General features: G+C 69.0%; 214 protein-coding genes, 4 tRNA genes and 2 pseudogenes (1 of these 220 cut by a window edge). 126 read left to right on the forward strand and 94 right to left on the reverse strand.

Features of this window, described 5'->3' with window-relative positions:
- Positions 1 to 34: 34 nt before the first annotated feature.
- Positions 35 to 574 carry a CHAP domain-containing protein gene (locus ABDZ92_RS05590; RefSeq protein ID WP_125959869.1) on the reverse strand — a complete coding sequence of 180 codons (540 nt, stop codon included), beginning with the start codon at positions 572 to 574 and terminating at the stop codon, positions 35 to 37.
- A 283-nt stretch (positions 575 to 857) separates the two neighbouring features.
- Between ABDZ92_RS05590 and ABDZ92_RS05595 the strand changes: the two genes are divergently transcribed.
- Together ABDZ92_RS05595 and ABDZ92_RS05600 are read left to right on the forward strand one after the other, a co-directional pair.
- A complete protein-coding gene (locus tag ABDZ92_RS05595) occupies positions 858 to 1,292 on the forward strand; it encodes a hypothetical protein (RefSeq protein ID WP_125959870.1) in 435 nt (144 codons plus the stop codon).
- Between the two features lie 147 nt (positions 1,293 to 1,439).
- Positions 1,440 to 1,991 (forward strand): hypothetical protein, encoded by a 552-nt coding sequence (locus ABDZ92_RS05600; RefSeq protein ID WP_125959871.1) that lies wholly within the window; start codon positions 1,440 to 1,442, stop codon positions 1,989 to 1,991.
- Positions 1,992 to 2,000: 9 nt separating this feature from the next.
- Here the strand turns inward: ABDZ92_RS05600 and ABDZ92_RS05605 are convergent, their stop codons facing one another.
- The 3 genes from ABDZ92_RS05605 to ABDZ92_RS05615 are packed head-to-tail and all read right to left on the reverse strand — an operon-like array spanning position 2,001 to position 4,667.
- Positions 2,001 to 3,158, reverse strand: coding sequence for a winged helix-turn-helix domain-containing protein (locus ABDZ92_RS05605; protein ID WP_241211768.1), 1,158 nt, complete (start codon positions 3,156 to 3,158; stop codon positions 2,001 to 2,003).
- 40 nt (positions 3,159 to 3,198) lie between these two features.
- Complete coding sequence (locus tag ABDZ92_RS05610) at positions 3,199 to 3,927, reverse strand: extensin-like domain-containing protein (RefSeq protein ID WP_425542283.1); 729 nt, start codon at positions 3,925 to 3,927, stop codon at positions 3,199 to 3,201.
- Entirely contained in the window at positions 3,924 to 4,667 is a 744-nt protein-coding gene (locus ABDZ92_RS05615; RefSeq protein WP_125959873.1) for an NUDIX hydrolase, read from the reverse strand. The genes ABDZ92_RS05610 and ABDZ92_RS05615 overlap by 4 nt, the downstream gene beginning before the upstream one ends.
- Before the next feature lie 185 nt (positions 4,668 to 4,852).
- Here ABDZ92_RS05615 and ABDZ92_RS05620 point away from each other — a divergent pair, with 185 nt between their 5' ends.
- Positions 4,853 to 5,854: a polysaccharide pyruvyl transferase family protein gene (locus tag ABDZ92_RS05620; RefSeq protein WP_125959874.1), complete on the forward strand. Its 1,002-nt coding sequence runs from the start codon at positions 4,853 to 4,855 to the stop codon at positions 5,852 to 5,854.
- Between the two features lie 36 nt (positions 5,855 to 5,890).
- Here the strand turns inward: ABDZ92_RS05620 and ABDZ92_RS05625 are convergent, their stop codons facing one another.
- The gene (locus ABDZ92_RS05625) at positions 5,891 to 8,584 is read right to left on the reverse strand and encodes a glycosyl hydrolase 115 family protein (RefSeq protein WP_241211769.1); all 2,694 of its coding nucleotides are present in this window, start codon (positions 8,582 to 8,584) and stop codon (positions 5,891 to 5,893) included.
- 173 nt (positions 8,585 to 8,757) lie between these two features.
- Between ABDZ92_RS05625 and ABDZ92_RS05630 the strand changes: the two genes are divergently transcribed.
- On the forward strand, positions 8,758 to 9,018 hold the full coding sequence (locus tag ABDZ92_RS05630) for a hypothetical protein (protein WP_125959875.1): 261 nt from the start codon (positions 8,758 to 8,760) through the stop codon (positions 9,016 to 9,018).
- Between the two features lie 636 nt (positions 9,019 to 9,654).
- A complete protein-coding gene (locus tag ABDZ92_RS05635) occupies positions 9,655 to 12,690 on the forward strand; it encodes a TonB-dependent receptor domain-containing protein (RefSeq protein ID WP_206432158.1) in 3,036 nt (1,011 codons plus the stop codon).
- Between the two features lie 350 nt (positions 12,691 to 13,040).
- Here the strand turns inward: ABDZ92_RS05635 and ABDZ92_RS05640 are convergent.
- Positions 13,041 to 13,116 (reverse strand) — tRNA-Thr (locus ABDZ92_RS05640).
- A 183-nt stretch (positions 13,117 to 13,299) separates the two neighbouring features.
- On the opposite strand from ABDZ92_RS05640, the gene ABDZ92_RS05645 reads away from it, so the two are divergent.
- From ABDZ92_RS05645 to ABDZ92_RS05670, 6 genes are all read left to right on the forward strand, one after another.
- Positions 13,300 to 14,148: a PAS domain-containing protein gene (locus ABDZ92_RS05645; RefSeq protein WP_125959876.1), complete on the forward strand. Its 849-nt coding sequence runs from the start codon at positions 13,300 to 13,302 to the stop codon at positions 14,146 to 14,148.
- Between the two features lie 71 nt (positions 14,149 to 14,219).
- Complete coding sequence (locus ABDZ92_RS05650; protein WP_125959877.1) at positions 14,220 to 18,818, forward strand: NAD-glutamate dehydrogenase; 4,599 nt, start codon at positions 14,220 to 14,222, stop codon at positions 18,816 to 18,818.
- A 125-nt stretch (positions 18,819 to 18,943) separates the two neighbouring features.
- The gene (locus ABDZ92_RS05655) at positions 18,944 to 19,597 is read left to right on the forward strand and encodes a PepSY-associated TM helix domain-containing protein (RefSeq protein WP_125959878.1); all 654 of its coding nucleotides are present in this window, start codon (positions 18,944 to 18,946) and stop codon (positions 19,595 to 19,597) included.
- Positions 19,598 to 19,619: 22 nt separating this feature from the next.
- Entirely contained in the window at positions 19,620 to 20,153 is a 534-nt protein-coding gene (locus ABDZ92_RS05660; protein ID WP_125959879.1) for a DUF2271 domain-containing protein, read from the forward strand.
- Between the two features lie 23 nt (positions 20,154 to 20,176).
- Positions 20,177 to 21,019, forward strand: a complete 843-nt coding sequence (locus ABDZ92_RS05665) for a DUF4198 domain-containing protein (protein ID WP_125959880.1) — start codon at positions 20,177 to 20,179, stop codon at positions 21,017 to 21,019.
- A 95-nt stretch (positions 21,020 to 21,114) separates the two neighbouring features.
- Entirely contained in the window at positions 21,115 to 22,014 is a 900-nt protein-coding gene (locus tag ABDZ92_RS05670; RefSeq protein ID WP_125959881.1) for an FAD:protein FMN transferase, read from the forward strand.
- Between the two features lie 10 nt (positions 22,015 to 22,024).
- On the opposite strand, the gene ABDZ92_RS05675 is transcribed toward ABDZ92_RS05670, so the two are convergent.
- The 10 genes from ABDZ92_RS05675 to ABDZ92_RS05720 all read right to left on the reverse strand — a co-directional run bounded on the left by ABDZ92_RS05675 (position 22,025) and on the right by ABDZ92_RS05720 (position 31,183).
- Entirely contained in the window at positions 22,025 to 22,189 is a 165-nt protein-coding gene (locus ABDZ92_RS05675; RefSeq protein WP_164521200.1) for a hypothetical protein, read from the reverse strand.
- Positions 22,186 to 23,352, reverse strand: coding sequence for a PepSY-associated TM helix domain-containing protein (locus ABDZ92_RS05680; protein WP_125959882.1), 1,167 nt, complete (start codon positions 23,350 to 23,352; stop codon positions 22,186 to 22,188). The genes ABDZ92_RS05675 and ABDZ92_RS05680 overlap by 4 nt, the downstream gene beginning before the upstream one ends.
- Before the next feature lie 81 nt (positions 23,353 to 23,433).
- Entirely contained in the window at positions 23,434 to 24,117 is a 684-nt protein-coding gene (locus ABDZ92_RS05685) for a Fe2+-dependent dioxygenase (protein WP_125959883.1), read from the reverse strand.
- Between the two features lie 55 nt (positions 24,118 to 24,172).
- Entirely contained in the window at positions 24,173 to 26,554 is a 2,382-nt protein-coding gene (locus tag ABDZ92_RS05690; RefSeq protein WP_241211771.1) for a TonB-dependent receptor, read from the reverse strand.
- A gap of 75 nt (positions 26,555 to 26,629) precedes the next feature.
- Complete coding sequence (locus ABDZ92_RS05695; RefSeq protein WP_125959884.1) at positions 26,630 to 26,887, reverse strand: ribbon-helix-helix domain-containing protein; 258 nt, start codon at positions 26,885 to 26,887, stop codon at positions 26,630 to 26,632.
- Positions 26,884 to 28,713 (reverse strand): cobaltochelatase subunit CobT, encoded by a 1,830-nt coding sequence (gene cobT / locus ABDZ92_RS05700; RefSeq protein WP_125959885.1) that lies wholly within the window; start codon positions 28,711 to 28,713, stop codon positions 26,884 to 26,886. The genes ABDZ92_RS05695 and cobT overlap by 4 nt, the downstream gene beginning before the upstream one ends.
- Positions 28,713 to 29,099: a type II toxin-antitoxin system VapC family toxin gene (locus tag ABDZ92_RS05705; RefSeq protein WP_125959886.1), complete on the reverse strand. Its 387-nt coding sequence runs from the start codon at positions 29,097 to 29,099 to the stop codon at positions 28,713 to 28,715. The genes cobT and ABDZ92_RS05705 overlap by 1 nt, the downstream gene beginning before the upstream one ends.
- Before the next feature lie 3 nt (positions 29,100 to 29,102).
- Positions 29,103 to 29,381, reverse strand: coding sequence for a type II toxin-antitoxin system Phd/YefM family antitoxin (locus ABDZ92_RS05710; protein WP_125959887.1), 279 nt, complete (start codon positions 29,379 to 29,381; stop codon positions 29,103 to 29,105).
- Between the two features lie 52 nt (positions 29,382 to 29,433).
- Positions 29,434 to 30,438 (reverse strand): cobaltochelatase subunit CobS, encoded by a 1,005-nt coding sequence (cobS, locus tag ABDZ92_RS05715; protein ID WP_125959888.1) that lies wholly within the window; start codon positions 30,436 to 30,438, stop codon positions 29,434 to 29,436.
- 58 nt (positions 30,439 to 30,496) lie between these two features.
- Positions 30,497 to 31,183: a winged helix-turn-helix transcriptional regulator gene (locus ABDZ92_RS05720; protein WP_125959889.1), complete on the reverse strand. Its 687-nt coding sequence runs from the start codon at positions 31,181 to 31,183 to the stop codon at positions 30,497 to 30,499.
- 61 nt (positions 31,184 to 31,244) lie between these two features.
- Between ABDZ92_RS05720 and ABDZ92_RS05725 the strand changes: the two genes are divergently transcribed.
- Genes ABDZ92_RS05725 through ABDZ92_RS05760 form a run of 7 tightly spaced genes read left to right on the forward strand, consistent with a single transcriptional unit; the run spans position 31,245 to position 35,054 of the window.
- Positions 31,245 to 31,673, forward strand: coding sequence for a VOC family protein (locus ABDZ92_RS05725; protein WP_125959890.1), 429 nt, complete (start codon positions 31,245 to 31,247; stop codon positions 31,671 to 31,673).
- Between the two features lies 1 nt (position 31,674).
- Complete coding sequence (locus tag ABDZ92_RS05730; protein WP_125959891.1) at positions 31,675 to 31,905, forward strand: DUF4287 domain-containing protein; 231 nt, start codon at positions 31,675 to 31,677, stop codon at positions 31,903 to 31,905.
- On the forward strand, positions 31,902 to 32,591 hold the full coding sequence (locus ABDZ92_RS05735) for a glutathione S-transferase family protein (RefSeq protein ID WP_125959892.1): 690 nt from the start codon (positions 31,902 to 31,904) through the stop codon (positions 32,589 to 32,591). The genes ABDZ92_RS05730 and ABDZ92_RS05735 overlap by 4 nt, the downstream gene beginning before the upstream one ends.
- Complete coding sequence (locus ABDZ92_RS16985) at positions 32,588 to 33,301, forward strand: DUF1428 domain-containing protein (RefSeq protein ID WP_125959893.1); 714 nt, start codon at positions 32,588 to 32,590, stop codon at positions 33,299 to 33,301. Before ABDZ92_RS05735 ends, ABDZ92_RS16985 begins: the two co-directional genes overlap by 4 nt.
- A gap of 9 nt (positions 33,302 to 33,310) precedes the next feature.
- Positions 33,311 to 34,093: a VOC family protein gene (locus ABDZ92_RS05750; protein WP_125959894.1), complete on the forward strand. Its 783-nt coding sequence runs from the start codon at positions 33,311 to 33,313 to the stop codon at positions 34,091 to 34,093.
- Positions 34,090 to 34,584, forward strand: a complete 495-nt coding sequence (locus ABDZ92_RS05755) for a VOC family protein (protein WP_125959895.1) — start codon at positions 34,090 to 34,092, stop codon at positions 34,582 to 34,584. The genes ABDZ92_RS05750 and ABDZ92_RS05755 overlap by 4 nt, the downstream gene beginning before the upstream one ends.
- Positions 34,581 to 35,054, forward strand: coding sequence for an SRPBCC domain-containing protein (locus ABDZ92_RS05760; protein WP_125959896.1), 474 nt, complete (start codon positions 34,581 to 34,583; stop codon positions 35,052 to 35,054). Before ABDZ92_RS05755 ends, ABDZ92_RS05760 begins: the two co-directional genes overlap by 4 nt.
- A 9-nt stretch (positions 35,055 to 35,063) precedes the next feature.
- Here the strand turns inward: ABDZ92_RS05760 and ABDZ92_RS05765 are convergent, their stop codons facing one another.
- A complete protein-coding gene (locus ABDZ92_RS05765) occupies positions 35,064 to 35,669 on the reverse strand; it encodes a J domain-containing protein (protein ID WP_125959897.1) in 606 nt (201 codons plus the stop codon).
- A 35-nt stretch (positions 35,670 to 35,704) separates the two neighbouring features.
- Between ABDZ92_RS05765 and ABDZ92_RS05770 the strand changes: the two genes are divergently transcribed.
- From ABDZ92_RS05770 to ABDZ92_RS05825, 12 genes are all read left to right on the forward strand, one after another.
- Complete coding sequence (locus tag ABDZ92_RS05770; protein WP_125959898.1) at positions 35,705 to 35,989, forward strand: BolA family protein; 285 nt, start codon at positions 35,705 to 35,707, stop codon at positions 35,987 to 35,989.
- 5 nt (positions 35,990 to 35,994) lie between these two features.
- Positions 35,995 to 36,702, forward strand: coding sequence for a glutathione S-transferase (locus tag ABDZ92_RS05775; RefSeq protein ID WP_125959899.1), 708 nt, complete (start codon positions 35,995 to 35,997; stop codon positions 36,700 to 36,702).
- Positions 36,703 to 36,762: 60 nt separating this feature from the next.
- Positions 36,763 to 37,425, forward strand: a complete 663-nt coding sequence (hisG, locus tag ABDZ92_RS05780; protein WP_125959900.1) for an ATP phosphoribosyltransferase — start codon at positions 36,763 to 36,765, stop codon at positions 37,423 to 37,425.
- Positions 37,419 to 38,705: a histidinol dehydrogenase gene (hisD, locus tag ABDZ92_RS05785; protein WP_125959901.1), complete on the forward strand. Its 1,287-nt coding sequence runs from the start codon at positions 37,419 to 37,421 to the stop codon at positions 38,703 to 38,705. The genes hisG and hisD overlap by 7 nt, the downstream gene beginning before the upstream one ends.
- A 41-nt stretch (positions 38,706 to 38,746) precedes the next feature.
- Entirely contained in the window at positions 38,747 to 39,262 is a 516-nt protein-coding gene (nusB, locus tag ABDZ92_RS05790; RefSeq protein ID WP_272695108.1) for a transcription antitermination factor NusB, read from the forward strand.
- A 31-nt stretch (positions 39,263 to 39,293) separates the two neighbouring features.
- Positions 39,294 to 40,211: a thiamine-phosphate kinase gene (gene thiL, locus ABDZ92_RS05795; RefSeq protein WP_272695109.1), complete on the forward strand. Its 918-nt coding sequence runs from the start codon at positions 39,294 to 39,296 to the stop codon at positions 40,209 to 40,211.
- Positions 40,212 to 40,797: 586 nt separating this feature from the next.
- Positions 40,798 to 42,960, forward strand: a complete 2,163-nt coding sequence (locus ABDZ92_RS05800; protein ID WP_125959903.1) for a sodium-translocating pyrophosphatase — start codon at positions 40,798 to 40,800, stop codon at positions 42,958 to 42,960.
- Between the two features lie 157 nt (positions 42,961 to 43,117).
- Positions 43,118 to 43,336: a translation initiation factor IF-1 gene (infA, locus tag ABDZ92_RS05805; protein ID WP_003049127.1), complete on the forward strand. Its 219-nt coding sequence runs from the start codon at positions 43,118 to 43,120 to the stop codon at positions 43,334 to 43,336.
- Positions 43,337 to 43,347: 11 nt separating this feature from the next.
- The gene (locus tag ABDZ92_RS05810; RefSeq protein WP_125959904.1) at positions 43,348 to 43,917 is read left to right on the forward strand and encodes a Maf family protein; all 570 of its coding nucleotides are present in this window, start codon (positions 43,348 to 43,350) and stop codon (positions 43,915 to 43,917) included.
- A 4-nt stretch (positions 43,918 to 43,921) separates the two neighbouring features.
- The gene (locus tag ABDZ92_RS05815) at positions 43,922 to 44,902 is read left to right on the forward strand and encodes a ribonuclease (RefSeq protein ID WP_343761973.1); all 981 of its coding nucleotides are present in this window, start codon (positions 43,922 to 43,924) and stop codon (positions 44,900 to 44,902) included.
- Positions 44,880 to 45,080, forward strand: a complete 201-nt coding sequence (locus ABDZ92_RS05820) for a DNA gyrase inhibitor YacG (RefSeq protein WP_125959905.1) — start codon at positions 44,880 to 44,882, stop codon at positions 45,078 to 45,080. Before ABDZ92_RS05815 ends, ABDZ92_RS05820 begins: the two co-directional genes overlap by 23 nt.
- A 31-nt stretch (positions 45,081 to 45,111) precedes the next feature.
- Positions 45,112 to 45,187, forward strand: a tRNA-Phe gene (locus ABDZ92_RS05825).
- A 58-nt stretch (positions 45,188 to 45,245) separates the two neighbouring features.
- Here ABDZ92_RS05825 and ABDZ92_RS05830 read toward each other — a convergent pair.
- Together ABDZ92_RS05830 and ABDZ92_RS05835 are read right to left on the reverse strand one after the other, a co-directional pair.
- On the reverse strand, positions 45,246 to 45,668 hold the full coding sequence (locus tag ABDZ92_RS05830) for a DUF2147 domain-containing protein (protein ID WP_125959906.1): 423 nt from the start codon (positions 45,666 to 45,668) through the stop codon (positions 45,246 to 45,248).
- Entirely contained in the window at positions 45,665 to 46,837 is a 1,173-nt protein-coding gene (locus ABDZ92_RS05835; RefSeq protein ID WP_164521202.1) for a cytochrome P450, read from the reverse strand. Before ABDZ92_RS05835 ends, ABDZ92_RS05830 begins: the two co-directional genes overlap by 4 nt.
- Before the next feature lie 23 nt (positions 46,838 to 46,860).
- Here ABDZ92_RS05835 and ABDZ92_RS05840 point away from each other — a divergent pair, with 23 nt between their 5' ends.
- The gene (locus ABDZ92_RS05840; protein ID WP_125959907.1) at positions 46,861 to 47,460 is read left to right on the forward strand and encodes a TetR/AcrR family transcriptional regulator; all 600 of its coding nucleotides are present in this window, start codon (positions 46,861 to 46,863) and stop codon (positions 47,458 to 47,460) included.
- 382 nt (positions 47,461 to 47,842) lie between these two features.
- Here the strand turns inward: ABDZ92_RS05840 and ABDZ92_RS05845 are convergent.
- The 7 genes and pseudogenes from ABDZ92_RS05845 to ABDZ92_RS05875 all read right to left on the reverse strand — a co-directional run.
- Positions 47,843 to 47,962 (reverse strand): annotated as a pseudogene (locus ABDZ92_RS05845) (CHAP domain-containing protein); the annotation flags it as partial.
- Between the two features lie 422 nt (positions 47,963 to 48,384).
- Complete coding sequence (locus ABDZ92_RS05850; RefSeq protein ID WP_272695110.1) at positions 48,385 to 48,510, reverse strand: hypothetical protein; 126 nt, start codon at positions 48,508 to 48,510, stop codon at positions 48,385 to 48,387.
- A 117-nt stretch (positions 48,511 to 48,627) separates the two neighbouring features.
- Positions 48,628 to 49,983: an HlyD family type I secretion periplasmic adaptor subunit gene (locus ABDZ92_RS05855; protein WP_164521203.1), complete on the reverse strand. Its 1,356-nt coding sequence runs from the start codon at positions 49,981 to 49,983 to the stop codon at positions 48,628 to 48,630.
- A gap of 47 nt (positions 49,984 to 50,030) precedes the next feature.
- Entirely contained in the window at positions 50,031 to 51,776 is a 1,746-nt protein-coding gene (locus ABDZ92_RS05860; RefSeq protein ID WP_125959909.1) for a type I secretion system permease/ATPase, read from the reverse strand.
- Positions 51,776 to 53,134, reverse strand: coding sequence for a polysaccharide biosynthesis protein GumE (locus tag ABDZ92_RS05865; RefSeq protein ID WP_125959910.1), 1,359 nt, complete (start codon positions 53,132 to 53,134; stop codon positions 51,776 to 51,778). Before ABDZ92_RS05865 ends, ABDZ92_RS05860 begins: the two co-directional genes overlap by 1 nt.
- Positions 53,135 to 53,138: 4 nt before the next feature.
- Positions 53,139 to 53,972 (reverse strand): polysaccharide biosynthesis/export family protein, encoded by an 834-nt coding sequence (locus ABDZ92_RS05870; RefSeq protein ID WP_125959911.1) that lies wholly within the window; start codon positions 53,970 to 53,972, stop codon positions 53,139 to 53,141.
- 15 nt (positions 53,973 to 53,987) lie between these two features.
- A complete protein-coding gene (locus ABDZ92_RS05875; RefSeq protein WP_125959912.1) occupies positions 53,988 to 55,187 on the reverse strand; it encodes an outer membrane beta-barrel protein in 1,200 nt (399 codons plus the stop codon).
- A gap of 213 nt (positions 55,188 to 55,400) precedes the next feature.
- On the opposite strand from ABDZ92_RS05875, the gene ABDZ92_RS05880 reads away from it, so the two are divergent.
- The 3 genes from ABDZ92_RS05880 (at position 55,401) to ABDZ92_RS05890 (ending at position 58,528) form a co-directional block, all read left to right on the forward strand.
- Positions 55,401 to 56,258 carry a glycosyltransferase family 2 protein gene (locus ABDZ92_RS05880; RefSeq protein WP_164521204.1) on the forward strand — a complete coding sequence of 286 codons (858 nt, stop codon included), beginning with the start codon at positions 55,401 to 55,403 and terminating at the stop codon, positions 56,256 to 56,258.
- Positions 56,255 to 57,010, forward strand: a complete 756-nt coding sequence (locus ABDZ92_RS05885; protein WP_125959914.1) for a glycosyltransferase family 25 protein — start codon at positions 56,255 to 56,257, stop codon at positions 57,008 to 57,010. The genes ABDZ92_RS05880 and ABDZ92_RS05885 overlap by 4 nt, the downstream gene beginning before the upstream one ends.
- A gap of 183 nt (positions 57,011 to 57,193) precedes the next feature.
- Positions 57,194 to 58,528, forward strand: coding sequence for an oligosaccharide flippase family protein (locus ABDZ92_RS05890; protein ID WP_343761981.1), 1,335 nt, complete (start codon positions 57,194 to 57,196; stop codon positions 58,526 to 58,528).
- A gap of 32 nt (positions 58,529 to 58,560) precedes the next feature.
- Here the strand turns inward: ABDZ92_RS05890 and ABDZ92_RS05895 are convergent, their stop codons facing one another.
- The 3 genes from ABDZ92_RS05895 to ABDZ92_RS05905 all read right to left on the reverse strand — a co-directional run bounded on the left by ABDZ92_RS05895 (position 58,561) and on the right by ABDZ92_RS05905 (position 60,490).
- Entirely contained in the window at positions 58,561 to 59,241 is a 681-nt protein-coding gene (locus tag ABDZ92_RS05895) for a hypothetical protein (RefSeq protein WP_206432155.1), read from the reverse strand.
- 79 nt (positions 59,242 to 59,320) lie between these two features.
- Entirely contained in the window at positions 59,321 to 59,614 is a 294-nt protein-coding gene (locus tag ABDZ92_RS05900) for a hypothetical protein (protein ID WP_125959916.1), read from the reverse strand.
- 135 nt (positions 59,615 to 59,749) lie between these two features.
- Entirely contained in the window at positions 59,750 to 60,490 is a 741-nt protein-coding gene (locus ABDZ92_RS05905) for a Bax inhibitor-1/YccA family protein (RefSeq protein ID WP_125959917.1), read from the reverse strand.
- A gap of 123 nt (positions 60,491 to 60,613) precedes the next feature.
- Here ABDZ92_RS05905 and thpR point away from each other — a divergent pair, with 123 nt between their 5' ends.
- The gene (gene thpR, locus ABDZ92_RS05910; RefSeq protein WP_125959918.1) at positions 60,614 to 61,147 is read left to right on the forward strand and encodes an RNA 2',3'-cyclic phosphodiesterase; all 534 of its coding nucleotides are present in this window, start codon (positions 60,614 to 60,616) and stop codon (positions 61,145 to 61,147) included.
- Between the two features lie 4 nt (positions 61,148 to 61,151).
- On the opposite strand, the gene ABDZ92_RS05915 is transcribed toward thpR, so the two are convergent.
- Positions 61,152 to 61,604: a cupin domain-containing protein gene (locus ABDZ92_RS05915; protein WP_125959919.1), complete on the reverse strand. Its 453-nt coding sequence runs from the start codon at positions 61,602 to 61,604 to the stop codon at positions 61,152 to 61,154.
- Between the two features lie 123 nt (positions 61,605 to 61,727).
- Here ABDZ92_RS05915 and ABDZ92_RS05920 point away from each other — a divergent pair, with 123 nt between their 5' ends.
- The 4 genes from ABDZ92_RS05920 to ABDZ92_RS05935 all read left to right on the forward strand — a co-directional run bounded on the left by ABDZ92_RS05920 (position 61,728) and on the right by ABDZ92_RS05935 (position 65,047).
- Complete coding sequence (locus ABDZ92_RS05920; RefSeq protein WP_125959920.1) at positions 61,728 to 62,039, forward strand: glycine zipper 2TM domain-containing protein; 312 nt, start codon at positions 61,728 to 61,730, stop codon at positions 62,037 to 62,039.
- A gap of 92 nt (positions 62,040 to 62,131) precedes the next feature.
- Positions 62,132 to 62,557, forward strand: a complete 426-nt coding sequence (locus ABDZ92_RS05925; protein WP_125959921.1) for an OsmC family protein — start codon at positions 62,132 to 62,134, stop codon at positions 62,555 to 62,557.
- A gap of 97 nt (positions 62,558 to 62,654) precedes the next feature.
- Positions 62,655 to 63,812 carry a hypothetical protein gene (locus ABDZ92_RS05930; RefSeq protein WP_125959922.1) on the forward strand — a complete coding sequence of 386 codons (1,158 nt, stop codon included), beginning with the start codon at positions 62,655 to 62,657 and terminating at the stop codon, positions 63,810 to 63,812.
- Between the two features lie 53 nt (positions 63,813 to 63,865).
- Positions 63,866 to 65,047, forward strand: a complete 1,182-nt coding sequence (locus tag ABDZ92_RS05935) for a glycosyltransferase (RefSeq protein ID WP_125959923.1) — start codon at positions 63,866 to 63,868, stop codon at positions 65,045 to 65,047.
- On the opposite strand, the gene ABDZ92_RS05940 is transcribed toward ABDZ92_RS05935, so the two are convergent.
- Genes ABDZ92_RS05940 through yajC form a run of 4 tightly spaced genes read right to left on the reverse strand, consistent with a single transcriptional unit; the run spans position 65,032 to position 68,306 of the window.
- Complete coding sequence (locus tag ABDZ92_RS05940; protein ID WP_125959924.1) at positions 65,032 to 65,406, reverse strand: Mth938-like domain-containing protein; 375 nt, start codon at positions 65,404 to 65,406, stop codon at positions 65,032 to 65,034. The two genes, ABDZ92_RS05935 and ABDZ92_RS05940, sit on opposite strands and share 16 nt — an antisense overlap.
- Positions 65,406 to 66,362 carry a protein translocase subunit SecF gene (gene secF, locus ABDZ92_RS05945; protein WP_125959925.1) on the reverse strand — a complete coding sequence of 319 codons (957 nt, stop codon included), beginning with the start codon at positions 66,360 to 66,362 and terminating at the stop codon, positions 65,406 to 65,408. Before secF ends, ABDZ92_RS05940 begins: the two co-directional genes overlap by 1 nt.
- Positions 66,363 to 66,372: 10 nt before the next feature.
- Entirely contained in the window at positions 66,373 to 67,965 is a 1,593-nt protein-coding gene (secD, locus tag ABDZ92_RS05950; protein WP_125959926.1) for a protein translocase subunit SecD, read from the reverse strand.
- A complete protein-coding gene (gene yajC, locus ABDZ92_RS05955; protein WP_125959927.1) occupies positions 67,965 to 68,306 on the reverse strand; it encodes a preprotein translocase subunit YajC in 342 nt (113 codons plus the stop codon). The genes secD and yajC overlap by 1 nt, the downstream gene beginning before the upstream one ends.
- Positions 68,307 to 68,450: 144 nt before the next feature.
- On the opposite strand from yajC, the gene ABDZ92_RS05960 reads away from it, so the two are divergent.
- Positions 68,451 to 68,527, forward strand: a tRNA-Pro gene (locus tag ABDZ92_RS05960).
- Between the two features lie 129 nt (positions 68,528 to 68,656).
- Here ABDZ92_RS05960 and ABDZ92_RS05965 read toward each other — a convergent pair.
- From ABDZ92_RS05965 to ABDZ92_RS05975, 3 genes are all read right to left on the reverse strand, one after another.
- On the reverse strand, positions 68,657 to 71,545 hold the full coding sequence (locus ABDZ92_RS05965; RefSeq protein ID WP_164521207.1) for a PAS domain S-box protein: 2,889 nt from the start codon (positions 71,543 to 71,545) through the stop codon (positions 68,657 to 68,659).
- 181 nt (positions 71,546 to 71,726) lie between these two features.
- A complete protein-coding gene (locus ABDZ92_RS05970) occupies positions 71,727 to 72,824 on the reverse strand; it encodes a TIGR03032 family protein (protein WP_125959950.1) in 1,098 nt (365 codons plus the stop codon).
- A gap of 116 nt (positions 72,825 to 72,940) precedes the next feature.
- The gene (locus ABDZ92_RS05975) at positions 72,941 to 74,635 is read right to left on the reverse strand and encodes an autotransporter family protein (protein ID WP_125959928.1); all 1,695 of its coding nucleotides are present in this window, start codon (positions 74,633 to 74,635) and stop codon (positions 72,941 to 72,943) included.
- A 47-nt stretch (positions 74,636 to 74,682) separates the two neighbouring features.
- Here ABDZ92_RS05975 and ABDZ92_RS05980 point away from each other — a divergent pair, with 47 nt between their 5' ends.
- On the forward strand, positions 74,683 to 75,207 hold the full coding sequence (locus ABDZ92_RS05980; RefSeq protein WP_272695118.1) for a capsular polysaccharide export protein, LipB/KpsS family: 525 nt from the start codon (positions 74,683 to 74,685) through the stop codon (positions 75,205 to 75,207).
- Positions 75,208 to 75,341: 134 nt separating this feature from the next.
- Here ABDZ92_RS05980 and ABDZ92_RS05985 read toward each other — a convergent pair whose 3' ends face one another.
- Positions 75,342 to 76,655, reverse strand: coding sequence for a M20/M25/M40 family metallo-hydrolase (locus ABDZ92_RS05985; protein WP_125959951.1), 1,314 nt, complete (start codon positions 76,653 to 76,655; stop codon positions 75,342 to 75,344).
- 5 nt (positions 76,656 to 76,660) lie between these two features.
- Positions 76,661 to 79,492: a TonB-dependent receptor gene (locus tag ABDZ92_RS05990; protein ID WP_241211773.1), complete on the reverse strand. Its 2,832-nt coding sequence runs from the start codon at positions 79,490 to 79,492 to the stop codon at positions 76,661 to 76,663.
- 91 nt (positions 79,493 to 79,583) lie between these two features.
- On the opposite strand from ABDZ92_RS05990, the gene ABDZ92_RS05995 reads away from it, so the two are divergent.
- Positions 79,584 to 80,588, forward strand: coding sequence for a cyanophycinase (locus ABDZ92_RS05995; protein WP_241211774.1), 1,005 nt, complete (start codon positions 79,584 to 79,586; stop codon positions 80,586 to 80,588).
- Between the two features lie 2 nt (positions 80,589 to 80,590).
- Positions 80,591 to 81,022 carry an Lrp/AsnC family transcriptional regulator gene (locus ABDZ92_RS06000; RefSeq protein ID WP_125959929.1) on the forward strand — a complete coding sequence of 144 codons (432 nt, stop codon included), beginning with the start codon at positions 80,591 to 80,593 and terminating at the stop codon, positions 81,020 to 81,022.
- A 1-nt stretch (position 81,023) separates the two neighbouring features.
- Here the strand turns inward: ABDZ92_RS06000 and ABDZ92_RS06005 are convergent, their stop codons facing one another.
- Entirely contained in the window at positions 81,024 to 81,935 is a 912-nt protein-coding gene (locus ABDZ92_RS06005) for a LysR substrate-binding domain-containing protein (RefSeq protein ID WP_343761991.1), read from the reverse strand.
- Positions 81,936 to 82,013: 78 nt separating this feature from the next.
- Here ABDZ92_RS06005 and ABDZ92_RS06010 point away from each other — a divergent pair, with 78 nt between their 5' ends.
- The 7 genes from ABDZ92_RS06010 to ABDZ92_RS06040 all read left to right on the forward strand — a co-directional run bounded on the left by ABDZ92_RS06010 (position 82,014) and on the right by ABDZ92_RS06040 (position 90,710).
- On the forward strand, positions 82,014 to 83,030 hold the full coding sequence (locus ABDZ92_RS06010) for a 2-oxoadipate dioxygenase/decarboxylase family protein (RefSeq protein WP_125961627.1): 1,017 nt from the start codon (positions 82,014 to 82,016) through the stop codon (positions 83,028 to 83,030).
- Positions 83,027 to 84,451 carry an FAD-binding oxidoreductase gene (locus tag ABDZ92_RS06015; protein ID WP_125961626.1) on the forward strand — a complete coding sequence of 475 codons (1,425 nt, stop codon included), beginning with the start codon at positions 83,027 to 83,029 and terminating at the stop codon, positions 84,449 to 84,451. Before ABDZ92_RS06010 ends, ABDZ92_RS06015 begins: the two co-directional genes overlap by 4 nt.
- Positions 84,448 to 85,644, forward strand: a complete 1,197-nt coding sequence (locus tag ABDZ92_RS06020; RefSeq protein WP_125961625.1) for an aspartate aminotransferase family protein — start codon at positions 84,448 to 84,450, stop codon at positions 85,642 to 85,644. The genes ABDZ92_RS06015 and ABDZ92_RS06020 overlap by 4 nt, the downstream gene beginning before the upstream one ends.
- The gene (locus ABDZ92_RS06025; RefSeq protein WP_125961624.1) at positions 85,644 to 86,648 is read left to right on the forward strand and encodes an arginine N-succinyltransferase; all 1,005 of its coding nucleotides are present in this window, start codon (positions 85,644 to 85,646) and stop codon (positions 86,646 to 86,648) included. Before ABDZ92_RS06020 ends, ABDZ92_RS06025 begins: the two co-directional genes overlap by 1 nt.
- On the forward strand, positions 86,648 to 88,048 hold the full coding sequence (gene astD / locus ABDZ92_RS06030; protein ID WP_125961623.1) for a succinylglutamate-semialdehyde dehydrogenase: 1,401 nt from the start codon (positions 86,648 to 86,650) through the stop codon (positions 88,046 to 88,048). Before ABDZ92_RS06025 ends, astD begins: the two co-directional genes overlap by 1 nt.
- 340 nt (positions 88,049 to 88,388) lie before the next feature.
- Entirely contained in the window at positions 88,389 to 89,291 is a 903-nt protein-coding gene (locus ABDZ92_RS06035) for an alpha/beta hydrolase (RefSeq protein ID WP_241211938.1), read from the forward strand.
- 111 nt (positions 89,292 to 89,402) lie between these two features.
- Entirely contained in the window at positions 89,403 to 90,710 is a 1,308-nt protein-coding gene (locus tag ABDZ92_RS06040; RefSeq protein ID WP_241211934.1) for an Nramp family divalent metal transporter, read from the forward strand.
- 7 nt (positions 90,711 to 90,717) lie between these two features.
- Here the strand turns inward: ABDZ92_RS06040 and ABDZ92_RS06045 are convergent, their stop codons facing one another.
- A complete protein-coding gene (locus ABDZ92_RS06045; protein ID WP_125961621.1) occupies positions 90,718 to 91,341 on the reverse strand; it encodes a DJ-1/PfpI family protein in 624 nt (207 codons plus the stop codon).
- 72 nt (positions 91,342 to 91,413) lie between these two features.
- Positions 91,414 to 92,265, reverse strand: a complete 852-nt coding sequence (locus tag ABDZ92_RS06050) for an aspartyl protease family protein (protein ID WP_164521316.1) — start codon at positions 92,263 to 92,265, stop codon at positions 91,414 to 91,416.
- 242 nt (positions 92,266 to 92,507) lie between these two features.
- Between ABDZ92_RS06050 and ABDZ92_RS06055 the strand changes: the two genes are divergently transcribed.
- The 4 genes from ABDZ92_RS06055 (at position 92,508) to hslU (ending at position 95,770) form a co-directional block, all read left to right on the forward strand.
- A complete protein-coding gene (locus ABDZ92_RS06055) occupies positions 92,508 to 93,047 on the forward strand; it encodes a glycoside hydrolase family 108 protein (protein WP_125961619.1) in 540 nt (179 codons plus the stop codon).
- 50 nt (positions 93,048 to 93,097) lie between these two features.
- Positions 93,098 to 93,511 carry a holin family protein gene (locus ABDZ92_RS06060; protein ID WP_125961618.1) on the forward strand — a complete coding sequence of 138 codons (414 nt, stop codon included), beginning with the start codon at positions 93,098 to 93,100 and terminating at the stop codon, positions 93,509 to 93,511.
- A gap of 261 nt (positions 93,512 to 93,772) precedes the next feature.
- A complete protein-coding gene (hslV, locus tag ABDZ92_RS06065) occupies positions 93,773 to 94,321 on the forward strand; it encodes an ATP-dependent protease subunit HslV (protein WP_125961617.1) in 549 nt (182 codons plus the stop codon).
- A 153-nt stretch (positions 94,322 to 94,474) separates the two neighbouring features.
- Positions 94,475 to 95,770: an ATP-dependent protease ATPase subunit HslU gene (gene hslU / locus ABDZ92_RS06070; protein ID WP_125961616.1), complete on the forward strand. Its 1,296-nt coding sequence runs from the start codon at positions 94,475 to 94,477 to the stop codon at positions 95,768 to 95,770.
- Between the two features lie 36 nt (positions 95,771 to 95,806).
- Here hslU and ABDZ92_RS06075 read toward each other — a convergent pair whose 3' ends face one another.
- From ABDZ92_RS06075 to ABDZ92_RS06085, 3 genes are read right to left on the reverse strand one after another with little or no spacing between them, the layout of a single operon-like run.
- Complete coding sequence (locus ABDZ92_RS06075; RefSeq protein ID WP_125961615.1) at positions 95,807 to 96,211, reverse strand: hypothetical protein; 405 nt, start codon at positions 96,209 to 96,211, stop codon at positions 95,807 to 95,809.
- Positions 96,212 to 96,251: 40 nt separating this feature from the next.
- Complete coding sequence (gene gloB / locus ABDZ92_RS06080) at positions 96,252 to 96,995, reverse strand: hydroxyacylglutathione hydrolase (protein ID WP_125961614.1); 744 nt, start codon at positions 96,993 to 96,995, stop codon at positions 96,252 to 96,254.
- On the reverse strand, positions 96,995 to 97,432 hold the full coding sequence (locus ABDZ92_RS06085; protein ID WP_125961613.1) for a VOC family protein: 438 nt from the start codon (positions 97,430 to 97,432) through the stop codon (positions 96,995 to 96,997). The genes gloB and ABDZ92_RS06085 overlap by 1 nt, the downstream gene beginning before the upstream one ends.
- A gap of 86 nt (positions 97,433 to 97,518) precedes the next feature.
- Here ABDZ92_RS06085 and ABDZ92_RS06090 point away from each other — a divergent pair, with 86 nt between their 5' ends.
- Positions 97,519 to 98,238, forward strand: coding sequence for an SIMPL domain-containing protein (locus tag ABDZ92_RS06090; RefSeq protein WP_125961612.1), 720 nt, complete (start codon positions 97,519 to 97,521; stop codon positions 98,236 to 98,238).
- Here the strand turns inward: ABDZ92_RS06090 and ABDZ92_RS06095 are convergent.
- Positions 98,226 to 98,990 (reverse strand): tetratricopeptide repeat protein, encoded by a 765-nt coding sequence (locus ABDZ92_RS06095; protein WP_125961611.1) that lies wholly within the window; start codon positions 98,988 to 98,990, stop codon positions 98,226 to 98,228. The genes ABDZ92_RS06090 and ABDZ92_RS06095 overlap by 13 nt on opposite strands.
- Entirely contained in the window at positions 98,990 to 99,718 is a 729-nt protein-coding gene (locus tag ABDZ92_RS06100; RefSeq protein ID WP_125961610.1) for an alpha/beta fold hydrolase, read from the reverse strand. Before ABDZ92_RS06100 ends, ABDZ92_RS06095 begins: the two co-directional genes overlap by 1 nt.
- Before the next feature lie 552 nt (positions 99,719 to 100,270).
- Here ABDZ92_RS06100 and ABDZ92_RS06105 point away from each other — a divergent pair.
- Positions 100,271 to 100,783, forward strand: coding sequence for a hypothetical protein (locus ABDZ92_RS06105; protein ID WP_272695120.1), 513 nt, complete (start codon positions 100,271 to 100,273; stop codon positions 100,781 to 100,783).
- A 38-nt stretch (positions 100,784 to 100,821) separates the two neighbouring features.
- Here the strand turns inward: ABDZ92_RS06105 and ABDZ92_RS06110 are convergent, their stop codons facing one another.
- From ABDZ92_RS06110 to ABDZ92_RS06120, 3 genes are all read right to left on the reverse strand, one after another.
- A complete protein-coding gene (locus ABDZ92_RS06110; RefSeq protein ID WP_125961608.1) occupies positions 100,822 to 101,037 on the reverse strand; it encodes a helix-turn-helix transcriptional regulator in 216 nt (71 codons plus the stop codon).
- Positions 101,034 to 101,450 carry a hypothetical protein gene (locus tag ABDZ92_RS06115; RefSeq protein WP_125961607.1) on the reverse strand — a complete coding sequence of 139 codons (417 nt, stop codon included), beginning with the start codon at positions 101,448 to 101,450 and terminating at the stop codon, positions 101,034 to 101,036. The genes ABDZ92_RS06110 and ABDZ92_RS06115 overlap by 4 nt, the downstream gene beginning before the upstream one ends.
- Positions 101,451 to 101,538: 88 nt before the next feature.
- Positions 101,539 to 102,936 (reverse strand): glutamate ligase domain-containing protein, encoded by a 1,398-nt coding sequence (locus ABDZ92_RS06120; protein WP_125961606.1) that lies wholly within the window; start codon positions 102,934 to 102,936, stop codon positions 101,539 to 101,541.
- A gap of 85 nt (positions 102,937 to 103,021) precedes the next feature.
- Between ABDZ92_RS06120 and ABDZ92_RS06125 the strand changes: the two genes are divergently transcribed.
- Complete coding sequence (locus ABDZ92_RS06125) at positions 103,022 to 103,834, forward strand: LD-carboxypeptidase (RefSeq protein ID WP_125961605.1); 813 nt, start codon at positions 103,022 to 103,024, stop codon at positions 103,832 to 103,834.
- A gap of 40 nt (positions 103,835 to 103,874) precedes the next feature.
- Here the strand turns inward: ABDZ92_RS06125 and ABDZ92_RS06130 are convergent, their stop codons facing one another.
- The gene (locus ABDZ92_RS06130; protein ID WP_125961604.1) at positions 103,875 to 104,942 is read right to left on the reverse strand and encodes an NAD(P)-dependent alcohol dehydrogenase; all 1,068 of its coding nucleotides are present in this window, start codon (positions 104,940 to 104,942) and stop codon (positions 103,875 to 103,877) included.
- Positions 104,943 to 105,114: 172 nt separating this feature from the next.
- On the opposite strand from ABDZ92_RS06130, the gene thrS reads away from it, so the two are divergent.
- Positions 105,115 to 107,127 carry a threonine--tRNA ligase gene (gene thrS, locus ABDZ92_RS06135; protein ID WP_125961603.1) on the forward strand — a complete coding sequence of 671 codons (2,013 nt, stop codon included), beginning with the start codon at positions 105,115 to 105,117 and terminating at the stop codon, positions 107,125 to 107,127.
- Between the two features lie 157 nt (positions 107,128 to 107,284).
- On the forward strand, positions 107,285 to 107,818 hold the full coding sequence (gene infC / locus ABDZ92_RS06140; protein WP_125961602.1) for a translation initiation factor IF-3: 534 nt from the start codon (positions 107,285 to 107,287) through the stop codon (positions 107,816 to 107,818).
- 354 nt (positions 107,819 to 108,172) lie between these two features.
- Here the strand turns inward: infC and ABDZ92_RS06145 are convergent, their stop codons facing one another.
- Positions 108,173 to 108,592, reverse strand: coding sequence for a hypothetical protein (locus ABDZ92_RS06145; RefSeq protein ID WP_125961601.1), 420 nt, complete (start codon positions 108,590 to 108,592; stop codon positions 108,173 to 108,175).
- 218 nt (positions 108,593 to 108,810) lie between these two features.
- On the opposite strand from ABDZ92_RS06145, the gene ABDZ92_RS06150 reads away from it, so the two are divergent.
- Both ABDZ92_RS06150 and ABDZ92_RS06155 read left to right on the forward strand, forming a co-directional pair.
- Positions 108,811 to 109,107: a hypothetical protein gene (locus tag ABDZ92_RS06150; RefSeq protein ID WP_125961600.1), complete on the forward strand. Its 297-nt coding sequence runs from the start codon at positions 108,811 to 108,813 to the stop codon at positions 109,105 to 109,107.
- Positions 109,108 to 109,499: 392 nt separating this feature from the next.
- Positions 109,500 to 110,633, forward strand: coding sequence for a hypothetical protein (locus ABDZ92_RS06155; RefSeq protein ID WP_125961599.1), 1,134 nt, complete (start codon positions 109,500 to 109,502; stop codon positions 110,631 to 110,633).
- Positions 110,634 to 110,791: 158 nt separating this feature from the next.
- Here the strand turns inward: ABDZ92_RS06155 and ABDZ92_RS06160 are convergent, their stop codons facing one another.
- The 4 genes from ABDZ92_RS06160 to ABDZ92_RS06175 form a co-directional block, all read right to left on the reverse strand.
- The gene (locus tag ABDZ92_RS06160) at positions 110,792 to 113,566 is read right to left on the reverse strand and encodes a [protein-PII] uridylyltransferase (protein ID WP_125961598.1); all 2,775 of its coding nucleotides are present in this window, start codon (positions 113,564 to 113,566) and stop codon (positions 110,792 to 110,794) included.
- Between the two features lie 31 nt (positions 113,567 to 113,597).
- Positions 113,598 to 114,155, reverse strand: coding sequence for a nucleotide exchange factor GrpE (grpE, locus tag ABDZ92_RS06165; protein WP_125961597.1), 558 nt, complete (start codon positions 114,153 to 114,155; stop codon positions 113,598 to 113,600).
- Positions 114,156 to 114,171: 16 nt separating this feature from the next.
- On the reverse strand, positions 114,172 to 115,212 hold the full coding sequence (gene hrcA / locus ABDZ92_RS06170; RefSeq protein WP_125961640.1) for a heat-inducible transcriptional repressor HrcA: 1,041 nt from the start codon (positions 115,210 to 115,212) through the stop codon (positions 114,172 to 114,174).
- A gap of 337 nt (positions 115,213 to 115,549) precedes the next feature.
- Positions 115,550 to 116,071, reverse strand: a complete 522-nt coding sequence (locus ABDZ92_RS06175) for a DUF6438 domain-containing protein (protein WP_272695122.1) — start codon at positions 116,069 to 116,071, stop codon at positions 115,550 to 115,552.
- Positions 116,072 to 116,155: 84 nt separating this feature from the next.
- Here ABDZ92_RS06175 and rph point away from each other — a divergent pair, with 84 nt between their 5' ends.
- From rph to ABDZ92_RS06190, 3 genes are all read left to right on the forward strand, one after another.
- Positions 116,156 to 116,872, forward strand: coding sequence for a ribonuclease PH (rph, locus tag ABDZ92_RS06180; protein WP_125961596.1), 717 nt, complete (start codon positions 116,156 to 116,158; stop codon positions 116,870 to 116,872).
- Complete coding sequence (gene rdgB / locus ABDZ92_RS06185) at positions 116,869 to 117,498, forward strand: RdgB/HAM1 family non-canonical purine NTP pyrophosphatase (protein WP_125961595.1); 630 nt, start codon at positions 116,869 to 116,871, stop codon at positions 117,496 to 117,498. The genes rph and rdgB overlap by 4 nt, the downstream gene beginning before the upstream one ends.
- Before the next feature lie 293 nt (positions 117,499 to 117,791).
- Entirely contained in the window at positions 117,792 to 118,262 is a 471-nt protein-coding gene (locus ABDZ92_RS06190) for a GAF domain-containing protein (RefSeq protein WP_164521315.1), read from the forward strand.
- 21 nt (positions 118,263 to 118,283) lie between these two features.
- Here ABDZ92_RS06190 and ABDZ92_RS06195 read toward each other — a convergent pair whose 3' ends face one another.
- The 3 genes from ABDZ92_RS06195 to ABDZ92_RS06205 form a co-directional block, all read right to left on the reverse strand.
- Positions 118,284 to 118,682 (reverse strand): response regulator, encoded by a 399-nt coding sequence (locus ABDZ92_RS06195; RefSeq protein WP_125961593.1) that lies wholly within the window; start codon positions 118,680 to 118,682, stop codon positions 118,284 to 118,286.
- A gap of 10 nt (positions 118,683 to 118,692) precedes the next feature.
- Complete coding sequence (locus ABDZ92_RS06200; RefSeq protein ID WP_125961592.1) at positions 118,693 to 119,820, reverse strand: GAF domain-containing protein; 1,128 nt, start codon at positions 119,818 to 119,820, stop codon at positions 118,693 to 118,695.
- A 66-nt stretch (positions 119,821 to 119,886) separates the two neighbouring features.
- On the reverse strand, positions 119,887 to 120,450 hold the full coding sequence (locus tag ABDZ92_RS06205; protein WP_239435261.1) for a CAP domain-containing protein: 564 nt from the start codon (positions 120,448 to 120,450) through the stop codon (positions 119,887 to 119,889).
- Between the two features lie 20 nt (positions 120,451 to 120,470).
- Here ABDZ92_RS06205 and hemW point away from each other — a divergent pair, with 20 nt between their 5' ends.
- On the forward strand, positions 120,471 to 121,634 hold the full coding sequence (gene hemW, locus ABDZ92_RS06210; protein ID WP_125961590.1) for a radical SAM family heme chaperone HemW: 1,164 nt from the start codon (positions 120,471 to 120,473) through the stop codon (positions 121,632 to 121,634).
- 398 nt (positions 121,635 to 122,032) lie between these two features.
- On the opposite strand, the gene ABDZ92_RS06215 is transcribed toward hemW, so the two are convergent.
- Positions 122,033 to 123,232 carry a penicillin-binding protein activator gene (locus ABDZ92_RS06215; protein ID WP_125961589.1) on the reverse strand — a complete coding sequence of 400 codons (1,200 nt, stop codon included), beginning with the start codon at positions 123,230 to 123,232 and terminating at the stop codon, positions 122,033 to 122,035.
- Between the two features lie 12 nt (positions 123,233 to 123,244).
- Between ABDZ92_RS06215 and rsmI the strand changes: the two genes are divergently transcribed.
- The 4 genes from rsmI (at position 123,245) to ABDZ92_RS06235 (ending at position 126,311) form a co-directional block, all read left to right on the forward strand.
- Entirely contained in the window at positions 123,245 to 124,081 is an 837-nt protein-coding gene (rsmI, locus tag ABDZ92_RS06220; protein ID WP_125961588.1) for a 16S rRNA (cytidine(1402)-2'-O)-methyltransferase, read from the forward strand.
- Positions 124,078 to 124,431, forward strand: coding sequence for a YraN family protein (locus ABDZ92_RS06225; RefSeq protein ID WP_125961587.1), 354 nt, complete (start codon positions 124,078 to 124,080; stop codon positions 124,429 to 124,431). Before rsmI ends, ABDZ92_RS06225 begins: the two co-directional genes overlap by 4 nt.
- A 278-nt stretch (positions 124,432 to 124,709) precedes the next feature.
- On the forward strand, positions 124,710 to 125,666 hold the full coding sequence (gshB, locus tag ABDZ92_RS06230; protein WP_125961586.1) for a glutathione synthase: 957 nt from the start codon (positions 124,710 to 124,712) through the stop codon (positions 125,664 to 125,666).
- A gap of 39 nt (positions 125,667 to 125,705) precedes the next feature.
- The gene (locus tag ABDZ92_RS06235; RefSeq protein ID WP_125961585.1) at positions 125,706 to 126,311 is read left to right on the forward strand and encodes a DedA family protein; all 606 of its coding nucleotides are present in this window, start codon (positions 125,706 to 125,708) and stop codon (positions 126,309 to 126,311) included.
- 32 nt (positions 126,312 to 126,343) lie between these two features.
- Here the strand turns inward: ABDZ92_RS06235 and ABDZ92_RS06240 are convergent, their stop codons facing one another.
- Complete coding sequence (locus ABDZ92_RS06240; protein ID WP_272695123.1) at positions 126,344 to 127,249, reverse strand: tyrosine recombinase XerC; 906 nt, start codon at positions 127,247 to 127,249, stop codon at positions 126,344 to 126,346.
- Positions 127,250 to 127,312: 63 nt separating this feature from the next.
- Here ABDZ92_RS06240 and ABDZ92_RS06245 point away from each other — a divergent pair, with 63 nt between their 5' ends.
- The 5 genes from ABDZ92_RS06245 to ABDZ92_RS06265 all read left to right on the forward strand — a co-directional run bounded on the left by ABDZ92_RS06245 (position 127,313) and on the right by ABDZ92_RS06265 (position 134,944).
- Positions 127,313 to 128,785: a sensor domain-containing diguanylate cyclase gene (locus ABDZ92_RS06245; RefSeq protein WP_125961584.1), complete on the forward strand. Its 1,473-nt coding sequence runs from the start codon at positions 127,313 to 127,315 to the stop codon at positions 128,783 to 128,785.
- 50 nt (positions 128,786 to 128,835) lie between these two features.
- Positions 128,836 to 131,007 (forward strand): primosomal protein N', encoded by a 2,172-nt coding sequence (locus ABDZ92_RS06250; RefSeq protein ID WP_125961583.1) that lies wholly within the window; start codon positions 128,836 to 128,838, stop codon positions 131,005 to 131,007.
- 394 nt (positions 131,008 to 131,401) lie between these two features.
- Positions 131,402 to 132,895 carry a S1C family serine protease gene (locus tag ABDZ92_RS06255; protein ID WP_343762017.1) on the forward strand — a complete coding sequence of 498 codons (1,494 nt, stop codon included), beginning with the start codon at positions 131,402 to 131,404 and terminating at the stop codon, positions 132,893 to 132,895.
- The gene (locus tag ABDZ92_RS06260) at positions 132,895 to 134,463 is read left to right on the forward strand and encodes an alpha/beta hydrolase (protein WP_206432230.1); all 1,569 of its coding nucleotides are present in this window, start codon (positions 132,895 to 132,897) and stop codon (positions 134,461 to 134,463) included. The genes ABDZ92_RS06255 and ABDZ92_RS06260 overlap by 1 nt, the downstream gene beginning before the upstream one ends.
- Entirely contained in the window at positions 134,450 to 134,944 is a 495-nt protein-coding gene (locus tag ABDZ92_RS06265; RefSeq protein ID WP_241211929.1) for a GNAT family N-acetyltransferase, read from the forward strand. Before ABDZ92_RS06260 ends, ABDZ92_RS06265 begins: the two co-directional genes overlap by 14 nt.
- A 1-nt stretch (position 134,945) precedes the next feature.
- Here ABDZ92_RS06265 and ABDZ92_RS06270 read toward each other — a convergent pair whose 3' ends face one another.
- Complete coding sequence (locus tag ABDZ92_RS06270; protein WP_125961580.1) at positions 134,946 to 135,620, reverse strand: dienelactone hydrolase family protein; 675 nt, start codon at positions 135,618 to 135,620, stop codon at positions 134,946 to 134,948.
- 255 nt (positions 135,621 to 135,875) lie between these two features.
- Between ABDZ92_RS06270 and ABDZ92_RS06275 the strand changes: the two genes are divergently transcribed.
- The 7 genes from ABDZ92_RS06275 (at position 135,876) to ABDZ92_RS06305 (ending at position 143,745) form a co-directional block, all read left to right on the forward strand.
- Complete coding sequence (locus ABDZ92_RS06275) at positions 135,876 to 136,424, forward strand: F0F1 ATP synthase subunit delta (RefSeq protein ID WP_125961636.1); 549 nt, start codon at positions 135,876 to 135,878, stop codon at positions 136,422 to 136,424.
- A 2-nt stretch (positions 136,425 to 136,426) separates the two neighbouring features.
- Positions 136,427 to 137,956, forward strand: a complete 1,530-nt coding sequence (gene atpA, locus ABDZ92_RS06280) for a F0F1 ATP synthase subunit alpha (protein WP_125961579.1) — start codon at positions 136,427 to 136,429, stop codon at positions 137,954 to 137,956.
- 101 nt (positions 137,957 to 138,057) lie between these two features.
- Positions 138,058 to 138,939 (forward strand): F0F1 ATP synthase subunit gamma, encoded by an 882-nt coding sequence (locus tag ABDZ92_RS06285; protein WP_125961578.1) that lies wholly within the window; start codon positions 138,058 to 138,060, stop codon positions 138,937 to 138,939.
- Between the two features lie 23 nt (positions 138,940 to 138,962).
- Positions 138,963 to 140,435 carry a F0F1 ATP synthase subunit beta gene (gene atpD / locus ABDZ92_RS06290; protein WP_125961577.1) on the forward strand — a complete coding sequence of 491 codons (1,473 nt, stop codon included), beginning with the start codon at positions 138,963 to 138,965 and terminating at the stop codon, positions 140,433 to 140,435.
- A 119-nt stretch (positions 140,436 to 140,554) separates the two neighbouring features.
- Positions 140,555 to 140,806 carry an ATP synthase F1 subunit epsilon gene (locus ABDZ92_RS06295; RefSeq protein ID WP_125961575.1) on the forward strand — a complete coding sequence of 84 codons (252 nt, stop codon included), beginning with the start codon at positions 140,555 to 140,557 and terminating at the stop codon, positions 140,804 to 140,806.
- A gap of 171 nt (positions 140,807 to 140,977) precedes the next feature.
- The gene (locus ABDZ92_RS06300; protein ID WP_206432229.1) at positions 140,978 to 142,522 is read left to right on the forward strand and encodes a TadA family conjugal transfer-associated ATPase; all 1,545 of its coding nucleotides are present in this window, start codon (positions 140,978 to 140,980) and stop codon (positions 142,520 to 142,522) included.
- Positions 142,523 to 142,566: 44 nt separating this feature from the next.
- Positions 142,567 to 143,745, forward strand: coding sequence for a retropepsin-like aspartic protease (locus ABDZ92_RS06305; protein ID WP_125961574.1), 1,179 nt, complete (start codon positions 142,567 to 142,569; stop codon positions 143,743 to 143,745).
- Positions 143,746 to 144,514: 769 nt separating this feature from the next.
- On the opposite strand, the gene ABDZ92_RS06310 is transcribed toward ABDZ92_RS06305, so the two are convergent.
- Entirely contained in the window at positions 144,515 to 144,991 is a 477-nt protein-coding gene (locus tag ABDZ92_RS06310; RefSeq protein WP_125961573.1) for a lyase, read from the reverse strand.
- Positions 144,988 to 145,167 (reverse strand): hypothetical protein, encoded by a 180-nt coding sequence (locus ABDZ92_RS06315; protein ID WP_425336659.1) that lies wholly within the window; start codon positions 145,165 to 145,167, stop codon positions 144,988 to 144,990. The genes ABDZ92_RS06310 and ABDZ92_RS06315 overlap by 4 nt, the downstream gene beginning before the upstream one ends.
- A gap of 61 nt (positions 145,168 to 145,228) precedes the next feature.
- Between ABDZ92_RS06315 and ABDZ92_RS06320 the strand changes: the two genes are divergently transcribed.
- Positions 145,229 to 146,035 (forward strand): class I SAM-dependent methyltransferase, encoded by an 807-nt coding sequence (locus ABDZ92_RS06320; RefSeq protein WP_125961571.1) that lies wholly within the window; start codon positions 145,229 to 145,231, stop codon positions 146,033 to 146,035.
- Positions 146,036 to 146,212: 177 nt separating this feature from the next.
- Here ABDZ92_RS06320 and phaR read toward each other — a convergent pair whose 3' ends face one another.
- Positions 146,213 to 146,791, reverse strand: a complete 579-nt coding sequence (gene phaR / locus ABDZ92_RS06325; RefSeq protein WP_125961570.1) for a polyhydroxyalkanoate synthesis repressor PhaR — start codon at positions 146,789 to 146,791, stop codon at positions 146,213 to 146,215.
- 14 nt (positions 146,792 to 146,805) lie between these two features.
- Here phaR and ABDZ92_RS06330 point away from each other — a divergent pair, with 14 nt between their 5' ends.
- Complete coding sequence (locus ABDZ92_RS06330; protein ID WP_125961569.1) at positions 146,806 to 147,885, forward strand: alpha/beta hydrolase; 1,080 nt, start codon at positions 146,806 to 146,808, stop codon at positions 147,883 to 147,885.
- Positions 147,886 to 147,933: 48 nt separating this feature from the next.
- Positions 147,934 to 149,109, forward strand: coding sequence for an acetyl-CoA C-acetyltransferase (locus ABDZ92_RS06335; RefSeq protein ID WP_125961568.1), 1,176 nt, complete (start codon positions 147,934 to 147,936; stop codon positions 149,107 to 149,109).
- A gap of 19 nt (positions 149,110 to 149,128) precedes the next feature.
- Here ABDZ92_RS06335 and alr read toward each other — a convergent pair whose 3' ends face one another.
- Entirely contained in the window at positions 149,129 to 150,157 is a 1,029-nt protein-coding gene (alr, locus tag ABDZ92_RS06340) for an alanine racemase (protein ID WP_241211928.1), read from the reverse strand.
- Between the two features lie 128 nt (positions 150,158 to 150,285).
- Here alr and ABDZ92_RS06345 point away from each other — a divergent pair, with 128 nt between their 5' ends.
- Positions 150,286 to 151,482, forward strand: coding sequence for an MFS transporter (locus ABDZ92_RS06345; protein ID WP_125961566.1), 1,197 nt, complete (start codon positions 150,286 to 150,288; stop codon positions 151,480 to 151,482).
- Between the two features lie 259 nt (positions 151,483 to 151,741).
- Here the strand turns inward: ABDZ92_RS06345 and metH are convergent, their stop codons facing one another.
- From metH to ABDZ92_RS06365, 4 genes are all read right to left on the reverse strand, one after another.
- Positions 151,742 to 154,414 (reverse strand): methionine synthase, encoded by a 2,673-nt coding sequence (gene metH / locus ABDZ92_RS06350; RefSeq protein ID WP_125961565.1) that lies wholly within the window; start codon positions 154,412 to 154,414, stop codon positions 151,742 to 151,744.
- A gap of 154 nt (positions 154,415 to 154,568) precedes the next feature.
- Entirely contained in the window at positions 154,569 to 155,615 is a 1,047-nt protein-coding gene (locus tag ABDZ92_RS06355; protein ID WP_125961564.1) for a homocysteine S-methyltransferase family protein, read from the reverse strand.
- A gap of 126 nt (positions 155,616 to 155,741) precedes the next feature.
- Complete coding sequence (gene metF / locus ABDZ92_RS06360) at positions 155,742 to 156,683, reverse strand: methylenetetrahydrofolate reductase [NAD(P)H] (protein ID WP_125961563.1); 942 nt, start codon at positions 156,681 to 156,683, stop codon at positions 155,742 to 155,744.
- On the reverse strand, positions 156,680 to 157,636 hold the full coding sequence (locus tag ABDZ92_RS06365; RefSeq protein ID WP_125961562.1) for an ArsR/SmtB family transcription factor: 957 nt from the start codon (positions 157,634 to 157,636) through the stop codon (positions 156,680 to 156,682). The genes metF and ABDZ92_RS06365 overlap by 4 nt, the downstream gene beginning before the upstream one ends.
- A 141-nt stretch (positions 157,637 to 157,777) precedes the next feature.
- Between ABDZ92_RS06365 and ABDZ92_RS06370 the strand changes: the two genes are divergently transcribed.
- The 7 genes from ABDZ92_RS06370 to ABDZ92_RS06400 all read left to right on the forward strand — a co-directional run bounded on the left by ABDZ92_RS06370 (position 157,778) and on the right by ABDZ92_RS06400 (position 163,162).
- Entirely contained in the window at positions 157,778 to 158,086 is a 309-nt protein-coding gene (locus tag ABDZ92_RS06370; RefSeq protein WP_206432228.1) for a hypothetical protein, read from the forward strand.
- Between the two features lie 4 nt (positions 158,087 to 158,090).
- Positions 158,091 to 158,276 (forward strand): hypothetical protein, encoded by a 186-nt coding sequence (locus tag ABDZ92_RS06375; RefSeq protein WP_132883039.1) that lies wholly within the window; start codon positions 158,091 to 158,093, stop codon positions 158,274 to 158,276.
- Entirely contained in the window at positions 158,273 to 159,220 is a 948-nt protein-coding gene (locus ABDZ92_RS06380) for an aldo/keto reductase (protein WP_125961560.1), read from the forward strand. Before ABDZ92_RS06375 ends, ABDZ92_RS06380 begins: the two co-directional genes overlap by 4 nt.
- A 462-nt stretch (positions 159,221 to 159,682) precedes the next feature.
- On the forward strand, positions 159,683 to 160,099 hold the full coding sequence (locus tag ABDZ92_RS06385; RefSeq protein WP_125961559.1) for a hypothetical protein: 417 nt from the start codon (positions 159,683 to 159,685) through the stop codon (positions 160,097 to 160,099).
- Positions 160,100 to 160,378: 279 nt separating this feature from the next.
- Positions 160,379 to 160,543: a hypothetical protein gene (locus ABDZ92_RS06390; RefSeq protein WP_272695128.1), complete on the forward strand. Its 165-nt coding sequence runs from the start codon at positions 160,379 to 160,381 to the stop codon at positions 160,541 to 160,543.
- The gene (locus tag ABDZ92_RS06395) at positions 160,536 to 161,534 is read left to right on the forward strand and encodes a GGDEF domain-containing protein (protein ID WP_125961558.1); all 999 of its coding nucleotides are present in this window, start codon (positions 160,536 to 160,538) and stop codon (positions 161,532 to 161,534) included. Before ABDZ92_RS06390 ends, ABDZ92_RS06395 begins: the two co-directional genes overlap by 8 nt.
- A gap of 374 nt (positions 161,535 to 161,908) precedes the next feature.
- Complete coding sequence (locus ABDZ92_RS06400; RefSeq protein WP_241211926.1) at positions 161,909 to 163,162, forward strand: FAD-dependent oxidoreductase; 1,254 nt, start codon at positions 161,909 to 161,911, stop codon at positions 163,160 to 163,162.
- 320 nt (positions 163,163 to 163,482) lie between these two features.
- Here the strand turns inward: ABDZ92_RS06400 and ABDZ92_RS06405 are convergent, their stop codons facing one another.
- The 4 genes from ABDZ92_RS06405 to ABDZ92_RS06420 all read right to left on the reverse strand — a co-directional run bounded on the left by ABDZ92_RS06405 (position 163,483) and on the right by ABDZ92_RS06420 (position 168,806).
- On the reverse strand, positions 163,483 to 163,791 hold the full coding sequence (locus ABDZ92_RS06405) for a hypothetical protein (RefSeq protein ID WP_125961557.1): 309 nt from the start codon (positions 163,789 to 163,791) through the stop codon (positions 163,483 to 163,485).
- Positions 163,792 to 163,814: 23 nt separating this feature from the next.
- Positions 163,815 to 164,573: an EAL domain-containing protein gene (locus ABDZ92_RS06410; RefSeq protein ID WP_272695129.1), complete on the reverse strand. Its 759-nt coding sequence runs from the start codon at positions 164,571 to 164,573 to the stop codon at positions 163,815 to 163,817.
- 41 nt (positions 164,574 to 164,614) lie between these two features.
- Complete coding sequence (locus tag ABDZ92_RS06415; protein ID WP_125961556.1) at positions 164,615 to 166,009, reverse strand: helix-turn-helix domain-containing protein; 1,395 nt, start codon at positions 166,007 to 166,009, stop codon at positions 164,615 to 164,617.
- 532 nt (positions 166,010 to 166,541) lie between these two features.
- Positions 166,542 to 168,806, reverse strand: coding sequence for an NADP-dependent malic enzyme (locus ABDZ92_RS06420; RefSeq protein WP_125961555.1), 2,265 nt, complete (start codon positions 168,804 to 168,806; stop codon positions 166,542 to 166,544).
- Between the two features lie 137 nt (positions 168,807 to 168,943).
- Between ABDZ92_RS06420 and mutS the strand changes: the two genes are divergently transcribed.
- Positions 168,944 to 171,520 carry a DNA mismatch repair protein MutS gene (mutS, locus tag ABDZ92_RS06425; protein ID WP_125961632.1) on the forward strand — a complete coding sequence of 859 codons (2,577 nt, stop codon included), beginning with the start codon at positions 168,944 to 168,946 and terminating at the stop codon, positions 171,518 to 171,520.
- Positions 171,521 to 171,527: 7 nt separating this feature from the next.
- Here mutS and ABDZ92_RS06430 read toward each other — a convergent pair whose 3' ends face one another.
- The 3 genes from ABDZ92_RS06430 to ubiA are packed head-to-tail and all read right to left on the reverse strand — an operon-like array spanning position 171,528 to position 174,615.
- Positions 171,528 to 172,310, reverse strand: a complete 783-nt coding sequence (locus tag ABDZ92_RS06430; RefSeq protein WP_125961554.1) for a 3'(2'),5'-bisphosphate nucleotidase CysQ — start codon at positions 172,308 to 172,310, stop codon at positions 171,528 to 171,530.
- The gene (locus ABDZ92_RS06435) at positions 172,303 to 173,649 is read right to left on the reverse strand and encodes a TldD/PmbA family protein (RefSeq protein WP_125961553.1); all 1,347 of its coding nucleotides are present in this window, start codon (positions 173,647 to 173,649) and stop codon (positions 172,303 to 172,305) included. Before ABDZ92_RS06435 ends, ABDZ92_RS06430 begins: the two co-directional genes overlap by 8 nt.
- 51 nt (positions 173,650 to 173,700) lie before the next feature.
- Complete coding sequence (ubiA, locus tag ABDZ92_RS06440) at positions 173,701 to 174,615, reverse strand: 4-hydroxybenzoate octaprenyltransferase (protein WP_125961552.1); 915 nt, start codon at positions 174,613 to 174,615, stop codon at positions 173,701 to 173,703.
- A 333-nt stretch (positions 174,616 to 174,948) separates the two neighbouring features.
- Between ubiA and ABDZ92_RS06445 the strand changes: the two genes are divergently transcribed.
- From ABDZ92_RS06445 to ABDZ92_RS06455, 3 genes are read left to right on the forward strand one after another with little or no spacing between them, the layout of a single operon-like run.
- The gene (locus ABDZ92_RS06445; RefSeq protein ID WP_164521312.1) at positions 174,949 to 176,628 is read left to right on the forward strand and encodes a diguanylate cyclase; all 1,680 of its coding nucleotides are present in this window, start codon (positions 174,949 to 174,951) and stop codon (positions 176,626 to 176,628) included.
- Positions 176,629 to 176,660: 32 nt separating this feature from the next.
- Positions 176,661 to 177,404, forward strand: a complete 744-nt coding sequence (locus ABDZ92_RS06450) for a 16S rRNA (uracil(1498)-N(3))-methyltransferase (protein WP_125961550.1) — start codon at positions 176,661 to 176,663, stop codon at positions 177,402 to 177,404.
- 58 nt (positions 177,405 to 177,462) lie between these two features.
- A complete protein-coding gene (locus ABDZ92_RS06455) occupies positions 177,463 to 178,836 on the forward strand; it encodes a glutamate--cysteine ligase (RefSeq protein WP_125961549.1) in 1,374 nt (457 codons plus the stop codon).
- A 111-nt stretch (positions 178,837 to 178,947) separates the two neighbouring features.
- Here ABDZ92_RS06455 and ABDZ92_RS06460 read toward each other — a convergent pair whose 3' ends face one another.
- Entirely contained in the window at positions 178,948 to 180,234 is a 1,287-nt protein-coding gene (locus tag ABDZ92_RS06460; protein ID WP_164521311.1) for a methyltransferase family protein, read from the reverse strand.
- A gap of 123 nt (positions 180,235 to 180,357) precedes the next feature.
- Between ABDZ92_RS06460 and ABDZ92_RS06465 the strand changes: the two genes are divergently transcribed.
- Together ABDZ92_RS06465 and ppa are read left to right on the forward strand one after the other, a co-directional pair.
- Positions 180,358 to 182,280 (forward strand): M61 family metallopeptidase, encoded by a 1,923-nt coding sequence (locus ABDZ92_RS06465; protein ID WP_125961548.1) that lies wholly within the window; start codon positions 180,358 to 180,360, stop codon positions 182,278 to 182,280.
- A gap of 15 nt (positions 182,281 to 182,295) precedes the next feature.
- A complete protein-coding gene (gene ppa, locus ABDZ92_RS06470; protein WP_125961547.1) occupies positions 182,296 to 182,874 on the forward strand; it encodes an inorganic diphosphatase in 579 nt (192 codons plus the stop codon).
- 60 nt (positions 182,875 to 182,934) lie between these two features.
- Here ppa and ABDZ92_RS06475 read toward each other — a convergent pair whose 3' ends face one another.
- Positions 182,935 to 183,291, reverse strand: a complete 357-nt coding sequence (locus tag ABDZ92_RS06475; protein ID WP_125961546.1) for a TfoX/Sxy family protein — start codon at positions 183,289 to 183,291, stop codon at positions 182,935 to 182,937.
- Between the two features lie 160 nt (positions 183,292 to 183,451).
- On the opposite strand from ABDZ92_RS06475, the gene ABDZ92_RS06480 reads away from it, so the two are divergent.
- Positions 183,452 to 184,258: a tetratricopeptide repeat protein gene (locus tag ABDZ92_RS06480; RefSeq protein ID WP_125961545.1), complete on the forward strand. Its 807-nt coding sequence runs from the start codon at positions 183,452 to 183,454 to the stop codon at positions 184,256 to 184,258.
- Between the two features lie 37 nt (positions 184,259 to 184,295).
- Here the strand turns inward: ABDZ92_RS06480 and ABDZ92_RS06485 are convergent, their stop codons facing one another.
- From ABDZ92_RS06485 to ispG, 3 genes are read right to left on the reverse strand one after another with little or no spacing between them, the layout of a single operon-like run.
- A complete protein-coding gene (locus tag ABDZ92_RS06485; RefSeq protein ID WP_125961544.1) occupies positions 184,296 to 184,763 on the reverse strand; it encodes a GNAT family N-acetyltransferase in 468 nt (155 codons plus the stop codon).
- The gene (locus tag ABDZ92_RS06490) at positions 184,760 to 185,656 is read right to left on the reverse strand and encodes a DMT family transporter (RefSeq protein ID WP_125961543.1); all 897 of its coding nucleotides are present in this window, start codon (positions 185,654 to 185,656) and stop codon (positions 184,760 to 184,762) included. The genes ABDZ92_RS06485 and ABDZ92_RS06490 overlap by 4 nt, the downstream gene beginning before the upstream one ends.
- 46 nt (positions 185,657 to 185,702) lie before the next feature.
- Positions 185,703 to 186,827, reverse strand: coding sequence for a flavodoxin-dependent (E)-4-hydroxy-3-methylbut-2-enyl-diphosphate synthase (ispG, locus tag ABDZ92_RS06495; protein WP_125961630.1), 1,125 nt, complete (start codon positions 186,825 to 186,827; stop codon positions 185,703 to 185,705).
- Positions 186,828 to 186,993: 166 nt separating this feature from the next.
- Between ispG and ABDZ92_RS06500 the strand changes: the two genes are divergently transcribed.
- The 7 genes from ABDZ92_RS06500 (at position 186,994) to ABDZ92_RS06530 (ending at position 193,670) form a co-directional block, all read left to right on the forward strand.
- On the forward strand, positions 186,994 to 187,944 hold the full coding sequence (locus tag ABDZ92_RS06500) for an isoaspartyl peptidase/L-asparaginase family protein (protein ID WP_125961629.1): 951 nt from the start codon (positions 186,994 to 186,996) through the stop codon (positions 187,942 to 187,944).
- A 54-nt stretch (positions 187,945 to 187,998) separates the two neighbouring features.
- Positions 187,999 to 188,790 (forward strand): TonB family protein, encoded by a 792-nt coding sequence (locus ABDZ92_RS06505; protein ID WP_272695133.1) that lies wholly within the window; start codon positions 187,999 to 188,001, stop codon positions 188,788 to 188,790.
- Positions 188,791 to 188,855: 65 nt separating this feature from the next.
- Positions 188,856 to 189,698 (forward strand): S1/P1 nuclease, encoded by an 843-nt coding sequence (locus ABDZ92_RS06510; RefSeq protein ID WP_132883017.1) that lies wholly within the window; start codon positions 188,856 to 188,858, stop codon positions 189,696 to 189,698.
- A gap of 199 nt (positions 189,699 to 189,897) precedes the next feature.
- Positions 189,898 to 190,149 (forward strand): hypothetical protein, encoded by a 252-nt coding sequence (locus ABDZ92_RS06515; RefSeq protein ID WP_125962493.1) that lies wholly within the window; start codon positions 189,898 to 189,900, stop codon positions 190,147 to 190,149.
- A gap of 17 nt (positions 190,150 to 190,166) precedes the next feature.
- Positions 190,167 to 191,561: a L,D-transpeptidase scaffold domain-containing protein gene (locus ABDZ92_RS06520; RefSeq protein WP_125962492.1), complete on the forward strand. Its 1,395-nt coding sequence runs from the start codon at positions 190,167 to 190,169 to the stop codon at positions 191,559 to 191,561.
- 72 nt (positions 191,562 to 191,633) lie between these two features.
- Positions 191,634 to 192,053, forward strand: a complete 420-nt coding sequence (locus ABDZ92_RS06525; protein WP_125962491.1) for an excalibur calcium-binding domain-containing protein — start codon at positions 191,634 to 191,636, stop codon at positions 192,051 to 192,053.
- Positions 192,054 to 192,284: 231 nt separating this feature from the next.
- Entirely contained in the window at positions 192,285 to 193,670 is a 1,386-nt protein-coding gene (locus ABDZ92_RS06530; protein ID WP_164521365.1) for a glycosyltransferase family 39 protein, read from the forward strand.
- Positions 193,671 to 193,697: 27 nt separating this feature from the next.
- Here ABDZ92_RS06530 and dnaJ read toward each other — a convergent pair whose 3' ends face one another.
- Positions 193,698 to 194,813, reverse strand: coding sequence for a molecular chaperone DnaJ (dnaJ, locus tag ABDZ92_RS06535; RefSeq protein ID WP_125962489.1), 1,116 nt, complete (start codon positions 194,811 to 194,813; stop codon positions 193,698 to 193,700).
- A gap of 207 nt (positions 194,814 to 195,020) precedes the next feature.
- On the reverse strand, positions 195,021 to 196,925 hold the full coding sequence (dnaK, locus tag ABDZ92_RS06540; protein WP_125962488.1) for a molecular chaperone DnaK: 1,905 nt from the start codon (positions 196,923 to 196,925) through the stop codon (positions 195,021 to 195,023).
- A gap of 181 nt (positions 196,926 to 197,106) precedes the next feature.
- Here dnaK and ABDZ92_RS06545 point away from each other — a divergent pair, with 181 nt between their 5' ends.
- The gene (locus ABDZ92_RS06545; RefSeq protein WP_272695134.1) at positions 197,107 to 197,679 is read left to right on the forward strand and encodes a copper chaperone PCu(A)C; all 573 of its coding nucleotides are present in this window, start codon (positions 197,107 to 197,109) and stop codon (positions 197,677 to 197,679) included.
- 199 nt (positions 197,680 to 197,878) lie between these two features.
- Here the strand turns inward: ABDZ92_RS06545 and ABDZ92_RS06550 are convergent, their stop codons facing one another.
- Both ABDZ92_RS06550 and ABDZ92_RS06555 read right to left on the reverse strand, forming a co-directional pair.
- Complete coding sequence (locus tag ABDZ92_RS06550; RefSeq protein WP_272695135.1) at positions 197,879 to 199,447, reverse strand: RNA-directed DNA polymerase; 1,569 nt, start codon at positions 199,445 to 199,447, stop codon at positions 197,879 to 197,881.
- 146 nt (positions 199,448 to 199,593) lie between these two features.
- Positions 199,594 to 200,463 (reverse strand): hypothetical protein, encoded by an 870-nt coding sequence (locus ABDZ92_RS06555; RefSeq protein ID WP_343762040.1) that lies wholly within the window; start codon positions 200,461 to 200,463, stop codon positions 199,594 to 199,596.
- Positions 200,464 to 201,039: 576 nt separating this feature from the next.
- Between ABDZ92_RS06555 and uvrA the strand changes: the two genes are divergently transcribed.
- The 13 genes from uvrA (at position 201,040) to aat (ending at position 211,450) form a co-directional block, all read left to right on the forward strand.
- Positions 201,040 to 204,042, forward strand: a complete 3,003-nt coding sequence (gene uvrA, locus ABDZ92_RS06560) for an excinuclease ABC subunit UvrA (RefSeq protein WP_125960792.1) — start codon at positions 201,040 to 201,042, stop codon at positions 204,040 to 204,042.
- Between the two features lie 31 nt (positions 204,043 to 204,073).
- Positions 204,074 to 204,619 (forward strand): hypothetical protein, encoded by a 546-nt coding sequence (locus tag ABDZ92_RS06565; RefSeq protein ID WP_125960791.1) that lies wholly within the window; start codon positions 204,074 to 204,076, stop codon positions 204,617 to 204,619.
- Complete coding sequence (locus ABDZ92_RS06570; protein WP_272695137.1) at positions 204,600 to 204,770, forward strand: hypothetical protein; 171 nt, start codon at positions 204,600 to 204,602, stop codon at positions 204,768 to 204,770. The genes ABDZ92_RS06565 and ABDZ92_RS06570 overlap by 20 nt, the downstream gene beginning before the upstream one ends.
- A gap of 210 nt (positions 204,771 to 204,980) precedes the next feature.
- Entirely contained in the window at positions 204,981 to 205,889 is a 909-nt protein-coding gene (locus tag ABDZ92_RS06575; protein WP_125960790.1) for a hypothetical protein, read from the forward strand.
- Between the two features lie 32 nt (positions 205,890 to 205,921).
- A complete protein-coding gene (locus ABDZ92_RS06580) occupies positions 205,922 to 206,344 on the forward strand; it encodes a hypothetical protein (protein WP_343762046.1) in 423 nt (140 codons plus the stop codon).
- 287 nt (positions 206,345 to 206,631) lie between these two features.
- Entirely contained in the window at positions 206,632 to 206,784 is a 153-nt protein-coding gene (locus ABDZ92_RS06585; RefSeq protein WP_164521262.1) for a hypothetical protein, read from the forward strand.
- 296 nt (positions 206,785 to 207,080) lie between these two features.
- Positions 207,081 to 207,293 carry a hypothetical protein gene (locus ABDZ92_RS06590; protein ID WP_125960788.1) on the forward strand — a complete coding sequence of 71 codons (213 nt, stop codon included), beginning with the start codon at positions 207,081 to 207,083 and terminating at the stop codon, positions 207,291 to 207,293.
- The gene (locus tag ABDZ92_RS06595) at positions 207,290 to 208,618 is read left to right on the forward strand and encodes a hypothetical protein (protein ID WP_125960787.1); all 1,329 of its coding nucleotides are present in this window, start codon (positions 207,290 to 207,292) and stop codon (positions 208,616 to 208,618) included. The genes ABDZ92_RS06590 and ABDZ92_RS06595 overlap by 4 nt, the downstream gene beginning before the upstream one ends.
- The gene (locus ABDZ92_RS06600) at positions 208,615 to 209,082 is read left to right on the forward strand and encodes a DUF3597 domain-containing protein (RefSeq protein WP_125960786.1); all 468 of its coding nucleotides are present in this window, start codon (positions 208,615 to 208,617) and stop codon (positions 209,080 to 209,082) included. The genes ABDZ92_RS06595 and ABDZ92_RS06600 overlap by 4 nt, the downstream gene beginning before the upstream one ends.
- A gap of 52 nt (positions 209,083 to 209,134) precedes the next feature.
- A complete protein-coding gene (locus tag ABDZ92_RS06605) occupies positions 209,135 to 209,560 on the forward strand; it encodes a hypothetical protein (protein ID WP_125960785.1) in 426 nt (141 codons plus the stop codon).
- A gap of 139 nt (positions 209,561 to 209,699) precedes the next feature.
- A complete protein-coding gene (locus tag ABDZ92_RS06610) occupies positions 209,700 to 210,062 on the forward strand; it encodes a hypothetical protein (RefSeq protein WP_239555527.1) in 363 nt (120 codons plus the stop codon).
- Positions 210,063 to 210,243: 181 nt separating this feature from the next.
- Positions 210,244 to 210,627, forward strand: a complete 384-nt coding sequence (locus tag ABDZ92_RS06615) for a hypothetical protein (protein WP_125960784.1) — start codon at positions 210,244 to 210,246, stop codon at positions 210,625 to 210,627.
- An 88-nt stretch (positions 210,628 to 210,715) separates the two neighbouring features.
- The gene (aat, locus tag ABDZ92_RS06620) at positions 210,716 to 211,450 is read left to right on the forward strand and encodes a leucyl/phenylalanyl-tRNA--protein transferase (protein ID WP_125960783.1); all 735 of its coding nucleotides are present in this window, start codon (positions 210,716 to 210,718) and stop codon (positions 211,448 to 211,450) included.
- Here aat and ABDZ92_RS06625 read toward each other — a convergent pair.
- From ABDZ92_RS06625 to ABDZ92_RS06645, 5 genes and pseudogenes are all read right to left on the reverse strand, one after another.
- Positions 211,389 to 211,719, reverse strand: a pseudogene (locus tag ABDZ92_RS06625) (DUF2155 domain-containing protein); the annotation flags it as partial. The gene aat and the pseudogene ABDZ92_RS06625 sit on opposite strands and share 62 nt — an antisense overlap.
- A gap of 206 nt (positions 211,720 to 211,925) precedes the next feature.
- Positions 211,926 to 212,318: an NADH:ubiquinone oxidoreductase subunit NDUFA12 gene (locus tag ABDZ92_RS06630; protein WP_125960782.1), complete on the reverse strand. Its 393-nt coding sequence runs from the start codon at positions 212,316 to 212,318 to the stop codon at positions 211,926 to 211,928.
- 83 nt (positions 212,319 to 212,401) lie between these two features.
- On the reverse strand, positions 212,402 to 212,902 hold the full coding sequence (locus ABDZ92_RS06635) for a DUF192 domain-containing protein (protein ID WP_272695140.1): 501 nt from the start codon (positions 212,900 to 212,902) through the stop codon (positions 212,402 to 212,404).
- On the reverse strand, positions 212,899 to 213,489 hold the full coding sequence (locus tag ABDZ92_RS06640) for a cold-shock protein (RefSeq protein WP_125960781.1): 591 nt from the start codon (positions 213,487 to 213,489) through the stop codon (positions 212,899 to 212,901). The genes ABDZ92_RS06635 and ABDZ92_RS06640 overlap by 4 nt, the downstream gene beginning before the upstream one ends.
- 29 nt (positions 213,490 to 213,518) lie before the next feature.
- Positions 213,519 to 214,100: a regulatory protein RecX gene (locus ABDZ92_RS06645; protein ID WP_125960780.1), complete on the reverse strand. Its 582-nt coding sequence runs from the start codon at positions 214,098 to 214,100 to the stop codon at positions 213,519 to 213,521.
- A 118-nt stretch (positions 214,101 to 214,218) separates the two neighbouring features.
- Here ABDZ92_RS06645 and ABDZ92_RS06650 point away from each other — a divergent pair, with 118 nt between their 5' ends.
- From ABDZ92_RS06650 to nusG, 5 genes are all read left to right on the forward strand, one after another.
- Positions 214,219 to 215,964, forward strand: coding sequence for a fatty acyl-AMP ligase (locus ABDZ92_RS06650; protein ID WP_125960779.1), 1,746 nt, complete (start codon positions 214,219 to 214,221; stop codon positions 215,962 to 215,964).
- Between the two features lie 109 nt (positions 215,965 to 216,073).
- Positions 216,074 to 216,149: transfer RNA gene (locus tag ABDZ92_RS06655), tRNA-Trp, on the forward strand.
- A gap of 197 nt (positions 216,150 to 216,346) precedes the next feature.
- Positions 216,347 to 216,955, forward strand: a complete 609-nt coding sequence (locus ABDZ92_RS06660) for a YqaA family protein (RefSeq protein ID WP_239434792.1) — start codon at positions 216,347 to 216,349, stop codon at positions 216,953 to 216,955.
- A gap of 180 nt (positions 216,956 to 217,135) precedes the next feature.
- Complete coding sequence (gene secE / locus ABDZ92_RS06665; RefSeq protein WP_125960778.1) at positions 217,136 to 217,333, forward strand: preprotein translocase subunit SecE; 198 nt, start codon at positions 217,136 to 217,138, stop codon at positions 217,331 to 217,333.
- 10 nt (positions 217,334 to 217,343) lie between these two features.
- Positions 217,344 to 217,880 (forward strand): transcription termination/antitermination protein NusG, encoded by a 537-nt coding sequence (gene nusG / locus ABDZ92_RS06670; protein ID WP_125960777.1) that lies wholly within the window; start codon positions 217,344 to 217,346, stop codon positions 217,878 to 217,880.
- Positions 217,881 to 217,994: 114 nt separating this feature from the next.
- Here the strand turns inward: nusG and ABDZ92_RS06675 are convergent, their stop codons facing one another.
- The 3 genes from ABDZ92_RS06675 to ABDZ92_RS06685 are packed head-to-tail and all read right to left on the reverse strand — an operon-like array spanning position 217,995 to position 220,766.
- Positions 217,995 to 218,708 carry a phosphocholine cytidylyltransferase family protein gene (locus ABDZ92_RS06675; protein ID WP_125960776.1) on the reverse strand — a complete coding sequence of 238 codons (714 nt, stop codon included), beginning with the start codon at positions 218,706 to 218,708 and terminating at the stop codon, positions 217,995 to 217,997.
- A gap of 1 nt (position 218,709) precedes the next feature.
- Entirely contained in the window at positions 218,710 to 219,801 is a 1,092-nt protein-coding gene (locus tag ABDZ92_RS06680; protein ID WP_125960775.1) for an inositol-3-phosphate synthase, read from the reverse strand.
- Positions 219,801 to 220,766: a CDP-alcohol phosphatidyltransferase family protein gene (locus ABDZ92_RS06685; RefSeq protein ID WP_343762058.1), complete on the reverse strand. Its 966-nt coding sequence runs from the start codon at positions 220,764 to 220,766 to the stop codon at positions 219,801 to 219,803. Before ABDZ92_RS06685 ends, ABDZ92_RS06680 begins: the two co-directional genes overlap by 1 nt.
- Before the next feature lie 148 nt (positions 220,767 to 220,914).
- Here ABDZ92_RS06685 and ABDZ92_RS06690 point away from each other — a divergent pair, with 148 nt between their 5' ends.
- Positions 220,915 to 220,989: the 5' end (the start) of a DUF6481 family protein gene (locus ABDZ92_RS06690; RefSeq protein WP_125960773.1), read on the forward strand. The gene runs 261 nt beyond the window's last position; the window shows 75 of its 336 coding nt (coding positions 1-75); the start codon lies at positions 220,915 to 220,917; its stop codon lies off the right edge, out of view.

Genomic DNA, 220,989 nt, shown 5'->3' on the forward strand with positions numbered 1-220,989 from the left:
ACGGGCCGCTTCTGTTTGGGGTTTTTGCAGGCGATCAGTCGACCAGTGCAGTGATGCCCTTGCCGAGGTTGTTGCCGCCGCTGGCGATCTCGACGGTGCCCAGCGTTTCGGTCTGCGGAGCGCGGCCCGAATAGATGAAGCCGTTGGTCGAATAGGACGAGGTGCCCAGGCCACCGACGGGGCCGAACCACACGCGCACTTCGCTCCAGTCGCCGGCGGCCGACACGTCCACGGCGCGCACGTCGCGCTCGATGCCGCCGCGGCGCGACCAGTTGGCGTGGGTCAGCAGGACCTCGCGGTCGTTCACCACCCGGGACACCATCGCGACATGACCCATCCGCATGCGGCGGCTGGCTTCAAACGACAGGACAGCGCCTTCCTTGGGGGTGTTGCCACGCGCATACTTGCCGGCTGCCTGGTTCCACCAGGTGTTGGCGTTGCCGTGGATCTCGATGCCGGAAATCTCGCGGGCATAGGGTGCGCACTGCCAGAAGCGTGCCTGTGCCGGAACCGTGGTCAGCAGGCAAAACGATACCGCCAGCGCGCAACGCGCTGCAAAAGCCCGGAAATTCATGGACCCCCCAAAGGTCGTTGAAGCTCGTGTCAGCGTGTGAAGCAGGAATTCTTCGCGCGCGAAAGATCATGCACCTCGTCGATGGAACCTTTTCCGACGAAGCGTGTTTAGCCGTCGGTGGTTGCCCGGCAGAAGCTGTGCCGCGGCGCCGTCTCTCCTGCGCGACGCCTGATTTCACGGCCTTTTTCCGCGTACCTGCCACATCGAAGTTGTCGATGCCGGTTCGTTCGATGCGGCGAATCGCCGCCGTTCCCGCCCGCGCCATCCCGTCTAGAAGAGGCCGATGCGACCCTGGTTCTTCGCCGCGCTGCTGCTTGCCGGCTGCAACAACAGCCCCCTTCCCGAGGAGGATTTCCGCCCCGCGGCTGAGCAGACGACCGCACCACTCTCGCCCGGCACCAGGCCAGTCCGGATCGGCGAACAAGGGCCGAGCTTCGCCGCCTGCGGCATCGGCGGCGAAGTGATCGCGCCGTCCATCCCCGTCCGCGCGGCGCCGTTCGAGGAGGCAGCGACCACCGACGCGATCGAGAAAGGACGCACGCTCTTCGTCTGCACCCGCTCGATCGACCAGCGCTGGCTGGGCGTGGTGGTGCCGCCGGCCGCGGCACCCGAGGAAGGGTGCGGCGTCACCACCCCCGTGGCCGGTCGCCGCCCCTACGAAGGTGCGTGCCTCTCCGGCTGGGTTCCTGCCGCCGCCATCCGGGCCCGCGCCCGCTAAGCCCCTCCGCTCGGTTCGTCGCAACCTTTGTTGCACTGCAACAGATTTCATGGTCCGTTCGTTGGCGCGCGCCGGATCGGTTCAGCATGCTGTTAACCGCCGCCCGGCAGAATGACGGATGATGGAGCACGTTCGGGAGCGAGATCGATGGGCGCAAGGATGAAGCCGGCCGAAGGCGCGATGACCCTGGCCGAGATGAAAGAGTTCGCAGGCTTCAGCGCGGCGACCCAGCGCTACATCCGCCGCTCGCTCGATATCGGCCTCGATCGCCAGGATGCGATGGAGCGCTGGTCGCGCGACGTCGTCGAGGCGGCCAGCATCCGCGCCCAGGCCCGGCTCTACGATCGCCTGCCCGAGATCCGCGCGCTCGTTCCGGACGACAGCGGCCTTGAGGCCGTCGAACCCTTCATGGCCCCGCTCCTGGTCGTGACCGCGTTCGATCTCGGCCAGGGCCGCCTCACCTCCTTCTCCGCCTATCGCTTCCTCTACGAGCGCCTGCTGGGTGCAGAGACGCGGCCATGGCTCCCGTCCGCCTTCTGCGCGTCGGCCGCACTTCCACACCTTCACCCCGAGCTGCGACGCAAGCTGCTCCAGTCGATCAGCGAAGCCGCCGCCACCGCCTCGGGCTGGTCGCTGCGTCAGCCGGCCTTCTTTCCGGCCTGGGTGGAAAAGGTCGATCAGCGCTCCCTGCCGAACTGAGCAGCCCGCTCACACCGCGGGAAGGTCGGAGACCCTGAGGCCCAGCCATTCGGCCAGCCGCTGCAGCTCGGCGCGCAGCGCCGCGGGCGTAACGGCCGGTGCGTTCGGCTCGACGCTCGCCTGCTGCACGATCAGCGTCCCGCTCCTGCGATCCGCCTTCAGGTCGACGCGCGCGACCAGCGCACCGTCGAGCAGGAACGGCAGGACGTAATAGCCATGCTCGCGCTTGTGCGCAGGCGTGTAGATCTCAAGGCGATAGCGGAAGTCGAACAGGCGCTCGGTCCGGTCGCGGTTCCATACGAGCGGATCGAACGGAGACAGCAGCGCCGGCCCATTCGCCCGCCGGCCCGCCCGCGCGTCGCGATGGAGATAGGCCTGCTGGCGCCATCCACGCACCCGCACCGGTACGATCGTCCCCTCCTCGACGAGATCGGCGATCGGCTGCGGGGCGTCCGCAGCGGGGATTCGGTAGTAGTCGCGCAGATCCCCTGCGGTCACGATACCGAGCGCTCGTGCCGATCGCGCCAGCAGTTCGCGCCGGGCCTCCGCACCGGGCGGCGTCGGCTGGTCGAGGGTGGCACGTGGCAGCACGCGCTCCGGCAGGTCGTAGACGCGCTCGAAATTGCCGCGCCGATGCGTCGCCGCGACCAGGCCCGCCCAGAACAGCCATTCAAGAGCATGCTTGCCGTCGCTCCACACCCACATGCCCTTGGCCCGCGCCTTGCCGGCCAGGTCGGAGGCCGCGAGCGGTCCTTCGCTGGCGATGCGGGCGAGCAGCGCCTCGGCTTCGGCCCGCCGAGCGCCCGCGAACGGCTCCAGCTGGCGCCAGATCCCCCTGCCGGCACGCGCCCGCGCCATCCGCCAGCGCAGCAGCGGCTGGCAGTCGATCGGCAGCAGCGACGCCTCGTGTCCCCAATATTCGAAGAAGCGCTTGGGGCGCTCCGCCATGATCCCGTCGAGCAGCGCCCGATCGTAGCCGCCCAGGCGCGAGAACAGGGGCAGATAGTGCGCGCGGGCCAGGACGTTGACGCTGTCGATCTGAAGCAACCCGAGCTTCGCGATCGTCCGGCGCACCCGTGCCGAGCCGACGTCGCCGTCCCGTTCGCGCGCGTTGAACCCCTGCGCGGTGAGCGCGATCCGCCGGGCTTCTGCGACCGAGAGCTCCACGGTCAGAACCGGCCTCCCGCCTTCGTCAGGGGACTAGGCTTCACCGGCACGCCCGCCACCCCATCGCCCCCCGCCGTGCCTGGTCGAGGTGAAGGTGATCGCGGTGCGCGGCGTTATAGTCGGGCGACAGCACGGTCGAGAACAGGTCGCAGGCGCCGTCCCGCACCTCGCGCAGAAAGGCGGCGCGCTCCCCCTCGCCCTTCCAGTCGCCGATCACCGTAACCCGCTTGCCGTTCGCGAGCACGAAGCCGGCGACGTCCAGCGCATTGGCGGCGGCATGCTCGCTCCAGTCCCCGCTCGATCGGCCGTACATGCGCCGGCAGTTGTAGCTTCCGAAATGCTCGATGCGCACGACCGAGCTGTCGAAGTGGCGACGCGCGGCGGGCTGGACCACCTGCCACTCCCACATCGCAAGCGCCGCCGCGACCGGGCAGGACGTGCCCACGTCGCGGGGCGCAAAGCGGATCGCGCGCGCGCCTCCCGCGGTCAGCCGCACGCCATCGGCATAGCCGCACTGCCCTGACACCAGCGGCGCGAGCGGCAGATAGTGCACGCCCGCCTGCTCCAGCAGCTGCCGGCACTTGGGGAAATCGTCTGCAAGCCCGGCCAGCTTGCGCCCGGTGAACATCCCCACCGGCTCGCTCAGGTCGAGCGGCCGCCACGGCAGGTCCTGCGGCCGATTGCGGACCAGCGCATAGAGCGCAAAGCCGATCGCGAGCAGCACCAGCCCCCACAGGACCGCCCGAGTCACCTGCCGCATGCGGTTCATCGGCGCTGCGCTTTGTCCAGCGGCTCGGCAGTGACCGGATAGCCGAGATCGTCGGGGATGCAGAGCTGGTCGACGCCGTCGCGCCGCTCGATCCAGGGGGTAATGGAGCGCACCGGATAGGCCGCCGCATGCGCCGCCGCCGCCGCGAAGCTCCCAAGCGTCGCCAGCCGCTCGAGCACCCGCCGCGTGGGGAAGATCAGGTGCGCGCGGCCAGCCTCCGCATCTGCCAGCACCTGCGCGGCGCTCGCCCAGAAGGCGCGCGCCGTCTCGGTCCCGTCTTCCACCGGTGTCGGCGCATCCTCGGGCGCCGCTGCCAGGAAGAAGTGCGTGTCAAACAGCCGCGCGACCAGCCGCTCCGGCTGCCAGCGCGCAAAGGGCACCAGCCGCTCCGGCGCGATGCGGTGGCGCCCCAGCACCGCCGACAGCGGCTCGCCCGCATGCAGCCGCGCCCGCATCGCCTGGAGATCGCCCGCGCCCGGCTGCGGCGCCAGCCCCACCGCCAGCCCGACCTCCTCGATCGTCTCGCGGATCGCTGCCGCCTTGGGCGCCAGCGCGGCATCCCCAAGCTCGCTCGCCAGCGCGACGTCGCCCGGGTCGATGCGGCCACCGGGGAAGACCAGCGCACCGCCAGCGAACGCCATCTGCGCCGCCCGCTCCACCATCAGCAGCTCGGGCGCGCCCGGCGCGTCGCGCATCACGATCAGCGTCGCGGCGGGGATCGGCTGGGGCAGGTCGGGCATGATGGGCAGCGTCTTCTTGAGGGCGCCGGCGCGGCCGCTCCGCCTATCCACGGGAGCGATGGGCGAGGCAAGCGCCTCCGGGATGGAAGCATTCCGCGTGTCCTCACAGAGGGCCCGCGCAGGGACCGAACCATAACGGTGCGGCCATCTTGCCTGTTCCGGCCAGCCTGCGACCACCTGTACCCATGGATGCGATGTTCGAGCGGGTGGAGGAATTGGCAGAGCGGGTGCGGCACACCGTCACCCCGCTCGCCGACCTGTCGGGTGGCTATGCGCTGCTGGACTTTCCGGATTATTCCAACGTGGGCGACAGCCTGATCTGGCTGGGGGAACTCGCCTTCTTCGATCGCGCGGCCGCGCAGCCGCCCGGCTATGTGAGCACCATCCACGGCTTCGATCTCGGCGCCCTGCTCCGCCGGGTTCCGGACGGGCCGGTGTTCCTGAGCGGGGGCGGCAACTTCGGGGACCTCTGGCCCCGTTTTCAGCAGTTCCGCCGCATGCTTCTGGCGGCCCTGCCCGGCCGGCCCATCGTCCAGCTGCCCCAGACGATCCACTTCGCCGATCCCGAACAGGTACGCCTGACGCGGGAGGCGATCGCCGCCCACGGCAACTTCACCCTCCTGGTACGCGATCGCGCCAGCCTTGCCTTTGCGGAGGCCGAACTCGGCTGCCCGGCGGCGCTCTGCCCGGACATGGCCTTTTGCCTCGGCAGCCTTTCGCGCCCGGTGCTTCCGGTCCACGACATCGTCTACCTCTTGCGTACCGACCAGGAGCGCAGCGCCGGGCGCGGCGTCCCGGAACTGCCGCGCGACAGCCTGCTCGCCGACTGGATCCACGGCACGCGCGCGCCCAGCCGCTGGGATCGCGCCGTCGCGCGGCTCGGCCGCACCGCACGGATGCTTGCCGGTGGCGAGCCCGACTATCGCCGCTTCCGCGCCCGCGCGCGCTCGGAGCTGGAGCGCGGCCGCGCCCTGCTCGGCTCGGGCGACGCGGTCGTCACCGATCGGCTGCACGGCCATATCCTCAGCGTGCTGATGGGCATCCCCCACGCCGTGCTCGACAACAGCTATGGCAAGGTCCGCGGCTTCGCCGAGCTATGGACCGGCGACCTTCCCGGCGTCGCGGTGTGCGAGACGCTGGACGACGCCACCGCCCACGCGCTCGCGACCCTGCGGGAGATCGCCTGACGGCGGGCGGCTCCCCACCGCCCGCCCCACCCGCGCCTACGCCCGGCGCCGCCGCCTTCTTCCCGACGCGCCGGGTGCCGGCAGGCTGTCGTTTCCGCCACCGCCATGCGCCCGCACCGGCACAGGTCCCAGATAGCTCGGTGGCACCGGCACGGTGCTCAGCACCAGCTTCTGGAGCACGACATTGTCGTCGATCCGCCAGACCCGCACGACGTGCCGGCCCGGAGCGATCGTCCCGAGGTCCGCGGACAGCCGGACCGCATTGTCGCGCACCGCCTGCGCCCAGCGCTCCTTGCCCGGCGTATCCTCGGGACCGCCAGTCGCCTCCAGCCGCGCCTGCAGCACCTGCACGGCCCCGCCGTCCAGCGACACGCCGATGCGGACACCACTGCCGCCGCTCGTGTCGAGCGTAGGCGCAAGGAAGAGCGTCACCTGCGCCGGCCCGCCCTTCTCCACCGTCACGTCATATTCCAGGCTGATGCCATCCCCAGGCGTGGTCGCTGGCAGACCCTGGGGAAGCGCGATCACGGCACCCGCCGTACGGCCCAGGTTCGGGATCACCGTCCACCGCATCGCCTTCCCGTCACGCGCACGGCTGAACGCCGGCGCCTCGATCGCGATCACGCCTTCGGGCGCTCCCTTCGGTGCCACGAAGCGCGGCTGCGGCCGGCGCCGGTCGTTGGGCGTGTCGGCAGCGACCCGCGTGATGCTCGGCATGGTCTGCTGCGTGGGATCGTTCCAGATCACATAGCTCATGTGGATCTGGGCCATCATGCCGTCCCACTTGCCGCCATTGATGCTGTGGTAGCGCTGGGTGAGCGCACCGTCGCGGCGGAAGCTCGCCTCGACCTGGTCGGCGAAGTAGTTTGCCCGCGCGTCGTTCTTGGACGCCAGCAGCTTGTTCCACGCCGCGGCATAATAGAGGCGATAGAGGTTCGCCATCGCCGCGATCGGGAACTCGACGATCTGGTAATAGGCGTCCAGTTGCTCCGCGCCCAGTCGCGATCGCGTGTCGAGCATGCGCGCTTCCAGCGCATCCCACTCGGCGACGATCGTGCCGAACTCGCCGCCGTCCAGCCCTTGCGGGGTGATGCCTCCCAGCGGGAAGCTGTCTGGATCGATCAGCTCGGGCTTCCGACGCGCGGCATATTTGCTGTAGCGGGTGAGCATGTCGCCGATCGCCGGCCCATGCGTCACGCCGAACGTCGCGGTCGCCCAGTCCTCCGGATAGGCAGCGAGGGCCGCGGGCGTCATCGCCTCCGGGTCCCACGCCATGTCCAGGAAGAAGCTCAGCGGATATTCCATCGGCTTGATGTCGCCGACGTTGACGATCCACATCGTCCGCACGTCGCGCCGATAGGCGAGATCCATCTGCTGCCAGACCTTTTCGATCTGGCTGGTGTTGATCCACTTGTAGTTCCGCGGACCGCCTACATAGTCATAATGGTAATAGATGCCGTAGCCGCCGCGCCGCGGCGCTGCGCCCGCATCGGGAAGCCTGCGGATCTGTCCCCAATTGTCGTCGGAGAACAGCAGGGTGACGTCGTCCGGCACCTTCATGCCGTGGTCGTAATAGTCCTGCACCTCCTTGTAGAGCGCCCACACTTGCGGCGTCTCGCTGGCGGGCTTGCCCGTCACCTCGGCGATGATCGCACGCTGGTCCGTCACGACCCGCTCCAGCAGCGGGATGGCAGTCCCCTCGCCCATCGCCTCGTCGCCGTCGCCGCGCATGCCGACCGTCACGACCGATTCATAGCCGCGGCCGTCGCCCTTCGACATCATCCGCTCGATGCCGCCCCGCCAGAAGCGACGCAGGTTCTCGGTGTTCTTGGTGTAATCCCAGGCGCCGCCGGTGACGCCCTGCTCCTTGTTGCGGTGCCATTCGTCATGCGCGCGCAGCATCGGCTCGTGGTGGGAATTGCCCATCACCACGCCCATCGCATCGGCCAGCACCATGTTCTGGGGATCATCGGCCGCAAACGCCCGCGGCGCCCACATGGCGGGCCACAGGTAATTGCCCTTCATGCGCAGCAGCAACTCGAAGACGTGCGCGTACATCTTCGAATTGACGCCGCCGAACTTCTTGGCCGCCCAGCCGCTGAGTGCCGGTGCCTCGTCGTTGATGAAGAAGCCGCGATAGCGCACCTTGGGCTGGTCGCGCCGCGAGCCTGCCGGGATCGAAACCTCGCGCCGCCGCTGCACCGGCACGTCGGCGAACCAGTGCCAGGGCGACACGCCGATCCGCTCGCACAGGTCATAGGTCCCGAACGCCGCCCCCCGCCGGTCGGAGCCGATGACGACCAGCGCGCGCGGCACACCCGGCAGCGGATCGTCGACCACGATCTGGCGAAACGCCTCCCACTCACCGCGCAGGTCCGCCGCGTCGATCTTGCCCGCGGCCGCAAGCGCGTCGAGCATCGGGCTCTGGCCGAGCACCCCGATCAGCACCGCCGGGCCGCGCAGGCCAGCCATGTCGCCTTCGATCAGCCGCGCGCGATTGCCGCTCACCCGCTCCAGGTCGGCAGCGAAGCTTTTGGCGGCGTGGCCGACGGCGGAGTCCGCCTGGGCATCGATCACCACCGCGGCCGGCACCCCGCCCGCGATCAGCGGAAACGCCCCCCTCCCCGCGGGGGCGCTCTGCGCCTCGGCCTGCTCCGCTCCGGGCAGCGAGCCCAATGCCAGGGCCCCGACGCAGGCGGCGCCGCCCATCAGGTTTCGCCGAGTCACCATCCCTGCACGCACCACAGCATCTCTCCCTCAAGCCACGGCGCGACCTTCTCACCGGCGTCGCATCCGCATTTGGTATCGCTATCATGGCCCTTGTTCGAAGAGAAGCCGCTCGCGCTCCCCCGTGTGGCCTGCTGTGGCTTGGGGCGGAGCGAAGCTTCGGCTAAGGCTCAACCATGGACTTCGACCAGCTCCTCATCCGCTTCTTCGGCTCGGCCGACATCGCCGCCCTCTCGCCGGGTCAGATCGCCGACGGCGCCGATCGGCTGCGGCTCGAATTCGGTCTGGAAAAGGACAGCGGTCGCCGCTTCGCGCTGTGGTGCCTGATGTACATGCTGGGAATCGCGCCCGACCTCGACGCCTTCGAGGATGAGGCGGACCGCGAAGCCGCACGCGACTTCATGGACGCGGTCGACCAGGAAGCCGAAGAGGACTAAGCTTCCGCGTCTGGCGAAAGGCCGACTTCCGTCCGCCGCGCCGACGCCTGCTGACAGCCAGCCCCAGTCCCATCGACGCCTGTTCTTGGCTTCGAAGCGTCGCCATCTCGTTTTCGGCAGATGGCGCGCGGCTTCGCCGTGGAAGTTCATGCCGCTGGTATTACAGCGCGGCGCTCCGTCTGCCGCAAAGTCGGACCACAGCTTCAGAACCAGCCCCCTTTGGTCTCACCGCCGCTCTCATTTCACCGGAAAACTTGCTCGGTACATGTAGGACCGCTTCGATTAGTTGCGTCCGCAAGCAACCAACGTCGGCGCCCTCCCGCCATCCCTTTCTGCCCCAGCAGGAGGAGCCCTCCCGTTTCTCAAGCACCGGGCCCGTAAAAGAACTGCCTAGTACAATAATACCAATCGTCACGATCGGTATTGTCTAGATGAAACCTTTGTGACAGCATCGTAACACTGGTGCTCGGGGGCACGATTCACAGCCGGCAGGACGCGGCGCGCAGAACGCGTGCCGGGGAACTGATCGCACGTGCGGCATGCACGTGCGGCCGACGACCAGGACTGAAACGGGGGAAGACAATGCTGTTCAAGGGATTGCTGGCCACAAGTTGCTGCGTGGCCGCGCTGGTTTCCATGCCTGCTTCCGCGCAGGTCCTTGCCGACACCACCGACGCCGCGACGCAGGACGCGCCGGTCTCGATCGGCGATCCGGTCGCCTCCGCCAAGCTGGCCGCGGACAGTGCCCGCGACGACACTGCCAGCAGTGACGAGAGCGGCAACGTGATCGTCACCGGCACGCGCATCCAGCGCCCGAACAACCACTCGGCAGCCCCGATCGTCACCACCACTGCGGCCGAGATCGCAGCCCAGGGTGCGACCACGATCGAGGAAGTGCTCAACCGCCTGCCGCAGGTGCAGGTGAACTCCGAGCAGAACTTCAGCGACTCCGAAGGGCGCCAGCGCATCAAGCTGCGCAGCCTCGGCTATGAGCGCACCCTGACCCTGATCGACGGCATGCGTGTCGGCCTCGCCAACACGATCGACGTCGGCATCATCCCGACCGCGCTGGTCGAGCGCATCGACGTGCTCACCGGCGGCGCCTCGTCGGTCTACGGCTCGGATGCGGTGTCGGGCGTCGTCAACTTCATCCTCAAGAAGAACTTCGAAGGCGTCCGCCTCGACGCCAACTACAGCTTCTTCAACCACCACAACCGCGCCAATGCCGTGACGGACGCGGCCGAGCGCGCCGGCTTCAACGGCGTGACCGGCATGACCAACGACGGCGGCCGCGCAGAGATCAACCTTTCGGCCGGCGCCAACCTGTTCGACAACCGCGTCAACATCACCGGCTTCGTCGACTATCGCCAGTCGGAACTGGTACGGCTGCGCGACCGCTCGTTCAGCCAGTGCGAAGTGGTGATGCCGACCAACGACGCGCAGCTCTCCTGCTCGCGCGCCAGCTTCACGCCGGCCGGTACGATCATCCCGCAGGCGGGCCCGAACGCCGGCCAGATCCTGGTCAACAACCCGAACGGCAACGGCACCTTCATCCCGATCAACAGCGGTCCGGCCGGCAGCTCGGCCAACCCCTATGACGACTGGGCCTTTCAGCGTCCATTTGACCGCATCAATGCCGGCGGCTTCCTCACGGCGCAGATCACCGACCACGTCGAGCTCTACAGCACCGTGCTCTACTATCGGGACAAGTCGTACAACACGCAGCTCAACCGCACCTTCAACTTCGGTGCCTATGGCACCGATCCGTTCCGGGTGAACTGCGACAATCCCTTCCTGTCGGGCTCGCAGGCACAGGTGCTGTGCGGCGAGAACGCTGGCGTCGCGGGCCAGTATGCGCCCATCGACGTGCGCTACCGCTTCGACGGGCTGCCGCTGGTGGAGCAGGAGTTCACCAACGAAGGCTATCGCATCGTCGCGGGCCTGCGCGGGCGCGTGTTTGACGACGTCTGGTCCTATGACGTGGCCGGCATGATCTCGCGCGCGAAGCTCAAGACGATCGACGTACCCTTCGCGCAATATGCGAACATCAATCGCTCGCTCGACGTCGTGAACGTGAACGGCACCCCGACCTGCCGCTCGGTGGTCGACGGCAGCGATCCCAGCTGCGTCCCCTTCAACGCGTTCGCGCCGTTCAACACCGACATGGCGACCAACGAGTATCTCTTCGGCGGCGCGACCGGCGGCATCCTGACGCGCGTCCCGCGCCTCCTGCAGTTCGTCGGCACCGTCACCGGCGACCTCGGCAAGTACGGCGTCACCTCGCCGTTTGCCGAACAGGGCATCGCGATCGCGATCGGCGCCGAATACCGCGAGGAGATGGAACGCACGACCGTCAACGAGATCTTCCAGCAGAACAACGGCTACGGCGAGAACCAGCGCGTCACCCAGAACATCCTGGAGGGCAACGTCGAAATTCAGGCGCCGCTGGTCGAGCACCAGTCCTGGACCGAGCTGCTCCAGCTCAACGCCGGCTATCGCCAGTCGAAGTACAACCGCCTCGACGGCAGCTTCGGCACCTGGAAGGTCGAAGGCATCTGGTCGCCGATCAGCGACATCACGCTGCGCGCGTCCTACAACAAGTCGCAGGCAGCGCCGGGCGTGGGCGCGGCAGCGGGTGCGGCCAACGTCTTCTGGAACCAGGGCTTCTACGCGGATCCGTGCGCGCCGCGCGTCAATCCGGCGAACCCGAACGGCCCGCGTCTGGCACCGTCCGCGACGATCGAGCAGTGCCGCAACACCGGTCTTGCCGACAATCTCTACGGCAGCGCGACGCTGATCTGCCCGGACGATCGCTGCACCGTGCGGGAGGGTGGCTTCAATCTGACGCCGGAGACCGCCTACACCACGACCTTTGGTGTGGTGCTGCGCCCGCGCTTCCTGCCGGGCCTCACGGTGTCGATCGATCGCTGGCTGATTGACCTCAAGGATCAGCTCGATTTCCTGCAGCCGCAGAACCTGCTCGCCGAGTGCCTCACCACCGGCAACGACTATTTCTGCCGCGGCGTCGTGCGCAATCCGGACGGCACGCTGTCGAGCTCGCCGGCCACCAGCCCGTCGACCGGCTGGGTCGCGCGCGGTGCGGCGAACGGCTACCGGTCGCAGTCGCATGGCTGGGATTTCCAGGGGCAGTATGACCTGAGCCTGGGGAATGCCGGGCGGCTGGACCTGAGCTTCAACGGCACGCTGATGACGCTCGTCGGCTCGCAGTCGTCGCCGACCGTCGAACCGCGCGATTGCACCGGCTATTGGGGCAATCTGTGCGGCGAGAGCATGCCGAAGTGGGCGCACCAGTTCCGCACCACCTGGACGTCGCCGGATCGCACCGCCAGCGTCTCGCTGAACTGGCGTCATCGCGGTGCCATGCCGCTCGACGTCTATGCGCCCGCCGACACCGGCATTCCGGAGCAGCCGGCGAGCGCGCGTCGCGACCAGTATCCGGGCATCGACGCCTACAACTGGTTCGACCTGGCGTTCAGCTTCGACATCAGCAAGCAGATGACGCTCCGCCTCGCCGCCAACAACATCTTCGACAAGGATCCGCCGATCGTGCCCGACAGCCGCTCGCGGATCGGCCTGCTGCGTGGCAACACGATCATGGGCTACGACCTGCTCGGTCGCCAGCTCGTCGCCGGTGTCTCCGTGCGGATGTAACCCAGACGACGGCCGCCCCCCGGAAGATGGCTTCCGGGGGGCGCTCGCCCAGGATCGCGCACCCGCCGCGCGACCCGGCCCCTCTCCCCTCGATCGCACGGCAGCAGCGCTCCGGCCGGAACCCGCAGCGCCAGTCCGCCAGTCGCGAAAAGCGCTCGACCTGGGCCGGTCCGACGCATGGCCGCCAACCGTTCTCGCGAAGAAAACCCAACGCCCGCTGCGGGAAGTGGAATGGTGCGGGATCAGCCTCCCCACCGGAGAGGACAATGGCGGGACCCACACGGGCCACTCACGCCAAGGCACCGCCCTCAGTCGCCGTCGCTATCCTGCTGGAAAACCCTCTAGGAGGATGGTGCCGCTTACAGGACTCGAACCTGTGACCCCCGCATTACGAATGCGATGCTCTACCAACTGAGCTAAAGCGGCACATGGGGCGCACAGCGCCTCGTGGGAAGCGCGCGCTTACCAGCGGGTGGCGGCGCTGGCAAGCGCCGCTTGCGCTGTTTTCGCACATTGCCGGCCGCCGCCGCCCGCCGGGGATTGTTTCATTCATCCTTTACCATGAACCGTCACAATGCACCCGGGCAGCGACGCCCGTGAGGATCGACTATGGACAGGGCGCGCGGGCCGGACGACCAGCCCGAACGAGAGGAGTTCGACCGCGATGGCGTCGGACAGGGGCCGGAACCGCAGCGCGTGATCGGCGGCGACGAGCGGCGGATGCATGTCCGCGCGTACAACCACTGGATTTCGCTGCTCAAGGGCCGCACCTATCCGACCATCGACGAGCTGGATCTCGCAGGAGCCGGCGATTTCGGCCCGCACGGCGTGCTGCTCGACTTCTCGCACGACGATGCCGAGCCGCGCATCCGCTTCATCGGCCATGCCGTGCGCGAGGAGTGCGGCGTCACCTCCGGCATCCTCAGGATCGCGGACGTACCGCAGGGCTCACTGCTGGCGCGCCTCACCGAGCAATATCCGCAGATCCTGGCCAGCCGCGCGCCGATCGGGTTCGAGGCCGAGTTCGTGTCGCAACGCGGCTACCCCACCCTCTATCGCGGCATCCTGATGCCCTTCTCGTCCGACCAGCGCCGGATCAACTTCATCTATGGCGTGATCAACTGGAAGGAGGTCGCCGACGCGCGCATCCAGGCGCAGCTGGCAGCGGAGATGGCGGACTCCCGCAGCACCGATGCGCCGCCCCCCGCCCCCGTCGCACCCGCCTGGGCCGACGGGCCGAGCGCAGGGCTGGACGCGCCGGTAGCCGACCTTCGATCCGCGAGCGACGTGCTGCGCGCCGCTCCCGCGCTCGGATCGGTCGATCTGGATGCAGGGACGGAGGAGTTCGTCCTGCTGCTCGGGCGTGCGACGCTGGACGGCCGCGTCGAGATCGTCGGCGCCGTCGACGGCAGCGACGGTCTCACGCAGGAGGCGATCCGCCGCCTGCGGCGGGACTGACGCAGCGCAGCAATCCGTTCGCACCTGCGACAAGGGTTGAGCCGGTCGAAGCCGGGGCGCATATCCCTGCCATGACCGAAGAGGATAAGGTGCCGCAGGCAATTGCGGCGAGGTTGTTCGATGGTGCGCTTCCGAGCGAACTCGAAGGACTCGGAACCGAGGAACGGGAGGCGGCGGTACGGCTGGTGGCGGATGCCGCCCGCGCCCGCCCGCCCGGCTCCGCCTCCATCGCCATCGACAGTGTCACCACCGACGGGCGCCGCCGCATGCGGCTTGCCGTGGTCAACGACGACATGCCCTTCCTGGTCGATTCGATCGCGGCCGCGATCACGGGCCACAATCTTCTCATCGAACGCATCATCCACCCCGTGCTCCCGGTCGTGCGCGACGGAGCCGGCTCCATTGTCGACATCGCCGACGGCGGCGCGCGCGAATCGATGGTCTATATCGAGATGGACCGCGTCGACGCCCGGCTCCGCCGCGAACTGAGCGACGAGATCGAGCGAAACCTGGCGGACGTCCGCGCCGCAGTCGCCGATTGGCAGCCGATGCAGCAGGCGATGCGCGACGATGCGGCGCAGACGCCCGATCCGGAGACCCGCGCGCTGCTCGAATGGTTCCTGGACCGCAACTTCACGCTGCTGGGGCATCTGCGCTGGTCGGCGGGCGAGAGCGACCGCGACTGCCTGGGCATCGCCCGTCGCCCCATCCACAGCCAGATGCTGGCCGAAAGCTCCCGCCAGCGCGCGATCGCCTGGTTCGAAGCAGGCCACTCGCTGCTGCTGCTCAAATCGAACGCGCTCTCGACCGTCCACCGCCGCGCACCCCTCGACCTGGTCGTGCTGCCGATCCGCGAAGGCGGCCAGGTCGTCGGCCTGTCGATCCACGCCGGGCTCTGGACGAGCGCTGCGCTGCATGCCGCCCCCGCCGACGTGCCGGTGCTGCGCCGCAACCTCGCCGCGCTCCAGGCGCAGTTCGGTTTCGACCCCACCGGCCACGCCGGCAAGTCGCTCGCCCATGCGCTGACCGCCCTGCCCCATGATCTCACCACCGCCTTCCCGCCGGAGGCGCTGGAGACGCTGGCGCTCACCGCCATGTCGATCGCGGACCGGCCGCGCTCGCGGGTGGTGCTGATCCGCAGCCCGCTCGGACGCCACCTGTTCGCGTTCGTCTGGCTGCAGCGCGACGATCTCTCGACCGGCCGGCGCAGCGCCATCGGCGACATGCTGTGCGAGGCGGCGCACGCCCGGCTGCTCAGCTGGACGATCGCCGTCGAGGGCGACGCCGCGCTGATCCGCTACATGCTCGACCTGCGCGGCGAGGGGCAGATGCCCGACGGCGCGGAGCTCGACCGGCGCGTCGAACGGATGGTCCGCGGCTGGAGCCCGGCGATCGAGGCAGCGCTCGGCGAGATCGCGCCCTCAGGCGCCGCCGCCCGCCTGGCGCTGCGCTATGCCGGCGCGTTCCCGGTCAACTACCGCAACGTCAACACGGCCGAGGAAGCGGCGCACGACGTGCTGCGCCTCGGAAGCCTCAGCGACACCGGCAGCCGCTCGGTCCGCATCCTGACGGCGCCCGACGGAACGCTGCGGATCAAGCTCTACCGCCAGGGCGGCGCGCTTTCGCTGTCGGATGCGGTGCCGGTGTTCGAGAACTTCGGTTTCCGCGTGGTGGAGGAAATCCCCACCCGCCTCAGCGACGAGGCGCAGTCCTTCATCCACGACTTCGCGGTCGAGCTGCCAGGCGCCACCGGTGCGCCGCAGTTCGACGTGGGCGTGGCGGAGGAAGCGATCGCCGCCGTGCTGGAGAACCGGGCCGAGAACGACGGCTTCAACCGGCTGATCGTCGAAGCCGGGCTTGCCCCCGCCTCTGTCGTGCTGTTCCGCGCCTGGTTCCGCTATCTGCGCCAGGCGGGGCTCACCTATCCGCTCGGCACGGTCGTCGACGCGCTCCGCCGCGCGCCGAAGGTGGCGCGTGCGCTGGTCGAGCGCTTCGCGGCGATCCACGATCCGGCGAACGCGGACGCAGCGCGGGCCGAGGAAGCGGACGCCGCGATCGAGCGCGGGCTCGACGCCGTCTCTGCCATCGACGACGACCGCATCCTGCGCGCGATGCGTGCGCTAATCGGCGCGACGCTGCGCACCAACGCCTTTGCCCCGGCCGCGGCCGAAGCGCTGGCGTTCAAGCTCGACAGCGCCAAGGTGCCGGGCCTGCCCAAGCCGCTGCCCTGGCGGGAGATCTTCGTCTATTCGCCGCGCGTGGAGGGCATCCACCTCCGCGCGGGTCCGGTCGCCCGCGGTGGTCTGCGCTGGTCGGACCGGCGCGATGACTTCCGCACCGAGATCCTGGGCCTGATGAAGGCGCAGCGGGTCAAGAACGCGGTGATCGTGCCGACCGGCGCCAAGGGCGGCTTCTACCCCAAGCAGCTCCCTTCTCCCTCGGATCGCGACGCCTGGCTGGCGGAGGGGACGGAGAGCTACCGCATCTTCATCCGCACGCTGCTGTCGATCACCGACAACCTGGTCGAGAACCGCGTCGTTCATCCTGAGGGCGTGACGATCCTCGACGGCGAGGACCCGTATTTCGTGGTCGCCGCTGACAAGGGCACCGCCACCTTCTCCGACGTCGCCAATGCGCTGGCCATGGAGCGCGGCTTCTGGCTGGGCGATGCCTTCGCCAGCGGCGGCAGCCACGGCTATGACCACAAGGCGATGGGCATCACCGCGCGCGGCGGCTGGGTGTCGGTCCAGCGCCACTTCTTGGAAATGGGCGTCGACGTGCAGGCCGATCCGGTCACCGTCGTCGGCTGCGGCGACATGTCGGGCGACGTGTTCGGCAACGGCATGCTCCTGTCCAAGTCGATCAAGCTGCAGGCCGCGTTCGACCACCGCCACATCTTCCTCGATCCGAACCCGGATGCCGCCAAGAGCTGGGAGGAGCGCCAGCGGCTGTTCAACCTCCCCCGCTCCAGCTGGGATGATTACGACAAGGGCCTGATCTCGGAAGGCGGCGGCGTCTTCCCGCGCACCGCCAAGACGATCCCGCTGTCCGAGCCCGTGCGCCGCATGCTGGGCATCGAGGACACCGAGCTCGACCCGACCGCGCTGATCTCCGCGATCCTGCGCGCGCCCGCCGACCTGCTGTGGTTCGGCGGCATCGGCACCTATGTGAAGGCAGGGCATGAGGCGCATTCGGACGTCGGCGATCCCGCCAACGATCGCATCCGCGTCAATGCGGAGGCGCTGCGCGTAAAGGTCGTCGGCGAAGGCGCGAACCTGGGCGTGACGCAAGCCGCGCGCATCGCCTTTGCGGCCAAGGGCGGCCGCATCAACACCGACTTCATCGACAATTCGGCCGGCGTCGACTGCTCGGACAATGAGGTCAACATCAAGATCGCACTGAATCGCGAAATGACGGAAGGGCGGCTCGGGTTCGAGGATCGCAACGCGCTGCTGGCCGAAATGACGGATGACGTCGCGCGGCTGGTGCTGGAGGACAATCGCCTCCAGACGCTCGCCCTCTCCTTCATGGAAGGCGATGGCGCCGTCGCAGTGCCGAGCTATGTCCGCGTGATCGAGATGCTCGAAAGCGCCGGCCGGCTCGACCGCGCGGTGGAGGGCCTCGCCCCCAACGACGAGCTGCTGCGGCGCGCCCAGGAGGGCCAAGGCTTCACCCGCCCGGAACTGGCGGTGCTGCTCGCCTCGGCCAAGCTCGCGCTCCAGGACGCGATCGAGGCGAACCGGCTCGGCCACACGCCCGAACTGCTGCCGGACCTGCAGGCCGCGTTCCCGCGCGCCATGCAGGCACGCTTCGGCGATGCGATCGAACAGCACCGCCTGCGTGGGGAGATCGTCGCCACCAAGCTCGCGAACCGCATCGTCAACCGGCTGGGCGTGCTCCACCCGACCGAACTGGTCGAGGAGGAAGGCGCCGCCGTCGGCGATCTGGCCGCGATGTTCGTCGTCGCCGAACGGCTGTTCGACCTCCCCACCCTCTGGGCGCAGATCGAGCAGGCCGACATCGGCGAGGACGCGCGCCTCGCGCTGATCGGCCATGCCGCCGCCGCCACCCGCGTGCAAATCGCCGACCTGCTGCGCGCCTGCCGCCCGGGCACGCGCCCGGCCGAGGCCATCGCGCGGCTGAAGCCGGCGATCGACCGCCTGGACGCGCAGGCGGATTCGCTCCTGCTGAGCGAGGCCCGCGCCCAGAGCGAGCGGATGCGCGAGCGCCTTGCCGCGGCCGGCGCTCCCGACGCGCTGAGCGCCCGCGTCGTCCGCCTGTTCGACCTGGACGGCGCCATCGGCCTGGCCGACCTGGGGGCAGAGCGCGGCGTGGACGAAGTCGTACTCGCCCATGCGTTCACGCACCTGGGCGAAGCGCTGGGGCTCGACTGGGCGCAGGCTGCCACGGCGCGCATCACCAGCGGCGATCCGTGGGAGCGGCTGCTGATCGCCGGCCTCTCGCGCGACTTCCAGCAGCTGCGGCTCGACTTCCTCGCCCGGATCGACGGCACCGATCCGCAGGCGGCGGTCGATGCGTGGATGGCGGAAAACCAGCCCCGCGTCGCGCAGTTCACTGCGCTGGTGGCCCGCGCCCGGCTGGCGCCCACCCCGACGCTGGCGATCCTCGCGCAGATCGCCGGGCAGGCGCGCGTCCTGCTGGGGCGTTGATCCAAGGCCGCGGCGGCCCTTCGGGGTCGCCGCGGTCCTCGCGCCCGAGGCGTTCTTCACTTCCTTGTTGCAATTGAGAATTGTTCGCGTATTCGAAGGGCACATCCTTTCGAACAGCGATCCGCATGCCTCCAGCAGCCGCCGTCCCCTCCCCGTCCGTGCCCCGCAAGAAGAGCCGCAAGGCCTTCTGGCTGCGTCAGTTGCACACCTGGCATTGGATGAGCTCGGCGCTCAGCCTGATCGGCCTGCTCCTGTTCGCCATCACGGGCTTCACGCTCAACCACGCCGCCGATATCGAGGGGACGCCCACCGTCGCCTCCGGCCAAGCGACGCTGCCGGCCGATCTGCTGCCGCTCGTCCGCCCCGATGATCGCCCTGACGGCAAGCGCCCGCTTCCCGCCCCGGTCGCCGCCTGGATCGCCCGGACGCTGCCGCTGACGCCGCATGGCGAGGCGGAATGGTCCGCCGGCGAAGTGTACCTCGGCCTCCCCCGCCCCGGTGGCGACGGCTGGGTCGCGATCGATCGCGAGACGGGCGCCGTCACCAGCGAGCGCACGGATCGCGGCTGGATCGCCTACCTCAACGACCTCCACAAGGGCCGCAACGCCGGCACCGCCTGGAGCTGGTTCATCGACATCTTCGTCGGCGCCTGCGTCATCTTCTCCGTGACCGGCCTGTTCCTGCTCCAGCTCCACTCGGCCAAGCGCCGCAGCACCTGGCCGCTGGTCGGCCTCGGGCTGGTGATCCCGGCCCTGATCGCCGTCTTCCTGATCCACTGAGACCCCCTGGGGAGCCTTGCCCATGCACGTCCGCCACCATCTCGTGCTCACCGGCCTGCCGCTGGTCGCCGCCGCCGCTGGCATCGCGGCGCCCGCCCAGGCGCAGACGCTCGACCTGTCGATCACCATCCCGCGCCTGTCGGTCGCCGAATATCACAAGCCCTATGTGGCGGTGTGGCTGGAGAAGGAGGGCGGCGGCGCCCGCACCCTGGCGGTCTGGTACGACCATGACATGAAGAATGGCGAGGGCACCAAGTGGCTGCGCGACGTGCGCCAGTGGTGGCGCGCCTCCGGCCGCAGCATGTCCTTCCCCGCCGATGGCGTGACCGGTGCCACCCGTGCGCCCGGCACCCACAAGCTCAGCTTCACCGCCGGCAAGGGCCCGCTCGGCCAGCTCGGCCCGGGCAAATACACGCTGGTGGTCGAGGCGGCGCGCGAAGTCGGCGGCCGCGAGCTGCTGCGCCTGCCCTTCGCCTGGCCGCCCGCCGGCGGCGGCACCGCTCGCGCCGCGGGGACCAGCGAATTGGGCGCGGTGACGCTCACCGTCCGCCACTGACACTTTTGGGAGGAACCGGAATCATGTTTCGCAATCGCCTGCTTGCCGCCGCCACGGCCGTCGCCGTGCTGCTTCCCGCCGCTGCGGGCGCACACCGCCAGTGGATGCTGCCGTCGACCACCATCGTGTCGGGTGACGACGCTTGGGTGACGGTCGACGCCGCCATTTCGAACGACCTCTTCTATTTCGAGCATTTCCCGATGCGCACGCCGCCTGCCGTCACGCAGCCGGATGGCAGCGCGGGCAAGATCGAGAACTGGAACACCAGCCGCTACCGCAGCACCTTCGACGTCCATCTGACGCAGAAGGGCACGTACAAGATCGCCGCCGTGTCGGACGGGGTGATGGGCAGCTACAAGCTCAACGGCCAGGAACAGCGGCTGCCGCGCGGCCTCACCGCCGACAAGCTCGCCGCCGCCATCCCCGCGGGCGCGACCGACGTGCGCACCACTGCCAGCACCAGCCGCAACGAGATCTTCGTGACCTCGGGCGCGCCCACCACCACCGTGTTCAAGACCACCGGCAAGGGCCTCGAGCTGGTGCCGGTGACGCACCCCAACGATCTCGTCTCGGGCGAGGCGGCGACCTTCCAGTTCCTGCTCGACGGCAAGCCCGCCGCCGGCCTTCCCGTCACGGCGATCCCGGGCGGCATCCGCTACCGCGACGCGCTCAAGCAGATGGACCTCAAGACCGGCACCGATGGCAAGGTCAGCATCACCTGGCCGGAGCCGGGCATGTACTGGCTGAACGTCTCCACCGGCGGCGGCCGCGGCGAAGCAAGCGCCGCGCAAGGGGCGGCTCCCAAGGCTGCACCGCCCGCCCGTCGCGCCGCCTATATCGCGACGCTCGAGGTGCTGGCGCCCTGACGCGCGCACGCATCGCCATCCCCTCGCTTCCGGGTCCGGCCGCCTTTGCGCGCCGCGACCCGGCCGCCGGCATCACGGCCGTTGCCGGCGAGACGATGGGCACGAGTTGGTCGGCCAAGATCGTCGGCGGCGACCCGCAGGCGGCACGCGCGATCGCCGGCCGGGTGCTCGGTCAGGTCATCGCCGACATGAGCCACTGGGAGCCGGGCTCCGCGCTCTCCCGGCTCAACCGCGCACCGATCGGTAGCTGGCAACGCCTGCCCCCGGCGCTCGCCACCGTCCTCGCCAGCGCCTGGCGGGTGGCGGAGGCAAGCGATGGCGCGTTCGATCCGACCATCGGCGCCCTGGTGGACCTCTGGGGCTTCGGCCCCTCCGGACCGCGCACGTCCCCTCCCCCAGCCGAGGCGATCGAGGTGGCGCATGCGGCTGCCGGCCTCGGCGCGTTCGAGCTCGATCCGCTGCTGCTGCGCGCCCGCCGCTTGCGGGACGCGCGTCTCGACCTCTCCAGCATCGCCAAGGGCTATGCCGTCGACGCGCTTGCAGATGCCTTGGAGGCAGCCGGGCACCGCGACCTGCTGGTCGAGATCGGCGGCGAGTTCGTCGGCCGCGGCCTGCGCCCGGACGGCCAGCCCTGGTGGGTGGAGGTGGAGCCGCTGCCGGAAAGCAGCCTCCAGCCGCTGCGCATTGCGGCGCACGATGTCGCCATCGCCACCTCCGGCGACTATCGCCGCAGCTTTACCGCCGGCAGCCGCCGCTATGCCCATACGCTCGATCCGCGCACCGGCCGCCCGATCGTGCACGGCACCGCCTCGGTGACGGTGCTCGCCGCCGACTGCATGCACGCGGACGCCTGGGCGACGGTGCTGACCGTCCTGCCGCCCGAGGAAGCGCGCAGCTGGGCAACCGAGCACTCCCTCGCCGCCCGCATCATCGTACGGACCGAGCGGGATCTGGAGGAATGGCTCTCGCCCGCGCTTCAGGCGATGCTCGGCTAAGCCCGGTTCGTCAGCGCCGCTGGACCCGCATCGCCCAGCCGACCGCGATCACCGGCACCGCCAGCGCGATCCACGACAGCACGTCGCGCACGCCATCGCCGGTCAGCGCGCTCACCAGCCCCACTACTGACAGGAGCGCGATCAGCGTCGGCAGCGCAAAGGTAGACCGGATCATTCCGCCGGCACCCACTCCCCGCCGCTCTCCACCTCGCGCACCCGCGCCCGCAGCGGCGTGCGCCGCTTGCCGAGCCACAGGTATAGCCCCGATCCCAGGATCAGGATCGTGAAGAGGTCCAGCACCGCCCACAGGATCTTGAGCGGCAGCGCGCCATAGTCGCCGAAGTGCAGCGGCTGCGGCAGCAGCAGTGCCTGGCCATACCAGGGCAACGGCCGCACGTCCGTCAGCCGGCCGGTCTCCGCATCGATCAGCGCCGGCGTCAGCAGCCGCTCGGTGAGCGGCGTGTCGCCCTGCAGGAACACGGCATAATGATGCCGGCTGCTGAAGCTGCCGCCCGGGAAGGCGATGAACTGCGGGTTGCTGCCCGGCCGCGCCCGCCGCGCCTCCGCCATCGCCCGGTCGAGCGAGCCGTAGCGCGTCACCGGCAGCGCCGGCCGCCCCGCATAGGCCCGCGTCATCTCAGCAAGCTCGTTCGCTTGCCACATCTGCATGATCGGCGTCGCCAGCGCGTTGATGACGCCGGTCAGCCCCACCACCAGCATCCAGGCGAGCGCCACGATGCCGAGCAGATTGTGCGTATCCAGCCACTTGAGCCGCCGGCTGCGCGACGTCCGCAGCGTCCCGAAGTCGAGTTTGCGCATGAACGGCGCATAAAGGACCACGCCCGACACGATCGAGGCGACGAAGACGACGCCCATCGCCCCCAGGAACAGCATCCCCGGCAGCCCCAGGAACATGTCGGTGTGCAGCTGGAGCAGGAAGTGCATCACGCCCTCTTCCGACGCGATTTCCGCAAGCTCCCCGGTCGTCCGGTTGTAGATCTGCATCGTCATCTCGGCCGCGGGCGCATCGGGCCGCGGGCCGGTGGTGATGGTCATCTGCGGCCGATCGTTGTCGAAGGCCATGAACAGCGGCACTTCGCCCGGGCGCGCGGCCAGCGCCTTGGCCAGCATGGTGTCGAGCGGCAGCAGCCCCGGCCCCTCGCCCGACGAACCCTGCCCCGTCATGCCCGCGGCCACGTCGTCGCCGCTCAGCCGGTCGATCTCGTCATGGAAGATCAGCGGCAGGCCGGTCACGCACAGCATCAGCAGGAATGCCGTGCAGACGATGCTGGTCCATTTGTGCACCAGGTACCAGGCGCGGACGGTCGCCCGCGTCACGGTCGCAGCTCCGAATAGTCTCTCGCCGGCATGGCGCGGGCATAGGGCAGGCAGAAGTTGCGAACAAGTCGCAACTGGTGTTCAGACCTCGGCCCAACGCCGCAGCAGGTTGTGATAGACGCCGGTCAGCTCGATCACCGAGCGATCGGCGTGCCCCAGTTCGCCGGCGAGCCGCTGCACCGACTGGTCGAGCTCGAACAGGATCCGGCGCTCGCCGTCGTCGCGCACCATCGACTGCATCCAGAAGAAGGACGCGACCCGCCGCCCCCGCGTGACCGGCTCCACGCGGTGCAGGCTGGAGGCGGGATAGAGGATCATGTGCCCGGCCGGCAGCTTGACGCTCTGCACGCCGAACTGCCCCTCGATCACCAGCTCGCCGCCGTCGTACGCATCCGGATCTTCCAGGAACAGCGTCGCGGAAAGATCGCTGCGGATGCGGAAGTCCGTCCCGCGCTGAATGCGCACGGCGTTGTCAACATGCGCGCCGAAGGTCTGGCCGACGCCATAGCGGTTGAACAGCGGCGGAAACACCCTGGCCGGCAGCGCCGCCGCCACGAACAGCGGCGTGCGACCCAGCGCGTCCAGGATCATGCCTCCCGCTTCCTTCGCCGCCGCCGACGCCTCCGGCAGCTGCTCGTTGCGCTTGGCGAGCGCGGACTGATGGCCGGAGGTGACGTTGCCGTCGACCCATTCGGCCGCGTCGATGATCGCCCGCAGTCGCCGGACGGCAGCGGCCTCGAGCACCTCGGGAATGGCGATCAGCATCGGTGGCGTCCTTGTTCCCAAGGTCGCGGCGCAGAGGCCGCGGCCCTGTCCTGGCTTACATGCGGTAGCTGAGCGTCAGCACCGCCGACCGCGCTTCACCCGGCGTCGCCCAGCCCACGCCTGTCGACGCGTTGCTGCGCACGCGCGTGTAATATTCCGTGTCGCCCACGTTCTTCACGTTCAGCTGCGCGGAGAAGTTCGGCGTGAAGTCGTACGCCAGATAGGCATTGTGCACGAGGTAGTCGTCGACCTTGTACAGCACGGTGGCCGGGGTCGGCGTGCTGTTGCTGAGGTAGAAGCTGCCCTGGTAGGTCAGCCCATAGCCCAGCTGCAGCCCGAACGGCAGGCGATAGGTGGTGAACAGGCTGCCGGAATGCTCGGGCGTGTTGGGGAGCGGATTGCCCCGCTGCGGGTCGATCGTGCCGGGAGGCGAGTTGCGGGCGATGCTGCGCAGCACCTCGCTGTCCAGATAGGTGTAGTTGGCCGTGATCGTCCACGCAGGCGTGATCCGCCCGACCGCGCCCAGCGCGATCCCGTCGACGCGGGACTTGCCGTCCAGCTGCTGCTCCGGAATGATCGGATCACCCGTGGCCACCTTGTACTGGTCACGCTCGTTGCGGAACACCGCCGCGGTCAGCAGCAGCCGCCCGTCCGACAGCTCCGCCTTGGCGCCGATCTCGTAGTTCTTGGCGCTTTCCGGCTTCACGTTGCAGGTGGCTTCGGTGCACGAGCCGTTGACCGAGGTCTTCGACGGCGTCTCCGAATTGCCATAGGCGGCATAGAGGCTGACGGCCTCGACCGGCTTGTAGACCGCGCCGATGCGATACGAGAACAAATTGTCCTTGTTGTCGAGGCGCGGGCCCGGCGTGACCGTGCCCAGCGGCACCGCACCGGTGCTCGTCGCCTGCACGACGTCGCTGCGGTTCCAGCCCTTGTTGTGCTCGTAGCGGACGCCGCCGTTGATCTCGAAATGATCCGAGAACTTGATCGCGTCGAAGAAGTAGGCGGCGTAGTTCTCCAGGACGCCGGTCTGGCGCGCGCTGGGGATGAAGTTCACCGGCCCGTCGTAGACGTTGTTGCCATAGGTGAAGCCGGCGGGCCCGGTCACCACGTCGTTGGGATTGCCGATCGACATCAGCGGCAGGCTGGTGAATGGCGTCGATCCGTCCGGATTGCGCAGCGAATTGCCGCTCGACAGGAAGAACTTCTCCCAGCTCGCCGCCGCACCCAGGGTGATGGTGTGCTCGATGCCCCCGGTGTCCACCACCGCGCGCAGGTCGGTCTGGTTGAACGCCAGCTGGTTGCGGGTGTCGCGCGTGTTTCCACGCGGGCCCGACGGCAGGTAGAAGCCCGCCGGGGTGGTCGCCGGGCACGCAGCGCCCGTCGCCAGCAAGCCGGAGGCCAGGCAGAACGTCCCCAGCGGCGGATCGACCAGCGTGAACTGGCGCACGTCCTGCCAGCGGGTCAGGTTGCGGATGCTCACCCGGTCGCTGAACTCGTGCTCGAAGGTCGCGGTGAACTGGTCGACGTTGCTTTCCTGCGTGTCGATGTTGCGGAAGCCGTAATAGCTGCTGCGGTCGACGCCGGGCAGCGGCCCGTCGTTCGTCGCGTTGATGTAGTAGGGGACGCCGTACTGCGGGATGTTCTCGTCCTCCTGATGGAGGTATTGGAAGGTCAGCCGCGTCGGCCCCTCGATCCCGATCGTCACCGACGGCGCCAGGCCCCAGCGGCGGTAGTTCTCCACGTCGCGGCCGGGGACGTCGTTCTTGTGCGCCATCGCGTTCAGCCGCACCGCCACCAGGTCGCTGACCCGGACGTTGGTGTCCACGGTGCCGCGATAATAGTCGTCCGTGCCGATGCCGCCGGTCACCACCGTGCGGTCGATCGCCAGTGGGCGCTTGGTCACCAGGTTGATCGATCCGCCGACCGAACCCGATCCGGCATAGACCGAGTTCGCGCCGTTCACGACCTCCAGCTGTTCCAGGTTGAACGAGTCCGTGCGGGTATATTGCGCGCTGTCGCGCACGCCGTCCTGGGTGATGTCGCTGTTGGCCGAATAGCCGCGCAGGTTGATCGCGTCGCCAAAACCGGCACCGCCCTCGCCCGCGCCAAAGGTGATGCCCGGCACCGTCGTCAGCACGTCGCGCAGCGTCAGCAGGTTCTGCTGCTCGATGGTCTCGTTGGTGATCACCGTCACGGTCTGCGGCATGTCGCGGACCTTGCGGGTGTTCTTCGGGCTCTCCTGGCGCGGCGAATAGACTTCGCCGGTCACCACCACCTCGTCGGTGCGCAGGATCTGGTCGTCCGGCTCGGTCACGCCATGCTTCGCGACGGGATCCGCGGGAGCGGCGGCAGCCGGGCTGGAGGCGATGAAGCCGACGCAGGAAAGCGCCAGGAAGGTGGCGCCGGGTGTCCGGGCAGCGATGCGCTGTTTCAAGAAGTTTCCCCCCAATGCAGTTGCAGCACTGCTATTGCGAGGAGTTTGCAGAGTCAACGCTATTGCGACTGACTATCAGCTTTGTATCAAGATGTCGCTGAGCAGCCAGGAGCGCAGCGCACTGGCGAGGTTGGGCGGATCGTTAGACTGGATGCGGGCGGCGTCGATGGCCGCGATCAGCGCGTTGAGCGGCAGCGCACGCGCCGCCGCGGCTCGCTCCAGCGTCTGCCAGAACAGCGGCTCCAGGCTGATGGAGGTCTGGTGCCCGGCGATCGTCACCGATCGCTTCACCGGCCCGGCGAAGCCGCCCGCCGGCGGCTCCACATCCTTCACGGCGTGTCGAACAGGGCGGCGAGTTGGTCGATCATCGTGCCGGCCAGTTGCTCGGCATCCATGATCGTCACTGCGCGCGAATACCAGCGCGTCACGTCATGGCCGATGCCGATCGCCACCAGCTCGACGGGCGAGCGCCCCTCGATCCAGCCGATCACCTGCCGCAGGTGCTTTTCTAGATAGCTGCCCGAGTTCACCGACAGCGTGGAATCGTCCACCGGCGCGCCGTCGGAAATGACCATCAGCACCTTGCGGTCCTCCGGCCGGGCGATCAGCCGCCCGTGCGCCCACAGCAGCGCCTCGCCGTCGATATTCTCCTTGAGCAGCCCCTCCCGCATCATCAGGCCCAGCGCCTTCTTGGCGCGGCGCCACGGCTCGTCGGCCTGCTTGTAGACGATGTGGCGAATGTCGTTCAGGCGTCCCGGCTGCGGCGGGCGCCCTGCCGCCAGCCACGCCTCGCGCGACTGGCCGCCCTTCCAGGCACGCGTCGTGAAGCCCAGCACCTCGACCTTGACGCCCACCCGCTCCAGCGTGCGCGCGAGGATATCGGCGCTGATCGCCGCGATCGAGATCGGCCGCCCGCGCATCGATCCCGAATTGTCGATCAGCAGCGTGACGACCGTGTCGCGGAACTCCGCCTCGCGCTCGATCTTGTACGACAGCGACTGGCCGGGGTTGATGACCACGCGCGCCAGCCGCGCCGCGTCGAGCATCCCCTCTTCCTGGTCGAAGTCCCAGCTGCGCGACTGCTGCGCCATCAGCCGGCGTTGCAGCCGGTTGGCGAGCTTGGTCACGACGCCCTGCAGCTGGATCAGCTGCTGGTCCAGATAGGCGCGCAGCCGATCGAGCTCGTCGGAATCGCACAGCTCGGTCGCGGCCACCACCTCGTCGAACGCGGTCGTGAACGCCTTATAGTCGAACTGCGCGGGCTGGTCGGACCAGTTGCGGTTCGGGCGCACCGGCATCATGCCCTCGCCCTCGTCGCCGAGCTCGCCCTCGCCATCCTCGGCGGCGTCGTCGTACCGTTCCTCGCCCTCGCCGCCCGGGTCCTGCTCGCGCCGGTCCTCCCCGCGCGCCTCTACCTCGCCCTCGCCGCCGGGCTGCTCCTCGGCCTCGCCGTCGTCGCCCTCGTCCTGCGACTGATCCTCGGTGCTCTCGTCTTCCTCGCCGCCTTCCTCGCTGTCCTCGGGCTCCACCTCGCCCTGCACCAACTCCAGGCCCTCGAGCATGCGCGTGGTCGCACGCGCGAACGCCGCCTGGTCGCCCACCGTCGCCGCCAGCGCGTCGAGCGCCTCACCGGCCCGCTCCTCGATCCAGTCGTGCACCAGCGCCATGCCGGGAGCCACCGACGCCGGCGGCAGCTTGCCCGTCAACCGCTCGCGCACCATCAGGCCGACCGCGGTCGACAGCGGCACCTCGGCGCGAGTGCGCGCCCGCGCGAGTGGGTCGGACCGCAGTCGCATCGCCAGCGCCTGATCCAGGTTGTCGGCGATGCCGGCATAGCCCTCGGATCCCAGCGCTTCGACGCGCGCGGTCTCCGCCGCATCGAACACCGCGCGCGCGACCGCATCGGCCGGGGCATTGCGCGCATGCAGCGCATGGTCGTGCAGCCGCATGCGGAGCGCAAAGCCATCGGCAAAGCCGCGCGCCTCCGCCACCTGCTCGGGCGGCAGCGCGCGTGCGGGCATCGGCACCTTGATGTGCCGCCCGGATGCCGCGGGCGCATCGGCGGTGAAGCCAAGCTCCACCTCCGCATCGCCCGAAAGCGCGCGTGCCGTGCCCCGCAGTGCGTCGCGGAACTGGTCGAGAAGCGTGTCCGTCGCCATTACCAAAGCGTCTCGCATCCGAACGCCGCAAACTGCGGGTCCTTTGTGATCACAATCAGGCCCTCCGTCAGGCCCTGCGCCGCGATCAGCCGGTCGAACGGATCGCGATGCTCGCTCTCCATCAACCCGGCCGTGCGGCAATGGTCGTGCCGCAGCGGCAGGTGCGTCATGCCGTCCGCCGCCACGGCGTCCTCAAACTGCCGAAGCGGCTCGGCCATTGCCGCCAGGCGACTCTGACGTACCTTCAGCGCGATCTCGAATGCGGAGATCGGGCTCACGAACACGCGCGCCGCCCGGCTTGCGATCGCGTCCTCAGCCGCTTGCGAGAGCTTCGGGTCCTGAAGCCACCACCAGATCAGCGCATGCGTGTCGAGCAGATAGGCCAAGCGTCAGAGATCCGCCAACGTGCCCGCAAAGCGGTCGAGCTCGGCATCGCTGTATTCGGGCTCGAACCAGATGTCGCTGGCTACGTCCTTGCGCAGGTGCGCGAACCGGCCGGGGCGGCGCGGCTCCTGCTTGGGAGGCGCCACCGGCACCAGCTTGGCATAGGGCACGCCCGCCTTGGCGAGCACGATCTCCTCGCCCGCATGCGCACGGTCGATCAGCCGGGAGAAGTGGGTCTTCGCCTCGTGGACATTGTAGATCTTGTGCGGGTCGGCCTCGGCCATCGCGCGCCTCCACGTGGGTGGACCAATGAGTTAGTCCACCCCCACCCCGGGTTCAACCCTTCTTCGCCACGCTTTCCGGCAGGTCCTTGCCGAACACGCGCTGGTAATATTCCGCCACCAGCCCGCGCTCCGCTTCGTCGCACTTGTTGAGGAACGACAGGCGGAAGGCGAAGCCCACGTCCTTGAAGATCAGCGCGTTCTGCGCCCAGGTGATGACGGTGCGCGGGCTCATCACGGTCGAAATGTCGCCGTTGATGAAGCCGCGGCGGGTGAGCTCGGCCACCCGGACCATCTTCTGCACCGTCTCCTTGCCGCCGGCCTGGTCGTACTCGCCCGACTTGGCGAGCACGATGTTCGCCTCGGTCTCGGCCGGCAGGTAGTTGAGCGTCACCACGATGTTCCAGCGGTCCATCTGGCCCTGGTTGATCTGCTGCGTGCCGTGATACAGCCCGCTGGTGTCGCCCAGGCCCACCGTGTTGGCGGTCGCGAACAGGCGGAAATACGGGTTCGGGCGGATGACGCGGTTCTGGTCGAGCAGCGTCAGCTTGCCCTCGGTCTCCAGCACGCGCTGGATCACGAACATCACGTCCGGGCGGCCGGCGTCATATTCGTCGAACACCAGCGCCGTGGGGGTCTGCAGCGCCCAGGGCAGCAGGCCCTCGCGGAATTCAGTGACCTGCTGACCGTCCTTCAGCACGATCGCGTCGCGGCCGATCAGGTCGATGCGGCTGATGTGCGCGTCCAGGTTGATGCGGATCGACGGCCAGTTCAGCCGCGCCGCCACCTGCTCGATGTGGGTCGACTTGCCGGTGCCGTGATAGCCCTGCACCATCACGCGGCGGTTGTAGGCAAAGCCCGCCAGGATCGCGAGCGTCGTGTCCGGATCGAACACATAGGCCGGATCGGCGTCCGGCACGCGTTCGTCGGCGATGCTGAAGGCGGGCACCTTCATGTCGGTGTCGATGCCGAACACCTCGCGCACCTCCACGGTGCGGTCCGGTGCGTCGAGGACGGTGGTTTCGCTGCGGTCGAGCTGGAGGTCGGAGGTGCTGGTCATGAAAGCCTTTCGTGCCCTTCGCCGGGGCTTGGGCCCGCTTTAGGACGAACGCGGGGCCTTACTCAACGGCCACCTTGTCCGGCAGGGCGAAGAGAGTGACGAACCGCTCCGCGACCGCACGGTTCCCTTCGACGCGCAGCATTCCCGCCTTCTCGGCTGCAGCCAGCGGCATGCCACCGTAGATCACCGGCAGGAAGGCGGACGGCGTGCCCGCCAGCACCGCCTCCACGCCGTCGATCGGCCCGCGCGCCACCTTCAGCTCCCCCTGCTCCAGCCGCGCCTCGAACGTCTCCTCGCCCGTACGAATGCCGACCGTCGCCTGCCACTCGCCCACCCGCTCGGGCACCAGCAGCATACGCAGCGACAGCAGCAGCGACACGGGCGAGAACGGCAGGCTCGGGTCGTGCGCCGGGGAGCGCAGCGCCCAGCGCGCCAGCGCCAGGATCACCGGCTCGCTCTCCCGTCCCCAGGCGGTCAACTCATAGACCTGCACGTTGGCGGGCGACGGCAGCTTGGTGCGCCGGACGATCCCCGATCGCTCCAGCGAAGCGAGTCGCTGCGTCAGCACATTGGCGCTCAGCCCCGGCAACCCGCTGCGCAGCTCGCCGAACCGCCGCGCCGCCAGCAACAGCTCGCGCATGATCAACAGCGCCCAGCGTTCGCCGACGAACTCCATCCCCAACGCCGCGCCACAGGCGTCGTCGTACCACCGCTTTTCCGCATTGGTTATTTTTAGTGACTCCATAGTTGTCAAAGATAAGTGCGGCAGGCATGCTGGTCAAACAACGAGTCGGAGAGGATGCAGCATGCCCCGCGCGATCTTCGTGAACCTGCCGGTCGCCGACGTGGCCAGGGCCACCGCCTTCTACGAAGCGATCGGCTTCGAAAAGAACCCGACCTTCTGCAACGAACAGGCCTCGGCCATGGTCTGGTCGGACAGCATCTACGTCATGCTGCTCGACCATGGCTTCTACCGGACCTTCACGAACAAGGAGATCATCGAGGCGCGCACGCACAGCGGCGCCCTGCTCGCCCTCTCCTTCGACAGCCGGGCGGAGGTCGACGCGATCACCCGGGCCGCGATCGCCGCCGGAGGCAAGGAGATGCACGAGCCCGAGGATCTCGGCTTCATGTACAGCCGCGCCTTCGACGATCCCGACGGCCATGGCTGGGGCCCGTTCGCCATGGACATGGCGGCCGCAACCGCCACCCACGCCCAGCCGGCAGAGGCGTGACATGTCCTTCCAGGCCTATCTCGACACGATCGAGCGCAACACCGGCAAGACGCCTGCGGACTTCCGCGCGCTCGCGGCGTCCCGCGGCCTCACCCGCGAAGGCGGCATCGCGCCGGGGGTGAAGGCAACCGAGGTCACCGACTGGCTGAAGGCCGATTTCGGTCTGGGTCACGGCCACGCGATGGCGATCTACGCCCTGCTGAAGGGCATGAAGAAGGAGGGAGACGCATGACCCCGCCCGTGATCACCGCCTATGACTGGGTCCCCGATTTCGCGCGCGGCTTGGTGCGCGACCTGCCAGTGCGCTGGGCGCTGGAGGAGACCGGGCGGCCCTACACCGTTCGATACCTGCCGCAGGAAAGCCAGAAGGATCCCGCCCACCGCGCGCTCCAGCCGTTCGGGCAGGTGCCGACCTATGAGGACGGCGATCTGGTGCTGTTCGAATCCGGCGCGATCGTGCTGCACATTGCTGAGAGCGGCAGCGGCCTGCTCCCCGCCGAACCCGCGGCGCGCGCCCGCGCGATCCAGTGGATGTTCGCCGCGCTCAACAGCGTCGAGCTGCCGATCGCCGACTTCGGCATGGCCTCGCTGTTCGAGCGCGACATGCCCTGGGCGAAGGACCGGCTGCCGGTGGTGCGCGCCCGTGTGCAGGACCGGCTCGAAGACCTCGCCGCACGGCTGGGGAAGTCCACCTGGCTCGACAGCGATTTCTCCGCCGGGGACCTGATGATGGTCTGCACGCTTCGCCAGTTGCGCGGCAGCGGCTTGGTCGAGGCGCATCCGGCGCTCGCCGCCTATGTCGAGCGCGGGGAGGCGCGGCCCGCGTTCGGACGCGCGCTCGACGCGCAGCGGAAGGGCTTCACCGGGCATCCGCCGGAATCTGCGGCGATGCTCGCGATGCAGGGAGAGGACGCATGACCTTCATCCAGGGCTTCGTCACCGCGGTGCCTACCGCCAATCGCGACGTCTATCGCGACCACGCGGCCCAGGCGCTACCCCTGTTCAAGGAGTTCGGCGCGCGCCGGATGGTCGAGGCCTGGGGCGACGACGTGCCCGACGGCACGGTCACCGACTTCCGGGGCGCAGTGCAGGCAAAGGACGGCGAGACCGTCGTATTCAGCTGGATCGAATATGCCGATCAGGCCGCCTATGATGCCGCGCTTCAGGCCATGATGGACGACCCGCGCATGGAGGACATGGCCGAAATGCCGTTCGACGGCAGCCGCATGATCTTCGCCGGTTTCGACCCGCTGGTCGACGAGGGTCCCGGCGGCACCACCGGCTATGTCGACGGCTTCCTGATCCCTGTGGCACCCGACCAGAAGGACGCCTTCTTCGACCTGGCGCGCCGGGCGGCGCCGGTCTTCCTCGAACATGGCGCCACTCGCGTGGTGGAGGCCTGGGGCGACGACCTGCCCGACGGCAAGGTCACCGACTTCAACCGCGCGACCAAGGTCACGGACGGCGAAAAGGTGGTGTTCGCCTGGATCGAATGGCCGTCGAAGGAGGTGCGCGACGCCGGCCAGGCCAAGGTGATGGCCGATGCCCGCATGCAGGACCCCGGCACCGTGCCGTTCGACGGCAAGCGCATGATCTTCGGCGGCTTCCTCCCCATCCTCGACCAATAGGAGCATCCCATGCGCAATCCGCACGGCTTTCCGATCTGGTACGAACTGCTCACCCCCGATCCCGATGCCGCGACCAGCTTCTATGAAGCGGTGATCGGCTGGAGCGTGGGTGCGCCCATGTCCGATGCGATGGACTATCGCCTGATCGACACCGGCCAGGGACAGGTCGGCGGCATGATGCGCCTGGCGCCCGAGTTGGAAGCCGGCGGCGCCCGTCCCGGCTGGCTGTTCTACGTCGGGGTGGACGACGTCGATGCGACCGTCGCCAGAATCCAGGCGCTCGGCGGCAGCGTCCACGTCGCGCCGCAGACGATGGAGGGCGTCGGCCGCTTCTCCCTGGTGGCCGACCCGCAGGGCATCCCCTTCTACGTGATGCGCGGCGAAATGGACGAGGCGAGCCATGCCTGGGAGGCGAACGGCCCGGGCAAGTGCGGCTGGAACGAGCTGACCACGCCCGACCAAGCCGGCGCCCTCGCCTTCTATGCCGAGGTGTTCGGCTGGGCCTATCCCGATCGCATGCCGATGGGCGACATGGGCGACTATGTCTTCGTCGAGGCGGGCGGCGAGACGATCGGCGCGATCATGCAGCGCCCTGCCGATGCCCCGCCCGGCGGGTGGCAATTCTACTTCCGCGCCGCCGACATCGACGCGGCCGCGGCCGCAGTGGTGGCGTCCGGCGGCACCGTCGACATGGGGCCGATGGACGTGCCCGGCGACGAGCGCATCATCGTCGCCACCGATCCCCATGGTGCCCAGTTCGGCGTCGTCGCCGCGGCCAAGGCTACGCCATGAGCACCCCGGCGAAGGTCGTCGCCTGCCTCTGGTACGACGGCTGCGCGGAGGAGGCCGCCCGCTTCTACGTCGACAGCTTCGACGACAGCCGCATCACCGACATCCACCGTGCCACCACCGACTGGCCGGCGGGCAAGGCGGGCGACGTGCTGACGGTCGGCTTCACCATCGCCGGCAACGCCTTTCTCGCGCTCAACGGCGGGCCGGGCGTCGCCTTTACCGACGCGATCTCCTTCCAGCTGATGACCGAGGATCAGGCCCAGACCGATCGCTATTGGGACGCCATCACCCAGGGCGGCGGCACGGAGATCGCCTGCAGCTGGTGCCGCGACCGCTGGGGTGTGCGCTGGCAGATCGTCCCGCGTGCCCTGGTCGACGGCCTAGCCGATCCCGATCCGGCGGCCGCCGCCCGCGTGATGCAGGCGATGATGGGCATGGTGAAGATCGACATCGCCGCGATCGAAGCGGCGCGACGCGGAGACGCCGTATGAATCACGAACTCGTCATCGAGCGCCTCCTCGACGCGCCCGTCACCGCCATCTGGCAGGCATGGCGCGAGCATCTGGAGGAATGGTGGTGTCCGCTGCCGTGGCGCACCGAGCTCCACGTCCTGGAACTTCAAGCCGGCGGCCGCTTCGCGACGACGATGATCAGCCCGGAGGGCGAGCGTCACGACGACGAAAGCGTGATCCTGGAAGCCATCCCTCAGCAGCGCGTCGTGTTCACCAACGCGTTCGCCCCCGGCTGGCGCCCCCAGGCGGGCGTGCCCTTCCCCTTCGTCGGGCTGTTCGAGTTCACGCCCGAAGGCACGGGCACCCGCTACCGCGCGGCCGCCCGCCACTGGACGGCAGAGGACTGCGAGACGCACCGCGCGATGGGCTTCGAGGACGGCTGGCTTGCCGTCGCGGCGCAACTGGAGGCGGTCGCCCGCCGGCTTGCCGGATTGCCGGCAAAGCCATGAGCCGCGCCGTCAGGCGAACGCCGCCGATCCCTTGAGCTGCTGATAGGCGGCGATGACCTTCTGCAGCGCCCCTTCATGGCTGCGGTCGCCGCCGTTCCGGTCCGGATGATACTGCCGCACCAGCTCGCTGTAGCGCTTGCGCAGCGCCGTGCGGTCGGCATCGACCTCCAACCCCATGACCTTCAGTGCGGATCGGTCGCCCGGCGTCAGCGGCCGCCCGTCCTTGCGCTCGGCACGGACGTTGGCCTTGAACTTCGCCCCGATCGCGTCGAGCGGATCGGCGAAGTCCGCCCAGCGCGGGCCGCGATCGCCGCCTGCGCTCGCAAAGGCACGCGTCTCCCGCTCCCAGCCGGCATAGGGCCGCTGGGCGTCGTGGATCTCCTCCACGGTCATGCCGGCGAAGTAGTTATAGCCGGCGTTGAACTGGCGGACATGGTCCAGGCAGAACCAGCGATAGCCGGATGGGCGGTCGCTACCCTGCGGCGCACCCTCCAGCGGCGGTGCGCGAAACTCGCCCGCCTCGACGCACCCCGGTGCCTCACAGGCTCGCCCGCTTTCCACCCGACCATGGAACCGCGTGTTCGGCCGGTCCTTCCCGATCTTCTCGCGTGCCACGCGACACCCTCATGCAAACCAACTATATAGGCGCGATGCAGACCACCGCCACCGGCCCCATCGCCTCCGAAATCACCGCTCGCCTCACGCAGGCGCTTGCCCCGACGCATCTCGAAGTCATCAACGACAGCGGGCGCCATGCCGGCCACAGCGGCGACAACGGCACCGGCGAATCCCACTTCACCGTCGTCGTCGAAAGCGGGGCCTTTGCGGGCCGCTCGCGCGTTGAGCGCCAGCGGATGGTGAACCAGGCCCTGTCCGACCTGCTCATAGACCGCGTCCACGCGCTGGCAATCCGGGCCCGCGCTCCAGGAGAGTAGCGCCGATGTCGTACAATCTTTGGTACTGGCCTGAGATCCAGGGTCGCGGCGAGTTCGTGCGCCTGGCGCTGGAAGCGGCCGGTATCGAATATTGTGACTGCGCCCGCGAACGCGGCACCCAGGCGCTGGTCGAGGACATGGCCCGCTACACCCAGCGCCCGCCCTTCGCCCCGCCCTATCTCGAGCTCCAGGGTTTCGTGATCGGGCAGACCGCGAACATCCTGCTTTATCTGGGCGAGCGTCACGACCTGGCGCCCTCGCGCCTTTCCGACCGGCTCTGGCTCCACCAGCTCCAGCTCACGATCGCAGACATGGTGGCGGAGGTGCACAACATCCACCATCCCGTCGCCATGGGCGAATATTACGAGGACCAGAAGGCGGAGGCGCTCCGCGCCGCCGAGCAGTTCCGGGCCGAGCGCATCCCGAAGTTCCTGGCGCATTTCGACGGCGCGGCACAGGCGAACCCCGGCGAATGGCTGATCGACCATCGCTGGACCTATGCCGACACCTCGCTGTTCCAGCTGATCGAGGGGCTGCGCTACATGTTCCCGCGGCGCATGGCGGCGATCGAGCATGACTATCCCGCGCTGCTCAAGATCCATGGCCTCGTCCGCTCCCTGCCGGGCGTCGCCGCCTATCTTGCGAGCGATCGACGCCTGTCGTTCAACGAGGACGGCATCTTCCGCCACTATCCCGAACTCGATGGCGCGTGATCCCGGCCGGGCCCGGCCGAGTTGCGCCGGTCGCACACCCCAAGTAAAGCCGCGCCGCTCATGACCGATCCGCTCATTCTCGCCGTCCCCAAGGGGCGCATCCTCGAAGAGGCGCTGCCGCTGCTGGCGGCCGTCGGCATCGTGCCGGAACCCGCCTTTTCCGACGAAGGCAGCCGCGCGCTGCGCTTCCGCACCAACACGCCCGCCGTGGACCTGATCCGCGTGCGCGCGTTCGACGTCGCGACCTTCGTCGCGCACGGCGCCGCCCAGCTCGGCATCGTCGGCTCCGACGTGCTTGCCGAGTTCGAATATTCGGAGCTCTACGCGCCGGTCGATCTCGGCATCGGCCATTGCCGCATCTCGGTCGCCGAACCCGCCGGCATGGCCGAGCACGATGATCCGCGCGGCTGGAGCCATGTCCGCGTCGCCACCAAATATCCGCACGTCACCCGCCAGCACTTCGCCCGCCGCGGCGTGCAGGCGGAGTGCGTGAAGCTCAACGGCGCGATGGAGCTCGCCCCGGTGCTCGGCCTCGCGCCGCGCATCGTCGACCTCGTCTCCTCGGGCCGTACGCTCAAGGAAAACGGCTTGGTCGAGGTCGAGGTGATCGCCGAGGTCAGCTCGCGCCTCGTCGCCAACCGCGCCGCCTTCAAGACCCGGCCCGACGTGGTGCCGCTGGTGGACGCGTTCCGCCGTGCGGTGATGGAGAAGACCGCATGCTGAGGCTCGACTTCACCGATCTCGATTTCGAGCGCGGCTTCGCCGAGCTCGTCGACGCCCGCCGTGAGGCCGACGCCGATGTCGCCCGGGACGTGCGCGCGATCCTCGCCGCCGTGCGCGACGAGGGCGACGCCGCGCTCGCCGCCTTCACCCGCCGCTTCGACCGCCACGATCCGGAAGAGACCGGCTGGCGCATCGAGCAGGCCGATTGCATCGCCGCGCTCGAAGGGCTCGCCCCCGATCTGCGCGCCGCGCTCGAACTCGCCCACGACCGCATCGTCGCCTACCATTCGAAGCAGCGCCCCGCCGACAGCGACCAAGTCGATGACGCAGGCGTCCGCCTCGGTGCCCGGTGGCGCGCGGTCCAGGCCGCCGGCGTCTATGTGCCGGGCGGGCGCGCCGCCTACCCGTCCTCGGTCCTCATGAACGCCGTCCCCGCCAAGGTCGCGGGCGTCGAGCGGCTGGTGATGGTGACGCCCACCCCCGATGGCGTGGTGAACCCGCTCGTCCTCGCCGCCGCCGCGCTTGCGGGCGTGGACGAGGTATGGCGCATCGGCGGCGCGCAGGCGATCGCCGCGCTCGCCTATGGCACCGAACGCATCAAGCCGGTCGACGTCGTCACCGGTCCGGGCAATGCCTGGGTCGCGGAGGCCAAGCGCCAGCTCTACGGCGTCGTCGGCATCGACATGGTCGCCGGTCCGTCCGAGATCGTCGTGGTGGCAGACGGCGCCAACGATCCGGAGTGGATCGCTGCCGACCTGCTCAGCCAGGCCGAGCACGATCCCACCAGCCAGTCGATCCTGTTCACCGACGACGCGCTCTTCGCCGATGCCGTGGCCGAGGCGGTCGATCGCCAGATCGCCACCCTCGCCACCAAGGCCGTCGCCCGCGACAGCTGGGACGCGAACGGCGCGATCGTGCTGGTCGAACGCCTCGACCAGGCGATGCCGCTGGTCGATCGCCTCGCGCCCGAGCATCTCGAGCTTGCCGTCGACAATCCCGAGCCGCTGTTCGACCGTGTGCGCAACGCCGGCTCCGTCTTCCTCGGTCGCCACACGCCCGAGGCGGTCGGCGACTATGTGGCGGGTCCCAACCACGTGCTGCCCACCGGCCGCCGCGCACGCTTCGCCTCCGGCCTGTCGGTACTCGATTACATGAAGCGCACCAGCTTCTTAGGGTTGGATGCTGCGGCACTTGGGCGTATCGGCCCGGCCGCAGTCACGCTGGCCGAGGCGGAGGGGCTTCCCGCCCACGCCCGCTCGGTCGCGATCCGCCTTTCCTGAACTTTCTCGCCGGCGCGCGCATTCTCCTTGCGCCCCGGCCAATGGACGACCTGATCATGACCACGCCCAATCCTCGCCCCCGTGCGCTCCGCCAGGCCCGCGCCGCCGCTCGCCTCGCTGCCGTCCAGGCGCTCTACCAGCAGGAGATGGAGGGCACGCCGATCCCGACGCTGCTGCACGAGTTCCACCAGCACCGCCTGGGCGCGACCATCGAGGGCGTCGAATATGCCGAGGCGGACATCGCCTTCTTCGACGACGTGGTGCGCGGCGTGGACGCCCGCCGCGAGGAGATCGATCGCGCCATCACCGCCAAGCTTTCCGAAGGCTGGTCGCTCGACCGCCTCGACAAGCCGATGCGCCAGATCCTGCGCGCCGGCACCTATGAACTGATCGCCCGCGTCGACGTGCCCGCCGCCGCCGTCATCAGCGAATATATCGACGTCGCGGACGCCTTTTACGACCGCCGCGAAAAGGGCTTCGTCAACGGCCTGCTGGACGGCGTCGCCAAGACCGTGCGCGGCAGCTCGCCGGCTGCAACGGAAGCACCGGAGGCGTGACGCGCTGCCCCGTCCGGGGCACAACCGCCGCATGACCGAGGCCCAGTTCCTGGAGGCGCTGCGCGCGCTGCCGCTCCACCCCGCCGCGCGCGGGCTGACGGACGACGCGGCAGTGCTGCCCGCCGGGACCACGCCCGCCACCGTCCTCACCAGCGACCTGCTGGTGGAGGGCGTGCATTTCCTGCCCGACGATCCCGCCGACACCGTCGCCTGGAAGCTGCTGGCCACCAACCTCTCCGACCTCGCCGCCAAGGGCGCGACGCCGGTCGGCGTGCTGCTCGGCTACCCGCTCGGCGACGATGCTTGGGACCGCGCGTTCCTCGCCGGGCTCGGCGTGGCGCTCGCCACGTTCGACTGCCCGCTGCTCGGCGGCGACACCGTACGCCAGCCCGCCGGCAGCCCGCGCTTCCTGTCGCTCACCGCGATCGGCCACAGCGACGTAACGCCGGCCCGAGACGGTGCGCGCGCAAGCGACGCGCTCTGGGTCACCGGCACCATCGGCGACGCCGGTGCCGGCCTCGCCATCGCCCGTGGCGCCGAGGGACCGCCGGCGCTGCTCGACCACTACCGCCGCCCCACCCCGCGCCTGGCCGAGGGCCACGCGCTGTCGCCGGTGGTGCACGCCATGATGGACGTGTCGGACGGCCTGCTGCTCGACGCCAGCCGCATGGCCGCCGCCAGCGGCTTGGGTGTCACGATCGACCTCGCCCACGTTCCCCGCTCCGCCAATCTCGTCCGCTATGACGGCGACTCGCACGCTGCCCGCCTCGCCGCCGCCACCGCCGGCGACGACTACGAGCTGCTGTTCGCGCTTCCGGCCGGTGTCACGCCGCCGGTACCCGCCACCCAGGTGGGGCGCTTCCACGCCGAGCCCGGCCTCGTCCTCACCGACAACGCCGCCCCCATACCGCTCCCAACGCGGCTCGGCTTTCAACACCACGGCGGATAGGCGAGGCCTGCCCCCGCCCCCCCGTACCCCGGCGAAGGCCGGGGTCCAGTTGCGACGCACTCGGTAAGGGTTCGCACCTTCGCTCCCGTCCCCCAACTGGGCCCCGGCCTTCGCCGGGGTACAGGGTTGCCTACGGATCGGCTGCCCCATCACGGCGGCTAGAGCGAGAACCGTTCGTGCTGAGTAGGGGCTGAGCTTGTCGAAGCCCCGTATCGAAGCACCTGCGCCGGTCCTTCGATACGCCATTTCGACTTCGCTCAATGGCACCTCAGGACGAACGGGCATGCGCAGCGTCGTCACCGCCCCGCGGGGTCGGACATCCCCGTTCGTTTCGAGGAGCCGTCGAGCTTGTCGAGACGGCGTCTCGAGAAACCGGCCGCGGCTCTCTCGACACGGGCTCTCGACAGAGCTCGATCCCTGCTCGAGACAAACGGAAGGAGAAGCGCGCGGAAGGAGAGGCGCGTGAGGTCGGCGGCGCTGTTCCCTCACCCGAACGCCCTTGTGCTCCCGCCGCATCGGCATATGCTCGCGCCGATGGGTTAGACCCGACGCACGAACGCCGGGCCACCTCGGACAGGAGGGGCAAATGACGATCGTCTATTTCGCCATGGCATGCGGCGTCCTCGCCGTTCTCTACGGAGTCTTCACCGGCATGCAGGTGCTGCGCGCCTCCCCCGGCGACGCGCGGATGCAGGCGATCGCCGCCGCGATCCAGGAGGGCGCCGGCGCCTATCTCGGGCGCCAGTATCGCGCGGTCGCCGTCGTCGGCGTGCTTGTCGCCATCCTCCTCATCCCCACCGTCAGCCTGCTCTCCGCGGGCGGCTTCGTCCTCGGCGCGGTGCTGTCGGGCGCAGCCGGCTATGTCGGCATGACCATCTCCGTACGCGCCAACGTCCGCACCGCAGAAGCATCGCGCCGCTCGCTCCAGGCCGGCCTCACCCTCGCCTTTCGATCGGGCGCCATCACCGGCATGCTCGTCGCAGGGCTCGGCCTGCTCGCGATCGCCGGCCTCTTCTGGTATCTCGTCTCCATCGCCGGCCATGCGCCCAACGATCGCGAAGTGGTCGAGGCGCTCACCGCACTCGCGTTCGGTGCCTCGCTCATCTCCATCTTCGCGCGGCTGGGCGGCGGCATCTTCACCAAGGCCGCAGACGTCGGCGCCGACCTGGTCGGCAAGGTCGAGGCCGGCATCCCCGAGGACGATCCCCGCAACCCCGCCGTGATCGCCGACAACGTCGGCGACAACGTCGGCGACTGCGCCGGCATGGCCGCCGACCTGTTCGAAACCTATGTCGTCACCTTGGGTCTCACCATGGTGTCGATCGCGCTGCTCGTGCAGGCCTCCTCCGCCGAGCTGCTCGCGCTGATGGCGCTGCCGCTGGTGGTGGGCGGCGCCTGCATCCTCGCCTCGATCGCCGGCACCTATATGGTCCGGCTCGGCCGCACCGGCTCGATCATGGGCGCGCTCTACAAGGGGCTGTGGACCACGATCGTGCTCGCGGTCCCGCTCATCTATCTCGCCTGCCGCTGGACGCTCGGCGACCTCGACCAGGTGATCGGCGGCGCCGGCTTCCTGGACCCGCTCGACGATGCGCTGACGGTTGAGGGCGCGCTCGGCACCGCCGCCACCGCGTCCACCCACTTCACCGGCATGGACCTGTTCTGGTGCATGATGATCGGCCTGGGCGTCACCGCGCTGCTGGTGTGGATCACCGAATATTACACCGGCACCCGCTATCGCCCGGTCCGCTCGATCGCGCGTGCATCCGCCACCGGCCACGGCACCAACGTCATTCAGGGCCTCGCCATCGGGCTGGAGTCCACCGCCCTCCCCACGCTGGTGATCGTCGTCGCGGTGATCGCGTCCTATCAGCTTGCCGGCATCATCGGCGTCGCCTTTGCCGCCACCGCGCTGCTGGCGCTCGCCGGCATGGTGGTGGCGCTCGACGCCTATGGACCCGTCACCGACAATGCCGGCGGCATCGCCGAAATGGCCGGGCTCCCCGACGACGTCCGCCAGCGCACCGATGCGCTCGACGCGGTCGGCAACACCACCAAGGCGGTGACGAAGGGCTATGCGATCGGCTCCGCAGCGCTTGCCGCCCTCGTCCTGTTCGGCGCTTACACCACCGACCTCAACCGCTTCTTCCCCGAACTCGCCGTCGATTTCTCGCTATCGAACCCGTACGTGATCGTCGGGCTGCTATTGGGCGCGCTTCTCCCCTACCTGTTCGGCGCGTTCGGCATGACCGCGGTCGGCCGCGCCGCCGGATCGGTGGTGGAGGACGTCCGCCGCCAGTTCCGCGACGATCCCGGCATCATGGCCGGCACCAGCCGCCCCAACTATGCCCACACCGTCGACATCGTCACCCGCGCCGCAATCCGCGAGATGATCGTCCCCTCGCTGCTCCCCGTGCTTTCCCCGATCCTCGTCTACTTCGTCATCGCCGCGGTCGCGGGCCAGGCGCAGGGCTTCGCGGCCCTCGGCGCAATGCTGCTCGGCGTCATCGTCTCCGGCCTGTTCGTCGCCATCTCGATGACCTCGGGCGGCGGCGCCTGGGACAATGCCAAGAAATACATCGAGGACGGCAACTACGGCGGCAAGGGATCGGAAGCGCACATGGCCGCCGTCACCGGCGACACGGTGGGCGATCCCTACAAGGACACCGCCGGCCCGGCCGTGAACCCGATGATCAAGATCACCAACATCGTCGCCCTGCTGCTGCTCGCCGCCCTCGCCGGCACCTGATCGGGCCTTCGGCCCCGCCTTCCGTGGACTTTGGGCAACAGCCTCCCCATATCGGGCGCGTCGGATGTGCGGCGGCCCGTGCGGGAACCGCGTCCGCCTTTCCTTTTGGCGGCGCCCGGAGTAAGGCACCGCGACTTTTCAGCCCTGCGAGGATTTTTTGGCAAAAGAAGAACTTCTGGAAATGCGCGGTCAGGTGGTGGAGCTTCTGCCCAACGCCATGTTCCGCGTCCGGCTTGAGAACGACCATGAGATTCTCGGCCACACTGCCGGCAAGATGCGCAAGAACCGCATCCGCGTGCTGGTCGGCGACGAGGTGCTCGTCGAGCTGACCCCGTACGACCTGACCAAGGGTCGTATCACCTACCGCTTCAAATAAGACCCGAGCCAATGCGGCTCGTCCTCGCCTCCACCTCCCCGCGCCGCCGCGAGTTGCTGGCGCGACTCGGCGTCGTGCCCGATCGCATCGCCGGCCCGGAACTCGACGAGACCCCGCGCCCCGGCGAACTGCCGCGCCCCTACGCGCTGCGGCTGGCCGAGGAAAAGGCGCGCGCCGTCGATCGCGCGCCGGACGAGATCGTCGTCGCTGGCGACACCACCATCGGCGTCGGCCGCCGCATCCTCAACAAGCCCGCCGACGAGGCCGACCACCGCGCCATGCTCGCCCTGCTCTCCGGGCGCCGCCACCATTGCCTGTCCGCGGTGTGCGTGATCGGGCTCGACGGCAAGGCCCGCGTGCGCGTCACCGACACCGTCGTCGCCTTCAAGCGGCTCACCGACGTCGAGATCGACTGGTATCTTCGCTCGGGCGAGGGTGAGGGCAAGGCGGGCGGCTACGCTATCCAGGGCCGCGCCGAAAGCTTCGTGCGCTTCCTGTCGGGCAGCCATTCCGGCGTTGTTGGCCTGCCGCTGTTCGACACCCGCGCGCTGCTGGAAACCAGCGGCTACCGCTTCGCCTGACCCCATGCGCTGGGTCGTCGAGCGCGGGATCGGCGAAACCCGCGCCGCGCTGCTCGACGGCGACAGCATCCTTGAAGCGTGCATCGAGCCCGACGATAGCCTCCGTGCCGGCACGGTGCTGGCGGCACGCCTCGCCAAGCGACTGACCCAGCGCAACGAAGGCGTCGTCGTGTGGGACTGCGGCGAGGCGATGCTCGCTCCCCTGCCCCGCGCAACGCCTGAGGGCGCCACGCTCCTCATCGAGATCACCCGCCCGCCGCTCCCCGAGCCCGGTAAGCCCAAACGCGCCCGCGCGCGTCCGGCACTCGAAGGCGCGACGCCCGGCCCCGGCCCCGACCTGCTCCAACGCCTTCCCGACGCGCAGCTGCTCGGCCGCTTCGACGCCGACCTGCTCGAGGACGCCGGCTGGTCGACGCTGCTGGAGGAAGCCGTCACCGGCCGGGTGGCATTCGCCACCGGCAGCCTCACCCTCTCGCTCACCCCGGCGATGACGCTGATCGACGTGGACGGCGAGCAGGCGCCCGCCACCCTCGCCGTCGCCGGAGCCGCCGCCGCCGCCCGCGCCATCCGCCGCCTCGACATTGGCGGCTCGATCGGCATCGACCTGCCGGACGCCGGCGACAAGGCCGCGCGCCAGGCCGCCGCCGCGGCGATCGACGCCGCCCTGCCACAGCCGTTCGAGCGCACCGCCGTCAACGGCTTCGGCTTCGTCCAAATCGTCCGCCGCCGCGCCCGCGTGTCGATCCCGGAGCTCCACGCCCACGATCCCGTCGCCGCCCACGCCCGCGCGCTGCTGCGCGTCGCCGAACGCACCGGCGGCGCGGGCGAGCGCACGCCCACCGCGCACCCAGCGCTCATCGCCCATCTCGCTGCCCGTCCTGAGTGGCTGGCGGAGCTTGCAAGCCGCATCGGCGCGCCCGTCGCCTTGCGGGAGGACCCCGCCCTCGCCATATCCGCCGGCCATGTCCAAGCGCGCTTCCCGTGACGTCTGCGCGCTGTGCGGAGCCCCTGTGGCCGCGCAGCACGCCCCCTTCTGCAGCCAGGGCTGTCGCGACCGCGACCTGCTCAACTGGCTCGGCGAAGGCTATCGCCTGCCGGGCACCCAGGCCCCGGCAGAAAGAATTTCGCACAGCGGGCTGGACAGCCAAGAATCCGCCGACTAACAGGCGCGCTCTGTCCGGTTTAGGACGGAATGCCCGGGTAGCTCAGTTGGTAGAGCATGCGACTGAAAATCGCAGTGTCGGCGGTTCGACCCCGTCCCCGGGCACCACTTCCCACATCGCGATCCTTGCCCCAGGGCTGACGCCGTGGGGTGCGGACCTGCCCGGTCATTGCGCCCGCCGCCAGGATTGAGTCTGGCACAGCTTCCAGACGCAGCCGGTCAGCGCCAGCGTTCCATCCGCCTGCACTGCCAGGAAGGACTTGTAGGTGCGGCCGCTGCGCGGATCGTACACCTGCCCCTTCCACCGCGCCTTGTCCGGGACAAAGCCGGTCAGGATCCGCAGGCTGCTCGTCGAGCGGTTCCGCAGCCTGGGATCCGGATTGTTGACGTCGGTCTTCGGCGCCTTCGGATCGGGCTTCAGGACCTTCACGATCGCGCCGCACAGCGCCGGCCCGCAGGGGGCGATTTCCACGATCGCCTGATTGCCCTCCGTCAGCCAGCGGCCGGTCGGACTGGTCGGGGCGGCCGCTGCCGCTGTCGCCAGCGGCAGGGTCACAGCAGCGGCGGCGATGGCGAAGCGCGCGATCATGCCGCTGCGCCTTCGCACACGAGCGTCGCACCGCGCAGTTCATAACCCGCGATCAGCGCGTTCCAGCCGATGTCCGGCGTGCGTGCCAGCCGGATGCCGGGGACACGCAGCAGCCGATCGAGGAAGATCGCCGCCTCCTGCAGCGCGACCTGGGCTCCGGGGCAGCGATGCGCGCCGTCGCCAAAGGCAAGCCCCGCGCGTCCGACCCGCTCGGCCGGGCTCCGGTCCGGATCGAGCCGATGCGGGCAGCTTCCGACGGCCGCAGCGTCGCCATTCGCACCCCGCACGTCCAGCGCGACGACCTCGCTCTCGGCCGCGGTCCTGCGGAACAACATGCCGACGACGGGTTCCAGGCGCAGGATTTCCTCCAGGATCGCGATCCGCGAGCCCTCGTCGCCAGCCAGGAAGCGGTCCCGCAGCGCATCGTCCTCCAGCAGGTGCCAGCCGGCCATGGTCAGGAATTCGCGCGTGGTGATCATGCCCGCCGCACCATAGGTCAGGCATTCGGTCAGGATCTCGCGCTCCGAATAGCCCTCGTCCAGCAGGTGCGAGATCACGTCGTCGCGCCGCTGCAGCCGCCGTGCCGCAACCGCAGGCCGGACGTCGCGCAGCAGGAAATTCAGCGCGCGCAGCTGCCCGCGTGCGAAGCCGAGCACCGTCGCCAGCCACGATCCCCCCTGCGGCATGCCGGTCACCAGCGCGCCCAGCCGCTTCGCCATCCCCGCGCGGTCGCTGTCGGTCAGGCCCACGATTTCCGCCGCGATCGTCACCGCCATCTCCAGCCCGAGCGTGTCCAGATCGCCCCGCCCTGTCGCCCTGAGGCGCGCGACCAGTTCGTCGCTCGTGCGCTCCATCAGCGCGCGATAGGCGGTGGTGACCACCCGCGGCGCAAAGAAGCGCGCGGTCGCGCCGCGCTGCCGCCGGTGCTCCGCCCCGTGCTGGTAGAGGATCGGGACGCGGGTGAGCGACACCTTGTTCACCAGGTCCGCCAGGAACCCCGCCTGCCGCGCTTCGGGATTGCGCAGCAGCCCGCGGGCTTCCGCGAAATCGCGCACGACGCGCATCTGCACGCCGCCCTGCCCGCTCTGCCCAGCCAGCGCGACAGCCGCCGACTTGCGGTCGTCCCGCGCCGACACGGGGCAGAAACCGGAGATCGCTTGATCGGTCATCTCGATACGCCTACTTATGATACATGGTGGATCATAAAGTGGCGACCCCGCCCGGCAAGTCAAGGGACACGGCACACGCCGACCCCCGCATCGCCAAGTCGCGTCGCGCGCTGCACGCCGCGCTGCTCGCCCTCGTCGCGGAAACGCCGTTCGAGGAGGTGACCGTGGCCGCGATCACCAAGCGGGCCGGCGTCGGCTACGCGACCTTCTTTCGCCACTATCCCTCGACGGAGGCATTGCTGGGGGACATCGCCGATCAGTGGATCGGTGAGCTTCTCGCCCGCGTCGCGCCGCTGGTGATCGCACAGGATACGCACGGTGCCGCTCTGGCGCTGGCGAGTTTCGTCGAGGCGCGCCGCCCGCTGTGCCGCGCCCTGCTCGTCGGCGCGGGAGAGGTCATGCGACGCGACATCACTGCGCGCGCCATCGCCGCTGCCGGCGGTGTCGAGACGCCCGTCCAGCCATGGCTGCCCCGTGATCTGGGCATCGCCCACGGCGTCGCCGCAACGCTCGCGATCCTGCGATGGTGGCTGGAAGCGGATCGCCAGGAGGACGCAGCGGCGGTCGCGGACATCATCGACCGGCTCGTGTTCGCCCCCCTCGCCCAAGCGGCCGACGCCTGACATTTGCGATCGACGATGATGGCTTTCTGATCCCGGCACCGCTCACGCGACACGGCCAAGCGCCCCGGTGACACGCTGGAGCAGCCCTGATCCGGTCGCCTTGCGCTCGGCACGGCTCTCCCTCGACACGAACAGAGACGCGAACCGGGGATTGCGCCACGATGCAGCGTCCGCCTATCGGCGCCCCTGTCGGGATCGGCCGGCCGCGAACATCGCTGCGGGCCGGCACGCCGATACGCCGCGCTACGTCTTCAGCAACCCGCACGACCCGGAAGAAGCGGCGCGACCTTCTCGCCCCTAGCCGGGCGCGGTCACGGGAGCGGGAACTTCACGGCGCGCCGTTAGAACCCCTACCCTCTCGTCGAAGGCAAGGTCGTTCCCCATCCGCTTCCCGCAGCAGGATCTCACCGTCGCTCACCACCTTGGAGACCATCGCGACATGGCCCGTCCGCATGCGACGGCTGGCTTCGAACGAACCAACCGCGCCTTCCCTGGAGGTGTGACAATCAAACGGATCGTCCCGGCGAGCACCCATCGATCGGCTCGGAAAGCGCCATCGGACACCAGCGTCGTGTCAGACGCGTCCTGAAATCCCGAATCGCGTGCGCCGGCGATTCTGCGACGCAGGCGGCCAGCACAGCGCGCCTGCCTCTCCGCCCGGCTTTCATGCGGAGGCCGGACCCCGCTGGAGCGCCGCGCAATCCTACGCGTCGAACGGAGCCCGACGAAGCTACATCGAGCCGCCGCTGTGTTCTCCGAAAGACGTTCGCACCTGCGGAACTTTTAGCGTGCTTCCGCCGTGCCCAACGCCGCTGAATACAGCAAGGGCGCCAATCTTGCTCGTAAGGATCCAAGATCGACGCCCGTTGCACTGCACAAATAACCTGCCCGCGGCCTAGTGTTTTCCCCGCCCGCAGCCGATGCTCAGAGAATAGCGAACAACACCAGGGACCAGATCACGGCACCAACCACAGCTGAGATAAGGAAGCTCAGTGCCAACGATGCAGGCATCGTGTCTTCAAGCTGTTCGAACGGCACCTTCATCGTCATCCTCTCCTCGGCGGGCTGCCCCGCTCTCCGACTCCACGATAGTTCCTTTCGCAGTCTCAACGGTCAAGCAAAAGATTCTGTTCCGAAACCACGACGAACGGAGTTCAGGCCAATCGTTTAATGTTCTCGAAAGCTTTGCCACAAACTCTGGTCCAGCGGCTCCAGAAGATATTGCAGCAGGGTCCGGCGTCGGAGCGGGATCAGGATTTCGACGGGCAGTCCCGGCTTGATCTCCCGCCCGCGCGCATGGCGACGCATGACGGCCAGGCCCGCCTCCGGCACCACCACCTCGCCCGTGTAGTAATGGGTGCCGGTGCGCTGGTCCTCGAAACTGTCGGCGGACAAGCGGCTGATCGTGCCGAGGATCGGCGGCAGCGCCCGCGCATGGAGTGCCGGGATACGCACTTCCGCCTCCTGCCCCACGAACAGGTCGTCAGCATCGTCGGGCGCGATCCGCGCCTGGATCACCAGCGCCACCCGCTCGGGCACGATCTCCATCAGCCGCTCGCCCGCGCCGATCACCCCGCCCACCGTGTGCACCGTCAGCCCCACGATCTGGCCCGACGCCGGCGCCCGGATCAGCGTGTTCGCCAGCGCCTCCCGCGCCGCGCTCAGCTTGGGCATCAGGTCGTTCAGCGTGAACTCGGTCGTGCGGAGCAAGTCCGTCAGCTGCTGCCGGTCATCGGAGGTGAGCGATCGGCTCTGCAACTGCTTCTCGCCGATCTGCTCGCGCACTTCAGCGTCGTTCGCACGCAGCCGCCCCGCCTCGCCCTCCAGGGCGGCAGCACTGCGTTCCAGCGCGCGGATGCGGTTCTCGCTCGCAAAGCCCTTCACCGCCAGCGCCCGCATCCCGCGCAGTTCGTCCTCCAGCAGCCGCTGCTGCGCGTCGATCGCGCGCAACTGCTCGCGGATGCCGATGCTGCGCGACACCAGCTGCGCGCCCTGCTGCGCCACCACTACCCGCTGGTCGGTGAGCGCCGTCTCGCTCGCGGCAAGCTCGCGACGCTGCAAGGCCATCGCCCGCTCCGCCTCGATGCGGTCGTCGCCTTCCAGGCGCGCAAAGCCCGGCGGCGGCTCCAGCGGCGCGCCGGTCAGCTGCGCCGTCAGCCGCGCACGCTGCGCCTGCAACGCGATCACCTGCGCGGTGAGTGAGCGCTCCAGGGCGCGCGTCTCGCTGCCGGCAAGTTCGATCAGCACCTGCCCCCGCGCCACCCGCTGGCCTTCGCGCACCAGCAGCGCGGCTACGATGCCGCCCTGCTGGTGCTGCACCGCCTGGCGGTTTCCCGCCACTGCCACCGCGCCGCCCGCATAGGCGGCCGCATCCAGCCGCACGAACGCCGCCCAGCCCAGGAAGACGCCAAAGAACAGCAGCACCAGCAGCCAGCCGATCCGCCCCTCCCGCTCCACACCATCGCCGGCAGTCTCGCCCGCTTCGGCCACGCCGACCACGCCGGCTACGCTTGCGGCGGGCACGCGTCGTGGCGCCAGCGCACCTCGGATTCCTCCCACCGGGCTCCGGCTCATGCGCTCCCCCCCGCGTCGTCCGCGATGGCACGGCCGCCCGAAAGCTGGCGGACCACGGCCTCGCGCGTGTCGAACATCTCCAGCCGGCCGTCGCGCAGCACCACCAGCTTGTCGCTCGCCGCCAGGATGCCGGTGCGGTGCGCGACCACGATGATGGTGACGCCGGCGCGCTTCTGCTCGGCAAGCGCCGCGGAGAGCTGCGCCTCGCCCTGCGCATCCAGGCTGGCGTTGGGCTCGTCCAGCACCAGCACGCGGGGTCGTCCGAACAGCGCGCGCGCCAGCGCGATCCGCTGTGCCTGCCCCACCGACAGCCCGGCCCCGTTCCATCCAAGCCTTGTGTCATAGGCCTGGGGCAGCCGCAGGATGAAGTCGTGTGCTCCGCACTGGCGGGCGGCGCGGATCACCTCCGCGTCCAGCGTTGCCCCCTCGCTTCCTTCCGCGCTCCGGAACCGGGCGATGTTCTGCTTGATCGTGCCCCCGAACAGCGTTGGCTCCTGCGGGACATAGCCGATCGCCGCCGCCAGTTGCTCCGCCGGCCAGTCGGCGAGCGCGGCGCCGTCGATCCGCACCGCTCCGGCCGCTGCGGGCTGCGCCCCGACCAGGGCGCGCACCAGCGTCGACTTGCCGGCACCGCTTGGCCCGATCACCCCCACCATCTCCCCCGCGGCGATGCGCAGGTCGATGCCGTGCAGCACCAGGCGCGCGCCTTCGGGATCGGCGACGGACAGGCGCTCGGCCGCCACGTCGCCGCGCACCTCCGGCAGCCGCGTCTGCCCACCGGCGGGACCGGCGGCGTCGAACAGCCCCAGCAGCGCGCCATAGGCGGTCCGCGCCTGGATCATGTTGCGCCAGGCGGCGGTGATCCCCTCGATCGGCGCCAGCGCCCGCGCGATGAGCAGCGAGGCGGCAAAGATCGTCCCGCCGGAAATCCGCTGCTCGATGGCCAGCAACGCGCCCAGCCCCAGGGCCAGCGACTGCATCGCGATCCGCACCGTCCGCGCGAGGGTAAGGTAGCGCGCCCCGACAAAGGCCGCGCGCATCTGCAGCGCCTGTGCGAGTTGCCGGTCGCGCAGGTGCAGCCGCACCAGCCCCGGCTGCATGCCCAGCGCCCGCACCACGCCTGCCGCCGCCAGGCTCGCGTCCACCCGCTGATAGCCATGCTGCTGCGCGGCGGAGGCATCCTGGATCAGCGCCTTGGTGCCGCGTTCGTTCAAAAAGGTGAGCAGCAGTAGGATCGCCGAACACGCCACCGCCATTACCCCCAGCGCCGGGTGGAGCAGGAAGCACACCAGCATGTAGATCGGGGACCAGGGCGCATCGAACAGCGCGATCATGCCAAGGCCGGTGATCGTCTGGCGCAGCGTGTCGAACTCGCGCAGCAGGACGCCCCCCTGCCCTTGCGCGTTCGGCGCCTGCAGCAGCGTTCCGATCAATGCGGGCCCCAGCAGCCGGTCGAGCCGCGCGCTGGCGCGGATCAGCAGGCGGGTGCGCAACAGGTCCAGCACCCCCAGCGTCGCCACCGCTGCCAGGAAGATCAGCGTCAGCATGCCCAGGGTCATCACGCCGCGCGTCGGCACCACCCGGTCATAGACCTGCAGCATGTAGAGCGACGGCGCGAGGTAGAGCAGGTTCAGCAGCGCGCTGAACAACGCCGCATGGACCAGGTGGGCACGGCAGGCGGCAAGCGCTTCGCCCAGCACCGGGTTGCGCCGCACGCGGTGCGGAGGGCGGCTGCGCTGCATCAGCCGGCCCCGAAGGCCGCAAGCGCAAGCCCAACGCGGGGCGGTTGCCCCCGCGGCGCCGCCGCCCGGATCGGCAGGCCCACGAGCCCGCTCGGCCCGATCGAACGCCGCGCCACCGCGATCAGGCAGCCATAGAGCGCAAAGATCGGCGCCACCGTCTTGATCGAGAGGAACGAGTAGCTGATCGGCATGCACAGCGCGACATAGATGGCGGTCGCGTTGACAAAGGCGCGCAGCTCGGCGGTGCGCTCGCGCGCCATCAGCACCACCAGCAGCCAGAAGGCGAGGAAGCCGAACAGCGACTGCGACTGGATCAGATAGGCCCAGCCGGCATCCGCATTGGCGTAAATGTTGGCGCTCGACTGGCCCCCGAACACGTCCGCCACTTCCAGCCGGCCCAGATAGTCGACTCCCTTGCGCAACCGCCCCGCGAAGGTGTCGCCACCGCGCGGCAGCAGTTCTGCCGCCCGCAGCGCGAACAGCGTCGCGACCAGCACGGGCAGGTAGACCAGCGGCCACAGCCGCGGCCCCCAGCGGCCGAACGGCACGCCCAGGAGGATGCCGAACGCGCACACCAGCGCGAACCGCCCGTCGCATGCCACCACCAGGAACAGGTCGCTGAGCACCAAGGTCGCGCGCGTGCCCCAGCCGATCCGCCCCCACAGCGTCACCAGCACGATCAGCACCACGATCGTCCAGTTCCCCAGCGATACCGGCTCCAGGAACACGGAAGTCGCCCGGTTCAGCCCGGAGCTTGCGAACAGGTTGCGCCCGCTCGGACGCTCCACGTTCAGGAACAGCCCCTCCCCCTCGCCCGACCAGAAGGTCTCCGCTTCGATCCCGCGCGTGTTGACGTAATAGGCGGTGACGTTGAACGTCGCCGCGAAGCTCTTCGGCGACGCCAACTCCCAGGCCGCGATCACGCTGATCAGCAGTTGCGCCGCCAGCAGCCAGCGCACCAGTTCGCGCCGGCCCAGGCACGTACCGAGCAGCGCAAAGGCGGGGATCAGCACCGCATCGCCCAGGAACTTGAGCTCCAAGGACTGGCGCACCACCGACAGCAGCAGCCACGCCAGGCACGCCGCGATCAGCAGCACCGTCCAGCGCCGCCAGCCGCCGCGGCGCCGCAGCAGCCCGGTCGCCAGGGCAAGCCCCATCACCAGCCCCTGCACCGCCGTCACGACGCTGCCGTTGATGGCGACGACGTGCGCGTTCACCCAGGCAAGCGCGATGTTGAACAGCAGCGCCAGCCACAGCGTCGCCAGGGCGAACCGCCGCAGCCGCGGCGCATGGGCGGGCGCGTTCGCACCCTCCGCAGGGTCCTCCCGGCTTGTCGCCGATGCCGCCTCGGCCGCCACTGCGCTAGAACAGCCGCTCGCGGACGAACATCACGTCGCCGTCCTCGATCGGCGCGTCCAGGTCGGCGATCTCGCTCTGCTGCCCCCGCCGGGTCAGGCGGATGCGGTTCTGCGTGCCCGCGTCATTGGGCCCGCCACCCTGCGACAGGGCCTGGCGAAAGGTCATGCCCGCCCGGATCGGAAAGCTGCCGGGCGCGCGCACCTGTCCATAGATGTAGAAATGCTCGGCTGCCGGAACGAACAGCAGGTCGCCCGGCTGCAACACCGGATCCCCGGCCCCGCCGCGGGCCAGTGCCTCGATCGGGAAGCGCTGCGGGGCGGCGTCGCCCCGGCGCAGCAACACCGTCTCGCTCCCCTCGCGCTGCCCGCCCGCCGTCGCCAGCACCCGTGACAGCGGCTGCGCGCCCTGCAGCGGGTAGATGCCGGGCCGCACCACCGCGCCCAGCAGCGTCACGCTGCGGCTGACATAGCTCGTCACCTCCACGTTCACGCGCGGGTCGCGCAGATAGCCTCCCTGTACCAGGCCGGCGCGGATCTTCTCGGCCAGTCCGACCGGGGTCTCCCCTGCCGCGGTGACGCTCCCCATCAAGGGCAGCGAGACGCTGCCGTCCTGCTTGATCCGCAGCCGCAGCGGCATGTCGGGCTGGCCATAGATGGTGACCTCCAGCTGGTCGTCGGGCCCCAGACGATAGTCGCCGGCCGCCCCCGGCACGGCGTCCGCAGGCGCCGGTCCACCGCCCCCCTGCATCGGCGCCTGCGCCTGCACGCTGCCCGTCCCGGCGAGCATCCCTGCCGCCAGCGCGGCGGCGATCCGTCGGGCCCATATCCCCTTGCCCATGGCCTTCCCCTTTCTTCAGAACGCCAGCCCCAGGACCAGCATGCCCCGGGTGCTGCGATAGGTGCCGTACAGCGCGTCGGTGGTGCGGCGGGCGTGCACCGCCTCCAGCCCGATCCGGAACCGCTCGACCGGGGACCAGCCGAGCGCGGCCCGCGCCTCCGCCGTGCGGTCGAAGCTGCGCGCGCCGGTGCTCGCCAGGTCCACCGCGCGAAAGCGTCGTCGCTCGATCCTGCCGGCGAGCTCGAAATCCACCGCGCGCCCGATCCGATAGCGGCCGACCAGTTCGCCTCGGTCGGCCAGGTAATAGCCGGCAGCAACGTCCCCGCTCGCATCCACGTCGCGCCCGGCCGACGCGCGCAGGCGCAGCCGCGGCACGGGGGTCCAGGCGAGTGAGGCCCCGCCGACCAGGCCTGAAAAGTCGCGCGCGGCCGCATTCCGGCTGTCGGCCGCGACATAGCCGAGCACCCCGCTTGCGATCAGCGCGGCGCCGCGCGCGGTGACGCGCCCGGTGGCGCTTCGCACCCGCGTGGCGTCCGGCCGTCCATCGGCAAGCGGCCGGTTCGGGAAATCGAGCGCCTCGGACGAGAGGGCCAGCGCCAGCCCCAGCCGCCCCCCACGATTGACGGCGATGCCGGCCGAGACGCGCTCCGCCTCCAGGTCGCTCCGCAGCCGCACCGCCGCACTGTTGTCGATCACCCGGCGCCGATAGCCGATCTCCGGGTGCAGCCCGGCTCCCAGCGTGCAGCCGCCGTCCAGCGTTAGCGTCCGGCTCTCCCGCGTGTTGCGCACCGGCGCGCCCAGGTCGCTGAGGTCGGTCTGGCCGCGCCCGTAGCGGAAGGAGGCCTCGCCGTCGCAGCGCGCGCCGACCTGCCAGTCGACACCCCCGGTCGCGTCGATCCGCTCGCGCTTCAGGAAGCGGTTCTCGCGATAGAAGTCATAGCCGGCGGCCCCGCGCAGGAACAGGCGCTGGCGGCTCACGCGCTGCGCCACGTCGACCACGGCCGACAGGGTCGTGCGGACGTCGTCCTTGCTGCGGTCCGGCGCCACCGGCTGGTCGCGGTCCAGCCGCAGGATGTTGTCGTCGTAGACCACGCGCGCCTCCATGCCGAGGCGCGCCCGGTTGGCGATGTCCTCGGCCAGATCGTCGAGCGAGACCGGCGCCGCGATGGTGGTGATGGTGCCTGCGGCAAGCACAGCGATCCCCACCACTCCCATGCCGCCCCCCTGTTCCCCGAACCTGACGCCTGCCTACTCTTCTGTTTGGCGCCGTGCGCTGCCGGATCGGACCGGTTCGGAGGGGATGCCGCGGGCGCCGCGCCGCGCCATGCCCCTGCACGGAGGCGCGGTGTCCGACCATTTCGGCTCTAGTCCCGTTCCCGTTCTGTGCCCGGGGACGATAGACAAGCCGCATTCCCGGCGGAGGACGGCTTGGACATTTCGCTCATCATCTGCACGCGCAACCGCGCTGCCCAGCTCGGCGGCTGTCTTGAGGCGGTGGCCGGCCTGCGCTTTTCCGGCAGCTGGGAACTGGTGATGGTGGACAATGGCTCCACCGACGCGACCCAGGCCACGATCGAGGCGTTCGCCGCCCGCGTCCCATTCCCCGTCCGCATCGCCCACCAGCCGGTTCCCGGCCTCAGCAATGCGCGCAACGCCGGGCTGGCGGTTGCAGCCGGCCGGCTGATCGCCTTCACCGACGATGATTGCTACGCCGATCCGGCGCTGCTCACCCGCACCGTCGCCGCCTTTGCGCGGCCGGAGCTCGGCTATGTCAGCGGCCGCATCCTGCTCCACGATCCCGCCGACTTCCCCGCCACCGTCAACGAATCGACCGAGCCGCGCTCCTTCCCGCCGGGCCGCTACCTGCCGCCCGGCGCGATCCGCGGCGCCAATCTCGGCTTCCGCCGCGCCGCGCTCGACGCGATCGGCGGCTTCGATCCCTTGTTCGGCAGTGGCGCCCGGTTTCCGGCAGAGGACATCGACGCCGCCTGCCGGTGCAGCCTGCGCGGCTGGGCCGGGGCCTATGACCCCAGCATCGTCGTCTCGCACCACCATGGCCGCAAGGCGGGGGACGTGCGCGGGCTGTTCCAGGCCTATGACTATGGCCGCGGCGCCTACCACGCCAAGCTGCTGCTCCACGATCGCGCGCCGCGCGCGGCCTTGCGCGGCTGGGCGGGTCTGCCGCGGCGCATGCGGGCGCGTCCGTCCACCCTCTGGTGGGAGCTCGCCGGGGCGGCCCGCTACGCGCGCAGCTACTTCGCTCCCTCTGCGGGGCAGGCGCAGTGACCTCGGCGACCGCAACGGCCCTTCCCCCGCCGCGCGTCCTGGTGCGGGTGATCAGCCTGCCCGGCTCGGTCGAGCGACGCGCGCGCATGGCGGAGCAGCTGGATGCCACGGGTCTCGACTGGCGCTTCTTTGACGGCTGGCGCACGCCGCCGCCGGAGCTTCCCTATGATCCCGCCCGCGCCCGCATCGCCCGCGGCCGCGTGCTCACGCCGGGCGAGCTCGGCTGCTTCGCCAGCCACTGGGCGCTCTGGGCGGACTTCCTGTTCAACAGCGATGCCGATCTGCTGCTGGCGCTGGAGGACGACCTCCTGCTCGATCCCGTCTTCTTCCAGCGGCTCGACGTTGCGGTGGAGGCGATGGGGCCGATCGACTATCTCCGCCTCTATGCCAAGGTGCCGGCCGGCATCCGCAACGAGGCGCATTTCCTCCACCGCCACATCGCCCGCTTCTCGGGCAAGGCCTATGGCACCCAGGCCTATCTGCTCACCCGCCGCGGCGCCGCACGCTTCCGCCGCTCGATCCGCCGCGTCGAGCGTCCGATCGATGACGAGATGGACCGTTTCTGGGCGCACGGCATGGCGATCCGCGCGGTCTTTCCCTTCCCGGTCATGGAGGTCCAGTACGGCTCCACGATCGAGGACACGCGACGGGTGCTCGAGCCGCTCACCGCTGCCGAGCGTGCGCGCTCGTTCCTGGTTCGCGGCGTCGAAAAGGCGCGCCGGATCGGCGCCGCCACGTTGCGCGGGGGCTGAGCGCGTGCAGCATTCCCTTGCCACCGGCACACCGCCGGGAGCCTCCTCCTGAACACCGCCAGCCTGCCCGGCACTCGTACCGCTACGCGCGCGGGCCCGCTCGCGCGCCTGCGCCGGGCGGCTCCCTGGGCGGCGGCGGAGAGCCTGTTCTCCGCGGTCGCGACCCTTGCCTCCACGCTGGTGGTGGCGCGGCTGCTCACCCCGTCCGACTTCGGCCTGGCCTCGGTCGCCTTCGCCGTGGTCGCGATCGTCCAGCTGCTCGCCTTCGCCGGCGTTCCCCAGGCGATGCTCCGCACGCCGCAGCTGTTGCCGCGCCTGAGCGACCAGCTCTTCTGGGTGCTGCTCGGCCTCGGTGCCCTGGCGACCCTGGTCTGCTGGCTGATCGCCGCCCCCATCGCCCGCTTCTACGGGGCGCCGCTGCTGCTGTGGCTGATCGGCGTGCAGGCGCTCGACTGCCTGCTCCAGGCGCTGGTGCAGTTCCCGACCGCCCTGCTCACCCGCAAGATGCGCACCCGCAGCCTTGCCCTGCGCATGCTGTGGTTCAAGCTCGTCAGCATCGCCGGGACGCTCGCCGCCGCCGCCGCCGGCCTCGGCCCGTGGAGCCTGGTCGCCGGCAGCCTGCTCGGCAGCGCCGCCAGCGTCCTCCTCCTGTGGCGCACCCAGCCACGCCGCCCCCGCTGGCGCCGCCTCGACGCGGGCCTCTTGCCGCTGCTGCGCATGGGCTGGCTGATCATGGCGGAGACGGCGCTGACCGCGCTTTCGGTACGCGGGTTCCTGCTCCTGTTCGGCAAGTTCCACGGGCTGCACGACCTCGGCCTGCTCAACTTCGCGATGCGGCTGGTGGACGAGCTGGGGGCGATGATCACCGCCTCGGTCGGCCGCGTCTCGCTGAGCTTCTTTGCGACCGCGCACCGTGCAGGCCACGACCTCGCCCGCATCTTCGTGGTCGGCACCCACGCGATCACCCTGGCGGTGCTGCCGCTGTTCTTTGGACTCGCCGCTGTCGCGGGCGATGCCGTCCCGCTCGTCTTCGGCGCGCGGTGGCAGGCAGCGGTGCCGGCGGTACAGCTGCTCGCCGTCTTCTGGGGCCTGCGCATGACGCGGCTGCTGAGCCCTGGCCTCATGCGCACCCTCGACGTGCAGGGCCCGCTGGTGATGAACGCCGCGATCAGCTTCGGCTTCGCGATGGCGGCCGTGCTGCTCACCCGCGAGCTCGGCTTCGTCGGCGCCGTCGCCGCGTTCAGCGCGCGGATGCTGGTGACGATCCCCGCCGGTGCCGGCGTGCTCGCGCGCGTCGCCGCGCTGCCCGTCTCGCGCCAGTTCGCGGCGGTCGCCCGGCCGCTCACGCTCGCCACGATCATGGCGGGCCTCGTGCTGGCCGGCCGCAGCCTCGCGAGCGACTGGCCCCTCGCGCCCCGCCTCGCCGCGCTCACCGCCGGCGGCGCGCTCCTCTACGCCCTGCTCGTCTGGACCTTCGACCGCCGCGCCCTCACCCGCCTCACCGCGCTACGCGGCTGAGGATGCGGTGTTCGGCTCAGATCTACGACGCCCTAGTTGCCGCCCGTCGCCACCGTCTGGGTCGCCGGCACCGCCGTATCGGGTGTCGCGACCTGCGGCACCGCCGGCGCGACGCTGGTCGGCGCATTCGCCCGGTCCGCCAGCGCGTAGAAGGCCTCGCCCTCCATCTCCAGCAGCCGCACCCGGCCCTGGTTCATCGGCTCCAGCGAATGAACGAACGAGCGCGGCTTCTTCATCAGCTTGGGGTTCTCGACCACCGTCAGCCCGGCGCGGCGCGCCGCTTCCGCCACGAAGTGCACGCAGTTGCGGCGGTTGAGGCTGTAGCGATGGTCGCCCTTCTCGCCCCACTCCTCCACCAGCGCGAGGACCGCGGCATATTGCGCGTCGGTCAGCATCACCGAGAAGTGGACGTCGCTGTTCTCGATGTACTTCTGCTTGGTCTCGTCGATCCGCCCGGGCACGGTCCCCATCAGGATGGCGGGTGTGATCGCCTTGGCAGTGAAGCCATAGCTCAGCTGTACGGGCTCCCCACCGGCATCGGGCGTCCCCTCCAGCACGAAAAAGGCGTGCGGGAACTCGTTGCCGAACTCATGCGACCAGAAGCTGATGGTGACGCCGGCGCTGGCAGGCGCCGTGAGCCCCAGCGACAACAGCGCGGCCCCCAGGAGGGCCAGGAACGCACGGGGCGTCGGGACGCGGAACCAGGATGCCATGGGCCACACGCTACCGCGCCCGGCGCGCGGGATAAAGCTCCCCCGCACCGGGCGTCGGCTGGTTCCGGTTCGGACTGGCTCAGCCCTGATTGTCTTCGGCGCGTTTGCGCTCCGCCTCTTCGTCATACCCCGACGAGGGGGCAGGCAGGCTGCTGCTGTGGATCGGCTGGGTCGACGCGGGCGGGTCGGACGCGTCCATCGACTCGTCCAGCGCCCGGTCCAGCCGCGCATCCTTGCTCTCCGGATTGCGCTGCAGCCGCTCGTTGATCGACTCGTCATGGCCCGCGTCGCGGCGCGTCTCGCCCGGATCCTCCGGCGCCACCGACATGGTCTCCATGGCCGCCGGGTCGATCGAGTCCTTGTCTCCGCTCATCACTCTCTCCTCGAAAACCTTCGAGTCAAAAAACGAGCGGCGGCCCGGCTCGTTCCGGTGCCGCCACGACATCGCAAAAGGGGCCCGGCGATCGCTCGCCGAGCCCCCGAAAGGCTTCTGCCCTGTGCCGGTCGCTTAGTCGCGGCTGCCCAGGAACGAGAGCAGGAACTGGAACATGTTCACGAAGTCGAGGTAGAGCGACAGCGCGCCCATGATCACGACCTTGCCCATCATGTCCGTGCCCGCGACATAGGCGTACATGCTCTTGATGCGCTGCGTGTCATAGGCGGTGAGGCCTGCGAACAGCAGCACGCCGACCGCGCTGATCACCATGTTGACCGCCGGCGACTGGAACCACAGGTTCAGCAGCGACGCCACGATGATGCCGACCACGCCCATGATCAGGAAGGTGCCGAAACCCGACAGGTCCTTCTTGGTGGTGTAGCCCCACAGGCTCAGCGACAGGAACGCAACCGCGGTCGCAAAGAAGGTGATCGCGATCGACGCACCCGTATAGGCCAGGAAGATCGTCGACATCGACAGGCCCATGATCGCCGCGAACGCCCAGAACAGCGCCTGCGTCGCGCCATAGGACAGGCGCTGGATGCCGAAGCTCAGCACCATCACGAACGCCAGCGGCGAGAACATGATCAGGTACTTGAGCGGGCCCGGCGACAGGAACACGGCAGCGGCCGGCGAGCTGGTGCCGCCCCACGAAAACAGCAGCGCGACGATGCCCGTCAGCAGAACGCCCGACGCCATGTAGTTGTACACGGAAAGCATATAGGACCGCAGCCCCGCATCATACGCCTGCGCGCGCGATGCGGCCGTTGCGAACGGCGCGGCGGTCGTTCGGGGATCCGACCAGTTGGCCATCTCGAAAAAACTCCTCTTCACCGGCATGATGCCGGTCATGCTTTCATATGCCCCCGGACCGTCCGAATTCAAGCGGGGGCCGGGCTGGCCCTCCGGCGCCGGCCGGCGTAGCAACAGTTTGTAATGCACCGCCTGTTCGTCGCCCTGCGCCCCCCGCCCGAGATTCGCCGGCAATTGCTGGCGCTGATGGAGGGTGTCGAGAATGCGCGTTGGCAGGACGAGGAGCAGCTTCACCTGACGCTGCGCTTCATCGGCAACGTCGAGCGCCCGGTGGCGGAGGACATCGCCACCGCGCTCAACGGCGTTCGCGCGCCTGCCATGACGCTGCGCCTCCACGGCGTCGGCTGCTTCGATCGCAAGGGCCGCACCACCGCGCTGTGGGCCGGGGTACATCCGCACGACGCGGTCGCCGCACTCCACCGCAAGGTCGACCAGGCGCTCGCCCGCGTGGGGCTGCCGCACGAGGGTCGGGCCTTTCACCCCCACATCACCCTGGCGCGCCTGAATGCGGCGACCGGCCCGGCCGATGCCTTTCTCGCGCGGCACGCAGGGCTTGCGAGCGAACCCTTTTCGCTCACCCACATGCTGCTGTTCGAAAGCACCCTCACCCGCGACGGCGCCAGCTATGAGGCGATCGCGCGCTACCCGCTCGACTGAACGTTCAGGATCGTCCGGGCGCCCACCCCGGCGGCGCCAGCTCGAAGCCGTCGAAGCGGAACGCCGGCGCGACGACGCAACTGACCAGCGTCCATCCCGCCTCGGCTTCCGCCGCCTGCCACCAGCCTGCCGGGATCCGCAGCTGCGGCTGCTCGCCCGCCAGCACGTCCCCGCCCAGCGTCCGCCGCTCGACCGCCGCCCCGTCGCTCTCCGCCTGCGACAGCAGCAGCGGCGCGCCCGCATGCCACAGCCACAGCTCGTCCGCATCGACGCGGTGCCAGTGCGAGCGCTCGCCCTTCGCCAGCAGGAACAGGATCGCGGTCGCCGCCCCGCGCGTGTCTTCCGGCTCCGGCGCCCGCCAAGTCTCGCGGTACCAGCCGCCCTCCGGATGCGGGGTCAGCTCCAGCGTTGCGACCAGTTCAGCCGCCTCCGCGTCTAGGGAATGGAGAGCAGGCATGGGCGACGTCCCCTTGTACGAAACCTGAACCGGAACCTGAACGTTAGACATCGTTTCGTTCATGAAACTGCCACGTAGAACCTGCGTTTATAGGGTCAGCAATTCGCTAATGGGGATTTTCTGATGCGTAACATGGTTCTCGCGCTCACCGCGCTGTCGCTGGCTCTTCCTGTCGCCGCGGTGGTTCCGACCGACCAGGCTTCGGCGCAGTCGCACAAGCGCTACAAGTATCGCGAGTGGAAGGGCCGTGACGGCCGCCGCTATTGCCGCAAGCCCGATGGCACCACCGGCCTGGTGGTCGGCGGCGTTGCCGGCGCGCTGGTCGGCCGCACCATCGACACCCGCGGTGACCGCACCGTCGGCACGCTGCTCGGCGCGGCAGCCGGCGCGGTGGCCGGTCGCGAGATCGAGCGCAGCGGCAGCAAGTGCCGCTAAGCCTCGGCTGACCTACGCTACGGACGGGCGGCGGAACGACGGGTTCCGCCGCCCGTTTTCGTTCGCCTACCCCATTTCAGCAGGAGCAGCAGATGATCCGCAGCGGTTCGGCACGCTATGAAGGCCTCGGCAAGGACGGCAAGGCCGCCGTCTCCACCCAGTCGGGCGTTCTTTCCGACCAGCCCTATGGCTTCGGCACCCGCTTCGGCGACGAGCCCGGCACCAATCCCGAAGAGCTGATCGCCGCCGCCCATGCCAGCTGCTTCACCATGGCGCTGAGCTTCGCGCTGGCAAAAGCCGGCTTCAGCGACGGCACGCTGGAGACGACCGCCAAGGTGACGCTCGACAAGGAAGGCGACGGATTCGCCGTCACCCGATCGGACCTCACGCTCAAGGCGCGCGTGCCCGGCATCGCCCAGGACCAGTTCGAACAGATCGCGCAGGAAGCCAAGGCCGGCTGCCCGATCTCGAAGCTGCTCAAGGCCGAAATCACGCTGGAACACAGCCTGGAGGCATAAGCCGCAGCGCCGCGCCCCTTGCCACGACGGCCGGGGCGCGGCTGCCGACGCTCTCCTCACGCTTGACAACCCACAGGCGTGGGGTGAGCCTTCACCCATGCTTAGTCCGGTGTTGCTCCTGCTGGCGCAAGCCGCCGCCCCGCCCCCACCTGCGGGCGACGTCATCGTCGTCGGCCGCCGCGCCGAACAGGAGCTGGCGCGTTGCCTGGCCCGCAACTGCCCGCCCGCCGAAGAGGTCGATGCGTCGCTGGAGGCCAGCGTGGAGCAGTTCGCCGACGGCCGCTACACCGATGCCCGCCGCACCCTGCAAACGGCCATCCGGCGCAACCGGAACCATGCGGCCGAGCTGCCCGGCCCGGTATCGAGCCTCTATGCCACTCTCGCGACGGTCGCGGAGCATGAGGGCGACACCGATCTGTGGCGGACCGCGGCCCGAAACAACGTGCTCGTGTTGCGCCGCCATCTGGGCGAGACCAACCTCGCCACCTTGCGCGAGGAGCTGAGCTTTGCCGACTCGCTGGTCGGGCTCGGTGCCCCGGGGGCTGCGAATTCCGCCTATCGCACCATTCAGCAGCGTGCGGCCGGGAGCGGCCATCCAGGCATCGCCGCCGGCGCCGCGTTCCGGCGCGCTTGGCTTGCGCTGCTGCGCGACCGGTTCAAGGAGGCACAGCGTTTCGCCGACGAGGCGGTCAGCCTGGCCGGTACGGACAATCGCTTGATGGTCGACCTGCGCGAGGTCCTGCGGACGCGGATCGCCATCCGCAAGGGGGACGAGGGGGCGATCGAAGCCCTTGCGGCGCGGCTGCGCCAGTCCGCCGACGTGCAGCCGCAGCTGCTTTTCGCCCCGCCGCTCGCGAACAATAATCCGCCGGCGCCGCCCTTCGGTGTCCACCTCAATCCATGGCACGATTCGCGCATCCGCTTCGCGGACGTCGGATATTGGATCCGCGCCAACGGGCAGACGGCAGAGGTCGAGGTGCTGCGTACCTCCGGTCTCGACCAGTGGGAGCCCGGCATTCTCCGGCAGGTGCGAGAGCGGCGCTACGTCCCGCTCGAGGTCGAGCCCGGGCACCCCGGCATCTACCGGATCGACCGCTTCACCGTCCGCGGCGCGATGGACGTGCCGACCGGAAGCCATCTTCGGCAGCGCATGGGCGACCTCACCGTGCATGTGGTGGACCTGACCGAGACGGATGCGATGCGCGAGGCGCGTCGCCGGCAGACCGCAGCGGCCTCCGCGGTAAAGGGCAGCTGAGGCCCGCGCCCCGCGCTAGTGACGGGCGGGACCAGAGCCGCTAGCCACCGGCAATGCTGCGCGTGCTGACCCTTTCGACGCTGTTCCCGGACGCGAGCCGCCCCAACTTCGGCGTGTTCGTCGAGAAGCAGACGCTGGGCCTCGCCGCGCGTCCGGACGTGGACCTGCGCGTGGTCGCGCCGGTGGGCCTCCCGGCCTTCCCGCTCTCCCGCCTCGCCCGCTACGCACCGCTCGCCGGGCTCCCCCGCCAGGAACAATGGAAGGGGCTGGAGGTGCACCGCCCCCGCTTCCCCAACCTGCCCGGCACCGCCGGCCGCTGGCACGCCGCCCTGCTCGCACGCACCCTCACCCCCGTGCTCACCCGCACCCGCAGCGACTTTCCCTTCGACGTCATCGACGCGGAGTTCTTCTTCCCCGATGGTCCGGCTGCGGTCGCGCTCGGCCGTCGCTTCGGCGTGCCCGTTTCGATCAAGGCGCGCGGCGCCGACATCCACCATTGGGGCACCGCCCCGGCCACGGCCGCCCAAGTCCAGGCCGCCGGCCGCTGCGCCGACGGCCTGCTCGCCGTGTCGCAGGCGATGGCGAACGACATGGTCGCGCTGGGAATGCCGCGCCCGACGGTCCATTCGACCGGCATCGACCGCAGCCGGTTCGGAACCCTCCCCCGCACCGCCGCAAAGGCGCGGCTCGGCGTCACCGGGCCGCTGGTCGTCTCGCTCGGCGCGCTGATCCCCCGCAAGGGCCACGCGATCGTTGCCGACGCTGTCGCCAGCCTGCCCGGCGTTACCCTGTGGATCGTCGGCGAAGGCCCCGAACGCCCGCGGCTGGAGGCGCAGATCGCCGGGAGCGACGCGGGTGGCCGCATCCGCCTGCTTGGCGCCGTTCCGCATGAGGAGATGGCGACGGTCCTCGCCGCCGCCGACGTGATGGCGCTCGCCTCCAGCTCGGAGGGGCTCGCCAATGCCTGGGTGGAGGCGCTCGCCAGCGGCACGCCGATCGTGATCCCCGATGCTGGCGGCGCGCGCGAAGTGGTGACGAGCCCCGCCGCCGGCCGCATCGTCGCCCGCACCCCCGCCGCCTTCGCCGAAGCGATCGCGGCGCTGCTCGCGAACCCGCCTGCGGCCGACGCCGTGCAGGCGACCGCCGCCCGCTTTAGCTGGGAAGCGAACCGCGACGCGCTCTTCGCGCACCTGCAGGCATTGGTGGCTAAAAAGCGCGCTCAGTCGAGCGGGTAGAGCGCCGCCGCGATCCAGCGCAGCTCGGCGCGCAGCACGCCCCAGGCGCGCGCCGCCGCCCGGCTGTCCATCGGCTCGACGCCGATGCCTTTGGCTTCGAGCGCAGCCACCAGCGCCGGAGAGGGGCGCAGCATCCGGCTGCCGGTCCCCAGGATGAGGAACTCCGGCAGCGGATCGAGCGCCAGCACCGGGGCCAGCGCCTCGAGGGTCAGTTCCGCCAGCGCAGGCGGCGTCCAGCCGTCGGCCCGCTCCGGCGTGATCAGCAGGCCCTCGTAGACACCGTCGTCCACGCGAAAGCCGCGGCCGACGATCCCGGAGATCAGCGGCCCCTCGGCCCCGCCTGCCTTGTCGAGCCGCATCAGGGCTGCGCGCGCTCGGCGGCGGTCGGCTCGGACGAACCGACCTTGGTGCCTGCCTTCAGCTTCAGCGTGATCAGCAGCGACGACGACACGTAGATCGACGAATAGGTACCCACGATCACGCCCAGGATCATCGCCGAGGTGAAGCCGCGCAGCACATGGCCGCCGAAGATCAGGAGCGAGCCGAGCGCCAGCAGGATGGTCAGCGAGGTCATCACCGTGCGCGGCAGCGTTTCGTTGACCGACAGGTCGATCAGCTGCGGCATGTCCATCTTGCGGAACTTGCGCATGTTCTCGCGGATACGGTCGTCGATCACCATCTTGTCGTTGATCGAATAGCCGATGATGGTCAGCACCGCCGCCACGATGTTCAGGTCGAACGGCATCTGCGTCAGCGCAAAGAAGCCCAATGTCATCAGCACGTCGTGCAGGATCGCGACCGCGGTCGACACGCCGAACTGCCATTCGTAGCGGAACCAGCTGAACACCGCGATGCCGGCCACCGCCAGCAGCACGGCGAGCACGCCGTTGCGGATCAGCTCGTCCGAAACCTTGCCCGAAACCGTGGTGTAGTTGGAAAAGGTCGCGCCGGGGAACTTGGCCGCCAACCCTGCCTTCACCTTCTCCACCACCGCGTCGGCCGCACCCGGGGGCGCGTCGTCCGCCAGCGGCAGGCGGATCGAGATGCTGTTCGCATCGCTGCCCAGCTGCTGGAGTGCGGCCTCGCCGACGCCCAGCTCGTCCACCGCGCTGCGCACCTGGTCGAGCGGCGGGACGGTGACGAACTTCTCCTCGATCGCGACGCCGCCGACGAAATCGACGCCGAAGTTCAGGCCGCGCGCGAACACCAGCCCGACTGCCGCGATCGTCAGCAGCGCCGTGATCGCAAAGGCGATGTGGCGGATGCGGACGAACTGGATGTTCGTGTTGTCGGGGACGATTTTCAAAAGGCGCATGGGGGGCGTCCTAGATGTGGATCTCGGTCGGCCGGTTCTTGCGAACCCAACCCGACACGAGCATGCGCGTGAAGGTGACAGCGGTGAACACCGAGGTCGCGATGCCGAGCAGCAGCACCACGGCAAAGCCGCGGATCGGGCCGGAGCCCAGCAGCAGCATGATGAGGCCCGCGATCGCGTGCGTCACGTTCGCCTCAAAGATGGTGCGGCTCGCTTCCTTGTAGCCCAGCTCCAGCGACTGGATCACGCTGCGGCCACGCCGCCGCTCTTCGCGGATGCGCTCGTTGATCAGCACGTTGGCGTCCACCGCGGTACCGATCGTCAGCACGAAGCCGGCGATGCCCGGCAGCGTCAGCGTCGCGTTCAGCATGCCCATCACGGCCAGGATCACCAGCACGTTGATGACGACCGCGGTGGTCGCATAGATGCCGAACCGGCCATAGGTCAGGATCATGAACGCGATCACGGCGACCGCCGCGATCACCGAGGCGAGGATGCCGGCACGGATCGAGTCGTCGCCCAGTTCCGGGCTGACCGTGCTTTCCTGCACCACCGTCAGGTCGACCGGCAGCTTGCCCGAGCGCAGCGCGATCGCGAGCTGATTGGCGCCGTCGACGGTGAAGCCACCGGCAATGGAGGCGCGGCCGCCCAAGATCGGTTCGTTGATGTTGGGTGCCGAGATCACCTGGTTGTCGACGATGATCGCGAACGGCTTGTTCACGTTCTCGCGCGTGACGGTCGCGAAGCGACGGCCGCCGACGCTGTCGAAGGTGATGTCGACGTTGGGCTGGCCGTTCTGGTCATAGGACTGGCGCGCGTCGGCGAGCTGGTCACCCGAGATGATCGTGTTGCGCTTGACCGCGATCGGCTGGCCCGTGCCCTGATAGCGCAGGATCTGGCTGCCGACCGGCGCGTCACCGCGCAGCACCGCCGCCGGATCAGCGGTGGTGTCGACCAGCTTGAACTCCAGCCGCGCGGTCTTGCCCAGCAGGTCCTTCAGCGCCTTGGGATCGTCCAGGCCCGGCACCTGCACGACGATGCGGTTCGAACCCTGGCGAATGATCGTCGGCTCGCGCGTGCCGAGCTCGTCGATGCGGCGGCGGACCACGTCGGTCGCGTCGTCCATCGCCCGGTCGACGGCCTGGGTGAGGCCCGCGTCGGTCTGGGTCAGCACGAAGCGGGTCTGGTCGACCACCTCGATGTCCCATTCGCGCTGGCCCGTCAGGCCCGCGCCGCCGCCGGTGATCGACAGCAGCTTCTCGCGCGCCGCGTCCACCTGCGCGACGTCGCGCACCATGAACGACAGGCGCCCGCCGCGCGTGGAGATGTCGCCGATCTGGACGCGCGGGGCGCGCCGCATCTCGGTCGAGACCTGTTCCCGCATCTGCTCCAGCCGCGTGGTCGCGACGTCGGAGGTCTTGGCCTCCAGCAGGATGTAGCTGCCGCCGGCCAGGTCGAGACCCAGGTTGATCGTCGGCGTCGGCACCCAGCCCGGCAGCTGGGCGCGCGTGCGCTCCGGCAGCAGGCTCGGCACCGCGAGCAGCACCATGATGAGGACCCCGAGCCAGATGGCCCGGACCTTCCAGCGCGGGAAATCGAGCATCAGTCGTTCGCGGGCTTGGCGCCGGCCGGCGCCGTCACCTCGGCGATGGTCGCCTTGACGACGCGCACGCGGGTGTTGGGCGCGATCTCGACCTCGACCACCGCGTCCTCGACGCGCGTCACGCGACCCAGCAGGCCGCCTGCCGTCACGACCTGGTCGCCCTTCTTCACGTTCGCGATCGCCGTCTGCAGCGTCTTCATCCGCTTCTGCTGCGGGCGAATCATCAGGAAGTAGAAGACCACGAAGATCAGGATCAGCGGCGCGATCGATACGAACGACGCAAGGGCACCGCCCTGGGCGGCCGATCCGGCGGACTGGGCAAAAGCTTTGGGAACGAGCATGGGTGCTTGGAAACCTGATGAAAAAAGGCCGCGGACGCCGGGCCGTTCAAGGGGCGCGCGCTATCATGCGCGTGCCTCTGTGGCAACCGGCCGTCCTTAGCGCTTGCAAGCGGCGCGCGACGCGCATAGAGGGCAGCGCTCGGTCGGGGCGTAGCGCAGCCTGGTAGCGCATCACACTGGGGGTGTGGGGGTCGCAGGTTCGAATCCTGTCGCCCCGACCAACAAGATCAAGCGGCGGGTCGAGTCTCTCCCCACCGCCGGCAGGTATCCCGCCCCACCCGCGACTCCACAGCATCGACGATCCATGGGGGCGCGCCGGCCCGCTGCCCGCGGGCGCGGCGATGCGCCCCTCAGCGTCGCCGGGAAACCTTTTGCAGGGCGCGCGACAGCGTATCGATCGAATAGGGCTTGTGCACGAGCTCGAAGCCGTGCGTCCCGTTCTGCGCCAGCACCTCGCTGTACCCGCTGGTCAGCACGACCGGCAGCGCGGGGTAGAGGCGGGCGATCTCCTGGCCAAGCTCGATGCCGGACATGCCCGGCATCATCACGTCGGAGAAGACGACGTCGAAGCGGCCGGCCTCGGCAGCCAGTTCCGCCAGCGCCTTGCGCCCGTCCATCGCCCACACAGTCTCATAGCCGAGCTCCGCCAGCGCCTGTGTCGCGAACATGCCGACCTCGGCATTGTCCTCGACCACCAGCACACAGGCCCCCTCCCCGAGCGGCAGGGAATTGTCGCCGGCTGCGGCCGCGACGCCCGCCGTTCCTTCGACCCGCGGCAGATACAGGGTGAAGGTCGCCCCCTCTCCTTCCTCGCTCGTGACGATGATGCCGCCGCCGGACTGCTTGGTGAATCCGAACACCTGGCTCAGCCCCAGTCCCGTTCCCTCGCCCACCCCCTTGGTGGTGAAGAACGGCTCGAAGATACGGTCGATGTTGTCGGCCGGGATGCCGGGCCCGCTGTCGGTCAGCGAGACGGCCACGAACTCCCCCGGCGTCGCAGGATGTGCCCGGATGGCCGGCATCTCGGACGTGGTGCAAACCGACAGGATCAGCTCGCCCTCGCCCTTCATCGCGTCGCGCGCGTTGACGGCCATGTTGACGATCGCGGTGTCGAACTGGCTGCGGTCGGCGTCGATGTAGCAGGGTTCGGACGGCAGCCTCAGCGACACCTTCACCCGCGACCCCGTCAGCGTGCGCACCATGTCGCTGACGGTCCGCACGCTTTCGGAAACGTCGAAGACTTCGGGCTTCAGCGACTGGCGGCGCGCGAACGCGAGCAGCTGGTTGGTGAGCTTGGTCGCGCGGTCCGCGGTGTCGGAGATCGCGTCGATGTAGCGCTGGCGCCGATCGTCGGAGAGGCCGGGGCGACGCAGCAGGTCGACCGACCCGCGGATGACGGTCAGCAGGTTGTTGAAGTCGTGCGCGACCCCGCCGGTAAGCTGCCCGATCGCCTCGACCTTTTGCGACTGGCGCAAGGCGTCCTCGGCCTCCACAAGGTCCGCCGTCCGCTGCGCGACCCGCTGCTCGAGCGTTTCGGTAAGCGCGCGCAGGTCCGCAAGCGCACGGTCGCGCTCCGCCTCGATGGTGCGCCGCTCCTGGACGTCGATCAGGACGCCCGGAAAGCTCAGCGGCGTCCCGTCGGGCCCATGCTCGACCCGCCCGTTCGCCTCGATCCAATAGTAGCGGCCATCGCACCGTCGCACGCGATACTGGTGGGCGTAGGAACCGCCGCGTGCGATCACCTCGCCGATCGCCTCCTCCAGGCTCCGCCGGTCGTCCGGGTGAACGGTGGCCGTGATCTGCGCCAGCGGAATGCCCTTGCGGCCGAGCGCCGGGTCTAGGCCAAAGGTGCGCGCGAACGCGTCGTCGACGGTGAACTGGTCGCTCGGCAGATCCCAGTGCCAGGTGCCGATGATGGCGCCGGCCTCCAGGGCGAGCTGCACCCGCTCCGCATTTTCCCGCGCACTCGCCTCGCTGACCCGCAGACGCTCCTCCGCCTCCCGCCGGGCGGTCACGTCGTTGAAGATGATCGCGATCTGGCGGTCGGCAGGGTCGCCGACCCGTACCGCGCGCACGTCGAACCAGCGCTGGAACGCCTCGGCATAATTTTCGAAGTTCGTCGGCTCGCCGGTCTTGGCCACATGGCCGTAGATCTGGAACCAGAACGGCTCCAGGTCCGGTGCATATTCGGTCACCCACTTGCCGCGCAGGTCCACGCCGGCCTGGCGCGCGAAGGCGGGATTCGCCTCGACGAAGCGATAGTTGATCGGCTCTTCATTCTCGTCGAACTTGACCTCGACGATGGCAAACGCCGCCTCCACCGTGTCGAAGATCGTCTGGAACCGCTCCTGCGCCTGGCGGAGGGCAATGCCGGCGAGGTGCTCCTCGGTGCGATCCCGCAGGATCTTCACGAAGCCGACATGCTGCCCGGCCCGATCGCGCAGCGGAGACAGCTCGCCGCTCGCCCAGAATCGCGCGCCGCCCTTTCGCACATGCCAGCGCTCGTCGATCGCCCGGCCTTCTTCCAGGGCGCACTGCATCTCGCGATCCGGCACCCCGGCTGCGCGATCCTCCTCGATGAAGAACAGGGATGCGCTCTGCCCCACCGCCTCGCGTTCCGACCAGCCGAGCACACGCTCCGCGCCGTAGCTCCACTCCACGATCGTGCCGTCGAGGTCCATGGCGATGATCGCGAAATCCTGGGCGCTGTCCACGATCGCCCCCTGGCGCGCTTCGGACGTCGCTGCGCGCTCGGTGGCAAGCCGTTGCTCCAGCTGCACCATGACCTGGCGGGCGAGAACGCGGATCGCGCGCTCCTGCACTCCGGTGAGGGTACGGGGCCGAACGTCGAGCACGGACAGGGTGCCGATCGGCAGCCCTTCGGGCGACTTCAGGATCGCCCCCGCATAGAAGCGCAGGTGCGGCGCTCCCGTGACCAGCGGGTTGCAGGCAAAGCGCGGGTCCGCGGCCGCGTCGGGAACAAGAAGGAAATCCTCCTCCAGGATCGCCTGGGCACAAAAGGATGTGTCCAGCGGCATCTCCCGCACGCCCAGGCCGACCTCGGCCTTGAAGAACTGGCGGCCGTCCCCGATCAGGTTCACGATCGCGATCGGCGCCTCGCAGATCGCGGCGGCCAGTTCGGCGATCTCGTCGAACGCCTCCTCGGGGGGCGTGTCCACGATCTTATATTGTGCAAGCGCAGCCAGCCGCTGCCCCTCGCGTCCGGGGAGATCCGTCATCGTATTCCATGCTCAGGCATTGATCGCGCCTTTAGCACCGACGACCGCCGTCCCGCCACGGTCGCGTGCCAGTCGCGGGACGCGAATGCCCCCTGCCTGACCTGGCATGATACAGCTCTGCGCTGCCGCACGGCTGCTGCGCGGCAGGACGTCGGGGAGGAACGCCACGGCTGACGCAAACTCACGACAGCGGGGAAATCTCCCGGTCGAAACTGATCGTGGTGCGCATCTCCGGCGTATCGGGTCCGATCGACATCGGACACACGACGCCGGGCATCACCGCCACGTCGAACAATTCGGTGATGAAGCCATCCAGCTTGATCCATTCGACGATGTCGCCGGAGGCGAGGTTGACGATCAGCACGCCGCACCAAGCCTCGGCATCGCGGCTCGCCAGTGCGGCATCGAGCGCGAGGCCGGCGAAGGTGCCGTTGCGCGGCTTCGACACGGTCACCAGGGCATGGCCGTTGTGGAGCGACATGCCCCGCAGGAAGCCCGGGCAGAAGGCGATGTCGGCCCGCTCGCCGCTCGCCGGCTCGATACGGATCAGATGCCCGCGGCCCGAATCCAGCGCCAGCACATGATCGCCCCGAACCCTGGGGCTATGCGGCATGGACAGCTGATCGGTGACGATGCGGTCGGTCGCGACCTCGATCAGCACGCCGCCTTCGTGGCGGCGCTCGCGCCATCCGGTCAGGCTGTCGCTGCGGCTGACCGCCGTCACATAGCGCGGCGTGCCGCCGTCCATCGCCATTCCGTTCAGATGGCAACGGTCCTCGGGCGCGAGCTTGGAAATGAAGTCCGGCTTCCAGATCGGTCGGAAGCTGTGGTTCAGGTCCAGCGTCGCCAGGCAGCTGTACTTGGTATTGACGAAGATCACGCGCCCGGCCGCGTCCGTGCCGACCTCGTGCACATCGACGTCGCCGGTCGTCTGGGCGTTGCGCGGGATCAGCGCCATGTCGAAATGCTGGTTCGCCGTCTCGCCGGGCCGAAGCATGTTCTCGAGCCGCCAGATCTGGTGCGACGTGCCGAGATACAGCCTGCCGGGCTGGTAGCAGACCCCCATCGCGCGGGAGAAGTTCTGCTGGTTGAACGAGACGGTGCCCGCCGGGGTCACGCCCACCAGGAACAACTGCCCCGTCTGGTAGGAGGTGAAGGCGATGCTCGTGCGGTTGGCGCGCAGCCAGTCGGACAGCCCGCGCGACACCGTCAGGTTGGTGTTCGTCGGCTTGGGCGTACCCGGCGTCGCCGGCGACGTTCCGTTGCCTGCCGCGGCCATGGGTGCGGGCGCGTTACTCATGATCCGGGCCTCTTGATGGGACGACGGGGCGATCGGGCTCGCAGCCAATGCCGCGAGCCCGCGCCTCGGGTTGGTATCTCAGGGTGTCGTACCGATCAGAACTTGATCCGGATACCGGCACGGCCGCCGCCGCCCTGATAGTCGTCGCCATATTCGCCATGGGCTTCCAGGAAGCCGGTGACGCCGCTCGCGGTCACGATGTTGAAGCCCAGCGTGCCCTGGCCATAGGTGCCCAGGGCATCGCTCCCCAGCACGAGCGTCTGTGCGCCGCTCGTGAACCGCAGGCCGTCGTCGCCCTTGAACTCGTGCACCGCGGCACCGCCAACGTAGAACACCAGCTTGGAAGACTCGCCAATGTCGGTCGCCCCTCCGATCTTCACCCCTGCCTTGCCACGCAGGCCCTCGAAATCGTCGAAGTCGAAGCGTCCGCCCAGCGTGCCATAGCCGTCGATGTCGCTCTTGGTGTACGCGATGCTCACGGCGGGCTCGGCAAAGAAGGTGTCGGAGCCCAGGCGAGCACCCGCCTCCAGCTTGCCGCCCCAGGTATTCGCCTTGGTCTTCACGTTGAAGTTGGCGAGGTTGCCGCGCGCCTCGATCCACGACCGGTCGTATCTCGCCAGGCCGTTGATGAAGAGGCCGCCCGCCTGGAACGCGCCATAGATGGCGCCGTTCAGCGTATCGATGTCGAACCGGTCGCCCGAGCCGGCGAAGTTCATCGCCGACGAGAGATAGCCGGTCGACACGCCGAACACGGCGCCGCCATTCTCGCTGGAGCCGCCGCCGATATCGAAGCCGATCTGGCCACCGAACGCATCCTGGCGATAGCCCAGGTTCACATCATCCTGCACCAGGCCGTTGAAGGCGAAGTCGCGCCTTTCCTTGCGCTTGTTGACCTCGCCGAACATCTGCAGCCACAGCCGGCCGGTCGTGTCGGTGGCAGGGCTGCCCCAGCCCGCATCCCGACCTGCCGCCAGATGGGCGGTCACCGCATCTCCGGACCGGTTCCACACCGAGGCGAGCCCCTCGCCGAGCTTGGCCTGGCGGTACACCGTCGCGCTGGGCGCGCTGACGAGGCGATACGCCAGCGCCGTCGGATCATAGGTGATGCCGTACTGGATGAGGCCGATGTCGCGCGATGCCGGGTCCAGCGTGAAGGCCGTCGCCGACGAGGCGGCGGAGGTCTGGACGATGGTGGTCGCCGGGATCAGGATCGCCTGGCCGTCGCTCGCCTGCAGAGTGACCGAGGTGGAGCCGCTCGCACTCCCCACCACAAGCCGATCGACGGCGGCGGTCGTGGTCCCAAATCGAAGGTCGAGCCCCAGGGTCGCGTCGCCGGTGCCGGTGTAGGCGGTGCCGGCGAGCGTCAGGACGTCGCCCGTCCGGCCGTTGCGCAGGTCGATGAGGCCGCTGTTCGACAGCGTCTCCAGATTGGTGATCGCAACCGTCCGCGTCGCAGCGGCGCCCCCCAGCCGGATCGTGCCGCTGTTGTTCAGCACGTCGACCCCGGCCCCGAAATCGCTGTCGCCGATCAGGGTAAGAGTGCCGGCGTTGGTCAGCCGGTCGGCATTCTCCGTCAATTGCAGCCGGCCGGTCAGCGCTCCGTTGTTCGCGATCGTCGCCGCGCCGCCGGACGCCTGGATCGCATAGCCGCTGCCGCCGGTGATCGCGCCGTCGTTGGTGATGGTCGTCCCGTTCAGCGACGTGACGGTGATGGCGTTCGTGCCGCCCTGCACCGATCCGCCGGCCGCGATCGTCAGCCGCGCCAGGCCATCGCGCGCCGGGTCACCCATCGGGTCGCCGCCGCCGCCGCCGGCACCGCCCGCGATCAGACGCCCAGATCCGCCTGCACTCTCCCTTCGCCGGGATCGCCGACGCGCTTCGCCTGGTGATCGGATCCTTTGCTGCACACGCCCCCAGCGGCGTCCGGCTGGTCGTGAAGGAACATCCGCTCGACAATGGCGTGCGGGACTGGCGGCAGGAGGCGGCAGACATGGCTGCTCTTTTCGGAGTGGCCGACCGCGTGGACTATCTCGCCTGGGGCGACATCGTACCCATCACGCGCCGCGCCCAGGGCGTGGTCACCATCAACAGCACCAGCGGCACCTTTGCGCTGGCGGCCGGCGTGCCGGTGGTCGTACTCGGCCATGCGGTCTACGACATTCCGAGCATCACCTTCCAAGGGGGGCTCGACGCCTTCTGGCAGAACCCGCTGGCGCCGGACGCAGAGACCTTCGCCGCGTTCCGCCGCGTGCTGGTCGAGCGATGCCTGATCCCAGGAGGGTTCTTCTCGGAAGAAGCGCTGAGCAAGGCAGTTCGTCACGCCATCGCCCGTTTCGAGGGCAGGCCGATGCTGCCCGAATAGCGCGGGGATGCACCAGCTACTCGGCAGGGCCGCACCGTGCAGGTCCCACCGGGTGTGGCGGTACGAATCGCGTGGCCGTTCCCTTGCGGCCGTGCAGCCACATCCCCCCGGCCACGCGACTCGCCTCCGCTGGGCTAGCGTCCGGACCCCTCCCGTCCGTTCGCCAGCCGGGAGATCAGGATCGCCGCGCGCTTGGCCTGGCGGCGGATGCTCGCCAGGTCGACCGTCTCGCCGGGCGCATGGTCGCCGCTGCTGTCCGTGCCCAGCCCCGCCAGGCTGTCGACGTCGTTGGCCACGAATGAGATGTCGCCCGCCCCGCGCTTGAGCGGATCGAGCGGCGGCATCTCCGGCAGCTTCAGGTCGCGGTTGACCGCATTGAGCGCCGCCAGCAGCGCCGTGTTGCCTGCCGTCGGGGCCATCGCCGGATAGCCCTCGCCGAACGCGATCTTGGCATCGGTGCCCGGCGCATGGGACGCGACGATCGCCTCCATCTTGCCGCGCACCCGCGCCGTCTGTTCCTCGCTCAGCGTGCGGAAGTCGCCGGTCGCGACTGCCGTCCGCGCGATGATGTTGGTCTTGCCGACGGCCGCCGCATTGCCGCTCTCGTCGATGCTGGCCGTCGCTCCGCCGGCGATCACGCCCGGGTTGAAGGTCAGGTTCGGCTCCGGCAATTGCTCGCGGAACGCCGCCAGGATGCGCACCAGCTCGTGGATCGCCCCGTCACCCAGCTCGGGCGTGAAGATCAGCGAGGAATGGCCGGTCTGGCCCGTGGCGGTAATCCGCCAGTCGGTGACCGAACGCCTGGCGATCGAGCCCATGTCGCGCCCGTCCTCCGTCACCAGCCCCTCGAAATCGAGCGCCACGTCGGCGCGCTTGCCCGCCCCGATCAGGTCCGCGCGGGAGATGCGATGCGGGCTGCCGGCATCCTCCTCGTCGCCGGTCAGCACGATCTCGATGTTGGCGTCCTTCAGCGTGCCCGCCGCCTGCATCGCGCGCAGCGCCGCCACGATCACGACCATGCCGCCCTTGTCGTCGCCCGCGCCCGGCCCTTCGGCCTCGTCGCCCTTGCGCACGAACTTCTGGAAGGGCGAGCTCGGCTCGAACACGGTGTCCAGGTGGCCGATCAGCAGGATGCGCTTGCCGCCCGGCTTGCCGGCATGCACCGCCACCAGATGGCCGGCGCGCTGCACCGCCGCCATCGGTTTCCACTGGACGGTGAAGCCCAGCGGCTCCAGCTCGGCGCGCATCATCGCGCCGACCTTAGTCACCCCTTCCAGGTTGAGCGTGCCGCTGTTCTGGTCCACCAGCCGGCCGAGCAGCGCCACCGAGCGCTCATATTCGGCGTCGACGGTCTGCCCCATCACCGTCTCGGCACGCGACAGCCCCTGGGCGAGCGCCGGCGCCGACACCGCCAGGAACAGCGCGCCGCCAAGCGCCATCGCCCGCATCCGCATCACAGCTTCGCACCCCCCATCTTGTAGGTCAGCTGCGCATAGAAGCTGCGGCCGACCGAATCGAACCATGAAATGTCGTAGTAGGGATAGGCGCCATAGGTCGGGTCCTTGATCGGATCCTGGTCGAACAGGTTGTTGATCGTGCCCGACAGGCGCAGCCGGTCGGTGAAGCTGTACTGCGCCGACAGATTGAACAGGTAGCTCGCCTTGATGTACGCGTCCTGGTCGTAGTTGGGGAGCTTGCCCAGCCGCTGGCCGGTCAGCGTCGTCGAGAAGCGCTCGAGATCCCAGGTCAGGCTCGCCGTGCCCTTGTCGCGCGGGATGTCATAGTCGCTGTCATAGTCGAGCTTGCTGATCTTCGGATCGCCCGGATATTGGCGGATCGTGTGGTTGAACACATAGGTGTAGTTCACCCGCAGCGAGAAATTGCCCGCCTGTGCGGTCGGCACGCGGATGTGCGCCGCCACGTCGATGCCGTCCGTGGTCTCCTCCGCGACGTTGATCGGGTTGATATAGACGCCCTGCAGCTGGCCATCGAGCGCGCCGCCCGAATAGCGCTCGACCCGCGCCAGCGCGTCGAGGCAGGTCGGCGAATTGCCGTCCACTGGCGACCCGGCTGCGGTCTGGCCGATCCGGCAGTCCGCCTCGTCTCGCAGCAGATTGTCGATGCTCATGTCGAGCACCTGGTTCTTCATCGCGACCCGGAAATAGTCCACCGACATGTCGAACCAGCGCCGCGGCTGCCACATCACCCCGGCGTTGAGCGACTTGGAGGTTTCCGGCTTCAGGTTGCGATTGCCCGAACGGTGGGAGACGATGCCCTCGTCGGCATAGTCGCAGTCGGAGATCTCCTCCGGCTGGTCCGGGTCGGTCCGGCACAGATAATAATCGGTCGCCGACGGGTGGGTGTTGCCGGGTCCCCGGAACACATAGTTGAGGTCCGGCGCGCGGAAGCCGGTGCCATAGGCGCTGCGCAGCACCAGCGTGCTCGTCGGCCGCACCACCGCCCCCAGGTTGTAGGTGAACTTGCCGAAACCGTTGCCCGCAAAGGAATAATGGTCGTAGCGGCCGGCCAGGTCGAGCTCCACGAACGACAGCACCGGCAGCCGCAGCTCGCCGCCCGTGCCCCAGTGGCTGCGCTTGCCCCGGCCATCGGAATCCACCAGCCCGACATAATATTGGGTCAGCGCCAGCGGGTCCGGCCGCAGGTTGTAGCCCTGGCTCCCCGCCTCCGCGGTGAACGCGAAGCCCGCGGCGCCGCCCGGCAGGCGGAACAGCTCGGTCGTGTTCACCGTCGTCGCCACGTTCGTCACCCACGACTTGGGCCGATAGATCGAGTTTGCGGTGATCGAGCGATATTCGCCCGGCGTCAGCGGCGTGTAGAGCCGCGTCGGATCGGCATCGAACTCGGCATAGCCCGTCTCCGGGTCGACGCCCACCTGCGGGCCCAGGAAGAAGGCGTTGGCCTTGTCGATCACCACCTGCGGGAACGACACGCGCGACTGGTATTCGGCGTGGTTGACGCTGAACTCATAGCCCCACTTGTTGTCGGCGAACCGGCCCTTGATGCCCGGCGTCACGTTGAAGGTGGTGGAGCGGTTGCGCGTCATGCCGGCGTTCAGCCCGCCCATCTCCTCGGGCGTGAACTGCCGCGTCCAATTGTCCAGCTGCAGCCCGCTATAGGTCTGGTCGGGGCTCAGGTGGTTCGGGTTGAAGAAGGTGCCCTCCTCATTCCCGTCCGGCGCCACATAATACCAGTCGAGCACGTCGCGAAACAGGCTGAGCTTGGAATAGCTCGCCTGAAAATCCAGGAACAGCTCGGCCTGGTCGTTGAGCGTGTAGCCCATCGATCCATAGGCGCTGATCGAGCGGCGCTTGGACTGGATCGTGCCATAGCCGATCGAGGTATCGCTGCCGCAGAAATAGCCGTCGCCGTCGATCGTGTCCCGGCCCGGTCGCATGGCGTAGTAGGTGCTGCCGCCGTTCAGCCCCGACAGCCGGTCGCACGTCGCCTTGCCCGGATCGATGTAGTAGAGATATTCGTCGGCGCGCAGGAAGGTGCGGCGAGCGAGCGGCCCGGTCGGGTCGTCCTGCGTCGAATCCTGGATCTTGCGATCGTACGCCCACAACGGCTTCTGATCGAGCGCTTCGATCCCCAACACGCCGTGGAAGCCCCCCGTCTCCCAGCCGGTGGTCACGCTCAGCCGGTGCGAAGACCCGCCGCCATGCTCGGTCGTCCCATAGCGATAGTCGATCCGCGTCCCGTCCGGCTTGGATTTCAGCTGGAAGTTCACCACGCCCGAGATCGCGTCCGAACCATAGATGGCCGACGCGCTGCCGCTCAGGATCTCGACCCGCTCGATCAGCCCCACGGGGATGTTCGAGATGTCGGTGAAGTTGCTGTTGCCGTTGAACGGCAGCGGGAAGTCGGCGATGCGGCGGCCGTTCACCAGCACCAGTGTGTGGTTCGGCCCCAGCCCGCGCAGGTCGACCTGCTGCGCGCCGGGCGTGAAGTCCGCGCCGGACGCGCTTTGCTGGCTCTGGGTCTCGCCGCCGTTCTGCGTGATCGCACGCAGCACGTCCGGCACGCTCTGGTAGCCGTTACGCAGGATGTCCTCGGCGGTGATCGTCGTCACCGGCGCCGGCCCGTCCCCCGACACGCGCGGGATGCGCGATCCCAGCACGACGACTTCCCCCTCGGGCGCCGTGTCGTCGGTCGCCGCCGGAAGGCTCTGCTCGCTCGTCATCGTCTGCGCCGACGCCATCCCCGGCAGCGCCCAGGCGCTTGCCCCCGCGAGCGCGATCGCGATCCCCTTACGTGTACGCATCATTTGACCCCCCGTATTCCCGAAGACATATTGGCAGCAGAACCAGTCAAAATGGAACAATAAAAATGCAATATGTTCGGCAGGGGCGAACGAATTGAAAAGTGGGGCTTGGCGGGCATGGTCCCGAATCGCATGCGCGCTGCTGGCACTGCTGCTGCCGGCGTCCGCCTGGGCGGCACCCGGCGGCTACAGCTATTATGAAATCGGCGACCGGTCGGCGAAGACACCCGCGGCCACCGCGCCGGCGCTGATGCTGGTCGGCGGCGGCGACTGGGACTATCGCGCCTTCCGCTGGTTCGCCGAGCGTGCCGGCCACGGCCACATCGTCGTGCTGCGCGCCTCGGGAGAGGGCGAGGCCGGCGAGGAGATCTTCAACCAGGTCGGCGGCGTCGCCTCGGTCCAGACGCTCGTCTTCCGCAGCCGCGTCGCCGCAAGCGACGCGCGCGTGCTCGACATCCTCGCGCGCGCCGACGGCATCTTCATCGCAGGCGGCGATCAGGCCAACTACGTCCGCTTCTGGAAAGGCACCCCCGTCGCCCGCGCGCTCGACGCCCATGTCCGCAAGGGCCGCCCGATCGGCGGCACCAGCGCCGGCCTCGCGATCCTGGGCGGCACCGCCTACGGCGCGATGGACGGGGGCAGCATCGACAGCCAGGAAGCGCTCGCCGATCCCGCCGGCCCTGCCGTCACGCTGGTGACGGGCTTCCTCCACATGCCGCGCCTCGCCCATGTCGTCACCGACACCCACTTCGCCCGCCGCGACCGGCTCGGCCGCCTGTTCGCCTTCGTCGCCAAGGCGCGGCAGAAGGACCCGAAGGCCGTCGGCCTAGGCGTGGACGAGGGCGCCGCGCTTTGCGTGGAGGCGGACGGCACCGCCCGCCTGCTGTCGCCGCCCGGCGGCCATGGCTGGCTGGTCCAGCCGACCACCCGCCCCACCCTCCAGCCGGGCCAGCCGCTCGACTGGGCTGGCGTCCGCGTGACCGGCATCGGCCCCGACAGCGTGCTCGACCTCGACACGCTGCAGGTCACCGCCCCCGCCTTCGACGGCATCGCCAGCGTCGAGCGCGGCGTGCTGCGCGACGCCCCCGGCCCGCGCTGACCATGCGGCCCGAGGAAATCGACCCGCAGCTCCTGGCGCTCCTGCGCGAGGACGCCCGGCGCAACGTCTCCGAACTGGCGGCGGCGCTCGGCGTCTCGCGCACCGCCGTCTACAGCAGCATCGAGCGGCTGGAGCGGGAGGGCACGATCCTCGGCTACACCGTGCGCCTGGGCGAGGATTACGACCGCCGCCTGATCCGCGCCCATGTCATGATCAAGCTGTTCCCCAAGGCGACCCACGCCACCCAGGACCGGCTCGTCACCATGCCGGAGGTCGCCGGCCTCTACGCGATCTCGGGCGAATACGACCTGATCGCCATCGTCGAGGCGCCCCACGTCAACCGCCTCAACGACCTGCTCGACGCCATCGGCGAACTGGAGGGCGTCGAGCGCACCACCTCCTCCGTCATCCTCGCCACCAAGCTCCAGCGTTGATTCACGCCGCGTCCGCCCCCCGCGCCTCCTCCACGATCCAGTCGCAGAACCGCTCCAGCGCCGGGTTCTCCACCCCGTCCGGCCGCACCAGATAATAGGCGTCGTCGCTGGTGAGCGGGATCGACAGCGGGCACACCAGGCTGCCGCTTTCCAGTTCCGGCCCGATCAGGAAGCTCGGCACCAGCGCCGCCCCCGCCCCCGCCGCCGCCGCCTGCGCCAGCATCAGGAAATGCTCGAAGCTCGGCCCCGATGGCACCGGCGGCGCCTCCACCCCCGCCACCCGCAGCCACTGGTCCCACGCCCCCCGGCGTGACGTCTGGAACAGCAGCGGCTTGCCCAGGAAGTCCGCCGCCTCGCGGATCGGGTTCTTCTCCAGCCATGCGGGCGCGCACACCGGGATCGCCGCCTCGCGGAACAGCAGCTCGTGCGCCATCCCCGGCCACTCCGGCCGCCCGAAGTCGATCGCGGCGTCGAACCGCTCCTCCACCATCTCCAGCGGATAGGTCCGCGCCGCCAGGTTCACCACCAGCTCCGGATGGCGCGCGGTCAGCCGCGGCAGCCGCGGTGCCAGCCAGCGCATGCCGAAGCTCGGCAGCGTGGCGATGTCGAGCGTGTTGGTCGGCCGCCCGCCCGCAACCCGCGCCGTCGCTCGCCGGATGCGCTCCAGCGCCGGCGCGATCTCCGCGGCATAGGCGCGGCCTTGCGCGTTCAGCGTCACCCGTCGCCCCGCCCGGTCGAACAGCGGCGCCTGCACCCAGTCCTCCAGCAGCGCCACCTGCCGGCTGACCGCGCTCTGGGTCAGCCCCACCGCCTCCCCTGCGCGCGAGAAGCCCCCCAGCCGCGCCGCCGCCGCGAAGCTATTCAGCGCGGCCATCGGTGGCAGCAAGCGGCGCCCTTCATTCCCATCGCTCATCAGCAAATGACTCCTTTGCGTTTGCGCTAGCACGGCTCCGGCGTAGAGGTGAACGCTTGGCTGGAGCGAGGAACGTTCATGCGCATTGAGAATGATAGCGTGCTGGCGCGGCTGGTCCGCAACGTGCTGGGCGATCGTACCGAGGCGGCGTTCGACGCCCTCGTAATCCCCGCCGAACTGGCCGAGGTCACCGGCGATCGCGTGCCGCGCGCCGTCTTCGCCATGGCGCTCGCGACATTGCTGTTCGACGACCTGCTCGCCCGCGTGCCGAGCGGCGCCCGCTATGTCGCCGACCGGCGCGCCGGCGGGCACATCCTGTTCGACCATGGTGCGCTGCGCACCATCCGCTTCCCGCAAGGCCCGACCGGCGCGCTTCCCGCCGGCCAGGACGCCTTCGCCCGCATCCTCGAGCCGCTCGGCTATGCGGTCGCCAGCCTCTATCCGCTGCCCGCGCTCAAGATGACCGGCCACGCCTTTTGCCACCGGGACCTGCCCGAGGCGATCCCGCAGTACTTCGTAAGCGAGTTGCACGTCGAGCGCTTCGACGAAGCCTTTGCCGAGGCGGCCGCCCGCGTGTTCGGCACCTCCATCGATCCGCTCACCCCTGCCGATGTCGCCGTGCTCGACGGCTTCGCCCGCGATGGCGCGGTCGCCTATGGCGATGCCGAGCCCGCACTCCCGCGCATCGCCGCTGCCTTCGATCGCCAGCACGGGGACGTCGCCGTCGCGGACTATGAAGCGCTGCTCGCCCAGTCCGGCGAGGCCGCGTGGATCGCGACCGAGGGCAATGCCTTCAACCACGCGACCGACCGCGTCGCCGATGTCGAGGCGCTGTCCGATACTCTCCGCGACGGCGGCTGGCCGATCAAGGAGCGCGTCGAGATCTCGGCGAGCGGCCGCGTCCGCCAGACCGCCTTCCGCGCCGATCCCGTCGAGCGCCTGTTCGTCGACGCCGATGGCCAGCAGGTCCGCCGCACCGTGCCGGGCTCCTTCTACGAGTTCATCACCCGTCACGCGAAGGACGACGGCAGCCTCGACCTCGCCTTCGACAGCGCCAACGCGACCGGCATCTTCGCCATGACCCGGGCCGCATGAACGACGCGCTCACCCGGGCACTTCGCGACGCGGTCGGCCCCGCCCACCTGCTGACCGACCCGGGCGACCTCGCCGGCTATGCGAGCGACGGCCGCGGCGTCACCGGCCGGCCGCTCGGCGTGGTGCGTCCGGCCTCTGCGCAGGAGGTCGCGGCCGTGCTGCGCGCCGCCCATGCCGCCGGCGTGCGCGTGGTGCCGCAGGGCGCCCGCACGGGTCTGGTCGCGGCCGGCATCCCGGGGGCGGACGCGGACCTGCTCGTCCTCAACCTCGATCGGCTCGCCCGCGCCCCCGCGATCGATCCCGTCAACCGCACCGCCGAGGTGGACGCCGGCGTGCGCCTCTCCGCGCTCAACGCCGCCGCCCTGCCGCATGGCCTGAGCTTCCCGATCGATCTCGGCGCGGACCCGTCGATCGGCGGCATGATCGGCGCCAACACCGGCGGCGCGCGGCTGCTGCGCTACGGCGACGTCCGCCGCAACCTGCTCGCGCTCGAGGTAGTGACGTCGGAAGCCGAGCCCCGCGTACTCCAGCTCGGCGCGCCCTTGTGGAAGAACAACACCGGCATCGACCTGAAGCAGCTGCTCGTCGGCAGCTCGGGCGCGCTCGGCGTCGTCACCCGCGCCACGCTCGCGCTCTCGCCACTCGCCCCTACCCGCGTCACCGCCATGCTCGCGCTCGATCGCGACGAGACCGCCGTCCACCTCCTGCTCGCACTCGAAGCCAGCTTCGGCACGCTGCTCACCGCGTTCGAAGGCATTTCCGCCCCCGCGCTCGACGCTGCCCTCACCCATGTCCCGCGCCTGCGCGATCCGTTCGCCGGGCAGCGCCCCGCCTATGCCGTGCTGGTCGAGCTCTCCGCCGGTGCCGCCTTCGACGTCGAGTGGCTGGAGGAGCGCCTCGGCGACACCCTTGCCCCCTGGATGGAGCGCGGTGCCGTCCTCGACGCGATGCTCGATCGCCGCGACGATCTCTGGGCGATCCGCCATGCCGTGCCGGAGGGGCTGCGCGCCTCGGGCAAGGTCGTCGCCTGCGACATCGCGCTCCGGCGCGGCGACGTCATGCGCTTCCGCCGTGACGTGGCCGCACGGGTGGAAGCGATCGCGCCCCAGCTGCGCCTCCACGACTTCGGCCATGTCGGCGACGGCGGGCTGCACTTCAACCTGGTGTGGCCGCCCGAAGCCGGCCCGTTCGACCCTGCCGTGGCGGAGGCCGCCCGCGCCACCGTCTTCCGCGCGGTGGTCGGGGAATATGGCGGCAGCTTCAGCGCCGAACACGGCATCGGGCCCTCCAACGCCGTCTGGTACACCGAACTGGTGCCCGAACCGGTGCGCAGTCTTTCCGGCGCCGTCCAGCGCCTCCTCGCCCCCGTGCCCGTCGGCCGGGTGGACTTCCAAGATCCCGTTCAAGGAGACAGGGCATGACCGACCACCTCATGGGCGTCTATAATCGCGCACCGCTCAGCGTCGCGCGCGGCCAGGGCGCCTGGCTGTGGGATACCGAGGGTCGCCAGTATCTCGACTGCGTCGCCGGCATCGCCACCAACGCGCTCGGCCATTGCCATCCCAAGCTCGTCGCCGCGCTCACCGAGCAGGCGAACACGCTCTGGCACGTCTCCAACATCTTTCGCGTGCCCGGCCAGGAAGCGCTCGCCGAGCGGCTGACCGCCGCCACCTTTGCCGACGTGGTGTTCTTCGCCAGCACCGGCACCGAAAGCGTCGAATGCGCGCTCAAGACCGCGCGCCGCTATCACTATGCCAAGGGCGCGCCGGAGCGGATCGACGTCATCGGCTTTGCCGGCTCCTTCCACGGCCGCACCTATGGCGCCATCAACGCCGCCGGAAACCCGTCCTACACCGAAGGCTTCGGCCCGCGCCTGCCGGGATATGTCCAGCTCACTCTCGACGACGCGGCGGGCCTGGCCGAAGCGATCGCCCGCCCCACCACCGCCGCCGTGATCGTGGAGCCCGTGCAGGGCGAAGGCGGCGCCCGCGCGCTCACCGGCGAATGGCTGACCGAGCTGCGCCGCCAGTGCACCGCCCGCGGCGTGCTGCTCATCTATGACGAGGTGCAGAGCGGCATGGGCCGCACCGGCCGCCTGTTCGCGCACCAGTGGTTCGAGGGCGCCGAGCCCGACATCATGTGCGTCGCCAAGGCGCTGGGCGGCGGCTATCCCGTCGCTGCCTGCCTCGCCACCGCAGACGCCGCCAGCGGCATGGTCGCCGGGGTCCACGGCACCACCTTCGGCGGCAGCCCGCTCGCCATGGCCGTGGCGCTCGCCGCATTCGACGAGATTTCCAATCCCGACACCCTCGCCCACGCCCGCGACGTGGCGGAGGACCTGCGCCGCCAGCTGATCGAGCTCGCCGCCCGCTACCCGGACGTGATCCAGGACGTGCGCGGCAAGGGCCTGCTGATCGGCCTGCGCATGATCCCCAACAACCGCGAGTTCATGGGGATTGCGCGCGACCACGGCCTGCTGGTCGCCGGCGGCGGCGAGAATTGCGTGCGCCTGCTGCCGCCGCTCACTCTCAGCCATGAAGAGGCGGCGGAGGCGGTGACCCGGCTCGCGCTCGCCTGCGAGACCGTCCGTGCACAGGTGGCACAGGCGGCCTGATGCTGGTGGTACGACCCGCCGGACCGGCGGATTTGATTGCGTTGAAGGAGCTCGCGGTCCTGTCCGGCCGCGGCTTCACCAGCCTGCCCGAGAATGACGACGTGCTCGCCGAACGACTGGCGCTGGCGGAAGAGAGCTTCGCCGGCACCGTCGCCCCGGCCGAGGCCTGGTACACGCTGATGCTGGAGGAAAGCGACACGGGCGAGGTGCTCGGCGTCGCCGGCGTGCGTGCGGCGGTGGGGCTCACCCGCCCGCACTTCTCCTTCCGCATCGTGACCCTCGCGCAATATTCGCCCGCGGCCCGCACCCGCTTCGATCACCAGGCGCTGGTGCTGGTCAACGAATGCGGCGGCTGGACCGAGGTCGGCTCGCTGTTCGTCCACCCGCGGCTGCGCGGCGACGGCGCCGGCAGCCTGCTTGCGCGCGCCCGCTACATGCTGATCGGCGCAGAGCCGATCCGCTTCTCGCACACGGTGATGGCGGAGCTGCGCGGCTGGTTCGACGCCGACGACACCTCGCCCTTCTGGGAGGGGGTCTCGAGCAAATTCTACCGCCTGCCCTTCGAACAGGCAGACCATATGGTCACCGCCACCGACGGCCAGTTCATCCTGGACCTGGCGCCTCGCCACCCCATCTATGTCGAGTTGATCGACCGCGCCGCCTCCGACGCCATCGGCCGCGTCCACCGCGACGGCGAAGCGGCGCTGGCGCTGCTGGAGCGCGAAGGCTTCGAGCGGTCCGGCCTGGTCGACATCTTCGACGGCGGCCCGACCGTCACCTGCGCACGCGACACGCTGGCGACGGTGCGCAGCGGCCGGACCTGCCGCGTGAAGTTGGGCGACGTCGGCAGCGCACCCGCAGCGCTGCTCTCGACCGCCACGATTGCCGATTTCCGCGCCACCCGCGCGGCCGCTCGCGTCGATGGCGACACGCTGGCGATCGCCCCTGCCACTGCCGACGCGCTCCGCCTGCGCGAAGGCGACCTGATCCGGATGAGTGCCTGATGACCCTGTTCCGCTCGATCGACCCCGCCTCCGGCGCCACCGTCTGGGAAGGCGCCGCCGCCACGCCCGCGGAATGCGAGGCCGCCGTCGCCCGCGCCCGCGCCGCGCTCCCCGCTTGGCGCAACGCGGCCCTCGAAGACCGCATCGCCGTCGTCCGCCGCTACGCCGAGGTGCTGGAGGCGGGACGCGAGGCGTTCGCCGCCCTCCTCTCCCGCGAGACCGGCAAGCTGCTGTGGGAAACCCGCGCGGAGGTCGGCTCGATGATCGGCAAGGTCGCCGTCTCCATCGCCGCCCAGGCGGAGCGAGCGGGTGAACGCGCGAGCGAAACCGCCTTCGGCCGCGCCGTGCTGCGCCACCGCGCCCATGGCGTCATGGCGGTGCTCGGGCCGTACAACTTCCCCGGCCACCTTCCCAACGGCCACATCGTCCCCGCGCTGCTCGCCAGCAACACGATCGTGTTCAAGCCGTCGGAGGTCACCCCCGCGGTCGGCGCGCACATGGTCGCGCTGTGGGAGAAGGCCGGGCTACCAGCCGGCGTCCTCACCTGCGTCCAGGGCGCGCGCGAGACCGGCGAGGCACTGGTCGCCTGTGACATCGACGGGCTCTTGTTCACCGGCTCGGCCGGGGCCGGCGCCGCGCTCAAGCGCGCGACCATCGACCGCCCGCACCTCATCCTCGCGCTCGAACTCGGCGGCAACAACCCGCTGATCGTCTGGGACTCGCCCGAGGAAGCCGCCTCGATCATCATCCACTCCGCCTTTGTCACCACTGGCCAGCGCTGCTCCTGCGCCCGCCGACTGATCGTGCCGCAGGGCGCGATGGGCGACGCCATCGTCGACGCGCTCGACGCGCTCACCGCCCGCATCCGCATCGCCGCCTGGGACGAGGAAGGCGACGCTTTCATGGGCCCGCTGGTCTCCGCCGCCGCCGCCGCGGGCGCGCACGCCGCGGTCGATCGCCTCGTCGCCACCGGCGCGCGCACGATCCGCCCGTTCGAACGCGTGGCGGGGCGCAGCGAATCCTTCGTCACCCCCTCGATCCTCGACGTGACCGGCGTCGCCGTGCCCGACAGCGAGGTCTTCGCCCCCGTCCTCCAGGTCACCCGCGTCGCTGATTTCCAGGCGGCGATCGCAACCGCCAACGCCACCGCCTTCGGCCTCTCCGCCGGCCTCGTCAGCAGCGACCCCGGCCAGTGGCAGGCGTTCCTCGACGCTTCGCGCGCGGGCATCGTCAACCGCAACCGGCCCACCACCGGCGCTGCCGCCAACATGCCGTTCGGCGGCCTCGGCGCCTCGGGCAACCACCGCCCCAGCGCCTATTACGCCGCCGACTATTGCGCCTACCCGATCGGCAGCTTCGAAGCGGACACCGTCCAGCCGCTCCCCGTCCCCGGCGCCTGACTCCCCAGCCTCACGGGCGGTTCGACAAAAGGAACCGCCCGCGACTTGGCATCCCTCGCCTTGCCTGTACGATGCCCGCGACAAGTTCAGGAGCGAATCCGGGCGCGTACAGGCAAGTTCGTGGAAGTTGAGAACCGATCCCAACATCCACAATAAACAACTTAGTTTCGCATCAGAGTTCCGGCAGCGCCGCTGTTCTTCTCCGGATGCAACGCTGACCTGTCCTGCCCGGACGAAAGCTTGATCGCACGTCCAAAACAGGGAGAGGGATGCCATGACGACAACAAGGAACACCCGTTGGGCACGCGCCATCGGCCGCACGTACCTGCGACCGGCCGTGATGGCGCTCGCCGCCGCCTGCCTGCTCGCGGCGCCGGCCCAGGCGCAGGAGGACCGGATGACCCCGATCCCCATCCCGGCCCAGCCCGACGCCATCCCGCTCAAGACCGGCCCACTGCCCGGCGACAAGGCCAAGGAATCCTGGCACAGCCAGTACAACAGCGTCTTCGCCCGCAACGTGACGGAGGCGACGCTCACCCCCTTCCTGCCCGATCCGGCAAAGGCGACCGGTGCTGCCGTGATCGTGACCCCGGGCGGGGGCTTCCGCACCCTGTCGATGGAGAACGAGGGCTGGGACGTCGCCCGCGCGCTCGCCGCCCAGGGTGTCGCCGCCTTCGTCCTGAAGTATCGCCTGAACCAAACGCCGGCGGACATGCCCGCCTTCGAACGCTCGATGGCGGAGATGTTCTCGGCCACCGCCGCGCGCCCGCCGCGGCCGAACCCGGCGGACGCGATGGCCGCCCTCGCCCCGCAGATCGCCGATGCCCGCGCCGCCTTCGCGATGATCCGCCAGCGTGCGCCCGAATGGCGCATCGACCGCGACCGCGTCGGCATGGTCGGCTTTTCCGCCGGTGCGATGCTCACGCTCGCCACCACGCTTTCGGCGCAGGACACCAAGCCCGCGTTCATCGGCCTCATCTACGGCCCGCTGTCGGAAGTGAGCGTCCCCGCCGACGCACCGCCGATGTTCGTGGCGCTCGCCGCCGACGATCCCTTCTTCGCCAACAGCGGCTTCGGCCTGATCGAAAGCTGGAGGGCCGCCAAGCGCCCCGTCGAGTTCCACCTCTATGAACAGGGGGGCCACGGCTTCGGCATGTATCAGAAGAGCACCACCAGCACCGGCTGGTTCTCCGCCTTCTCCAGCTGGCTCGGCATGCACGGCATGCTCAAGCCGCGCGGCTGATGCCCCGCCGGGATCGGAGCGCCCCTCCGGTCCCGGCGCCTTTCTAGCCTCCTGCAGTGAACCGCGCCCGCGCTGAACGGTTGACGCTCGCCAGCCACTGACGAGCCGAACGTGATCGACCCCATCCGCGAGCCGCTCGAGGCCGATACCCAGGTCCACGCCCCCCCGCCGCCCGCCGGCATGATGAAGCTGGTCGGCGCCGGTGTGGTGACGGGCGCCGCGGACGACGATCCCTCCGCCATCGGCACCTATGCCAGTGCCGGCGCGCGCTTCGGCCTGGGCTTCCTCTGGATCGCCCCGGTCCTGCTGCCGATGATGTACGTCGTCACCTATCTGTCGGCAAAGATCGGCCAGGTGTACGGCAAGGGGCTGTTCGCCTGCATCCGCGACCAGTTCCCCCGCTGGGTGCTCTACCCGATGGTGACGCTCGCCTTCCTGGGCAACATCATCGAGGCGGCAGCGGACCTGGGCGGCATCGGCGCCGCGCTCAACCTGCTCGTGCCCATCCCCGTGCCGCTGATCGTGCTGGGCGCGGCCGTCATCATCTTCGCCGTCCAGTATTTCGGCTCCTATACGCTCATCCGCCGGGTGTTCCGCTGGCTGGCACTGATCCTCTTCGCCTATGTCGCCGCCGCGATCCTGGCGCGGCCCGATCCGCTGGAGATCCTGCGCGCGACCTTCCTGCCCAGCATCACGTTCAGCGCCGAATTCCTCGCGCTGGTGGTCGCCTGCATCGGCACCTCGCTCTCCGCCTATGTCTACACCTGGCAGTCGAACCAGGAGGTGGAGGAGCAGATCGCGATCGGCCGACGCCGCCTGTGGCAGCGCAAGGGCGCGACCCGGCGCGAGATGAAGCGGACCAGCCGCGACGTGCTGATCGGCATGATCTTCTCCAACCTGATCCTCTACTTCATCATCATGTCGACCGGCCTTACCCTCCATCCCGCCGGCCAGACCGAGATCGACAGCGCCGCCCAGGCCGCCGCCGCGCTGGAGCCGCTCGCGGGCGAGGGCGCGAAATATCTCTTCGCCGCCGGCGTCGTCGGCGTCGGCTTCCTGGCGGTGCCGATCATGACGACGGGCGCCGCCTATGACGTGGTGCAGGGCATCGGGCGCGAGGGCAGCCTCCACGACGCGCCCAGCCACAACAAGCTCTTCTACGCGATCATCGGCATCGTCACGGCCCTTGCCGTGGCGATGAACTTCCTCGGCCTCAATCCGATGAAGATGCTGGTCTGGTCGGGCATCGTCCAGGGCTTCTCCGTGCCCCCGCTCCTGCTGCTGATGATGCTGCTCACCAACAGCCGCAAGGTCTTGGGCGCGCGCACCAACGGCCGCTGGACCAACTTCCTCGGCTGGGCGACGACGCTCGTCACCTTCCTGTGCACGGTGACGCTGGAGGTGACCTGGTTCGCGTGAAGCCCGGTCAGGCCGCGACGGCCTCCGGCGCCGCGTCCACGAACGGCGCCACCACCGCCAGCGCGCGCTCCACATAAAGTGCCTTCTCGCCCACCGGCGCGACATAGTGGATCGCCGCCTCGGCATTGGCCCGCGACGCCCCGCGCGCGATCATCCAGGCGGCGAGATATTGCGAGGCGAGGCACCCGCCCGCCGTCGCGACGTTGCCGTGCGCGACGAACGGCGCGTCGATCACTCGCACCCCGGCCTCGATCACCCAGGGCTTGGTGGTGAGGTCGGTGCACGCCGGCAGGTCGCCGACAAGCCCCAGCTTGGCGAGCAGCAGCGTGCCCGAACATTGCGCGCCGATCAGCTGGCGGGCCGGGTCGAGCCGGATCCGGCCGAGCAGGTCGGCGTCGGCGGCGATCTCGCGCGTCCGGATGCCGCTGCCGATCAGCACCGCATCGGCTTCGGCCGCGAACGCCAGCGGCTTCTGGCGCTGGATGGTGACCCCGTTCATGGACGTGACCTGCTCGGTCGGGCAGGTGATGTGCGCTGCCCAGCCCTGCGCCTTCATCCGGTTCAGGATCGCGGCCGCGACGAACGAATCCAGTTCGTTGAACCCGTCGAACGTCAGAACCGCAATCTGCATGGCCGCCTCCCTGGCGATGGGTGGAAGCACGGCCTAGCGCATCTCGACCGGCGTGTCTTTCGCCGCCCGTCGCTACTGCGCCCCCTCGGGCGTCGCACCGGCCGGGAGCACCCAGTTGCGGTCCGCCGCCGCATCGATCACCAGCGTGACCTGGCGGATGATCGGCAAGCCGATGTTCGCCAGATTGCCCAGGAAGGACACGTCCGGGTTCTCCAGCGTCACCGGGCCGATCTTGATCGTCCCCCGCACCCGGCCGCCATAGACGGGGCCTTCGGTGTTGATCGACTTGAACCTGCCGACGATCTTCGCCGGCTCGAACAACGGCACCTTGTCCATCATCGACACCGGCAGGCTCAGCGCGGCGTTGTAGCCGGTGTCGAAATGCGCCGGCAACGTGCTGCCATCGGGCAGGACGATCGCCACCGTGGGGATGCCCTCCACATAGTCCGTCGGCGCTCCCGCCGAAGCCGGCGTATTGGTACGCGGCACCAGAAGCGCGCGATCGTTGGCGAGGTCCAGGTACAACAGGCTCCGGGTGAACATCTCGGACGAGAGGATCCCCATCGCGTCGTTGCGATCATAGGCGAATGCTGCCGCCTCGATCGCCCCCACCTTCAGCCCGCCGACCGTGGCATCCGGGATCGAGACCTCGGGCAGCAGCTCCGTCTTGCCCGTCGTCCCATCGAGCGCTTGGACCTGGCCGATCTTCTTCATCCGAAGGCGCTTGGCCAGATTCTGCTCGATTGTGGCGCCGTCCGAGCCCGTATCGAAGACCATTGGGATCAGGTCCCCATCGGCGACCCGCATCATGACGAGGACGCGGTCCGGCGACTGATAGAGGGTGATCTCGCCCGTTTCCGGCAATCCCGGCGTCGCGGCATCCTCACGGGCCCAGGCGCCGGCCGGGGCCATGAGCAAGGACATCGCGGACAGCAGGACCCGTCCCAACGCATTTGACGCTCGCAACATGGCATCCCCTCCGTGCGGCCCCACCGCTCCGATGCGGAACGTGTACCGGGCCGCCACCATTGACTACAGATGTAGTTGATTCGTCAAGCTCCCCTGCACTCTCCCTTTGAGGGCAAACCGCCGATCCAGATCGAGCCGACGAGCTTTCCTAATTCGAACCCATATGGTTCACCGTCCTGCTTGCACAGGAGGATGTGATGACCATCGAAACGTTGATCGACGAAGTGATCGCGCGCGAGGGCGGGTTCGTGGACCATTCGGCGGACCGCGGCGGGCCGACCCGCTGGGGGCTGACGGAGGCGGTGGCACGCCGCAACGGCTATGATGGGCCGATGCGCACGCTGCCGCGCAGTGTCGCCGCCGACCTCTACCGCCGCCTCTATTGGGAGCGCCCGCGCTTCGCCGACGTCGCCGCCCGCGCGCCCGACCTCGCCGCCGAGCTCTTCGACACCGGCATCAACATGGGGCCGAAGGTGGCGACGGGCTTCCTCCAGCGCGCGCTGAACGCGCTCAACCGCGGCGCTACCGACTATGCCGACCTGCGCGTGGACGGCGCGATCGGCCCGGCGACACTGGCCGCGCTCGACGCCTTCCTCGCCGGCCGCGGGACCCTCGGCGAAGCGGTGCTGGTGAAGGCCTGCGACGCGCTCCAGGGCGCCCGCTACCTCGACCTCGCCGAGCAGCGCCCGGCCAACGAGGCCTTTCTCTACGGCTGGCTCGCCAACCGGCTCGGCTGATCGCGCCCTTCGACTTCCACCGTCCGACACCTCGAACAAAGGACAGGCACATGAGCATCATCGACGGCGTGATCGGCCCGATCGCGGGGCTGCTCGACCGCATCATTCCCGACGCCAAGGCGCGCGACGCAGCCAAGCTCGAACTGCTGAAGCTGGAGAACCTGCGCGAGCTGGAGGCGACCCGCATCCAGCTCTCCGCCATCGTCGCGGAGGCGCAGTCCGACGATCCCTGGACCAGCCGCGCCCGGCCTAGCTTCCTCTACGTCATGTACGCGCTGCTGCTGTGGTCGATCCCGATGGGCATCCTCTCGGCCTTCCGCCCCGACCTCGCCGAAGCGGTCGCCCGCGGCATGACCGCGTACCTGCGCGGCATTCCGGAAGAACTCTACGCCCTCTTCGGCACCGGCTACCTGGGCTACACCGCCGCCCGCGCCTGGGGAAAAGCCAAGGGGGTGGAACGCTGACCCCGCCCACTCCCGTACCCCGGCGAAGGCCGGGATACGCGGGCAGCGCCTTCCCTTCTTCGTACCCCGGCGAAGGCCGGGGCCCAGGGTACCACGCGCCACCGCTGCGGCTCTTTCGCCTCTCCCGGCCATACCCGCGAGACCCGTTCTTGGCCTAACCTTAGCCTAACCTTCCGCACCGCAGCACGACCAAAGCGCCCCCGAAACGATCTCCACTCGGCCCCGATTGCAACCCCGCCACCCACCCCCCACATGCCGCCCATGAGCAACGACATGGTGTGGCACGGCACCACAATCCTCTCCGTGCGCAAGAACGGCCGCGTCGTCATCGCAGGCGATGGCCAGGTATCCCAGGGCCCGACGGTGATGAAGCCCAACGCCCGCAAGGTGCGCCCGCTGGGCGACGGCAGCGTGATCGCGGGCTTCGCCGGCGCGACCGCCGACGCCTTCACCCTGTTCGAACGGCTCGAGGCCAAGCTCGAGCGGCACCAGGGCCAGTTGCTGCGCGCGGCGGTCGAGCTCGCCAAGGACTGGCGCACGGACAAGTTCCTGCGCAACCTGGAGGCGATGCTGATCGTCGCCGACAAGGAGGTGACCCTGGTGGTGACGGGCAATGGCGACGTGCTGGAGCCGGAAGGCGGCATCGCCGCGATCGGCTCGGGCGGCAACTTCGCCCTCGCCGCCGCCCGCGCGCTCGACGAGTATGAGCAGGATGCCGAAACGGTCTGCCGCAAGGCGATGAAGATCGCCGGCGAGCTGTGCGTCTACACCAACGACCGGCTGACCGTCGAAAGCCTGCCGACGGCGTAACCCTTCTCCCCTCCCTGCAAGGGAGGGGCCGGGGGTGGGTGCGAGCCAAAGGCGAGCCCCGCCCTCACCGACACCGCACCGGCAGAGGCTTCGCGTCCTGCCCGGCGCACCAACCCACCCCCTCCCTTCAAGGAGGGGAAACGAAGCGAACCCATGAACGACAATCTCACCCCCAAGGCGATCGTCGCCGCGCTCGACGCGCACATCATCGGGCAAAAGGATGCCAAGCGCGCCGTCGCCGTCGCGATGCGCAACCGCTGGCGCCGCCAGCAGCTCGCACCCGAGCTGCGCGACGAGGTTTCCCCGAAGAACATCCTGATGATCGGCCCGACCGGCTGCGGCAAGACCGAGATCAGCCGCCGCCTGGCCAAGCTCGCCGACGCGCCCTTCGTGAAGGTCGAGGCGACCAAGTTCACCGAGGTCGGCTATGTCGGCCGCGACGTCGAGCAGATCGCCCGCGACCTCGTCGAGGAAGCGATCCGGCTGGAAAAGGAACGCCGCCGCCTCGCCGTCAAGGACAAGGCGGAGGAAGCCGCCATGGCGCGCCTGCTCGACGCCCTCACCGGCAAGGGCGCCAGCGAGGCGACCCGCGAGGCATTTCGCCAGCGCATGGCCGACGGCCATCTCAACGACAAGGAGATCGAGATCGAGCTGGAGGCGCAGCCCTCCATGCCGTTCGAGATCCCCGGCGGCGCGCCGCAGATGATCAACCTGTCCGAGATGATGGGCAAGGCGTTCGGCGGCGGCCAGATGAAGCGCCGCAAGTTGACCGTCCCCGCCGCCTGGGAAAAGCTGGTCGAGGAAGAGGCCGACAAGCGCCTCGACCAGGACGAGGTCAGCCGCACCGCGCTGGCGGACGCGGAAGCCAACGGCATCGTCTTCCTGGACGAGATCGACAAGATCGCGGTCTCGGACGTGCGCGGCGGCTCGGTCAGCCGCGAGGGCGTCCAGCGCGACCTCCTGCCGCTGATCGAGGGCACCACGGTCGCCACCAAGTACGGGCCGATGAAGACCGACCACATCCTCTTCATCGCCTCGGGCGCGTTCCATGTCGCCAAGCCCAGCGACCTGCTGCCCGAACTCCAGGGCCGCCTGCCGATCCGGGTGGAGCTGAAGGGCCTCACCGAAGACGACTTCGTGGCGATCCTGTCGGACACAACGGCATCGCTGCCGCAGCAGTACAAGGCGCTGATCGGCACCGAGGGCGTGACCGTCGACTTCACCCCCGACGCGATCCGCGCGATCGCCCGCATCGCCGCCGAAGTGAACGGCGAGGTCGAGAACATCGGCGCCCGCCGCCTGCAGACGGTGATGGAGAAGCTGCTGGAGGAAGTGAGCTTCGACGCAGAGGATCGCCGCGGCGAGACGCTGGTGGTCGACGCCGCCTATGTCGACAAGCAGCTCGCCGGCGTCGCCCGCAACACCGACCTCAGCCGCTACGTGCTGTAAGCGGGGCGCCGGTCCGCCTCCCCGGCGGACCGGCGCTCAGCGGTCCTTCTTATACTCGACGAACGGGCCGAAGCGGCAATAGGCGGACGGGATGCCGCCCCCGCCGCGCTGCACCAGCCGGAAGCGGTCGTTGCGGCAGATGCGCGAGCCATAGAGCTCCGCCACCACGACCTGGTCGCCGCGGAAGCCCGGGCAGTTGGGCGCCACCACGTTGCGGTACAGCGTGCCCCGGCTGGGGCGGTAGAGCAGCGAGTCGCCCACCAGCTGCGGCCCTCCCGCAAAGGTCGGGTCGATGCAGTCGAGCGTGCGTCCAGGCGTATAGCCTTCCAGCGCCTCGGCCAGTTCCCTGTCGCTCGCGGCCTGGCGCTTCGCCTCGTCCGCGGCGGTGGCGCAGCCTCCCAGCAGCGCGGTCGCTGCCAGCATCAACGTCCAACGGGTCATGCCCTGTCTCCTCTCCGCCCGGGCGCGAGTCTCCGGCGCGCTATCCGCGGAAGCTGTCCTTGGCCTGCCGGCGCTCGGCAAGCTCCTCGGGCGAGGACGCACGCAGGAAGGGATTGGTTGCACGCTCCAGGCCGATGGTGGTCGGCACCGTCGGCGCGCCCGCCGCACGCAACCGGTCGACCTCCACCATCCGACCCGCGACGGCGGCGTTGTCCGGTTCCGCTGCCAGCGCATAGCGGCCGTTGGACTGGGTATATTCGTGCCCGCAGAACACCTGCGTGGCGTCCGGCAGCGCCTCGAACCGGCGCATGGCGGCATACATCTGCGCCGCCGTCCCCTCGAACAACCGCCCGGCCCCCATCGCGAACAGCATGTCGCCGCTGAACAGCAGCGCATCCTCGGCAAAATGGAAAGCGATGTGCCCCGAGGTATGCGCCGGCACCTCCAGCACCGTCGCAACATGGTCGCCGATCCGCAGCGTGTCGCCTTCCTTCAGGCCATGGTCGAGCGTCGGGATCTTGGCCGCCTCCGCCGCCGGGGCGAACACCGGCACGCCGGTCGCGTCTTTCAGCCCGGCGTTCCCGCCCGTATGGTCGCCATGCCAGTGGGTGTTCCAGATCGCCGTGAGCGTCCACCCACGCTCGGCGAGCGCTTCCAGCACCGGCGGCGCCTCCGCCGGGTCGACCACCACCGTCTCGCCAGAGGCGGGATCGTGGAGCAGCCAGACATAATTGTCCGACAGCGCCGGCAGCCGGAGGACTTCGATCGGAGACGCCGCAGCCATCACCAGCGGCCCGTGTTCGGCATCGACGCCCAGGGCTCGGCCGGCGGCAGCGGATCGCCCGCCTGCAGCAGCTCGATCGAGATGTTGTCCGGGGTGCGGATGAAGGCCATGTTGCCGTCCCGCGGCGGGCGGTTGATCGTCACGCCGGAGTCCATCAGCCGCTGGCACGTCTCGTAGATGTTCTCCACCCGGTAAGCGAGGTGGCCGAAGTTGCGTCCCTCGCCATATTCCTCGGGATCCCAGTTGTAGGTCAGCTCCACCTCTGCCTCGGCGCGCTTGCCCGGGCCGTTGCTGTCCTCGTCGGCGGCGAGGAAGATCAGCGTGAAGCGGCCCTGCTCGTTCTCAATGCGGCGGGTTTCGGTGAGCCCCAGCACGTTGAAGAAGCGGATCGTCGCCTCCGGATCGGTCACGCGGATCATGGTGTGCAGATACTTCATTGGCAGGAGCTTCCCGTTCGTCATCAGCAGTTGTGCATCGTGCCGCCGGCACGATAGGCTTCGGCTATATGGGGGAGGAACCCGCAATGGAAACCGGCAGGACCAAAGACCGCGGCACGGCGCTGCTCGTCGCAGCGGCAATCCTGGCATTGGGCATGATCCTGGGCGGCTATCTGCTCGGCAACGGGCTGGTGCGCGCGCACCATGCCGACCGATCGGTGACGGTCCGCGGCCTCGCCGAGCGCAACGTCACCGCCGACCTGGCGGTGTGGACGCTCAACTATTCCAAGCAGGGCCTCGACCTCGCCGAGGTGCAGGCGGACATCGACCGCGACACCCAGAGCATCCGCCGCTTCTTCGCGAGCCTGGGCTTCCCCGCCGAGGCACTCGCCCCCGCGGGCGCCGGCGTCAGCCAATCCTACATGAACGGCGTGCAGACGGTGACGGTCAGCCAGCGGCTGCAACTGCGCACGACCGACATCGCCCGCGCCCGCCGCGCGGTCGCCCGCCAGTTCGATCTCGTGCGCCAGGGCGTCGTCCTCCAGGAAGGCTCGGGCATCAGCTACAGCTTCACCAAGCTCAACGACATCAAGCCGGCGATGGTGGCCGAGGCGACCCGCGACGCCCGCGCCGCTGCCGAGCAGTTCGCCAAGGACAGCGACACCGGCGTCGGCGGCATCAAGAGCGCGACCCAGGGCTATTTCTCGGTCGAGGCGCGCGACGGCGAGCAGGCAGGCTATGGCGTCGCCGACACGCCCTTCAAGAAGGTGCGCGTCGTCACCACGGTCGACTTCTACCTCGACTGAGCGCCGCCACCCAGGGCCGCCAGGGCATCGGCCGCCGCCTGGGCGGGGCCGGTGCCGGGCGCGACCCGCACCGCGGCTTCCCAGGCGCTGCGCGCGGCCGCTTCATTGCCCTCCACCGCGGCGATGTTGCCCGCCTCCAGCTGGACCGAAGCGTCGTCCGGCGAGAGCGCCAGCGCCCGGCCGATGTCCTTGCGCGCGCGCAGCAGGTCGCCGGTCCGGCGCGCGAGCGTCGCCGACAGCAGCCAGGCGAGCGGGTCGTCGCCGGCCAGCGCCAGCGCACGATCGAGATCGGCCCGCGCCTCCCCCTGCCGGCCGGCCGCGACCAGCGTGCGTGCGCGGTCGAGATGCGCCTCCCCCAGGTCCAGGCCGCTGAGCGTGCCGCCGATCAGCGCGGCGTCGAGCGCCGCCTGCGCCTTGGCCGGGTCGCCCGCCGCCAGCCAGGCATTGCCGGCCTGCGCCCAGAAGCTGCCCGAGCGCAGATCCTTGGCCACATCCGCCGCACGCGCCGCGCCCTCGAAGGCGGCCGCCGCCGCGTCCCAGCGCTGCTGCGTGGTATGGGCGATCCCCAGGCATTGCTGGGCGAGGAAGCCGCCGCCCGCCTGCTGCCACGCCGTGGCCCCACGCACGGCTGCGGCGGGATCGCGCCGCGCCTGGTCGATGCACTCGGCATAGCGATCGCCACGCCGGGGGGTCGGCGGGCCCGCGGCCGGAGCGGGTGCGGTCTGGGCGAGGAGCAGCAGCGGGAGGAGCATCAGGCGGGGGTCACATCTTCGATGGCGCGCAGGATCAGGGCGATGTCCTGCGGGCGGGACAGGCGGTGGTCGCCATCCTTGACGAGCAGCGTCTGCACGTCGGCTGAACGCAACAGGCTGGCGAGGTGCACGGTGCGCTCGAACGGCACGTCCTTGTCCTGCTGGCCCTGGATCAGCCGCACCGGCACGTCGACGGGCACGATGCCGTGCATCAGCCGGTTCGCCTCCCCCGAGCTCCAGAAGGCGCGGGTGGTGACGGTCGGCTGGTCCGAATAAGGCGAGGGCTTCTCCAGCCGCCCTTGCGTCAGCATCGTCATCTTCTCCTCAGGGGTGAAGCCCCAGTCGGTGAAGTCCGGCGCGGGCGCGATGCCGACCAGCCCGACGACGCGCTCCGGCCGGTCGCGCGCGGCGAGCAGCATGATCCACCCGCCCATCGACGATCCGACCAGCACCACCGGGCCTTCCACCGCATAGTCGATGATGGCGAGCGCATCGTCGCGCCACAGCGCCAGCGTCTGCTCCTCGAACGCGCCGGGACTCTGCCCGCAGCCGCCATAGTCGAAGCGGACGAACGCCCGCCCCTCCGTCTTCGCCCAGGCCTCGATCGCCAGCGCCTTGCTGCCGGTCATGTCGGACGCATAGCCCGGCAGGAACACGATCGTGGGCCCCTTCCCGGCCGTGTGGTGAAAGGCGAGCGGACGCTCACCGGCAGGAGCAGCTTCAGTCATGATGCACCGCGGAAGTTGAGGAAGTTGAGGCTCGAAATAGGATCGCCTCGGCCGTGTCCGGAAGCGCGCAACGCGGCGGCCGGGGAGCGGCGGAAGAGGCGAAGGAATGCCATCGCCACCCCATGCCACGGCGGGAGGGTTGTAGGACAGCCCTTGTGCATGGGGGAGTGCGAGCGGGAGACGCTGAGCGCGCGCAAGCGTGCGTGTTCGACCCGTCCCATTTGGACGGTCAGGCTCCGCCACCCGGATACAACCCTCCCGTACCGGCCTTCACCGGGATGACGAAGAAAACCGGACGGCAGCTGACGCCCGCTTGTTTCTCGCTGGCCTCCGCCAAAAGTAGCTGATGTTGACGCCGCTATAGAAGCGCGTCGGAGCGGCGGTAACACGAAACTGCCTTGCGGAGCGGCCGTTCCGCATCCCACCTACCATCCGCCTGCAAAGCCATCGGACATCTAGCGACAATGCGCACCAAGCGGGACATGACCACGAGCGAGCGGCGGCAGACGGGGCGCGGTTGCGGATGTTCGCGCTTCATGTCACGCTTGATCAATGGCACGCTTGCGGCTCCTGCTCCCCCTGCTCGCTGTGACACTTGGCAGTTGTTCTTACGTTTACGATTTGAAGGCCGTCGTCATTGGGGGACGGCTTGCCTTCGTTGTCGATCCCAAGTCGCGAAACGTTGCATCGTGCCTCAATGCGATCGACGTGATCGCATCGGGTGAAGTAAAAGCAAAGGCAGCGCCCGGCGATGATGTAAGCCGCGTCAGATACGGCACGTTCTGGCATGAAAGGCTTGATTACGGCTGCGCCGACAAGTTTCCGATCTTTTACGGGCAGCGGTTCAAGGGCAAGCGCGGCCCATCAGGCCAAGCGATCAAGGTTGTTGCTGCGAAGCCGCTCAGGATTGGCATCGTGTACGAAGTGTCAACTACCACCGGGACAGGGGGGTATGGTGGTGGAGCCTTCAAGATAATGCCTGATCATACCGTGTCGAATCTGCCCCGGACACCAATGGTCGATTCCGATGACGCGGTGAACTCTGCGATAGCGAACGGGAGCTAACCACTCGCGGTCATGAAATCACACGGCCGTGCTAGCGTTCAGTCCGCCTCCGCCGCCTCCAGCGCAGGGTTCACGAAGATCTGCTCGATCGAAAGCTCGAACAGGTCTGCGATGCGGAAGGCGAGCGGGAGCGAGGGATCGTAGCGGCCGGTCTCGATCGCGTTGACGCTCTGGCGGGAAACCTCCAGCCGATCGGCCAGGTCGCCCTGGCTCCAGCCGCGCTCGGCGCGCAGCACGCGCAGCCGGTTCTTCATGCCGGCTGGCCCGCAAAACGGTCGCGCAGGCAGAGAAAGGCCTGCGCCGCGAACCAGCCCATCGCCCACACGGGGAAGATCCACAGCCGCGGCATCGGATCGATCGCACCGCTGCCCGACAGGAAATTATAGACCGTGCCGACGGCCAGCAGCACCCCGGTGCCGAACAACATGCAAGTCACCAGACGCTGGCGCAGATACTCGTCGCGTTCCTCGACCAGGTAGCGGCCGATGATCGCAACCACGGCGATGATCGGCAGCGCCGGAACGACGGACAGCGCGATCAGAACGCCGCCCTGCAAATGATAGTGGTTGTCGATGCTGTTCGCGCCGAACAGCGCGACGACATAGGCGGCGAACGCCCAGAGCATCCGGCGGTTGTAGCGCTTCATGGCTGGCGTGGACGCATTCATGGCAAGGCTCCCTTCCTGTTTGTAAAGGAAGCATGACAGGGGCCTCGGCGCCTGTCAATGGAGCTTGTCATTCCGACAAGGCAGCTTTTCAGATCCTGCCCAGCCAAGCCACCATGTCCGCGGCCAGCAGGCTGAGCGTGTCGTCGCGCGCGCCCATGATGACGATGCGGTCACCGGGCCTGGCCTCCGCCACCAGATGTGCGGCGGCGGCCACGCGGTCCGGGATGTGGCGGGCGTCGATGCCTGCAACGGCCAGGTCGGCGACGATGTCGGCGCTGGTCACCTCGCGCGCGACGGTGCCGCCCTGGTAGACCGGGTCGGGCAGCACGAGGCGGTCGCCGGGCGCGAGCTTGGAGAGGAACATCGCCACCAGCTCGCGGCGCATGACCTTCAGCGGGCCATAGCCGTGGGGCTGGAACAGCAGCAGCAGCCGGCCGGGGAAGTCGTGCAGCGTGTCGAGCGTGGCGCCGATCTTGTCCGGGTTGTGGCCGAAGTCGTCGAGCACCGCGACGCCGTTCGCCTCCCCCACCAGCTCGAACCGGCGCTTGAGGCCGGCGAAGCCCTCGATCGCGGCGGCGGCTTCGTCGCGGTCGAGACCGGCGGCCACCGCCGCACCGATCGCGGCGAGCGCGTTGGCGACGTTGTGGCGGCCGGGCACGCCCAGCCGCACGCGGCGGCGGCTACCGCCAGCGACCAGGTCGAAAGCAATGCCGAACGGCTCGGGCACCAGCGCCTCGGCCGAAAGGTCTGCCGGGGCCTCGACCGCGAAGGTCAGCAGCTTCGCACTTGGGATCGCGGCGGCGAGCGCAGCCGACTCGGCATCACCGACGTTCACCACCGCCCTCTGCGCACGCTCGGCAAAGCCGCCGAACAGCGTGCGCAGCTCCTCCAGCGTCTTGTGATCGAGGCTAACGTTGTTGAGCACCGCCACGCGCGGGCGGTAGAAGGCGATCGAGCCGTCGCTCTCGTCCACCTCGCTCACGAACGCCTCACCGCTCCCGACCAGCGCGCTGGCAAAGGGCGTGTCGGAGGTCGAAAAATTCTTCATTACCGCGCCGTTCATCACCGTGGGTTCACGGCCGGTGGCGTGGAGGATCCAGGCGATCATGCCCGTCACGGTCGACTTGCCGCTGGTGCCGGCAACGCCGATGCCGAGCGGGCTGGCGTTGAACAGTTCGGCGAGCAGTTGCGGCCGGGTCATGCGCGGGGCGCCGACACGGTCGGCGGCGACCATGTCGGCGACCGTCGCCTCGACGGCGGCGGAGGCGACCACGGTCTGCTCGGCCGAGGTGATGCCGCTGCCATCCTGCGGGAACAGCGCGATCCCCTGCCGGCGCAGTGCCGCGAACTTGGGGCCGAGCGCCGGATTGTCGAGCGCCCGGTCGGAGCCTGCGACCGTGGCGCCGCGCCGCGCGAGGATGGTCGCGAGCGGGAGCATGCCGCTGCCGCCGATGCCGACGAGGAAGAAGGATTTGCCGTGTTCCATTTCCCCGCGCTATCGGCGGGGCGGCCGGGGGGCAAGCCGCTGGCGCGTCGCCGGCGGGCAGGCCGGCCTATGCGAAAGGCAGTTCATGCGCATCGGTATCGTCGCCCCCGCCCGTGCGATCACGCCGGAGGCGGCCGCGCGGGTGCAGGCGTTCGCGGCGATCACCTTCCCCCAGGTCGACGTGGTGGTGCATCCGCAATGCTTCCTGGAGGCCGGGCATTTCGCCGGCACCGATGCCGAGCGGGCGGCGGCGTTCCTGGAGTTCGCCAACGATCCCGGCTTCGACGCGATCTGGTTCGCGCGCGGCGGCTATGGGTCGAACCGAATCCTGGGCACGGTGCTGCCGCAGCTCAACCGCGCGGCGGCGGCCAAGACCTACCTCGGCTATTCCGACATGGGGTTCCTGCTGGGCGCGCTCTATGCGCGGCGGATCGGCCGGCAGGTGCATGGGCCGATGCCGATCGACGTGGGCCGCTCCGATGGCGGCGCCTCGGTCGGACGGGCGCTCGCGTGGCTGGTGAATCGCGACGCCCATGTGCTGGAGCCGAACCTGGACGGGCGCCCGGCGGCGGCGTTCAACCTCGCCATCCTGGAGGCGCTGGTGGGCACGCCCTGGCTGCCCGACCTCACCGACCATGTCCTCTATGTCGAGGAAGTGTCGGAGGCGATCTACCGCATCGACCGGATGATGTTCACCGTGGGCAACGCCACCCAGCTGCACGGGCTCGCCGGCATCCGGCTGGGCCAGGTGACGGACGTGCCGGAGAACGGCGAGTTCGGCGAAACGCTGGACGAGATCATGGCGCGCTGGGCGCGGGTGCTGGGCGTACCGTACCTGGGACGCGCGGCGATCGGCCATGCGGCGGGCAACATGGTGGTGCCGTTCGGGGCGGCTTGAAGGTGGAGGCGGGATGCGCGCGGCGCACCCCGCCATCCCGTTATGCCGCGTTCTTGAGCGACTCCATGTCGATCACGAAGCGGTACTTCACGTCGCTCTTCACCATCCGCTCATAGGCGGTGTTGATGTCCTGGATGTCGATCATCTCGATGTCGGCGGTCAGGCCGTGCTCGGCGCAGAAGTCGAGCATCTCCTGCGTCTCGGCGATGCCGCCGATCAGCGAGCCGGCGAGCGAACGGCGGCGGAACACGAGGTTGCCGACCGACGGCGAGGGATGCGGCTCCTCCGGCACGCCCACCAGCGTCATGGTGCCGTCACGCTTCAGCAGCGTCAGGAACTGGTCGAGGTTGTGGCTGGCCGCGACGGTGTTCAGGATGAAGTCGAAGCTGCCGGCGTGCTCGGCCATGGCATCGGCGTCCTTGGACACGATCAGGTCCCGGGCGCCCAGGCGCTTGGCGTCTTCGCGCTTGTTGGGCGAGGTGCTGAACACATAGACGTCGGCGCCCATCGCCGCGGCGATCTTGACGCCCATGTGGCCGAGGCCGCCGAGGCCGACGATGCCAACCTTCTGGCCCGGGCCGACCTTCCAGTGCTTGAGCGGCGAATAGGTGGTGATGCCCGCGCACAGCAGCGGCGCGACCGCCGCCAGGTCGCCGGCCTCGTGGCCGACCTTCAGCACGAAGCCCTCGTCGACGACGATATGGTCGGAATAGCCGCCAAAGGTGTGGCCGCCCAGCACCGGATCCGGGCCGTTGTAGGTGCCGACGAAGCCGGTGGTCTCGCAATATTGCTCCTCGCCCTCGCGGCAGGAGTGGCACTCGCCGCAGCTGTCGACCATGCAGCCGACGCCGGCGATGTCGCCGACCTGAAATTTGGTGACGTCGCTGCCCACGGCGGTCACGCGGCCGACGATCTCATGGCCCGGAACGCACGGGTAGAGCGTGCCTTCCCACTCGCCGCGGGCGGTGTGGAGGTCGGAGTGGCAGACGCCGCAGAACAGGATGTCGATCGCCACGTCGCGCGGGCCCGGATCGCGGCGTTCGAAGCTGAACGGGGCCAGCGGGGACTCGGGGCTCTGCGCGGCAAAGGCATTGGCGTTGCTGGGCATGGAGGTTCCTTGCAGTTCGTGAAATTCGGGTGCGGGAAGGTCGCACCGCGCCCATATGGGACGCGCGCGGCCGTGTTCCACCCGCATAGGTGACCAACGCGCGCGACTTGTCTAAAGGACCCCTGCCACGACATTGACCGTGGTTCCTCCAATCAGCCGAGAAGTGATCCCCATGTCCGCACTGTTCCGCATCACGCTGCCCGACGGTTCCGTCCGCGAGGTAGCGCCGGGGACTACCCCCGCGGACATCGCGCAGGCGATCGGGCCGGGGCTGCGCAAGGCGGCGATCGCCGCGCGCGTCGACGGCGAGGTGCGCGACCTGCAGCGCCCGTTCGAAGGCGACGCGAACCTCGCGCTGCTGACGAGCAAGGACGAGGCCGACGCGCTGGAGCTCGCCCGCCACGACTATGCCCATGTGCTGGCCGAGGCGGTGCAGAATCTGTTCCCGGGCACGCAGATCACCTTCGGCCCCGCGACCGACGACGGCTTCTACTACGACTTCGCGCCCAAGGATCGCCCCTTCACCGAGGAGGACCTGCCCGCGATCGAGGAGGAGATGCGCCGCGTCATCGCCAAGAACGAGCCGCTGATCCGCGAGGTGTGGACCCGCGAGGCGCTGATCGCGCGCTGGCGCGAGAAGGGCGAGACGTTCAAGGCCGAATGGGCCGCCGAGCTCCCCGATGGCGAGGAGCTGACCGTCTATCGCGCCGGCAAGGCCGAGGACGCCTGGCTCGACATGTGCCGCGGACCGCACCTGGAATCGACCGGCAAGCTCGATCCGCAGGCGTTCAAACTCACCCGGGTCTCGGGCGCCTATTGGCGCGGCGACCAGAAGAACGCGATGCTGAGCCGCATCTACGGCACCGGCTGGCTCAACAAGAAGCAGCTCCAGGAGCACCTCACCCGGCTGGAGGAAGCCGCCAAGCGCGACCATCGCAAGATCGGCGCGGAGATGGACCTGTTCCACCTCCAGTCGGAAGCGCAGGGCTCCGTCTTCTGGCACCCCAAGGGCTACATCATGTGGCGCCAGCTGGAGGCGTACATGCGCCGCCGGCTGGATGCGGCCGGCTATGACGAGGTCAAGACGCCGCAGCTGATGGACGCGCGCCAGTGGGAGCAGTCCGGCCACTGGGGCAAGTATCGCGAGAACATGTTCGTCGTCCCCGACGAGGTGCCCAACACCGAGGACGAGGGCGCGGTGATCTCCGGCGACGCCGACCTGATGGCGTTGAAGCCGATGAACTGCCCGGCGCACGTGCTGATCTTCCGCCAGGGGATCAAGTCGTACCGCGACCTGCCCATCCGCATGGCCGAGTTCGGCTGCTGCCACCGCAACGAGCCGCACGGCGCGCTGCACGGCATCATGCGCGTGCGCCAGTTCACCCAGGACGACGCGCACATCTTCGTGCGTGAGGACCAGCTGGTCGACGAGGTCCGCAAGTTCTGCGAGCTGCTCGACAGCGTCTATCGCGACCTGGGCTTCGAGGATTACGCCGTGAAGCTGGCGCTGCGCCCGGAGAAGCGCTTCGGCAGTGACGCGATGTGGGATCTGGCCGAGGACGAGCTGCGGCGCGCAGTGCTCGAGTCGGGCCTGTCGGACCAGATCAAGGCGAACTTCGAGGAGCTCGAGGGCGAAGGCGCCTTCTACGCGCCCAAGCTCGAATTCCACCTGACGGACGCGATCGGGCGCACTTGGCAGGTCGGCACCATCCAGTCGGACCGCGTGCTGCCCGAGCGACTCGACGCGAGCTATGTGGGCGAGGACGGCAACCGCCATCGCCCCGTCATGCTCCACCGCGCGATCCTGGGCACGTTCGAGCGCTTCCTGGGCATCCTGATCGAGCATCACGCCGGCCGCTTCCCGCTGTGGCTGGCGCCGGTGCAGGCGGTGGTCGCGACCATCGTGTCGGACGCCGACGACTATGCGCAGCAGGTGGTGGAGAAGCTCAAGGCCGCCGGCTTGCGAGTCGAGACCGACCTTCGCAACGAGAAGATCAACTACAAGGTGCGCGAGCATTCGCTGGCCAAGGTCCCCAACCTGCTGGTGGTGGGCAAGCGCGAGGCCGAGGAAGGCACCGTCGCGCTCCGCCGCCTGGGCAGCCAGGGGCAGCAGATGCTGACGCTGGACGAGGCGGTGGCGATGCTGACGGCTGAGGCGGTCGCCCCCGATCTGCGCCGCAACTGACCGCGACGCCGCGCCGAACGGCGCTGCCAGGGTTCTTTCGCGCGGGATTCGGCTCCTTTTGGAGCGAGTTCCGCGCGACTGAACTTTTCATGGGCGCCTGCGTCCACTACATAGAGACTCGAAACAACCTCAAGGAGCTACACCTATCCGTCCGCCCATGATGCGCCGTCCCATGGCGCCCCCGCCGATGAACGGCCCGCGTTTCAACGAATTCATCCAGTCGCCCAAGGTTCGCGTGATCGACCAGGACGGCGAGAATCTGGGTGTGATGTACACGCGGGAGGCGATCGAGCAGGCCGCGGAGGTCGGGCTCGACCTGGTCGAGGTGTCGCCCAACGCGGACCCGCCCGTCGCCAAGTTCCTGGACGTCGGCAAGTTCAAGTACGAGGCGCAGAAGAAGGCGAACATCGCCCGCAAGACCCAGAAGACGCAGGAGATCAAGGAGATCAAAATGCGTCCGAACATCGACGATCATGACTATGATACGAAGATGAAGAAGATCCACGACTTCCTGGGCGAAGGCGACAAGGTCAAGGTCACGCTGCGCTTCCGCGGCCGCGAGCTCTCGCATGGCCAGCTCGGCATGCAGCTGCTCCAGCGCGTGCAGCAGGACGTGATCGAGATCGGCAAGGTCGAAGCCTATCCGCGCATGGAAGGCCGCCAGATGCTGATGGTGCTCGCACCGAAGTAAGCACGGGCCTTCCGGCAAGAACGACCAAGCGGGCGGCGGTTTCGTCGCCCGTTTTCGTTTGTGCGGGGTGGGCGCCGGCACGTCCCTCCCCGTCATCCTGACGGAAGTCAGGATTCATCGCCGCTACCGCTGGAGCCGCAGGCGTCGCGCGTCTGGATGCTGACCTGCGTCAGCATGACGGAGGATCGATGGCGTGCGCCCAAGCCAACCGTGCTCCTGCGCAGGCAGGAGCCCAGGGCTGCAGGCGTCACCTCTACCCGAAGGGACGGCGGGAAACGCCCACTTGCGGAAATTCAATCAGCCATCCAAGGGCTGGAAAGCGGATCACCACGAACGCTCCCCGAAGCTTCGCAATCAATCGAAAACAAGTTCTGCTGCGGGCGCTGACCGCACGGATACAGGAGCAATGCGCTGGACCGTTCGATAAATGCGCTCCACGCACTCCGCCCCCACGTCTCGGCGGCTACATCTATATGTAATCGTGCGAATCTTGGCACTCCCCCAGTTGTAATCCACTACAACATCGATCGCTTCGGCATTTTCCGCGTTGCCCGGACGGATCGAAATCACTAAGTTCAGAAATTCACCTTCGCCATCTACATAGAAGTAAGCGATACGACTGAAGAATATTCGCCTCCAAAGTTGATTGTTAAGCAACATCAACTCTGACTTGTATCGAGAGGCGTGTTCCTCCGAGGGCGAAAAAGTGATCTCGATGATGGGAGTTGCGGGCTGCGTCTCTACTAAGGCCGGAGGAGATGCGGCGTCCTGCATGGGCTGATTTTCCGTCTGCTTACAGTCGATGTCAACGGCAAATAACCACCAACTTCTGACGTTTGCCGCGGCGAAATCGCACCTAGGAAGCAGGCAGGCAGCCAACGCCCGTTCTGGTCTTAGGGTAGCCGCGACGGCAATCCCGCAAGCGCACGTTGCCCCTCGAACCGCCGGCTCCCATCCTCTCTCGACTATCCGCGATAGTGGGGCGACAGGTCATGAAGGCAACCGCCATGTTGGTGCTGTTCTGGGGAGGCTATGCTGCCTGGAACGGCCTGTTTGCGCAGGTTGCGTGGCGGGGAATGCTCCGGCCGCTTCTCGTACTTGGTGCCGCCATGCTGCTGGGTTTCGCCGCGATCTGGGTTCGCATCGAAAGGGCGATGGCCGCGCCAGCGTACAACCACAGCGGCGATATGGGACATGGCATGGCGATGCTGGCCGCCAGCGCAGTGCTGCTGGTGCCAGTGGCAGTCGCAGCCATCGTTTTTCCGATCGGCCGCCTCTGGGTCAGGTAAGGCCAGCATCTACCTGGTTCCGTTGATCAGCCGACGAACAGCAATGGTGACCGCTGGACACCCGCGGCGGTCGCTTCGACCGTCGACGACCTGAACGAGCTTGGTGATGCCTTCAATGGGGTACGGGCTCGGCTAAGAATGTCGCCGTACTAAGCACGGACGTTTTCGGCAGAGCGCGACAACGGGCGGCGATTTCGTCGCGGTTTTCGCTTGTGGTGGGCGCGTACGGGTACCTCCTCCGCCATCCCGGCGAAGGTATAGCCTGCACCCGCCAACCGTGCTCCTGCGCAGGCAGGAGCCCAGAGCCACAGGCGCACAGGTCGAAGGAGTACCGCACCAGCGTCACGGAACCGTCATTCCCGCAGCGCATCCACGCGTGAAGGGGGACGGAGATGGTGCGCTTTTTCACAACTGTTGCCGCATGCGTGGTTGTCGCATGCGCCGCGCCGGCCGCGGCTGAAGAGATCAAGGGCCAGGCGATCATTGCCGGCGTGCCGAGCATCATCGCACTCGACATCGACGACGACCTCGCGACGCTTCGGCATCGACCTGCCGACAACTCCGCAGGCTGGAGCCGCTATGTCGTTCATGGACCGCGTCAGGCACTGGCGCTGCTCGCGGACGAGCGACTGGCATTTCTCTGGCCCGCCCTCGAACGCATGGGCGGCGACGATATGTCGAAGCTGCGGGATCAGAGCCTCGAGAGAACGCGCCGGGGCTGGCAAGAAGGTCGACTGACCGCTCCCAACGACGAGATGGCGAACGTTGGCCTGAGCCGCCGTGCGCGTGCCCTGGGACAATATGTCGATGCCCTGATGGACGCCGGCCAGTGGGAAGCCGCGCTCGAACTGCTCACGTCGGAGCGGAAGCGAGAACGGGGCACCAGCACTCTGGATCACCTCGAACTCCAGGCCATCATACGAGACACCGCGCAAGTCCTTGAAGGTCTGAAACAGACCGAGCGGGAGCTGGATGTATGGCGTCAGGGCATCCAGCTGCTTGGCGACAGCCCCTTCAGCTTGAACCTGCGTCTTTCGTTGGCGGCGCGGCTGGCGGAGACCGGATACTATGCGGAATCGCTCGAGTTGTCGGAAGCGGCGCGCGCCACGTTCCTCAAGACTGCTCCTGCAAATCAGGTCCCGAACGCCCTGCCGCAGTTCGACTGGATTCGCGCATGTGCCCTCAAGGGACTCGGGCGTGCCGATGAGGCCGGTGCGATCATGGCCGGAGTGGCGGACGCCGAACAGGTCGAAAGCCGTCGGATACACCTCCCGCGCATTCGAGATCACGAACAGCGCGCCTATCAGTGCCTACGCGATCCGCAGGGATTGGCTGGCGTGTGGTCACGGGATCTGACGCAGGGTCCGCCGATCGGGTCCGAGACGTTCCTGCTTGCCCAAGCCTCTGCCGAGACTGACGTCCTGCACCGTCCGACGGTGGATGCCGCACACGCCATGTTCACGGCAGCGCCACCGCTCAGGATGCTTCCGGACCGCTATTCGGCAGCGCAGCGCGCATGGCGCTAACGCTTCCGGAGCGGTGATCCGACAGGAAGGTTCTCCTGCCGCCGCTTCGGTCTTGGCGCAGCGGCATCGGGAGAGCCCTTGCGTCTGCCGCGGGAGCCACGGGCGTCACGCTCCACCACCCTGGGCTCCTGCCTGCGCAGGAGCACGAGCGTTCGTCGCTACGCCGCCGCCTGCTCCGCCGATCCCCCCGCCGCCTCCAGCAGCCGCGCCTCCAGCGCGCGGATGCGGGCGGAGGCGGTGATGCGGTCGCCGGTCAGGTCCGTCAGGTAGAAGGTGTCGACGGCGCGCTCGCCGAAGGTGGCGACGTGCGCGGAATGGATCGTCACCTTCGACTGGAACAGCGCGTGCGCCAGGTGGTGGAGCAGCGCGGGGCGGTCGCGGGCGTTGACCTCCACCACGGTGAAGCGGTTCGACGCCTGGTTGTCGATCAGCACGTTGGGGGTGATCGAAAAGGCGCCGGCCCGCGGGTGCGGCAGCGGCTTGGCGGACAGGCGCTCGGTCAGACGGGCGCGGTTGGCCAGCGCGTCCGCGATGCCGGTGCGCAGCCGTTCCAGCTGGCCTTCGTCGTCGAAGCGCCCCCCTTGCGGGTTCTGGACCAGGAAATTGTCGAGCGCCATGCCGGCGCGCGTCGTGTGGATGCGCGCGTCGATGATGTTGCCGCCCGCCGCATGGATGGCACCGGCGATTCGGTAGAACAGGCCGGGATGGTCGGCCGCGTGCACCGTCACCAGCGTCGCATCGCGCTCCGGGTCGGCAACCGTATCGATCGCGAGCGGTGCGTCCCCTGCCCCGTCGATCAGCCGCGCGTTGCGGACCAGCACGTCGCTCGGCTCCGCCACCCAATAGGCTTCGGGCAACTGGCCGATGAAGCTCGCCAGCCGCTCCGCGTCCCAGCCGAGCGCCTGCTGCAGCGCCTCCTGCTTGGCGGCGATGCGCTCGCCGCGCCCGCGCTGCTTGTGGCCCAGCCGCAGCACCTCCTCGGCCGAGTCGAACAGGGTGGCGAGCAGCTGGCGCTTCCACCCGTTCCAGATGCCCGGCCCCACCGCGCGGATGTCGACCACCGTCAGGATCAGCAGCATGCGCAGCCGCTGCGGGCTCTGCACCACCTCCGCGAAATCGAGGATGGTCTTGAAGTCGGACAGGTCGCGCTTGAACGCGGTCGCCGACATCAGCAGGTGGTGGCGGACCAGCCAGGCGACGGTCTCCGTCTCCGCCGCGGTCAGGCCGAAGCGCGGGCACAGCCGCTCGGCGACCGCCGCGCCCAGGATTGAATGGTCGCCGTCGCGGCCCTTGGCGATGTCGTGCAGGAACACCGCCACATAGAGCGCGCGCCGCTGGACCACGCCCGGAAACAGCGCCGACGACAGCGGATGGTCCTGGATCAGCTCGCCGCGCTCGATCTGGTTGAGCAGGCCGATCGCGCGGATGGTGTGCTCGTCCACCGTATAATGGTGGTACATGTCGAACTGCATCTGCGCGACGACCCGGCCGAAGTCCGGCACCAGCCGCCCGAGCACCCCCGCCTCGCTCATCCAGCGCAGCACCTTTTCCGGGGTCCGCGGCGAGGTCAGCACGTCCAAAAACAGGGCGTTGGCGCGCGGATCGCGGCGATGGTCGGTGATCAGGTGCGCGTCGCGCGCGGCCGCCCGCATCGCCAGCGGATGCACCTCCACCGCGTGCAGGTCCGCCAGCGCGAAGATCTCCACCAGCCGCACCGGGTCCTCGGCAAAGAAGCGGTCGTGCGGCAGTGCCAGGCGACCGCGATCGAGCACGAAGCCCTTGAGCCGGCTCGGCCGGCGGCGCAGCTGCGGCAGGCCGAAGCGGCGCCCGCGCCCGGCGAACTTCTCGTCCAGATGCGCCAGGAACAGCCCGCTCAAATAGCCGACGCGCTTCGCCTGCAGGAAGTAGAACTGCATGAACCGCTCGACCTTGGGCTTGCCCGGCCGGTCGGCGTAGCGCATCCGCTCCGCGATCTGGCGCTGCACGTCGAAGGTCAGCCGCTCCTCGGCGCGGCCGGCGATCAGGTGCAGGTGGCAGCGCACCGCCCAGAGGAAGTTCTCGGCGCGCTGGAACTGGCGATATTCCTGCGGCGTGAACAGGCCGCGGTCCACCAGCTCGGCCGCGCGGCGCACGCCATAGGCGAACTTGCCGATCCAGAAGAGCGCGTGGAGGTCCCTGAGGCCGCCCTTGCCTTCCTTCACATTGGGTTCGACGACGTAGCGGCTGTCGCCCATCTTGAGGTGGCGTGCTTCCCGCTCGGCGAGCTTCTCGGCGACGAACTGGCGGGCGCCGTCGGCCTGCACCTCGCTCATGAAGCGGGCGGCGGCCTCGTCGTACAGCGCGGAATCGCCCCACAGGAACCGCCCCTCCAGCAGGGCGGTGCGCACGGTATGGTCGGCGCGCGCCTGGCGGATCATCTCGTCCAACGAGCGGGACGAATGGCCGACCTTCAGCCCGATGTCCCACAGCGCATAGAGCACCGACTCGATCACCTGCTCGCACCAAGCCGGCTGCTTCCAGGGCGTGAGGAAGCCAATATCGACGTCCGAGAAAGGCGCCATCTCGCCCCGGCCATAGCCGCCGACCGCGATCATGGTCATCCGCTCGGCCGCGGTCGGGTTGGGATTGGGATGGAGGCGCGTAACGATGAAGTCGAGCAGCAGCCGCAGGATCCCGTCCGTCAGGTAGGCGCCGGCGGCCGCGGTCTGGAGGCCCTGGGTGGGCTTCTCCTCGAACCGACGCGCGATCTCCGCACGGCCGCGGTCGAGCGCATCGCGCAGCAGCGCGCTGGCCGCGCGCCGCAAGGACGCCGTATCGGGCGCCTGCAACTCGGCAAGCTGCTCCGCCACCGCCCCGCGATCGATGATCGCGCGGCGGTTGGCGAGATGCTCGAAGCGCGGGAGGTTCAGCGCACTGGGCGCGCCTGGGCTCATGACCGCGTCGCCGCGTGCGCCGCCGGTCGCGTCAGGCGTCCGGCTTCTTGGCGACACCCACCAGCGCCGGGCGCAGCAGCCGGTCCTTGATCATGTAGCCGGTCTGGATTTCCTGCACGATCGTGCCCGGCTCCGCATCGTTGCTGGGGATCTCCAGCATCGCCTGGTGGCGGTTGGGGTCGAGCGCCTCGCCCTGGGCGACGATGCGCGAGATACCGTGGCGGGCGAACACGCTGTCGAGTTCGCGGCCGGTCGCTTCCAGGCCGGTGATCAGGCCCTTCATCTTCTCGTCCTCGCGCAGCTCGGCCGGGATCGCCGACAGCGCGCGCGACAGATTGTCGGCGACGGAGAGGATGTCGCGGGCAAAGCCCGTCGCGGCATAGGCGCGCGCATCCGCCACTTCCTTTTCGGCGCGGCGGCGCACGTTCTGGATGTCGGCCCGGGCATAGAGCAGCTGCGCCTTGGTCTCGGCGAGTTCCGCCTCCAGTTCGCCTGCGCGGTCGTGCTCGGCAACCTCCGGCGCCTCCTGTGCGGTCTCCTCGCGCAGGTCTTCGGGGGTCGCGTTCGGGGTGTTCTCTTCCTGGGTCATTCTCTTCTCTCGAGCATCAGGCCAGCAGACGCGTGAGCGTTGCGGCAGTGAAGTCCACCATGGGCACGACTCGCGCGTAGTTCAACCGCACAGGGCCGATCACCCCGACGACACCGACCACGCGGCCATCGAGCGCGCGCACGGGCTTGGCGATCACCGACGAGCCCGACAGCGCGAACAGCTTGTTTTCCGAACCGATGAAGATGCGCGCGGCATCGCCTTCGCTCGCCGAGGCCAACAGGCGGGCGATCTCCTCCTTGCCCTCCAGCTCGTCGAGCAGCTGGCGCACGCGGTCGAGGTCGGCGGCGGCGGACGGATCGAGCAGCCGCGCCTGGCCGCGCACGATCAGCACCGGGCGGCGGTCGCCATCCTCGCTCCACAGCGCCAGGCCGCGCGACACCAGCGTACGCGCCGCCTCGTCGAGGGCGGCCCGCTCCGCCTGGATCTCCTGCTCGATGCCGGTGCGCGCCTCGGCCAGTGTTTGGCCGCCCAGACGCGCGGTGAGATAGTTGGACGCCTCCACCAGCGCCGATGCGGTCATGCCGGGCGGCAGCTCGACCACGCGGTTCTCGATCGACCCGTCCGAGCCGACCAGCACCGCGAGCGCGCGGTCGTGGCCCAGCGGCGCGAAGCTGAACTGGCGCATCACCACGTCGCGCTTGGGCACCATCACCATGCCCGCGCACGCCGACAGGCCGGAAAGCGTGGCGGTGGTACCGGCCAGCGCCTCCTCGATCGAACCGGCGATGCTCGCCTGCGCCTCAATCGCGGCGCGCTCCTGCGCGGAGGGCTCCATCACGTGCATCATGCCGTCGACGAACAGGCGCAGCCCCTGGTCGGTCGGCATGCGCCCGGCGCTGGTATGGGGCGCTGCGAGCAGCCCCGCCTCCTCCAGGTCCTGCATGACGTTGCGGATCGACGCCGGCGACAGGTTCAGCCCGGACATCCGGGCGATGGTGCGCGAGCCGACGGGCATGCCGGACTCGAGGTAGGACTCCACCACCTGGCGGAACACGTCGCGCGCGCGGTCGGTCAGCTCGGTGATCGGCGGGTTCATGGGTGTCATGTAGGGGCTGCCGTGCGCCTGCTCCAGAAGTGAAATGCGATGCGGGTTCCGCTGGCGAGCGCGCCGAACCGTAACCGCAACTTGTGCTCCTGCGCAGGCAGGAGCCCAGAGCCACAAGCGCGGCACTTAGGTAACCCTGGGCTCCTGCCTGCGCAGGAGCACGGACCTGGTCCGCCTTCCCTTCTTCGTACCCCGGCGAAGGCCGGGGCCCAGTTGGAAGGTTTGTGGAAGGGACAGTGCGCCCTCACCCATGACACCGCAACTGGGCCCCGGCCTTCGCCGGGGTACCCTATGTGGGGATTGGCGGTTCCCCGTAGAGGGGAAACCCTCAGCGCCCGACCGGCCGCTCGCCGAGGAACGCTGCGATCGGCAGCAGCTCGGGTGCGGTGCGCAGCGCCGTACGGGTGTCTCGGTCATCCTCGCCGACACAACCGAGATACTGGTGGAGGTGCCGCGTGCCCCCCGCCCCGCCGGACCAGGTCACGTCCACGGAGGACATGTCGGTCGCATGATTGGGGCACAGCGGCGACCCCGGCTCGACCCGCCGCTCGACCTCCGCCGGGCGGAACGCAGCCAGCCGATCGGCAAAGGCGCGATATTGGGCCGGCGTCAGCGTGAAATCGCGCGCGCCGGTCACGGCGGTGAACTGCTCGCCCTCGAAGGTGCCGGTGCCATCGGGCCGCACCGTGACGCTGTACACCGGGCAGGTGCCGAAGCAGCGATCGGTGGCAAATCGGATCGTCTCGCCCGCGGTCGCAGCCTCGCTGCCTGCAGACGCCGTGCCGCCGCCGTTTGGCGTGCACGCCGCCAGCGCCAGTGCCGCGCCTGCCATCATCGTCAACCGGATCAAGCCTCGTCTCCCTGTTTCGTCGGACTGGCGGAACGCCCGTCGGCGGTCTAGGTGCCGCCAACGATCTTGCAGGAGACTGAACCCATGCGCCCATCCGGCCGCGCCCCCGACGAGATGCGCGCCATCTCGATCCAGCCCAACTTCACCCGTCACGCCGAAGGTTCGGTGCTGATCGGCTTTGGCGAAACCAAGGTGCTGGTCACCGCCTCCGTCGAAGAGCGCGTGCCGCCGTTCCTGCGCGGCAAGGGCGAAGGCTGGGTGACGGCCGAATACGGCATGCTGCCGCGCGCCACCCACACCCGCGGCAGCCGTGAGGCGGCCAAGGGCAAGCAGTCCGGCCGCACCCAGGAAATCCAGCGGCTGATCGGCCGCTCCTTGCGCGCCGTCTGCGACCTCAAGGCGCTGGGCGAGCGCCAGATCACGATCGACTGCGACGTGATCCAGGCCGACGGCGGCACCCGCACCGCCTCCATCTCCGGCGCCTGGGTGGCGCTGCGGCTGGCGGTCGACGGGCTGATGGCAGCGGGCAAGCTCACCGCCGATCCGATCACCCGCCAGGTCGCCGCCGTCAGCTGCGGCATCTACGAAGGCACGCCGGTGCTCGACCTCGATTACCCCGAGGACTCGGCCGCCGACGCCGACGCGAACTTCGTGCTGACCAGCGACGGCAACATCGCCGAGGTCCAGGCAACGGCAGAGGGCGCCTGCTATGACGAGGAAGCGCTGCTCCGCCTGCTCCGCCTCGCCCGCATCGGCTGCGGCGAGATCTTCGCCGCCCAGCTCAAGGCCGCCGGTCGGTGAGCGGCGAAGGCCCCGAGCCCCAGGCGATCCGCAAGCTCGCCCCCGGCAAGCTGGTGATCGCCAGCCACAACCCCGGCAAGGTGCGCGAGATCGCCGAGCTGCTCGGCCCCTATGGCATCGAGCCGATCTCGGCGGGTGCGCTCGACCTGCCCGAGCCCGAGGAGACCGGCACGACCTTTGTCGCCAATGCCGAGCTGAAGGCGCGCCAGGCGGCCGACCTGTCGGGCATGCCGGCGCTGGCCGACGACAGCGGGCTGTGCGTCGATGCGCTGGGTGGCGAGCCCGGCATCTTTTCCGCGCGATGGGGCGGCGAGGCCAAGGACTTCGACCTCGCCATGCGGCTGGTCGAGGAGCGGCTGGCCGCGCTCGGCCCGGACGTCAGCCGCGACGCGCACTTCGTCTGCGCGCTGGCGCTCGCCTGGCCGGACGGCCATGTCGAATGGTTCGAGGGCCGGGTCGACGGCACGCTGGTGTGGCCGCCGCGCGGGAAACTCGGCTTCGGCTATGACCCCATGTTCATCGCCAACGGCATGGACCAGAGCTTCGGCGAGATCGACCCGCAGGAAAAGCACGCGATCAGCCACCGCGCCGACGCCTTCCGCCAGCTCGTGGCCGCGGTTCTCTGATCCGGCAGCGGGCGGCGGGCGCCTCGGCACCCGCCGCCCGGCTCAGTCGAGCGCCGAGATCGACTGCTCCATTTCGGGACGAACGCACGGACCGGCAAAGTCTCCCTCAGCATAAGTGCCGACGAACACCCGTATTTTCCCCGACCCCGCCGGACCCGAACGCCCCTTTACTGTGCGAGCGGCTCGCAATATTGACGAAATCCCGGCGGGTACGCGCAAGGCGTGCCGACATCCGAGTCCCGGATGTTGGGGGCGATCGGGGGAGGCGTCCAGTGCAGCATATGAGCGCATGGATGAGCGCTTTCGACAAGGAGCGGAAGCGACAGGGGGCCGTCGACGAGAGCGGCGCGCTGGCCCTGCACGGCCATCCCGAGTTGAAGCGGATCGTCGACCTGACCGCCGCCCATTACGGCACCGCCTTCGCGGCCGTCTCCATCATCCACAAGCGCACGCAGGTCCTGCTCGCCGAGCATGGGCTGAACACCCGCGAGACGAGCCGCGACACCGCGATCTGCGCGACCACGATCCACACGCCCGGTGAGCCGCTGATCGTGCCCGACACGCGGGCGGATCCCCGCTTCGTCCATTATGAGACCGTGCAGGCCGAGCCCTTCCTGCGCTTCTATGCCGGGGTGCCGGTGCTCGACGGCAACGGCCATGCGCTAGGCGCGCTATGCGTCGCCGACAGCACGCCCCGCACCACGCCCTTCGACCCGACCCTGCTCACGATCATGGCGCGCGAGGCGGAGCGGCACCTGCAATAGCGCTGCCGCGCGGAAGAACGGTCAGCGGTACAAAATCAGCGCGGGCGGAACGGCGACCGGCTCGTCGGCCTTCGCGATCTGGCAGGCCGCCAGCACCGTCGCGTGGAGTGCGGCGACCGGCACCGGCTTGTTGACGCAGCCGATCACCAGGGGGTGCGGCGCGTCTGCGGGGCAGTTGCCGCTCACATAGACGACCGGGATGCCTTGCTGTGCGAGTCGCGTCGCGACCTCGACGCCGCTGTCGCCGTTGGCCAGGCGCACGTCGCACAGCGCCAGGTCGATCGGGTGGGCGCCGGCGAGATCGAGCGCGGACGGAAGCGTATCCGCCACACCGACCACCCGGTGCCCGCGGGAGATCAGCGCGTCCTCCATCATCATCGCGATCAGCGCTTCGTCTTCGACGATCAGCAGATTGAACATCGGAACGTCTTCAGCTCCTGTTGGCAGTCGAGATGCGGATCGTGAGGCCGTCCGCCCCGGGTTCGACGACGCCGTTCAACTGCCGCAGCAGCGCCCGCGCGAGTCGCCCGGAAAGGGCATCGGTCTCCGGGCGCACGCCCGCCAGCGTCACGTCCATCCCGGTCCCGCCCGCCTGCTCCGCGATTTCCACCGACGCGGGCTGATCCGGCGCGCCGCCTTCCGCAAAGGCCGTGTGAACGAGAAGCGCCAGGGCCACGCCCTGCTCGATCGGCAGCTTCGCACCGGCCCCGTCCTTCACGGTCAGGGGTCCGTCGATCGAACCACCGCCGGCCGCCGTCAAAAGGTCGGCAACGGCGACGGTGCTCGGATCGTCCGAGGCATAGAGCGGGCGATGGGCCGACGCGATCACCTCGATTCGGTCGGCAGCCCGCAGCAGCGCGTCGGAGAAGGCGCGATCCTCCGCGGAGGTCACTTCCAGGCGCACCACGCTGACGGCGAGCTGCAAGGCATTGCGCACCCGGTGGTTGAGCTCGCCCAGCAGCTTGTCCCGCTGCTCGATCCCTGCCCGCAGCTCCTGCTCGACCATCAGCCGGTATGTCGCGAGCGCCACGAAATGACACAGCGTGTGGAGGAAGCTGAGCTCGTCGTCGGTGAAGCGATCGGCCCATTTCCGCCCGAAGCCGAGCGTGCCGATCAACCGGTCCCCGTGCAGGAGCGGCGTGCACGCATAGGCGTCCAGGCCCACGTCGCGGACGAACGCGACCAGCGGATCCTGGGACTGCTGGACGCCCGTCACATGGAACCGCTGCCGGTCGCGGGCGGCGCACCCGCAGACGGCCTGCCCCAGATCCAGCTCGGCGCCCGCGGCCGCCTGTTCCGGCGTCAATCCGCCATGCGCCTCCAGCACCAGCCGCTCGCCTTCCAAGCGGTAGTTGAAGAACACGTCCAGCCGCAGCTCCGACTGGATCAGGCCGAACAGTTCGTCGACCATGCGGGCAGGATCCTCTGCCCCCAGCAGCCCCTCTGCCGCTTCGGCGACCAGGGCCAGGCGCCGCTGGGGAAGCTCGGGATCGACGATCTGGCCACCCAACGGGATTTCGACGTGCTGCTGAAGCGCCATGCCCGCGGTTTGAACCATGCGAGCGCCAGCGGCAATGGCTTCGGTCTTTACCTATGTTGTAGCGCCGCGTCCCCGGGACGAGGGCTAATAGACGCGTACGCCGACCAGATTGCCCGGCGGATCGTAGCGGCACACCAGATAATCGTCGCGCTTGCTGCTCGCGAGCGCGCAGCCGTATCGAAGCGTCCGGCGAGACACCAACTGGCCGTAGTGCGCCACGTCCTGCCAGCGGCCGGTGCGCGAGAAGTTCGGCACCGGCTGGTGGAGATAGTCGCGCTTCTCGCCGCGCCAGTGGCCGATCATCTCCTCATAACGATAGGCGCCGCGCGTGCCGGTCCACAGATTCTCGCCGATGCGGTTCGCCGCCTGCGACTCCGGCGAATGTTCGAAGCGCCCGGTCCGCGCCAGCGTCTGCGCATAGGCCCGCGCCCCTTCGGCAAGCTGGTCCGACCAGACCAGCGGCGGCAGGCCGACCTCGGCGCGCGCCGCGTCATGCCCCTGCTGCATCGCCTGGCGCAGCAGCGTCGCCCCGCGCGGCGCCGTGCCCTTGAACGTGCGCGCCTCGACCACGCGGTCTGCCCCTTCCGGGGACGAACAGGCGGCCAGCATCGCCAGCATCGCCCACAGGATGTTTTGCCTCGCTCGCATGCGCACCATATGGGGCGGCGATGTTCCCGGAACAAACCTCCTCGGGCGCCCCGCTGGCGCTCTATGTCCACTGGCCGTTCTGCGTGTCGAAATGCCCCTATTGCGACTTCAACAGCCATGTGCGCGAGGCGGTGGACCAGCAGGCGTGGCGCGACGCGCTGCTCGCCGACCTCGCCTATGAGGCGGAACGCCTGCCCCGCCGGCGGCTCGCCTCGATCTTCTTCGGCGGCGGCACGCCCTCGCTGATGCCGCCGGCCACCGTGGCCGCCATCATCGAGGCGGCGACGAACGCCTGGCCTGCCGAGCCCGGCATCGAGATCACGCTGGAGGCGAACCCCTCGTCGGTGGAGGCGGCACGCTTCGCGGACCTGGCCGCGGCCGGCGTCAACCGGGTCTCCCTGGGGCTTCAAGCGCTGGACGACCAAGCGCTCGCGTTTCTCGGGCGCGCGCATGGCGTGGACGAGGGCCTGGCCGCGCTCGCCACCGCGCAACGCCATTTCGGCCGGGTGAGCTTCGACCTCATCTATGCCCGACCGGGCCAGAGCCTTGCCGCATGGGAGGCGGAGCTGGACCGCGCACTCGGCTTCGGCACCGAGCATCTGTCGCTCTACCAGCTGACGATCGAGCCGGGCACGCGCTTCGCCACCCTCGCGGCCAAGGGCGCGCTGACCTTGCCCGACGAGGACTTGGCGGCGGACCTGTGGGAGACGACCCAGGCGCGCACCGCTGCCGCCGGGCTGCCGCTCTACGAGGTGTCGAACCACGCGCGCCCCGGGGCGGAGAGCCGCCACAACCTCACCTACTGGCGCTATCGCGACTATGCGGGCGTCGGCCCCGGCGCGCACGGGCGGCGCGAGGGCATCGCGACCTTCCGCCGCAAGAAGCCGGAGAACTGGCTGTCCGCGGTCGCGCGCAACGGCCACGGCGCCGAGAGCGAAGTCGCGCTCGCCCCGGCGGAGCGCGTGACGGAGGCGCTGGTGATGGGGCTGCGGATGCGCGAGGGCATCGACCTGGCCCGCGTCGCGGCGCTGGGCGGCACGACGATCGACCAGGTGGTCGACCTGGCAGCGGTCGATCGCCTCGCAGCCCAGGGGCTGGTGGCCCACGACGGCGACCGGCTGGCGCTCACCCCCGCGGGCATGCCGCTGCTCGACGCGGTGCTACGGGAAGTGGCGCGAGGCTAAGCAACGCGCGACCTCTGGACGCCCCCCGCGTGCTCCTGCGAAGGCAGGAGCCCAGGGCCCCGGGCGCTACCAGCGCTTGCTCTGCCGGCCCCTCAACCTCGCCTGCGCGAGACCTCTGCGAAACAGACCGCTGTCCATTGGTCACACCCGTATTCCTGCGCAGGCAGGAATCCAGGCCAAGCAGAGCGACGATTTTCGTCGCTTGAAATCCTGGGCTCCTGCCTTCGCAGGAGCACTGGCAGAAGTCTTGCCGAAGTCCGGCCCGCGGAACTGGGGCCTGCTCCCGTACCGGCGAAGGCCGGGGCCCAGGTGGGAAGGTGGTCGCGAAGTTCGGGACCCTTTCCAGCTGCCCCGCAACTGGGCCCCGACCTGCGCCGGGGTACCCAGGTTTCGCAGGCCTACTCGAACGAACGCGGTGCCGGAGAGACCGTGGCGGTGGTGCCGCCCCGCACTTCCTGCACCTCCAGCGCGCGCTCGGCGATCCCGTCGCGGCCGAAGCGGAAGGCACCGTCCAGACCGGCAAAGCCACCGCTGTCGGTCAGTTTCGCTTCGGGGAAGCGGTCGCCCACCTTCCACTCGCGCGCGATGCGGATGGTGAGCAGCACCGAGTCGTAGCCCAGGCTCGACAGCCGGTACGGCGCGTTGCCGAAGCGCGCCCGGTACTTGGTGGCGTACTGGCGATAGAGCCCGTCGGAGACGCTGGCGAACCAGGCGCCGTTGAGCGCCGCGTTGCTCCCCACCGCGGAATCGGTGTTCCACAGCTCCGTGCCCAGCACCCGCACCGTCGCCGCTTCACGCCGCAGCAGCGGCACGGCGGTGGCGGCCGTTCCCGCCGCATCGGCGATCAGCACCGCCTGATAGGGCGAGTTCTTGGGCAGGCGCGTGACCGCGGCGGCAATGCCGCCATTGCCGCGGTTGTAGGTCTGGAGCGACACGACCTGGCCGCCCGCGGTTTCGACCGCGCGCAGGAAGGCGGTGGAGGCGCGCTGGCCATAGACCCCGGTCGGCACCAGCCCCGCAAAGCTGGTGATGCCGGTCTGCTTGGCATAGTCGACGACGCGGCTGATCGACTGCGAGGGCGAATAGCCCATCACATAGGCGCCGTTGCCCGCGACGCTGATGTCGTTGGAATAGCTCAGCACCGGTACGCCCGCGCGCTTCGCGATCGGCGCCACCGCGCGCACGTCCTCGGACAAGAGCGGGCCCAGGATCAGGCGATTGCCCTCCGCAAGCGCGCGCTGCGCCGCCGCCGCCGCGCCGGTCGCGGTGTCATAGGTGGTGATCCGCACCTGCTCGCTGCGCGAATCGAGCAGCGCGAGCTGGGTGGCGTTGGCCAGGCTCTGGCCCACGCCGGCATTGGGGCCCGAAAGCGGCACCAGCAGCGCGACGCGGTGGCGCTGCTTGTCCTCCGGGATGCCCGGCTGGACGGTTTCCGGCCCGGTGCCCGGGGTCGGCTGCTCCTTGGGCGGCGGCGGCGCGCGGTCTGGCACCCCCCGCGGCACCAGTGTCTGGCACCCTGCCAGGAACAATGCTCCCGCGACTGCCGCGGTGCGGATCAGCCGACGCGTCCATTGCGGTACGGTTGCCGCCTCTGCCATGACATTCCCCTGATGAACGCACCACTATCCCCCGGCCTCTACATCGTCGCGACCCCGATCGGCAATCTCGGCGACCTTTCCCCCCGCGCGGCGGCGGTCCTGTCCTCTGCCGACGTGATCGCGGTGGAGGACAGCCGCGTCACCGCGGGGCTGCTCCGCCACATCGGCACCAAGCGGCCGATGGTGCCCTATCACGACCATAACGCCGAAGGCGTCCGCCCCGGCCTGGTCGCGCGCATGGGGCACGAGGCGGTGGCCCTGGTGTCCGACGCGGGCACGCCGCTGATCTCCGATCCCGGCTACAAGCTGGTGCGCGACGCCCGCGCCGCAGGGCATCTGGTGGTGACGGTGCCGGGGCCGTGCGCCGCCATCTCCGCGCTGACGCTCGCAGGGCTGCCGACCGACCGCTTCTTCTACCTGGGCTTCCTGCCGCCCAAGCAGCACGCTCGAGCCGAGGCGATCGCCGAGATCGCGGCGGTGCGTGCGACGCTCGTGCTCTACGAAAGCGGCCCCCGCCTCGCCGCGACGCTGGCCGCCCTCGCCGAAGGGCTCGGCGACCGCGAAGCCGCGGTCGCGCGCGAGATCACCAAGAAGTTCGAGGAGTGCGTGACCGGCACGCTCTCCCAGCTCGCCGAACGCTATGCCGAGGCCCCGCCCAAGGGCGAGATCGTGATCGTCGTGGCACCCCCCGGCGAGGCACCCCCGGCCGACGCGGACACCGCCGATGCAGCGCTCCTCGAAGCCCTCGCCCGCCTCCCCGTCTCCAAGGCGGCGGGTGAGGTCGCGAAGAAACTCGGGCTCGACCGCAAGCTACTCTACGCGCGGGCGATGGAACTGAAGGGCCAATGAGGGACCGCCGCGCGGCCGAGGCGCAGGGCCGCGCGGGCGAGCGCTGGGCCGCCTGGTACCTGCGGCTCAAGGGCTGGCGCATCCTCGACCGGCGCGTGCGGACGCGCGCCGGCGAGGTGGACCTGGTCGCGCGACGCGGATCGGTGGTGGCGTTCGTGGAGGTGAAGGCGCGCGGGAGCGCAGCGGCGCTGGACCTCGCCATTGACGAGCGGCGGTTGCAGCGCGTCGCGGCGGCGGCGGAGATGCTGATGCCCCGCTATGCCGGGCCGAACGACGACATCCGCATCGACGTGGTGCTGGTCGCGCGCGGGGTGCCGGTGCGGCATATCGAGAACGCGTGGATCGGCTGAGCGGGGATCAGGGTACCATCCTCTCCCCTCCCCGTTCGTCTCGAGTAGGGATCGAGCTTGTCGAGAGCCCGTATCGAGAGAGCCACAACGGCCGACCTCTCGATACGCCGTCTCGACAAGCTCGACGGCTACTCGAGGCGAACGGGTCTCGGGAGGATACCGCTCGAGACGAACGGGCTTAGGGGAGAGCGCGAACAGTTCGGACCGGATCCGCCCCGTCCACCCGTGACAATCCCCGCCCCCGCGCCTACCTCCCGCGGGCAACAAGGAGTTCCCGCATGCCGCTGACCGTCGCCGTCCAGATGGATCCGCTCCATTCGATCAACATCGCAGGCGACTCGAGCTTCGCGCTGATGCTGGCGGCACAGGCGCGCGGGCACCGGCTGTTCCACTATGCGGCCGAGGACCTGAACTACCAGGCCGGCCGCGTCTGGACCCGTGCGCACCCGGTGACGGTGCAGCGCGTCGAGGGCAACCACTTCAGCTTCGGCGATCCCGTGAAGCTCGACCTCGGCGACCAGGCGGACGTGGTGCTGATGCGCCAGGACCCGCCCTTCGACCTCGGCTACATCACCGCCACCCACCTGCTCGAGCGGATCGCAGATCGCACGCTGGTGGTGAACGACCCCGCGCAGGTCCGCAACGCGCCCGAAAAGCTGTTCGTGCTCGACTATGCGCATTTCATGCCGCCGACGCTGATCACGCGATCGGTCGAGGAAGCGCGCATCTTCCTCGCCGAACATCGCTCGATCGTGGTCAAGCCGCTTCACGGCAACGGCGGCAAGGCGATCTTCAAGATCGACGAAGACGGGCAGAACCTCTCCTCGCTGATCGAGGTGTTCAACACCGCCTATCGCGAGCCGCACATGGTGCAGGCGTTCCTTCCGGAGATTGCGCAAGGCGACAAGCGCATCGTGCTGGTCGACGGCGCGGTGGCGGGCGCGATCAACCGCATGCCGGGCGAGGGCGAGATCCGCTCGAATCTGGCGGTCGGCGGCTCCGCGGCGAAGACCGAGCTCACCGATCGCGAGCGCGAGATCTGCGCCGAACTCGGCCCGGAGCTCAAGCGGCGCGGGCTGCTGTTCGTCGGCATCGACGTGATCGGCGGCAAGTGGCTGACCGAGATCAACGTCACCTCCCCCACCGGCATCGTCGCGATCGACCGCTTCAACGGCACCGACACCGGCGCGATGATCTGGGACGCGATCGAGCGGCGGGTAGCGGAACGCGGCTGAGCTTGGCCCCCGCCCCGCATCTAGCGCGTTAGCCTCGTCATGACCGACTTCATCCTCGATGCGATCGCCTGGGGCGGCTACCTCGGTATCGCCCTCTTGATGGCGCTCGAAAACGTCGTGCCGCCGGTTCCGTCGGAAGTGATCATGGGGCTGGGCGGCATGGCCGTCGCGCGCGGCACCATGTCGATGGCGCCGCTGGTGCTGTGGGGCACGGTCGGATCGGTTGCGGGCAACTACTTCTGGTACGCGCTCGGCCGGCACTTCGGCTACCTCGGCCTCAAGCCCTTCGTCGACCGCTGGGGCCGCTGGCTGACGCTGGAGTGGGAGGATGTGGAGAAGCTTCAGCGCTTCTTTTACTCGCGCGGCGCCTGGGTGGTGTTCGTGTTCCGCTTCCTGCCCACCTTCCGCACCATGGTGTCGCTGCCCGCCGGCATGGCCTGCATGCCGCACTGGCGCTTCATCCTGGCGACCTTCACCGGCAGCGCGATCTGGAACGCGGTGCTCGCCTGGGCCGGGCTCTACTTCGGCTCCAACTTCCGCGAGCTGGAGCAATATGTCGGCCCGGTGACCATCGCCCTCTCCGTCATCATCGTGGTCGGCTACGTCTATCGCGTCGTCACCTGGAAGCCGCGGGCGGAGCGCTAGTCCTCACTTCGCATGAGCACGGGCGCCCGCGATCACGCCCGCGGGTGGGCGTTGCGATAGACGTCGAGCAGATGCGCCGCATCGACCGCGGTATAGACCTGGGTCGAACTGAGGCTCGCGTGCCCCAGCAGTTCCTGCAGCGCGCGCAGGTCCGCGCCCCGGCCGAGCAGATGGGTGGCGAAGCTGTGCCGCAGCGCATGCGGCGTCGTGCGGTCGCCCAACCCCAGCCGCACCCGCGCCGCCCGCACCGATCGGCGCACGACGCCGGCCGCCAGCGGGCCCCCTTTGGCGCCGCGGAACAGCTCGGCATCGCGCGCCGTGCCCCAGGGGTTGAGCCGTACATAGGCGTCGATCGCGTCGCGCACCGGCGGCAGCAGCGGCACCATCCGCGTCTTGGCACGCTTGCCGGTCACCGCGATCGCCTCGCCCAGCGGCAGCACCGCCCCGGTCAGCCCAAGCGCCTCGCCGATGCGCAGGCCCGCACCGTACAGCAGCAGCAGCACCGCCCAGTCGCGCGCCGCGATCCAGGGCTCGGCCGCGTCCTCCGACACGTCCTCCGCCAGGGCGATCGCCTCGTCGGGCGAGATCGGGCGCGGCACGCCCTTTTTCACGCGCGGGCCCTTCACCCGCGGCAGCGACGCGCCCTCCCCGCCCACCCAGGCGAGAAAGCCGCGCACCGCCGACAGCTCGCGCGCGGCCGAGGCGTTGCCGAGTCCCTCCGCCCGGCGGTGCGCCAGGAACGCACGCAGGTCGGTCGCGGAGAGCGCCTTCAGCTCCGCCTCGCCGACCGGCCCGCCCAGGTGGCCGCGCAGGAACGCCAGCAGCCGCTCGGCCGTGGCCTGGTACGCGCGCACCGTATGCGCGGAGCGGCGGCGATCCCGCGCAAGGTGGCGGCCGTAGCGCAGCGGCAGCGGCTCGGTGCCCGTCTCTTCCCCCACTTCCACCCGCCAACCCTCAAGAAAAATAACCGAAAATCAACTCCGCCGCGCTAGCCGTGGCGAATGCCGGAGCGTTTGTACAATGCTGCGCGCGAAATCGCGATGTCGCCGGCGGAGCTCCAGACGCTGCTTGCCGCAGCGCCGGATGCCGCGTTCGAAATGGTCGCAAAGATCGCGCGCGAGCTGATCGCTGCCCCCATCGCCGCGGTGAACCTGATCGAGGGTGACCGGTTCTGGGTGAAGGCAGGCTTTGGCATGCCGAAACAGCCGCTGCCACGCGCGGAAGCGTTCTGCGACGTGACGGTCGACAGCGATGCCCCGCTGGTGGTGGACGACGCGACGACCGACCCGCGCTTCCGCAGCCTAGCGGTGGTGACTGCGGCCGATCCGGTTCGCTTCTATGCCGGCGTGCCGCTGCACGTCACCGACCGCGCGCGCCAGGTGACGGAGGCGGTCGGCACGCTGTGCGTCATGGACGTGACGCCGCGCTCGCTGCCGCCCGGCGCGCTCGCCGTCCTGCGCCAGCTGGGCGACATCCTCGAAAAGGTGATCGAGGCCGAGGTCGCCACCGCAGCCGCCGTCGCGGTCGCCCGGACCGCCGCCGAACAAAGCCGCCAGTTGCAGCGGCAGGACCTGACCTTCCGCCAGGCGGAACGCCTCGCCCGCATCGGCTCCTGGTGGTTTTCGCTCCAAACCGACGAGACCCTGTGGTCGGAGGGCATGTACCGCATCTACGAACTGCCCCCGAAGACCGCGCTCTCGGTGGACGAGGCGATCGGCTTCTTCAGCGGCATCAGCCGACCGGACCTGGCGGCGCTGGTCGAGAAGACGACGCAAACGGGCGAGCCGTTCACGCTGGAACTGGATTTCGTCACCGCCAAGGGCAACCAACGGCGCGTCCGATCGATCGCGCACGTCGAGTTCGAGGAGGGTCGCGCCACCGGCGTCAGCGGGGTAATGCAGGACATCACCGAGCATTGGCTGCTGGAGGAAAAGCTCCGCCGCTCTGCCGACACCGATTCCCTGACCGGCATCGCCAACCGGAGCGCGTTCAACCGTGCCCTGTCCGAAGCGATCGAGCGCGCGCGCAGCACCCAGGCGCCGTTTGCCCTGATGCTGATCGACCTGGACGAGTTCAAGGGGATTAACGACACCCATGGCCATGTCGTGGGCGACGACATGCTGCGCGCGGTCGGCGCGCGCCTGCGCGATCCGATGCTCGCCGGCAGCCTTGCCGCACGGCTCGGCGGCGACGAGTTCGCGCTGATCGTGACCGATCCGACCCTCCATGCGGACCTGCCGGGTGTCGCCGGGCGGCTGCTGGAACAGCTTCGCCAGCCGGTGGAGACCGCGGCGGGCGTGCTGCCGATCTCCGCCACCATTGGCTATGCCCGGTTCGAGGACTGCCCCGAAACCGCCCGCGGCTTCATCCATTGCGCCGACAAGGCACTCTACGAGGCCAAGCGCGAGCGGCGCGGCTCCGCCCGCGGCTATCGCACCTTCGGCCGCCGCAGCAGCGACGAGCCGGCGGGCTGACGCACGGGCGATTCCCAATCGCGGGCAGCGTCCCTATCTAGGGGCCCTCCATGACTTCCTCCCGCGTCCGTGTCCTTGTCCTCAACGCCGCCCTCGGCCCCCTCGACTATCGCGTGCCGCATGGCATGACGGTCGAGCCGGGCTCGATCGTGATCGCGCCGCTCGGCCCCCGCCAGCTGCTGGGGGTGGTGTGGGAGCCGGAGCGGCTGCCCTGCGAGGAAGTGGGCGACAACCGCCTGCGCCCGCTGCTGGGCGTGGTCGACGCGCCGCCGATCCCGGCCCCCTTGCGCCGGCTGATCGAGTGGACCGCCGACTATTATCTCGCCGCCCCCGCCTCGGTGTTGCGCATGGCGCTGTCCTCGACCTCCGCGCTGGAGGGCGCGAAGCTCGCCACCGAATATCGGGCCACCGGCCAGGTGCCGGACCGGCTCACCCCGCAGCGCGAGCAGGCGCTGGAGCGGATCGGCGACCGCCAGGGGCTGGTGCGCGAGCTCGCCACCATGGCCGACGTGTCGGAGGCGGTGGTGCGCGGCCTCGTGAAGGCCGGCGCGATCGAGGCGGTGAGCGTCGACATCGACGCCCCCTATCCGATCCCCGACCCCGCCCATGGCGTGCCGGTGCTTTCCGAACAGCAGGCCGAGGTCGCCGGCGTGCTGTGCGACGCGGTCGCGGACCAGCCGTTCCAGCCCTTCCTGCTCGATGGCGTCACCGGCTCCGGCAAGACCGAGGTCTATTTCGAGGCGATCGCCGCTGCGATCGCACGTGGCCAGCAGAGCCTGGTGCTGCTTCCCGAGATCGCGCTCACCGAGCCGTTCCTCAAGCGCTTCCACGCCCGCTTCGGCTGCGAGCCCGTGGCGTGGCATTCGGACCTGCGCTCCACCCAGCGCCGCCGCGCCTGGCGGGCGATCGCCACCGGTCAGGCGCTGGTGACGGTGGGCGCACGCTCGGCGCTGTTCCTGCCCTATGCCAACCTCGGCCTGATCGTCGTCGACGAGGCGCACGAGACCAGCTTTAAGCAGGAGGAGGGCGTCCACTATCACGCACGCGACGTGGCCGTGATGCGCGGCCTGTTCGAACGCTGCCCGGTGGTGCTCGCCTCTGCGACGCCCGCGATCGAGACTCGCCACCAGGTCGCACTCGGTCGCTACACCGAGCTCAAGCTCCCCGGCCGCTACGGCAAGGCGGAGCTGCCGGCGATCGAGCCGATCGACCTGATCGCCGAGCCGCCGATCCGCGGCCGCTGGATCGCGCCCAAGCTGGTCAACGCGATCGACGAGACGCTGGCCCGCGGCGAGCAGGCGCTCTTGTTCCTCAACCGCCGCGGCTATGCGCCGCTCACCCTGTGCCGGTCCTGCGGGCATCGCTTCCAATGCCCCAACTGCACCGCCTGGATGGTCGAGCACCGGCTGATCCATCGATTGTCCTGCCACCATTGCGGGCACATGATCCCGACGCCGCGCAAATGCCCGGAGTGCGATGCGGAAGATGCGCTGGTCGCCTGCGGCCCCGGCGTCGAGCGCATCGCCGACGAGGCCGCCGCGCTGTTCCCCGAAGCGCGCATCGCCATCGTCACCTCCGACACGCTCTGGTCCCCCGCCAAGGCGGCCGAGTTCGTCAACCGGATGGAGGCGGGTGAGATCGACCTCGTCGTCGGCACCCAGCTGGTGACCAAGGGCTATCACTTCCCCAACCTGACGCTGGTCGGGGTGATCGACGCGGACCTGGGGCTCGCCGGCGGCGACCTGCGCGCGGCCGAGCGCACGTTCCAGCAGATCATGCAGGTCGCCGGACGCGCCGGGCGCGGCGAGAAGCCGGGGCATGTCTTCATCCAGACGACCGCCCCCGACGCGGCGGTGATGCGCGCGCTGGTCTCGGGCGACGCCGAGAGCTTCTACGCCGCCGAAACCGAGGCGCGGCAGGAGGCGGAGGTGCCGCCCTTCGGCCGCTACGCGGCGATCATCGTCTCGTCGGAGGACAAGGACGCCGCCAACGACGCCGCTCGCCGCATCGGCCGCGCCGCGCCCGAGGTGGAGGGAATGCACGTCTTCGGCCCCGCCCCTGCGCCGCTCGCGATGCTGCGCGGCCGCCACCGCTTCCGCCTGCTGGTCCATGCCCGCCGCCAGCTCGACGTGCAGGACGTGATCCGCGACTGGCTGGGCAGCGTCGAATGGTCGAGCAAGGTTCGCGTGGCGGTGGACGTGGACCCCTATAACTTCCTCTAGGGGCGCCCCTGCCCCGTCGTCACGATGACGATCAGGTCGCAGGCCTATCAGCCAACGAGCTCCCCTCCCTAAAAGGGAGGGGCTGGGGGTGGGTACGAGCGCAAGCGAGCCTCAGCGTTCGAGACAAAAGCGACGGCCGAGGCATCGAGCCTCGTCCGCCACTGAACCCACCCCCGCCCCCTCCCTTGCAGGGAGGGGAGTCAAGGTTGGCAATTCATCGAACCCGCGACGTCTGGCACTTGATCTCAACGCTATCGTCCGTGAACTCACGACCCAGCACGATGACGACCGGTGCACCGCGGCATCCCCCACCACCCCGCTTGAACCCCGCCGCGCTTTGACCGAAACAGGCGCCGGTTTTCTGGGGGCATGCTGCGTGGCGCGACTGCTGTTGATGCTGGGATTTCTGGTCGCGTGGGCAGTCCCCGCGCAGGCCGACGATATTTCCGCCGCCGGCCGGGGCGTGGTCCGCGTCGTCACTATCGCGCTGGTGGACGATGAGGTCGTCGGCTTCGGCCACGGCAGCGGCTTTGCCGTCGGCCCCGACCGGATCGTCACCAACGCGCATGTGGTCGAGCTCGCCGGCCGCTACGAGGGCAATGTCGTGATCGGCGTCGTGCCCTCGGAAGGCGACAAGTCCTACCAGGGCCGGCTGATCGCGATCGACCAGGAACGCGACTTGGCGCTGATCGAGGTGCAGGGCCTGAAGCTGCCGCCGCTGGCGCTCTACAACGGCCCGATCGGCGAGGGCGAGGCGACGGTCGCGCTCGGCTACCCCGGCAACGTCGATCTCGCGACCGCGCAGTCCGCCTCCGACTATATCCTGCCCTTGTCGCCGGTGCGCTCGGAGGGTGTGTTCTCCGGCCTCCGCCGCCTCGGCACCACTGGCGTGCTGCTCCACACCGCCAGCATCGCGCGCGGCAATTCGGGCGGCCCGCTGCTCGATCGCTGCGGCCGCGTGCTGGGCGTCAACTCGGCGCTGACCCGCGGCGACGACGGCGACGCGAGCTTCGGCTTCGCGATCGCCGGCAGCGAACTCGCCGGCTTTTTGCGCGAGGCGGGGCAGTCGGCAACGCTGGTCGGCACCAACTGCATCAGCATGGAGGAACTGCTGGCGCAGGATCGCGCCGCCGCCGCCGATGCCGCACAGCAGGACGCCGCCCGCGCCCGCACCGCCGCCGAGCGCGCCGCTGCCGACCGCGCGCTCGCGGTCGAAGGCGCACGCGAACGCAACGAGGCCACGCGCGAGAACTTCATGGCCGGCGCCGCGGTGCTGCTCGTCCTGGCGGGGCTCGCGGCCGGGGGCGCCGGGCTGATGGCGACGCGCGGCAAGCGGCGCGAGGCGATCTGGGCCGGGGCCGGCGGCGGCGTGCTGCTGCTGGGCGCGGTCGTGCTGTTCCTGGTGCGCCCGTCCTTCGACCCGGACTCGGTGCCGGAGGCGAGCAGGCCCGCCGGGGCGACCGCCGGCATGACCGGCAAGCTCCTATGCACGCTGGTGCCGGAGCGCAGCCGCGTCACCGTCTCCGCGACGCCGGAGGTGGCGATGGACTGGCAGGCGAACGGCTGCATGAACGGCCGCACCCAATATGCCGAGGCACCCAACAGCGGCTGGGAGCGCATCCTGGTCCCGGACGACGAGCAGACCGTCTCCGTGCTCCGCTACGAGCCGGCGACCGGCACCTACATCAACACGCGCTACCTGCTTTCTGCCGATCGCATGGCGGAGGCACGGCGGCTGCGCGAGGGCGTCACGCTGAAGCAGTGCGCCGGCGAGAGCGCGGGCCGCGCCAATCTGGCGACGCAACAGGCGGCGATCCGCGGCGCGCTGCCGCCGCTGCCGAACGAACGCCTGGTCTATCAATGCCATCCGGCACGGGGGACGAATTGATGCTGCGCAACCTGACGCTCACCACCACCCTGCTCCTCGCGAGCGTCGCGCTTCCCGCACAGGATGCGCCGCCGCTCGCGATTCCTGTCGCCGCCGCACCCTCGCTCGGGACCACCAACGCCGGCCGGCTGCTGGTGTTCGCCGCGGCGGCGGAGCCGGGCGCCAAGCCCGAGGAGGCGATCGACGTCTCCCCCTTCTCCCCCAACGCCACCTATGTCGCGGCGCGCGAGGTGAGCGACCTCCGCCCCGGCACCCCCGCGCTGGTGGATACCAGCACCGACGCCTATCCTGCCGCCTTCGCCACCCTGCCGCCGGGCACCTATCGCGTGCAGGCGCTGCTCGATCGCGACCATAGCTACAACTACAGCGGCCGCGATGGCGGCGACCTCTTGTCCCCGGTGGTGACGGTGACGCTGCCCGGCCCCGTGCCGACGCTGCTGCTCGACCATGTCGAGCCCGCAGCCGACGACACGGCGATGCTCGCCCGCCTCCCCGCCGAACGCCGCAAGCCGCTGGAGGCGGCGCTCGCCCGGGTTGAGCCGGTCGAGGTGCACAGCCCGCTCCTCACCCGCTTCTGGGGCCGGCCGACCAGCATCCGGGGCTGGGTGGCGCTGCCGCCCGGCTATGCCGAGGGCAAGACGACCTACCCCACCGTCTATTCGGACGGCGGCTTCGGCAGCACGCTGGCGTCCGCGCGGATGAGCGCTGCGAGCATGACGGCGATGATGGCCAAGGGCGACGCGCCGCCGATGATCTGGGTCTATCTCGACCACCATATCGCCACCGGCACCCACGAGTTCGCCGATTCGGTGAACAACGGCCCCGTCGGCCAGGCGCTGGTCGAGGAAGTTATCCCGGCGCTCGAGCAGCGCTACTGGATGGATGCGCGGCCGAGCGGCCGGTTCCTGACCGGGCACAGCTCCGGCGGCTGGTCGACGCTGTGGCTGCAGGTCGCCTACCCGAAGACGTTCGGCGGCAGCTGGCCGACCGCGCCGGACCCGGCCGACTTCCACGACTTCACCAACGTGAACCTCTACGAAGACGCCAATTTCTATGCCGGCGCCGATGGCAAGGACCATCCGCTGGTGCGCAAGGACGGCAAGGTCGTCGCCACCCTGCGCCAGTTTGGACGGCTGGAGCAGGTGCTCGGCCCCTATGGCGGCCAGTTCGCGAGCTTCGAATGGGTGTTCTCGCCCAAGGGCGCGGACGGGCGGCCGCTGCCGGTGTTCGACCGCGCGACCGGCGCGATCGACAAGCAGGTCGTCGCCTATTGGCGCGACCATTATGACGTGGCGCACATCGTCGCGCGCGACTGGCAGACGCTGAAGCCGGACCTGGACGGCAAGATCCACCTGACGGTGGGCACCGCCGACACCTTCTATCTCGACGGCCCCGCCCGTCGGCTGAAGGCGGTGCTCGACGGGCTGGGTGCGAAGTCCAGCTTCCGCTTCGTGCCCGGCAAGGACCACGGCAATCTCTACGAGGCGGACGGCGACCGCGCCGCCCTCACCAAGCAGATCGCCCGCGAGATGTACGCCGTCGCAAGGCCAGACCGTGCCCAGCGCTGAGGACAGCATCCGCTTCCACGCAGGCGAACTCGACTCCGCGGACGTCCAGGCGCTGCTCGCGGCCCATCTCGCCGGGATGCACGCACAATCGCCGCCGGAATCCGTCCACGCCCTCCCTCTGGAGGGGTTGCGGCGAGCGGACGTGACCTTCTTCTCCGCGCGCGACGCGGACGGGCAGCTGCTCGGCGTCGGCGCGCTGCGCGAACTCGACGCCCGCCATGGCGAGATCAAGTCGATGCGCACGGTTGATGAAGCCCGCAACTGCGGCGTCGGCGCTGCGGTGCTCGGCCACCTCCTCCGCGTCGCACGCGAGCGCGGCTACACGCGGGTGAGCCTGGAGACCGGGACGCCCGAGGGCTTCGCGCCCGCGCGCCGGCTCTACGAACGGCACGGCTTCACGCTTTGCCCGCCGTTCGCCGACTATCGCGAGGACCCGTTCAGCTGCTGCATGACGCTGCAGCTGGACGGGCCCGCCGCCTGACTCACCCGCCGTTGGCGCGGAACAGCTCCAGCGTGCGCTCCCGCGCCAGCTTGGCCGCCTCCGGGGAATAGTCGTCGCGCCGGTCGGAGTTGAAGCCGTGGCCGGCGTCATAGATGTAGAGGGTCGCGTTCGCCGGCTCGGCCGCGGCCAGCGCCTCGACGCCCTCGATCGGGATGCCGTGGTCGTGGCGGCCGAAGTGGGCGATCGTCGGCACCTGGGGCGCTTCCTTCGAGTCGGGCACCAGCCGGCCGTAATAGCTCGACACCGCCGCCAACCCTTCGACCCGCGCCGCCGCCAGCCACGCGACCGACCCGCCGTAGCAATAGCCGACGGCGAACACCGGGCCCTTGGCCTTCAGTGCGTCGACGCATACCTGCACGTCCGCGACCGAAGTCTCGATCGGATGGATGTCGCGCGACAGCTCAATGCCGCGCTGCAGCCCCTCCCCGCCATAGGCTGCCTCGAAACCGGGGGCCTCCCGGTCGAACAGCGCGGGTGCCAGCACCTCATAGCCGTCCGCGGCAAAGCCGTCGCACAGGTCGCGGATATGGTCGGTGATGCCGAAGATCTCCTGCACCAGCACCAGCCCGCCGCGCCGCTCGCCCTGGGGCTCGGCGTGATAGACCCCGATCTCGGCGCCGTCCGCCATCGTCATCCGGATCATGCTGCCATTCATCTGTCATTTCCTCTGGCTAGGGATCGCCCCGCAGGCTTTTCTTGTCAGGCGGGGCCGGATCGGTCCACCGCTGCCGTTTCTTTGAGCATCCGCGCAACGGAAACGGGCGCGTGACTTGCATCCTGAGCCCCCCTTTGCTAACCGCGCGCCAGCCATTCAGGGGGGCGTTTATCCGGCACTGCCCTGTTCCCCATGGCATAAGCGCCTTCTTGGACAAGTTGGGATAGGGATCGCGTGGAGACTTCCGGCGGCAATATAAGCGGTGGCATCCAGGCGAGCCTGGCAGGCCGCTACGCGACCGCGCTCTTCGAACTGGCGCGCGACGACCAGTCGATCGCGACGGTCGAACAGAGCCTGGGCGGTGTGCGCCAGGCGCTGAACGAATCGGACGAATTCCGCGCGCTGGTCGCGAGCCCGCTGGTGGCGCGCGACGCCGCGACCAAGGCGATCGAGGCGGTGGCGGATTCGATCGGTGTCGATCCCACCACCAAGCGCTTCCTGGGCGTGCTCGCCCAGAACCGCCGCCTGAAGGAGCTGCCCGCGGTGATCCGCGCGTTCCGGGCGCTGGCGGCGAACCATCGTGGCGAGGTGACCGCAGAGGTTGCTTCCGCCCACACGCTTACCGACGATCAGGTCGATGCGCTGAAGCAGCAGCTTCGTGCCCGCGTCGGCCGCGACGTCTCCGTCGACCTGAAGGTCGACCCCTCACTCCTGGGCGGGCTGGTCGTGAAGATCGGCAGCCTGATGATCGACAGCTCGATCAAGACCCGTCTGAACACTCTCGCGCACGCGATGAAAGGCTGAACATGGATATCCGCGCCGCAGAAATCTCCAAGGTCATCCGCGACCAGATCGCGTCGTTCGGCACCGAGGCCCAGGTCTCCGAGACCGGCACCGTGCTGTCGGTCGGCGACGGCATCGCGCGCATCTACGGCCTGGACAACGTCCAGGCGGGTGAGATGGTCGAGTTCGCCAACGGCATCCAGGGCATGGCGCTCAACCTCGAAGCCGACAACGTCGGCGTCGTGATCTTCGGCTCGGACGCCGAAATCCGCGAGGGCGACACCGTCCGCCGCACCGGCACCATCGTGGACGTGCCGGTCGGCAAGGGCCTGCTCGGCCGCGTGGTCGACGGCCTCGGCAACCCGATCGACGGCAAGGGCCCGATCGTCGCCGAGAAGCGCAGCCGCGTCGAGGTGAAGGCACCGGGCATCATCCCGCGCCAGTCGGTCAGCGAGCCGATGCAGTCGGGCCTCAAGGCCATCGACGCGCTCGTGCCGGTCGGCCGTGGCCAGCGCGAGCTGATCATCGGTGACCGCCAGACCGGCAAGTCGGCCGTCGCCATCGACACCTTCATCAACCAGAAGGAAGTCAACAAGGGCACCGACGAGTCGAAGAAGCTCTACTGCGTCTATGTCGCAGTGGGCCAGAAGCGCTCGACCGTCGCGCAGCTCGTCCGCACGCTCGAAGAGAATGGCGCGATGGAATATTCCATCGTGATCGCCGCGACCGCGTCCGAGCCGGCCCCGCTCCAGTTCCTGGCCCCCTACACGGGCGCTGCGATGGGCGAGTATTTCCGCGACAACGGCATGCACGCGCTGATCGTGTTCGACGATCTGTCGAAGCAGGCGGTCGCCTACCGCCAGATGTCGCTGCTGCTGCGCCGCCCGCCGGGCCGCGAAGCCTATCCGGGCGACGTGTTCTACCTGCACAGCCGCCTGCTCGAGCGCGCCGCCAAGATGTCGGACGCGATGGGCGGCGGTTCGCTGACCGCGCTGCCGATCATCGAGACGCAGGCGGGCGACGTGTCGGCCTACATCCCGACCAACGTGATCTCGATCACCGATGGCCAGATCTTCCTTGAAACCGACCTGTTCTTCGCGGGCATCCGCCCGGCGATCAACGTCGGCCTGTCGGTCAGCCGCGTCGGCTCGGCCGCGCAGACCAAGGCGATGAAGAAGGTCGCGGGCTCGATCAAGCTGGAGCTGGCGCAGTATCGCGAGATGGCTGCGTTCGCGCAGTTCGGCTCGGACCTCGACGCCTCCACCCAGAAGCTGCTCAACCGCGGCGCGCGCCTGACGGAGCTGCTCAAGCAGGCCCAGTTCTCGCCGATGCCGTTCGAGGAGCAGGTCGCGTCGATCTTCGCCGGTACCCAGGGCTATCTCGACTCGGTTCCGGTCGGCGACGTCGTCCGCTTCGAGCAGGCGATGCTGTCGGACCTGCGCGCCAACCACTCGGGCGTGCTTGCCAAGATCCGCGACACCAAGGATCTGGGCGACGAGGCGAAGTCGGGCCTGAAGGCAGCGCTCGACAGCTTCGCCAAGACGTTCGCCTGATCCGATTGCGTGCTCCTGCGAAAGCAGGAGCCCAGAGCCGCAGGCGGCTCGCTGAACAACCCTGGGCTCCTGCCTAGCGCAGGAGCACGAGAAGGCAGAAGATGGCGTCACTCAAGGCCCTCAAGGTTCGGATCAACTCGGTCAAATCGACCCAGAAGATCACCAAGGCGATGAAGATGGTCGCCGCCGCCAAGCTGCGCCGTGCGCAGGAGGCGGCGGAGGCCGGCCGCCCCTATGCCGAGCGGCTCGAGGCGGTGGTGTCGAGCCTCGCCTCGCGCGTCGCGATCGGTGAGGGCAGCCCCAAGCTGCTCGCCGGGACCGGCCGCGACCAGGTGCACCTGTTCGTCGTCGCCACCTCCGACAAGGGGCTGGCCGGCGCGTTCAACAGCAACATCGCCCGCCTCGCCCGTCGCCGCGCGCTGGAGCTCCAGGCCGAGGGCAAGACGGTCAAGTTCTACACCATCGGCCGCAAGGGTCGTGCGGTGCTCGCCCGCCAGTTCCGCGACGGCTTCGTCCACGCGATCGAGCCGGGCGATCTCGGCAAGCTCGGTTTCGCCGACGCGCGCGGCTATGCCGACGACCTGATCGCCCGCTACGAGGCCGGCGAGTTCGACGTCGCCCACCTGTTCTACGCGACGTTCAAGTCGGTGCTGACGCAGGAGCCGACCGAGCAGCAGCTGATCCCCGTGGCGATCCCCGCCGCGACGGAAGCGGCCGGCGCCGCCGACGCGGTGGTCGAGTATGAGCCGGACGAGGAACACATCCTCGCCGATCTGCTCCCCTCGAACGTTGCGGTGCAGCTGTTCCGCGCGATGCGCGAGAATGCCGCGTCCGAGCAGGGCTCCAAGATGACCGCGATGGACAACGCCACGCGCAACGCAGGTGACCTGATCAAGCGCCTGTCGATCCAGTACAACCGTGCCCGCCAAGCCGCGATCACGACCGAGCTGGTCGAGATCATTTCCGGCGCGGAAGCGCTCTAAGTTCCGAAGGCAAGGAAGAAACAATGGCCACCGCCGCAGAGACTTTCGCCCCCGTGGCGACCACCAACAACGTCGGCCGCATCAGCCAGGTGATCGGCGCGGTCGTCGACGTGAGCTTCGACGGCGCGCTGCCGGCGATCCTCTCCGCACTGGAGACGAACAACAACGGCAACCGTCTGGTGCTCGAAGTCGCCCAGCACCTGGGTGAGAACACCGTCCGCACGATCGCGATGGACGCGACCGACGGCCTGACCCGCGGCCAGACCGTGACCGACACCGGCTCGCAGATCCGCGTGCCCGTCGGCCCCAAGACGCTCGGCCGCATCCTGAACGTCATCGGCGAGCCGATCGACGAGCGTGGCCCGGTCAATGCCGAAGTCACCGCCCCGATCCACGCGAAGGCGCCCGAGTTCGTCGAGCAGTCGACCGAGAGCGCGATCCTGGTCACCGGCATCAAGGTCATCGACCTGCTCGCCCCGTACGCAAAGGGCGGCAAGATCGGCCTGTTCGGCGGCGCCGGCGTCGGCAAGACCGTGCTCATCCAGGAGCTGATCAACAACATCGCCAAGGGCCATGGCGGCACCTCGGTGTTCGCAGGCGTCGGCGAGCGTACCCGTGAGGGCAACGATCTCTACCACGAGTTCCTGGACGCAGGCGTCATCGCCAAGGATGCGGACGGCAACCCGACGTCCGAGGGTTCGAAGGTCGCCCTGGTCTATGGCCAGATGAACGAGCCGCCGGGCGCCCGCGCCCGCGTCGCGCTGTCGGGCCTGACCATCGCGGAATATTTCCGCGACCAGGAAGGCCAGGACGTGCTGTTCTTCGTCGACAACATCTTCCGCTTCACCCAGGCGGGCGCGGAAGTGTCGGCACTGCTGGGCCGCATTCCGTCGGCGGTGGGCTATCAGCCGACCCTGTCGACCGACATGGGCGCCCTCCAGGAGCGCATCACCTCGACCAACAAGGGCTCGATCACCTCGGTGCAGGCCGTGTACGTCCCCGCGGACGATCTTACCGACCCGGCACCGGCGACCTCGTTCGCCCACTTGGACGCGACGACCGTGCTCAACCGCGCGATCTCCGAGCTCGGCATCTATCCGGCAGTGGATCCGCTGGACTCGACCAGCCGCGTGCTCGAGCCGCGCGTCGTCGGCCAGGAGCATTACGAGACCGCCCGCGCCGTCCAGGCGATCCTGCAGAAGTACAAGTCGCTGCAGGACATCATCGCGATCCTGGGCATGGACGAGCTGTCGGAAGAGGATAAGCTGACGGTCGCCCGCGCCCGCAAGATCCAGCGCTTCCTGTCGCAGCCGTTCCACGTCGCAGAGGTGTTCACCGGCATCCCGGGCGCGTTCGTGCAGATCGAGGACACGATCCGCTCGTTCAAGGCGGTCGTGAACGGCGAGTACGACCATCTGCCGGAAGCCGCCTTCTACATGGTCGGCGGCATCGACGACGTGGTCGCCAAGGCCGCGAAGATGGCGCAGGACGCGTAAAGCAACCCACCCCTCCCCTTAAGGGGAGGGGCCGGGGGTGGGGCATGTCTCACCGAGACCTGCACCCGTGGCCCCCACCCCAACCCCTCCCCTGAAGGGTAGGGGCTTAGGATGAAAAGATGCTGCACTTCGAACTCGTCACCCCCGAAAAGCTCGTCCGCTCGGAGGAGGTCCACATGGTGGTGGTGCCCGGCACCGAGGGCGACTTCGGCGTGCTGGAGGGGCATGCCCCCTTCATGTCGACGATCCGCGAGGGTGCGCTCCAGATCTTCCGCACCGCCGGTGGCGAGCCGGAGACGCTGGCCATCCACGGCGGCTTTGCCGAGGTCAACGACCGCGGCCTGACCGTGCTGGCCGAGCGCGCCGGCTGATTGATCGCTTCCCGAAGGTCCGATAGCGGCCCGCCCTGCCCCGGTTCTTCCGGCGGCGCGGCGGGCCGGTTTCGTTTCGGGCCGCCCGCCCGAACCGGCATTAGGCAATTGTCAAAGCTTGCGCGTTATCCTGACGGTACCGGGAAATCCCCGAGGTTGAGGACGTAGCAAGTGAGTGCATTCGGTCGACGCAATCATCTCGGCGCTCCTGCCGGGCGCCCGCAGTTCGGCGTCGCCCGCCCCATGCAGGGGGAAAGCACCCTCGCCCGTCCCGCCGACACCGATGGCACCGGCCAGTTCCCGCCCATCGCCGACATCCCCCTGCCCGGCAGCGAATCGACCCCGCTTGCCGCGCCGCCCATCGACATGCCGAGCGTCCACGCCGACGCCATGCAGCGGCTGGCCGACCGGCAGGCCGCGTCGGGTGAGGCCGGTACCAGCCGGGTCGAGGGCTTCGAAAGCTCGATCCACCGCATCAAGGAACAGGTGCTCCCGCGCCTGCTGGAGCGCGTCGACCCGGAAGCGGCCGCGACCCTCAGCAAGGACGAGCTGGCCGAGGAATTCCGCCCGATCATCGGCGAGGTGCTCGCCGAGCTGAAGCTCACCCTCAACCGGCGCGAGCAGTTCGCGCTGGAAAAGGTGCTGGTCGACGAGCTGCTGGGTCTCGGCCCGCTCGAGGAACTGCTGGCTGATCCCGCGATCAGCGACATCATGGTCAACGGCCCCGACCAGACCTTTGTCGAGCGCAAGGGCAAGCTGGAGCTCGCCAACATCGCCTTCCGCGATGAGGAGCATCTGTTCCAGATCGCGCAGCGCATCTGCAACTCGGTCGGCCGCCGGGTCGACCAGACCACGCCGCTTGCCGACGCCCGCCTGAAGGACGGCAGCCGCGTCAACGTGATCGTGCCGCCGCTCTCCCTCAAGGGCACGGCGATCTCGATCCGCAAGTTCTCCGCCAAGCCGATCACGCTCGACATGATGGCGGGCTTCGGCTCGATGAGCCCGAAGATGGCGACCGCGCTCAAGATCGCGGGCGCCAGCCGCTTCAACATCGTCATTTCGGGCGGCACCGGCTCGGGCAAGACGACGATGCTCAACGCGCTGTCGAAGATGATCGACCCGGGCGAGCGCGTGCTGACGATCGAGGACGCGGCCGAGCTTCGCCTGCAGCAGCCGCACTGGCTGCCGCTCGAAACCCGCCCGCCCAACCTGGAGGGCCAGGGCGAGATCACGATCCGCGACCTGGTGAAGAACGCGCTGCGCATGCGTCCGGACCGCATCATCCTGGGCGAAATCCGCGGCGCCGAGTGTTTCGACCTGCTCGCCGCCATGAACACCGGCCACGACGGCTCGATGGCGACGCTCCACTCCAACAGCCCACGCGAATGCCTGGCGCGTATGGAGAACATGGTGATGATGTCGGACATCAAGGTGCCCAAGGAAGCGATCAGCCGCCAGATCGCCGACTCGGTCGACCTGATCGTCCAGGTGAAGCGCCTGCGCGACGGCTCCCGCCGCGTCACCAACATCACCGAGGTGATCGGCATGGAAGGCCCGGTGATCGTCACGCAGGAGCTGTTCAAGTTCGAATATCTGGACGAGTCCGCCGACGGCAAGATCATCGGCGAGTATCGCTCCATGGGCCTGCGCCCCTACACGCTCGACAAGGCCAAGCAGTACGGGTTCGACCAGGCGCTGCTGGAGGCCTGCCTCTAGGCGGCGGGCTGGCGCGACTCGCGGAGGCTTCCTAGGCTGCCGCGATGCGCATCGCGCTCGCCCTCCTGGCCGCGGCTCTGGCCGTGTCCCCCGTTCCCGCCGCCCAGGCGCCCCGTACGGCCGTGGAGACGCTGGCGAAGGATAGCGCCGAACGCTGGGTGCCGTTCGAACTCACCCCTGCCAACCACATCCGCTTCGCAATGAAGATCGAGGGGCGACCGGCGAGCGCTGTGCTCGACACCGGCGTTACCCATTCGATCCTGGACACCGGCTTCGCCCGCACCGCCCGGCTGAAGACGGAGGCGCGGGGCACCGCCGCCGCGATCGGCGGCGACCTGCCGCTCAGCTGGGCAAAGGTCGAGCGACTGTCGCTGGGCGGGCTGCGCAGCACCGAGCGGCCGATGGCGCTCCTCGACCTTTCGCAAGTGCAGACCGGCGACGGCCGCCCGGTGGATGCGCTGATCGGCGCCGACCTGCTCGGCCCCCATGCGCTCGACATCGATTTCGCGAGCCGCCGCTTCCGCCTGCTGCCGAGCGGCGCCGCGCCCTTCCCCGGCGCCCGCGCGCCGCTGTCGCGCGGTCCCGACGGGCTCTACGTAACCCAGGCCCGGCTCGGGCGCGCGTCGCTTCGCCCGGTGATGATCGACACCGGCGACGGCACCAGCGTCAGCGTCACGCGCGCCCAGTGGCGGACCGCCCGCCTGCCCCAGCGCCCGCTCACCTCCACCATCTCCTATGGCCTCGCCGGCCCGGTCGAGGCGGGCCTCACCGTTACCGACGCGCTGCGACTGGGCGACGCCCCCACGACCGAAGTCGAGCTACGGATCGAGGGCAGGGACTTCGCCGACCGCACCGGCATCCCCAGCCGCATCGGCGTCGGTTTCCTTCAGCGCTTCCGCGTCCTGCTGGACCCAGGTGCCGGCCACCTCGTTCTGGCCCCGGTCGAGGGCACCGCCGCCGGCCCGCCCCGCTCCACCAGCGGCCTCCTGCTCGGCTATGCGAACAACCGGCTGAGCGTCCTCCACGTCATGCGCGGCAGCCCCGCGGCCAAGGCCGGCTGGCGCCAGGGCGAGCAGATCTGCCAGGTCGACGGCGCCCCCGTCCGCGAGACCACCGCCGGCGCCGCCGATCTCGCCTGGGCCGCCGATACCCCCGGCCGCAAGCTCCGCCTGGGCCTCTGCGACGGCACCGACCGCACCCTCACGCTGGCGAAGTTCTACTAGGTGAGCGCAAGCGGCCCGCGGGCGCCCACTCTCGTCGTCCCGGCGAAGGTCGGGATCCATCGCGCCCCAGGCACACCCGCCGAGGTGACCCCGCCCTGTCCCTGAGGTGACGAAAGAAAACGACTGCCCGCTGAAGGGGCCTAATTGCGGACGTTCAGATCTATTCTCGTGATACCTCGCAGCGGCCCTCCATCACTCTAGAGCCGAACTGCGACAGCCAGTTGCAGCCGTCTCCGGCTCATGTCAGATTTCGTCATGGAACGCAGAACACTTGCAGCGGCCGTGCTGTTTTTGACTCTCCCTGCGGAGACATCAGGTCGAAGTCAGGTGCCGGCGCAAGGTCAGACAACTGAACTCGTTCAGGGCATGCTCGTGATGCATTGGGAGCACCCGCATTTCGTCCGGAGAGATGCAGGGGGCGAGCAAGTCTATGAGCCCGACCTCAGTCGTGTCAGGTGGAAGGAGAAGTACCTTCCTCCATTAACGCCGGATTCAGCGCTTCTGACCCCGCTCTTTTGCGTGTCAGCGCGAGGCTATGTGGATAAGGATAGGTTAGGCCAGACCGGTCGCACAACCTTCGTCTTTACGGAGATCACCTCTACGCTCCCGGTCGACGGTGAAGGCGAATGCGCCCGGCAGCCGGGTAAACTCTAGCGGCCGTTCCACCCGCCTCGGCCGTGGCGCCAAGCGCCGCCCGCAAGCGCACCGGCGGCTTTTCACCCACCTTCGGACGTCCCGTTCTCAAGGCGGTGCCAAGCGTCTCACCGCCTCAAGAACGCCCCGCCGCCCCTTCACATGCCGCCAAGGCAACCGCCGCGAGCTGGTCCGCGTAGGGCGCATCCGAAGGCTCCGCCCAGATGCGCAGGTCGGCGATCAGGGACGGGTGCGCGCAGAGTGCGGCTGCCTCCAGCATCGGGATCACCACCGACTCCCCGCGCAGACCCCGCTGCACGAGCTGAAGTGCCAGTTGCACATCGCGCAGCGCGATCCCCAGCACCGCTTCCCCGCGCACCACCTCGTCCGCATCTTCCACCGCGCGCAGCAGGGCCTTGCGCACTTCCGAACCGTCGACTGCCTCCTTAGCAAGCAGGAAGGTCGCCCAATCTCGGTTCGACGGGTCTCCGTCCTGCGTCATCGCGATCAGCTGGCGCAGGTTCGCATCGGCCCACTCGCTTCCGGAGAGCGGCACCTCCTCGGCGACGATGGCCTTGAGGAAGTCCGATTCGGGCTCATATCGGGTGCTCACCCCGTGAGCGCGAGCGCGCCCAGGATCACCGCGCACAGGATCGCGGCCATCTGAATGCCGGGCCAGGGCATCACCCCCACCCGGTCCAGGTCGGCGCGGCGCGCGCGTCGCGCGTCGGCGACCCCACTCGCCACCGCCACTGCCGCCAGCGCGGCCGCTCCGCTCCAAAGTCCCACTTGCATCCGCCGCGCTTAGCCGCACAACATCGCCGCGTCACCTTTTTGGAAGGTCGTTCCGATGCGCCCGATGCTGCCGATCCTCGCCCTTGCCGCCGCGGCGGTTCCCCTGGCGGCGACCGCCGTCGCCCGTCCCGAGACGCCCAAGCAGGCACTCACCGCCGCGATCGCCGCGCCCACGCGCACTCCCGCCAACGTCGCGCGCGACAAGTATCGCCACCCGGCCGAGACGCTCGCCTTCTTCGGCGTGAAGCCTTCCGACACGGTGGTGGAGGTCTGGCCGGGCGGCGGCTGGTACACCGAAATCCTCGCTCCCTATCTGGCGCGCACCGGCACCTATTACGCCGCCGCCCCGCTGCCGAACGGCGCCAAGGGCGTGCAGGCGCTCCAGGCGAAGGACGCCGCACGCTATGCCAAGGTGCGGATCGCGGGCTTCCCGGCGAAGCCCGGCGACGCGACCGTGCCCGACGGCAGCGCCGACGTGGTGCTCACCTTCCGCAACGTCCACAACTGGCGCTTCGGCGGCGCGGACCAGGCGCAGGCGATGTTCGACGCCATGTTCCGCATGCTGAAGCCCGGCGGCACGCTGGGCGTGGTCGAGCACCGCCTGCCCGAGGCGCGCGACGCCGCCGCCGAGGAGAAGAGCGGCTACATGAAGGAAAGCTCGGTGATCGGCTTCGCCACCAAGGCCGGGTTCAAGCTCGCCGGCCGGTCCGAGGTGAACGCCAACCCGCGCGACACCGCCGATTGGCCGCAGGGGGTGTGGACGCTGCCGCCGAGCTATCGGCTGGGCGACACCGACCGCGCCAAATTTGCCGCGATCGGCGAGAGCGACCGCATGACGCTGCGCTTCGTCAAGCCGCGGTAACCCTCAGAGCTGCACAAGCGCACATACTGCCGTACCCCCGCGCAGGCAGGGGTCCAGGGCCAAGCAGAACAACCGCTGGGCGGTGGTCGGGACCCTGGGCTCCTGCCTTCGCAGGAGCACGACGAAGCCCTGGGGCGGCGGACGGCTGACGCGCCGTTCTTGCCCCGGGAAACCGGCTCACTTGGCCAGCTTGTCGACCTTTTCCTGCAAGCGGGCGAGCTCTGCGCGCAGCGCCTGCATCTCGCCTTCGCCGCCCTCGTTCGCGGTAGGCGCCGGGACGCTGCTGTCGTTGGCGGCGCCGGTCTTGAACGCCGCGGTCGCCGCCTCGAACATCGCCATGTTGCGCTTCGCGATCTCGGCGAAGGGCGTGTTGGCGAACGGCGAATTGGCGAACGCGCCCTCCACCGCCGACTTGAACTGCTCCTGGTTGCGGCGGAAGCTGTCCATCGACGCTTCCAGATAGCCGGGCACCATCGCCTGCATCGAATCGCCGTACAGCGCGATCAGCTGGCGCAGGAAGCTCACCGGCAGCATCGTCTGCCCGCGGCTTTCCTCCTCCATGATAATCTGCGTCAGCACATTGTGGGTGATGTCGTCGTCCGACTTGGCGTCGACCACCTTGAAGTCGCGACCCTCGCGGGTCATCGCCGCGAGATGGTCCAGCGTGATGTAGGACGAAGTCTCGGTGTTGTAGAGACGCCGGTTGGCGTATTTCTTGATGATGACGGGCCCGCCATCCGACACAGTCTTTTTCATGCAGAACCCCTGAAATGTCTGACTCGACAATATCACCCTTTTCTGCCGCGCTGCAACGCGGGCCGCGTCCGCTGCCGCTCTTCCTGGAGATGCTGCAGTCGGAGACGGCGGATGCCCCCGATCGCCGCGCCGCAGCACTGGCCGGCCTCCGCGCGTTCCAGCAGGCGCCGCGCCCCCCGCGACCGCCCGCGCCGGCGGTGCTGGCACGGTACGGACGGGCGACGCTGCACGATTATGGCCAGGGTGCCGGGCCCGGCCGGCCGGTGGTGTTCGTCCCCTCGCTCATCAACCCGCCCTTCGTGCTCGATCTCGCGCCGGACAATTCGCTGCTGCGCTGGCTGGCGGGCCAGGGCATGCGCCCGCTGCTGGTCGACTGGGGTACGCCCGCGCCCGCCGATCGCGACCAGGACGTCGACGCGCACGTGACCGGCCTGCTGCTGCCGCTGCTCGATGCGCTGCCCGAGCCGCCGGTGCTGGTCGGCTATTGCCTGGGCGGCACGCTTGCGCTCGCGGCCGCAACACTCCGGCCGGTCGCGGGGATCGCGCTGATCGCCGCACCCTGGCACTTCGCCGGCTTCGGCACCGGCGCGCGCGCGCGCATCGCCGCGCTGTGGCAGGCGGCCGAGCCGACCTGCGCGGCGCTGGGGCTGGTGCCGATGGAGGTGCTGCAATCCGGCTTCTGGCGGCTCGACCCCGCCCGCACCGTCGCCAAGTTCGAGGCGTTCGGCACCCTCGATCCCGGCAGCGCGAAAGCGCAGGCCTTTGTCGCGCTCGAAGATTGGGCCAATTCGGGGGCACCGCTCACCTATGCGGCCGGGCGCCAGTTGTTCGAGGGCTTCTTTGGCGACGACTTGCCGGGCAGCGGCCGCTGGCAGCCTGGCGGCCGCACGGTCGCCCCCGGCGCACTCGCCTGCCCGGCGATCGACTTCGTGGCGCAGGGCGACCGCATCGTGCCGGCACCAAGCGCCGCCGGCCTGCCCGACCACCACCCCGTCGCCGCGGGCCATGTCGGCATGGTGGTGGGCAGCCGCGCGCCCGCGTTGCTCTGGCAGCCACTCGCCGACTGGATTAGCCGGGTCCCCGCGCCTAGATAGGCGCAAAGCGCCGCACGAGGGCGGCCGCACCTGAGAGGACTCTGCCGCATGACCGAGATCGTGATCGCCGCCGCCAAGCGAACCCCGGTCGGCAGCTTCCTCGGCGCCTTTGCCACCACCCCCGCCCACGAACTCGGCCGCCAGGCGATCGAGGCCGCGCTCGCGCAGGCCGGCGTCGCGCCGGAAGACGTGTCGGAGGTGATCCTGGGCCAGGTGCTCACCGCCGCACAGGGGCAGAACCCCGCGCGCCAGGCATCGATGGCCGCCGGCATTCCCAAGGAAGTGCCCGCCTGGGGCGTGAACCAGGTCTGCGGATCGGGCCTGCGCACGGTTGCGCTTGCCTATCAGGCGATCCTGACCGGCGACGCCTCGATCGTGGTCGCGGGCGGCCAGGAGAGCATGTCGCTGTCGGCGCACGCCCAGGCGCTGCGTGCCGGCTCCAAGATGGGCGACGTCGCGCTGGTCGACACCATGATCAAGGACGGCCTGACCGACGTCTTCAACGGCTATCACATGGGCATCACCGCCGAGAATCTGGCCGCGCAGTACGAGGTCAGCCGCCAGGACCAGGACACGTTCGCCGTCCGCTCGCAGAACCTCGCCGAACAGGCGCGCAGCGAGGGCCGCTTCAAGGACGAGATCGCGCCGGTGACGGTCAAGGGCCGCAAGGGTGACACGATCGTCGCCGACGACGAATATATCCGCGCCGGCGCCACGCTGGACGCGGTGTCCGGCCTGCGCCCGGCGTTCAAGAAGGACGGCACCGTCACCGCCGGCAACGCCAGCGGCATCAACGACGGCGCCGCCGCCCTGGTGGTGATGTCCGCCGACGAGGCGAAGCGCCGCGGCATCACCCCGCTCGCGACGATTCGCAGCTGGGCCTCCGCCGGCGTCGATCCGTCGATCATGGGCATCGGCCCCGTCCCCGCCTCACGCCGCGCGCTCGAAAAGGCGGGCTGGACCGTCGACGACCTCGACCTGATCGAGGCGAACGAGGCGTTCGCGGCGCAGGCGCTCGCGGTCGGCAAGGACATGGGCTGGGACGCGGACAAGGTGAACGTCAACGGCGGCGCCATCGCGATCGGCCACCCGATCGGCGCCTCGGGCGCGCGCGTGCTCACCACGCTCCTCTACGCGATGCAGGCTCGTGACGCGAAAAAGGGACTTGCCACCCTGTGCATCGGCGGCGGCATGGGCATCGCGATGTGCGTCGAGCGGCCGTAAGGCCGCGCGCGGGTCTGGCCTAGCGCCAGACCCGGTCGAACCGACGGCCAAGGCCGGTCAGCAGTTCATATTGCGACCGGCCGGATGCCGCCGCGGCGCGCTCCAGCGCATAGTCGATCGTCAGCCAGTCACCCTCGGCGACGTCGGCGGCCGACACATCGACGATCAGCAAGTCCATCGAAACCCGCCCGCGTACCGAGCAGGCGATGTCGCCGGCGAACACCGTCCCCGTGTCGGAGAACCCGCGGCCGTATCCGTCGGCATAGCCGATGTTGAGCACCGCCAGCTCCTGGTCGGCCGGCGCCACATAGGTCGCGTTGTAGCCCGCCGCCTCGCCGGCCCGCATGCGCCGCCGCTGGAGCACCTGCGCCTCCGGAAAAACCACCTGCCGGATCACGCCCTCTGCCGCCGGGCACGGAATGCCGCCATAGAGCGCCAGGCCCGGCCGGGTCAGGTCGAAGCGATAGTCGCCGCCCAGGAAAATGCCCGCGCTGTTGGCAAGGCTATAGCGCCTGGCAGGCACCCGCGCCGCGGCTGCGGCGAAGCGCACACGCTGCGCCGCGTTCAGCGGATGGTCTTCGTCCGCGCAGGCGAGGTGGCTGACCAGCGTCTCGATCTCCAGGCCCTCGAACACCGCGTCCGGCGCATCCCAGCGCACGCCCAGCCGGTTCATGCCGGTATCCACCATCACGTCACACGGGCCGCCACCGCTGTCGCGCCAGCGCGCGATCTGGCGCTCCGTGTTGAGCACCGGGCGCACATGCGGCCAGCGGCGCGCCCCGGCGAGATCCTCCTCGCGCAGGCCGTGGAGCACCGACACCGCGGGCGCGACGTCGGCGATCGCCTCCGCCTCGGCCCAGGTGGCGACAAAGAAGTCGCGACACCCGGCTTCGCTCAGCCGGCGGACCACTTCGCGCGAACCCAGGCCATAGCCGTCGGCCTTCACGGCGGCACCGCAAGCGGCCGCGCCGCTACGCTCGGCAAGCGCCTGCCAGTTGTGGACGAGCGCGGCGCCATCGAGCCGCAGGCGAAGAGGGGCATCGGTCACGCGACGCGGCCTAGCGCCTGGGCCGGCGGGCGTCGAGGGCAGCCCGCCCGACCTGCTTGCGTTTAGGCAAAGCAGCGTTGCGGCGGCTGCGCTTGCGCTGCAGTGCAGCATCACCCATTTGCGCGACGATGGCTTCCTCCCCTCCTGCTTCCACGCGCGGTGTCGCGCTGGTGCACCTCGCCCTCGCCACCGGCGGCTTCGCGATCGGCACGACCGAATTCGCGGCCATGAGCCTGGTGCCGCTGTTCGCCCCCGGCCTCGGCATCACCGAGCCGGTCGCCGGCCACGTCATCAGCGCCTATGCGCTGGGCGTGGTGGTTGGCGCGCCACTCGTCGCCGTGCTCGGCGCGCGCATGTCGCGCTTCGCGCTGCTGATCGCGCTGATGGGCTCGTTCGCGCTGTTCAACGGGCTGAGCGCACTGGCGCCCACCTACGGCTGGATGCTGGTCTTCCGCTTCCTGAGCGGCCTGCCGCACGGCGCCTATTTTGGCGCGGCCTCGCTGGTCGCGGCCTCGCTGGTACCGGTGGAGAAGCGCACCCAGGCAGTCGGGCGCGTGATGCTGGGGCTGACGGTCGCCACCATCCTGGGCGTGCCGGCCGCCAATGCGCTCGGGCAGACGGTCGGCTGGCGCTGGGGCTTCGGCGTGGTCGCGGTGCTGGCGCTCGGCACCGTCGCGCTGCTGGTGGCGCTTGCCCCGCGCGACAAGGCGGATCGCACCGCGAGCCCGCTTGCCGAACTGCGTGCGCTTGCCCGCCCGCAAGTGTGGCTGACGCTCGGCATCGGCGCCGTCGGTTTCGGCGGCATGTTCTGCGTCTACACCTATGTCGCCTCCACCCTGCTGGAGGTGACGCGCGTCTCCGCGGCGACCGTGCCGGTGGTGCTGGCGGTGTTCGGCACCGGCATGACCGCGGGCAACCTGATCGTCCCGCGCTTCGCCGATCGCGCGCTGATGCCGACGGTCGCCTTCACGCTCTTGTGGAGCGCGGCGATGCTGGCGCTCTACACTTTTGCCGCGGCATCCTTGTGGACGATCATCCCGTGCGTGTTCCTGATCGGCCTGGGCGGTGCGCTCGGGACCGTGCTGCAGACCCGGCTGATGGACGTGGCGGGCGAGGCGCAGAGCCTGGCCGCCGCCCTCAACCACTCCGCGCTCAACCTCGCCAACGCGATTGGGCCCTGGGTGGGTGGCATGGCGATCGCCGCCGGCTGGGGCTGGGAGTCGACCGGCGCGATCGGCGCGGTGCTGGCGCTCGCCGGCCTGCCGATTTGGGCGGTCTCGGTGGCGCTGGAGCGCAAGCGCACGGCGGTGTTGCAGCCGGCCTAAGCGTACTCCCGCGCAGGCGGGACCTCTGCGAAACCACGGACCGTGCTCCTGCGAAGGCAGGAGCCCAGGGTTCCAGGCACCGCAAGTCGTTGGTCTGCTTGGCCCTGGATTCCTGCCTGCGCAGGAATACGGGTGTGACCAAAGAACGGCGGCCGCTGTCTCGCAAGTCAGGCGCAGGCGGGAGTCCAAGGCCACAGACGCCATCGCCTGCGGCTCCTGGGCTCCCGCCTTCGCGGGAGCACGGTTCCGAGCGGCGACGTCAGTCCAGGTTCGGCCGCAGCCAGCGCTCCGCCTGCTCCACGCTCACCCCTCGGCGCCGGGCATAGTCTTCCAGCTGGTCCCGCCCGATCCGCGCCACGCCGAAATACTGGCTGTCCGGGTGGCCGAAATAGAAGCCCGACACCGCCGCCGTCGGCAGCATCGCGAAGCTCTCGGTCAGCACCAGCCCGGCGCGCTCGCCCGCGCCCAGCATGTCGAACAGCATGGGCTTTAGGCTATGCTCCGGGCAGGCGGGATAGCCCGGCGCCGGGCGAATGCCGCGATACTGCTCGCGCACCAGCGCCTCGTTGGTCAGCTGCTCGTCGGGCGCATAGCCCCACAGGGTCGTGCGGACATGCTGGTGCAGCCGCTCGGCGAACGCCTCGGCCAGGCGATCCGCCAGGGCCTTGAGCAGGATGTCGTTGTAATCGTCATGCGCCGCCTTGAAGCGGGCGATGTGCGCGTCGATGCCGTGGATGCCGACCGCGAAGCCGCCAAACCAGTCGCCGGCCGGATCGATGAAATCGGCCAGGCACATGTTCGCCCGCCCCTCGCGCTTGGCGATCTGTTGGCGCAGCATCGGAAGCCGCACGCTCGCCTCGTTGGTCGGATCGAGATCCGGCGTGTGCAGGTCGGCCGGGAAGTGCGCGCCGTCCGGGCTAACCTGGTCGTCGCTGTGGCGGGTGCGCACCACGATGTCGTCGCCGTCGCGATGGCACGGCCACAGCCCCGCCACGCCACGCGCCGTCAGCCACTTTTCGGCGATGATCGTGTCGAGCATCTTCTGCGCGTCTTCGTACAGGCCGCGCGCGCTCTCCCCCACGATCTCGTCGTCCAGAATCGCCGGGAAGTTGCCCGCCAGTTCCCAGGCGCGGAAGAACGGCGTCCAGTCGATATAGCCGCGCAGGTCGGTGAGGTCCCAGTCGTCAAACTGGTGGATGCCGGGCTGCGCAGGAGCCGCCGGCTTCTGCGCGAAGTCGGCGACGAAGCCGGCCGCGCGCGCATCGGCGATCGGCAGCAGCGCGCTCTGCCCCTTGCCCTCGCGCGCGGCGCGTACCGCGGCATAATCGGCGGCGACCTTCTCGACATAGTCGTTGCGCTGGGTGTCGCTCACCAGCGTCGTCGCCACGCCCACCGCGCGGCTGGCGTCGAGCACATGCACCACCGGCCCATCATAGGCCGGCGCGATGCGCAGCGCGGTATGCACCTTCGACGTGGTCGCGCCACCGATCAGCAGCGGCATCACCATCTTGGCGCGCTTCATCTCCTCGGCCACCGTCACCATCTCGTCGAGCGAGGGGGTGATGAGGCCCGACAGGCCGATCATGTCGGCGTCATTCTCGTTCGCCGCTTCCAGGATCTTGGACCAGGGCACCATCACGCCCAGGTCGACCACCTCGAAGCCGTTGCACTGGAGCACGACGCCGACGATGTTCTTGCCGATGTCGTGGACGTCGCCCTTGACGGTCGCCATCACGACCTTGCCCTTGCCCTTGGAGCCGGGCTCCTTGGCGGCCTCGATGAACGGCAGCAGGTGCGCCACCGCCTTCTTCATCACGCGGGCGGACTTCACCACCTGCGGCAGGAACATCTTGCCCGATCCGAACAGGTCGCCGACGACGTTCATGCCGTCCATCAAAGGACCCTCGATCACCTCGATCGGCCGCGCGAACAGCTGGCGCGCCTCTTCGGTGTCGTCGACGACATGCGCGTCGATGCCCTTGACCAAGGCATGTTCCAGCCGCTTGGCGACCCCCCAGCTGCGCCACTCGGCCGCCTGCTTCTCCGCCACGGCATCGGTGCCACGGAAGCGCTCGGCGAGCGCCACCAGCCGCTCGCCCGCATCCGGATCGCGATTGAGGATCACGTCCTCGCAGGCCGTGCGCAGCTCGGGCTCGATCTGGTCATAGACCTCGAGCTGGCCGGCGTTGACGATCGCCATGTCCATGCCCGCGGGGATCGCGTGGTACAGGAACACCGAGTGCATCGCTTTCCGGACCGGCTCGTTGCCGCGAAACGAGAAGCTGAGGTTCGACAAGCCGCCCGAGATATGGACGTGTGGGCAGCGCGCCTTGATCTCGCGGCACGCCTCGATGAAGTCGACGCCGTAGTTGTTGTGCTCCTCGATCCCCGTCGCCACCGCGAACACATTGGGGTCGAAGATGATGTCCTCAGGGGGAAAGCCGATGCCGACCAGCAGCTTGTACGCGCGCTCGCAGATCTCGACCTTGCGCGCCTGGGTGTCGGCCTGGCCGACCTCGTCGAACGCCATCACCACGACCGCGGCGCCATAGGCCATGCACTTGCGGGCGTGCTCGAGGAAGAGCTCCTCGCCTTCCTTCATGCTGATCGAGTTGACGATCGGCTTGCCGGACACGCACTTCAGCCCCGCCTCGATCACGTCCCACTTGGAGCTGTCGACCATCACCGGGATGCGGGCGATGTCGGGCTCTGCCTGGATCAGCTTCAGGAAGGTCGTCATGGCGTGGTGCGCGTCGAGCAGCCCCTCGTCCATGTTGACGTCCAGCACCTGCGCGCCCGCCTCCACCTGCTGGAGCGCGACCTCGATCGCGGCGGCATAGTCGCCGTTCATGATCAGCTTCTTGAAGCGCGCGGAGCCGGTAACGTTGGTGCGCTCGCCGATGTTGACGAAGCTGGTGGAGGACTGAGTCATGGTCTTCTTCTCTCGATCCTCCCCCACAGGGGGAGGGGGACCGCCGAAGGCGGTGGAGGGGTAGTTGCAACAAACGGACCGGTATGCGCGTGGGGGGACACCCCTCCACCAGCTTCGCTGGTCCCCCTCCCCCTCCGGGGGAGGATTTCAGACCTCACGCCGCCATGGTGAACGGCTCGAGCCCGGCAAGCCGCGTTCGCACTTCCGGCGTCGGGATCTTGCGCGGCGGCAGTTCGCGCACCGCCTCGGCAATCGCCTGGATGTGCGCCGGGGTCGATCCGCAGCAACCGCCCAGCACGTTGACCTGGCGGTTCTCCGCCCAGTCGCGCACCAGCCCCGCGGTCGTCTCCGGCGCCTCGTCATAGGCGCCGAGCTCGTTGGGAAGCCCGGCATTGGGATAGACCATGATCAGCGTGTCGCAGATCTGCGACAGCGTCTTCACATGCGGCCGCAGCTGCTCGGCGCCGAACGAGCAGTTGAGCCCGATGGTCAGCGGTCGCGCATGGCGCACCGCATGCCAGAACGCCTCGACCGTGTGCCCCGACAGGTTGCGCCCGGACAGGTCGGTCAGCGTCATCGACAGCATGATCGGCAGGTCGCGGCCCAGCGCGTTGCCCGCCTCGATCGCCGCCATGATCCCGGCCTTGGCGTTCAGCGTATCGAACACCGTCTCGATCAGCACGAAGTCCGCGCCGCCCTCGACCAGCGCATCGATCTGCTCGCGGTACACGTCCTTCAGATAATCGAAGTCGATCTCGCGGAAGCCGGGGTCGTTGACGTCGGGGCTCAGCGACAGCGTCTTGTTGGTCGGCCCGATCGCGCCGGCGACGAAGCGCGGGCGGCCATCCTTTGCCTGGAACTCGTCGGCGATGCGGCGGGCGAGCTTCGCGCTCTCGACGTTGATCTCGCGCACCAGATGCTCGGCGCCATAGTCGGCCTGGCTGATCCGGTTGGCGGAGAAGGTGTTGGTCTCGGCGATGTCGGCTCCGGCCTCGAAGTAGGCGCGATGGATCGATTCCGGCACCTCGGGCTTGGTCAGCGCGAGGATGTCGTTGTTGCCCTTCTGGTCGTGCGAGAGGCCAAGCGTGCCGGCATAGTCGGCCTCCGACAGCTTCCAGTTCTGGATCTCGGTCCCGAACGCGCCATCGGTGATCAGCACGCGCTTGGCGGCCTCGGCCAGCAGGGTTTCGCGGGGAGTCATGCCTTCAACCTTCTCTCGTCGCCCTGAACCTGGTTCGGGGTCCATCAATCCGCACGTGTCGCCGCCGCCTGCTGCACGATGGATGCCGAAACAACTTCGGCATGCCGTGCGAAGCGGCGAAGCGCCTCAAGCCGCCACCGCGCCCGCCGCCTTGTTCGGCCGCAACCCCAGCAGGTGGCAGATCGCATAGCTCAGCTCGGCGCGGTTGAGCGTGTAGAAGTGGAAGTGGCGCACGTCGCCCGCATAGAGCCGGCGGCACATCTCCGCCGCGATCGTCGCCGCCACCAGCTGGCGCGAGGCGGGATGGTCGTCCAGCCCCTCGAACAGCCGGTCCATCCAGTCGGGGATCGCCGCCCCGCACATGCCCGCGAACTTGCGCGTCTGCGCGACGTTCGAAACGGGCAGGATGCCCGGCACGATCTCGGCCGAAATGCCCGCCGCGGTCGCCGCGTCGCGGAAGCGGAAAAACGCCTCGGGCGTGAAGAAGAACTGGGTGATCGCCCGCGTCGCGCCCGCATCCAGCTTGCGCTTCAGATTGTCCAGGTCCTCCACCTTGGTGCCCGAATCCGGATGGCACTCGGGATAGGCGGCGACCGAGATCTCGAACGGGTGCAGCTTCTTGAGGCCCGCCACCAGCTCGGCGGCATTGGCGTAGCCTTGCGCATGCGCTTGGAACTTCTGGCCCGCCACCGGCGGATCGCCGCGAAGTGCCACGATGTGGCGCACGCCCGCGGCCCAATATTCTTCGGCCACCTGGTCGATCTCGTCGCGGCTCGCCTCGACGCAGGTCAGGTGCGCGGCCGCGGCCAGGCTGGTCTCGCGCTGGATGCGCGCGACGGTGGCATGGGTGCGCTCGCGCGTCGATCCGCCCGCGCCATAGGTGACGGACACGAAGCGCGGGCCGAGCGGCTCCAGCGTACGCACCGCCTCCCACAGCGTCTCTTCCATCTTCGCCGACTTGGGCGGGAAGAACTCGAACGACACCGCAGCGTCGCCCGCCATGTCCGCGAACAGCGGCGCATCGAGCGCGCGGCGCGCTTCCTCGAGCTGGTTCACCGAAATCGTCATGCCGCCTGCTTCTCCACCCGGGTGGCGCCAACCTTACGCGCCAGCCACAGCTTCACCGTCAGTTCGCCGCCTTCCAGCGTCTCCGTCTGCACGGGCGCGAGCCCGGCCGCGGCGAACCAGCCGAGCATCTGCTCGTCCGAAAATCCAAGTCGCGCATGCGCGTCGCGCGTGCGCAGGTCCTCGCGCTCGTGCGGCGCGAAATCGACGATCAGCAACCGCCCTCCGTTCGCCAGCACGCGCGCGGCTTCGGCGATCACGGCGCCGGGGTGCTGCGCGAAATGCAGCACATGGTGCAGGATCGCGGCGTCCGCATCCTCGTCCGACAGCGGCAGCCGGTAGAAATCGGCCTGGCGCAGCTCCGCCTTGTCGAGCCCGCGCTCGGAGAGCTTGGCACGGGCCAGCCGCAGCATTTCCGAGCTGCGGTCGACGCCCAGCGCATGCGCCGCCTGGGGCGCGAACAGCTCCAGCATCCGGCCGGTACCCGTACCGATATCCACCAGCGTTCCGATCGGCTGCGCGCCCAGCGCCCGCGCACACGCCGCCTCCACCTCGCTCTCGGCGACGTGGAGCGATCGGATCGCGTCCCACTCGCCGGCATGCGCCTCGAACCAGGCGGCCGCCGCCTGCGCGCGGTCGGCGCGTACCGCCGCGAGCCGCGCCGTGTCGGCCAGCGTCCAGGGATCGCCCTCACCCGTCCAGGCATCGATCGCGGCGAGCACGGGCGCGATCCGCGCCTCGTCGCCCAGCGCCACGAACACCCAGCTGCCTTCCTTGCGCCGCTCCGCAAGCCCTGCGTCGACCAGGATCTTCACGTGGCGCGACACGCGCGGCTGGCTCTGCCCCAGCACCTGCGCCAGCTCGCCCACCGACAGCTCCATCGAGCGCAGCAGCGCCACGATGCGCAGCCGGGTCGCGTCCGCAAGCGCGCGAAAGATGTCGAGGGCGGGAGCCATGCCCGGTGATATAAAGATTTCTTTATATGGGGTCAACGCCGCGCCACGGCTTGCACGCGCCCGTTGCGGCAGGGAAACAACCCTGCCCCCGGTGCGTTCGCGCCGCGGATGATTTCAGGGTCAAGGAAAGAGGAACCCCCGATGAAGAAGGCCATTCTGCTTCCGATCGCCGCCGCCGCGTTCGCCCTCTCCGCCTGCAGCGACAAGGCGCAGAACGAGACCAGCCAGGCAGCCGATTCCATCGCGGCCGACGCCAACGCCACGATGGGCGAAGCCGTCGACGACGTGGCGGCCGCCAGCGATCGCGCCTTTGACGCGGCGGAGAACGGCATCGACCGCGCCGGCGCCGCGATCGGCAACGCTGCCGACGATGCGGGTCGCGCGATCGACCGCGGTACGCGCGAGACCGGCGAGCATCTGGAGCATGCCGGCAACGACCTCCAGCACTGACGCGATGCGGTTCCTCGTCCTCCTGCTCGCCCCGCTGGCGCTCGCCGGCTGCGGCGGGCCGGAGGACGCGGCGCCCGGCGCGATCCGCCCGGACGAGGCGCGCGCCCTCAACGAAGCGGCCGAGATGCTTGGCCCCAACAGCGTGAGCGCCGCGGCGCTCGCCGCCGACAATCAGATGGACAGGCCATGACCCCTCGCCCCCTCGGCCCCACCGACCTCGAGACCCCGCCGCTGGTGCTGGGCGGCAACGTTTTCGGCTGGACCGCCGACAAGGACACGAGCTTCCGCGTCCTCGACGCCTTTGTGGAGCGCGGCGGGCGGATGATCGACACCGCCGACGTCTATTCCGCCTGGGTCGACGGCCACCGGGGCGGCGAGTCCGAGGCGGTGATCGGCGAGTGGCTGCGCGCCACCGGCAAGCGCGACCAGGTGCTGCTCGCGACCAAGGTCGGCATGCTGCCGGGCGAAGGCGGGGAAAAGCTCGCGCCGGCGCGGATCGCCGCTGCCGTCGAAGCCTCGCTCCAGCGGCTCGGCACCGATCGCATCGACGTCTATTTCGCCCACCAGGACGACGAGGCGGTTCCCCAGGAGGACTATCTCGCCGCCTTTGCCCGGCTGGTCGAGGCCGGCAAGGTCCGTGTGATCGGCGCGTCCAACTTCCACGCGATGCGGCTGAAGTCGGCGATCGACATCGCCGTGCGCGAGGCGCTGCCGCTGATCCACGTGTTCCAGCCCGAATACAACCTCGTCAGCCGCCACCGCTTCGAGGGCGAGCTTCAGAACCTGTGCATCGAGCACAACATCGCGGTGACGCCCTATTACGGCCTCGCCTCGGGCTTCCTCACCGGCAAGTATCGCAGTCGCGACGACCTGTCGAAGAGCGTGCGCGGCGGCGGCATGGCCGAGCTGCTGGAGGGCAAGGGCGCCGCGGTGCTGGCCGCGATGGACGCGATCGCCGCGGAGACCGGCGCCACCCTCGCCCAGATCGCGCTCGCCTGGCTCGCCGCCCAGCCCGGCGTCACCGCCCCGATTGCCAGCGCGACCAGCGTCGAGCAGGTCGAGGAACTGACCGGCTCCTGGGACCTGGACCTCAGCAAGGACCAACTCGAGCGCCTCACCAACGCCGGCGCCTGACGACCGCTCCCCGTAGCCCACCGCATCCCCGTTTAGGCGAACAGCTGCGAAACCCCTGACCGTGCTCCTGCGAAGGCAGGAGCCCAGGGCCCCAAGCACCGCCAGTCGTTGGTCTACTTGGCCCTGGATTCCTGCCTGCGCAGGAATACGGGTGCGACCAATAGGACAGCGCCCCCTGTTTCGCAGTATCCCCGCGCAGGCAGGAATCCAGAGCTCAGCAGAACGACGGCAGCGCCCAGGAGCCTTGCCGCCGACGACGGCGGAGCGGGACTGATCGGAAGATTCCAGGTCATGGACCTGCCAGTGAACGCTTCTAGATCGAGCGCTGAACCGCAGAGCGGAGGGTCTCTCCGCCACCGCGATGGAGAGAGATGGAATCGGTGCTATCCTGCCCGAATGAAGAATGCCCTCCGCTCCGTCGTCACACATCCTCGTACCGCGGCGACCCTATTCAGCGCCCTCATGATCGCGCAGTCCTGCCCTGCAGCCGCGACTTCCTGCGACAGGACAGCCATCGCCGCGATGTCGAATGAGGAGGCGGCCGAGACGATCCTCGACGGCAGCGTGCGGGTCGGATTCGGTTTCGTACGCGAAAGCGAAAGCGGGCCAGACATGCGACGGCAGGAGGTGGACATCGTGCTACCGCTGAAAGGGCGGCCCGGGATCGTCCTTTTGGAACCCGAATCGATCAACCGGACGACTAAAGAGGACGGTTTTTTTCGCTGGCTTCCGTATGGCCCGAACGAGTTTCGTCTGTTCGCCCTAGCTTCCTCGACCGGTGGCGCCGCAGTGCCGAAGTGCCTTGCGGCAATCATCACCTCGAAGCCCGCGCCGGCCCTCTACAAGGCCATCGTCGCCGCGTCGAGAAGGCAGAAGTGAACCTAGAGGACGGCACCCGCGGGTCCGCCAGTCTACCGCTATCCGGTTTCTGCCGCGTCTTCAGCATCCTGGCGGAGAGCGTCGCCGCCGCTAAGTTCGGACTGCCGTCGGGCATGCACGGCCTCGGTGGAGCAAGCGCCGCACGGTACTAGGCGTCGCGCTTTCCTCCCCTATAATGGCGGAATGGCCAGCCTATCCGATCCAAGCTCACCATCTTCGTCCGCCGGCGCGTCGGAGCCGTTGATCACCGGCCCCGTTCCGCCGGAGCTCCAAGAGAGCGTGGCACGTCACCAGGCCCACCTTCTGGCGCTGGTGGAGAGCCTGCGCGCCGCCGGCGTGGGGGAAGAGATCATCGAGGCAAGCGTCGCGCAGCTTCTCGACAGCTACCGTAGCGAGCTCACGGCGGCGATTCGCGCCCTGGTCCGGGAGCGGTCCGGTGACTGAGCCGAAGCTGGCAGACGACGAAGGCCGGCTCGCCGCACTCGGACGGTTGCAGATCCTCGAGACGCCGCCCGAGCAGCCGTTCGAGAAGATCGTCACCCTGGTGCGGACGGTCCTTGCCGTCCCGATCGCCACCGTCTCCCTCGTCGATAGGGATCGCCAGTGGTTCAAGGCGCAGCGCGGCCTGGAGGTTCAGGAAACGGCTCGCTCCATCTCGATCTGCACGTACACGATCCAGCAGGCCGAGCCTCTCATCATCGAGGACACGCATCTCGACGCGCGCTTCGCGGGAAATCCGCTCGTGCAAGGGGGGCCGCGCATCCGCAGCTACGCGGGTGTCCCGCTCCGGACGCCGGAGGGCTATAATGTGGGCTCGCTGTGCGCGATGGACACGAAGCCGCGCCGTTTCAGCCCTGCCGACATCGCGATCCTGAGCAATTTCGCCAACATCGTCAGCGACGAGATGGAGTTGCGCCTGATTGCGAGCACGGACTTCCTGACCGGCGCGTTGAGCCGTCGGGGGTTCGAAGAACAACTCGGCCGCGAGATCGCCCGGCACAGGCGGTATCATCGGCCGAGTTCGCTCGCGATCCTGGACATCGATCACTTCAAGACGATCAACGACAGCTTCGGACATCCTGCGGGCGATGACGTTCTGCGACAGATGGGCCAGCTGATCGCCAAGGTGCTTCGCCCGGCCGACGTCTACGGGCGTCTGGGCGGGGAAGAGTTCGGCGTGCTCCTGCCCGAGACCGGCGCGGCAGACGCCTTCGTGGCGGCGGAACGGCTGCGCGAAGCCATCCAGAACCACCGTTTCGAGATGCCGGGCGGGCACCGCATCTCGGTGACCGCCAGCGTTGGCGTCGCGGAATGTGGCGAGATGGAGGAGCCCAAGGCCTGGCTCTCCCGCGCGGACAAGCATCTGTACGAGGCAAAGACGAGCGGTCGAAACTGCACCCGCATGGCGCCGTCGGACGCATCCGCACGCGCCTGATTGCTTCGGCCGCGATGGGCGCCGGTCCCGGCACTCCCCGTCTTCCGAATACGCCCCGACCCGGAAAGCCAGAGGAACGCCCGGCGCTTTCGGCTCTTGGGCAGAGACTTTCCGCGGCGACCGGCGGCGCTTTTCTCCTCCACTGCGACGGTCGGAAGTTGGGTGGATTGCAGACTGTCCGCTTTCAGGCGGCAGTAGGAATCGCTGCCTTCCCGAAAACGATGGTGTTTCGGGCATCGCTGGTCGCCCGCTACACCATGATCTTGCCGAATATGAGCGATTCTCGTATCATGCACCGGTCGCGAAAAACGGTTGCGTGCGGTTGATGTAATATCTCTGCGCGGTGCCGCGTACACGTCTTCCCGTGCGGTCGCATGGTTGACCAGCGTCTCCAAACTAACCGCCAGCATCGAACGATGCTGCGATCAGTGGAGCGCACCATGCTAAAGAATATAACCATCATCGGTGCCGGCCTCGGCGGACTCATGCTCGGCCGTGTACTTCATCGGCATGGCATCAAGGTCACGATCTACGAGGGCGAGGCCTCGTCTTCTGCCCGGAAACAGGGCGGGCTGCTCGACATCCACGCCGACAGCGGTCAGCGCGCGATCAGGGCCGCTGGGCTGTACGGTGATTTCCTGCTCCTCGTCCGCCCGGGCGAGGACGCCAAGCGCGTCATGGACAAGGATGGGAACATCCTGTTCGATTATCCCGGCGCCTCGTCGTCTCGGCCGGAGGTCGATCGAGGGGCGCTTCGTGCCATGCTGATCGACTCGCTTCCCGAAGGCACGATCCGGTGGAACCACAAGGTCGCGAGCGTGACGCCGCTTGAAGATGGCCGGCACGCGATTGCTTTCGCCGATGGCACCCATGCCACGGCCGATCTACTCGTCGGCGCGGATGGCGCCTGGTCGAAGGTCCGGCCGCTCTTGATCGATGCCAAGCCCACTTACTCGGGCACCTGTTTTGTCGAGGTAGGGCTTGGCGCCAGCGATAGCCGCCACGCGGCAAGCATCGCAGCGATCGGCACCGGCACGCTGATGGCGGTGGCGCCCGGCCGGGGCATCCTGGTCCACCGCAACGCCGACGGCAGCGTTGCAGGTTATGCCGCGCTGAACGAGCCGGAGGGCTGGATTGGAGCAATCGATTTTACCGACGTTCATGCCGGTCTAGCCGTGATCGCGGAGCGGTTCTCGGGCTGGGCACGGCACCTCACCCGCTTCATCACCGACAGCGTCGCCAAACCGACACCCCGTCCAATCTACGCGCTTCCTCCCGGTATCCGATGGGCCCGGCGATATGGCGTGACCTTGGTCGGCGACGCGGCACATCTCATGTCGCCGTTCGCCGGCGAAGGTGCCAACCTTGCGATGTATGACGGCGCGCACCTCGGACAATCAATCGCCGCAAGTCCTGACGATCTCGGCACCGCTCTCACCACCTACGAGACTGCTCTGTTTCTTAGGAGCGGCGAGATCGCGCACATGTCTGCTCGCAACCAAGAGCTGTTCTTCGGCGCTGCCGCCCCCGCAAGCGTGGCCGATCTGTTCAGGCACTTGGCGGGACCGGGTCATAACAGGCGAGCTACGTCGTTCCCGACTTCGGACGCGGGTTGGGAAAGCGTCTAGCCGCTCGCGCTGCGAGCTGCGGGCGTACATGCATTCCCGGTATCTGTTCCCGACTGCTCTCCTGAGGCTGCCGCGCGGAGATGGAGAGAATGGGAAAGGGGGCGCTGAACGGACGGTGGCTTTCGGCGACGTGGATTGAGGCCCTGAACGTCTGGGTATGGGCGTTTCCTGCCGTAGCCGTTCGGGGGTACCGGCACGGCCTCCCTCGACGTACGGGCCCTTGAACCCGGGCTATCTGCGGCGCCTGCGAGAGCACGGCGTACAACGCCTTCGCCTCGGATGTCTGGACGGAAGGCAGACGTGGTCCGTCCACGCCGCCGCTAGTCGAGGAGGAAGAACAGCACCGCAAGCACGAGAGCGAAACCCGCTATCATGCGCTCGAAGGGGAGCGACACACCCTGTCGCCTCCTCGTCGACGGGGGTGCGCCGCCGCCGTTGCGCCGCTGCATGTCTTGCCGGTGCATCCGGGCGATGAAGATTCCGGGATCACCGTGCGGCTCCCTCCGGCCCGGCGACCCGTAGAGCAGAGGCACCTCCGTCAGGAGGTCCTTCTCCAGACCCTTTGCCGCGTCGCTCCGCCTCTTCAGATCCGCAGCGAAATCATCCGGGTTCTCGAACGATCCGTTCATGAGGACCACCTAGCTCCCCACGCTCAGACCAGCACCGGCTCCGGCAGCGCCTCGAACGCCGGCTTGGCCAGCAGATAGCCCTGCACCAGCTCGATGCCGAGCGCGCGCACCGCGTCCAGCTCACCGCGCGTCTCGATCCCTTCCGCGATCACCGTCACGCCCAACCTGCGGCACAGCCCCACCATCGCGTCGACGATCATCCGGCGCGGCTCGCTCGCGTCCACGCCGCGCAGCAGCGCCATGTCGAGCTTGATGACGTCCGGCTGGAACCGCGCAAGCAGCCCGAGCCCGGCATAGCCCGCGCCGAAATCGTCCAGCGCGGTCGTGAACCCCATCTCGCGATAGGTTTCGACGATATCCAGCACATGCGCCGGATCGGCCATCCGCTCGTTCTCGGTGAACTCGAACATCAGCCGGTCGGTTGGAAGCCCGGTCGCCTGCGCCGTCCGCAGCGTCAGCTGGATGCAGGCCTTGGGCGAATAGACGGCGTTCGGCAGGAAGTTGATCGACAGCCGCGCCCCCGTCTCCAGCAACCCGGCCGCCACCGCGCTCTCGATCGCTGCCACCCGGCACTGCTGGTCGAAGGCATAGCGGTTTTCCGGCGTCACCCGCGCCAGCACGGTCGCAGCGGCCTCTCCCTCGGCACCGCGCACCAGCGCCTCATAGGCCCAGGGCCGCCCCGTGCGCAGGTCGACGATCGGCTGGAAGGCCATGGAGATGGGAAAGTCGAGCGCCCGCCCGTCGCGGCAGGCACCGCATCCGCGGGAAGGGGTATCGGTCATGCAATCCCCAATAGCGTCAAAATGTTAGCAACTTGTGTCGGTCAGTCCCCGGCGAAGGCGAACGGCGTCACCCCGCCCTCGCGCTCGTGGACCAGCAGCGCGTGTCCGACGGGCGGTGCCGAACGCTGGCCGCAGTCCCGCCGCGTGCAGGCGCGACAGCCGAGACCGATCCCCACCGCCTCGCCGCCAAGATCGGTGCCCCGCGCCGCCGCCCAGCCGCGCGCCTGGTCCGCCCCCAGCAGCAGCGCGATCGTGAAGCGCACGCGCACTCCGGCCACCTCGCCCACCGCCGGGTGGACGACATGCGCCCAGCTGAACCACCGGCTGCCGTCCTCCAGTTCCACCAGCTGGGTCACCGCCGCATCGGTCCGGGCGAACGCCTCGAACGCGCTCCACAGCGGGCAGAGCCCGGCGGCGTCCGCCACCGGCGATCCGCTCATCCCGGCAAAGCGCTTCGACACCTGCCCCGCCCGGTCGATCCGCAGCAGGCAGAAGGCAAGCCCCCGCGCGCCCACCCGCCCGAGTGTCGTCAACCGATGCGCCACCTGCTCGAACGACGTGCCGAACCGCCGCGCCAGCAGCGGCACGTCATAGCCGGTCGCTTCGCACGCGCGCAGGAACCGCGCATAGGGCATGGTCACGGCCGCCGCGAAATAGCCCAGCAGGTGGCGGCGGTAGAGCCGCTCCGCCGCCCGGTCGGTGAAGCCCGCGCCGCGCACCAGCGCCTCTACCGGCACCCGCGCCTCGCTCTGCCCGATCTGCCGCGCGAGCAGCTGCAAGCGCTGCGCCGGGCCCAGCAGCTCCGACAGCTGCAACTGGCGCGCATGGAGGTCCAGACGATAGAGCCGGTCCGGCAGCACCTCGGCCGGCAGCACCCGCACCGAAAGCTGGTGGCGCACCCGCAGCCGCTCGGCGAGCGCGGCACCAAGGTCCGCTGCCGACTGGCGCAGCTCGTCCGCCACGCCCTCGGCGAGTTCGTCGAGTTCGGCGAAATGGTTGCGCCAGCGCTCCACCTCGCGCCGCACCAGCACCTGCGGGTCGTCGGCCGCGGGCGCAGCCCCGGCGGCCCCCGCCGCCCCGCCCAGCCGGTCGAACACGCGCGCGAACGCCTCCGCCCCGCCGGGCGCACTCGCCAGCCACTCGGCGACGTCGTGGCGGTCGATCTCCAGGTCCGCGAACATCGGATCGGCCAGCCGCCGTCGCAGCGCATCGACCCCGCCCGCCGGCTCGCCGCTGGTCAGCGTGCGCGGATCGAAGTCGAAGCGCTCGGCCAGCCGCACCAGCAACGCCGCCGACAAGGGACGCTGGTTGCGCTCCACGAGGTTGAGGTAGCTGGGCGAAATGCCGAGCAGTTCGGCCATCGCCGCCTGGGTGAGCCCCGCCTGCCGCCGCACCCGCCGAACCGCATGTCCCGCCAGCAGCTTGCGCTCCGCCATCCCGCTCTCCCCGGCATCTTCTGTGAAGTCTTTACAGCATCACTGCTGCCGGGGCGAGCACTTCCACTCCGTGACCCCTTTTGCAGCGCGCGCGTGCTTCTGAAAGGCGCGGCCGTGGGGCAAATGGGTCCGGCAACTTCGGGGTGCAGCTGTAAAGGACGTGACAAGGTCGTGTCGCCGACGCAGCGGATCTTGCCGTCCGGCACTCCGATCACCGTCTCGGCAGGGCCTAGAGCCCCGCCCACCCGTTCCTGGGGAGGAAAGGTGCCCGCCGGAGTCTCTCCGGCGGGCATTTTCGTGTGTGAGGCGCGCAGCATGGGAGCGGCGGAGAGACGCGGAAGGCCAGCCCGGACCCCCGCCGTATCCCTGCGCAGGCAGGGATCCAGGGCCAAGCAGAGCAAGCCAGGCCGCACTTCGGCAACCCTGGACTCCCGCCTTCGCGGGAGCACGACAAACGAGGAAGGCGAGCGGCCTCCGGTCCCCCCACCATCGGCGGGAGGAGCCGCGCAACCGCAGCCCCTCCCCCGAAGGATCAGCCGTCGACCATGCCCCCGGCCGCCAGCACCGCCAGCGTCACCAGCTCGCTCGCGGTCGACGTCATCGGCGCGATCTGCACCGGCTTCTCCATGCCGATCAGCATCGGCCCGATCATGTCGTCGCCGCCCAGCTCGCGCAGCAGCTTGGCCGAGATGTTGGCCGACTGCAGGCCCGGCATGATCAGCACGTTGGCCGGGCCCGACAGGCGCGCGAACGGATAGTTCGCCAGCTGGCGCGGGTTGAGCGCCACGTCGGGCGTCATCTCGCCCTCATATTCGAAGCTCACCTCGCGCTTGTCGAGCACGCCGACGGCCCCGCGCAGCTGCTCCAGCCACTTGCCCTCGGGGTTGCCGAAGTTGGCGTAGCTCAGGAACGCGACCCGCGGCTCGTGGCCCATGCGACGCGCGACCTGCGCGGTCGCCTCGGCGATGTCGGCCAGTTCCTCGGAGTTCGGGCGCTCATTGACCGTGGTGTCGGCGATGAACACCGTGTGGCTCTGCCCCACCAGCACATGGATGCCGAACGGCGTGCGGCCTTCCTTGGGATCGATCACGCGGCGCAGTTCGCGGATCGTCTGCGCATAGGTGCGCGTGACGCCCGTGATCATCGCATCGCCCTCGCCCAGCTGCAGCAGCAGCGCGCCAAAGATGTTGCGATCCTGGTTCACCATCCGCTCGCAATCGCGACGCAGATAGCCGCGGCGCTGGAGGCGCGCGTAGAGGAAGTCGACCATCTGCGGCACCAGCGGCGAATGGCGGCTGTTGTGAACCTCGTAGGTCTCCGGGTCCGTGACGCCCAGCGCGCGCAGGCGATCGTACACGTCGTCGCGACCCACCAGCACCGGCGTGCCATAGCCGCCCTCGCGGAAGTTGATCGCGGCGCGCAGCACCACCTCTTCCTCGCCCTCGGCGAAGATGACGCGCTTCGGGTGCGCCTTGGCGCCCTCATAGGCGAGGCTGAGCACCGAGGTGGTCGGGTTGAGCCGGCCGCGCAGCGTGTGGCGATAGGCGTCCATGTCGAGGATCGGCTTGGTCGCCACGCCCGAATCCATCGCCGCCTGGGCGACGGCGGCGGGCACCAGCTCCATCAGCCGCGGGTCGAACGGCGCCGGGATGATATATTCCGGGCCGAAGCTGTGCTTCACGCCATAGGCGGCCGCCACTTCCTCCGGCACCTGCTGGCGCGCGAGCTTGGCGATCGCCTGTGCGGCGGCGACCTTCATCGCATCGTTGATCGTGGTCGCGCGCACGTCGAGCGCGCCGCGGAAGATGAACGGGAAGCCCAGCACGTTGTTAACCTGGTTCGGATAGTCCGAACGACCGGTGGCGATGATCACGTCCGGGCGCGCGGCCTTCGCCTCCGGCGGGGTGATCTCCGGATCGGGGTTCGCCATTGCGAACACGATCGGGTTCGGCGCCATCTTCTTGAGGAGCTCGGCCGGAAGTGCGTTCGCCGCAGACAGGCCCATGAACACGTCGGCACCGTCCAGTGCCTCGGCGAGCGTGCGCTTGTCGGTGGCGACGGCATGTGCCGACTTCCACTGGTTCATGCCGGCTTCGCGCCCCTGGTAGAGCACGCCGTCCAGGTCGACCATCAGCAAGTTCTCCTGCCGGACGCCCATCACCTTCACCAGGTCCGCGCAGGCGAGTGCCGCGGCACCCGCGCCGTTCATCACCACCTTGGTCTCGGCGATGTTGCGCTTGGTCAGGTACAGCGCGTTGATCAGGCCCGCTGCGGCGATGATGGCGGTGCCGTGCTGGTCGTCGTGGAACACCGGAATGTTCATCCGCTCGCGCAGCGTCTGCTCGATGATGAAGCATTCCGGGGACTTGATGTCCTCCAGGTTGATGCCGCCGAAGGTCGGCTCCATCAGCTCGACCGCGTCGATGAAGCGGTCCACGTCCTCGGTCTTCAGCTCGATGTCGATCGAATCGACGTCGGCGAAGCGCTTGAACAGCACCGACTTGCCTTCCATCACCGGCTTGGACGCGAGCGCGCCCAGGTTGCCAAGACCCAGGATGGCAGTGCCGTTGGAGATCACCGCAACCAGGTTGCCCTTGGCGGTATAGTCATAGGCGGTGGCAGGGTCGGCCGCGATCGCGCGCACCGGAACCGCGACGCCCGGCGAATAGGCAAGCGCCAGGTCGCGCTGCGTCGACATCGGCTTCGACGCGATAATCTCGATCTTTCCCGGCCGTCCCTCCGAGTGGAACAGCAGCGCCTCGCGCTCGGAGAATTGGACGTTCGATTCTTCTGCCATCTGCAACCTTCCCGCACTGATGGCTCTGCCCTTAGGACGCATCCTCGCCTCCGTCACCCCACCGCAGCCCGGGCATGACGCCGGTCGCTTCTTCGGCTACCCACGCGCGCATGCCTGCCGTTCCAGCACCCACCCCGATGATGGCGCAATATCTCGCGCTCAAAGCCGAAGCAGCCGACTGCCTGCTGTTCTACCGCATGGGCGACTTTTTTGAACTGTTTCACGACGACGCCAAAATCGCCGCGGCCGTGCTCGACATCGCGCTCACCGCACGCGGCGAGCATGAGGGCGCGAAAATCCCGATGTGCGGCGTGCCGATCCACGCCGCCGAGGGCTATCTGGCGCGGCTGATCAAGGCCGGCCACCGCGTCGCCATCGCCGAGCAGGTGGAGACGCCCGAGGAAGCCAAGAAGCGCGGCGGCTCCAAGGCGCTCGTCGCCCGCGCGATCGTGCGCGTGGTCACCGCCGGCACGCTGACCGAAGAAGCGCTGCTCGACGCGCGCGCCGCCAACTGGTGCGTGGCGGTCGGCGAAGCCGGCGGCGAGGTCGCGATCGCCGCGGCCGATGTCTCCACCGGCCGCTTCGAGCTGATCGAGACCGACGCCCATGCGCTCGCCGCCACCATCGCGCGGCTTGCCCCCGCCGAGGTGGTCGCCTCCGAGGCCTCCGCCTTTGCCGAGATCGCGACCAGTCTGCGCCCCCGCATCGACTTCGACAGCGCCGCCGGCGAGGCGCGGCTGAAGGCGCTGTTCGGCGTCGCCACGCTCGACGGCTTCGGCAGCTTCGGCCGCGCCGGCCTGGCTGCGGCGGGCGGGCTCGTCGCCTATCTCGAGCATACCGCGCGCGGCAGCCTGCCCTTCCTCCGCCCGCCTTTGGTGTCGCGCAACGACCAGTGCATGGCGGTCGACGCCGCCACCCGCGAGAGCCTGGAGCTCACCCGCACCACCTCGGGCAGCCGCAGCGGTAGCCTGCTCGACGCGGTCGACCGCACCGTCACGGGTGCCGGCGCACGCCTGCTGGGTGCCGACATCGCCGCACCCTTGATGGACCGTGCCGCAATCGAGGCGCGGCTCGACGCCGTCACCCGCTTCCACGACGATCCCGGCCTGCGCGACGGCGTGCGTTCCGCCCTGCGCGCGCTTCCCGACGTCGGCCGCGCGCTCGGCCGCATTGCCGCCGGCCGCGGCTCCCCGCGCGACCTGGGCCAGCTACGCGACGGCCTCGACGGCGCGCGCACGCTGGGCGACCGCCTCGAACAGCTCGCCGACGCACCGCCGCTGCTCGGCCAGCTGGTGCCGGCTCTCCGCGGCCACGGCGCGCTGGTCGAGCTGCTCAGCCGCGCGCTCGTCCCCTCGCCCCCGATCGACGCCGCCAACGGCGGCTATATTGCCGAGGGCTATGACGCCGCGCTTGACGATCTCCGCGCCACCGGCGCCGGTGGCCGCCGCGCCATCGCCGCGCTGGAGGCGGAGTTCCGCACCCGCACCGGCGTCAACGCGCTCAAGATCCGCCACAACGGCGTGCTCGGCTATCATATCGAGGTGCCGGCCCGCGCCGCCGACGCGCTGATGAAGGCCGACAGCGGCTTCACCCATCGCCAGACGCTCGCCGGCTGCGTCCGCTTCAACGCGCCCGAACTGCACGAGGTCGCGCTCAAGGTCACCCAGGCCGGCGCCCATGCGCTCGCCGCCGAGGCCGCGCATCTGGAGGAACTGACCGGCCAGGTGCTTGGAAACCGCGAGGCCATCGCCGCCACCGCCGATGCCCTCGCGCGCATCGACGTCGCCGCCGGCCTCGCCGAACGCGCGGCCGAGGGCGGCTGGGCACGCCCCGACCTGGTCGACCACGCCTGCCTGGAGATCGAGGGCGGCCGCCACCCGGTGGTCGAAGCCGCCGTCGCCAAGGCCGGCGGGCGCTTCGTCGCCAACGACTGCCGCCTGTCGGAGGACAATCGCCTGTGGCTGGTGACCGGCCCCAACATGGGCGGCAAGTCGACCTTCCTGCGCCAGAACGCGCTGATCGCGGTGCTTGCCCAGGCCGGCAGCTACGTCCCCGCCACCCGCGCCACGCTCGGCCTGGTCGATCGGCTGTTCAGCCGCGTCGGCGCCTCGGACAATCTCGCGCGCGGCCGCTCCACCTTCATGGTCGAGATGGTCGAGACCGCCGCCATCCTGGCGCAGGCGACCCCGCGCAGCTTCGTGATCCTGGACGAGGTCGGCCGCGGCACCTCCACCTACGACGGCCTCGCCATCGCCTGGGCAGTGGTGGAGGCGATCCATGAGGACAACCGCTGCCGCTGCCTGTTCGCGACCCATTATCACGAGCTCACCCGGCTGGCGGAGCGCTGCGAGGCACTGAGCCTGCACCACGTGCGTGCGCGCGAGTGGAAGGGCGACCTCGTCCTCCTCCACGAGCTGGGCGAGGGTCCGGCCGACCGCAGCTACGGCCTGGCGGTGGCCCGGCTCGCGGGGCTCCCGCCCGCTACGGTCGCGCGCGCGAAAGCGGTGCTCGCGAAGCTCGAGGCCGGCCGCCAGAAGACCGGCGGCCTCGCCGCCGGCCTCGACGACCTGCCGCTGTTCGCCGCCTTCCAGCCGGCCGAGGAGGAAAAGCCCGATGCCGTGCGCACCGAACTGGCGGGGCTAGACCTCGATGCCCTCACCCCGCGCGCCGCGCTCGACGCCCTCTACCGGCTGAAGGAACTCGCCCGCGCCTAGCGGGCGGTCAGGGCCGCCCCAGCGCCGCGATCGCGCGCGGCCGCAGCCGGTCCACCGCCGCCGCATGGATGCCGGGCGCGGTCGCCAGCACGCCGAACGCCTGGGCGCGCGGCGTGTTGAAGCGCAGCGGCTTGCCGAGCGAGTCGGTCACCGTCGCGCCGGCCTCGCGCAGCAGCAGCACGGCCGCCGCCACGTCCCATTCATTGCCCCAGCGAAAGGTCGCGAGCAGGTCCGCCTCGCCCGCCGCCACCATCGCCATGCGCAGCGCGATCGAGTTGGGCTTGGCCACCGCCACCAGGTCGCGGTCCGCCTTGGGCAGCGCGTCCACCGGCGTGCGCGCGCCCGCGATCCGGGCGATGTCGCTCGCCGTCAGCCGGACGCCGTTGCGCCACGCCCCCTCGCCCGCCGCCGCGCGCCAGCGCTCGTGCCGCGCCGGGGCGTCGAGCACGCCCAGCACCGGCTGCCCGTCCTCCACCAGCGCCACCGACACCGACCAGCCCGGCCGACCGCGGATATAGTCGCGGGTCCCGTCGATCGGATCGACGATCCACACCCGCCGCTTGGCCAGCCGCACGGGATCGTCGGCCGATTCCTCCGACAGCCAGCCGGCGTCCGGCAGCAGCGCGCTCAGCCGCTCGCGCAGCAGCGCGTCCACCGCCAGGTCGATCTCGCACACCGGGTTGCCCGGCGTCTTTTCCCAGCGCTCGAAGTCGGTCGCCGCGCGCCCATGCGCCAGCGTCGCCGCTTCGGCAGCGATCGCCGCCAGTTCGTCGAGCAGCGTGTCAGCCACCCGCCACCGTCATTCCGTCGATCCGGATCGTCGGCACGTTCACGCCATAGCGGAACTCCAGGTCGCTCGCCGGCACCAGGCCTGCGAACATCTGGCGCAGATTGCCCGCGATGGTGATCTCCGCGACCGGCCGGGTGATTTCGCCCTTCTCGATCAGGAAGCCGGCGGCGCCGCGGCTATAGTCGCCCGTCACGCCGTTCACGCCATGCCCGATCAGCTCGGTCACCAGCACGCCGTGCTCGATCTCGCCGATGAGCGCCTCGCGGGTGATGCGCCCCGCTTCCATGTAGAGGTTGCTGGTGCCCACGCCCGGCCCGCCGCCGATGCCGCGGGTGGCATGGCCGGTCGGCTCCAGCCCCAGCTGCCGGGCCGAGGCGCTGTCCAGCAGCCAGCTTTGCAGCACGCCCCCCTCGACGATCGCGAGCGGCGAGACCGGCAGACCCTCGCCGTCGAACGGCCGCGAGCGAAGCCCGCGCGGCCGGTGCGGATCATCGCGGATGGTGACGCCCGGCCCGAATACCGCCGTGCCGAGCGCCTCGCGCAGGAAGCTGGTGCCGCGGGCCACGCCCGGCCCCGCGATCGCGCCGGTCAGGTGGCCGAGCAGGCTCGACCCCACCCGCGGATCGAACACCACCGGCATCGCACCCGACGCGATCCGCGCCGGATCGAGCCGCGCCACCGCGCGCTCGCCCGCCAGCCGCCCGATCGCCTCGGGCGCCTCCAGCGATGCACGATGGCGCGCGCTGTGGTGCGCATAGTCGCGCTGCATGCCCGATCCGGTGCCCGCCAGCACGCTTGCCGAGACGCCGTGGCTGGTGACGGCGTAGCTGCCGGCAAAGCCGTGGCTGGTGGCCAGCGCCACCACCGCGCGGCTGGCACTCGCACTGCCGCCCTCGGAATTGGTGACGCCAGCCACGCCGCGCGCCGCATCCTCGGCCGCCAGCGCCTGCGCCTTCAGCGCCTCGGGCGCGACCTCGCCGCCGTCGTCCAGGTCGAGCAGCGGGGCCGTGCCCTTCATCAGCCGATCGGCCGGCGCCAGCCCGGCCCAGGCGTCCTCGGGCGCCAGCCGCGCCATCGCCACCGCCCGCTCGGCCACCGCATCCAGCGCCGCGTCCGACAGGTCGGAGGTGGCGACGCTTGCCGAACGCTTGCCGACGAAGACTCGCAGGCCCAGCTCGCCGCCCTCGGACCGGCCAACGTCCTCCAGGGCGCCCAGGCGCACGGAGACGGAAAGCGCCGTGTCGGCGATCAGGATGGCGTCGGCGGCATCGGCGCCGCGGGCGCGGGCTCGGTCGATCGCCTGCGCGGCGCGGGCCTGCGCCTGTTCGGGGGTCAGCATGGCCGCGACTTAGGGAGCCGGGGCCCCAAGGTCAAAGCCCGCGGCGGCAATTCAGGCCGCCGTCCCCACCACCAGGCAGGCGAGGAACATCAGCAGCCCCGCGTCGCGATTGCTGCGGAACCGCGCCAGCGTGTTGTGCCCGTCCTGCGGCGACAGCGTCGCCACCTGCCACAGCAGGTGCAGCGCCATCGGCAGCAGCGCGACAAGCGCGAGCGGCGTCGGGAACACCTGCCAGAAGGCGCCCGCCCAGCACAGCAGCGACACCAGGTACAGCAGCGCGACCCCGGGCCGAACCTTGGCCCCCATCGCCCGTGCCGACGAACGCACGCCCACCAGCGCATCGTCCTCCACGTCCTGCAGCGCATAGATGGTGTCGTAGCCGATCACCCAGGTGATCGATCCCGCATAGAGCAGCAGCATCGGCACGATGCTGCCGTGCGTCACCTCCACCCAGCCGACCGGCGCTGCCCAGCTGAACACGATCCCCAGCCACGCCTGCGGCCACCAGGTGATCCGCTTCATGAAGGGATAGGCCGCGACCAGCACGATGCTGGAGACGGCGACGATCGCGGCCGCCAGCCGCAGCTGCACCAGCACCAGCAGCCCGACCGCGCACAGGATCAGCAGCCAGGCCCAGGCCGCCTTCAGCGACACCGCCCCGCTCGCGAGCGGCCGGCTGCGCGTGCGCGCCACCTGCCGGTCGAGGTCGCGGTCGACGATGTCGTTGTAGACGCAGCCCGCGCCGCGCATCGCGATGCTGCCGAGCAGGAACCACGCGATCATGTCCCAGCGCGCGATCCCCTGGCCCGCCAGCGCGATCGCCCAGGCGCCGGGCCAGAACAACAGCCACCAGCCGATCGGCCGGTCGAAGCGCGCCAGCAGCGCGAACGGCCGCAGCCCCGCCGGCAGCCGCCCGACGAGCCCGCGATGCTCGCTGTCGGGAACGATCTCGGTCGCCGCCGTCATCGCGTGCCGCCCCTCGCCTGGGGAACGTGGGGGAAGGAGCTTCGGTGCCGGCGCGGCTGCAACGGGGGAATCGGGGATGTCATGCGGCCTGCTGCCACAGATGGACGGAGCTTGGACAGCCCGTGTGCGTGGTCGCCCGGGAAACTCCCGCGCGCTTCCCGCGTTGCCCGAGCTCACCGACTACATTATTTACTGTTTACGTGCTTGAAGGCCCTGGACGGCGCCACAAAGCGAGCGCCGAATCCCAGGAGACGCAAGATCAGGTCGAACAAGCTGCTCCCCTTCAAGGGGTTCTGGCGTGCGGTCTCCGCCAGCCTGACCGCCCGCGTTCTGATGGTGGGCATGCTGCTGATCGGCCTCCTCGCGCTGGTCGGCTTCGTGGCGTTCGGCCGGGTCGTCGATCTGACGCTGGTGCGGCTCGGGTCGGGCTTTGCCGAGCGGCAGGTACTCTATGATCGGGCACGCGGCCTCGGCACGTTGCAGCGGGATGTCGCGCTTGCCGAAACCAACGCGCGTTCGGAAGCGCTCATCGGCTGGCTGCGCGACGAGGGCAATGCCGCAAAACGCCGCGCCGCCATCGCCGAGCTGCGCCGCGTCGTCCAGCTGTCGGCGGGCGGCACCTTCTTCGTGGGCTCCGCCGCCTCGCGCCAATATTTCTACGAGGAGCCCGGCAGCCGCTATTCGGCGGACCGCCCGCGCCTCACCGTGCAGCCGGGCAACAACCGCGACCGCTGGTTCTTCGAGGCGCTGTCCCGCCCGCGCGACTGCCACCTGAACGTCGACGCGGACGATCTCGCCAAGCGCACGCGCGTGTTCGTCAACTGCGTGATCCGCTTCGAGGGCAAGGCACTGGGCGTCACCGGGACCGCCGTCGACCTTTCCTCCTTCGTGCACGAGGCGCTGGCCGACACCCAGGCCGGCGTCTCCACCTTCTTCGTCGACCACGATGGAGCGGTGCAGGCGCATCGCGATCCGAGCAAGGTCGACCGCTATTCCGACCCCAACCGCAAGCATCCGCCCACCGTCTTCGCGATGCTGAGCAACGCCGACGATCGCGCCCGGCTGCACGCGATGATGGCGGACGTCGCCTCGGGCCGCGCGTCCGCGCGATCCAGCTTCCTGGAGATGGGCGGCGAACGCGTGCTGGTCGGCGTCGGTTATCTGAACGGGCTCGACTGGTACAATGTGACGGTCATGGACACCGATGCCATGGTGGACCGCCGCCTGTTCGGTCCGCTCGCCGCGCTGATCGTGCTGATGCTGGTGATCGGCGGCGCGCTCGCCGTCGTCCTGTTCAAGCGCGTGGTGCTCGATCCGCTCACCCAGCTCGAGATGAGCGTGATCGAGGCGGAACGCGGCAACTTCCAACCTGCCGAGCAGCTCGACTCCGATCGCAACGACGAGATCGGGCGCCTGTCGCGCCGGTTCGCGGCGATGGCGCGCGCAGTCGCCGAACACACCCGCTCGCTCGAAGCGCGGGTGCGCGAGCGGACGATCGAGCTGGAACGGCTCGCCAACCGCGATTCGGCAACCGGCGTCGCCAACCGCCGCGGCTTCGTGGCGGCGTTCGATGCGGTGCAGCGCCAGCGCGGCGCGAGCTCGGTCGGGCTGCTGCTGATCGACGTCGATCGTTTCAAGCAGATCAACGACCGCTTCGGCCATGTCGCGGGCGATGCCGTGGTGGCGGAGATCGCGCACCGCATCCAGGCCGCGCTCCGCCCCACGGACCTGTGCGGCCGCTGGGGAGGCGACGAATTCATCGTGCTCTTGCCCGGCCTTGGCGCCGATCCGCTGGAAACCGTCTCGGACCGGCTGGTCGCGGCCGTCTGCGCGGCGCCCGTCGTGCTGGGGGATGGCGCGCGCGTCCCGATCACGCTCAGCGTCGGCGCCTATTGCGTGACGCCCGGCGACACGATCGACACCGCGACCGATCGCGCGGACGCCGCCATGTACCAGGCGAAGAAGGAGGGGCGCGACCGCGTCATCGTCGCCGACGATTGCCCGGTGACGTGACGAAGCCGCCCGCTTCGCCTAACACCCGGTCCATGCCCGCAACCCCCGCCTGGCCGCCGCAGTCCACCCCGCGCCTGTTCCTGGAAGCGACGATCGCACCCGATGCCGCGATCCGCATCGACGGGCCGCAGGCGCATTACCTGCTGTCGGTGCTGCGCGCGAAGCCGGGCGACCCGGTCAAGCTGTTCGACGACCGGACCGGCGAGTGGCTCGCGACCGTCGCCCATGCCGGCAAGCGCGACCTCACCCTCCAGGTCACCGACCAGCTTCGCCCGCGCGAGCCGGTGCCGGACCTGTGGCTCTGCGCCGCGCCCTTGAAGAAGGGCCGCATCGACTGGACGGTGGAAAAGGCGTGCGAGCTGGGCGCCGCCCGCATCGTACCGGTGCTCACCCGCCGCACCGTGGTCGACCGGCTCAACCTGGACCGGCTGCGCGCCCATGCGATCGAGGCGGCCGAGCAGTGCGACCGCACCGCCCTTCCCGAGCTGGCCGAGCCGGTGAAGCTCGCCGCGCTGCTGCGCGACTGGCCGGCCGAGCGCGCGCTGTTCTTCGCCGACGAGACCGGCGGCGCCCCGGCGTCCACGACCATGGCGCAGCACCGCGGCCCCGGCGCCGTGCTGATCGGGCCGGAGGGCGGCTTCGACGTCGAAGAGCGCGAGGCGATCCGCGCCCTGCCCCAGGCCTACGGCGTCACGCTCGGCCCACGCATCCTGCGCGCGGAGACGGCGGCGGCCGCCGCAATCAGCGTCTGGATGGCCAGCGCCGGCGACTGGTAACGTACGGCATCAAAACGGCGCTGGCGCCGCACCGCGGCACCGCCTATGGGCGCAGCCCATGAGCACCAAGACCGTTTCGGACACCAGCGCAGCGGTCATCGAGACCCGCGACCAGCTGATCGGCTATTTCGCAGGCGGCGAGAAGCCCGCGGAACGCTGGCGCATCGGCACGGAGCACGAGAAGTTCGTGTTCCGCACCAGCGACCACCGTGCCCCCAGCTATGACGAGCCCGGCGGCATCCGCGACCTGCTGATGGCGCTGACCGAGTTCGGCTGGACGCCGATCGAGGAGAACGGCAAGGTCATCGCGCTCGCCGGCAAGGACGGCACCGTCAGCCTGGAGCCCGCCGGCCAGCTCGAACTCTCCGGCGCCCCGCTCGAAAACCTCCACCAGACCTGCGGCGAGACCGGCCGGCATCTCACCCAGGTAAAGGCCGTCGGCGAGAAGCTGGGCCTGGGCTTCCTGGGTCTCGGCATGTGGCCGGACAAGCCCCGCGCCGAGCTGCCGATCATGCCCAAGGGCCGCTACGCGATCATGCTCAACCACATGCCGCGCGTCGGCAGCATGGGTCTCGACATGATGCTGCGCACCTGCACCATCCAGGTGAACCTCGACTATGCTTCCGAAGCGGACATGGTGCAGAAGTTCCGGGTCGGCCTGGCGCTCCAGCCGCTCGCGACCGCGCTGTTCGCCAACTCGCCCTTCACCGAAGGCAAGCCCAACGGCATGCTTTCCTACCGCAGCCACATCTGGTCGGACACCGATCCCCACCGCACCGGCATGCTGCCGTTCGTGTTCGAGGACGGCTTCGGCTACGAACGCTACGCCGACTACGCCCTCGATGTGCCGATGTACTTCGTCTACCGCGACGGCAAGTATATCGACGCCGCCGGCCTCTCCTTCCGCGACTTCCTGAAGGGCGAGCTCTCGGTCCTCCCCGGCGAGCTGCCGACGATGGACGACTGGGCCGACCATCTCTCCACCGCCTTCCCGGAAGTGCGGCTCAAGACCTTCCTGGAGATGCGCGGCGCCGACGGCGGCCCCTGGGGCCGGATCTGCGCGCTGCCCGCACTTTGGGTGGGCCTCCTCTACGACCAGGGCGCGCTCGACGCCGCCTGGGACCTCGTCAAGGACTGGAGCCTGGAGACCCGCCAGGCGCTGCGCGACTCCGTGCCGCGCCTCGGCCTCGACGCGCCGCTGGGCGACAAGGGCACGCTGCGCGACATCGCCCGGCAGGTGCTCGACATCGCCGGCGCCGGCCTCAAGGCGCGCGGCCGCCTGGATGCCGCCGGCGACGACGAGACCGGCTTCCTCACCCCCTTGCGCGACGTGGTGCGCGACGGCCGGGTGCCCGCACAGCAGCTCCTCGACCGCTACGGCAGCAGCTGGGACGGCGACGTCACGCGCGTCTACGACGAACTGACGTTCTGAGACGGCACACCCGTAGAAGCACCACCGTGCTCCTGCGCAGGCAGGAGCCCAGAGCCACGAAGCACAGCGCCTGTTACCCTGGGCTCCTGCCTGCGCAGGAGCACGGCACCGCTAGCCGGCCACCCACCGAAAGAACCGCGGCACCACCCCATGCCGCCCCACCCAGTCGTAGTACGCACGATAGCCCGGATCGGCGAGCAGGTGCCGCTCCTCGGTGCGCGCACGCCAGTAATAGACGCCGCTCACCAGCCCCAGGATCGCGGTGTTGCGGAACGCGTCCAGCCAGTTGCCGGTCGTCACCAGCATCGGCCAGCTCACCAGCCACCAGAACAGGTTCTTCGACAGATAGGCCGGATGGCGGCTCCAGGCGTACGGCCCGTTGGTGATGATCCCGCGGTTGGTGAGGTTGGAGAAGCGCAGGCCGAACGCCACCGTCGCCCAGGCATAGACAAAGGTCAGCGCCACCAGCGCCGCGCCGATCGCCGCCAGGATCACTGGATGGCCCGCGAACCACTGCGTCCACTCCGCGCCGCCTGGATGATAGTCGAGCGGGCCGCCGTCGCCCATCAGCACGAACGGCGGATAGCAGATCAGCGCCGCGACCCAGCCGGCCGCATAGGGATTGGCCGAGCGGATGTGCGTGTCGATCGGCCGCAGCGCGAGGATATAGCCGCAGGTCGCGAACGCCACGTCCACCAGGAACATGAAGGTGATCAGCCACTGCGCCAGCGCGACGGGATCGTGCAGCACCGTGGCCGTGTCGGCGGCGACGAACTCGCGGAAGCCGCCCGGCACGATCCCCAGCATGAACGCCAGGAAGAACGCCTTCACCGCCCAGGCGCGCAGATGGTCGAAGATCGCCTCGCGCTCGATCGGCTCGTCCAGGTGCATCAGCCAGGCGCCGAACGCCCAGCAGCCGTCGCGCGGCGCCACCAGGTGGCGGTCGATCCACAGGACATAGGGGATCGACAGCACGAACAGCACCGGCGCCGCATAGCCGAAGCACCACATGGCAAAGGCGAAGCCGCCGTCCCAATAGAAGCGGCCGGTCGCATAGAGCAGCGCGATCCCCACCCAGGTCGCCCACAGCCCCGCCAGCTTGGTGACGCTGACGTCCAGCGTCGCCCGCCACGGCCGCGGGTGCGCCCAGTCGATGCCGGTCGATGGATTGCGATGCACCTTGTCCACCAGCACCGACCAGGCGAGCATCGGCAGCCCGCAGGCGACGAGGTTCACCAGCGCCGCATAGGGCCCGTCCATGCCATAGTGGCGCGCGATCGCGACCCAGGCGAGCAGCCCCGCCATGCCCGCGAGGCCGGTACCCGTGCTCACCGCCGATCGCGGGCGCGGATCGGCGGCGGGCGCGGTGTCGGCAGCGGGCACGAGCGTGGAAGCCATGCCCGACCCTAGCCGCCGCACCCGGCGGATCGAAGCCGGAATCGTGTCCCGCCTTGCGACAGGCTGGACGCCCGCTGCGATATGTCGTTACACCGCCCCATCCCACCTCGACGAAAGGCCGTCATGTTTCGCACCCCTGCGTTCGCCGCCCTGTTGCTCGCTTCTGCCGTTCCCGCCCATGCGCAGCTGAACCCCGCCGGCAACACCCTGCCGCAGCCGGTGCCCTTCACCGACACCATCCCCGCCCCGCGCGACGTCGACTATCCTGGCACCCTCCTGCTGGAGGTCGACGCGACCGACATCCAGCGCGGCATCTTCAACGTGAAGGAGACGATTCCCATCGCCGAGGCGGGCCACATGGTGCTGCTGTTCCCGAAGTGGCTGCCGGGCGCGCACAGCCCGCGCGGTGAGATCGAGAAGCTCGCCGGCCTGGTGATCCGCGCCAATGGCAAGGTGGTGCCCTGGACCCGCGATCCCGAAGATGTGTTCGCCTTCCACATCGACGTGCCCGCCGGTGCCAGGAAGCTCGACGTCAGCTTCCAGTTCCTGTCGGCGACCGCCGGTGACCAGGGCCGCATCGTCATGGCGCCCTCGATGCTGAACCTCCAGTGGAACTCGGTCAGCCTCTACCCGGCCGGCTATTTCACCCGCCGCATCCCGATCCAGGCGACTGCCAAATATCCGGCCGGCTGGACCGCGGCGGCAGGCCTGCCCGCGACCAGCAACGGCTCGATCTATTCCTACCAGCGCACCAGCTACGAAACGCTGGTCGACTCCCCCACCTTTGCCGGCAAATATTACCGCCAGTGGGCGCTGTCGCCGCGCGTCGACCTCAACGTCTTCGCCGACACCCCCGAAGAGCTCAACGCCACCCCCGAGCAGATCGACGCGCACAAGAAGCTCGTCGAGCAGGCGACCCGCGTGTTCGGCGCCCAGCACTACGACAAGTACGAATTCCTGCTGGCGATCACCGACACCATGGGCGGCATCGGCTTGGAGCATCACCGCAGCTCCGAAAACGGCGTGAAGCCGGGCTATTTCACCAAGTGGAACGAGGGTGCCGGCAGCCGCAACCTCCTGCCGCACGAATACAGCCACAGCTGGGACGGCAAGTTCCGCCGTGGTGCGGACCTGTGGACGCCGGACTATCGCACGCCCATGCGCAACTCGCTGCTGTGGGTCTATGAAGGCCAGACCCAGTTCTGGGGCTATGTGCTCCAGGCACGCTCGGGCATCGTCACCAAGCAGGATACGCTGGACGCCTATGCCGCGATCGCAGCCAGCCTCGACAACCGCCGTGCGCGCGAATGGCGCCCGCTGGTCGACACCACCAACGACCCCATCATCTCTGCGCGCCGGCCCAAGGGCTGGACCAGCTGGCAGCGGTCGGAGGATTATTACAACGAAGGCCTGTTGATCTGGATGGACGTGGATTCCGTCCTGCGCCAGCAGTCGGGCGGCACCAAGAGCATCGACGATTTCGCCCGCGCCTTCTTCGGCGTGCGCGACGGCGACTGGGGCGTGCTCACCTACACGTTCGAGGATGTGGTCCAGACGCTGAACGGCATCCAGCCCTATGACTGGGCCGGCTTCCTCAACAGCCGCGTCAACAACGTCTCTGAGCGCGCGCCGCTCGGCGGCTTCACCAACAACGGCTACCGCCTGGTCTACACCGAACAGCCGACGCCGTACTTCGTCAACAACGACCGCACCCGCGACCAGGCCGATCTCAGCTATTCGCTGGGGCTCGTCACGGGCAAGTCGGGCTCGGTCAACTCGGTCAGCTGGGGCAGCCCGGCGTTCGACGCGGGGATGACCGTGGACAGCAGCATCGTCGCGGTGAACGGCGAGAGCTACAGCGCCGATCGCCTGAAGGCGGCCGTGACCGCGTCCAAGGGCAATCGCACGCCCATCCGCCTGCTGGTCAAGAACGGCGACAAGCTGCGCGAGGTGGCAATCGACTATCACGATGGCCTGCGCTATCCGCGGCTGGAAAAGACCGGACAGGGTGAGACGGGCCTCGATCGCCTGCTCGCCGCCAAGTAAAAGGGACGACACAACATGCGGATCGACATGGTGCCGGTGGGCAAGAACCCGCCGGAAGACCTCAACGTCATCATCGAGGTGCCGACCGGCGGCGAGCCGGTGAAGTATGAGTTCGACAAGGCGTCCGGTGCGCTGTTCGTCGATCGCATCCTCCACACCCCGATGCGCTATCCGGCGAACTATGGCTTCGTGCCGCACACGCTGTCGCCGGACGGCGATCCGCTCGACGCGCTAGTCGTGTCGCGCACGCCGTTCATCCCGGGCTGCGTCGTGCGCGCGCGCCCGATCGCGGTCCTGAACCTGGAAGACGAAGCCGGCGGCGACGAGAAGCTCGTCTGCGTGCCGGTCGACTCCACCTTCCCCTATTACACCAAGGTCGGTGGCCGCGCCGATCTGCCGGAGATCGTGTTCCAGCAGATCGAGCACTTCTTCACCCACTACAAGGACCTGGAGAAGCAGAAGTGGGTGCGCGTCGGCACCTGGGGCGACGCCGACGAGGCGGCGCGCATCACCCTGGAGGCGATCGAGCGCTACAACGCCGCCAAGGAACGCGGCGAGGAACCGCTCGACCACGACGTGCCCGGCCGCGACTAAGCGCCAGCCACGCAAGATCCGGACCCCGTCGGCACCCAGGTGCCGGCGGGGTTCGTCGTTTCAGCCCTTGTTCTTGCGCTTCGGCTTCGGCGCCCGCGCCCCGGCCGCCAGCGCGAGCCCGGCCCACTCCCGCATCGCGTCCGCATCGTCATAGACGTCGTCGGGCGCGCGCCGGTAGTTCATCGATCCCGTCGTGCCGTCGCCCTTGGCATAGGTGAAGCGCGCACAACCAGCCGCGTCCCAGGCCGCGTCGCTCTCGGCATCCGCCTTGAACCAGAGCCCGTCGTCGCCGGCGATCGCAAAGATGGTGCCGTCGCAATAGAGCGTCGCCCCGCCCATCATCCGCCGCGACGTGACGGTGCCGACCGGCGCCAGCGCCTCGGCCACCCATTCGATCAGCCCTGCGTCGACGCCCATGCGATCCTCACCAGGTTCGAGATTCGAAAAAAGCGGACTCTCGGGCGCACCGCAATGCCGGCTGCGGACCTGGGAGGCCGGGCCGGAAGGGGCTCCGTAGCATCCCTTGACAGCCGCATGGCCCTACCTACGCTATCCGATCCGAGGTTGTGAGGTCGACATGGTTTCGGGCATCCTATTGTTGCCGTTCCTTCTGCTGGTCTCACAAGAAGCATCGGCCCAATCCACGACAGCGCCGTCAGAAGACTCCGGGAGGGAGGACATCGTGGTGGAGGGAGGATTCGATCCCGACGAGCCCGATCCGTCCAATTTGCGGCGCAAGATGGTTACCGGATCCCGGATTCCCCAGCGCAGCCTCCAGAACAATCCGCACATCGCCAGTGCGACGAGCTTGGGAGGGCTGACGTCGGATTCGGGCATGGACGCCTGGCAGTCCATCGGCACCAAACGATGGAAGACGTGCAAGGCTGAAGGCGCGTTGATCCGCAAGCGGATCGCCTGTGCCCTGATTCGCGTGGAAAAGGCGATGACCGCGATGCACGCCGCCGAAGCTGGGCAAATCGCCTCATCGCTTGCGAGCGACCCCAATCTCACGGTCGAGGAGCAATACGTCGTTCACGCGTACCTGTATCGCATTGCTGATCTGCAATCCGATGCTGCCGCAAAGCGCCGGTCTTTGGCCGCCATGTTCGACACGGGCATGATGTCGGAAGCGGAAGAACGGGCAGCAGTGGGAACGCTCGCGTCCTGGGCCTTGAAGGAAGGCGACAGCGAGGCCGCGGTAAGGTGGTACCGTGAACTGGCGAGCAGGGACGTCAACGACACCCAGAGCCGTATCAACGCTGGCATCCTGCTTGGCCGGATGGGGAAGGCCGAGGAAAGCAGAGCACAGTTCCAGGCGGCGATCAGCGCTGCACGGAGAGAGGGTAAGCCGGTTCCCGCGGCATGGATCGAACGCGCGAACTAGGCCGTAGGCTGGCCAGGCGCGGAGCCGACCTGGTCGGTCACTCCCCGGCCAGCCGGGACAGCGCCTCCCCAGAAACCCGATAGATGCGCCACGGCATCGGCTCGGCGCCCAAGCTGCGGTAGAAGCCGGCGGCGGCGGCGTTGGTGTCGCTCACCGCCCATTCGACCCGCGTGCACCCGCGCGCGACGCCGACCGCCGCGACATGGGCGAGCAGCGCCCGCCCCGCGCCGGAGCCGCGCGCTTCGGGCGCGACGTACAGGTCCTCCAGGTACAGCCCGTTCCAGCCGCTCCAGGTCGAGTGCTTGTGAAAGAACAGCGCGGCGCCCACCGCCTGTCCGTCCTGCTCCGCGATCGCCGCTTCGACCCCGCGCTCCTCGAGCGCCCGGCCCAGCAGCGCCTCGGTCGCGACCAGCTTGTCCTCGGCGTCCTCGTGGCGCGCGAGATCGCGCACGAAGCCGAAGATCAGCCCCGCATCGTCGGGAGTGGCGGTTCGGATCGCGATCATGCGCCTGCCTCGCTCTGGGAAACCGGGGCGGCGCCGCGCACCGCCACCAGGCAGCCGCCGACGATCAGCAACGCACCCGCGACCGTGAACGGCGACACCCGCTCGTCGAACACGAGGTAGCCGAGCAGCGCCGCCCAGACAAAGGCGGTGTATTCGACCGGTGCCAGCACCTGCGCCTCCGCCCGGCCATAGGACCAGGCGAGCAGCAGCGCGGAGATCGACCCCAGGATCGCCGATCCGACGATCGGCACCAGCTGGTCGCTCGCCGGCCAGGTCGCCAGCCACGGTGCTCCCAGCGCCAGCAGCACGCCGATCACCAGGCTGGTGAACAGCGTCACCTCCAGCGGATCGGCGAGCTGTGCCTGCTGCCGCAGCAGGATCAGGCTATAGGCGTAGAGGACGGAGGCGAGCACGATCGCGAGCGCACCCAGCACCACATCGGCCGAGGCCCCCGCCTGCGCCTGCCCCAGCGGGATCACCAGCACGCCCACGGCCGCCACCACCGATCCCAGGATCGCCGCGCGCCGGATCCGCTCGCCCAGCAGCGCCGCCGCCAGGAACAGCGCGATCAGCGGCGACAGGAAGGTGAGCGCCACCCCCTGCGCCATCGGCACCCGCACCAGCCCCCAGAAGAACAGCAGCACCGACAGCCCCGCCGCCAACCCGCGCACGACATGCAGCCTGAGCGCCTTGCGCGCCGGCCAGCGCTGTCGGCGCGCCAGGAACACCGTGCCGGTCAGCAGCACCCCCGCGACCGATCGCCACAGGACGGCGCTGTACGCACCGCTCGCGATGCTCAGCCCCTTCATCAGGGCATCCATGCACGAATAGATGGCGATGCCCGCCGATGCCGCCGCAAAGGCGACGGCGGGCGGGGTGTTGGTCCGGGTCATGGCCGCGTCGATGCGGGGAAACGCCCGCCGCGTCCAGCCCGCGCGCCTACTCCGCCGCCTGCTCCAGCGCCGCGGCCCGCGCCTCGATCTCGGCGGCCTTGGCCTCCACCAGCCGGACGATGTGGTCGACCATGTCGGCATCCTCGACATGATGGTCGGTGACGCCCGACAGATAGACCATGTGGCGGCCGTTGCCGCCGCCGGTGATGCCGATGTCGGTCTCGCGCGCCTCGCCCGGACCGTTGACCACGCAGCCGAGCACCGACAGCGACATCGGCGTGCGGATGTGCTGCAGCCGCTCCTCCAGCTTCTGCACGGTGCGGATCACGTCGAAGCCCTGGCGCGCGCACGACGGGCACGACACGACGCGCACGCCGCGGTTGCGGATGCCCAGCGCCTTCAGGATCTCGAACCCGACGCGCACCTCCTCCTCGGGCTCGGCCGACAGCGACACGCGGATGGTGTCGCCGATGCCGAACCACAGCAGCGATCCGATGCCGATCGACGACTTGACCGTGCCGCCGATCAGCCCGCCCGCCTCGGTGATCCCCAGGTGCAGCGGGCAGTCGGTCGCCTCCGCCAGCCCCTGATAGGCCGCGACCGCCAGGAACACGTCCGACGCCTTCACCGCGACCTTGTATTCGTGGAAGTCGTGGTCCTGAAGCAGCTTGATATGGTCGAGCGCGCTTTCCACCAGCGCTTCGGGACAAGGCTCGCCGTATTTCTCCAGCAGGTCCTTCTCCAGGCTGCCGGCGTTGACGCCGATGCGGATCGCGCAGCCGTTGGCCTTGGCCGCGCGCACCACTTCCGCCACGCGCTCGGACGAGCCGATGTTGCCCGGGTTGATGCGCAGGCACGCCGCACCCGCGTCGGCCGCTTCCAGCGCGCGCTTGTAGTGGAAATGGATGTCCGCGACGATCGGCACCCGCGAGGCGCGCACGATCTGCTTGAGCGCCGCCGTCGATTCCACGTCCGGGCAGGACACGCGGATGATGTCGACGCCCGCTTCCTCGCAGCGGCGGATCTGGTCCACGGTCGCGCGCACGTCCGGCGTCGGCGTGTTGGTCATCGTCTGCACCGTCACCGGGGCATCGCCGCCGACGGGCACGTTGCCGACCATGATCTGGCGGCTCGGACGGCGGACGATATCGCGCCAGGGGCGGACGGACATGGGGATGTTCTCGCAGAGGCTGTCGGGGCTCCGCCCCATATAGACGCGCAGTGTGGCAGGCGGAAGGCGCGCCGGACGCGGTGGCATGGACCGCCCCTTCTGCTACACCGCGCGCTCCTTCTGGAGCCGCACGATGCGCCTAGCCCTGTTGATCGGAGCCCTGTTGATGTCCTCTCCCGCCGCCGCCGAGCAGAAGCCCACCTGGACGCTGGTGATCCACGGCGGCGCCGGCGTGATCGAGCGCGCCCGCATGACGCCGGAGCGCGAGGCCGCGGCCCGCGCCGGCCTCGATGCCGCGCTCGCCGCCGGCGAAGCGGTGCTCGCCAAGGGCGGCAGCGCGGTCGATGCGGTGGAAGCGGCGATCCACGTGCTGGAGGACGATCCCAGCTTCAACGCCGGCCGCGGCGCCGTCTTCACCTATGAAGGCACCAACGAGCTCGACGCCGCGATCATGGACGGCTCGACCCGTGCCGCCGGCGCCGTCGCGGGCGTGACGCGCACCCGCCACCCGGTCAGCCTCGCCCGCGCGGTCATGGACAAGAGCCCGCACGTCCTCCTCGCCGGCAAGGGCGCCGACATCTTCTCGACCGAGCAGGGCCTCGAACAGGTCGATCCCAGCTGGTTCGCGACCGACGAGCGCCGCCGCCAGCTGGATGAACTGAAGGCCAAGAAGCTCGGCTGGTTCGACGTGGACATGAAGTACGGCACCGTCGGCGCCGTCGCGCGCGACCAGGCCGGCCATGTCGCCGCCGCCACCTCGACGGGCGGCGTCACCGGCAAGCGCTGGGGCCGCGTCGGCGATTCGCCGCTGATCGGTGCCGGCACCTATGCCGACGACCGCGCCTGCGCCGTCTCCGCCACCGGTGCCGGCGAGTTCTTCATCCGCGAGGGCGTCGCGCACGAGATCTGCGCGCGCATCCGCTTCAAGTGCGAAAGCCTGCAAGCCGCCGCCGACACGGTGATGGCGGAAACGCTGGCGCTGGGCGGCACCGGCGGCGTCATCGTCACCGGCCCGAATGGCGAGGCGACGTGGAGCTTCAACACGCCCGGCATGTACCGCGGCAAGGTCACGTCCGGCACGAAGCGCCTGGTCGCGATCTACGGCGACGAGGGCTGATCGCCCGCCCCGGCCGCCCTTGCCGCGGCGGCCGGGACGCCCACATGAAGCGGCATGGAAGCGTTCCGCAGCACCCCGGCTGAGCGCGCCCGCGGCGCCGTCGCGGCCGTGGCCGTGTCGCTGGGCCTCGGCGCCGCCCTGGTCGCGGGGCTTTCCGTCGACGTGCGCCAGCTTGCCGAGCGCGCCCCCAGCGTCTTCGGCATCCTCCCCGCCCCCGAACCCGAGCCGACCCCGCCCGTCCGCTCCCGGCCCAAGCGTGAGGTCCACAAGGCGCCCAAGCGCGCCACCGCGCCCCGGCCGGAGGGTGCCGCCTCCCCCGCCAACCTGCGCGGCAAGGCGACCGAGATCGTCGCCCCGCCGGTGCCGATCGTCCTCCAGCCGCCGCCGCTGGTCACCACTGAGATCGCCGGCACCGGCAGCCAGGCGAACACCGGCGCCGCCCCGATCAGGGGCCCCGGCACCGGCAGCGGCGGCGTGGGGAACGGCACCGGCAGCGGCGCGGGCGGGGATGGCGACGGCGGCGGCGGTGGTGGCGCAGGCGAGACCCCGCCCCGCTGGCGCCGCGGCCAGCTGCGCGATTCCGACTATCCCTCCGCCCTCACCCAAGCCGGGATCGGCGGCACGGTGGGCGTCCGCTACGTGGTCGAGACCGACGGCCGCGTCGGCCGCTGCGACGTCACCGATTCCAGCGGCAGCGCCCAGCTCGACGCGCTCACCTGCCGCCTGATCCAGCAGCGCTTCCGCTTCGATCCCTCCCGCGATGCCGAGGGCCGGCCGGTTGCCTCGACCATCGTCGAGAACCACGAATGGATCCCGGAGCCCGGCGAGGGATCGGACGAACGCTGACGGTTCGGCAAAACCGCCGAGTCCCACCCTCCCCCAGCCCTCGCGTTTCGCCTAAGGGACCGGCCATGATTCGCCGCCTCCTCTTCGCGCTCGCCCTCGTCTTCGTCGCCTCGCCCGCCCAGGCCTATTGGGAATATGGGCATGAGAGCGTCGCCGCGATCGCCTATCGCAACGTCTCCCCCGCCACCCGCGCGAAGATCGACGCGCTGCTGCGCCAGCAGAAGCTGCTGGAGACGCCTACCTGCCCCGCCCGCACCGTCGAGGAAGCGAGCGTCTGGGCCGATTGCGTGAAGCCGCTGGGCGAGCGGTTCAGCTACGCCTTTTCCTGGCACTATCAGAACGTCGACGTGTGCAAGCCGTTCGATCTCAAGTCGGCCTGCAAGGACGGCAATTGCGTCTCGGCACAGATCACCCGCGACATGAAGCTGCTCCAGGACCCCAAGGTCCCCGTCCGCGAGCGGGTGCAGGCGCTGGTGTTCCTGATCCACTTCGTCGGCGACCTGCACATGCCGCTTCATGCCGGCGACCGCGGCGACCTGGGCGGCAACCGCGTGAAGGCCCGCTACGGCATCTACGGGCCGGATCGCTTCAACCTCCACAGCGTCTGGGACGGCCCGCTCACCGAGCGCGCGGTCTCCACTCCGCCGTCGATCTTCCGCACCTACACCGCCCAGGAGCGCTCGATGCTCGCCGGCGGCAGCGTCGAGGACTGGAGCCGCCAGAGCTGGGAGATCAGCCGCGACTATGCCTATGCCAGCGCCTTCGGCGGCGACGCCTGCGGGCCGGTGCCGGAAGGCCGGGTGACGCTCGACCAGGCGACCATCGACCGGCTGCTGCCGGTCGCCAAGCTGCAGGTCGAGCGCGGCGGCCTGCGCCTCGCGCGGCTGCTGGACGAGGCGCTCGGCTGAACCCCGCATCCGGATCCCGTTCCCCGAACGCGCGTTCTTCTCTCGATGGCGACTGCCGCACCGGCGGAACGGCTGGCCGCTGTGGACCTCGTCGGCTTCACCTTCCGTTCAGGCGGGGGGACGCCTTTGAAAGGCCCGTTTCACGGGGCTCTTCGGGCGGCGCAGGGAGCGCCGACCGGTCCTTAAAGGGAGGATGAAGATGCGTATCCGTTCCATGATTCTCTTGGCCGCCGGCGCTGCGTCGCTCGCCGCCTGTTCCAAGGACCCGCCTGTCGCCACCACCCCGCCGCCGCCGCCGGGCGCGGTTTCGGGTAGCGTCGCTGCCGATCGCGACGGCGACGGCATCATCGACGGCTATTACACCTCGGACGGCATCTATCACCCGCTCGCGCCGCCGGCGCCGCCGCCCCCGCCGCCGCCGCCGCCCACCCCGCGGGGAGAACGCGGCTGATCCGTCTCGACCGGGGGATGCGGCACTGCCGCATCCCCGCCCTTCTGCTTCTGATCGCCACCGCCGGGACCGGGCTCGCCCCGACCGGGGACGCGCGCGCCTATGCGCAGGCAAAGAAATCCGCGCCCGCCAGGAAATCTGCCGCAAGGAAGCCGGCACCCAAAAAGGCGACGGCAAAGCCCGCGTCCAGCGAGCCGGAGGCGACCCCCGCCACCCGCGCCGTCGCGGTGCAGATCCGCGAGCAGGCCGGCGGCAAGGTCAAGGGCTTCTACGCCGATCGCGGCTTCTGGCCGATCTGGGCGGCGAGCGGCCGGCTGGGCCCTGAGGCCGACGCCTTTGTCGACATGATCGAGACCGCCGACCTCGATGGGCTGCGCCCCAACAGCTACGGCCCGGATGCGCTGCGCAAGGCCGTCGCTGCGGCGCGCAGCGGCGATCCCGTCGCCGTCGCCCAGGCCGAACTCGCGCTCTCGCGTGCGCTTGCCGACTATGTGGCGGACGTCCGCCGCCCGCGCGACACGGGCATGACCTACCTCGACGACGAGGTGAAGCCGCGCAAGCTCAAGGCCGAGAATGTGCTGCGCGCCGCCGTGCTCACCAAGTCGTTCGCAAGCTACATCCGCGACATGGGCTGGATGAGCCCGCACTACCTGCGCCTGCGCACGCTGCTGGCGACCCCGGGCCTGGCCCCGGACGACCGCGCGCGCCTGCGCATCAACCTCGATCGCGCGCGCCTGCTGCCCGGCGCCTGGACGCGCCACATCGTCGTCGATGCCGCCTCGGCACGCCTCTATTTCTATCAGGGCGGCAAGCAGGTCGGCACCATGCGCGTCGTCGTCGGCACGCCGCAGACTCAGACGCCGATGCTCGCCGGCATGGTCCGCTACGCGATCCTCAACCCCTATTGGAACGTGCCGACCGACCTCGTCCAAAAGAAGATCGCACCCAAGGTGCTCGCCGGCCAATCGCTCACCGCCATGCGCTTCGAGGCGCTGTCCGACTGGAGCGAGAACGCGACCAAGCTCGATCCCAAGGCGATCGACTGGCACGCCGTTGCCGCCGGCCAGCAGGAAGTGCGCGTGCGCCAGCTGCCCGGCCCGGCCAACTCGATGGGCCGCGTCAAGTTCATGTTCCCGAACGACCTCGGCATCTACCTGCACGACACCAACGAAAAGGCGCTGATGAAGAAGCCCGCCCGGCACTTCAGCAACGGCTGCGTGCGGCTGGAGGATGCGCCGACACTGGGGAAGTGGCTGCTCGGCAAGCCGATCACCACCGTCGCGAAGAAGCCGGAACAGGCCGCCCCCCTGCCCCAGGCGGTGCCCGTCTACCTCACCTATTTCACCGCCACCGCCGCCCCCAAGGGCGTCGCCTTCCTCCCCGACGTCTACGGCCGCGACACCCGCAGCTGACGATTAGGGGGACGGGCACGTCCGGCGCCGTCCGTTAGGACCGTGGCAACTTCCGCCTGCCACCCTCCCACCATGAGCAATCGCTTCCCGCATCTGCGGCAGGGGCAGGCCGCCCCGAGCTCGTTCGGCTCGCGCCGCGCCTCGACCCGTCGCCTGGGCTATCCGGCGATCGTCGCCGGCGGCTGCGCGCTGGTATTCGCCGCGACCTGGATCGCGACCCCGAACGTCCAGCAATGGTGGGCGGAGACCTCCCGATCCGAACCGTCCGCAGCGGTGGAGGCAGTGCAGGACCCTGCAGCGGCCGAGCGCTCCGTCTACTTCAGCGGCTGCAGCGAAGCGCGCGCCGCAGGCGCCGCGCCCATGCACCGCGGCTCCCCCGGCTATCGCCCGGAGATGGACGGGGACGGAGACGGGGTCGCCTGTGAAAACTACAGCGGATTCCGCCGCAGCGGAGGCGGCTACAGGCTCCCCCGCCTTCGCCGCCGCCACTGATCCGCAAGCCCCGCTTTCAGAAACGGAACGCCGCCCCACAGCCCCGCAAGTCTTCGTTGACGCTTTCTCCGTACAGCACGTCCGCTCTTGAAGGCGCGATGGGCAGAACGGGAGCGCGGCTTGCGGCGCAGCGGCGATATCGGACGAGTTCGGGAAACAAGGGGTGCGTGCGCTCGCGCACTCGGCTCCAGGCCAACGCTCCTGCTGCTCGCGATCCTTGCGGCCGCGGCGTTGCTGCGCCTCGGCACGGCCGATCATTCCCTGTGGTATGACGAGCTCGCCTCTATCGCGTTCGCCCGCCAACCCGTCCATCGCCTGTGGAGCGCGTGGATGGTGCGGGAAACCAATCCACCGTTGTTCTACTCGCTTCTGGCGGGAAGCATGGCCCTGTTCGGGGACAGCGACATTGCGCTCCGGCTGCTGCCGATCGCCATCGGCCTCGCCGGGATCTGGGCGGCGTTTCTGCTCGGCCGCACCCTGGGTGGCCCACGCGCGGCGCTGCTGGCCGCGATGCTGCTCGCGCTCTCGGCCCAGCATGTCGATTTCAGCCAGCAGGTCCGGGCCTATGGCCTGGCGCACACGGCAGTGCTCTTCGCGTGCCTCGGCATGGTGCTCTACCTTCGGCGCCGCTCCACCGCGGGGCTGGTCCTCTACGCGGCAGCTACGCTGACGGCCCTGTACGCGCATACCACGCTCGCGCTCTTCGCCGCGCTTGCGGCCGTCACGATGCTCTGGCTGCTCCGGGGCGACCGTCGCGCGCATCTGCGCTGGCTCGTGGCGAACGGCGGCGTGCTCGCGCTGTGGAGCTGGTGGGCGGCGATCACGCTTCGCCAGCTCGCCATGCCGGTCACCAACATCGCCTGGATCGCGGCCCCCTCCTTCCGCGAAGCAATCGACATGACGGCAGTCGCGTATCTGCCGATGTACCTGCGCGCAGCGGGTCCGGTCGGCACCGCACTGCTCGTCGGGCTCTTCGCAGGGCTGGGCGCCTGGGTCGTGCGGGCACGCCGGCCCGACCTCACGCTCCTCGCGGTGCTGGTCGCCGGAGCACCGCTGCTGCTGTTCGCCATCAGCCAGCGCGTGCCGATCTTCCTGCCGCGCACCTTGAGCTGGGCAAGCGGCCCGGCGCTGGTCCTGCTCGCGGTCGCGGTCGTCCAGATCCGGTCGCGCCTGGTCGCCGCAGCGACCGTGGCGGCATTGCTCGCCTCCAGCGCGATCGGGCTCGCGGCTTGGCTGCCGGACCGGGAGCGCGATCAATGGCGCCAGACGGCTGCCGCAGTCGAGCGCCTGCATCCCCTGCCGGTGTTCGCAGGCGACGATGCCGTGGCGCTGGCGATGCTGAAATACCGCGCCTCGCCGGCTTCGGGCTTCACCCCCATCGTGGTCCAGGCACCGTGGCAGGAGCGCTGGGCGGCTGGCCTCTACTCCGGCCCGCATCTCGCACCGGCGGCAGCACGGCGGCTGATCCGGATGCGCGGCTGTGCGGTCGCGATCGGCTGGGGGCCGATGTATCCGCCGATCCCGGAGGGCGCCGCCACGCGACGCATCGGCCCGCGCGATCGCCAGCCGGAGGTGCTGCTCGTGGAGTTCCCCGGCAGCCGTGGATGTTCCCGCTGACCCCCTGGGGGCGGTGCAGCGCCGGGCTTAGCCCAGCGCCGACTTCAGCTTGGCGAAGAAGCCCTGGCTCTCGGGGCATTCCTCGCCCGTCTCGGTCTCGCGGAATGCTTCCAGCAGTTCGCGCTGCTTGGCCGACAGCCGCGTCGGCGTCTCCACCTCGACGCGCACCACCAGGTCGCCGAAGCCGCGGCCCTGCAGCACCGGCATGCCGGCCCCGCGCTGGCGCAGCTCGCGGCCCGACTGGATGCCGGCCGGGATGCGGATCGTGCGCACGTCGCCGTCGAGGCCCGGGATCTCGATCTCGCCGCCCAGCGCCGCGGTCGTGAAGCTGATCGGTGCGCGCGCGTAGAGCGTCGTGCCCTCGCGCTCGAACAGCGGGTGCCGCTTCACGTGCATGAAGATGTAGAGGTCGCCCGCCGGCGCCCCGCGTGCGCCCGCCTCGCCCTCGCCGGTCAGGCGGATGCGCGTGCCCTCGTCCACGCCCGGCGGCACGTTGACCGACAGCGTCTTGGTCTGCTCGACCCGTCCCTCGCCGTGGCAGGCCGGGCACGGATCGCTGATCACCTGGCCGGCGCCGTGGCAGGTCGGGCAGGCGCGCTCGACCACGAAGAAGCCCTGCTGCGCGCGCACCTTGCCGTGGCCGGCGCAGGTGGTGCAGGTCTTGGCGCTCGTCCCCGGCTTGGCACCCGTGCCGCCGCAGGGCGAGCAGGCGCTGGACACGTCGACCGTGATCTCGGTCGCCTTGCCATGGAACGCCTCGTCGAGCGTGATCTCCATGTCGTAGCGCAGGTCCGCGCCCCGGCGCGGTCCCGCACGCCCGCCGCCGCGGCCGCCCATGAACTCGCCGAACACGCTTTCGAAAATGTCGGAAAAGCCGCCGAAGTCCTGCGGGCCGGCGCCGCCGCCCCCGCCCTGGCGGAACGCGGCATGGCCATAGCGGTCGTAGGCCGCGCGCTTCTGCGGGTCCTTCAGCACCTCATAGGCTTCGGACACGGCCTTGAACTTGGCCTCCGAATCCTTGCACCCGGCATTGCGGTCCGGATGGTACTGCATCGCGAGCTTGCGATAGGCGGACTTGAGCGTCGCGCCATCGGCGGTGCGCTCGCATCCGAGCAGTTCGTAATAGTCGACTTCGGTGCTCATGCCGCTTCCATCTGCCGCCGCTCGCAGCACCCGGGGGTGTGCATCGCGTCGGCCGTCCCCCGGGCGCAGGCCGCGGTCCAGGGCCACCCGCGGCGCCGTGTGTTGCTCTCGTCCCCAGCTCGCACCGGGTCCGAATCAAACGCCGGGTCGCCCCCTGCCCCTCCGCTCCCGAAGGACCGGCGGAAGCGGAGACGACCCGGCAGCGTCTTACTTCTTGCTGTCGTCGACTTCGGAGAATTCCGCGTCGACCACATCGTCGTCCTGAGCGGCAGCACCGCCCTCGGCACCCGGCGAAGCCTCGGCCTGCTGCTGCTTCTCATAGATCGCCTGGCCCAGCTTCATCGCCACCTGGGCGAGCTCCTGCGCCTTGGTGGTCATCTGGTCGGCGTCGCCGCTTTCCACTGCCGCCTTGGTCTCGGCGATCTTGCCCTCGATCTCGCTCTTCAGGCTCGCGTCGACCTTGTCGCCATTGTCGGCCAGCTGGCGCTCGGTGGTGTGGATCAGGCTCTCGGCGTTGTTCTTCGCCTCGGCCGCCGCACGGCGCTTCTTGTCCTCTTCGGCGAACTGCTCGGCATCACGCACCATCTGGTCGATGTCGTTGTCCGAGAGACCGCCAGAGGCCTGGATGCGGATCTGCTGCTCCTTGCCCGTGCCCTTGTCCTTGGCAGAGACGTTGACGATGCCGTTCGCGTCGATGTCGAAGGTGACCTCGATCTGCGGCACGCCGCGGGGCGCCGGCGGAATGCCGACCAGGTCGAACTGGCCCAGCATCTTGTTGTCCGCCGCCATCTCGCGCTCGCCCTGGAACACGCGGATGGTGACCGCCTGCTGGTTGTCGTCCGCCGTCGAATAGACCTGCGACTTCTTGGTCGGGATCGTCGTGTTGCGGTCGATCATCTTGGTCATGATGCCGCCCAGCGTCTCGATGCCCAGCGACAGCGGGGTCACGTCGAGCAGCAGCACGTCCTTGACGTCGCCCTGCAGCACGCCGGCCTGGATCGCAGCACCGATCGCCACGACCTCGTCCGGGTTCACGCCCGTGTGCGGCTCCTTGCCGAAGAAGTCCTTCACGACCTGGCGCACCTTGGGCATGCGGGTCATGCCGCCGACCATCACGACCTCGTCGATCGCGCTCGCCTTCACGCCCGCGTCGGCCATCGCCTTGCGGCACGGCTCCAGCGTGCGCTGGATGAGATCATCGACCAGCCGCTCCAGGTCGGCGCGGTTGATCGTCTTCACCAGGTGCTTCGGCCCGTTCTGGTCCGCGGTGATGAAGGGCAGGTTGACCTCGGTCGACTGTGCCGAGGACAGCTCGATCTTCGCCTTCTCGGCCGCTTCCTTCAACCGCTGCAGCGCCAGCTTGTCCTTGGTGAGGTCGATGCCCTCGGCCTTCTTGAACTCGTCCGCCAGGAACTGCACGACCTTCGAATCGAAGTCCTCGCCGCCCAGGAAGGTGTCGCCGTTGGTGGCCTTCACCTCGAACACGCCGTCGCCGATCTCCAGGATCGAGATGTCGAACGTGCCGCCGCCAAGGTCATAGACCGCGATGGTCTTGTTGTTGTCCTTGTCCAGGCCATAAGCCAGCGCAGCCGCAGTCGGCTCGTTGATGATGCGCAGCACTTCCAGGCCGGCGATCTTGCCCGCGTCCTTGGTCGCCTGGCGCTGGGCGTCGTTGAAGTACGCCGGCACCGTGATCACGGCCTGCGTCACGGTCTCGCCCAGATAGCTCTCGGCGGTTTCCTTCATCTTCTGGAGCGTGAAGGCGCTGATCTGCGAAGGCGAATATTCCTCGCCGCCCGCCTTCACCCACGCGTCGCCGTTGGGGCCGCGTGCGATGCTGTAGGGCACCAGCTCGGTGTCCTTCTTGGTGACGGGATCGTCGAAGCGGCGGCCGATCAGGCGCTTCACCGCAAAGATCGTGTTGTCGGGGTTGGTGACCGCCTGGCGCTTGGCCGGCTGGCCGATCAGTCGCTCCCCGTCCTTGGCGAACGCGACGATCGACGGCGTGGTGCGCGCACCTTCCGCATTCTCGATCACCTTGGGGCTGCCGCCTTCCATCACTGCGACGCAGCTGTTGGTGGTGCCCAGATCGATCCCGATTACTTTAGCCATATTCCCTCGTAGGCCCCCGGCTCGTGTCAAACCATCGAAACACGCCCCCGTGACTGGGCGACGCGTCGTTACGCTGGGGCATATAGGTGGGGTTCCGCTTGCCGCAAGATTGCGTGGAACCTATCCGTTTCGCGAGAGTGAACCGGCCGCGCCCGCCGCCCGGCCCAAGGGGGAAACCACCATGTCCGCCACCACCGCCGCCGCCCTCGCCCGCCCCGGCCGCCTGGGCCTCCGGGCGCTCCGGCTGCCGGCCTTCCCCCGGCCGGTCCTCCCCCTCCTCGCGCTCCCCCTGCTCGCCGCCTGCGGCACCGCCGCCGAAGCGCCCGCCGAGCCCCAGGTGCAAAAGGCCTGGGTCCGCCTCCCCGCCGTCCCCGGCCGCCCGGCGGCCGGCTATCTGACGCTGGTCGGCGGCACCAGGGACGCGACGCTGGTCGCCGTCACCACGCCCGCCGCCGCCCGCACCGAGCTGCACGAGACCATGAAGATGGACGCCCCCGGCGCGCCCGACCACGCCGGCCACGAGGCGATGGCAGGCATGTCCGGCGCTACCACCATGCGCCCCGTCAAGGCGCTCCCCCTCCCCGCCGGCCAGACGGTAAAGCTAGCCCCCGGCGGCCGCCACCTGATGCTGTTCGACGTGGACGCGAAGGTGACGCCCGGCGCAAGCGTGCCGCTGCGGCTGGCGTTCGCGGACGGGCGGACGCTGGAGACGCAGGCGAAGGCGGTCGCGGCCGGGGATGCAGGGGTGGAGTAGTGCCTTTTGCGCTGCTGCTGGTTTACAACGAGATGGCCGTCACGGGACGACGAGTCGATAGCAGTTGACAGTTAAACCACAGATAGCTTGGCCCCGTTGACCAAGCAGATAAATGATACAGCCTCGCCAGGGTATACTCAAACCGGACAAAGTATTTGATCCTCTGCGCACATCCAAATGAGCGCGTCTACCGACCAGATTAGAAGGAGTAGCGGTAATCCATTTCCAGGGCATCCAGTACAACTTGATCCGCAATGTCGAAGGCGGTGTTCAGAGTGCTGGTGTGCCGCTGGTCACCAAGCCCATGCAAACAGGCAAGTTCCTGGACGAGGCCACGAGGCTGTTCCATTAATTCTAGGTCGACCGGCCCCATCGCGAACCGAAGCAGTGGATGCTCTTTAGACCGAACCCCAGCCTCCACGGCAACCCCGTTTAGAATGAGCACCGCCAAGCCTTGGATTTCGACCTCCGTCACGACTGGATCAGAGAAATTCGCCGTCTTCAGTGCAGACCGAAACACCTGGGCAGTTGCCTGGGCGACGTTAGTGCCCATTGAAACGACCTTTGAACAGTTGCCCGTGACTATGGCCCTAATGATCTCGCTATGGTAGTTTAGTTCAGGCCATGCATCGAGCCCCTCCATGAGGGTGGATAGTTCCGGTTCACTCCCAATATAGATCAGACGGCCAAGTCTATACCTCAACTTCGAGACCACTCGCTTTCTTTGAAAACCAGAGGTCTTTTTTCCGGCGTTCAGCAGCACGCGCGTTTCCGAAATCATGCTTTCCGCCAGGCGCTTCGCGTCTCCGAGAATGGTGTCGGTGTTTACATTCCTCGCCTTGAATCTTAGCCACGACCAAAGCCCGAGTGCACGGACCTTCTGAAAGGTAGTAACCTCCCTAGTAGCAGTGGCATAGTCAGGAACTGGAAGCCGAAACCCTTCGGAGAAGAGCGCGTCTTCTACTTCACTGGCTTGAGATATGCCGAGAATAATAACCTTCTTGATATCGCCAATGAGCTTCATCCAGGCGGTGGAGTGCGCCCCTGGGGAGAAGTCGTCAGCACCCTCTAACCACTGCTGGCATGGGACGACCATAGTTTTTGGAGAAGAGAAGTCGTGCACCTCTAGCCCGATACTGCCCAGGCGAGCTCGCAATTTGTCAATGGATAACCTCACATGCTCGATCTCTCCAATAAGGGTGATGTCGTCAACATAACGAACATAAGTCACAGGAAGTGACTTGGAGATATCGTCGATCGGGGTGAGAACTAGATTTGCCAGTAAATGTGAAAACATCGGTCCGGTGATCAGTTTCCCGTCCGCACTCCGTTTTCCATAATTTTCTATTAACTTGAAGCCAAGATCTACGAGGCGTTCCGGCATATCGACATCGTTACAAAAGGTTAGCCACCTCTCCGCAGCGAGCTCCGTTGAAATAGATGAATAAAACTTCTTGATATCGATGTATGCGACGACCCCATTGGGCAAAGATGAGCAGGCACTAGCGATTTTCTCCTGCCTTTCTCTGAGACCTATCATATGTGGCTCGAAGTAGCCCGACCGATCTTCCTTTTCAGTGGGTCGGTAACTATAGCATCGGTCGGAGGCCACTCCCTTCCAACGTGAAGCACATTCGGCCAACAGGGCGGCCTCGGCAAGCGCTTCGCCTGCACCGGGCACGAACAGTTCGCGATGCTCTATCTCACCCGGTCGCTCAGCTTGCTTAAAATGAAAAGTTCTGAGATAGTTTCCGGTCGGATTGGCCATTACGACCTGACAAGCGTTATTCTCAATCCAATCGTTCTTACGGGAAGCTTGATTATCGGTACAATACCTCAACGCAAGATACGCAAATACATCGCGAGCTCGGTACTGATTCACCCCTTTTGAGGCTAGGCTTTCTGCCCGGCGGCTCATAAGCTACCCTTCACCAATTCGACAGGCATGACGCAAAGGCGCACGATCACTGACTTTTCCATTTTCATTGGCGGAGCAAAAGCAAAACTTGTTTCCTCATTACCGGAACCACCAAGGACCGACTTGGCAAAGGCAGGAAGCTTCGACAACACCTTTTCCATCAGGAACGGGAATAAACCAAGTTTAGCCGCGCTCATCTGCGGCTCAATCCAGACAGCGGCGTTCATTTTGCCAGAAGAATACTTGAATAGCTCTGATATCTGGGGCTGCGCCTCTTTCTTCTTTTTGCTCTGCTCCAAAAAACCGTTGAAATTCGAGATCAATAACAAGGTTTGGAGACTGTTTTGCTTAGCAAGCACGATCTTCTCTACAAGAGAAGCGTTACTTACTTCACAAAGCACGTCCCAAGAAAAACATGACCACTTTACGAAAATAGCTTGCTCCGCAGCCGCTCGTGAAACTTGATGCATGAGCTCGTCTGCGTAGCTTCGAGCGGGTGCCGAAATTTCTCCTTGAAGCAGCTCGACATAAAGCGGCTGCCTTGGGAGAACGCCTTGGGCCCTTAGCTCAGCAATGCTGCTTATAATCGCGAGCGCTGCCGCACCTGCGCCGGACGGCACATCAATAAAGCAGAGGGTCCCGCCGGAGAAAAACTGAAGCAGCGTATTGGAGGTAGTGGCTACCTCTCCCTTCGGATCGAGCAGCGCTAACTGAGCGCGAGCAACAGAACCATCAAATTGATGCGCGTAGTGCTCATCGGTGGCCTCCTGGGAGAGCCCCCCTACGGGAGCAGGATCGGGTCGCGCTCCAGCAGCCGTTTCCAACAACGAATGCTTTTTCAGTGAGTCTAGATAAGCCGCCTTCAAGGCAGGTGGGATGAGCAGACGTGATCCGTCGCTAAGCGTCTTTGGTATTTCGACCATATGCCCCCTCCAGAGCGGGGATAGGCCTCGACTATCCGAGAACGCAACATTGTTTTGAGAACGCCTAAGCGGTCGTGCTCCACTTTTGCCTACCGCCGTGAGCTTACAGACGAAGGTGAGGCGGCAAGTTGCAGACTTTGTCGTGCCTTCCAGGCTCACGTCGCGGCCGCGAAATCAGAGAGCGGGGACGCTGTGGTCAACTATTATCGGCATTCGCGACGAACACACGACAGCCGGTACGACCCAAGCAGCCCGCTCGAAAGAAGGCTCGGTTCAGCACCTGACCGGATGCTCGGCACTTTGTGCGATAACCAATCGCTTTCGGTGAATTGTTTAAAGATTGAATGGTAGAGACGAAAGGCGGTGGAGCAGGAGGGAGCCGAAGCACCTTCTCCCTACGCGAAGGGCAGGTCTCACCGGCGTGCCTTCGCACGCCCCCCCGCACCCTCGCAACCGCCACCTCGCCTTCCTATCTCCCGCATCTGGCATCCCGCACAGAACGGAAGTAGAACGCCCTCCATGAGTCTGACCCACATCTCCGTCCGCGGCGCGCGGGAACACAACCTCAAGGGCGTCGACATCGACATCCCGCGCGATACGCTCACGGTGATCACCGGCCTGTCGGGATCGGGCAAGTCCTCCCTCGCCTTCGACACCATCTATGCAGAGGGGCAGCGCCGCTACGTGGAGTCGCTCTCCGCCTATGCGCGCCAGTTCCTGGAGATGATGCAGAAGCCCGATGTCGAGCATATCGAGGGGCTCTCCCCCGCGATCTCGATCGAGCAGAAGACGACCAGCCGCAATCCCCGCTCCACGGTCGCGACCGTCACGGAGATCTACGACTACATGCGCCTGTTGTGGGCGCGGATCGGCATCCCCTATTCGCCCGCGACCGGCCTGCCGATCGCGGCGCAGACCGTCAGCCAGATGGTCGATCGCGTGCTGGCGCTGCCTGACGGCACCCGCCTGCTGCTGCTCGCCCCCGTCGTGCGCGGGCGCAAGGGCGAGTATCGCAAGGAGCTCGCCGAGTGGCAGAAGGCCGGCTTCCAGCGCGTCCGCATCGACGGCGAAGTCCACCTGATCGAGGACGCGCCCGCGCTCGACAAGAAGTACAAGCACGACATCGAGGTGGTGGTCGATCGCCTGGTGACCGGCGGCGACATCGCCACGCGGCTGGCCGACAGCTTCGAGACCGCGCTGAAACTCGCCGACGGCCTCGCCTATGTCGACCTGGTCGACGCGGTCGTGCCGCCGATGCCCCCCGTTGGGTTCGAGCGGAGTTCGAGCGAAGCCGAGAACGCAGTCGAGAACGGCGTGCGAGAGGCGCGCCAGGAGTTTGCGACCGCCTCGACCCCGACCAAGGGGATGAAGGGCGCCGGCATCCCGGCCAACCGCATCGTCTTTTCCGAACGCTTCGCCTGCCCCGTCTCCGGCTTCACCATTGCCGAGATCGAGCCGCGGCTGTTCTCGTTCAACGCGCCCCAGGGCGCCTGCCCGGCCTGCGACGGCCTGGGCGAAAAGCTCGAGTTCGACGCCGACCTGGTGGTCCCCAACCATGATCTCACGATCAAGAAGGGCGCGATCGTCCCCTGGGCCAAGTCCAACCCGCCCTCGCCCTATTACATGCAGGTGCTGGGCAGCCTCGCGCGCGAGTTCGGCTTCAGCCTCGACACGCCGTGGAAGGACCTGCCCGGCGAGGTGCAGCTGGTCATCCTCCACGGCACCGGCGGCAAGCCCGTCACCCTCACCTTCGTCGACGGCAAGAAGTCGTACGACGTGAAGAAGCCGTTCGAGGGCGTGATCGGCAACCTCAATCGCCGCATGCTCCAGACCGAGAGCGCCTGGATGCGCGAGGAGCTGTCCAAATACCAGGCCAGCCACCCCTGCGAGACCTGCGGCGGCGCCCGTTTGAAGCCCGAGGCGCTGGCGGTGAAGGTCGCGGGCGAGGACATCGCCCACGCCACCCATCTCTCGGTGGTGGACGCGCTCGCCTGGTTCCAGGCGCTCCCCGCCCAGCTCAACGACCAGCACCGCGCCATCTCGGCCGCGATCCTGAAAGAGATCGACGAGCGCCTCGGCTTCCTCAACAACGTCGGGCTCGACTATCTCAACCTCGACCGCACCTCCGGCACGCTGTCGGGCGGCGAGAGCCAGCGCATCCGCCTCGCCTCGCAGATCGGCTCGGGCCTCTCGGGCGTTCTCTACGTCCTCGACGAGCCCTCGATCGGCCTGCACCAGCGCGACAACGACATGCTGCTCGCCACCCTCCGCCGTCTCCGCGACCTCGGCAACACCGTGCTGGTGGTCGAGCATGACGAGGACGCGATCCGCACCGCCGACTATGTGATCGACATGGGGCCGGGCGCCGGCGTCCGCGGCGGCGAAGTCGTGGCCCAAGGCACGCTGCCCGAAGTGCTCGCCACCCAAGGCTCCGTCACCGCCGACTATCTCAACGGCACCCGCGAAGTCCCGCTGCCGGCCACCCGCCGCAAGGGCACCGGCAAGAAGCTCACCGTCCACAACGCCACCGCCAACAACCTGACCGGCGTCACCGCCTCGATCCCGCTCGGCACCTTCACCTGCATCACCGGCGTCTCGGGCTCGGGCAAGTCGAGCTTCACCATCGACACGCTCTTCGCCGCCGCCGCCCGCCAGCTGAACGGCGCGCGCGTCCTCGCGGGCAAGCACGACAAGATCACCGGCCTCCAGCACCTCGACAAGGTCATCGACATCGACCAGTCGCCGATCGGCCGCACGCCCCGTTCGAACCCGGCCACCTACACCGGCGCCTTCACCCAGATCCGCGACTGGTTCGCCGGCCTCCCCGAAGCGCAGGCGCGCGGCTACAAGCCCGGCCGCTTCAGCTTCAACGTCAAGGGCGGCCGCTGCGAGGCATGCCAGGGCGACGGCGTGCTTAAGATCGAGATGCACTTCCTCCCCGACGTCTATGTCGAGTGCGACGTCTGCCACGGCGCCCGCTACAACCGCGAGACGCTGGAGGTGAAGTTCAAGGGCAAGTCCATCGCCGACGTGCTCGACATGACGGTCGAGGACGCGCACGAGTTCTTCAAGGCGGTGCCCCCGATCCGCGACCGCATGGCGATGCTCGCCGAAGTCGGCCTGGGCTACGTCAAGGTCGGCCAGCAGGCGACGACGCTGTCGGGCGGCGAGGCGCAGCGCGTCAAGCTCGCCAAGGAGCTCGCCCGCCGTGCCACCGGCAACACCCTCTACATCCTCGACGAGCCCACCACCGGCCTCCATTTCGAGGACGTGCGCAAGCTCCTGGAAGTGCTCCACGCGCTGGTCGAGCAGGGCAACACCGTGGTCGTGATCGAGCACAACCTGGACGTCATCAAGACCGCCGACTGGATCCTGGACCTGGGTCCGGAGGGCGGCGTCAAGGGCGGCGAGATCGTCGCCGAAGGCACGCCCGAACAGGTCGCCAAGGAACCGCGCAGCTACACGGGCAAGTATCTCGCGCCGTTGCTGAAGCCGAGGAAGGTGGCGCAGGCGGCGGAGTAGCGCCACGCGGCGGCTTCGAACAGGAGACGGAATGAGCAGCGCCTACCGCCCCGAATTCGAAGCCGCCCTCCGCCTTCTTGCGCGCGTCAGCGAAGCGATGCGTGCACAGGGCTTCGAAGCGCCGGTGCTGGTCGGCGGCGGGGCCGTCGAGATCTATTCGAACAGCGCCGTCACCACCGGCGACTTCGATCTCGTCACCGCCCGGCAGGAGGCGTTCGAGGCGGCGCTGGTGGAGGCTGGCTTCGTTCGTCCCTCCGGCCCCGGCGTTGCGACCCGCGGCTGGATCCATCCTGAGCTGCGGCTGGGCTTCGAAGTCGTCTCTTCCACTCTGCTCGGGGGCCTGGCCGATCGTGAACGGCTGCTGCTGGTCGACATCGCGCCCGAAGGCACCGTAGCCGTGCTCTCGGTGGAGGACATGATCGCCGACCGCATGGGCCAGTACGCCAGCGGCAGCGCGCCGGACATGCTGGAACAGTCCCGCAAGCTCCTGTCCCTTCACAGCGACGCCGACCGCGCCTACCTTGATCGCCGTATCCGCGAGGAGACCGCCGGTGACTATGGGATCGAAGACCTCTAGGCGCATCACCCTCGAAGCGCTCGGTGCCGACATCGAGCGCCGCCGCACCGAAAGCGGCGTGACCGACCTTCCCCGCAACAGCGGCGAACGGCGGACGGAAAGCAAGCGCGCGCTGCTGGCGGCGATCGACACGATTGGCGGGAAGTGGTGAGTAGCGGCAGCGGGCCCTTCTAGCCGCGGAGTGGCGTCAAGAGACGCAAGATCGTTGCGAGCCTGTTGGGCAACGTTGGCAAGGGGCGAATGCGGCCTAAAGGGCCAAGTCTGTTTTAAAATGCGCCACAACAGTACAGCAATCCCACTTTACCGCTTCAGACGGTTGCTGCCATCATCGGTATAGATATGACACGGTGGAGAGGTGCCGGTGGCGGAGGACGAGAAGTCAGTTAGCCGAAAGATTTACTTTTTTCGGATTGAGCACTTTCAAGACCTAAAGCAGAAAATTGCCGGAGCGATTCAGAGGATTGAAAATCTTCCGTTCAACGATAATGGCCGATATCTCCTCGATCCCAAAAGCGGTGCGCGGCTCTGCGCGTTTCCCGATACCTTAGACTACCCAATCCGCCTGAGGTTTGGCCGAACCCGCCGTGACGATCTACCCGAAGTTGAACGGAATGGGCGACTTGAGTCTCTTGAACTCGCAGAAGATGCCGGCTTGATTGATCTTGGACACCTAATTATTTTTGAGGACGGACACGTAGCGGCCGAATGGAACCCCGACGGGCCGAAGCTCCAGCGCCTATCCAGTTATCTATTTGAAAGAGGCGGGCTGGCTGACAGCATCAAGTTTCGCAATCTTTTTGAACGTGATATTGTAGAGGTCGTTGCCCTCCTCAACAACGTGCGTGTGCTTGATATAAGCATCCCTGCAGATGCGGTACAACTGGCGAGAGAAGCCGATAAGGGCTTGGGGGACGCCATCGTCGCGGCGGAGAAGCTCGGCGGCACACAGAAGGTGGGACTCAGCTTAGCCTCACAAGGAGGTTCGACCAAGCTCCGTGAGCTAGCTCTAAAGCTTGCCAAGTTCATCCAAATGCATCCCACAGAACGCAAGCGCTTCAACACACTTCGTGCCACTGGTTACAACGAAACCGGAGGTGGTAGCCGATACATTGATATACTTGAGGATAAGCTTGTTAGCGTAGAAGTGTTTCCAAAGCGTAGCGCACGATCACGTAGCATCAACAGCGATGAGGCATATCGGCTTATACATCGCAGCTATATCGAAATGAAACCCAAGCTTGCAAGCGCAGCCTCAGGAACCGATTTGTGAGATATTACTTTCGGTTCCGCACTGCCGTAGATTTGGCAACCGCAATCCTCGCGAGCGGACTGGTTTATGCAAGACCTGAGACTATTCAGGTATTCCGCGAGCTTACGTCTGGGGGCCGGGAGACGTTTGGCTTAGCGATGTTCAGCACTGCGGCATCGCTATTGGGGTTCGTATTGACCGCCAGCACGTTTCTTACTGCGATCCTCCAGGATTCTCGCTTCGACATCATCCGCAATGCGAAATCGTTCAAAGAACTTCCGGAGCTAGTTGCCTCTACTTTATGGCGCCTCTTCGCGCTGATGGGCGGCGGTCTCTCTTTGGTCTTTGTGGATCCGGCTTTCTCACGCTTCGCCGAGGCCGCAACTGGCTTTCTGACAACTTGGTCCTTCAGCGCTCTCGCGGCCTTAGTATGGGTCGTCACCAAGATCTACGCTCTTCCGCCTCATAAGTCGTGATTTGCACCTACTTCCAAACCGTGATCTCTCTCTAGAGGATAGCATCGTCACTGCTATGGTAGCCGCGAAGCGGGCGCGTGTGCGTGGCGACCTAGGGACAACTTCACCCTTGCACCTCTGCCCCCCACACCCCACATCCAACCTCAGGCGCCGACCCGTTCCGCATCCGGAACTTTCGCGCCGCTTCCGCCTTATTCCCCCATGCCCTGCCGCACGCCGGCGGGACGCGAGAATGGCGGCTGCCGTCCATCCGGACGGCGTCTCTTTGGAACAACAACAGGAACATCATGAACTTCATTCAATCGATTCAGCAGACCCAGATTACCTCGCCGTCGAACCAGGCTTTCGCGGCCTTCGTGCCGCTCCATCGCCGCCTCTTCCCGGTCGACCAGTGCCCGCGCGACATCGCGCGCCGCGCGGTCCGCGAAGTGCTCGGCTGAGCATCTGAACTGCATGCGCCGCGGCAAAGCCGCGGCGTCGGTCGGCGCCCATAGCGCCGCCGTCCGGCTCCCGCCCTGGCGAGCCTCGCGCGCAGCTTTCGCTGCGCTCTCGGAGGGCGGAGCTCTGAACTGCATGCGCCGCGGCAAAGCCGCGGCGTCGGTCGGCGCCCGTAGCGCCGCCGTCCGGGCGTGCTGTCGACGCTCGTCGTAGCTTGCGCTACGCCTCGCACAGCACGCTGTCCTACAACCCCCGACTTGCGATAGATGGCCGGTCCGCCTGTTGAAGGAGGACGCCCATGCACCGCCCCCAGCCGTCGCGCACGCCGCTCCCCATGCTGTCGCGCACCGCCCGCGACGCCATCGACCTCGACGATCCCGTTACCCGCGCCTGGTCGGACCACCTCGACGCCGGCCGCATCGGCACCCGCGTGCCGCCGCAGCCCGGCGCCCGCGAAGCCGGCGAGCGCACCGCCGCCCTGTTCCGCCGGCTTGGCCAGGCCGCCCGATGAGCGCCGCCGACACGCCCGAGGCGATCCTCGACACCCCTGAAGCGACCCCGCGCTTCCGCCACGATGGCTGGACGCCCGAACGCCAGCGCCGCTTCCTCGAATGCGTGGCCGAAGGGCACACGGTCGAGAACGCCTGCCGCATCGTCGACCTGTCCGTCGCCTCCGCCTATGCGCTTCGCCGCCGCGCGGCCGGCGCCGGCTTCGCGCTCGGCTGGCACGCCGCGAACCTGCTCGCCCGCGAACGCGTCGCCGATACGCTGCTCGCCCGCGCCCTCTATGGCCAGACCGAAACCGGCACCCGCCCGGACGGCGGCACCTGGACGCGCCACCGCTACGACAACGGCCTCGCCACCCGCCTGCTCGCCCGGCTCGATGCCCAGGCCGACGCGCCAGCCTCCGGCCCGGCCCACCACGCCGCCCGCATCGTCGCGCAGGAGTTCGACGGCTTCCTCGATCTGCTCGGCCGCGACGCCGACCCCGCGCGCGCCGCGCTGTTCCTCGCCAACCGCGCCGAACAGGCGGCGGACGTCGAGCCGGTCGTCGCCCTCGCCCGCGCCGATCGCTTCCTCCAGGCGGGCGCCGGCCTCGCGAGCGAGGTCGACGTCTCCGACTGCGATCCCGCCCACCGCGCCGAATGGACCGCCGACCAGTGGCGCCGCGCCGAGGCCGCCGGGCTGCTGCGCGTCGCCATCCCCGAGCCCGAAGTTGCGCCACCCCCGCCCGAGCCTCAACTTCCTCAACTTCCGCCCGAGCCGGAGCCCGCAGCGCTCGACCCTGAAGCCGTGGAACCGGTGTGGTGGTGCGACCTCCGCGAGCAATGGCGCACCCGCTTCCCGCCGCCGCCCGGCTTCGATGGCGACTGCTTCGGCCGCTTCGGCGACCCGGACTATGAACGCGAACTCGACATGGAGGAGGTGGAGCAACTGCGCATCCATGAGCAGGAGAAGTTCGCGTCCGATCACGCCGCGCGCGACGCCTGGTTCGGCGCCCTCCTCGACGGCAGCGGCCCGCCCCCTCCGCCGCGTGCCGCCACGCCCGAGCCGCCGCTTCCCGAGCCACCCGCCCGCGATCCCGTCCCGCGCACGCCCTGGAACCCCGCCGCCTGGCCGATGACCATCCCGATCCTGAGCGACGACGATTACCTCAGCGAGGAAGACATCGCCGCGATCGCGGAGCTCGACGCGATGGCAGCGCGCGATACGCCGGCGGCCCGCGATGCCCCGCCGGCGCCCGACGACGCGCCACCTCCGCACGACGGGCGGGATGAACCAGCCCGGCCCCCGCTCGTTACCTCCGGTGAACCTCATCACGGGACGAGAGCATGAGCATCTTCGGCAAGATCAAGACGGCCATCTTCGGCAAGGACGGCGGCCCCTTCGGCGACAACTATTTCGGCCAGAAGGATCGCGCGGAGGCGGCGGCCAAGAACGGCACCGTCACCCAGACCAAGACCGTCGCCGTCCACATCCCCGATCCGGTGCCCGGCGCTGCCACCCCGCCGCAGACCACCGCGGCCGAGCCGACCAGCGGCCAGCCGGTCGATGTCGAGGCGGCGCTGAAGGCGCGCGAGGCCGCGCACCCCGGCCTCAACTGGCGCACCTCGATCGTCGATCTGATGAAGCTGCTCGATCTCGATCCCAGCCTCGACAACCGCAAGGAGCTCGCGACCGAGCTCGGCTACACCGGCGCCAAGGACGGCTCGGCCGAAATGAACATCTGGCTGCACAAGGCGGTGATGCGCGAGCTCGCGAACAACGGCGGCACCGTGCCCGCCGACCTGCGCGACTGACCCGGCCGGCTCCCCTTCACGGGGGAGCCGCCCCTGACGAAGGAGACCGACCATGGATGCCAGGAAACTCAGCTTCGGCCTCGGCGTGTTCAGCCTCGCGCTGGGCGCGGCCGAGTTGCTCGGTGCGCGGCGCATCGCCCGCACCCTCGACGCAGACGGCCATGAAGGGCTGGTCCGCGCGTTCGGCGCGCGCGAAGTCGCCGCCGGCGTCGGCCTGCTCCAGGCGCCCGCCCATTCGGCTCGCATGTGGAACCGGGTCGTCGGCGACGCGATGGACCTGACCGCGCTTAGCCTCGCGGCGGCCAAGAGCCCGCGCAACCGCGCGATCTGGGGCGCCGTCGCCTTTGTGGTGGGCGCGACCGCGCTGGACACCATCACCGCGCTCGGGCTGGAGGCGAACGGCAGCAAGACGCTCCCCGCCCGCCTCGGCCGCGGCGGCACGGCCGGCACCGACGACACCAGCACCGCCGGCGCCTGAAACCGGGCTCCCGCGCCCCGGGGCTCCTGCTAGAGCGGGAGCCGGGGCGCCGGGCGCCCCGACCCGCCCCGGCTTCAACCGGAACCCCGCTCCCGCCCCGGCGGTTGGAGCGCGCAGAACGAACTCAGGAAGGATCTTCATGGCCCAGGCCCCCGCTACTCGTCGCCGCACCGCAGCCGCTCCCGCCCGCTCCCGGCTGATGACGGCCGGCATCGGCCTGCTGGGCGTGGCGCTCGGGCTTGGCGGCTGGCTGCTCGCGCGCCAGCAGCGCGATGCCCGCGCCGGCGATGTCGGCACCGGCGAGCATGTCCCGGTCGATCTCGCCCTCGACAAGCCGCATCCCGGCCCCAAGGACCGCGCGCCGGAGGCGTTCCGCCCCGATCCGACCGCGCCGGTCCCCGCCGGCGAGCGTGATGCGCTGCGGCCCGCGACCGGCCCCGCGCCGTCGCTCGTGCAGGATCGTGGCAGCATGCGGAGCCAGACCGGCAGCAGCAACGCCTGACGCCCCGGGGCTTGCCGCACTGCGGTACCGCCTCCGCTCGGAGGCGGTACCGCTCCCATACAGGGCCGATCGTTACGGGTCCGGCGGGTCGCTTCGGGTAATGCTGCGCCACGGCAGCCGCGTGTTTTGTTATCTCCTTACGCTTGACGGGGCGTATCCCATGCGCGAAGCAACCCGCGCTATGAAACGCTCCCTGCTCCCCACTGCCGCTGCGGCCCTCGCGCTTTCTCTTCTCGCGGGCTGCGAACAGAAGACCGAGACCGTCGACGCCCGTGCGCCGGACCCGATGGCCTCCCAGCTCGCCAACGCCGCCCCGGTGGAACTTCCCCCGGCGGTGAAGGCGACCAGCACCTTCCGCTGCAAGGACAACACGCTTGTCTACGTCGACTTCTTCGCCGGCGACAGGCTGGCCAACCTGCGCACCCAGAAGGGCGGCACCGCCGTCGCGCTCAAGGCCGAAAAGGCCGGCGATCCGCTCAAGGCCGATGGCTACAGCCTGACCGGCGATGCCAAGTCGATCACCCTCACCCAGCCGGGCAAGCCGGCACAGAGCTGCAAGGCCTGATCCAACTTTCTCCGAGTCGGTTCAAAGGGTCGGTGGCATGTGCCGCCGGCCCTTTTCCTTTGGGTCTCCGACCGGCTAGACTTTTCCGATGGCCCCGTCCGTGCCCCTCGATCCCCAGACGGTGCTGCGCGCCTACGCCATGGGGGTCTTCCCCATGGCCGACCATCGCGATGCCGACTCGGTCTTCTGGGTCGAGCCGCGGCGCCGTGGCATCCTGCCGCTCGACGGCTTCCACTGCTCCCGCTCACTCCGGAAAACGCTCGCCGCCGATCGCTTCCGCGTCACCGTCGACCAAGCCTTTGGCGAGATCCTGCAGCTCTGCGCCGAAACCGCCCCGGACCGCCTCGAAACCTGGATCAGCGGCCCGATCGAAGACGTATTCCTGCGCCTCCACGCGCTGGGCTTCGCCCATTCGGTCGAATGCTGGGACGGCGACCGCCTCGTCGGCGGCCTCTACGGCCTCGCACTCGGCCGCGCCTTCTTCGGCGAAAGCATGGTCAGCCGCGCCACCGACGCATCCAAGGTCGCGCTCGCCTGGCTCGTCGCCCGCCTCCGCGTCGGCGGCTTCACGCTTCTGGACTGCCAGTTTCAGACCGACCACCTTGCCACCCTGGGCGTCGTGGAGGTCGATCGAGCAGATTACTCGGTGCTGTTGGCCGCCGCGCTCGACTCGGAAGCAGCCGGTTCCGACGGTGCCGCGCCCGCCGAATCGCCGCCCGACTTCTTCGCGCTCGACCGGCTGTTACCTGTGCTCGGCACGGACACCGTGTCCGGCCCGGTTTCAGGGAAGCGCATCGTGCAGCTCTTGGGCCACACGTCGTAGATCGGGTGCTGCACCACGTTCAGCGCGGGCCGCTCCTTGAACAACCAGCCCGAGAAGGTGCGCCGCCACCGGCCGTCCGGGCCGCGGACGTCGAGCTGCACGAACGCGCCGGTATATTGCTCCTGCTCCCAGGGCGCCGTGCGCTCGCAGGCGCGCAGACGGACCACGGCATCGCCGATCCGCCGTGCCTCGCCCGGCTTCATGGTCAGCTCGCGGGTCTCCCCGTTCCGCTTGTTCAGGAAGCCGATCACCGCGACCCGCTCCGCCATCGGCGTCGCGCCAGGCACCGCAACCGCGTCGCCGCTCGCCACGCTCACGACATCCGCTGCGGGCGCCGCGCCGTCAGCCGCGTCGAAAGCAACCGCCTCCGGATCGGGAGCACCGTCCCCCCGCTCGGCGCTTGGGCGCAGGTAAAGCCAGGCTCCGACAGCGACCAGCACCGCCAGTACCAGCCCGATCAGGGCCAGGCGGCGATTCACGCGTCGGGGCTCCACGCCTCGTAATCACCTGTTGCGCGAATGCGCTGGCCGCCCTGGTCCAGCGCGCCCGGCGGCCGCCATGCAAGCGGGGTGCCGGTGTGATTGCCTTCCGGCGGCTTTTCCCAGGTACGGACCGGCGGAAGCGCCTCGCTCGGCAGGCCATCGATCTGGTGGTGCAGCCAGCTGAACCACTCGGGCGGCACGAGGCTCGCGTCGTTGTTGCCCGCATAGATCACCCAGCGGCGCGGCTGGCCGTTCGTGTCGGAGCCGCCCTCGTAATAGACGTTGCCGAGCGAATCGGTGCCCACCTTCTTCCTGCCGCGCAGTGCAAGCGTGGTGCCGATGGTGGCGCCTTCCCACCAGGTGAAGATCGATTTGAGCATGCCCATGCGCTGCCGCTTACCTCTGCCCGCGCCTGCCAGCAACCAGCTTCGAACGTCCCGGCGGGCGAAAGCGGGCGATCCTGCCACCTTTACTTGGCCGCGACGTCCTTCCAGCGCACCTTGTCCCCCTCGGCGATGCCGAGTTCGGCGGCGCGACCGCCGCGGATCTCCAGCACCGCGCTGACAGGCTCGCGCGACGATACCGGCGCTTCGGAAAAGGGGATGGTGTTCTCGGCAAGCGTCGCCACCGTGCCGTCCGCACGGATGAACAGAATGTCGAGCGGCGAAGGCGTGTTCTTCATCCAGAAGCTTGCCGCGCGCGGCGCTCCGCCGCCGGCCGGATAGGGCGCGAACAACATGCCACCGTCCTGCGGGATGTTGGTGCGGTACATCAGGCCGTCCGCCTGCTCCTTGGCCGTACGGGCAACTTCCACGTCGAACCGGTGCGCCCCGCCGGCACTTTCGATAGTGACCTCGGTCCGGGGCAACACGCTCGTCGCATTGCTCCCCTCATTGCCGTTGCTCGTGCACGCACCGCACAGCGCCATCGCCGCTGCAACCAGCGCCGCCCGCACACCCTTGCTGATCACGCTTCTGCCCTCTCGACAACCACGGCGAGCAACCCGCGCTCGCCTTCCACCACCCGTGCGCGCATCGGCTGGTCGGGCTCGAGTTCCTCGATACCACCGCGCCGCAGGGTTTCCATATGGACGAACACATCGGCGCCGTCGCTTGCACGCAACAGGAAGCCATAGCCCTTGAGCCGGTTGAACCATTTGACGGCGACGGGCTCGAACGCTCCGGCCGAAGCGATCAGGTCGACGCGCTCGCTTCGCCCACTGGCGCGCGGCCGCTGTTCCTCCACGGCTTGGGACAGGTCGATCGAGAGCACTTCGCGTGCCTGCATGCCGCGCTGCCGCCACGTGGCCAGACATTCGACCCGTGCGCCTTCCGGCAAGGTCCGCCTTCCGTGCGGCTGAAGCACGGAGAAGTGCACCAGCACGTCCCCATGTTCCGGATCGTCCGCGACGATGAAGCCGAAGCCGCGTGTCACGTCGAACCATTTGACGACGCCGGACACGGCAACGGCCGCATCGGCAACGCCGGCTCCCCTCTCTTGATCTTCGCGCGTCTCGCCTTCGCGGTCGAGCGGTGCGCGCTGCGGTTCCGCACGCATCTATATTGTTCCCCCGGCTCGAAGGCCTATCACAGCTCCCAGCCGGATGGCGACGTTTTGTTTCGGTTTTCCTCGTCCAGAAGAAATCCCGTGTCCTCTCCCGGCGTGAGGCGCACGATCCGCCATGCGATCGCCGGCGCGTGCCCGGCCCGAACCATCGCCGCCACCTGCTTCCGCACGAGGTCCGGCTGCGCAGGAGAAGGCGAAAACGGCCCTATTTTCCGACGTTTGGCGAAGCGCAGTGCGCTCTCCGCCGCCTCATCGGCGCTGGCCCCCGCGACTTCCTCGATGTCGTCGGCCTCGACCCCCGCGTGCCGGAGGGCCTCTTCGACGCGGCGCGCGCCCAGCCCCCGCCGCCCCATTACGGCAGCCTTGTTCTCCGCAAAAACGCGATCATCGACGTAGCGCAGCTCGGCCATGCGTTCCGCCAGCGAATCGACCGCCGGCGCTTCTGCACCTTCCCAGCCGCGCTCGCGCAGCTTACGGGCAAGATACTGGCGCAGCCGTGCGCGGGTGGTCGCGTACCGCTCGACATAGCGCAACGCCAACCGCTCGAGCGCCGCTGCGTCGAGCGGCTTAGGCGAGGCGGTGGGGCGGCGGGCGTAGGACATGCGCCATGTTTGTGCCACACTGGGCAGTGATTTTGAACGGGATTGCCGTGACGCTAGGCCGTCGCGCGTTCGCGCGCTGGATGGCGGGCCGTCGCCGCAGGGAGGACGCTTTTTGACGATGAACACCGATATGGAAGCAACGGCACCGGGTGGCACGCCCACGGTCGATACGCTGCCGCGCCGCTTTGCCGACTTCGATACGCTGGGTGAGGCGCTGGATTACGCAGCCTCCGGCGTTCGGGGGCTGAACTTTCATGATGCGCGCGGTACCCTGATCCGTGCCTACCCCTATTCCGAGCTCCGCGAAGACGCGCTGACCCAGGCGCGCCGCCTGATCGCCGCCGGCGTTCGCCCAGAGGACCGCATCGCGCTGGTCGCCGAGACCGGCGCCGAGTTTGCGAGCCTGTTCTTCGGCGTGGTCTATGCAGGCGCCTGGCCGGTTCCGCTGCCGCTGCCCACCTCCTTCGGTGGCCGCGAGGCCTATGTCGAGCAGTTGCGCGTCCAGCTTTCGAGCTGCGACCCCAAGATGCTGATCTTCCCGCCCGAGCTTGCGCAGATGGCCGGTGAAGCCGCGCGCATCGCCGGCGTCGAAGGGATCGACTGGTCCGAGTTCGCGACCCGCGAGGCGCCCGAAGCCGAGCTGCCGACCGCCAAGGGCGACGACATCGCCTATCTGCAATATTCGAGCGGCTCGACGCGCTTCCCGCACGGCGTCGCCATCACGCACCATGCGCTGCTCAACAACCTGGCCGCGCACAGCCACGGCATGAAGCTGGTCGGCACCGACCGCTGTGTTTCGTGGCTGCCCTGGTACCACGACATGGGCCTGGTCGGCTGCTTCCTGTCCCCGGTCGCGAACCAGGTGTCGACCGACTATCTCAAGACCGAGGACTTTGCGCGGCGCCCGCTCGCCTGGCTCGACCTCATCAGCCGCAACACGGGCACCACTCTCTCCTACTCGCCGACCTTCGGCTACGACATCTGCGCGCGCCGCATGTCGTCGCAGACCAAGGCGTCGGATCGCTTCGACCTGTCTCGCTGGCGCGTGGCAGGCAACGGCGCCGACATGATCCGCCCGGACGTGATGCAGAGCTTCGTCGATGCGTTCGGCGACGCAGGCTTCCAGGCCTCCGCCTTCCTGCCCAGCTACGGCCTTGCGGAGGCGACGCTGGCGGTCTCGATCATGCCGCCGGGCGAAGGCATCCAGGTCGAGCTGGTCGAGGAGACCGAGCTGTCGGGTGGGGACCGCCACGGCGATCGCCCGCAGCGATTCCGCGCGATCGTCAACTGCGGCAAGCCGGTGCGCGACATGACCGTCGAGATCCGCGAGGAGGACGGCACCCCGCTGCCCGAGCGCGCGATCGGCAAGGTCTGGTGCAAGGGCCCGTCGGTCATGGTCGGCTATTTCCGCGATGAGGCCGCGACCGAGGCGTGCATGGCCGATGGTTGGCTCGACACCGGCGACATGGGCTACATGTCGGACGGCTATGTCTACATCGTGGGCCGGGCCAAGGACATGATCATCGTCAACGGCCGCAACCATTGGCCGCAGGACATCGAATGGGCGGTCGAACAGCTGCCCGGTTTCAAGGCCGGCGACATCGCCGCCTTTGCGATCACCACTCCCGGAGGCGAGGAGACGCCCGCGGTGCTGGTGCAGTGTCGCGCGTCGGACGATGCCGAGCGCCAGCGCCTGCGCGAGGAAATCCGCGAGCGCGTCCGCGCCGTCACCGGCATGAACTGCGTGATCGAACTGGTGCCGCCGCGCACGCTGCCGCGCACCAGCTCGGGCAAGCTCAGCCGCGCAAAAGCACGTAACTTGTACCTGAACGGCGAGATCAAGCCCTACGACATCGCCGCCTGAGTTTCCGGCTGCCGCTTAGCGGGAGTCGGCGCCCCGTGCATCCCGGCTCGTTTTTGCATGCCGAGGGCCCTTGCCCCCGGCGGAAACGGCGGATACAGGGCGGGGCAATAGGAGTGTAGCTCAGTTGGTAGAGCATCGGTCTCCAAAACCGAGGGCCGTGGGTTCGAGTCCCTCCACTCCTGCCAGCACCTGCCGTCGCCTCGTCTGAGGCGGCGGCAAGGTCTCCCTTCAGCAGCATGATGCGAGCACGCTCGCCCGACCACCGCTGCTTTGCCGCCTCAGGCGGGCGCACTACCCCTCGACCGCTTGCCTGCCCTGTGCGGGCCGCCTAGGAAACCCGCGCCTGGCGCGACCGCGACGGGTTTCCGGCACGCCTTCCGGCATGTCGCCTGCCTTTTTCCAGGACCTGTCGATGTTTCGCGCGCTCTACGACTGGACGCTCCGCCTCGCCAACCATCGCCACGCCGTCCGCAGCCTGGCGGTGGTGTCGTTTTGCGAGAGTTCCTTCTTCCCCATCCCGCCCGACGTGGTGCTCGTCCCGGTGGTGCTGCAGCATCGCGAGCGCGCCTATCGGATCGCCGCCATCTGCACGATCGCGTCCGTGCTCGGCGGCGCGTTTGGCTATGCGATCGGCTACTTCCTGTGGGACAGCCTGGGCCAGTGGTTGATCCACCTCTACGGGCTTGAGGACAAGGCACACGAGTTCCAGGCCTGGTACGCGCAGTGGGGCGCGGCGATCATCCTGATCAAGGGCCTGACCCCGATCCCGTTCAAGCTGGTGACGATCGCCAGCGGCCTGGCCAAGTTCAACTTTGCCGCCTTCATGGCCGCGGCGCTGGTCACCCGAGCCTTTCGCTTCTTCCTCATCGCCTTCCTGCTCAAGCGCTATGGCGCTCCCGTGCAGGCGTTCATCGAGCGGCGGCTGAACCTGATCGGCATCGCCGTGCTGGTGGCACTGGTCGGCGGCTTCCTCGCGGTAGGGCTCCTCTGACAGCAGGGAAGAGGCCCCTGCCGGCCCTTCCCATCCATCGCTTGCACCGTGCAGGCTTCGTCGCTAGATACCAGACCCAATCCGACAGCGTGGATGGCCTGCGCCGGTTCCTTCGGAAAGGAACCGGGCAGCGGACCCTTGCCCCGCGGTCGGTGACGCACAAGACTTTCAGGTGAAACAGTGGCGAAGACATCTCCGGCAGAGTTCATCCGCCAGGTCCAGACCGAGACCAAGAAGGTCACGTGGCCGACGCGCCGCGAAACGGTCATGACGGCGGTCATGGTGGTCATCATGGCAACGCTGCTGGGCGTCTTCTTCTTCGCGGTGGACTCGGCGTTCGACGCGATCGTGAAGATGCTGCTGAGCCTGGCCGCCTAAAGGATACTGCATGTCGCGCTGGTACATCATCCACGCCTATTCGGGTTTCGAGAACAAGGTTCGCGACCAGATCCTGGCCGACGCCACCCGCCTCGGGCTCGACCGGCTGGTCGAATCGGTCGAGGTGCCGGTGGAGACCGTGACGGAGGTTCGTCGCGGCAAGAAGGTGCAGTCGGAGCGCAAGTTCTTTCCGGGCTACGTCCTCGCCAAGCTCGACATGAACGACGACGTCTATCACCTGGTGAAGAACACGCCGAAGGTGACGGGCTTCCTGGGTTCGTCGGGCAAGCCGCAGCCGATCAGCGAGGCCGAGGCCGCGCGCATCCTGAACACCAAGCAGGAAGCGGCCGCTGCTCCCAAGCAGAAGATCAAGGTCGATTTCGAGATCGGCGATTCGGTGAAGGTGCTCGACGGTCCGTTCGCGAGCTTCAACGGGCTGGTCGAGGAACTCGACTTCGACAAGTCGAAGGTCAAGGTGTCGGTGTCGATCTTCGGTCGCGCCACCCCTGTGGAACTGGACTTCGAGCAGGTCGAGCGCAGCAAGTAAGCTTCGCACGATCGCACAAGGCGGTCGCGTCTTCACCGTAAAAACAAGAAAGGCCGGAGCTTCATGCTCCGGCCTTTCTTTTACGTCACCAGCCTGTGCTCAACGGAACTGCGCCTAGACGACGCTGGTGGCCGCGAGCCACGCCTCCGCCTTGTCGAGCGCCCATTGGTCGTCGACGTCGATCCAGTCGAGGTCGCTGCAGTCGGTCACCCGTGCCTCGCCATCATGGGCAAGGGCGCGCATCCCTTCCGTCAGCGAGGGCGCCGCGAGCGTCCGTAGCGAGGCGAACAGCCCCGCCCCAACCGCAAACACGCCCGTGTCGAAGCAGTCGTAGGGATGCAGCCCCTTGCCGATCGCGACGATGTGCTCGCCCGCCGTCTGCACGCGCGTCACGTCGTCCAGGTCAATCCAATCGCTGTCGAGCCGCCGGTCGATTCCCAAGCGAGCGCCGGTGGTCGCCTCGCCCGTCTCCGCCATCCGTCGATAGAGGGCCGGGTCGACAAGATGATCGCACATGGCGAGCAAGGCAGGCGCCCCGGCGACATGGCCTTCTGCCGCCAATACGGACACGCCATTGGGCTGGCGATAATCCTCGACCCGCACCGTCTCGACGGCGAGCGGCCAGGCCCGCTCGCCGAGATGAGATTCGATCTGCTCGGCACCATAGCCGAGCACGACCACGACGCGCGCCATGCCTGCCTCCGCCAGCCCCGCAATCGCGTGATCCACCAGGGGGCGTCCCCCGACAGTACACAAGGGCTTGAACGGCGCTGCGGAACGCAGCCGGCTTCCTTCACCGGCTGCCAGCAGGATGGCGGTATCGATCACCTCAATGGGCCGCGACGAACGCTTCCACCGCCTGCTGGGCGAGGTCGTCGGTCATCTGCGTGCGCGGATGCTTGCAGAAATAGGCGGAGGCGCCGTCGATCGGACCGGCAAGGCCCCGGTCCTTCGCCAGCTTGGCGCAGCGGATCATGTCGATCGCAACGCCGGCGCTGTTCGGGCTGTCCTCGACCGAAAGGCGCAGTTCGAGGTTCATCGGCACGCCGCCGAACATCGAGCCTTCCATGCGCAGGAAGCAGATCTTGTTGTCGTTCTGCCAGGGCACATAGTCGGACGGGCCGATGTGGACGTTGTCCTCCTCGAGCCGCTCGGCCGCGACCGATTGCACCGCCTCGGTCTTGGAGATCTTCTTGGATTCCAGGCGGCGATGGTTCGACATGTTGAGGAAGTCGGTGTTGCCGCCGGTGTTGAGCTGATAGGTCCGCTCCAGCTTCACGCCGCGCTTGGCGAACAGGTCGGTCAGCACGCGGTGCACGATGGTCGCGCCGAGCTGCGCCTTGATGTCGTCGCCGACGATCGGCACGCCCGCATCCTCGAACCGCTTCGCCCATTCCGGGTTGCTGGCGATGAAGACCGGGATGTTGTTCACGAAGGCGACGCCCGCTTCGATCGCGCATTCCGCGTAGAATTCGGTGGCAGCCTGCGAGCCCACCGGCAGATAGTTCATCAGCACGTCGGTGTTGGTCGCGCGGAGCGCTGCGACGACCTCTTCCTTCGTCGGTTCCTTCGCGTCGGCGAGGAGGAAGGTGCGGTCGTCCTTGTACTCGGACATGTGCTCGGCGACGCCGTCCAGCACCTTGCCCATCTGAACGATCGCGCCGGTCGGCTCGACTTCGGCACAGAAGATGGCGGTGCAGTTCGGCTTGGCGAAGATCGCTTCCGCCACATCCTTGCCGACCTTGCGCTGGTCGACGTCCCAGGCGGCCACGACCTTGATGTCGCTCGGCCGGTAGCCGCCAAGGTCCCAATGCATCAGGCCCGTCCGCTCGTTGGCGCCGTCGCGATAGTGGGAAAGTCCCTGAACGAGGGAGCTGGCGCAGTTACCGACGCCGACGACTGCGATGTTGATGCTCGGCATTACTTCTTCACGTCCTTCGACTGGATGATTGGAATAGAGGAAAAGGCGCGCTCCACCGGAGACGCGCTGCGGGCTAGTCGGGCCTCGACGCTGCGATGCCAAATCAACCCGATGATCAGAACAAGGGTGAGCGGTCCGATCTCGAACCACCAGAACAGCCGCGGATCGCCCGCCAGACACGCGACGAAGATCGCTCCGATCCGCGTGTTGGCGGTCAGGAACCGCATCAACCGCATCGGCTTGGCCGCCTGCTGGCCATAGACAGCCGCAAGCCGTGCGGAGTCGCTCCTGTTGCGGAGGGCGTCGTCAAACGGACCGGCGAACCGATCGACCGTCCCGGCAATGCGGTCGTAGAACCGGACAAGCGGGTTGCGACTGGGTTGCGGGGGCGCCGAGCCCAAACCTTTGCACCGGCGGTGGAAGCGCGCGCGCTCCCCTTCGTAAAGGTTCGATTGCAGCGCGTGCGCGACACCTGCTGCAATGGCCAGCAACCAGCCATCGAGGGTGCTGATCGACGAGGCGAGAACCAGATAGATCAGGATGAAGACGCCATGATCGCACAGGCCGTCGAGCGCCCGCCCGAGCGGGCTCGCCGTGCCGGTCGCCCTCGCAATCATGCCGTCGAGTCCGTCCGCGATCAGCCAAGCGACCGACAGCACCGATCCCGCCACGACGAACGGCCAATGTTCCCAGCGGCCGAAGGCGAGAGCGGCCAAGACGCCGAGCGTCAGCCCCCCGACCGACACTGCGTTTGCCGAAATTCCCCGTGCGATGAACCAGGGCAGCAGCATCCGCCCCGCCGGGTGTATGACCCACAGGTTGGTAGGATCCTCGATCCGGCGATCGCGTGACTGGTCCGGTGGAGGGGGGGTCATCGAAGTGTCACGTACAGGTGCATCGGCCTTTCCAGCAAGCAGTTTGCGACGAGCCCTCAAGCACTCGAGCCTTGAAGTGAACGCGGCCACGGCAGCTGGGCATAAATACTGGGGGTTCTGCAGGCCGTTTTCGACGTCGCCGCCGGATCCGCACCATTCGCATGCGAGACTCTGCGGGAGATTGGTCTAAAGGGCTCCCTCTCCGGTCGCGATGGTCGCGACCCATGACGGACTAGACATGGCAGGGTACAAGACTCCCGATTTCTCCGAACGTGCAGCCGCATCGCGTGCCGCCAAGCAGACGGCGCTCGAA

This window comes from Sphingomonas molluscorum, assembly GCF_039522995.1.
Classification (GTDB): Bacteria; Pseudomonadota; Alphaproteobacteria; order Sphingomonadales; family Sphingomonadaceae; genus Sphingomonas; species Sphingomonas molluscorum.

Bases quoted from the DNA above. Each gene is read 5' to 3' on its own strand.
- ABDZ92_RS05590 (WP_125959869.1), bottom strand. From the start codon at position 574: ATGAATTTCCGGGCTTTTGCAGCGCGTTGCGCGCTGGCGGTATCGTTT.
- ABDZ92_RS05595 (WP_125959870.1), top strand. From the start codon at position 858: ATGCGACCCTGGTTCTTCGCCGCGCTGCTGCTTGCCGGCTGCAACAAC.
- ABDZ92_RS05600 (WP_125959871.1), top strand. From the start codon at position 1,440: ATGGGCGCAAGGATGAAGCCGGCCGAAGGCGCGATGACCCTGGCCGAG.
- ABDZ92_RS05610 (WP_425542283.1), bottom strand. From the start codon at position 3,927: ATGAACCGCATGCGGCAGGTGACTCGGGCGGTCCTGTGGGGGCTGGTG.
- ABDZ92_RS05615 (WP_125959873.1), bottom strand. From the start codon at position 4,667: ATGCCCGACCTGCCCCAGCCGATCCCCGCCGCGACGCTGATCGTGATG.
- ABDZ92_RS05620 (WP_125959874.1), top strand. From the start codon at position 4,853: ATGGATGCGATGTTCGAGCGGGTGGAGGAATTGGCAGAGCGGGTGCGG.
- ABDZ92_RS05625 (WP_241211769.1), bottom strand. From the start codon at position 8,584: ATGGTGACTCGGCGAAACCTGATGGGCGGCGCCGCCTGCGTCGGGGCC.
- ABDZ92_RS05630 (WP_125959875.1), top strand. From the start codon at position 8,758: ATGGACTTCGACCAGCTCCTCATCCGCTTCTTCGGCTCGGCCGACATC.
- ABDZ92_RS05635 (WP_206432158.1), top strand. From the start codon at position 9,655: ATGCCTGCTTCCGCGCAGGTCCTTGCCGACACCACCGACGCCGCGACG.
- ABDZ92_RS05645 (WP_125959876.1), top strand. From the start codon at position 13,300: ATGGACAGGGCGCGCGGGCCGGACGACCAGCCCGAACGAGAGGAGTTC.
- ABDZ92_RS05650 (WP_125959877.1), top strand. From the start codon at position 14,220: ATGACCGAAGAGGATAAGGTGCCGCAGGCAATTGCGGCGAGGTTGTTC.
- ABDZ92_RS05655 (WP_125959878.1), top strand. From the start codon at position 18,944: ATGCCTCCAGCAGCCGCCGTCCCCTCCCCGTCCGTGCCCCGCAAGAAG.
- ABDZ92_RS05660 (WP_125959879.1), top strand. From the start codon at position 19,620: ATGCACGTCCGCCACCATCTCGTGCTCACCGGCCTGCCGCTGGTCGCC.
- ABDZ92_RS05665 (WP_125959880.1), top strand. From the start codon at position 20,177: ATGTTTCGCAATCGCCTGCTTGCCGCCGCCACGGCCGTCGCCGTGCTG.
- ABDZ92_RS05670 (WP_125959881.1), top strand. From the start codon at position 21,115: ATGGGCACGAGTTGGTCGGCCAAGATCGTCGGCGGCGACCCGCAGGCG.
- ABDZ92_RS05675 (WP_164521200.1), bottom strand. From the start codon at position 22,189: ATGATCCGGTCTACCTTTGCGCTGCCGACGCTGATCGCGCTCCTGTCA.
- ABDZ92_RS05685 (WP_125959883.1), bottom strand. From the start codon at position 24,117: ATGCTGATCGCCATTCCCGAGGTGCTCGAGGCCGCTGCCGTCCGGCGA.
- cobT (WP_125959885.1), bottom strand. From the start codon at position 28,713: ATGGCGACGGACACGCTTCTCGACCAGTTCCGCGACGCACTGCGGGGC.
- ABDZ92_RS05710 (WP_125959887.1), bottom strand. From the start codon at position 29,381: ATGGCCGAGGCCGACCCGCACAAGATCTACAATGTCCACGAGGCGAAG.
- cobS (WP_125959888.1), bottom strand. From the start codon at position 30,438: ATGACCAGCACCTCCGACCTCCAGCTCGACCGCAGCGAAACCACCGTC.
- ABDZ92_RS05720 (WP_125959889.1), bottom strand. From the start codon at position 31,183: ATGGAGTCACTAAAAATAACCAATGCGGAAAAGCGGTGGTACGACGAC.
- ABDZ92_RS05725 (WP_125959890.1), top strand. From the start codon at position 31,245: ATGCCCCGCGCGATCTTCGTGAACCTGCCGGTCGCCGACGTGGCCAGG.
- ABDZ92_RS05730 (WP_125959891.1), top strand. From the start codon at position 31,675: ATGTCCTTCCAGGCCTATCTCGACACGATCGAGCGCAACACCGGCAAG.
- ABDZ92_RS05735 (WP_125959892.1), top strand. From the start codon at position 31,902: ATGACCCCGCCCGTGATCACCGCCTATGACTGGGTCCCCGATTTCGCG.
- ABDZ92_RS16985 (WP_125959893.1), top strand. From the start codon at position 32,588: ATGACCTTCATCCAGGGCTTCGTCACCGCGGTGCCTACCGCCAATCGC.
- ABDZ92_RS05750 (WP_125959894.1), top strand. From the start codon at position 33,311: ATGCGCAATCCGCACGGCTTTCCGATCTGGTACGAACTGCTCACCCCC.
- ABDZ92_RS05755 (WP_125959895.1), top strand. From the start codon at position 34,090: ATGAGCACCCCGGCGAAGGTCGTCGCCTGCCTCTGGTACGACGGCTGC.
- ABDZ92_RS05760 (WP_125959896.1), top strand. From the start codon at position 34,581: ATGAATCACGAACTCGTCATCGAGCGCCTCCTCGACGCGCCCGTCACC.
- ABDZ92_RS05770 (WP_125959898.1), top strand. From the start codon at position 35,705: ATGCAGACCACCGCCACCGGCCCCATCGCCTCCGAAATCACCGCTCGC.
- ABDZ92_RS05775 (WP_125959899.1), top strand. From the start codon at position 35,995: ATGTCGTACAATCTTTGGTACTGGCCTGAGATCCAGGGTCGCGGCGAG.
- hisG (WP_125959900.1), top strand. From the start codon at position 36,763: ATGACCGATCCGCTCATTCTCGCCGTCCCCAAGGGGCGCATCCTCGAA.
- hisD (WP_125959901.1), top strand. From the start codon at position 37,419: ATGCTGAGGCTCGACTTCACCGATCTCGATTTCGAGCGCGGCTTCGCC.
- nusB (WP_272695108.1), top strand. From the start codon at position 38,747: ATGGACGACCTGATCATGACCACGCCCAATCCTCGCCCCCGTGCGCTC.
- thiL (WP_272695109.1), top strand. From the start codon at position 39,294: ATGACCGAGGCCCAGTTCCTGGAGGCGCTGCGCGCGCTGCCGCTCCAC.
- ABDZ92_RS05800 (WP_125959903.1), top strand. From the start codon at position 40,798: ATGACGATCGTCTATTTCGCCATGGCATGCGGCGTCCTCGCCGTTCTC.
- ABDZ92_RS05810 (WP_125959904.1), top strand. From the start codon at position 43,348: ATGCGGCTCGTCCTCGCCTCCACCTCCCCGCGCCGCCGCGAGTTGCTG.
- ABDZ92_RS05815 (WP_343761973.1), top strand. From the start codon at position 43,922: ATGCGCTGGGTCGTCGAGCGCGGGATCGGCGAAACCCGCGCCGCGCTG.
- ABDZ92_RS05820 (WP_125959905.1), top strand. From the start codon at position 44,880: ATGTCCAAGCGCGCTTCCCGTGACGTCTGCGCGCTGTGCGGAGCCCCT.
- ABDZ92_RS05830 (WP_125959906.1), bottom strand. From the start codon at position 45,668: ATGATCGCGCGCTTCGCCATCGCCGCCGCTGCTGTGACCCTGCCGCTG.
- ABDZ92_RS05835 (WP_164521202.1), bottom strand. From the start codon at position 46,837: ATGACCGATCAAGCGATCTCCGGTTTCTGCCCCGTGTCGGCGCGGGAC.
- ABDZ92_RS05840 (WP_125959907.1), top strand. From the start codon at position 46,861: ATGGTGGATCATAAAGTGGCGACCCCGCCCGGCAAGTCAAGGGACACG.
- ABDZ92_RS05850 (WP_272695110.1), bottom strand. From the start codon at position 48,510: ATGACGATGAAGGTGCCGTTCGAACAGCTTGAAGACACGATGCCTGCA.
- ABDZ92_RS05860 (WP_125959909.1), bottom strand. From the start codon at position 51,776: ATGCAGCGCAGCCGCCCTCCGCACCGCGTGCGGCGCAACCCGGTGCTG.
- ABDZ92_RS05870 (WP_125959911.1), bottom strand. From the start codon at position 53,972: ATGGGCAAGGGGATATGGGCCCGACGGATCGCCGCCGCGCTGGCGGCA.
- ABDZ92_RS05875 (WP_125959912.1), bottom strand. From the start codon at position 55,187: ATGGGAGTGGTGGGGATCGCTGTGCTTGCCGCAGGCACCATCACCACC.
- ABDZ92_RS05895 (WP_206432155.1), bottom strand. From the start codon at position 59,241: ATGGCATCCTGGTTCCGCGTCCCGACGCCCCGTGCGTTCCTGGCCCTC.
- ABDZ92_RS05900 (WP_125959916.1), bottom strand. From the start codon at position 59,614: ATGAGCGGAGACAAGGACTCGATCGACCCGGCGGCCATGGAGACCATG.
- ABDZ92_RS05905 (WP_125959917.1), bottom strand. From the start codon at position 60,490: ATGGCCAACTGGTCGGATCCCCGAACGACCGCCGCGCCGTTCGCAACG.
- thpR (WP_125959918.1), top strand. From the start codon at position 60,614: ATGCACCGCCTGTTCGTCGCCCTGCGCCCCCCGCCCGAGATTCGCCGG.
- ABDZ92_RS05915 (WP_125959919.1), bottom strand. From the start codon at position 61,604: ATGCCTGCTCTCCATTCCCTAGACGCGGAGGCGGCTGAACTGGTCGCA.
- ABDZ92_RS05920 (WP_125959920.1), top strand. From the start codon at position 61,728: ATGCGTAACATGGTTCTCGCGCTCACCGCGCTGTCGCTGGCTCTTCCT.
- ABDZ92_RS05925 (WP_125959921.1), top strand. From the start codon at position 62,132: ATGATCCGCAGCGGTTCGGCACGCTATGAAGGCCTCGGCAAGGACGGC.
- ABDZ92_RS05930 (WP_125959922.1), top strand. From the start codon at position 62,655: ATGCTTAGTCCGGTGTTGCTCCTGCTGGCGCAAGCCGCCGCCCCGCCC.
- ABDZ92_RS05935 (WP_125959923.1), top strand. From the start codon at position 63,866: ATGCTGCGCGTGCTGACCCTTTCGACGCTGTTCCCGGACGCGAGCCGC.
- ABDZ92_RS05940 (WP_125959924.1), bottom strand. From the start codon at position 65,406: ATGCGGCTCGACAAGGCAGGCGGGGCCGAGGGGCCGCTGATCTCCGGG.
- secF (WP_125959925.1), bottom strand. From the start codon at position 66,362: ATGCGCCTTTTGAAAATCGTCCCCGACAACACGAACATCCAGTTCGTC.
- secD (WP_125959926.1), bottom strand. From the start codon at position 67,965: ATGCTCGATTTCCCGCGCTGGAAGGTCCGGGCCATCTGGCTCGGGGTC.
- yajC (WP_125959927.1), bottom strand. From the start codon at position 68,306: ATGCTCGTTCCCAAAGCTTTTGCCCAGTCCGCCGGATCGGCCGCCCAG.
- ABDZ92_RS05965 (WP_164521207.1), bottom strand. From the start codon at position 71,545: ATGACGGATCTCCCCGGACGCGAGGGGCAGCGGCTGGCTGCGCTTGCA.
- ABDZ92_RS05970 (WP_125959950.1), bottom strand. From the start codon at position 72,824: ATGGCCGCGGCAGGCAACGGAACGTCGCCGGCGACGCCGGGTACGCCC.
- ABDZ92_RS05975 (WP_125959928.1), bottom strand. From the start codon at position 74,635: ATGGGTGACCCGGCGCGCGATGGCCTGGCGCGGCTGACGATCGCGGCC.
- ABDZ92_RS05985 (WP_125959951.1), bottom strand. From the start codon at position 76,655: ATGCGGGCGATGGCGCTTGGCGGCGCGCTGTTCCTGGCGGTGTCGGCG.
- ABDZ92_RS05990 (WP_241211773.1), bottom strand. From the start codon at position 79,492: ATGATGCGTACACGTAAGGGGATCGCGATCGCGCTCGCGGGGGCAAGC.
- ABDZ92_RS06000 (WP_125959929.1), top strand. From the start codon at position 80,591: ATGCGGCCCGAGGAAATCGACCCGCAGCTCCTGGCGCTCCTGCGCGAG.
- ABDZ92_RS06005 (WP_343761991.1), bottom strand. From the start codon at position 81,935: ATGAGCGATGGGAATGAAGGGCGCCGCTTGCTGCCACCGATGGCCGCG.
- ABDZ92_RS06010 (WP_125961627.1), top strand. From the start codon at position 82,014: ATGCGCATTGAGAATGATAGCGTGCTGGCGCGGCTGGTCCGCAACGTG.
- ABDZ92_RS06015 (WP_125961626.1), top strand. From the start codon at position 83,027: ATGAACGACGCGCTCACCCGGGCACTTCGCGACGCGGTCGGCCCCGCC.
- ABDZ92_RS06020 (WP_125961625.1), top strand. From the start codon at position 84,448: ATGACCGACCACCTCATGGGCGTCTATAATCGCGCACCGCTCAGCGTC.
- ABDZ92_RS06025 (WP_125961624.1), top strand. From the start codon at position 85,644: ATGCTGGTGGTACGACCCGCCGGACCGGCGGATTTGATTGCGTTGAAG.
- astD (WP_125961623.1), top strand. From the start codon at position 86,648: ATGACCCTGTTCCGCTCGATCGACCCCGCCTCCGGCGCCACCGTCTGG.
- ABDZ92_RS06035 (WP_241211938.1), top strand. From the start codon at position 88,389: ATGGCGCTCGCCGCCGCCTGCCTGCTCGCGGCGCCGGCCCAGGCGCAG.
- ABDZ92_RS06045 (WP_125961621.1), bottom strand. From the start codon at position 91,341: ATGCAGATTGCGGTTCTGACGTTCGACGGGTTCAACGAACTGGATTCG.
- ABDZ92_RS06050 (WP_164521316.1), bottom strand. From the start codon at position 92,265: ATGTCCTTGCTCATGGCCCCGGCCGGCGCCTGGGCCCGTGAGGATGCC.
- ABDZ92_RS06055 (WP_125961619.1), top strand. From the start codon at position 92,508: ATGACCATCGAAACGTTGATCGACGAAGTGATCGCGCGCGAGGGCGGG.
- ABDZ92_RS06060 (WP_125961618.1), top strand. From the start codon at position 93,098: ATGAGCATCATCGACGGCGTGATCGGCCCGATCGCGGGGCTGCTCGAC.
- hslV (WP_125961617.1), top strand. From the start codon at position 93,773: ATGAGCAACGACATGGTGTGGCACGGCACCACAATCCTCTCCGTGCGC.
- hslU (WP_125961616.1), top strand. From the start codon at position 94,475: ATGAACGACAATCTCACCCCCAAGGCGATCGTCGCCGCGCTCGACGCG.
- ABDZ92_RS06075 (WP_125961615.1), bottom strand. From the start codon at position 96,211: ATGACCCGTTGGACGTTGATGCTGGCAGCGACCGCGCTGCTGGGAGGC.
- gloB (WP_125961614.1), bottom strand. From the start codon at position 96,995: ATGGCTGCGGCGTCTCCGATCGAAGTCCTCCGGCTGCCGGCGCTGTCG.
- ABDZ92_RS06085 (WP_125961613.1), bottom strand. From the start codon at position 97,432: ATGAAGTATCTGCACACCATGATCCGCGTGACCGATCCGGAGGCGACG.
- ABDZ92_RS06090 (WP_125961612.1), top strand. From the start codon at position 97,519: ATGGAAACCGGCAGGACCAAAGACCGCGGCACGGCGCTGCTCGTCGCA.
- ABDZ92_RS06095 (WP_125961611.1), bottom strand. From the start codon at position 98,990: ATGCTCCTCCCGCTGCTGCTCCTCGCCCAGACCGCACCCGCTCCGGCC.
- ABDZ92_RS06100 (WP_125961610.1), bottom strand. From the start codon at position 99,718: ATGACTGAAGCTGCTCCTGCCGGTGAGCGTCCGCTCGCCTTTCACCAC.
- ABDZ92_RS06105 (WP_272695120.1), top strand. From the start codon at position 100,271: ATGGCACGCTTGCGGCTCCTGCTCCCCCTGCTCGCTGTGACACTTGGC.
- ABDZ92_RS06110 (WP_125961608.1), bottom strand. From the start codon at position 101,037: ATGAAGAACCGGCTGCGCGTGCTGCGCGCCGAGCGCGGCTGGAGCCAG.
- ABDZ92_RS06115 (WP_125961607.1), bottom strand. From the start codon at position 101,450: ATGAATGCGTCCACGCCAGCCATGAAGCGCTACAACCGCCGGATGCTC.
- ABDZ92_RS06120 (WP_125961606.1), bottom strand. From the start codon at position 102,936: ATGGAACACGGCAAATCCTTCTTCCTCGTCGGCATCGGCGGCAGCGGC.
- ABDZ92_RS06125 (WP_125961605.1), top strand. From the start codon at position 103,022: ATGCGCATCGGTATCGTCGCCCCCGCCCGTGCGATCACGCCGGAGGCG.
- ABDZ92_RS06130 (WP_125961604.1), bottom strand. From the start codon at position 104,942: ATGCCCAGCAACGCCAATGCCTTTGCCGCGCAGAGCCCCGAGTCCCCG.
- thrS (WP_125961603.1), top strand. From the start codon at position 105,115: ATGTCCGCACTGTTCCGCATCACGCTGCCCGACGGTTCCGTCCGCGAG.
- infC (WP_125961602.1), top strand. From the start codon at position 107,285: ATGATGCGCCGTCCCATGGCGCCCCCGCCGATGAACGGCCCGCGTTTC.
- ABDZ92_RS06145 (WP_125961601.1), bottom strand. From the start codon at position 108,592: ATGCAGGACGCCGCATCTCCTCCGGCCTTAGTAGAGACGCAGCCCGCA.
- ABDZ92_RS06150 (WP_125961600.1), top strand. From the start codon at position 108,811: ATGAAGGCAACCGCCATGTTGGTGCTGTTCTGGGGAGGCTATGCTGCC.
- ABDZ92_RS06155 (WP_125961599.1), top strand. From the start codon at position 109,500: ATGGTGCGCTTTTTCACAACTGTTGCCGCATGCGTGGTTGTCGCATGC.
- ABDZ92_RS06160 (WP_125961598.1), bottom strand. From the start codon at position 113,566: ATGAGCCCAGGCGCGCCCAGTGCGCTGAACCTCCCGCGCTTCGAGCAT.
- grpE (WP_125961597.1), bottom strand. From the start codon at position 114,155: ATGACCCAGGAAGAGAACACCCCGAACGCGACCCCCGAAGACCTGCGC.
- hrcA (WP_125961640.1), bottom strand. From the start codon at position 115,212: ATGAACCCGCCGATCACCGAGCTGACCGACCGCGCGCGCGACGTGTTC.
- rph (WP_125961596.1), top strand. From the start codon at position 116,156: ATGCGCCCATCCGGCCGCGCCCCCGACGAGATGCGCGCCATCTCGATC.
- ABDZ92_RS06190 (WP_164521315.1), top strand. From the start codon at position 117,792: ATGAGCGCTTTCGACAAGGAGCGGAAGCGACAGGGGGCCGTCGACGAG.
- ABDZ92_RS06195 (WP_125961593.1), bottom strand. From the start codon at position 118,682: ATGTTCAATCTGCTGATCGTCGAAGACGAAGCGCTGATCGCGATGATG.
- ABDZ92_RS06200 (WP_125961592.1), bottom strand. From the start codon at position 119,820: ATGGTTCAAACCGCGGGCATGGCGCTTCAGCAGCACGTCGAAATCCCG.
- ABDZ92_RS06205 (WP_239435261.1), bottom strand. From the start codon at position 120,450: ATGCGAGCGAGGCAAAACATCCTGTGGGCGATGCTGGCGATGCTGGCC.
- hemW (WP_125961590.1), top strand. From the start codon at position 120,471: ATGTTCCCGGAACAAACCTCCTCGGGCGCCCCGCTGGCGCTCTATGTC.
- ABDZ92_RS06215 (WP_125961589.1), bottom strand. From the start codon at position 123,232: ATGGCAGAGGCGGCAACCGTACCGCAATGGACGCGTCGGCTGATCCGC.
- rsmI (WP_125961588.1), top strand. From the start codon at position 123,245: ATGAACGCACCACTATCCCCCGGCCTCTACATCGTCGCGACCCCGATC.
- ABDZ92_RS06225 (WP_125961587.1), top strand. From the start codon at position 124,078: ATGAGGGACCGCCGCGCGGCCGAGGCGCAGGGCCGCGCGGGCGAGCGC.
- gshB (WP_125961586.1), top strand. From the start codon at position 124,710: ATGCCGCTGACCGTCGCCGTCCAGATGGATCCGCTCCATTCGATCAAC.
- ABDZ92_RS06235 (WP_125961585.1), top strand. From the start codon at position 125,706: ATGACCGACTTCATCCTCGATGCGATCGCCTGGGGCGGCTACCTCGGT.
- ABDZ92_RS06245 (WP_125961584.1), top strand. From the start codon at position 127,313: ATGCCGGAGCGTTTGTACAATGCTGCGCGCGAAATCGCGATGTCGCCG.
- ABDZ92_RS06250 (WP_125961583.1), top strand. From the start codon at position 128,836: ATGACTTCCTCCCGCGTCCGTGTCCTTGTCCTCAACGCCGCCCTCGGC.
- ABDZ92_RS06255 (WP_343762017.1), top strand. From the start codon at position 131,402: ATGCTGGGATTTCTGGTCGCGTGGGCAGTCCCCGCGCAGGCCGACGAT.
- ABDZ92_RS06260 (WP_206432230.1), top strand. From the start codon at position 132,895: ATGCTGCGCAACCTGACGCTCACCACCACCCTGCTCCTCGCGAGCGTC.
- ABDZ92_RS06270 (WP_125961580.1), bottom strand. From the start codon at position 135,620: ATGAATGGCAGCATGATCCGGATGACGATGGCGGACGGCGCCGAGATC.
- atpA (WP_125961579.1), top strand. From the start codon at position 136,427: ATGGATATCCGCGCCGCAGAAATCTCCAAGGTCATCCGCGACCAGATC.
- ABDZ92_RS06285 (WP_125961578.1), top strand. From the start codon at position 138,058: ATGGCGTCACTCAAGGCCCTCAAGGTTCGGATCAACTCGGTCAAATCG.
- atpD (WP_125961577.1), top strand. From the start codon at position 138,963: ATGGCCACCGCCGCAGAGACTTTCGCCCCCGTGGCGACCACCAACAAC.
- ABDZ92_RS06295 (WP_125961575.1), top strand. From the start codon at position 140,555: ATGCTGCACTTCGAACTCGTCACCCCCGAAAAGCTCGTCCGCTCGGAG.
- ABDZ92_RS06305 (WP_125961574.1), top strand. From the start codon at position 142,567: ATGCGCATCGCGCTCGCCCTCCTGGCCGCGGCTCTGGCCGTGTCCCCC.
- ABDZ92_RS06320 (WP_125961571.1), top strand. From the start codon at position 145,229: ATGCGCCCGATGCTGCCGATCCTCGCCCTTGCCGCCGCGGCGGTTCCC.
- phaR (WP_125961570.1), bottom strand. From the start codon at position 146,791: ATGAAAAAGACTGTGTCGGATGGCGGGCCCGTCATCATCAAGAAATAC.
- ABDZ92_RS06330 (WP_125961569.1), top strand. From the start codon at position 146,806: ATGTCTGACTCGACAATATCACCCTTTTCTGCCGCGCTGCAACGCGGG.
- ABDZ92_RS06335 (WP_125961568.1), top strand. From the start codon at position 147,934: ATGACCGAGATCGTGATCGCCGCCGCCAAGCGAACCCCGGTCGGCAGC.
- ABDZ92_RS06345 (WP_125961566.1), top strand. From the start codon at position 150,286: ATGGCTTCCTCCCCTCCTGCTTCCACGCGCGGTGTCGCGCTGGTGCAC.
- metH (WP_125961565.1), bottom strand. From the start codon at position 154,414: ATGACTCAGTCCTCCACCAGCTTCGTCAACATCGGCGAGCGCACCAAC.
- ABDZ92_RS06355 (WP_125961564.1), bottom strand. From the start codon at position 155,615: ATGACTCCCCGCGAAACCCTGCTGGCCGAGGCCGCCAAGCGCGTGCTG.
- metF (WP_125961563.1), bottom strand. From the start codon at position 156,683: ATGACGATTTCGGTGAACCAGCTCGAGGAAGCGCGCCGCGCGCTCGAT.
- ABDZ92_RS06365 (WP_125961562.1), bottom strand. From the start codon at position 157,636: ATGGCTCCCGCCCTCGACATCTTTCGCGCGCTTGCGGACGCGACCCGG.
- ABDZ92_RS06370 (WP_206432228.1), top strand. From the start codon at position 157,778: ATGAAGAAGGCCATTCTGCTTCCGATCGCCGCCGCCGCGTTCGCCCTC.
- ABDZ92_RS06375 (WP_132883039.1), top strand. From the start codon at position 158,091: ATGCGGTTCCTCGTCCTCCTGCTCGCCCCGCTGGCGCTCGCCGGCTGC.
- ABDZ92_RS06380 (WP_125961560.1), top strand. From the start codon at position 158,273: ATGACCCCTCGCCCCCTCGGCCCCACCGACCTCGAGACCCCGCCGCTG.
- ABDZ92_RS06385 (WP_125961559.1), top strand. From the start codon at position 159,683: ATGATCGCGCAGTCCTGCCCTGCAGCCGCGACTTCCTGCGACAGGACA.
- ABDZ92_RS06400 (WP_241211926.1), top strand. From the start codon at position 161,909: ATGGTTGACCAGCGTCTCCAAACTAACCGCCAGCATCGAACGATGCTG.
- ABDZ92_RS06405 (WP_125961557.1), bottom strand. From the start codon at position 163,791: ATGAACGGATCGTTCGAGAACCCGGATGATTTCGCTGCGGATCTGAAG.
- ABDZ92_RS06410 (WP_272695129.1), bottom strand. From the start codon at position 164,573: ATGACCGATACCCCTTCCCGCGGATGCGGTGCCTGCCGCGACGGGCGG.
- ABDZ92_RS06415 (WP_125961556.1), bottom strand. From the start codon at position 166,009: ATGGCGGAGCGCAAGCTGCTGGCGGGACATGCGGTTCGGCGGGTGCGG.
- ABDZ92_RS06420 (WP_125961555.1), bottom strand. From the start codon at position 168,806: ATGGCAGAAGAATCGAACGTCCAATTCTCCGAGCGCGAGGCGCTGCTG.
- mutS (WP_125961632.1), top strand. From the start codon at position 168,944: ATGATGGCGCAATATCTCGCGCTCAAAGCCGAAGCAGCCGACTGCCTG.
- ABDZ92_RS06435 (WP_125961553.1), bottom strand. From the start codon at position 173,649: ATGCTGACCCCCGAACAGGCGCAGGCCCGCGCCGCGCAGGCGATCGAC.
- ubiA (WP_125961552.1), bottom strand. From the start codon at position 174,615: ATGACGGCGGCGACCGAGATCGTTCCCGACAGCGAGCATCGCGGGCTC.
- ABDZ92_RS06445 (WP_164521312.1), top strand. From the start codon at position 174,949: ATGGTGGGCATGCTGCTGATCGGCCTCCTCGCGCTGGTCGGCTTCGTG.
- ABDZ92_RS06450 (WP_125961550.1), top strand. From the start codon at position 176,661: ATGCCCGCAACCCCCGCCTGGCCGCCGCAGTCCACCCCGCGCCTGTTC.
- ABDZ92_RS06455 (WP_125961549.1), top strand. From the start codon at position 177,463: ATGAGCACCAAGACCGTTTCGGACACCAGCGCAGCGGTCATCGAGACC.
- ABDZ92_RS06460 (WP_164521311.1), bottom strand. From the start codon at position 180,234: ATGGCTTCCACGCTCGTGCCCGCTGCCGACACCGCGCCCGCCGCCGAT.
- ABDZ92_RS06465 (WP_125961548.1), top strand. From the start codon at position 180,358: ATGTTTCGCACCCCTGCGTTCGCCGCCCTGTTGCTCGCTTCTGCCGTT.
- ppa (WP_125961547.1), top strand. From the start codon at position 182,296: ATGCGGATCGACATGGTGCCGGTGGGCAAGAACCCGCCGGAAGACCTC.
- ABDZ92_RS06475 (WP_125961546.1), bottom strand. From the start codon at position 183,291: ATGGGCGTCGACGCAGGGCTGATCGAATGGGTGGCCGAGGCGCTGGCG.
- ABDZ92_RS06480 (WP_125961545.1), top strand. From the start codon at position 183,452: ATGGTTTCGGGCATCCTATTGTTGCCGTTCCTTCTGCTGGTCTCACAA.
- ABDZ92_RS06485 (WP_125961544.1), bottom strand. From the start codon at position 184,763: ATGATCGCGATCCGAACCGCCACTCCCGACGATGCGGGGCTGATCTTC.
- ABDZ92_RS06490 (WP_125961543.1), bottom strand. From the start codon at position 185,656: ATGACCCGGACCAACACCCCGCCCGCCGTCGCCTTTGCGGCGGCATCG.
- ispG (WP_125961630.1), bottom strand. From the start codon at position 186,827: ATGTCCGTCCGCCCCTGGCGCGATATCGTCCGCCGTCCGAGCCGCCAG.
- ABDZ92_RS06500 (WP_125961629.1), top strand. From the start codon at position 186,994: ATGTCCTCTCCCGCCGCCGCCGAGCAGAAGCCCACCTGGACGCTGGTG.
- ABDZ92_RS06505 (WP_272695133.1), top strand. From the start codon at position 187,999: ATGGAAGCGTTCCGCAGCACCCCGGCTGAGCGCGCCCGCGGCGCCGTC.
- ABDZ92_RS06510 (WP_132883017.1), top strand. From the start codon at position 188,856: ATGATTCGCCGCCTCCTCTTCGCGCTCGCCCTCGTCTTCGTCGCCTCG.
- ABDZ92_RS06515 (WP_125962493.1), top strand. From the start codon at position 189,898: ATGCGTATCCGTTCCATGATTCTCTTGGCCGCCGGCGCTGCGTCGCTC.
- ABDZ92_RS06520 (WP_125962492.1), top strand. From the start codon at position 190,167: ATGCGGCACTGCCGCATCCCCGCCCTTCTGCTTCTGATCGCCACCGCC.
- ABDZ92_RS06525 (WP_125962491.1), top strand. From the start codon at position 191,634: ATGAGCAATCGCTTCCCGCATCTGCGGCAGGGGCAGGCCGCCCCGAGC.
- dnaJ (WP_125962489.1), bottom strand. From the start codon at position 194,813: ATGAGCACCGAAGTCGACTATTACGAACTGCTCGGATGCGAGCGCACC.
- dnaK (WP_125962488.1), bottom strand. From the start codon at position 196,925: ATGGCTAAAGTAATCGGGATCGATCTGGGCACCACCAACAGCTGCGTC.
- ABDZ92_RS06545 (WP_272695134.1), top strand. From the start codon at position 197,107: ATGTCCGCCACCACCGCCGCCGCCCTCGCCCGCCCCGGCCGCCTGGGC.
- ABDZ92_RS06550 (WP_272695135.1), bottom strand. From the start codon at position 199,447: ATGGCCAATCCGACCGGAAACTATCTCAGAACTTTTCATTTTAAGCAA.
- uvrA (WP_125960792.1), top strand. From the start codon at position 201,040: ATGAGTCTGACCCACATCTCCGTCCGCGGCGCGCGGGAACACAACCTC.
- ABDZ92_RS06565 (WP_125960791.1), top strand. From the start codon at position 204,074: ATGAGCAGCGCCTACCGCCCCGAATTCGAAGCCGCCCTCCGCCTTCTT.
- ABDZ92_RS06570 (WP_272695137.1), top strand. From the start codon at position 204,600: ATGGGATCGAAGACCTCTAGGCGCATCACCCTCGAAGCGCTCGGTGCC.
- ABDZ92_RS06585 (WP_164521262.1), top strand. From the start codon at position 206,632: ATGAACTTCATTCAATCGATTCAGCAGACCCAGATTACCTCGCCGTCG.
- ABDZ92_RS06590 (WP_125960788.1), top strand. From the start codon at position 207,081: ATGCACCGCCCCCAGCCGTCGCGCACGCCGCTCCCCATGCTGTCGCGC.
- ABDZ92_RS06595 (WP_125960787.1), top strand. From the start codon at position 207,290: ATGAGCGCCGCCGACACGCCCGAGGCGATCCTCGACACCCCTGAAGCG.
- ABDZ92_RS06600 (WP_125960786.1), top strand. From the start codon at position 208,615: ATGAGCATCTTCGGCAAGATCAAGACGGCCATCTTCGGCAAGGACGGC.
- ABDZ92_RS06605 (WP_125960785.1), top strand. From the start codon at position 209,135: ATGGATGCCAGGAAACTCAGCTTCGGCCTCGGCGTGTTCAGCCTCGCG.
- ABDZ92_RS06610 (WP_239555527.1), top strand. From the start codon at position 209,700: ATGGCCCAGGCCCCCGCTACTCGTCGCCGCACCGCAGCCGCTCCCGCC.
- ABDZ92_RS06615 (WP_125960784.1), top strand. From the start codon at position 210,244: ATGAAACGCTCCCTGCTCCCCACTGCCGCTGCGGCCCTCGCGCTTTCT.
- aat (WP_125960783.1), top strand. From the start codon at position 210,716: ATGGCCCCGTCCGTGCCCCTCGATCCCCAGACGGTGCTGCGCGCCTAC.
- ABDZ92_RS06630 (WP_125960782.1), bottom strand. From the start codon at position 212,318: ATGGGCATGCTCAAATCGATCTTCACCTGGTGGGAAGGCGCCACCATC.
- ABDZ92_RS06640 (WP_125960781.1), bottom strand. From the start codon at position 213,489: ATGCGTGCGGAACCGCAGCGCGCACCGCTCGACCGCGAAGGCGAGACG.
- ABDZ92_RS06645 (WP_125960780.1), bottom strand. From the start codon at position 214,100: ATGTCCTACGCCCGCCGCCCCACCGCCTCGCCTAAGCCGCTCGACGCA.
- ABDZ92_RS06650 (WP_125960779.1), top strand. From the start codon at position 214,219: ATGAACACCGATATGGAAGCAACGGCACCGGGTGGCACGCCCACGGTC.
- ABDZ92_RS06660 (WP_239434792.1), top strand. From the start codon at position 216,347: ATGTCGCCTGCCTTTTTCCAGGACCTGTCGATGTTTCGCGCGCTCTAC.
- nusG (WP_125960777.1), top strand. From the start codon at position 217,344: ATGTCGCGCTGGTACATCATCCACGCCTATTCGGGTTTCGAGAACAAG.
- ABDZ92_RS06680 (WP_125960775.1), bottom strand. From the start codon at position 219,801: ATGCCGAGCATCAACATCGCAGTCGTCGGCGTCGGTAACTGCGCCAGC.